Source organism: Erythrobacter sp. (assembly GCF_039988855.1).
Taxonomy (GTDB): domain Bacteria; phylum Pseudomonadota; class Alphaproteobacteria; order Sphingomonadales; family Sphingomonadaceae; genus Erythrobacter.
Map to the genome: position 1 here is coordinate 230,687 of NZ_JBDXIY010000015.1, position 230,686 is coordinate 461,372.

General features: G+C 55.0%; 212 protein-coding genes, 3 tRNA genes and 2 pseudogenes (1 of these 217 only partly in view). 128 read left to right on the plus strand and 89 right to left on the minus strand.

All coding sequences use genetic code 11. The features are described from left to right. Nucleotides 1–126: 126 nt before the first annotated feature. From argC to ABJ205_RS03975, 3 genes are all read right to left on the minus strand, one after another. The gene (gene argC, locus ABJ205_RS03965; protein WP_348160705.1) at nt 127–1,053 is read right to left on the minus strand and encodes an N-acetyl-gamma-glutamyl-phosphate reductase; all 927 of its coding nucleotides are present in this window, start codon (nt 1,051–1,053) and stop codon (nt 127–129) included. Nucleotides 1,054–1,092: 39 nt separating this feature from the next. Then, the gene (locus tag ABJ205_RS03970) at nt 1,093–1,446 is read right to left on the minus strand and encodes a hypothetical protein (protein ID WP_348160704.1); all 354 of its coding nucleotides are present in this window, start codon (nt 1,444–1,446) and stop codon (nt 1,093–1,095) included. 69 nt (nt 1,447–1,515) lie between these two features. Continuing rightward, on the minus strand, nt 1,516–2,901 hold the full coding sequence (locus ABJ205_RS03975) for a leucyl aminopeptidase family protein (protein ID WP_348160703.1): 1,386 nt from the start codon (nt 2,899–2,901) through the stop codon (nt 1,516–1,518). A 64-nt stretch (nt 2,902–2,965) separates the two neighbouring features. Here ABJ205_RS03975 and ABJ205_RS03980 point away from each other — a divergent pair, with 64 nt between their 5' ends. Genes ABJ205_RS03980 through ABJ205_RS03990 form a run of 3 tightly spaced genes read left to right on the plus strand, consistent with a single transcriptional unit; the run spans nt 2,966 to nt 5,065 of the window. After that, on the plus strand, nt 2,966–3,763 hold the full coding sequence (locus ABJ205_RS03980) for a hypothetical protein (protein ID WP_348160702.1): 798 nt from the start codon (nt 2,966–2,968) through the stop codon (nt 3,761–3,763). 39 nt (nt 3,764–3,802) lie between these two features. Next, nucleotides 3,803–4,630: a type I methionyl aminopeptidase gene (gene map, locus ABJ205_RS03985; RefSeq protein ID WP_348160701.1), complete on the plus strand. Its 828-nt coding sequence runs from the start codon at nt 3,803–3,805 to the stop codon at nt 4,628–4,630. Nucleotides 4,631–4,666: 36 nt separating this feature from the next. After that, complete coding sequence (locus tag ABJ205_RS03990) at nt 4,667–5,065, plus strand: DUF5360 family protein (protein WP_348160700.1); 399 nt, start codon at nt 4,667–4,669, stop codon at nt 5,063–5,065. On the opposite strand, the gene ABJ205_RS03995 is transcribed toward ABJ205_RS03990, so the two are convergent. Both ABJ205_RS03995 and ccmA read right to left on the minus strand, forming a co-directional pair. Beyond that, the gene (locus tag ABJ205_RS03995; protein WP_348160699.1) at nt 5,062–5,712 is read right to left on the minus strand and encodes a heme exporter protein CcmB; all 651 of its coding nucleotides are present in this window, start codon (nt 5,710–5,712) and stop codon (nt 5,062–5,064) included. The genes ABJ205_RS03990 and ABJ205_RS03995 overlap by 4 nt on opposite strands. Further along, complete coding sequence (ccmA, locus tag ABJ205_RS04000) at nt 5,709–6,329, minus strand: heme ABC exporter ATP-binding protein CcmA (RefSeq protein ID WP_348160698.1); 621 nt, start codon at nt 6,327–6,329, stop codon at nt 5,709–5,711. Before ccmA ends, ABJ205_RS03995 begins: the two co-directional genes overlap by 4 nt. Nucleotides 6,330–6,393: 64 nt before the next feature. On the opposite strand from ccmA, the gene ABJ205_RS04005 reads away from it, so the two are divergent. After that, a complete protein-coding gene (locus ABJ205_RS04005; RefSeq protein ID WP_348160697.1) occupies nt 6,394–6,699 on the plus strand; it encodes a 4a-hydroxytetrahydrobiopterin dehydratase in 306 nt (101 codons plus the stop codon). Nucleotides 6,700–6,754: 55 nt separating this feature from the next. On the opposite strand, the gene ABJ205_RS04010 is transcribed toward ABJ205_RS04005, so the two are convergent. The 3 genes from ABJ205_RS04010 to ABJ205_RS04020 form a co-directional block, all read right to left on the minus strand. Next, on the minus strand, nt 6,755–7,576 hold the full coding sequence (locus ABJ205_RS04010; protein WP_348160696.1) for an SDR family oxidoreductase: 822 nt from the start codon (nt 7,574–7,576) through the stop codon (nt 6,755–6,757). Between the two features lie 86 nt (nt 7,577–7,662). Next, complete coding sequence (locus ABJ205_RS04015; RefSeq protein ID WP_348160695.1) at nt 7,663–9,753, minus strand: S9 family peptidase; 2,091 nt, start codon at nt 9,751–9,753, stop codon at nt 7,663–7,665. A gap of 152 nt (nt 9,754–9,905) precedes the next feature. Continuing rightward, nucleotides 9,906–10,523 carry a DNA-3-methyladenine glycosylase 2 family protein gene (locus tag ABJ205_RS04020; protein ID WP_348160694.1) on the minus strand — a complete coding sequence of 206 codons (618 nt, stop codon included), beginning with the start codon at nt 10,521–10,523 and terminating at the stop codon, nt 9,906–9,908. A gap of 111 nt (nt 10,524–10,634) precedes the next feature. Here ABJ205_RS04020 and ABJ205_RS04025 point away from each other — a divergent pair, with 111 nt between their 5' ends. The 29 genes from ABJ205_RS04025 to ABJ205_RS04165 all read left to right on the plus strand — a co-directional run bounded on the left by ABJ205_RS04025 (nt 10,635) and on the right by ABJ205_RS04165 (nt 41,929). Then, nucleotides 10,635–10,949 carry a 2Fe-2S iron-sulfur cluster-binding protein gene (locus ABJ205_RS04025; protein WP_348160693.1) on the plus strand — a complete coding sequence of 105 codons (315 nt, stop codon included), beginning with the start codon at nt 10,635–10,637 and terminating at the stop codon, nt 10,947–10,949. An 87-nt stretch (nt 10,950–11,036) separates the two neighbouring features. Next, complete coding sequence (locus tag ABJ205_RS04030; RefSeq protein WP_348160692.1) at nt 11,037–12,047, plus strand: cysteine synthase A; 1,011 nt, start codon at nt 11,037–11,039, stop codon at nt 12,045–12,047. Nucleotides 12,048–12,139: 92 nt separating this feature from the next. Beyond that, entirely contained in the window at nt 12,140–12,550 is a 411-nt protein-coding gene (locus ABJ205_RS04035) for a hypothetical protein (protein WP_348160691.1), read from the plus strand. Next, on the plus strand, nt 12,540–13,358 hold the full coding sequence (locus ABJ205_RS04040) for a hypothetical protein (RefSeq protein ID WP_348510008.1): 819 nt from the start codon (nt 12,540–12,542) through the stop codon (nt 13,356–13,358). The genes ABJ205_RS04035 and ABJ205_RS04040 overlap by 11 nt, the downstream gene beginning before the upstream one ends. Before the next feature lie 453 nt (nt 13,359–13,811). Then, nucleotides 13,812–14,312: an MraZ N-terminal domain-containing protein gene (locus tag ABJ205_RS04045; RefSeq protein ID WP_348160689.1), complete on the plus strand. Its 501-nt coding sequence runs from the start codon at nt 13,812–13,814 to the stop codon at nt 14,310–14,312. After that, the gene (rsmH, locus tag ABJ205_RS04050) at nt 14,309–15,262 is read left to right on the plus strand and encodes a 16S rRNA (cytosine(1402)-N(4))-methyltransferase RsmH (protein WP_348160688.1); all 954 of its coding nucleotides are present in this window, start codon (nt 14,309–14,311) and stop codon (nt 15,260–15,262) included. The genes ABJ205_RS04045 and rsmH overlap by 4 nt, the downstream gene beginning before the upstream one ends. Continuing rightward, entirely contained in the window at nt 15,259–15,822 is a 564-nt protein-coding gene (locus ABJ205_RS04055) for a hypothetical protein (RefSeq protein WP_348160687.1), read from the plus strand. Before rsmH ends, ABJ205_RS04055 begins: the two co-directional genes overlap by 4 nt. Before the next feature lie 74 nt (nt 15,823–15,896). Next, nucleotides 15,897–17,636: a penicillin-binding protein 2 gene (locus ABJ205_RS04060; RefSeq protein ID WP_348160731.1), complete on the plus strand. Its 1,740-nt coding sequence runs from the start codon at nt 15,897–15,899 to the stop codon at nt 17,634–17,636. Continuing rightward, nucleotides 17,633–19,132, plus strand: coding sequence for a UDP-N-acetylmuramoyl-L-alanyl-D-glutamate--2,6-diaminopimelate ligase (locus tag ABJ205_RS04065; protein ID WP_348160685.1), 1,500 nt, complete (start codon nt 17,633–17,635; stop codon nt 19,130–19,132). Before ABJ205_RS04060 ends, ABJ205_RS04065 begins: the two co-directional genes overlap by 4 nt. Then, nucleotides 19,129–20,613 (plus strand): UDP-N-acetylmuramoyl-tripeptide--D-alanyl-D-alanine ligase, encoded by a 1,485-nt coding sequence (murF, locus tag ABJ205_RS04070; RefSeq protein WP_348160684.1) that lies wholly within the window; start codon nt 19,129–19,131, stop codon nt 20,611–20,613. Before ABJ205_RS04065 ends, murF begins: the two co-directional genes overlap by 4 nt. A gap of 9 nt (nt 20,614–20,622) precedes the next feature. Then, the gene (mraY, locus tag ABJ205_RS04075) at nt 20,623–21,693 is read left to right on the plus strand and encodes a phospho-N-acetylmuramoyl-pentapeptide-transferase (protein ID WP_348160683.1); all 1,071 of its coding nucleotides are present in this window, start codon (nt 20,623–20,625) and stop codon (nt 21,691–21,693) included. Between the two features lie 40 nt (nt 21,694–21,733). Further along, complete coding sequence (gene murD / locus ABJ205_RS04080; protein WP_348160730.1) at nt 21,734–23,143, plus strand: UDP-N-acetylmuramoyl-L-alanine--D-glutamate ligase; 1,410 nt, start codon at nt 21,734–21,736, stop codon at nt 23,141–23,143. After that, a complete protein-coding gene (locus ABJ205_RS04085) occupies nt 23,140–24,378 on the plus strand; it encodes a putative peptidoglycan glycosyltransferase FtsW (RefSeq protein ID WP_348160682.1) in 1,239 nt (412 codons plus the stop codon). Before murD ends, ABJ205_RS04085 begins: the two co-directional genes overlap by 4 nt. Further along, nucleotides 24,378–25,598, plus strand: coding sequence for an undecaprenyldiphospho-muramoylpentapeptide beta-N-acetylglucosaminyltransferase (gene murG / locus ABJ205_RS04090; RefSeq protein WP_348160679.1), 1,221 nt, complete (start codon nt 24,378–24,380; stop codon nt 25,596–25,598). The genes ABJ205_RS04085 and murG overlap by 1 nt, the downstream gene beginning before the upstream one ends. Continuing rightward, complete coding sequence (gene murC, locus ABJ205_RS04095; RefSeq protein ID WP_348160677.1) at nt 25,595–27,019, plus strand: UDP-N-acetylmuramate--L-alanine ligase; 1,425 nt, start codon at nt 25,595–25,597, stop codon at nt 27,017–27,019. The genes murG and murC overlap by 4 nt, the downstream gene beginning before the upstream one ends. A gap of 8 nt (nt 27,020–27,027) precedes the next feature. After that, entirely contained in the window at nt 27,028–27,936 is a 909-nt protein-coding gene (gene murB, locus ABJ205_RS04100) for a UDP-N-acetylmuramate dehydrogenase (protein ID WP_348160675.1), read from the plus strand. Then, nucleotides 27,933–28,919, plus strand: a complete 987-nt coding sequence (locus ABJ205_RS04105) for a D-alanine--D-alanine ligase (protein ID WP_348160673.1) — start codon at nt 27,933–27,935, stop codon at nt 28,917–28,919. The genes murB and ABJ205_RS04105 overlap by 4 nt, the downstream gene beginning before the upstream one ends. After that, nucleotides 28,912–29,814: an FtsQ-type POTRA domain-containing protein gene (locus ABJ205_RS04110; RefSeq protein ID WP_348510009.1), complete on the plus strand. Its 903-nt coding sequence runs from the start codon at nt 28,912–28,914 to the stop codon at nt 29,812–29,814. The genes ABJ205_RS04105 and ABJ205_RS04110 overlap by 8 nt, the downstream gene beginning before the upstream one ends. Before the next feature lie 14 nt (nt 29,815–29,828). Next, nucleotides 29,829–31,172 (plus strand): cell division protein FtsA, encoded by a 1,344-nt coding sequence (ftsA, locus tag ABJ205_RS04115; protein ID WP_348157473.1) that lies wholly within the window; start codon nt 29,829–29,831, stop codon nt 31,170–31,172. A gap of 180 nt (nt 31,173–31,352) precedes the next feature. Next, the gene (gene ftsZ / locus ABJ205_RS04120; protein WP_348157475.1) at nt 31,353–33,131 is read left to right on the plus strand and encodes a cell division protein FtsZ; all 1,779 of its coding nucleotides are present in this window, start codon (nt 31,353–31,355) and stop codon (nt 33,129–33,131) included. A gap of 132 nt (nt 33,132–33,263) precedes the next feature. Continuing rightward, the gene (locus tag ABJ205_RS04125; RefSeq protein ID WP_348510010.1) at nt 33,264–34,670 is read left to right on the plus strand and encodes a tetratricopeptide repeat protein; all 1,407 of its coding nucleotides are present in this window, start codon (nt 33,264–33,266) and stop codon (nt 34,668–34,670) included. Nucleotides 34,671–34,851: 181 nt separating this feature from the next. Next, nucleotides 34,852–35,358, plus strand: a complete 507-nt coding sequence (locus ABJ205_RS04130) for a YbjN domain-containing protein (protein ID WP_348157481.1) — start codon at nt 34,852–34,854, stop codon at nt 35,356–35,358. Between the two features lie 58 nt (nt 35,359–35,416). Further along, the gene (locus ABJ205_RS04135) at nt 35,417–36,229 is read left to right on the plus strand and encodes a pyrroline-5-carboxylate reductase dimerization domain-containing protein (RefSeq protein ID WP_348157484.1); all 813 of its coding nucleotides are present in this window, start codon (nt 35,417–35,419) and stop codon (nt 36,227–36,229) included. 150 nt (nt 36,230–36,379) lie between these two features. Next, on the plus strand, nt 36,380–37,123 hold the full coding sequence (locus ABJ205_RS04140) for a Bax inhibitor-1/YccA family protein (protein ID WP_348157486.1): 744 nt from the start codon (nt 36,380–36,382) through the stop codon (nt 37,121–37,123). Between the two features lie 215 nt (nt 37,124–37,338). Further along, on the plus strand, nt 37,339–38,274 hold the full coding sequence (locus tag ABJ205_RS04145) for a hypothetical protein (RefSeq protein ID WP_348157488.1): 936 nt from the start codon (nt 37,339–37,341) through the stop codon (nt 38,272–38,274). 104 nt (nt 38,275–38,378) lie between these two features. Beyond that, nucleotides 38,379–39,449 (plus strand): GTPase ObgE, encoded by a 1,071-nt coding sequence (gene obgE / locus ABJ205_RS04150; RefSeq protein WP_348157491.1) that lies wholly within the window; start codon nt 38,379–38,381, stop codon nt 39,447–39,449. After that, nucleotides 39,434–40,576 carry a glutamate 5-kinase gene (gene proB / locus ABJ205_RS04155; RefSeq protein WP_348157493.1) on the plus strand — a complete coding sequence of 381 codons (1,143 nt, stop codon included), beginning with the start codon at nt 39,434–39,436 and terminating at the stop codon, nt 40,574–40,576. The genes obgE and proB overlap by 16 nt, the downstream gene beginning before the upstream one ends. A gap of 10 nt (nt 40,577–40,586) precedes the next feature. After that, nucleotides 40,587–41,501: an NAD(P)H-binding protein gene (locus tag ABJ205_RS04160; RefSeq protein WP_348157495.1), complete on the plus strand. Its 915-nt coding sequence runs from the start codon at nt 40,587–40,589 to the stop codon at nt 41,499–41,501. A gap of 23 nt (nt 41,502–41,524) precedes the next feature. Continuing rightward, on the plus strand, nt 41,525–41,929 hold the full coding sequence (locus ABJ205_RS04165; protein WP_348157497.1) for a hypothetical protein: 405 nt from the start codon (nt 41,525–41,527) through the stop codon (nt 41,927–41,929). Between the two features lie 7 nt (nt 41,930–41,936). Here the strand turns inward: ABJ205_RS04165 and ABJ205_RS04170 are convergent, their stop codons facing one another. From ABJ205_RS04170 to ABJ205_RS04210, 9 genes are all read right to left on the minus strand, one after another. Beyond that, complete coding sequence (locus ABJ205_RS04170; protein WP_348157500.1) at nt 41,937–42,719, minus strand: phosphoadenylyl-sulfate reductase; 783 nt, start codon at nt 42,717–42,719, stop codon at nt 41,937–41,939. Then, nucleotides 42,716–43,177, minus strand: coding sequence for a DUF934 domain-containing protein (locus ABJ205_RS04175; RefSeq protein WP_348157503.1), 462 nt, complete (start codon nt 43,175–43,177; stop codon nt 42,716–42,718). The genes ABJ205_RS04170 and ABJ205_RS04175 overlap by 4 nt, the downstream gene beginning before the upstream one ends. Next, entirely contained in the window at nt 43,170–44,801 is a 1,632-nt protein-coding gene (locus tag ABJ205_RS04180; protein ID WP_348157506.1) for a nitrite/sulfite reductase, read from the minus strand. Before ABJ205_RS04180 ends, ABJ205_RS04175 begins: the two co-directional genes overlap by 8 nt. Continuing rightward, nucleotides 44,801–45,100, minus strand: coding sequence for a DUF2849 domain-containing protein (locus tag ABJ205_RS04185; protein ID WP_348157508.1), 300 nt, complete (start codon nt 45,098–45,100; stop codon nt 44,801–44,803). The genes ABJ205_RS04180 and ABJ205_RS04185 overlap by 1 nt, the downstream gene beginning before the upstream one ends. Next, nucleotides 45,097–45,852, minus strand: coding sequence for a uroporphyrinogen-III C-methyltransferase (cobA, locus tag ABJ205_RS04190; protein ID WP_348157510.1), 756 nt, complete (start codon nt 45,850–45,852; stop codon nt 45,097–45,099). Before cobA ends, ABJ205_RS04185 begins: the two co-directional genes overlap by 4 nt. 88 nt (nt 45,853–45,940) lie before the next feature. Further along, on the minus strand, nt 45,941–47,047 hold the full coding sequence (locus ABJ205_RS04195; protein ID WP_348157512.1) for a mechanosensitive ion channel domain-containing protein: 1,107 nt from the start codon (nt 47,045–47,047) through the stop codon (nt 45,941–45,943). Next, nucleotides 47,047–48,252 (minus strand): cystathionine beta-lyase, encoded by a 1,206-nt coding sequence (gene metC, locus ABJ205_RS04200; protein ID WP_348157515.1) that lies wholly within the window; start codon nt 48,250–48,252, stop codon nt 47,047–47,049. Before metC ends, ABJ205_RS04195 begins: the two co-directional genes overlap by 1 nt. Next, entirely contained in the window at nt 48,249–49,178 is a 930-nt protein-coding gene (locus tag ABJ205_RS04205) for a sulfurtransferase (RefSeq protein WP_348157518.1), read from the minus strand. The genes metC and ABJ205_RS04205 overlap by 4 nt, the downstream gene beginning before the upstream one ends. 57 nt (nt 49,179–49,235) lie before the next feature. After that, nucleotides 49,236–50,267: a hypothetical protein gene (locus ABJ205_RS04210; protein ID WP_348157521.1), complete on the minus strand. Its 1,032-nt coding sequence runs from the start codon at nt 50,265–50,267 to the stop codon at nt 49,236–49,238. A 650-nt stretch (nt 50,268–50,917) separates the two neighbouring features. Here ABJ205_RS04210 and queF point away from each other — a divergent pair. Then, nucleotides 50,918–51,391, plus strand: a complete 474-nt coding sequence (queF, locus tag ABJ205_RS04215) for a preQ(1) synthase (protein ID WP_348157523.1) — start codon at nt 50,918–50,920, stop codon at nt 51,389–51,391. A 9-nt stretch (nt 51,392–51,400) separates the two neighbouring features. Here queF and ABJ205_RS04220 read toward each other — a convergent pair whose 3' ends face one another. Continuing rightward, complete coding sequence (locus ABJ205_RS04220; RefSeq protein WP_348157526.1) at nt 51,401–52,297, minus strand: hydrogen peroxide-inducible genes activator; 897 nt, start codon at nt 52,295–52,297, stop codon at nt 51,401–51,403. Further along, nucleotides 52,294–53,586 (minus strand): ribonuclease D, encoded by a 1,293-nt coding sequence (rnd, locus tag ABJ205_RS04225; RefSeq protein WP_348157529.1) that lies wholly within the window; start codon nt 53,584–53,586, stop codon nt 52,294–52,296. Before rnd ends, ABJ205_RS04220 begins: the two co-directional genes overlap by 4 nt. Nucleotides 53,587–53,736: 150 nt before the next feature. Here rnd and aspS point away from each other — a divergent pair, with 150 nt between their 5' ends. Further along, nucleotides 53,737–55,533 (plus strand): aspartate--tRNA ligase, encoded by a 1,797-nt coding sequence (aspS, locus tag ABJ205_RS04230; RefSeq protein WP_348157532.1) that lies wholly within the window; start codon nt 53,737–53,739, stop codon nt 55,531–55,533. 78 nt (nt 55,534–55,611) lie between these two features. Further along, complete coding sequence (locus ABJ205_RS04235; RefSeq protein WP_348157535.1) at nt 55,612–56,604, plus strand: hypothetical protein; 993 nt, start codon at nt 55,612–55,614, stop codon at nt 56,602–56,604. Here the strand turns inward: ABJ205_RS04235 and ABJ205_RS04240 are convergent. Next, on the minus strand, nt 56,601–57,614 hold the full coding sequence (locus tag ABJ205_RS04240) for a histone deacetylase family protein (RefSeq protein WP_348157538.1): 1,014 nt from the start codon (nt 57,612–57,614) through the stop codon (nt 56,601–56,603). The two genes, ABJ205_RS04235 and ABJ205_RS04240, sit on opposite strands and share 4 nt — an antisense overlap. 45 nt (nt 57,615–57,659) lie before the next feature. On the opposite strand from ABJ205_RS04240, the gene ABJ205_RS04245 reads away from it, so the two are divergent. The 8 genes from ABJ205_RS04245 to ABJ205_RS04280 all read left to right on the plus strand — a co-directional run bounded on the left by ABJ205_RS04245 (nt 57,660) and on the right by ABJ205_RS04280 (nt 63,022). Next, complete coding sequence (locus tag ABJ205_RS04245; RefSeq protein WP_348157539.1) at nt 57,660–58,442, plus strand: hypothetical protein; 783 nt, start codon at nt 57,660–57,662, stop codon at nt 58,440–58,442. 15 nt (nt 58,443–58,457) lie between these two features. Next, nucleotides 58,458–58,853: a DoxX family protein gene (locus ABJ205_RS04250; RefSeq protein WP_348157541.1), complete on the plus strand. Its 396-nt coding sequence runs from the start codon at nt 58,458–58,460 to the stop codon at nt 58,851–58,853. A 94-nt stretch (nt 58,854–58,947) separates the two neighbouring features. Beyond that, a complete protein-coding gene (locus ABJ205_RS04255; RefSeq protein WP_348157542.1) occupies nt 58,948–59,184 on the plus strand; it encodes an acyl carrier protein in 237 nt (78 codons plus the stop codon). A 166-nt stretch (nt 59,185–59,350) separates the two neighbouring features. Continuing rightward, nucleotides 59,351–60,613, plus strand: coding sequence for a beta-ketoacyl-ACP synthase II (fabF, locus tag ABJ205_RS04260; RefSeq protein ID WP_348157545.1), 1,263 nt, complete (start codon nt 59,351–59,353; stop codon nt 60,611–60,613). A 5-nt stretch (nt 60,614–60,618) separates the two neighbouring features. Beyond that, nucleotides 60,619–61,587 (plus strand): endolytic transglycosylase MltG, encoded by a 969-nt coding sequence (gene mltG, locus ABJ205_RS04265; RefSeq protein ID WP_348157548.1) that lies wholly within the window; start codon nt 60,619–60,621, stop codon nt 61,585–61,587. A 23-nt stretch (nt 61,588–61,610) separates the two neighbouring features. After that, nucleotides 61,611–62,111, plus strand: a complete 501-nt coding sequence (locus ABJ205_RS04270; protein ID WP_348157551.1) for a 2'-5' RNA ligase family protein — start codon at nt 61,611–61,613, stop codon at nt 62,109–62,111. A gap of 45 nt (nt 62,112–62,156) precedes the next feature. Continuing rightward, on the plus strand, nt 62,157–62,828 hold the full coding sequence (locus ABJ205_RS04275) for a cyclic nucleotide-binding domain-containing protein (RefSeq protein WP_348157554.1): 672 nt from the start codon (nt 62,157–62,159) through the stop codon (nt 62,826–62,828). Between the two features lie 117 nt (nt 62,829–62,945). Continuing rightward, nucleotides 62,946–63,022, plus strand: a tRNA-Met gene (locus tag ABJ205_RS04280). A 228-nt stretch (nt 63,023–63,250) separates the two neighbouring features. Here ABJ205_RS04280 and ABJ205_RS04285 read toward each other — a convergent pair. Then, nucleotides 63,251–63,412, minus strand: a complete 162-nt coding sequence (locus ABJ205_RS04285; RefSeq protein ID WP_348157557.1) for a hypothetical protein — start codon at nt 63,410–63,412, stop codon at nt 63,251–63,253. 67 nt (nt 63,413–63,479) lie between these two features. On the opposite strand from ABJ205_RS04285, the gene ABJ205_RS04290 reads away from it, so the two are divergent. From ABJ205_RS04290 to ABJ205_RS04305, 4 genes are all read left to right on the plus strand, one after another. Next, nucleotides 63,480–65,531 (plus strand): ATP-dependent endonuclease, encoded by a 2,052-nt coding sequence (locus ABJ205_RS04290; RefSeq protein ID WP_348157559.1) that lies wholly within the window; start codon nt 63,480–63,482, stop codon nt 65,529–65,531. A 306-nt stretch (nt 65,532–65,837) separates the two neighbouring features. Further along, on the plus strand, nt 65,838–67,490 hold the full coding sequence (locus ABJ205_RS04295) for a carbamoyltransferase C-terminal domain-containing protein (protein WP_348157561.1): 1,653 nt from the start codon (nt 65,838–65,840) through the stop codon (nt 67,488–67,490). Beyond that, a complete protein-coding gene (locus tag ABJ205_RS04300) occupies nt 67,468–68,370 on the plus strand; it encodes a glycosyltransferase (RefSeq protein ID WP_348157563.1) in 903 nt (300 codons plus the stop codon). The genes ABJ205_RS04295 and ABJ205_RS04300 overlap by 23 nt, the downstream gene beginning before the upstream one ends. Before the next feature lie 85 nt (nt 68,371–68,455). Continuing rightward, nucleotides 68,456–70,495: a family 16 glycosylhydrolase gene (locus tag ABJ205_RS04305; RefSeq protein ID WP_348157601.1), complete on the plus strand. Its 2,040-nt coding sequence runs from the start codon at nt 68,456–68,458 to the stop codon at nt 70,493–70,495. Between the two features lie 211 nt (nt 70,496–70,706). Here ABJ205_RS04305 and ABJ205_RS04310 read toward each other — a convergent pair whose 3' ends face one another. From ABJ205_RS04310 to ABJ205_RS04320, 3 genes are all read right to left on the minus strand, one after another. After that, on the minus strand, nt 70,707–71,627 hold the full coding sequence (locus ABJ205_RS04310; RefSeq protein ID WP_348157565.1) for an HNH endonuclease: 921 nt from the start codon (nt 71,625–71,627) through the stop codon (nt 70,707–70,709). Further along, complete coding sequence (locus tag ABJ205_RS04315; protein ID WP_348157567.1) at nt 71,624–72,025, minus strand: (deoxy)nucleoside triphosphate pyrophosphohydrolase; 402 nt, start codon at nt 72,023–72,025, stop codon at nt 71,624–71,626. The genes ABJ205_RS04310 and ABJ205_RS04315 overlap by 4 nt, the downstream gene beginning before the upstream one ends. 134 nt (nt 72,026–72,159) lie before the next feature. Next, nucleotides 72,160–72,705, minus strand: coding sequence for a hypothetical protein (locus ABJ205_RS04320; protein WP_348510011.1), 546 nt, complete (start codon nt 72,703–72,705; stop codon nt 72,160–72,162). A gap of 140 nt (nt 72,706–72,845) precedes the next feature. Here ABJ205_RS04320 and ABJ205_RS04325 point away from each other — a divergent pair, with 140 nt between their 5' ends. The 3 genes from ABJ205_RS04325 to ABJ205_RS04335 all read left to right on the plus strand — a co-directional run bounded on the left by ABJ205_RS04325 (nt 72,846) and on the right by ABJ205_RS04335 (nt 75,780). Beyond that, nucleotides 72,846–73,199, plus strand: coding sequence for a hypothetical protein (locus tag ABJ205_RS04325; protein WP_348157570.1), 354 nt, complete (start codon nt 72,846–72,848; stop codon nt 73,197–73,199). A gap of 1,260 nt (nt 73,200–74,459) precedes the next feature. Then, nucleotides 74,460–74,756 (plus strand): hypothetical protein, encoded by a 297-nt coding sequence (locus ABJ205_RS04330; RefSeq protein WP_348157573.1) that lies wholly within the window; start codon nt 74,460–74,462, stop codon nt 74,754–74,756. A gap of 76 nt (nt 74,757–74,832) precedes the next feature. After that, nucleotides 74,833–75,780 (plus strand): tyrosine-type recombinase/integrase, encoded by a 948-nt coding sequence (locus ABJ205_RS04335; RefSeq protein WP_348157575.1) that lies wholly within the window; start codon nt 74,833–74,835, stop codon nt 75,778–75,780. A 166-nt stretch (nt 75,781–75,946) separates the two neighbouring features. On the opposite strand, the gene ABJ205_RS04340 is transcribed toward ABJ205_RS04335, so the two are convergent. Beyond that, the gene (locus ABJ205_RS04340) at nt 75,947–77,764 is read right to left on the minus strand and encodes a serine hydrolase (protein WP_348157578.1); all 1,818 of its coding nucleotides are present in this window, start codon (nt 77,762–77,764) and stop codon (nt 75,947–75,949) included. A gap of 84 nt (nt 77,765–77,848) precedes the next feature. Here ABJ205_RS04340 and ABJ205_RS04345 point away from each other — a divergent pair, with 84 nt between their 5' ends. From ABJ205_RS04345 to ABJ205_RS04355, 3 genes are all read left to right on the plus strand, one after another. After that, nucleotides 77,849–79,465: a winged helix-turn-helix domain-containing protein gene (locus tag ABJ205_RS04345; protein WP_348157580.1), complete on the plus strand. Its 1,617-nt coding sequence runs from the start codon at nt 77,849–77,851 to the stop codon at nt 79,463–79,465. Between the two features lie 350 nt (nt 79,466–79,815). Then, the gene (locus ABJ205_RS04350; protein WP_348157582.1) at nt 79,816–81,339 is read left to right on the plus strand and encodes an ATP-binding protein; all 1,524 of its coding nucleotides are present in this window, start codon (nt 79,816–79,818) and stop codon (nt 81,337–81,339) included. Further along, the gene (locus ABJ205_RS04355) at nt 81,326–82,981 is read left to right on the plus strand and encodes a response regulator (protein WP_348157584.1); all 1,656 of its coding nucleotides are present in this window, start codon (nt 81,326–81,328) and stop codon (nt 82,979–82,981) included. The genes ABJ205_RS04350 and ABJ205_RS04355 overlap by 14 nt, the downstream gene beginning before the upstream one ends. On the opposite strand, the gene ABJ205_RS04360 is transcribed toward ABJ205_RS04355, so the two are convergent. After that, complete coding sequence (locus ABJ205_RS04360) at nt 82,978–84,405, minus strand: WecB/TagA/CpsF family glycosyltransferase (protein WP_348157586.1); 1,428 nt, start codon at nt 84,403–84,405, stop codon at nt 82,978–82,980. The genes ABJ205_RS04355 and ABJ205_RS04360 overlap by 4 nt on opposite strands. 279 nt (nt 84,406–84,684) lie before the next feature. Here ABJ205_RS04360 and ABJ205_RS04365 point away from each other — a divergent pair, with 279 nt between their 5' ends. Genes ABJ205_RS04365 through ABJ205_RS04380 form a run of 4 tightly spaced genes read left to right on the plus strand, consistent with a single transcriptional unit; the run spans nt 84,685 to nt 88,943 of the window. Then, a complete protein-coding gene (locus ABJ205_RS04365) occupies nt 84,685–85,950 on the plus strand; it encodes an oligosaccharide flippase family protein (protein WP_348157588.1) in 1,266 nt (421 codons plus the stop codon). An 11-nt stretch (nt 85,951–85,961) separates the two neighbouring features. Further along, nucleotides 85,962–86,903, plus strand: coding sequence for a glycosyltransferase family A protein (locus ABJ205_RS04370; RefSeq protein WP_348157589.1), 942 nt, complete (start codon nt 85,962–85,964; stop codon nt 86,901–86,903). 22 nt (nt 86,904–86,925) lie between these two features. Then, nucleotides 86,926–87,912 carry a glycosyltransferase family 2 protein gene (locus ABJ205_RS04375; RefSeq protein ID WP_348157592.1) on the plus strand — a complete coding sequence of 329 codons (987 nt, stop codon included), beginning with the start codon at nt 86,926–86,928 and terminating at the stop codon, nt 87,910–87,912. Next, complete coding sequence (locus ABJ205_RS04380) at nt 87,909–88,943, plus strand: glycosyltransferase family 4 protein (protein WP_348157594.1); 1,035 nt, start codon at nt 87,909–87,911, stop codon at nt 88,941–88,943. The genes ABJ205_RS04375 and ABJ205_RS04380 overlap by 4 nt, the downstream gene beginning before the upstream one ends. A 123-nt stretch (nt 88,944–89,066) precedes the next feature. Here ABJ205_RS04380 and ABJ205_RS04385 read toward each other — a convergent pair whose 3' ends face one another. From ABJ205_RS04385 to ABJ205_RS04395, 3 genes are read right to left on the minus strand one after another with little or no spacing between them, the layout of a single operon-like run. Beyond that, complete coding sequence (locus ABJ205_RS04385; RefSeq protein ID WP_348157596.1) at nt 89,067–90,356, minus strand: O-antigen ligase domain-containing protein; 1,290 nt, start codon at nt 90,354–90,356, stop codon at nt 89,067–89,069. Next, nucleotides 90,311–91,744: a hypothetical protein gene (locus ABJ205_RS04390; RefSeq protein ID WP_348157599.1), complete on the minus strand. Its 1,434-nt coding sequence runs from the start codon at nt 91,742–91,744 to the stop codon at nt 90,311–90,313. Before ABJ205_RS04390 ends, ABJ205_RS04385 begins: the two co-directional genes overlap by 46 nt. Continuing rightward, entirely contained in the window at nt 91,741–92,898 is a 1,158-nt protein-coding gene (locus tag ABJ205_RS04395; protein ID WP_348510012.1) for a polysaccharide biosynthesis/export family protein, read from the minus strand. Before ABJ205_RS04395 ends, ABJ205_RS04390 begins: the two co-directional genes overlap by 4 nt. Nucleotides 92,899–93,238: 340 nt before the next feature. Between ABJ205_RS04395 and ABJ205_RS04400 the strand changes: the two genes are divergently transcribed. Further along, nucleotides 93,239–93,769 (plus strand): heme NO-binding domain-containing protein, encoded by a 531-nt coding sequence (locus tag ABJ205_RS04400; protein WP_348160662.1) that lies wholly within the window; start codon nt 93,239–93,241, stop codon nt 93,767–93,769. Beyond that, nucleotides 93,769–95,184 (plus strand): sigma-54 dependent transcriptional regulator, encoded by a 1,416-nt coding sequence (locus ABJ205_RS04405; protein WP_348160660.1) that lies wholly within the window; start codon nt 93,769–93,771, stop codon nt 95,182–95,184. Before ABJ205_RS04400 ends, ABJ205_RS04405 begins: the two co-directional genes overlap by 1 nt. 301 nt (nt 95,185–95,485) lie before the next feature. Here ABJ205_RS04405 and ABJ205_RS04410 read toward each other — a convergent pair whose 3' ends face one another. Then, nucleotides 95,486–96,067 (minus strand): TetR/AcrR family transcriptional regulator, encoded by a 582-nt coding sequence (locus ABJ205_RS04410; RefSeq protein WP_348160657.1) that lies wholly within the window; start codon nt 96,065–96,067, stop codon nt 95,486–95,488. A gap of 166 nt (nt 96,068–96,233) precedes the next feature. On the opposite strand from ABJ205_RS04410, the gene ABJ205_RS04415 reads away from it, so the two are divergent. The 3 genes and pseudogenes from ABJ205_RS04415 to ABJ205_RS04425 all read left to right on the plus strand — a co-directional run bounded on the left by ABJ205_RS04415 (nt 96,234) and on the right by ABJ205_RS04425 (nt 98,573). Further along, a complete protein-coding gene (locus ABJ205_RS04415; RefSeq protein ID WP_348160655.1) occupies nt 96,234–96,596 on the plus strand; it encodes a VOC family protein in 363 nt (120 codons plus the stop codon). Between the two features lie 85 nt (nt 96,597–96,681). Beyond that, on the plus strand, nt 96,682–97,530 hold the full coding sequence (locus tag ABJ205_RS04420; RefSeq protein WP_348160653.1) for a CmcJ/NvfI family oxidoreductase: 849 nt from the start codon (nt 96,682–96,684) through the stop codon (nt 97,528–97,530). Between the two features lie 411 nt (nt 97,531–97,941). Then, a pseudogene (locus ABJ205_RS04425) lies at nt 97,942–98,573 on the plus strand (tyrosine-type recombinase/integrase). 185 nt (nt 98,574–98,758) lie between these two features. Here the strand turns inward: ABJ205_RS04425 and ABJ205_RS04430 are convergent. Then, nucleotides 98,759–98,902, minus strand: coding sequence for a hypothetical protein (locus ABJ205_RS04430; RefSeq protein WP_348160651.1), 144 nt, complete (start codon nt 98,900–98,902; stop codon nt 98,759–98,761). 87 nt (nt 98,903–98,989) lie between these two features. Here ABJ205_RS04430 and ABJ205_RS04435 point away from each other — a divergent pair, with 87 nt between their 5' ends. The 12 genes and pseudogenes from ABJ205_RS04435 to ABJ205_RS04490 all read left to right on the plus strand — a co-directional run bounded on the left by ABJ205_RS04435 (nt 98,990) and on the right by ABJ205_RS04490 (nt 109,690). After that, a complete protein-coding gene (locus ABJ205_RS04435) occupies nt 98,990–99,589 on the plus strand; it encodes a hypothetical protein (RefSeq protein ID WP_348160649.1) in 600 nt (199 codons plus the stop codon). Nucleotides 99,590–99,613: 24 nt separating this feature from the next. Continuing rightward, complete coding sequence (locus ABJ205_RS04440; protein WP_348160647.1) at nt 99,614–100,003, plus strand: tetratricopeptide repeat protein; 390 nt, start codon at nt 99,614–99,616, stop codon at nt 100,001–100,003. An 87-nt stretch (nt 100,004–100,090) separates the two neighbouring features. Beyond that, nucleotides 100,091–100,489, plus strand: a complete 399-nt coding sequence (locus ABJ205_RS04445; RefSeq protein ID WP_348160646.1) for a hypothetical protein — start codon at nt 100,091–100,093, stop codon at nt 100,487–100,489. Nucleotides 100,490–100,738: 249 nt separating this feature from the next. Then, nucleotides 100,739–101,533 (plus strand): annotated as a pseudogene (locus ABJ205_RS04450) (sulfotransferase domain-containing protein). Nucleotides 101,534–101,550: 17 nt separating this feature from the next. Next, a complete protein-coding gene (locus ABJ205_RS04455) occupies nt 101,551–102,882 on the plus strand; it encodes an MFS transporter (protein ID WP_348160645.1) in 1,332 nt (443 codons plus the stop codon). Next, complete coding sequence (locus ABJ205_RS04460; protein WP_348160643.1) at nt 102,879–104,018, plus strand: sodium-dependent transporter; 1,140 nt, start codon at nt 102,879–102,881, stop codon at nt 104,016–104,018. The genes ABJ205_RS04455 and ABJ205_RS04460 overlap by 4 nt, the downstream gene beginning before the upstream one ends. An 18-nt stretch (nt 104,019–104,036) precedes the next feature. Beyond that, nucleotides 104,037–104,213, plus strand: coding sequence for a hypothetical protein (locus ABJ205_RS04465; protein WP_348160642.1), 177 nt, complete (start codon nt 104,037–104,039; stop codon nt 104,211–104,213). Between the two features lie 29 nt (nt 104,214–104,242). Then, nucleotides 104,243–104,698, plus strand: a complete 456-nt coding sequence (locus ABJ205_RS04470; RefSeq protein WP_348160640.1) for a hypothetical protein — start codon at nt 104,243–104,245, stop codon at nt 104,696–104,698. Nucleotides 104,699–105,015: 317 nt separating this feature from the next. Beyond that, the gene (locus ABJ205_RS04475) at nt 105,016–107,373 is read left to right on the plus strand and encodes a TonB-dependent receptor (protein WP_348160638.1); all 2,358 of its coding nucleotides are present in this window, start codon (nt 105,016–105,018) and stop codon (nt 107,371–107,373) included. Between the two features lie 25 nt (nt 107,374–107,398). Next, nucleotides 107,399–107,743, plus strand: coding sequence for a hypothetical protein (locus tag ABJ205_RS04480; protein ID WP_348160636.1), 345 nt, complete (start codon nt 107,399–107,401; stop codon nt 107,741–107,743). Next, nucleotides 107,740–108,057 (plus strand): hypothetical protein, encoded by a 318-nt coding sequence (locus ABJ205_RS04485; protein WP_348160634.1) that lies wholly within the window; start codon nt 107,740–107,742, stop codon nt 108,055–108,057. The genes ABJ205_RS04480 and ABJ205_RS04485 overlap by 4 nt, the downstream gene beginning before the upstream one ends. Before the next feature lie 19 nt (nt 108,058–108,076). Beyond that, the gene (locus ABJ205_RS04490) at nt 108,077–109,690 is read left to right on the plus strand and encodes a PepSY-associated TM helix domain-containing protein (RefSeq protein ID WP_348160632.1); all 1,614 of its coding nucleotides are present in this window, start codon (nt 108,077–108,079) and stop codon (nt 109,688–109,690) included. A 229-nt stretch (nt 109,691–109,919) separates the two neighbouring features. Here the strand turns inward: ABJ205_RS04490 and ABJ205_RS04495 are convergent, their stop codons facing one another. The 5 genes from ABJ205_RS04495 to ABJ205_RS04515 form a co-directional block, all read right to left on the minus strand. Next, the gene (locus ABJ205_RS04495; RefSeq protein WP_348160630.1) at nt 109,920–110,072 is read right to left on the minus strand and encodes a hypothetical protein; all 153 of its coding nucleotides are present in this window, start codon (nt 110,070–110,072) and stop codon (nt 109,920–109,922) included. Nucleotides 110,073–110,170: 98 nt separating this feature from the next. Then, nucleotides 110,171–110,485, minus strand: a complete 315-nt coding sequence (locus tag ABJ205_RS04500) for a transcriptional regulator (protein ID WP_348160628.1) — start codon at nt 110,483–110,485, stop codon at nt 110,171–110,173. 3 nt (nt 110,486–110,488) lie between these two features. Next, a complete protein-coding gene (locus ABJ205_RS04505; RefSeq protein ID WP_348160626.1) occupies nt 110,489–111,109 on the minus strand; it encodes a hypothetical protein in 621 nt (206 codons plus the stop codon). Nucleotides 111,110–111,180: 71 nt separating this feature from the next. Further along, the gene (locus ABJ205_RS04510; RefSeq protein WP_348160624.1) at nt 111,181–111,624 is read right to left on the minus strand and encodes a DUF2141 domain-containing protein; all 444 of its coding nucleotides are present in this window, start codon (nt 111,622–111,624) and stop codon (nt 111,181–111,183) included. Nucleotides 111,625–111,825: 201 nt separating this feature from the next. Beyond that, on the minus strand, nt 111,826–114,954 hold the full coding sequence (locus tag ABJ205_RS04515) for a TonB-dependent receptor (RefSeq protein WP_348160622.1): 3,129 nt from the start codon (nt 114,952–114,954) through the stop codon (nt 111,826–111,828). Nucleotides 114,955–115,471: 517 nt separating this feature from the next. Here ABJ205_RS04515 and ABJ205_RS04520 point away from each other — a divergent pair. Further along, nucleotides 115,472–115,675 (plus strand): hypothetical protein, encoded by a 204-nt coding sequence (locus ABJ205_RS04520; RefSeq protein WP_348160621.1) that lies wholly within the window; start codon nt 115,472–115,474, stop codon nt 115,673–115,675. A 206-nt stretch (nt 115,676–115,881) separates the two neighbouring features. On the opposite strand, the gene ABJ205_RS04525 is transcribed toward ABJ205_RS04520, so the two are convergent. Beyond that, nucleotides 115,882–116,268 carry a hypothetical protein gene (locus ABJ205_RS04525; protein WP_348160619.1) on the minus strand — a complete coding sequence of 129 codons (387 nt, stop codon included), beginning with the start codon at nt 116,266–116,268 and terminating at the stop codon, nt 115,882–115,884. Between the two features lie 135 nt (nt 116,269–116,403). Between ABJ205_RS04525 and ABJ205_RS04530 the strand changes: the two genes are divergently transcribed. Continuing rightward, nucleotides 116,404–118,806: an EAL domain-containing protein gene (locus tag ABJ205_RS04530; protein WP_348160617.1), complete on the plus strand. Its 2,403-nt coding sequence runs from the start codon at nt 116,404–116,406 to the stop codon at nt 118,804–118,806. A 271-nt stretch (nt 118,807–119,077) separates the two neighbouring features. On the opposite strand, the gene ABJ205_RS04535 is transcribed toward ABJ205_RS04530, so the two are convergent. Next, nucleotides 119,078–120,838 (minus strand): hypothetical protein, encoded by a 1,761-nt coding sequence (locus ABJ205_RS04535; RefSeq protein ID WP_348160615.1) that lies wholly within the window; start codon nt 120,836–120,838, stop codon nt 119,078–119,080. A gap of 305 nt (nt 120,839–121,143) precedes the next feature. Between ABJ205_RS04535 and ABJ205_RS04540 the strand changes: the two genes are divergently transcribed. Next, complete coding sequence (locus tag ABJ205_RS04540) at nt 121,144–121,539, plus strand: hypothetical protein (protein ID WP_348160613.1); 396 nt, start codon at nt 121,144–121,146, stop codon at nt 121,537–121,539. Nucleotides 121,540–121,613: 74 nt separating this feature from the next. Continuing rightward, nucleotides 121,614–122,486 (plus strand): TonB-dependent receptor, encoded by an 873-nt coding sequence (locus ABJ205_RS04545; RefSeq protein WP_348510037.1) that lies wholly within the window; start codon nt 121,614–121,616, stop codon nt 122,484–122,486. 448 nt (nt 122,487–122,934) lie between these two features. Here the strand turns inward: ABJ205_RS04545 and betA are convergent, their stop codons facing one another. Further along, nucleotides 122,935–124,623 carry a choline dehydrogenase gene (gene betA, locus ABJ205_RS04550; protein ID WP_348160612.1) on the minus strand — a complete coding sequence of 563 codons (1,689 nt, stop codon included), beginning with the start codon at nt 124,621–124,623 and terminating at the stop codon, nt 122,935–122,937. A 17-nt stretch (nt 124,624–124,640) separates the two neighbouring features. After that, nucleotides 124,641–125,768 (minus strand): BCCT family transporter, encoded by a 1,128-nt coding sequence (locus tag ABJ205_RS04555; protein ID WP_348160610.1) that lies wholly within the window; start codon nt 125,766–125,768, stop codon nt 124,641–124,643. Between the two features lie 382 nt (nt 125,769–126,150). On the opposite strand from ABJ205_RS04555, the gene ABJ205_RS04560 reads away from it, so the two are divergent. Then, nucleotides 126,151–127,590, plus strand: coding sequence for an alpha/beta fold hydrolase (locus ABJ205_RS04560; RefSeq protein WP_348160608.1), 1,440 nt, complete (start codon nt 126,151–126,153; stop codon nt 127,588–127,590). A 469-nt stretch (nt 127,591–128,059) separates the two neighbouring features. Here ABJ205_RS04560 and ABJ205_RS04565 read toward each other — a convergent pair whose 3' ends face one another. Both ABJ205_RS04565 and ABJ205_RS04570 read right to left on the minus strand, forming a co-directional pair. Next, nucleotides 128,060–129,835: a hypothetical protein gene (locus tag ABJ205_RS04565; protein WP_348160606.1), complete on the minus strand. Its 1,776-nt coding sequence runs from the start codon at nt 129,833–129,835 to the stop codon at nt 128,060–128,062. 116 nt (nt 129,836–129,951) lie between these two features. Beyond that, a complete protein-coding gene (locus ABJ205_RS04570) occupies nt 129,952–130,365 on the minus strand; it encodes a helix-turn-helix transcriptional regulator (RefSeq protein ID WP_348160605.1) in 414 nt (137 codons plus the stop codon). 67 nt (nt 130,366–130,432) lie between these two features. Between ABJ205_RS04570 and ABJ205_RS04575 the strand changes: the two genes are divergently transcribed. Further along, nucleotides 130,433–131,560, plus strand: coding sequence for an alpha/beta hydrolase (locus tag ABJ205_RS04575; RefSeq protein WP_348160604.1), 1,128 nt, complete (start codon nt 130,433–130,435; stop codon nt 131,558–131,560). A gap of 106 nt (nt 131,561–131,666) precedes the next feature. Here ABJ205_RS04575 and ABJ205_RS04580 read toward each other — a convergent pair whose 3' ends face one another. The 4 genes from ABJ205_RS04580 to ABJ205_RS04595 are packed head-to-tail and all read right to left on the minus strand — an operon-like array spanning nt 131,667 to nt 136,202. Next, the gene (locus ABJ205_RS04580) at nt 131,667–133,145 is read right to left on the minus strand and encodes a lipopolysaccharide biosynthesis protein (RefSeq protein WP_348160602.1); all 1,479 of its coding nucleotides are present in this window, start codon (nt 133,143–133,145) and stop codon (nt 131,667–131,669) included. 36 nt (nt 133,146–133,181) lie between these two features. Then, nucleotides 133,182–134,507, minus strand: coding sequence for a hypothetical protein (locus ABJ205_RS04585; RefSeq protein ID WP_348160600.1), 1,326 nt, complete (start codon nt 134,505–134,507; stop codon nt 133,182–133,184). Further along, on the minus strand, nt 134,504–135,049 hold the full coding sequence (locus ABJ205_RS04590; RefSeq protein ID WP_348160598.1) for a GNAT family N-acetyltransferase: 546 nt from the start codon (nt 135,047–135,049) through the stop codon (nt 134,504–134,506). Before ABJ205_RS04590 ends, ABJ205_RS04585 begins: the two co-directional genes overlap by 4 nt. Next, nucleotides 135,042–136,202 carry a GNAT family N-acetyltransferase gene (locus ABJ205_RS04595; protein ID WP_348160596.1) on the minus strand — a complete coding sequence of 387 codons (1,161 nt, stop codon included), beginning with the start codon at nt 136,200–136,202 and terminating at the stop codon, nt 135,042–135,044. The genes ABJ205_RS04590 and ABJ205_RS04595 overlap by 8 nt, the downstream gene beginning before the upstream one ends. Nucleotides 136,203–136,397: 195 nt before the next feature. On the opposite strand from ABJ205_RS04595, the gene ABJ205_RS04600 reads away from it, so the two are divergent. Further along, nucleotides 136,398–137,339 carry a hypothetical protein gene (locus ABJ205_RS04600; RefSeq protein WP_348160594.1) on the plus strand — a complete coding sequence of 314 codons (942 nt, stop codon included), beginning with the start codon at nt 136,398–136,400 and terminating at the stop codon, nt 137,337–137,339. A gap of 113 nt (nt 137,340–137,452) precedes the next feature. Here ABJ205_RS04600 and ABJ205_RS04605 read toward each other — a convergent pair whose 3' ends face one another. Continuing rightward, complete coding sequence (locus ABJ205_RS04605; RefSeq protein ID WP_348160592.1) at nt 137,453–138,181, minus strand: AraC family transcriptional regulator; 729 nt, start codon at nt 138,179–138,181, stop codon at nt 137,453–137,455. A 142-nt stretch (nt 138,182–138,323) separates the two neighbouring features. On the opposite strand from ABJ205_RS04605, the gene ABJ205_RS04610 reads away from it, so the two are divergent. From ABJ205_RS04610 to ABJ205_RS04630, 5 genes are all read left to right on the plus strand, one after another. Next, entirely contained in the window at nt 138,324–139,268 is a 945-nt protein-coding gene (locus ABJ205_RS04610; protein ID WP_348160590.1) for a dihydrodipicolinate synthase family protein, read from the plus strand. A gap of 3 nt (nt 139,269–139,271) precedes the next feature. Next, nucleotides 139,272–140,204, plus strand: coding sequence for a proline racemase family protein (locus ABJ205_RS04615; protein ID WP_348160588.1), 933 nt, complete (start codon nt 139,272–139,274; stop codon nt 140,202–140,204). After that, entirely contained in the window at nt 140,201–141,457 is a 1,257-nt protein-coding gene (locus ABJ205_RS04620) for an FAD-dependent oxidoreductase (protein ID WP_348160586.1), read from the plus strand. Before ABJ205_RS04615 ends, ABJ205_RS04620 begins: the two co-directional genes overlap by 4 nt. A gap of 42 nt (nt 141,458–141,499) precedes the next feature. After that, a complete protein-coding gene (locus ABJ205_RS04625) occupies nt 141,500–142,936 on the plus strand; it encodes an aldehyde dehydrogenase family protein (protein WP_348160584.1) in 1,437 nt (478 codons plus the stop codon). Nucleotides 142,937–143,020: 84 nt separating this feature from the next. Continuing rightward, nucleotides 143,021–144,397 (plus strand): L-serine ammonia-lyase, encoded by a 1,377-nt coding sequence (locus tag ABJ205_RS04630; protein ID WP_348160583.1) that lies wholly within the window; start codon nt 143,021–143,023, stop codon nt 144,395–144,397. A gap of 465 nt (nt 144,398–144,862) precedes the next feature. Here ABJ205_RS04630 and ABJ205_RS04635 read toward each other — a convergent pair whose 3' ends face one another. Beyond that, nucleotides 144,863–147,454, minus strand: coding sequence for an EAL domain-containing protein (locus ABJ205_RS04635; RefSeq protein WP_348160582.1), 2,592 nt, complete (start codon nt 147,452–147,454; stop codon nt 144,863–144,865). A 266-nt stretch (nt 147,455–147,720) separates the two neighbouring features. After that, nucleotides 147,721–151,107, minus strand: coding sequence for a S8 family serine peptidase (locus tag ABJ205_RS04640; RefSeq protein WP_348160580.1), 3,387 nt, complete (start codon nt 151,105–151,107; stop codon nt 147,721–147,723). 447 nt (nt 151,108–151,554) lie between these two features. Here ABJ205_RS04640 and ABJ205_RS04645 point away from each other — a divergent pair, with 447 nt between their 5' ends. Next, nucleotides 151,555–151,788, plus strand: coding sequence for a hypothetical protein (locus tag ABJ205_RS04645; protein WP_348160579.1), 234 nt, complete (start codon nt 151,555–151,557; stop codon nt 151,786–151,788). A 15-nt stretch (nt 151,789–151,803) separates the two neighbouring features. Here the strand turns inward: ABJ205_RS04645 and ABJ205_RS04650 are convergent, their stop codons facing one another. After that, nucleotides 151,804–153,369 carry an SLC5 family protein gene (locus ABJ205_RS04650; protein ID WP_348160578.1) on the minus strand — a complete coding sequence of 522 codons (1,566 nt, stop codon included), beginning with the start codon at nt 153,367–153,369 and terminating at the stop codon, nt 151,804–151,806. Nucleotides 153,370–153,632: 263 nt separating this feature from the next. Between ABJ205_RS04650 and ABJ205_RS04655 the strand changes: the two genes are divergently transcribed. From ABJ205_RS04655 to galK, 4 genes are read left to right on the plus strand one after another with little or no spacing between them, the layout of a single operon-like run. Next, nucleotides 153,633–155,804 carry an alpha-galactosidase gene (locus ABJ205_RS04655; RefSeq protein WP_348160576.1) on the plus strand — a complete coding sequence of 724 codons (2,172 nt, stop codon included), beginning with the start codon at nt 153,633–153,635 and terminating at the stop codon, nt 155,802–155,804. Further along, entirely contained in the window at nt 155,804–157,294 is a 1,491-nt protein-coding gene (glpD, locus tag ABJ205_RS04660; RefSeq protein ID WP_348160574.1) for a glycerol-3-phosphate dehydrogenase, read from the plus strand. The genes ABJ205_RS04655 and glpD overlap by 1 nt, the downstream gene beginning before the upstream one ends. Beyond that, nucleotides 157,291–158,373 carry a galactose-1-phosphate uridylyltransferase gene (locus tag ABJ205_RS04665; protein ID WP_348160572.1) on the plus strand — a complete coding sequence of 361 codons (1,083 nt, stop codon included), beginning with the start codon at nt 157,291–157,293 and terminating at the stop codon, nt 158,371–158,373. Before glpD ends, ABJ205_RS04665 begins: the two co-directional genes overlap by 4 nt. After that, on the plus strand, nt 158,370–159,401 hold the full coding sequence (gene galK, locus ABJ205_RS04670; protein ID WP_348160570.1) for a galactokinase: 1,032 nt from the start codon (nt 158,370–158,372) through the stop codon (nt 159,399–159,401). Before ABJ205_RS04665 ends, galK begins: the two co-directional genes overlap by 4 nt. Here galK and ABJ205_RS04675 read toward each other — a convergent pair. Beyond that, nucleotides 159,398–159,997: a molybdenum cofactor guanylyltransferase gene (locus tag ABJ205_RS04675; RefSeq protein WP_348160569.1), complete on the minus strand. Its 600-nt coding sequence runs from the start codon at nt 159,995–159,997 to the stop codon at nt 159,398–159,400. The genes galK and ABJ205_RS04675 overlap by 4 nt on opposite strands. 103 nt (nt 159,998–160,100) lie before the next feature. Between ABJ205_RS04675 and ABJ205_RS04680 the strand changes: the two genes are divergently transcribed. Then, a complete protein-coding gene (locus ABJ205_RS04680; RefSeq protein WP_348160567.1) occupies nt 160,101–161,324 on the plus strand; it encodes a saccharopine dehydrogenase NADP-binding domain-containing protein in 1,224 nt (407 codons plus the stop codon). A gap of 271 nt (nt 161,325–161,595) precedes the next feature. On the opposite strand, the gene ABJ205_RS04685 is transcribed toward ABJ205_RS04680, so the two are convergent. Then, nucleotides 161,596–162,291 carry a Crp/Fnr family transcriptional regulator gene (locus ABJ205_RS04685; RefSeq protein WP_348160565.1) on the minus strand — a complete coding sequence of 232 codons (696 nt, stop codon included), beginning with the start codon at nt 162,289–162,291 and terminating at the stop codon, nt 161,596–161,598. A gap of 89 nt (nt 162,292–162,380) precedes the next feature. Here ABJ205_RS04685 and ABJ205_RS04690 point away from each other — a divergent pair, with 89 nt between their 5' ends. From ABJ205_RS04690 to ABJ205_RS04700, 3 genes are read left to right on the plus strand one after another with little or no spacing between them, the layout of a single operon-like run. Continuing rightward, entirely contained in the window at nt 162,381–163,085 is a 705-nt protein-coding gene (locus tag ABJ205_RS04690) for a hypothetical protein (RefSeq protein WP_348160563.1), read from the plus strand. Next, complete coding sequence (locus tag ABJ205_RS04695) at nt 163,078–164,025, plus strand: hypothetical protein (RefSeq protein WP_348160562.1); 948 nt, start codon at nt 163,078–163,080, stop codon at nt 164,023–164,025. Before ABJ205_RS04690 ends, ABJ205_RS04695 begins: the two co-directional genes overlap by 8 nt. Beyond that, nucleotides 164,022–165,668, plus strand: coding sequence for a hypothetical protein (locus tag ABJ205_RS04700; protein WP_348160560.1), 1,647 nt, complete (start codon nt 164,022–164,024; stop codon nt 165,666–165,668). Before ABJ205_RS04695 ends, ABJ205_RS04700 begins: the two co-directional genes overlap by 4 nt. A 17-nt stretch (nt 165,669–165,685) precedes the next feature. On the opposite strand, the gene ABJ205_RS04705 is transcribed toward ABJ205_RS04700, so the two are convergent. Then, nucleotides 165,686–166,987, minus strand: a complete 1,302-nt coding sequence (locus ABJ205_RS04705; protein ID WP_348160558.1) for a cytochrome P450 — start codon at nt 166,985–166,987, stop codon at nt 165,686–165,688. A gap of 39 nt (nt 166,988–167,026) precedes the next feature. After that, complete coding sequence (locus ABJ205_RS04710; RefSeq protein ID WP_348160556.1) at nt 167,027–170,113, minus strand: AAA family ATPase; 3,087 nt, start codon at nt 170,111–170,113, stop codon at nt 167,027–167,029. Between the two features lie 253 nt (nt 170,114–170,366). Here ABJ205_RS04710 and ABJ205_RS04715 point away from each other — a divergent pair, with 253 nt between their 5' ends. Continuing rightward, entirely contained in the window at nt 170,367–171,545 is a 1,179-nt protein-coding gene (locus ABJ205_RS04715) for an FAD-dependent oxidoreductase (protein WP_348160555.1), read from the plus strand. A gap of 206 nt (nt 171,546–171,751) precedes the next feature. Here ABJ205_RS04715 and ABJ205_RS04720 read toward each other — a convergent pair. Further along, nucleotides 171,752–171,827 (minus strand) — tRNA-Thr (locus ABJ205_RS04720). 214 nt (nt 171,828–172,041) lie between these two features. Here ABJ205_RS04720 and ABJ205_RS04725 point away from each other — a divergent pair. After that, a complete protein-coding gene (locus tag ABJ205_RS04725; protein WP_348160553.1) occupies nt 172,042–172,482 on the plus strand; it encodes a TM2 domain-containing protein in 441 nt (146 codons plus the stop codon). Nucleotides 172,483–172,547: 65 nt separating this feature from the next. Here the strand turns inward: ABJ205_RS04725 and ABJ205_RS04730 are convergent, their stop codons facing one another. After that, on the minus strand, nt 172,548–173,450 hold the full coding sequence (locus ABJ205_RS04730) for a hypothetical protein (protein WP_348160551.1): 903 nt from the start codon (nt 173,448–173,450) through the stop codon (nt 172,548–172,550). After that, nucleotides 173,450–174,772 (minus strand): replication-associated recombination protein A, encoded by a 1,323-nt coding sequence (locus ABJ205_RS04735; protein WP_348160549.1) that lies wholly within the window; start codon nt 174,770–174,772, stop codon nt 173,450–173,452. Before ABJ205_RS04735 ends, ABJ205_RS04730 begins: the two co-directional genes overlap by 1 nt. A 116-nt stretch (nt 174,773–174,888) precedes the next feature. Here ABJ205_RS04735 and ABJ205_RS04740 point away from each other — a divergent pair, with 116 nt between their 5' ends. Both ABJ205_RS04740 and ABJ205_RS04745 read left to right on the plus strand, forming a co-directional pair. Continuing rightward, nucleotides 174,889–175,542, plus strand: a complete 654-nt coding sequence (locus ABJ205_RS04740) for a PadR family transcriptional regulator (protein WP_348160547.1) — start codon at nt 174,889–174,891, stop codon at nt 175,540–175,542. An 80-nt stretch (nt 175,543–175,622) separates the two neighbouring features. Further along, nucleotides 175,623–176,057, plus strand: coding sequence for a hypothetical protein (locus ABJ205_RS04745; RefSeq protein WP_348160545.1), 435 nt, complete (start codon nt 175,623–175,625; stop codon nt 176,055–176,057). Between the two features lie 6 nt (nt 176,058–176,063). Here ABJ205_RS04745 and ABJ205_RS04750 read toward each other — a convergent pair whose 3' ends face one another. Continuing rightward, nucleotides 176,064–177,272, minus strand: coding sequence for a glycosyltransferase family 1 protein (locus ABJ205_RS04750; RefSeq protein WP_348160543.1), 1,209 nt, complete (start codon nt 177,270–177,272; stop codon nt 176,064–176,066). Nucleotides 177,273–177,435: 163 nt separating this feature from the next. Between ABJ205_RS04750 and ABJ205_RS04755 the strand changes: the two genes are divergently transcribed. The 3 genes from ABJ205_RS04755 (at nt 177,436) to ABJ205_RS04765 (ending at nt 181,472) form a co-directional block, all read left to right on the plus strand. Next, nucleotides 177,436–178,602: a phosphoserine transaminase gene (locus ABJ205_RS04755; RefSeq protein ID WP_348160541.1), complete on the plus strand. Its 1,167-nt coding sequence runs from the start codon at nt 177,436–177,438 to the stop codon at nt 178,600–178,602. Nucleotides 178,603–178,706: 104 nt separating this feature from the next. Continuing rightward, complete coding sequence (serA, locus tag ABJ205_RS04760; RefSeq protein ID WP_348160539.1) at nt 178,707–180,290, plus strand: phosphoglycerate dehydrogenase; 1,584 nt, start codon at nt 178,707–178,709, stop codon at nt 180,288–180,290. A 63-nt stretch (nt 180,291–180,353) separates the two neighbouring features. Continuing rightward, nucleotides 180,354–181,472: an ATP phosphoribosyltransferase regulatory subunit gene (locus ABJ205_RS04765; protein ID WP_348160537.1), complete on the plus strand. Its 1,119-nt coding sequence runs from the start codon at nt 180,354–180,356 to the stop codon at nt 181,470–181,472. Between the two features lie 28 nt (nt 181,473–181,500). Here the strand turns inward: ABJ205_RS04765 and ABJ205_RS04770 are convergent, their stop codons facing one another. Further along, nucleotides 181,501–182,391, minus strand: coding sequence for an alpha/beta hydrolase (locus ABJ205_RS04770; RefSeq protein ID WP_348160536.1), 891 nt, complete (start codon nt 182,389–182,391; stop codon nt 181,501–181,503). Between the two features lie 260 nt (nt 182,392–182,651). Here ABJ205_RS04770 and ABJ205_RS04775 point away from each other — a divergent pair, with 260 nt between their 5' ends. The 3 genes from ABJ205_RS04775 (at nt 182,652) to ABJ205_RS04785 (ending at nt 186,476) form a co-directional block, all read left to right on the plus strand. Further along, on the plus strand, nt 182,652–184,370 hold the full coding sequence (locus ABJ205_RS04775) for a hypothetical protein (protein ID WP_348160534.1): 1,719 nt from the start codon (nt 182,652–182,654) through the stop codon (nt 184,368–184,370). Between the two features lie 105 nt (nt 184,371–184,475). After that, nucleotides 184,476–185,765 carry an adenylosuccinate synthase gene (locus ABJ205_RS04780; protein ID WP_348160532.1) on the plus strand — a complete coding sequence of 430 codons (1,290 nt, stop codon included), beginning with the start codon at nt 184,476–184,478 and terminating at the stop codon, nt 185,763–185,765. Nucleotides 185,766–185,858: 93 nt separating this feature from the next. Next, complete coding sequence (locus ABJ205_RS04785; RefSeq protein ID WP_348160668.1) at nt 185,859–186,476, plus strand: L,D-transpeptidase family protein; 618 nt, start codon at nt 185,859–185,861, stop codon at nt 186,474–186,476. Nucleotides 186,477–186,486: 10 nt separating this feature from the next. On the opposite strand, the gene ABJ205_RS04790 is transcribed toward ABJ205_RS04785, so the two are convergent. Further along, on the minus strand, nt 186,487–186,861 hold the full coding sequence (locus ABJ205_RS04790; protein WP_348160530.1) for a DUF6768 family protein: 375 nt from the start codon (nt 186,859–186,861) through the stop codon (nt 186,487–186,489). Then, on the minus strand, nt 186,858–187,451 hold the full coding sequence (locus tag ABJ205_RS04795; protein WP_348160528.1) for an RNA polymerase sigma factor: 594 nt from the start codon (nt 187,449–187,451) through the stop codon (nt 186,858–186,860). Before ABJ205_RS04795 ends, ABJ205_RS04790 begins: the two co-directional genes overlap by 4 nt. Before the next feature lie 129 nt (nt 187,452–187,580). Here ABJ205_RS04795 and ABJ205_RS04800 point away from each other — a divergent pair, with 129 nt between their 5' ends. Beyond that, a complete protein-coding gene (locus ABJ205_RS04800; protein WP_348160527.1) occupies nt 187,581–188,645 on the plus strand; it encodes a MarR family transcriptional regulator in 1,065 nt (354 codons plus the stop codon). A 101-nt stretch (nt 188,646–188,746) separates the two neighbouring features. Here ABJ205_RS04800 and ABJ205_RS04805 read toward each other — a convergent pair whose 3' ends face one another. From ABJ205_RS04805 to argH, 4 genes are read right to left on the minus strand one after another with little or no spacing between them, the layout of a single operon-like run. Next, nucleotides 188,747–189,562 carry a siroheme synthase gene (locus tag ABJ205_RS04805; protein WP_348160525.1) on the minus strand — a complete coding sequence of 272 codons (816 nt, stop codon included), beginning with the start codon at nt 189,560–189,562 and terminating at the stop codon, nt 188,747–188,749. 10 nt (nt 189,563–189,572) lie between these two features. Then, nucleotides 189,573–190,832: a diaminopimelate decarboxylase gene (gene lysA / locus ABJ205_RS04810; RefSeq protein WP_348160523.1), complete on the minus strand. Its 1,260-nt coding sequence runs from the start codon at nt 190,830–190,832 to the stop codon at nt 189,573–189,575. 30 nt (nt 190,833–190,862) lie between these two features. Beyond that, complete coding sequence (locus tag ABJ205_RS04815) at nt 190,863–191,111, minus strand: hypothetical protein (RefSeq protein ID WP_348160522.1); 249 nt, start codon at nt 191,109–191,111, stop codon at nt 190,863–190,865. Next, nucleotides 191,111–192,487, minus strand: coding sequence for an argininosuccinate lyase (gene argH, locus ABJ205_RS04820; protein WP_348160666.1), 1,377 nt, complete (start codon nt 192,485–192,487; stop codon nt 191,111–191,113). Before argH ends, ABJ205_RS04815 begins: the two co-directional genes overlap by 1 nt. A gap of 34 nt (nt 192,488–192,521) precedes the next feature. On the opposite strand from argH, the gene ABJ205_RS04825 reads away from it, so the two are divergent. Beyond that, entirely contained in the window at nt 192,522–193,139 is a 618-nt protein-coding gene (locus ABJ205_RS04825; protein WP_348160520.1) for a TlpA disulfide reductase family protein, read from the plus strand. Here ABJ205_RS04825 and ABJ205_RS04830 read toward each other — a convergent pair. The 3 genes from ABJ205_RS04830 to ABJ205_RS04840 all read right to left on the minus strand — a co-directional run bounded on the left by ABJ205_RS04830 (nt 193,091) and on the right by ABJ205_RS04840 (nt 196,785). Next, the gene (locus ABJ205_RS04830; RefSeq protein ID WP_348160518.1) at nt 193,091–194,341 is read right to left on the minus strand and encodes an NAD(P)/FAD-dependent oxidoreductase; all 1,251 of its coding nucleotides are present in this window, start codon (nt 194,339–194,341) and stop codon (nt 193,091–193,093) included. The two genes, ABJ205_RS04825 and ABJ205_RS04830, sit on opposite strands and share 49 nt — an antisense overlap. A 90-nt stretch (nt 194,342–194,431) precedes the next feature. Next, nucleotides 194,432–194,507: transfer RNA gene (locus ABJ205_RS04835), tRNA-Val, on the minus strand. 109 nt (nt 194,508–194,616) lie between these two features. Further along, nucleotides 194,617–196,785 (minus strand): S46 family peptidase, encoded by a 2,169-nt coding sequence (locus ABJ205_RS04840; RefSeq protein WP_348160516.1) that lies wholly within the window; start codon nt 196,783–196,785, stop codon nt 194,617–194,619. A 180-nt stretch (nt 196,786–196,965) separates the two neighbouring features. Here ABJ205_RS04840 and ABJ205_RS04845 point away from each other — a divergent pair, with 180 nt between their 5' ends. Together ABJ205_RS04845 and ABJ205_RS04850 are read left to right on the plus strand one after the other, a co-directional pair. Next, nucleotides 196,966–198,204, plus strand: coding sequence for a GTP-binding protein (locus ABJ205_RS04845; RefSeq protein ID WP_348160514.1), 1,239 nt, complete (start codon nt 196,966–196,968; stop codon nt 198,202–198,204). A gap of 78 nt (nt 198,205–198,282) precedes the next feature. Next, nucleotides 198,283–199,410 (plus strand): iron-containing alcohol dehydrogenase, encoded by a 1,128-nt coding sequence (locus ABJ205_RS04850; protein WP_348160512.1) that lies wholly within the window; start codon nt 198,283–198,285, stop codon nt 199,408–199,410. An 18-nt stretch (nt 199,411–199,428) separates the two neighbouring features. Here the strand turns inward: ABJ205_RS04850 and ABJ205_RS04855 are convergent, their stop codons facing one another. Then, nucleotides 199,429–200,790 carry an alkaline phosphatase PhoX gene (locus tag ABJ205_RS04855; protein ID WP_348160511.1) on the minus strand — a complete coding sequence of 454 codons (1,362 nt, stop codon included), beginning with the start codon at nt 200,788–200,790 and terminating at the stop codon, nt 199,429–199,431. 375 nt (nt 200,791–201,165) lie between these two features. Between ABJ205_RS04855 and ABJ205_RS04860 the strand changes: the two genes are divergently transcribed. Then, nucleotides 201,166–201,522 (plus strand): MerC domain-containing protein, encoded by a 357-nt coding sequence (locus ABJ205_RS04860; RefSeq protein WP_348510013.1) that lies wholly within the window; start codon nt 201,166–201,168, stop codon nt 201,520–201,522. Beyond that, entirely contained in the window at nt 201,519–202,523 is a 1,005-nt protein-coding gene (locus ABJ205_RS04865; RefSeq protein WP_348160507.1) for an asparaginase, read from the plus strand. Before ABJ205_RS04860 ends, ABJ205_RS04865 begins: the two co-directional genes overlap by 4 nt. A gap of 52 nt (nt 202,524–202,575) precedes the next feature. On the opposite strand, the gene ABJ205_RS04870 is transcribed toward ABJ205_RS04865, so the two are convergent. The 4 genes from ABJ205_RS04870 to fmt are packed head-to-tail and all read right to left on the minus strand — an operon-like array spanning nt 202,576 to nt 205,789. Next, on the minus strand, nt 202,576–203,688 hold the full coding sequence (locus tag ABJ205_RS04870; protein ID WP_348160506.1) for a zinc-binding dehydrogenase: 1,113 nt from the start codon (nt 203,686–203,688) through the stop codon (nt 202,576–202,578). 20 nt (nt 203,689–203,708) lie between these two features. Continuing rightward, nucleotides 203,709–204,107 (minus strand): hypothetical protein, encoded by a 399-nt coding sequence (locus ABJ205_RS04875; protein WP_348160505.1) that lies wholly within the window; start codon nt 204,105–204,107, stop codon nt 203,709–203,711. Nucleotides 204,108–204,110: 3 nt separating this feature from the next. Further along, nucleotides 204,111–204,875 carry a tRNA pseudouridine(38-40) synthase TruA gene (gene truA, locus ABJ205_RS04880; RefSeq protein WP_348160504.1) on the minus strand — a complete coding sequence of 255 codons (765 nt, stop codon included), beginning with the start codon at nt 204,873–204,875 and terminating at the stop codon, nt 204,111–204,113. After that, a complete protein-coding gene (gene fmt / locus ABJ205_RS04885) occupies nt 204,872–205,789 on the minus strand; it encodes a methionyl-tRNA formyltransferase (RefSeq protein WP_348160503.1) in 918 nt (305 codons plus the stop codon). Before fmt ends, truA begins: the two co-directional genes overlap by 4 nt. 53 nt (nt 205,790–205,842) lie before the next feature. Here fmt and recR point away from each other — a divergent pair, with 53 nt between their 5' ends. The 4 genes from recR to rmuC all read left to right on the plus strand — a co-directional run bounded on the left by recR (nt 205,843) and on the right by rmuC (nt 209,031). Then, the gene (gene recR, locus ABJ205_RS04890) at nt 205,843–206,439 is read left to right on the plus strand and encodes a recombination mediator RecR (protein ID WP_348160500.1); all 597 of its coding nucleotides are present in this window, start codon (nt 205,843–205,845) and stop codon (nt 206,437–206,439) included. Nucleotides 206,440–206,471: 32 nt separating this feature from the next. Beyond that, nucleotides 206,472–206,690, plus strand: coding sequence for a hypothetical protein (locus ABJ205_RS04895; RefSeq protein WP_348160499.1), 219 nt, complete (start codon nt 206,472–206,474; stop codon nt 206,688–206,690). Nucleotides 206,691–206,776: 86 nt separating this feature from the next. Next, the gene (gene def / locus ABJ205_RS04900) at nt 206,777–207,340 is read left to right on the plus strand and encodes a peptide deformylase (RefSeq protein WP_348160498.1); all 564 of its coding nucleotides are present in this window, start codon (nt 206,777–206,779) and stop codon (nt 207,338–207,340) included. Between the two features lie 221 nt (nt 207,341–207,561). Then, complete coding sequence (gene rmuC, locus ABJ205_RS04905; protein ID WP_348160497.1) at nt 207,562–209,031, plus strand: DNA recombination protein RmuC; 1,470 nt, start codon at nt 207,562–207,564, stop codon at nt 209,029–209,031. A 10-nt stretch (nt 209,032–209,041) separates the two neighbouring features. Here the strand turns inward: rmuC and ABJ205_RS04910 are convergent, their stop codons facing one another. The 7 genes from ABJ205_RS04910 to ABJ205_RS04940 all read right to left on the minus strand — a co-directional run bounded on the left by ABJ205_RS04910 (nt 209,042) and on the right by ABJ205_RS04940 (nt 214,543). Next, nucleotides 209,042–209,839, minus strand: coding sequence for an RNA methyltransferase (locus tag ABJ205_RS04910; protein WP_348160495.1), 798 nt, complete (start codon nt 209,837–209,839; stop codon nt 209,042–209,044). 13 nt (nt 209,840–209,852) lie between these two features. Further along, complete coding sequence (locus tag ABJ205_RS04915) at nt 209,853–210,131, minus strand: HPr family phosphocarrier protein (RefSeq protein ID WP_348160494.1); 279 nt, start codon at nt 210,129–210,131, stop codon at nt 209,853–209,855. A 9-nt stretch (nt 210,132–210,140) separates the two neighbouring features. Continuing rightward, the gene (locus ABJ205_RS04920; RefSeq protein ID WP_348160492.1) at nt 210,141–210,587 is read right to left on the minus strand and encodes a PTS sugar transporter subunit IIA; all 447 of its coding nucleotides are present in this window, start codon (nt 210,585–210,587) and stop codon (nt 210,141–210,143) included. A gap of 108 nt (nt 210,588–210,695) precedes the next feature. Beyond that, complete coding sequence (rapZ, locus tag ABJ205_RS04925; RefSeq protein WP_348160490.1) at nt 210,696–211,637, minus strand: RNase adapter RapZ; 942 nt, start codon at nt 211,635–211,637, stop codon at nt 210,696–210,698. 53 nt (nt 211,638–211,690) lie between these two features. Next, entirely contained in the window at nt 211,691–212,119 is a 429-nt protein-coding gene (locus tag ABJ205_RS04930; protein ID WP_348160489.1) for an HPr kinase/phosphatase C-terminal domain-containing protein, read from the minus strand. Nucleotides 212,120–212,139: 20 nt separating this feature from the next. Further along, complete coding sequence (locus tag ABJ205_RS04935; RefSeq protein ID WP_348160488.1) at nt 212,140–213,738, minus strand: ATP-binding protein; 1,599 nt, start codon at nt 213,736–213,738, stop codon at nt 212,140–212,142. After that, nucleotides 213,731–214,543: a response regulator transcription factor gene (locus ABJ205_RS04940; protein ID WP_348160487.1), complete on the minus strand. Its 813-nt coding sequence runs from the start codon at nt 214,541–214,543 to the stop codon at nt 213,731–213,733. Before ABJ205_RS04940 ends, ABJ205_RS04935 begins: the two co-directional genes overlap by 8 nt. Nucleotides 214,544–214,800: 257 nt before the next feature. On the opposite strand from ABJ205_RS04940, the gene ABJ205_RS04945 reads away from it, so the two are divergent. The 3 genes from ABJ205_RS04945 (at nt 214,801) to ABJ205_RS04955 (ending at nt 217,529) form a co-directional block, all read left to right on the plus strand. Further along, entirely contained in the window at nt 214,801–216,459 is a 1,659-nt protein-coding gene (locus ABJ205_RS04945; protein WP_348510014.1) for a phosphoenolpyruvate carboxykinase, read from the plus strand. 140 nt (nt 216,460–216,599) lie between these two features. Next, nucleotides 216,600–216,962 carry a hypothetical protein gene (locus ABJ205_RS04950; protein ID WP_348159602.1) on the plus strand — a complete coding sequence of 121 codons (363 nt, stop codon included), beginning with the start codon at nt 216,600–216,602 and terminating at the stop codon, nt 216,960–216,962. Between the two features lie 24 nt (nt 216,963–216,986). Continuing rightward, nucleotides 216,987–217,529, plus strand: a complete 543-nt coding sequence (locus ABJ205_RS04955; RefSeq protein ID WP_348159603.1) for a DUF937 domain-containing protein — start codon at nt 216,987–216,989, stop codon at nt 217,527–217,529. 97 nt (nt 217,530–217,626) lie between these two features. On the opposite strand, the gene ABJ205_RS04960 is transcribed toward ABJ205_RS04955, so the two are convergent. Continuing rightward, nucleotides 217,627–217,989: a DUF3597 family protein gene (locus ABJ205_RS04960; RefSeq protein ID WP_348510015.1), complete on the minus strand. Its 363-nt coding sequence runs from the start codon at nt 217,987–217,989 to the stop codon at nt 217,627–217,629. A 100-nt stretch (nt 217,990–218,089) separates the two neighbouring features. Here ABJ205_RS04960 and ABJ205_RS04965 point away from each other — a divergent pair, with 100 nt between their 5' ends. Beyond that, the gene (locus ABJ205_RS04965; RefSeq protein ID WP_348158881.1) at nt 218,090–218,311 is read left to right on the plus strand and encodes a hypothetical protein; all 222 of its coding nucleotides are present in this window, start codon (nt 218,090–218,092) and stop codon (nt 218,309–218,311) included. Nucleotides 218,312–218,344: 33 nt separating this feature from the next. On the opposite strand, the gene ABJ205_RS04970 is transcribed toward ABJ205_RS04965, so the two are convergent. Both ABJ205_RS04970 and ABJ205_RS04975 read right to left on the minus strand, forming a co-directional pair. Next, entirely contained in the window at nt 218,345–219,019 is a 675-nt protein-coding gene (locus ABJ205_RS04970; protein ID WP_348158879.1) for a TonB family protein, read from the minus strand. Nucleotides 219,020–219,191: 172 nt separating this feature from the next. Beyond that, on the minus strand, nt 219,192–219,848 hold the full coding sequence (locus ABJ205_RS04975; protein WP_348158878.1) for an alpha/beta hydrolase: 657 nt from the start codon (nt 219,846–219,848) through the stop codon (nt 219,192–219,194). 133 nt (nt 219,849–219,981) lie between these two features. On the opposite strand from ABJ205_RS04975, the gene ABJ205_RS04980 reads away from it, so the two are divergent. The 5 genes from ABJ205_RS04980 (at nt 219,982) to ABJ205_RS05000 (ending at nt 222,841) form a co-directional block, all read left to right on the plus strand. Beyond that, nucleotides 219,982–220,959 carry an aminotransferase class V-fold PLP-dependent enzyme gene (locus ABJ205_RS04980; protein WP_348158904.1) on the plus strand — a complete coding sequence of 326 codons (978 nt, stop codon included), beginning with the start codon at nt 219,982–219,984 and terminating at the stop codon, nt 220,957–220,959. Then, nucleotides 220,956–222,038 (plus strand): aminotransferase class V-fold PLP-dependent enzyme, encoded by a 1,083-nt coding sequence (locus tag ABJ205_RS04985; RefSeq protein WP_348158876.1) that lies wholly within the window; start codon nt 220,956–220,958, stop codon nt 222,036–222,038. Before ABJ205_RS04980 ends, ABJ205_RS04985 begins: the two co-directional genes overlap by 4 nt. Before the next feature lie 4 nt (nt 222,039–222,042). After that, nucleotides 222,043–222,378, plus strand: a complete 336-nt coding sequence (locus tag ABJ205_RS04990; protein WP_348158874.1) for a 2Fe-2S iron-sulfur cluster-binding protein — start codon at nt 222,043–222,045, stop codon at nt 222,376–222,378. A 205-nt stretch (nt 222,379–222,583) separates the two neighbouring features. Continuing rightward, nucleotides 222,584–222,691, plus strand: coding sequence for an enoyl-CoA hydratase (locus tag ABJ205_RS04995; RefSeq protein ID WP_348158872.1), 108 nt, complete (start codon nt 222,584–222,586; stop codon nt 222,689–222,691). A 42-nt stretch (nt 222,692–222,733) separates the two neighbouring features. After that, nucleotides 222,734–222,841 carry an enoyl-CoA hydratase gene (locus tag ABJ205_RS05000; RefSeq protein ID WP_348158870.1) on the plus strand — a complete coding sequence of 36 codons (108 nt, stop codon included), beginning with the start codon at nt 222,734–222,736 and terminating at the stop codon, nt 222,839–222,841. Between the two features lie 286 nt (nt 222,842–223,127). On the opposite strand, the gene ABJ205_RS05005 is transcribed toward ABJ205_RS05000, so the two are convergent. Next, nucleotides 223,128–223,529: a DUF4349 domain-containing protein gene (locus ABJ205_RS05005; protein ID WP_348510016.1), complete on the minus strand. Its 402-nt coding sequence runs from the start codon at nt 223,527–223,529 to the stop codon at nt 223,128–223,130. Nucleotides 223,530–223,548: 19 nt separating this feature from the next. On the opposite strand from ABJ205_RS05005, the gene parC reads away from it, so the two are divergent. Then, nucleotides 223,549–225,840, plus strand: a complete 2,292-nt coding sequence (parC, locus tag ABJ205_RS05010) for a DNA topoisomerase IV subunit A (RefSeq protein ID WP_348158866.1) — start codon at nt 223,549–223,551, stop codon at nt 225,838–225,840. On the opposite strand, the gene ABJ205_RS05015 is transcribed toward parC, so the two are convergent. From ABJ205_RS05015 to ABJ205_RS05035, 5 genes are all read right to left on the minus strand, one after another. Continuing rightward, on the minus strand, nt 225,837–227,012 hold the full coding sequence (locus ABJ205_RS05015; protein WP_348158865.1) for a CCA tRNA nucleotidyltransferase: 1,176 nt from the start codon (nt 227,010–227,012) through the stop codon (nt 225,837–225,839). The genes parC and ABJ205_RS05015 overlap by 4 nt on opposite strands. A 65-nt stretch (nt 227,013–227,077) precedes the next feature. Further along, nucleotides 227,078–227,674 (minus strand): CoA pyrophosphatase, encoded by a 597-nt coding sequence (locus ABJ205_RS05020; RefSeq protein WP_348158902.1) that lies wholly within the window; start codon nt 227,672–227,674, stop codon nt 227,078–227,080. Continuing rightward, on the minus strand, nt 227,671–228,219 hold the full coding sequence (locus tag ABJ205_RS05025; protein WP_348158901.1) for a DUF1285 domain-containing protein: 549 nt from the start codon (nt 228,217–228,219) through the stop codon (nt 227,671–227,673). Before ABJ205_RS05025 ends, ABJ205_RS05020 begins: the two co-directional genes overlap by 4 nt. Nucleotides 228,220–228,285: 66 nt before the next feature. Continuing rightward, entirely contained in the window at nt 228,286–228,849 is a 564-nt protein-coding gene (locus ABJ205_RS05030) for an N-acetyltransferase (RefSeq protein ID WP_348158863.1), read from the minus strand. Nucleotides 228,850–228,889: 40 nt separating this feature from the next. Next, nucleotides 228,890–230,035 carry a PQQ-dependent sugar dehydrogenase gene (locus ABJ205_RS05035; protein ID WP_348158862.1) on the minus strand — a complete coding sequence of 382 codons (1,146 nt, stop codon included), beginning with the start codon at nt 230,033–230,035 and terminating at the stop codon, nt 228,890–228,892. Here ABJ205_RS05035 and ABJ205_RS05040 point away from each other — a divergent pair. Together ABJ205_RS05040 and ABJ205_RS05045 are read left to right on the plus strand one after the other, a co-directional pair. Next, nucleotides 230,034–230,657: a ribonuclease HII gene (locus ABJ205_RS05040; RefSeq protein WP_348158860.1), complete on the plus strand. Its 624-nt coding sequence runs from the start codon at nt 230,034–230,036 to the stop codon at nt 230,655–230,657. The two genes, ABJ205_RS05035 and ABJ205_RS05040, sit on opposite strands and share 2 nt — an antisense overlap. A 27-nt stretch (nt 230,658–230,684) precedes the next feature. Next, nucleotides 230,685–230,686: a 2-nt sliver of a calcium/sodium antiporter gene (locus tag ABJ205_RS05045; protein ID WP_348158858.1), read on the plus strand. 922 nt of this gene lie beyond the right edge of the window; a 2-nt sliver of its 924-nt coding sequence is all that appears in the window; only part of the start codon is in view: it crosses the right edge, with 2 bases visible at nt 230,685–230,686; its stop codon lies beyond the right edge, outside the window.

Here is a 230,686-nt window from a genome sequence, read left to right on the forward strand (position 1 = left end):
TTCACGCAAGGATCATTCCGTAGGGGCGCATTAAGCGCAGTATTTTTCTGCGCACGACAAGTGTGCCTAAGAGATGGGCGTGACTGCCCAATAAATGGGCAGATAGTCAGCTCATTACGGCGTTGATTAAAGCCGAAGCCCTGTGGTTTCAGGGAGACCGCACATGATGTTGAGGTTCTGGATAGCCGCTCCGCTCGCGCCTTTGCCAAGGTTGTCGAGGCGAGCGATGAGGCGGGCATTCCAGCCGCCTTCATTACCGAAAACATCCAGACGCATCGCGTCATGGCCAGAGGTCCCATCTTGCAAAAGCAGCTCGCTTGCGCCGCTGGCTTCACCCACTGTGATAATCTCAGATGCGGCGTAGAATTCACTCAAGCCCTTGCTGAGTTGATCTGCGTGCAATTCCGCGCCGATTGCTCCCAAATGTAACGGCACTTCAACCAACATTCCGCGATAAGCAGGCGCGACCGCCGGTACGAACAGCACAGGATGCTTAAGCTCGGCGTGCTCTTTCATCTCCGGCAGATGCTTGTGTGCAAGGTTCAAACCATAGGCGCGAAACGCAATATCTGGTTCGCTTGTGAACCTTTCAATTAACGCATTGCCGCCACCGGAGAACCCGCTCACTGCATTGACGGTGTAAGGCCAATCGGCTGGGAGAAGCCCTGCACGCACAAGTGGAGCAACGAGCGCCAAAAACCCCGTCGGATAACACCCCGGATTGCTGACGAATTGCGCGTTTGCAATCTTCTCGTGGCCGATCAGCTCAGGAAAACCATAGGCCCATCCATCCGCAACCCGGTGTGCAGAGGACGCGTCGATAATCCGCGTACTTGACCCTTCTGCCAATTTTACCGCTTCACGCGCTGCGTCATCAGGCAGGCACAAGATTGCCACATCCGCTTCATGCAATGCCTCGCGGCGGGCGGACACATCTTTGCGGCGCTCATCATCCAAAACGATCAGCTCAAACTCTTCGCGGCCAGCCAAGCGGTCGCGAATTTCCAGGCCGGTAGTGCCGGCAGCTCCGTCGATGAAAATCCGATGTGTCATAATGCAAGAGCGCTTAGGCGCGTTGCGGCGTAGGATCAATCACGCAGTGAGTGCGGCTGCTTTCATATAACCGCTTGGCCCTTCTGGACCCAGGCATCCCCAGATCCAATCTCCCGAGACATCGATCACTTCCACCAAAGTGCCTGCTTCAAACCGCGTGACGAGGGGACTGTCGTCGCGGGTGTTCTCCATTACCTCCACGCCATCTGCGCCAACGGTCCAGATATGCGGGATTACATAATGTGCAGCCAGATGGGTGCCAGCCAAAGCAATATGCGCAAGGTCGCCGCGCAGTGGCAAAGTGCCAGGCGCAGGCGCTTTCACAGGGCCCTTAAGGCCCAGATCACCGCTTGGCACCGTGTACTCATGGCTCTGGCGGTTATCGCCGCTCATTCACAATTGCTTTCCTGAAAAGCCCCGTTCTTTTTTCGCGCTTAGACACACAGACGTCTTGGAGCAAGTTTAGCTCCCAAATCGGTTGCGTAACATGTGCCATGATGCCCGCAGGCCGTAGGCCGTCCCACCTTTTGACCGACCTGGCTTGGGGAAGGGGCGCCAGGCAAAGGTGTCAAAGTGCACCCAATCAATGCCCTCTTCAACGAAGCGGTCGAGGAAGAGCCCTGCGACACTAGCCCCGGCATAAGGGTTGGATTGTGCGTTCACAATGTCGGCAACGTCGGAATTGAGATATTCACGGTAACTTTCGGGCAAAGGAAGCCGCCAAGGCTCATCCCCGCTCGCACGGCCTGCTTCGATCAACGCATCGGAAGTTTCGTCGCTGCGCGCCATCATCGCTGCATAGTCGGGGCCGAGCGCAACCCGCGCAGCGCCAGTAAGCGTCGCGAAATCGATGATCAGCTCAGGCTTTTCCTCGCTCGCCCGGGTCAAAGCATCACCGAGAATCAGACGCCCTTCGGCATCGGTATTGTGGATCTCGACGGTCAATCCCTTACGGCTTGAAAGAACATCGCCAGGACGGAAAGCTGGTCCGGAAATCGCGTTTTCGACCGCTGGAGCAATGAGGTGCAGCCTGACGTTGAGCCCAGCGCCCATAACGAGGCCCGCCAGAGCAATCGCGTGCGCCGCGCCGCCCATGTCTTTCTTCATAAGCCGCATCCCGGCCGCTGGTTTAATATCAAGACCGCCTGAATCAAAGCACACACCTTTGCCAACGATTGCAAGAACAGGTGCATCCTTCGAACCCCACTCGAGATGCAAAATACGCGGATCGTGCTTGCGAGCGGCAGCGCGGCCCACGGCGTGAACCATGGGATAACCCTGTTCAAGCTCATCGCCGCGCGTCACTTTAAGGTCCGCGCCATGTTCTTTTGCGAGCTTCTTGAATTCGTCTTCAAGCGCGGCAGGTCCCATATCTTCGGCAGGCGTGTTGACCAGATCGCGCACCAGCATTTCCGCTTGGGCCTCAGCGATATAGCCGGGAAGGCGGCCCACTTGCTCGGTCAGGAGAATGCGCGGTCCCACGACTTTTTCTTCTGTCTTGTAACGCGAGAAGCAATAGTGTGCTGTGAGCCAGCCAAAGACAGCTGCGCCCGGCTGTGTGTCCACCAAGCGATAGGTGCCTTCAGGAAGCTTTGTCGCCAAGCTGGCAAGGCAATAGTTTGTAAGGGTGTCTGTGTTTGCAACCCCGCCAACGGCAAAGAAGCTATCGCCGTCGGGCACGATACCGACACTGCCAGCAACGCCTTCGAATTTCTGCGCCTTCAAGCTCGCTTGCTTTCCAGCACTAAGGCCTTTTGCGAAGTCCTCAAAACCTGCCTTATTGATAAGGTGGATGGCAATGGCATCTTGCCCGCGGTCGGGTTGGATGAGATCGTTGATATCAGTCATATGAGAGTAATTAGTGCGAAGGTATGGCTTGTCACGCGGAAATAGTCGGAAGGGGATTTAGGAAATGCGATTTGTGACATTTGCGGGGGCAGTTTGGGCGGGGTTTGCCGTCTTTGCATCGCCGATTACTGCTCAGCAAGTAACCACCCCGGAGGGCGGCGGGGTCGTTTATCAAAACAACGAAAGCGATGAGGATGCAGAGCGCAGTTTCGCATACTCTTTCCCTGCTGAGGTCGCCGCCATTCCTGCTCTTGCAAAGCTAGTTCGCGATAGAGAACAAGAGGCTCTCACTAAGCAACAAACAGAATGGCGCGAAGCCTTAGCCGAATTTGGCAAGATGGGCTGTGTCGCTTGCACCGCCCGCGATTATTCGAACAGCTGGTCTGTCGCAGGGCAAACCCCGCGCTTCACACTGCTCTTGTCCGAGCGCTTCCTTTATACGGGCGGGGCGCATGGCAATGTATTCTTCGATGCGCTTGGTTGGGACAAAGAGGCAAACGAAGGGGAGGGCAAAGCCTTTCGCCCAGTCGACATGTTCTTGAATGAAACCGCGCTCGAAAACACCGCATATGGCGATTACTGTCAGGCGCTACTTGAACAAAAAGGCGAGCGGTTGGACATGAATATTGACGACGTCAGCCCATTCGACAGCTGTCCAAGTGTTAGCGAGCTGGTGGTTATTCCTTTGTCTAGCAATGGGCAGACATTTGATCGGATCCAATTCCTTGCGGCACCTTATGTTGCAGGGTCGTATGCAGAAGGGCCCTATACGTTTGAGATTGCCGTAACTGCTTCTTTGCTCAGCGTCGTAGAGCCGCAGTATCAAGAGCATTTCACACTCGGTGAAGTTGGAGCGCAGTAACTCTCGCAATCCATGGACCCATTCGCTATATGAGCGCCCATGACTGAATACCAACTCGTGAAAAGCAATGACACCGTTTACCGTGACGGTACGATCAAGCTACATACCGAAGAAGGCTTTGAAGGCATGCGCGCCGCTGGCCGTCTTGCTGCGACCATCCTTGATGAGGTCGCTGATATGGTTGAACCGGGGATTACCACGGCAAGCATTGATGACCGCGTTCGCGAGATGACCTTGGATGAAGGCGCTGTACCTGCAACCCTTGGCTATCGCGGCTATACTCATTCGTGCTGTATCTCGATCAACCATGTGATTTGCCACGGCATTCCGGGCTCTAAGATTCTTAAAGAGGGCGATATTCTGAACGTCGATGTCACTCCTTTGTTGGACGGTTGGCACGGCGATACGAGCCGTATGTTTTTTGCTGGCGAACCTTCGATCAAGGCCAAACGATTGGTCGACGTAACCTATGAATGCTTGATGCTGGGCATCGAAGCGGCGGGTAAGCCGGGCGCGCGGCTGGGCGATATTGGTGCTGCGATTGAGGCCCATGCCAAACAATTTCGTTACGGCGTGGTCCGCGAATTTTGTGGCCATGGATTGGGCCGCCTGTTTCACGACGCACCCGAAGTGGTTCATGCTGCCAAAGCGGGTACCGGACCAGAGCTTAAACCCGGCATGTTCTTCACTATCGAGCCGATGATCAACCTTGGCAAACCATGGGCCAAAGTTCTCAACGATGGTTGGACCGCCGTGACCCGTGACAAGAGCCTATCCGCGCAGTTTGAGCATTCTTTAGCCATCACCGAAGACGGCACTGAGATCTTTACGAAGAGCCCGACAGGTCGGGATAAGCCGCCTTATTAAGCGCAGGTTGAATTCCCTAAAATTGAGGAAAAAGTGATGCGGCGTGTCTTGATGCGGGTCACCGATATCGGGATGATCGGATATTGGGTCGTGACCGCTATGATGGCGCTTGCGATCCTCGATATCCCCGGTGAATACCTCTTTAAAGATTATCATGACCCGCGTGTAATTGCGTGGAATTGGTCTTTCATGCCGCTTGATGTGATCTTTGCAGTTACTGGCTTGTGGGCTTTGCGGCTTGAGAGGTTGGGTGATCCCACATGGCGCGTCTGGGCTATTGTTTCGCTGACATTGACCCATTGCGCTGGCCTCATGGCAATTAGCTACTGGGTGCTCGTCCAGGACTTCGATCCAACCTGGTGGGTGCCCAATCTCTTCTTGATGCTTTGGCCTCTACCTTTCCTGTGGCAGTTATCGCGAGTGGAGACCGATTAGACCTCCCGCGCTGCCTTAATCGCAGCCCCCGCAGCGAACGGGGCCATCGCGACCAATCCCAAGCTTATCGCCGCCACAAAGCCCAAGCTTGCGCCGTCTTGCCTCGCAAGCGCGCCTGCGCCGAAAATCAGTATCGGCAGCGCCAATGGCACCATCAACAACCCTGACAATGCTGCGCCTGCGCGAAGGCTGGCGGTGAGGGCGGCGATCATCAGGCCAATCGCGGCCAATCCCGGTGTCCCTGCAAGAAGGCCGAGTAAGAGCAAATGCAAAGTCGGGCTGTCGATAGCCAGCAACGCAGCCGCCGGGAATGTCGCCAGGATCAGCGGCGGGCCAAAGCTAAGCCAATGTGCCACCAAGCGCACCGCCATCATCAACTCTTCGGTGAGGCCGCGAAGGCGCAGCTGGTCGAAGAAGCCCAGCTCAATATCTTGTCCCACCAGTTTTTCGAGCGGCAAGATCGCTGCGAGTAAAGCGGCAATCCACACAACCCCGCCGCCTGTGCGCGAGAGGATGTTGACGTCTGGCCCCACCGCAAAGGGGTAAAGCATGGCGACCGCAACAAAGAACATCACCGGTAGGCTCGCCCCGCCTCCAGCAAAGGGGAAGAATTTGGCAAGATCGCGTTTGAGGAGCGTCCCGATCATTCCTCCTCCTCCAACTGGTGGGAGGGAGCAAAATCACCCAGCTCAAGCGTTTGCAGTCCTTCGATATCAAGCCGTTGGTGGGAGGCAATGAGCGCAATGCCGCCCGACTTCACATGGCCCTCAATCAACTGCGTCACCGTCTCAATCGCGGCGGTATCGAGACCGGACAATGGTTCATCCAAAAGCCAGGTCTGCACGCTTCGTCCCATCAGGGCGGCAAGGCCCGCGCGCTTGCGTTGCCCTGTCGAAAGATAACGCACCGGCACTTCCAATAGGCCGCGCAAACCAAGCTTATCGTGCGCCTCAGCCGGATCAGCTCCGCCATCAAGTGCGTTCCAAAAGCCCAAGGCTTTGCCTAAGGGTTGGTCAAGGTCGAGGGCAGGGCGTTCGTCCAGAAGGCCGAGGTTCTCAGCACGCTCTACTCCGCCGGCAAAGGGCGTTGTCAGCCCAGCGAGGCACCGCATCAAGGTTGTCTTGCCGGTGCCATTGGCCCCGGTAATATGCAGCGCCTGTCCGCCTTCAAGCGCAAAACTCAATTTGCGAAACAACAGCCTATCGCCGCGTCGGCACGCTAGGTTGGTTGCAGCCAGTTTGGGCGAAGGGAGTTGCACTTGCATCGCGCAAAGCGTTAGGCAAAAGCGTCTCCACTCACAACACAATAGATGAAGGTTCCCCCTCACCATGGTCAATGTTCCTGAGCTTACCCAAGACGAAGTCGAGCAGCTGCTGAAAGACCATCCTGAGTGGGAGCTTGCCCGGGAAAACAAGGCGATTTCGCGAACCCTTCAATTTGGTGACTTCAGCGAGGCTTGGGGCTTTATGAGCCGTGTCGCGCTTCTTGCAGAGACACAAGATCACCATCCTGAATGGTTCAATGTGTACGCCAAGGTTGAAATCACGCTGACTACGCATGATGCCGGAAACAATGGCGGCGGGCTTTCAATTCGCGATGGAAAAATGGCACGAGCGATTGACGCTTTGGTGTAAAAGCGCCGTGTCAAAAGGAGGAAAACGTGCCTTTTACGCGCTAAGTGCTGGGCCGTTAATTCCCGCCAAGCAAGCTTGAGGCATCGCGCTGTTGTTTGCGAACGCGGCCCGGCATCCAACGCTTAGCAAAATTGATCCGCTTGGCCGTCTTGCCAACAAGGTAATGCACATCATCGCCATGCACGGCGTCCCAAACGGTCTTCGCAACCTCTTCAACCGGAGTAATCTCAAGCCCTGCTTCGAGCACACGGTTGCGGATTTGCTCGTTCTCGCCTCGGTGACCAGTGCCATCGAGCAAAGGTGTTTCGATAAAGCTGGGGCAAATGGAAGAAACTTTGATCCCGTCAGGTGCCCATTCTGCGTCTAAGCTCTCTGCTATACCGCGCACAGCAAACTTGGTTGCTGAATATACGCTCATACCCGAGCCGCCCGTGATGCCAGCAGCGCTCGCCGTGTTTACCAAAGCCGAGCTAGGAGCGGTTTTTTGCAAGTATGGATAGACCGCCTGCGCTCCATAAAGGACGCCGCGCAAATTTATGTCGAGGCAGGCGTCGATTTCTGCCTTTTCAAGCTGGGCAATCGCGCCGCCTGTGCCAATCCCGGCATTGTTGAACATGACATCAATACGCCCGCCCGCAGCGTGGTTTGCGGAATTTAGCGCCACATCCCAAGCGTCGCGGTCACGCACGTCGAGCTGGTGAGAGTGCTTGGCGTCGCCTTCGATCAGCGCAAGCGTTTCCTCAAGACCCGTTGCATTAACATCGGTGACGGTGATAAACCAACCGCGCGCGGCGAAATAAATCGCTACAGCGCGGCCAATGCCCGATGCGCCGCCAGTGATGAAAATGTGGCGCTTTGTGCCTGATCCCGTGCTCATTTGCGTGCTCTCTCCCAAAACAAAATCGCCCGAGACGTACTCCCGGGCGATCCATTTGTCAGCAATTTGGCGAAATACGCTGTGGTTTAGCCGCCAAGCGCACCCTCAAGGCCGTTTACATGTTCAGCACCTTCTACGATCTCAGCGGTTGACGGAGCCAGCACCTCACCAAGAGGTTCAGACCGTCCGCCGATGCATTCCGACAGGAAGTTTTCAGCAACAGCAAAGAAAGAGATCGAGTTCGTCGGCTTTGCAAATCCGTGACCTTCGTCAGGGTAGAGAACATAAGTGACAGGGATCCCCGCCTCCTTCATCGCACCCACGATTTGATCGCTTTCTGCCTGTTTGACGCGGGGGTCATTTGCACCTTGCGCGATAAGAAGCGGTTTGACGATCTGGTCTGCTTTATGGAGCGGGCTTGCCGCTTTAAGCAGCGCGAGCCCTTCTTCGGTGTTCGGATCACCCATGCGGGTGTGGAACAGCTTTACCAAAGGCGCCCAATAAGGCGGAATGGTTTCAAGCAGGGTTTCAAGGTTGGATGGGCCAACGATATCAACGCCGCACGCGAATTTGTCGGGTGTGAAAGTCAGGCCAGCAAGCGTCGCATATCCGCCGTAAGACCCGCCCATTATGGCGACCTTGTCTTCGATCGCAATGCCTTCATTGATCGCCCAATCGGTCGCATCGATAAGGTCGTCATGCATCTTGAGGCCCCATTCAAGATTGCCAGCATTGAGGAAGTCTTTGCCAAATCCGGTCGAGCCCCGGAAGTTCACCGAAAGCACGCCATAGCCGCGGTTAGCGAGCATTTGGTGCAGGGAATTGAACCCGTAATCGTCGCGCGCCCATGGGCCACCGTGGACGAGCAGTACCATAGGCACCGCTTCATCAGGCTTGCCGTCACCATCGCTATCGCTCCCCACAGGCAGAGTCAGATATGAGGGCAGGGTGAGACCATCGCGGCTTTTGATTTCACGCGTATGCATCGGTTGCAACGGCATGCCATCAAGCTCTGGCCGTGTGGTGTAGAACGGGGTGAGCGTTTCTGCATCACGGTCATAGATGTAGGTCGCGGTCGATGCCGTCAGAGGGTCGTTCCAGACAATCCAGGTGCGGTCATCATCGGTTCGGCTAGAGATGCCAAAATCGCCATTGAGACGTTCGTCTAGCCAGTTAAAAGCCGCGCCAAGATCTTCATCAATCGCGGTCCATTTGTTTTGCAGATAGTTGACCGAATAGGCTTCAACCACGCCGGTTTTTGGATCGCGGATCGTCCCGCCAAGGTCCGCCTTATCGTCCTCAGCAATCATGGTTTTTGCGCCGGTTGCGGTGTCTTGTGCAAACAAAGCAGCAGTGTTGCGACCACGGCTGTCGAGCCAATAGAGGATTGACCCGTCCGTTGTGTATCCAGCCGGAGTGGTCGTCAGCGAATCTTCCATCTCGGTCGATTCAAACGCTTCTGCTGCGACGGTATTACCATCAACATTGAAGTAGTCCGTACCACCTTCTGCATTCTGACGCATCGCCATGCGCAAAGTCAGCGTGTCATCGGCCATAAACCCGGCATAGCCATTGTTTTCATAAACAAGCGTCAACTCGCCGGTTGTGATGTCGAGCATATGGACATCGTGGAACTGCGGATTGCGGTTGTTGATGCCAAGCAGGACTTTGTCCTTGATCGTTTCTGATGTGCCGACGACCTGAATGCGGGTGTTTTCAAACGGGGTCAGTGTCTTTTCTTCAAGCGTGTCGAGGTCGATTTGATAGAGCAGGAAGTTCTCATCACCACCCTTGTCCTGAACATACATGATGCTCTTGCCATCAGGTGCCCAGAAATATTGACGGATGGGCCGATCGGTGGAGCTGGTGATGACCTTGCCCGTGTTGGGTTTGTCGCGCGTCGTCACCCACACATTGAGCACGCCGTCTTTAGGCGCGAGCCAGCTGAGCATGGAGCCGTCAGGGCTGATCTGGCCGCCTGCGCGTGTAGGGTTCCCAAACAACGCATTGCGCGGGATCAGAGGGGTGGTCTCAGCTGTGTTCGTCATATGTGTTCCATTGTGTGCAGCTTGGGGCTCAGCGCTGGGCGCGTTCGCGGTTGTCATCGCCGGAAGAGTAAGCAGCGCAGCTGCCGCAGTAGTGGCAAGCAGCTTTGCAGATTTCGAGAGTGCAGACATGATAGGCCTTCCATTGAGTTTCAAGATTTAGAAAACGGTCCCTACGTGTATTATGCGAATACTACACGTAGGAGAGGAGGGTACAAGTGCGCTTCGTCGGATGTCATGGGCGCTTGGTCTGAGACGCGGTGACGCCGGGTCTGCCGCAACCACTAAAGCGCCGGATTGGCATAGAAGTGCCACGTGAAAAGCGCCATGCTGGAGCGGTGCGGGGCCCAGGGGGCGCCTAGGGTACGGCATTCCTTTTCCTTGGGGCGCTCTTCGATATCGAGCAGGCGTTTCACCCCCTCTTGCACGGCTAGATCGCCTGCTGGCCAGATGTCGGTGCGACCCTCTGCGAACATCAGATAAATCTCTGCCGACCATCGGCCAATCCCTTTTACTAGGGTGAGTTCAGCGATCGCCTCTTCGTCGTCTTGGGGCAGGGCATCGAAATCAACTGAACCCGCTTCGACCAGCTCACAAAGGGACCGGGCGTAGCCTTGTTTTTGGCGGGAAAGACCGCAGGCCCTCAGCGTATCGAAATCGCGCTTCAACAGGCAGGAGGTTGTGAATTCCTCACCCAATTCTGCCTCAAGTTTGCCCCACATACTGGTGGCGGCTGCAACTGACACTTGCTGGCCCACGATGGTCCGCAACATGGTTTTATAACCCGTTGGCCGAATGCGCGGTTCGGGATAGCCGATGCGGGTCAGCTCTTCGCCAACTCGCGCATCCTTTGCAGCCACAGCGTCCAGTTCGGCCTTTAAAATGTCAGCGCTCAGACCCACGTAAGTTTCCTTTCATCTTGCCAACCACACCAGAAATACCTAGCTGATCGCGACAAAGAACCAAGAGCGCATTCTTGCGCTCAATCAGGCTACAATAAGGACTAACGCACCATGCCTAAGCTAATCGTCACCAACCGCGACGGCGAAACCAGCGAAATCGAAGTCGAAGAAGGCCTGACCGTTATGGAAGCGGTGCGCGACAATGGCTTTGACGAATTGCTGGCTCTGTGTGGTGGTTGCTGTTCTTGCGCAACGTGCCATGTCTATGTGGATGAGGCTCCGGGCGAAGTACCAGTGATGAGCGAAGACGAAGATGATCTGCTCGAGTCTTCAGACCACCGCAAAGAAACGTCGCGCCTGTCATGTCAGATTGCGCTTGCGCCAGTCCTTGATGGAATGAAGATAACGATTGCACCAGAAGACTGATACGCGGACTGATAGCGAAGACTATCTGAAGCGCTTGAAGGTTTATCTTGATTGCGGGGGGACGTTGCTCCCCCTAATTTGCACTTTATGAACATCACAAAACCATACGGCGATACGCTTTCGCTTATCGGCAACACCCCGCTTGTACGCCTCAAAGGGGCCAGCGATGCAGCCGGCTGCGACATTTGGGGCAAGTGCGAATTTGCCAATCCCGGCTCTTCGGTAAAAGATCGCGCGGCGCTTTATATGATCCGCGATGCTGAGGCGCGCGGAGATTTGAAGCCCGGCGGCACGGTTATTGAAGGCACCGCTGGCAACACCGGCATTGGTATCGCTCTGGTGGCGAATGCGCTGGGATACAAGACGATCATCGTCATGCCTGACAATCAGTCGAAAGAGAAAATGGACACGCTGCGGGCATTGGGCGCTCAGCTGGTTTTGGTGCCACCGACCAAATACGCCGACCAAAACCACTTCCAGCACGTGTCGCGCCGAATGGCTGAAGAGGTCGATGGCGCGATTTGGGCGGGGCAATTCGACAATGTTGCCAACCGCCGTGCCCATATCGAAGGGACCGCTCTGGAGCTGTGGGAGCAGACCGACGGCAAGATTTTAGGTTTCACCTGCGCAGCAGGCACAGGCGGCACGATCGCCGGCGTTGGCATGGGTTTGAAAGAGAAAAACGCTGACATCCGCATTGCTCTGACTGATCCACACGGGGCCGCGCTCTATAGTTATTACGCGACTGGAGAGTTGAAATCCGAAGGTTCATCTGTCGCAGAAGGTATCGGGCAGGGGCGTATTACGGCAAACCTTGAAGGCGCGCCAATTGATACGCAGTTCCGCATTTCAGACGAAGTTGGCATGGATTGGGTCAAGCAGCTTTTGCGCGAAGAGGGCATGTGCTTAGGGCTTTCAAGCGGAATCAATGTCGCAGGCGCGGTTGAACTTGGCAAACAGCTGGTCGCAGACGGCCACGAAAACCCGCAAGTCGCGACCGTGCTTTGCGATACAGGGTTCCGTTATCTTTCAACGCTTTACAATGCAAAATGGTTGGAGGAAAAAGGTTTGCCTGTGTTCGATTGGCTTGACCAGTAAGGCAGCGGCATGCGGCTGATCGGTTGGGTTTGCGCGTCAAATGGCTCTGCGTTTCAATCGACAGGCTTAGGTTTGAACGCTAAGCACGTTCTATGAACGGTGGAAAAATCCAAGCTCATATCGACGCGGCGCAAGGTGATGCAGTGCCCGAAGGCGCACCCTTGGGCGGGACGAAGGCGGAAGCCACTCAGCGCTTGCAAATTGGGCTGTTTGGGCTTGGTTCGATGGTGCTTTTGATCGGCCTTGCAACGATTATCGGCAATCAGGCGAATCTTACCCAAGAAGGCTCCGTTCCAGAGGCCGCTCCAACAACAGAGCCCGTCGAGGCGCCGCAGCAAAGCGATCCACTTGCAGATGCTGGAATCGTCCCAGATATTCCAGCAGAGCCCGTGTCCGATGCAACGCAAGGTCCAACCGATGGCCTTTCTGAAGATCAATCTGTTGAAGATGTAGAGTCTGGCGAAGACGGATCACTGCCCTCTGATGCTACACTTGAAGAATAGCGCGGGCTTACTTCTTGCAACCGGCTTATTGGCGGCGTGCAGTGGTGAGCCATCACGTGACCGTGTTGCGCAAGATCAAGGGCCTAAACCTCAATTGGGCCTCATGACGAGCATGCCGCTTTATTGGCCGGTTGATGCCGATTTTGGCGCGCTTGCCTCGGGAGAGGCCGCCGTTCCTGCACAGCCCAGCGCATTTGAGCAATCTTACGAATTGGTGCTTCTCGACACGCTGTCTCCGATCGCAGGCCTTACGGCAGATGAACCAGAAGTGCAGCCGTTGTCGGAGCTCGATTTTCTCGCGGTGATCCAACCGCGCGTTTTGACACCAACCGACAATGTTGCGCTCGATGAATGGGTAAGGGGAGGAGGGCAACTCCTGCTTGTGCTCGATCCGTTTTTGAACGGGCACTATCCCTTGCCTCTTGGCGACCCGCGCCGTCCGGTTGAAACGACACTTATTCCGCCTGTGTTGGCGCGGTGGGGTTTGGAACTGCGTTTTGATGAGGCGCAGCCTCGCAATCTTCGTAGCCTTGTTCTGAGGGACAATTCCATCCCATTGGCGTTGACCGGAGAACTTTGGGAAATTCCGGGAACGCATAGCGATTGCCAACTCTTTGGCGATGGCGTGATGGCGCGGTGCCTTCTTGGCGAAGGGCGATTGACGATTCTTGCCGATGCGGAGGTCTTCAAGGGGGATTTGCCCGATGGGGGACACGGCCATGAACATCAAGAAGCGTCATCAAGAAATCATGCAATAAGAAATGATGCAATACAGGCACTTGTTCGTTTCGCTTTCGAAACTGAGTGACCTTTTCCGCGCTTTGGGGATAATGCGGGAGCAGCACGTTTCGCTGATCGACCGATAGGTAAATGCGCGGGAAATTTGGGGAATCAGGCGGAAATCACGCGATTTTCAGGGAGAATAGGGGGAAGTCCTTAGCGGGTTCAACAGGTTCTCATCAGAATTTACAACTGAAAAATATATGTTAAACAGTTATTTACCGTTTAATCCCGTGAAATCCCTAGAAAAGCCCTTCCCAGTTGTCGTCTTCCTCGATATGTCTGGCCTCCATCAAACAAGCCGTATTGCCCCGCGTCACTGATTTCAGCTGGCGCGCTGCCCCCGTTCGCGCGGAGGTGGTGGCGGGTAAGTCGTGACTGATCGGCCTGTTTGAGTGGCGCTGTGTGACTGCAGGCGTGACGAAATGTGTGACGGGAGGCTGGGTGGCCCTCTTCACGCAAAAGGGAGAGGGATGAGGCCGTGGCATTGCCGCAAAGATATAACGGACAAGCCTTTTCGCCAGCCGGCGATAAGGGTCGTTATGTCTTGCCCCCTGCGTTCCGTAAAGCCGTCAAGGAAAGCTCTGGCGGTTCCAAGACGCTCTGCCTTACTGTGCATGACCGCTACAACTGCCTGATCGGATTTGGCCTTAGCCGCGTCGATGAATTCGACGAGCAGCTTGAAAAAGAAGAAGAGCGCGCCATTCGTATGGGTGACGCGGATTTTGATCCTGATGCGCGTGCTGGCCAGCTTTATGGGTTCGAGCAGGTGCCTTTCGATGACTCAGGCCGCTTTGTTATGCCTGAGCAATTCCGCGACCTCGATCTCGCGGGCGACGGTCTCTATTTCCACGGCTCTGGTAAATTCTTCATGGTTTGGAAGCCCGAAGAGCTTGAGCAGATGGGCAATGATTTCCGCGGCGCGAAGGCTTCGTGTAAATCGCAAATGGCCAAGGTAGCGGCGAAAGTAGGCAAGAAGTGACCCCTTCTGCAATCGCGCCTCATATTCCTGTTTTGCTTGACGAAGTTGTGGCGTCTCTCGCTCCGGCCAAAGATATGTCTATCATCGACGCGACCTTCGGAGCAGGCGGCTATTCGCGCGCCTTACTGGTTGGCGGTGCACGCGTTTATGCATTCGACCGTGATCCCAATGCGATCCGCGATGGTCAGGCGATGATTGCTGAATTTGACGGGCAATTGTCCCTTCACCCGGAACGTTTTGCTCAAATGCGTGAGGAGATGGAGCGTATCGGCGTTCCGCAAGTGGATGCGGTTGTCATGGATATTGGCGTATCCTCCATGCAATTGGATCAGGCGGCGCGCGGCTTTGCCTTTAGCGTCGATGGCCCGCTCGATATGCGCATGAGTCAAGAGGGGGAAAGCGCAGCAGACTTTCTCAATACCGCAGATGAAGGCGCGATTGCTGATGTGCTTTATCAGTATGGGGAAGAGCGACAGTCGCGCCGCGTTGCCCGCGCAATTGTGGCTGCGCGGCCGCTAGAAACAACTGGCGAATTTGCCCGTGTGGTGCGCCGCGCTTTGGGGCACAAGCCACATGATAAGAAAGACCCTGCAACCCGTAGCTTCCAAGCGGTGCGCATTCATGTGAACGATGAGTTGGGCGAGCTACGCGCTGGTCTCGCGGCTGCTGAATTGCTTTTGAAAGAAGGTGGCGCGCTTGCCGTGGTCAGCTTTCATAGCCTTGAGGACCGTTTGGTCAAACGCTTCTTCAAACAGGCGTCTGGTGCTGGAAGAGCCGTTTCACGCCACTTGCCCGGCGAGATCCCCGGACCTCCTCCAACATTCACCAAGGTGTCTAAGGCAATCCGGCCTTCCGAAGCGGAAATTGCCCGCAATCCCCGCGCTCGTTCATCCATTTTACGTCACGCCATTCGCACTTCTGCCCCAGCCCAAGAAAGGACATCGACATGATCGCATCTGGTTCTCGCATTCGTCAGATCGGCTGGGCGGCGGTGTTGGTCGTGTGTGTCGCCTTGTTCGCTTTGCTAAGCTTGCAAGTGCAAACCGTGCGCAGTGAAGTGTTGCTTGCCGAGCGGGAGATTATTTCGCTCGAGCGCGATGTTTTAATGCTGGAAACGGAATTTCAAACCCGTGCAAGTCAGCGTCAATTGGCCGAATGGAACACGATTGAACTTGGATATAAGGCGCCTCGCGCTGATCAATATCTTGAGAGCAATCGTCAGCTTGCTAGTCTTGGCCAAGACGATCGCCCTGATGCGCCTGCTCCTATTCGCGTGGCGCGTGCAGAGCTGTCTGCCGCCGATATGGGCCCCAAAGATATGCGTTCACCTGTGACAGGGGAGCCGGTCACGCTTGCTTCTGCCAATGCAGGTGAAGATGCAGGCGCGATCTTTGCTGATGCCTTTGGCGAGTTTCTGACAGATGCATCGCCGATCCGACCTGCCAATGCGCAAACTCCGGCATCCGGCGGTGCAGATCCAGCGGTCCTCCTAAGTGAGGTATCTCAATGAATACGCTGGCCCTTTCCGGAGGGCTTGGGACACAGCCGCGCGCAAGGAGTTTTCTCGGTGTCGATCCAGATGACATGCAACCGAGCTTAGAAGTCGTCGCTCCTGCAGGTCGTATTCACTCAGCGCACCGGCGTTCATCGTTTCTGGTTATTGCTCGCAGCCGCCTGCTCCTTTTGATGGGGTGTTTTGCGCTCGTGGCCGTGATCGCCCTTTTTAGGGTGGGATATCTTGGGTTTGTCGGTTCTGCCCCGACACAGCCAAGTCTGACAGAGGCGCTGCTGCCACCGCGCGGCGAAATCACCGATCGTAACGGTACACCGCTTGCTCGCAATTTTCCTGCCTACGCCCTCTGGTTCAACCCCAAAGCCATGGGCGATGATGGTGCGCCGTTGATAAAAAAACCCGCCGAGGTTGCCGCAGAGCTAAAGATCATCTTCCCTGATATAGATGTGGCGCGGGCCATTCGCGTTCTTTCATCGGAGCGCGGCGGTTATGTCCTTCGTCGTATTCTTCCAGAAGACGCAAACAAGGTCATGAATCTGGGTGAGATTGCTCTCGAAGTGCCTCGCGAGTTTGATCGGCATTACCCCCAAGGGCTCCTTGGTGCTCACGTATTGGGCTTTGTGCGCGAGAATGATGAGGGTAAAAACGAAGGTGCCTTCGGTATGGAGCAGGTGCTGGATGAGCAACTGTCCTCCGCTGACATGCGCGGTGAACCTGTGCCCCTTTCGCTTGATCTTCGCGTGCAAGGTGCGCTCGAGGATGAGCTTGGCAAGGGCATGCTGGCAACCGATGCAAAAGGTGCAGCTGGCATTGTCTTAGATGTGGATACCGGCGAGGTTCTGGCGATGGCGTCGCTGCCTGCGTTTGATCCAAACCTGTCGGACGCGCACCGTTCGCCCAATATCTACAACCGCGTAACCAACGGCGTTTACGAGCTTGGTTCGACCTTTAAGCCTATCACGATTGCGGCGGCAATTGACGGTGGTGTCGTTCGCAACCTTCGCAAGGAATGGGATGCATCCAATGTTGAGATCGCTGGCCGCCAGATCCGCGATCTCCATTCTAAAGGTGCAACGCTGAACGTGCCGGAAAGCCTCGTCTATTCCTCTAACACTGTGACCGCGCGTGTGGCCGATACGCTTGGCGAAGAGACTATGCGCAAGGTCATGCTCGACCTCAAAATGAATGAGCGTCCTCAGATTGAACTTCAGGCGAAGGGCCGGCCGCTTTGGCCGCAAGAATTGCCCAATGGCAAATGGTCGCGCATCACCAATATGACGGTTAGTTATGGTCATGGGATCGCGGTGACGCCGCTGCATCTCGCGAATGCCTATGCTGCGATGGTCAATGGCGGGCTCTGGCGGCCAGCGACCTTGCGGAAAATAGAAGCGGGTGACGCGCCCAAGGGCAAGCGCGTGTTCAAGGCGTCGACCTCTTCGCGAATGCGACAAATGCTGCGTATGATCGCGATGTATGGCACAGGGCGCAGCGCGGATGCACCAGGATACCGTGTTGGCGGTAAGACGGGTTCGGCGGAGAAAGCTGGGCGGGGCGGGTATCGCCAAACTTCGCTTATCACATCGTTCGCCGCAGCTTTCCCAATGGACCGTCCGCGTTATGTGGTGGTGACGGTTCTTGACGAACCGCGCGCGACAATCGCAGCGCGGGCTCAACGTACCGCCGCCTTTAACGCGGCGCCCATCGTCAAGGAGCTTGTCCCACGGATCGGCCCGATGCTCGGCGTGCGGCCAGATGCCAATCGCGACGTCGATATCTCGGATCTTCGTTATCTGGTCGAGGGCCGCCGATGAAGCTGGGGGCGCTCATTGAACAGGCGGGATTTGAAGTTGATGCCGGTGCGGATACGTCCGTCACCGGTTTTGCCATTGATCACCGCAAAGTCGCACCCGGCACGGTGTTCGGCGCATTTCGCGGCGCAAAGTTCAACGCGGAGGATTTCATCCCGGCCGCTGTTGAGGCAGGAGCGGTTGCCGTGATCGCTTCGCCTGAGGCCAAAGTTGAAGGCGCGCTGCATATCGCGAGCGACGAACCACGTCAGACATTTGCACAGATGGCAGCGGGCTTCTTTACGCCCGTTCCCGGCACAATCGTCGCAGTGACGGGCACCAATGGTAAAACCAGTGTTTCGGAAATGACACGCCAGATCTGGCGTATGTGCGGTGAACGTTCAGCGAGTATAGGGACGCTTGGTGTGACCACGCCCGATGGCAGTGTTTCCACCGGCCTTACCACTCCCGATATCGTCACTTTTCTTAGTAACATGAGTGGTTTGGCGCGAGAGGGTGTGACCCACGTTGCATACGAAGCGTCAAGCCACGGCCTATCGCAGTACCGCAATGAAGGGCTACGCGTGAGCGCGGGAGCCTTCACAAATTTTAGCCGCGACCACCTCGATTATCATGGCACGATGGAAGAGTATTTCGGGTGCAAAATGCGCCTTTTCGCCGAAGTGGTCGAATCCGGTGGCCACGCGGTAATCTGGCATGGCAACGATAAGAATGAATGGACGTTAAGCGCTATTGCGAGCGCAAAAGCGGGCGGCCTTAACACGTTTACCGTGGGTGATCGCGGCGACAGTTTACGCCTTGTTGCCCGTGAGGCGAGCCAGCTCGGTCAGATGCTTGAAATTGAGCATCAAGGATCAATTCGCACTGTAAAGCTCCCGTTGATCGGTGCGTATCAGGCGGCCAATGCTCTTGTTGCGGCAGGGCTAGCAATTGTGAGCGGTGCCGACGTTGGCCAAGTGTTTGACGCCATCTCGCGCCTTCAGCCTGTTCGTGGACGGTTGGAGCGGGCTTGCATCACCACATCAGGCGCGCCGGCTTATGTCGATTATGCTCATACACCCGATGCGTTAGAGGCAGTAATCGCTGCACTTCGACCGCATGTCGGAACAGACGGTCGCCTGATCGTTGTGTTCGGCGCAGGTGGTGACCGCGATACAGGAAAGCGCGCGCCGATGGGCGAAGTGGCTGCGCGTCATGCCGACCTTGCCATCGTCACCGACGACAACCCGCGCGGCGAAACGCCTGCGGATATCCGTGCTGCCGTGCTTGCGGGCGCGAAGAGAGCGGATCATGTGCGCTCTATCGCAGGACGGCGCGAGGCTATCGCAGCGGCGATTGCCGAAGCGAGTGCAAACGACATCATTCTCATCGCTGGAAAAGGCCATGAGCAAGGACAGATAATCGGATCTGGAGAGACAATGCAGGTTTTGCCGTTCGACGATGTGGAAGTGGCGCGTGAATGTGCGGCTGTTCCGGCTCAAAGTGGGGTTTCAGGATGAAGTCAGCACACGCTCTTTTGCGCAACTGGCCCGCCGATCCGCGCGATGGACTCCCGCTTGCTTTGTGGGATGCAGCCTCGATTGAGGCTGCGACAGACGGCAAGGCGAGCCACCAATTCCAAGCATCAGGCGTCGAAATGGACAGCCGTGATGTGAGGCCCGGCGACCTCTTCATCGCTCTTAAAGGCGAGGCGATGGACGGGCACAAATTCCTGCCTGCTGCTTTCACCAAGGGCGCAGTTGCAGCAATCGTAGACCGCCCGGTTGATTACCCGCATGTGCTGGTGGAAGACACGAGCGAGGCGCTTCATGCTCTTGCGCACTACGCCCGCGAGCGAGCAGACGCTGTACGCATTGGTGTTACGGGGTCAGTTGGCAAAACCGGGGTTAAAGAGGCGATCTTTGCATCGCTCGACCGGTCCAGCCGCGGCGCTGCACATCGCAGCGTGCGCAGCTATAACAACCACGTCGGCGTACCGCTCAGCCTCGCTCGCCTTCCAGCGCGCGCGAAATTTGGCGTGTTTGAGATGGGCATGAACCACGAGGGCGAGATTGCGCCTTTGTCAGATCATGTGCGTCCGCATGTAGCTCTCATTACGACAATTGCCCCTGCTCACATAGAAAATCTGGGCAGTATGGAGGCGATTGCGGACGAAAAATCGCAAATCTTTACGGGGCTAATGCCAGGCGGCACTGCCATTATTCCGGCGGACAGCGACTATACCCCTCGCATGGTTGCAAACGCCAAAGCGATGGGCGTGAAGATTGTGACCTTCGGCCGCAGCAATGATGCCGATGTGCGTCTGATTGATGCAATTCCTGTCGCCAATGGCGGATCGCTCGTCACAGCGCAGCTTGGTCCAGCCGATGAAAACGCGCGTCTTTGCTACACGGTTGCAGAGCCCGGAGATCACTGGGTCTCCAACTCCCTCGCAGTTATCGCAGCCGTTCGCGCGGCAGGCGGCGACTTGGGTTCCGCGGGTCTTGCACTTGGTGAGATGGGCGGGCTGAAAGGCCGCGGCGCACGGCACAATGTTGATGTGCCGGGCGGAACCGCGCTGATGATTGATGAAAGCTACAATGCTAACCCTGCATCCATGCGGGCAACTCTCAAAGGTCTTGGACAAACACCTGCTCTTCGCCGTGTGGCAGTGCTGGGTACAATGGGCGAATTGGGTGAATTTTTCGAGCGCTTTCACGAGCAATTGGCTGAACCGATTGTCGATGCGAACATTGACCATCTCATCCTCGTCGGCGAGGGAATGAGCAATTTAGCAGCTGAGCTGAGCAGAAGGCAGGCGAAATCGCTTGGATTCGTCCCCAGTTTCGAACATTGCGCAGATACCGAAGAGGCCACTACGAGGCTTGGTAAATTCGGTCTCACAAATGGCGATGTTGTATTGGTCAAGGGGTCCAACTTCATGGGCCTAGGAAAACTCGTCACACATTACACGAGCAAAGCCTCTAACGGGGAAAACTGAGGGATCTGAATGCTCTATTGGATTGCAGAATGGTTAGGATATGAAGGCGCATTGAACCTTGTACGGTATCAAACGTTCCGCTTTGGCGCAGCGTTGATGACGGCATTGGTTCTTGGCCTTATTATTGGCCCTCGGATGATTAATATGCTGCGTGTGCGGCAAGGTAAAGGCCAACCGATCCGCGAAGATGGCCCGCAAAGTCACCTTGCCAAACGCGGCACACCGACAATGGGCGGCTTGCTCATTCTGGTATCGCTAGCGGTTTCCTTGCTTCTTTGGATGGACCTTAGCAATCCGTTTGTTTGGGCATGTTTGGCTGTGACGCTTGGCTTTGGTATTATCGGTTTCGTTGATGATTACGACAAAGTGACTAAGAACAGTCATGCTGGGCTTTCCGGTCGTATTCGGCTCCTGTTGGAGTTTGCCGTGGCGGGTCTTGCGAGCTATATCATCGTCGGTCAGATCAACACCAATCTCTACATTCCGTTTTTCTCCGGGGTCGAGATCCCTTTGGGCCCACTCTATTATGTCTTTGCGGCTTTTGTAATGGTCGGCGCAGGCAATGCGGTGAACCTAACAGATGGGCTTGATGGCCTTGCGATCATGCCGGTGATCATCGCGAGTGGCACTTTTGCGATTATCGCTTACCTTGTGGGACGTCCCGACTTTAGCGAATATCTCGGTATTCCCCATGTGGCTGGTGCAGGTGAGCTTGTGATCCTTTGCGCAGCAATAATGGGAGGGGGGCTAGCCTTCCTTTGGTTTAACGCGCCCCCGGCGGCGGTCTTTATGGGCGACACTGGAAGCCTAGCTTTGGGCGGGGCGTTGGGAGCCATCGCAGTGGCATCTCACCATGAAGTAGTCCTTGCCATTGTCGGGGGGCTTTTCGTTCTCGAAGCCGTCTCAGTGATCGTTCAAGTCTTTTGGTTCAAACGAACTGGCAAGCGGGTGTTCCGTATGGCCCCGATCCACCACCATTTCGAACAATTAGGATGGTCGGAAAGCAAGGTCGTGATCCGGTTCTGGATCATCGCAATTGTGCTTGCTTTGATCGGTCTCTCCACCCTCAAATTGAGGTAGCCTGCAACCCCTTCAGTTGGTGAAATACAGCCGTAACGTGATAATATCGAAAACCGCCTTTTCCAACAAATCCTACAGCGTGCTTGGGCTTGCGCGTTCCGGTGCGGCTGCGGCTGAGGCGTTGCTGGCAAGCGGCGCGAAAGTGACCGTGTGGGACAGGCAGGATGTGGCGCGCGCACCATTCGTGGGTCGGTGCGAAGTCGCCGATCCGCTAGAGATGGATTTGACTGGGTTCGATGGTCTTGTGGTTTCACCCGGCGTGCCCTTGAACAGGCACCCTATCGCAGATCATGCGGCCAAGTTCGGCGTGCCCATTATTGGCGATATTGAGCTGTTCGCATATGCTCGCGGTGACTTGCCAGCGCACCGCGTGGTGGGTTTGACGGGCACCAATGGCAAGTCGACGACTGTGGCTCTTATCCATCATATTCTGACAATGGCTGGTCTTCCAACACTACTTGGCGGGAACATTGGTGAGCCGATCATGGGGCAAAAGGCGCTTGACCCCAATGCAAATGGCACAGGCGTCTATGTGCTTGAGCTTTCCAGCTACCAGATCGACTTGTCGCAAGAACTCGACTGCGAAGTGACCGCATTGACCAACATCACACCAGATCACCTCGATCGCTATGATGGCTTTGCCGCCTATACCGCATCCAAAGCGCGCCTGTTCTCAATGCAAAGCGAGGGCGGCCTTGCGGTGTTCGGTTCACTTGAAGCGCCCGCAGGCGCGATCTTTCAGGCGGAAAGCGTCCGCCGCGAAGAAGACCGTGCGGTGGCCGCTGATCTTAACGCTCTCGCCGGCAGCCAACACGAATGGCCAAGCCTTCAGGGGCCGCACAATCTCGAAAACGCAGCAGTTGCGGTTGCAATTGTCGAAGAGCTTGGGGTTGCACCTACGCAATGGCGACACGCGCTCAAACGTTTCCGCAGCCTACCGCACAGAATGGAGCTTGTGTGCGAAGAACACGGCGTCACCTTCGTCAATGACAGCAAGGCGACCAACACGGCCTCGTCGGCACCTGCGCTTGCCGCTTATCCGCCGATTGGTGATATCCGCGATGGCGCGAGGCGCGTGCATTGGATTGTGGGCGGACTTGCCAAAGAAGATGGCCTTGGCGCGTGCCAACAAATGCTGCCCAATATCGCGGCTGCATACACAATTGGCGAAGCAGGTCCGCGTTTTGCCGATCTTCTTGACGGGCAGGTGCCCAATGTTGAACGATGTGAACTTGTTTGCGAAGCAGTTGCCCGTGCGCGCAAAGCTGCGCGACCGGGCGATGTTGTCTTGTTCAGCCCAGCTTGCGCCAGCTTCGATCAATTTCGCGACTATGAAAACCGGGGCGACCATTTTCGCAAGCTAGTTGGTGTGATTGCCGACGAAGGCGATTGCGAACCCGCAGAATTCCCCGTGACCGATGCAGATTATATTAAGGGCGAGGTTGCATGAGCCTTACAACAAACGGCACTAATGTGAATTCGGTTCGCGGTGACGCGCGCTTCCATGCGCCGGTTGCCGTAAGGCGCGGATTTGCTGACCGTGTGCTCATCTGGTGGCGCGAAATTGATAAGGTGCTTTTGGGTCTCGTCATTTTGCTGATGGTTCTGGGGACGATTGCTGTTGCTGCGGCTTCTCCTGCGGGCGGTAAGCAGTATGGCGTCCACGAATTCGCCTTTCTTAAACGCCATATTGTGTTTCAAGTGATGGGTCTTGGCATCATCCTTGGCGCTTCGTTTTTGAGCAGTGAGGATGCACGAAGGCTGGGAATTCTCCTTGCCGTGGTCATGCTTTTCTTGCTCCTACTTGTGCCTATAATTGGCGAGGAAAAGAACGGCGCACGCCGGTGGCTTAATGTCGGCATGTCCTTGCAGCCCTCTGAATTTTTGAAGCCCGGATTTGCAATCCTACTGGCATGGATGTTGTCGTGGCGGATGCGAGACCAAAGCCTGCCTGTGCTGGGTTATGCGACGCTAGCGATGGTTTTGGTAGCTGCGCTTTTGATGCTTCAACCCAACCTTGGTGCAACCATTCTGTTTGGCGGCGTGTGGTTCGTGCTTGTCCTTTTGTCGGGCGTCTCACTTGCCAAGATGGGCGCATTGGTTGGCGCTGGAATTGGCGGACTGACGGCGGCCTATTTCTTTTATGACAATGCGCGTTACCGCATCGATAGTTTCCTTGGCGGCGGCACGGCCTACGACCAAGTTTATCTTGCCGAACGCACTCTTACATCTGGTGGTTGGACAGGAAGCGGATTGTGGCTGGGTACGCGCAAAATGCAATTGCCCGAGGCGCATACCGATTACATCTTTTCCGTCATTGGTGAGGAGTTTGGCCTGCTCGCCTGCGCGGTCATTCTGGTCCTATACGTGGCCATCATTACACGCGCGCTCGTGCGGCTGGTGAATGAAGAAAACCTCTTTGCTGTGCTCGCAGCTGCTGGCCTTGCTACGCTCATTGGCGGACAGGCTTTCATCAACATGGCGGTAAACCTCCAACTGTTCCCATCAAAGGGCATGACACTCCCCCTTGTAAGTTACGGGGGATCATCCACTCTTGCGATTTGCCTAACCCTTGGACTGCTCTTAGCGATTACGCGCCGTAACCCTTTCCTAGAGCGCGAAAAGCCGGGTCTAAAAGGCCTGCTTGGGCGTTCTGGGGCTGAAAGTAAGCCGAGAGCATTTTGATGAGCAGCGAGACACCCACAGGCGCAAGCCGCCACTTTGTTTTGGCAGCAGGTGGGACAGGTGGGCACCTGATCCCGGCCTTTGCTTTGGCAGAAGAGTTGCACGCGCGTGGGCACCATGTGGCCCTTATCACCGACGAGCGCGGGGCGAATATTCCGGGCAAGCCTGAGTTTTTGACAGCCCATGTTTTGCCTGCGGGCCGCATTGGCAAGAACCCTTTGAAATGGGTGAGCGGTGTTCGATCGATCCTCGAAGGACGCAGTATGGCGATGCGTCTTTTTGAAACCTTTGAGCCTTCCGCGATTGCCGGTTTTGGCGGATACCCGGCATTTCCCGCATTGCTTGCAGCAGGTTCGGTAAATCTGCCGAGCGTGGTGCACGAACAAAACGCGGTGCTTGGCCGTGTGAACCGCTTATTGGCGCGCAAAGTGGACGCGATTGCCACCTCATACCCTGAGGTTTCCCGCTTAAAACTCAAATATGCCGATAAGGTTCATCTTGTCGGCAATCCCGTGCGCGAAGAGGTGCTTGCCCTTCGAGATGAGGATTTCCCCGCTCTTACGGAAGAAGGGCTTTTGAGGGTTCTCATCACGGGCGGCTCCCAAGGTGCGACCGTGCTTTCCGAAGTGGTTCCCGATGGGCTCGCGATGCTTCCCCCAGCGCTACGCTCAAGGCTTCAAGTGACGCAGCAATGCCGCGCAGAAGATTTGAACGCCGTGCGCGAGCGCTATTCGAACCACGACATCCCGGCAGAGCTTGGCACCTATTTTGTGGATATGCATGAACGGCTTGCAGACACACATCTGTTTATTGGGCGCGCAGGCGCATCGACCATTGCTGAATTGACGGCGGTCGGACGTCCGGCAATCCTTGTTCCATTGCCAATTGCGACCGATGATCATCAAGCTGCTAACACGGATGAGATTGCAAAGGCGGGCGGTGCCCGGATGATCCGCCAGGACAAGTTCACGCCCAAAGAGCTCGCCAAGCAAATCCAAGCCCTAGCACAAAACCCGGCCAGCCTTGCGAATGCGGCCCACGGGTCATGGAATTGCGGCCGTCCCAAAGCTGCTAAGGACCTTGCAGACCTTGTTGAAAGCATGGGCGGTATTGACTTGATGGACGTCATCCGTGTGGGTGAGGGCGCTCCTAGAGCGGCGACCGACGCGACCAAAACTCAAGCCGCATCGCGCGATAGCTCTAAGGATGCAGCAGCGTGAAGGGCGTTGGAACCGATATTGGAACAATCCACTTCGTCGGTATCGGCGGGATTGGTATGTCCGGCATTGCTGAGGTTATGTGCAACCTTGGCTACCGTGTACAGGGCAGCGATATTGCCGAAGGGCCCAGCTTAGAGCGTTTACGAGCGCGCGGCATCACTGTGCATATCGGCCACGCCAAAGAGAATGTTGAAGGTGCGGCGGTTGTTGTGACGTCGACCGCTGTGCGCCGGACCAACCCAGAGGTGGCCTCGGCCTTAGAGCAGCGTATTCCTGTGGTGCGCCGCGCTGAAATGTTGGCCGAGCTGATGCGCCTCAAATCCACAGTTGCGGTGGCGGGCACGCACGGCAAAACCACCACCACTTCAATGATCGCAAGCCTTTTGGACAAGGGTCAAGTTGACCCCACCGTCATCAATGGGGGGATTATTGAGCAATATGGCTCCAATGCGCGTTTGGGCGATAGCGATTGGATGGTGGTTGAAGCTGATGAGAGTGACGGCAGCTTCCTTCGGTTAGATGGCACCATCGCAGTCGTCACCAATATCGACCCCGAACACCTCGATCATTATGGTGATTTCGACGGGGTCAAGCGCGCCTATGTTGAGTTCATTCACAACGTCCCCTTTTATGGCGCGGCGATCCTTTGTGTAGATCACCCAGAAGTTCAGGCCGTCATTGGCGAAGTGCGCGACCGCAAGGTTGTGACTTATGGCTTCTCGCTTCAAGCAGACATTTGCGGCGTCAATGTTCAGCCCTCTGATGGCGGTAACACCTTCGATGTGATCGTGCGTCAGCGCGGCGAAGAAGACCGCCGGATTGAAGGTGTGCACCTTCCAATGCCGGGCCGTCACAATGTCCAAAACGCTCTAGCGGCAATTGCGGTGGCAATTGAGATGGGCTGCGGCGATGACGTTATCCGCGAAGGCTTTGGCGGATTTGGCGGAGTGCGCCGCCGCTTTACCAAGGTTGGCAGTATTGAGGTCGATGGCGGCTCAGTCGCGGTGATTGATGATTATGCCCACCACCCTGTTGAGATTAAGGCTGTTCTCGAAGCGGCGCGCGAAGCAGTACCGAAAGGCCGCGTCATCGCAGTTGCACAGCCGCACCGCTATACCCGGTTGCGTGATCTGATGGATGATTTCCAAAGCTGCTTTAACGAGGCCGATATGGTTTTTGTGACCCCGGTTTTTGAAGCGGGTGAGGAGCCGATCGAAGGCGTGGATGCAGACGCACTCGCTGGCGGCCTTGTTTCGCGAGGACACCGTTCTGCGCGGACAACCGGCAGCCAAAGCGAGCTTGCCGCCGCTCTAGCGCAGGAAATAGCATCCGGAGATATCATCGTGTGCCTTGGCGCAGGTGACATTACGAAATGGGCGGCAGGCCTTGGAGGCGCTATTTCAGCGATCAGAAACGCATGAGCGCGCAAATGAATAATAAAACAACGTCGCTGATCCCAGATGACATTGTTCGCGGTAAACTCACTCGGGACGCCTCCTTGGCCAAACACGTTTGGTTTAAGAGCGGGGGCAATGCCGATTGGCTGTTTGAACCTGCTGACCTAGATGACCTCAAAGCCTTCCTCGAAGCGCTTGATCCCAGCGTTCCTGTGATGCCTTTGGGTGTGGGCTCTAACATGATCATCCGCGATGGCGGTGTGCCGGGAGTTGTGATCAAATTGGGCGCGCCGTTTTCCGAGGTCAAAGTGACTGGTGAGACCACAATCGAGGCAGGCGCATTTGCTCCGGTGAGCGTATTGGCACGCCGCGCTGCGAAGGCTGGCATCGATGGCTTGCGCTTCTTTATTGGTATCCCCGGCTCGGTTGGCGGTGTCACCAAAATGAACGGTGGATGCTATGGCCGTGAGACTTGCGATGTATTGGAAGATTGCGACGTAATTATGCCGGGCGGCGAATTCGTCACGCTTACCAATGCGGACCTCAAATATTCTTATCGCCACTCAGCATTGCCAGAGGGCGCGGTTGTGGTCGCGGTGCGTTTCGAAGGCTTCCCCGGAGACGCCGAAGAGATCAAAGCCGACATGGCCCGCATCTCCAACACTCGCAAAGACAGCCAGCCCATCGGTTCAATGACCGGCGGATCGACTTTCAAGAACCCGGTAGGGCATTCGAGCTGGAAACTGATCGATGATGCGGGGCTTCGAGGGTTTACCCATGGCGGGGCACAGGTCAGCGAAAAGCACTGCAATTTCCTGATCAACACGGGCACGGCGACCTCGACAGATATCGAAGAGCTAGGCGAGCTGGTGCGCGAGAAAGTAAAGGCCAATTCCGGAATCCAGCTAGAGTGGGAAATCCGCCGGGTGGGCCGGGAATGAACCCTCCTGCAATCCCTCTTCACATCGTCGTCCTGATGGGCGGCTGGGCGAATGAGCGTGAGGTTTCTCTCATGTCTGGGGCTGGCGTTGCTGATGCGCTTGAGATGAACGGGCACCGCGTGACACAGATCGATATGGACCGTGATGTCGCAGCCAAGATCGCGGCGGCAAAACCCGACGTCGTGTTCAATGCGCTCCACGGCGTGCCTGGTGAGGATGGCAGCGTGCAGGGTATGCTCGACCTTATGGGCATCGCCTACACACATTCTGGTCTCGCCACCTCGGTCATCGCGATTGACAAACAGCTCACCAAGCAAGCGCTTACACCGTACGGTATTCCAATGCCGGGCGGACGGATCGTGTCATGCAAGGAATTGCACGAACGCGACCCGTTACCGCGCCCTTATGTGCTTAAACCCGTGAACGAAGGGTCATCGGTGGGCGTTGCGATTATCACCGAGGACAGCAATGTCGGCAACCCGATTGCCCGCGGCGCAAAGGGGCCTTGGCAGGAATTTGGCGAACTGCTCGCCGAACCCTTCATCAAAGGCCGCGAGCTCACCACAGCAGTGATTGACAGTGCAGCGGGACCAAAAGCGCTAGGCGTGACCGAGCTTATCATCGAGACCGGTTTCTACGATTACGAGCACAAATACACAGAAGGGCGCACGCAGCATGTGTGTCCTGCGAAAATCCCGCCTGAAATCGCGGCACTATGCGAAGACTATGCCGTGCGGGCGCACAAAGTGCTTGGTTGTCATGGTGCAAGCCGCACGGACTATCGCTGGGACGAAGAATTGGGCGAGGAGGGCCTTTTCGTCCTCGAAACCAACACACAGCCGGGCATGACCCCGTTAAGCCTTGTGCCAGAACAAGCGCGCGTAGCGGACATTGGATATGCCGAGCTGGTTGAACTGATAGTGATGGAAGCGGTCCGGGTTCATCAAGACAAAATCAAACGAGCGGAGGACGCAAATGGCTAAAATCACGCGTTCAGGTAGCAAGGGCGTTCGCCGCGCGGCCAAATCGCAAAGCCGCGCCGCGACCGCGCGCCGTGCCAAAGCGAAAACTGGCGGTATTCTTGATACCATCATGGGATGGCTGCCTTTTACCGAAGAGCAATGGAGCACAATTTGGCTCACCATCATCATTGGCGGCGCGGTGGGTATTGCCTTTGTAATTGCGAACCTGGCCGGTGTTCCCGCCATGGCCGAGCGCCAAGTTGCTTTGCTCGCCTCTGATGCAGGGTTCGAGGTCAAGCATGTGCGAGTCACGGGCACGGACCGGATGGATGAACAGCAAATCTATGCCCGCGCACTGGCCCAAAAAGACCGGCCAATGCCGGCGGTTGAATTGGAAGCCTTGCGCGAGGAATTGCGCGAGCTGCCATGGGTCAAAGATGCACGTGTTTCAGTTCAACTTCCTTCAACGCTCGCCATAGACATAGTTGAACGCAAACCGCATGCGGTGCTTGAAAAACCCGATCGCCTTATGTTGATCGATGCCGCAGGGGTGGAATTGGAGCCGGTCGCCAAGGATCAGACCGGCGATAAAATGCGTATCTCTGGTCCGGGCGCTGCGAAACAGGTTGCTCCGCTTGAGACTTTGCTTGCCTCAGTGCCAGCCCTGGTTCCGCAATTGGAAAGCGCGGAATGGGTAGGTAACCGCCGTTGGAACCTCTCGTTCAAGAGCGGACAAGTGCTCGCCCTTCCAGAAGGGGCTGAGACATCGGCCAACGCTCTTATTAAATTCGCCCGCATGGATGGGCAAAACCGCCTGATTGGCGGCCAAGTCGCAACTTTTGATATGCGCTCACCGCCTCGCATTTACATGCGTGTGCCGGGCCGGGCCGATGCTGTCGAGATCAGCGGCACGTAACAGGAACTGCACCAATGGCCCGAACCAAACCCGCTACCAAGACCGCATCTAAGCCTGTCCCCTCCAAGGCGCGCCTCGCCAAGGTGTTCGGAGCGGTCAATGTGGGATCATTTCGTATTTCAGCCATGATTATGGGCGAGACGGAGACCGGCGATCTTGTTGTCCTTGGCTCAGGGCACCGGGCGAGCAACGGGGTCAAGCGCGGTTATGTCACCGATATGAAGGCGGCAACTTATGCCATTCGCGATGCGATTGAACGCGCGGAAAAGAATGCTGGCACAAATGTGCAAAGCGTTTGGATTGCTTGTGCAGGCGCTGGCCTCAAAAGCACGACGACAACAGTTGAAATTGACATTGGCGGTCGCCGCATTGAAGAAGAAGACATTGAACACCTCCTGTTAGAAGCGCGTGACCGTATCCATCCCGATGGACGCAGCGTGCTTCACGCCATCCCGGCGCACTACACGCTTGATGGCGCACACGGCGTGGCCAATCCGCGCGGCCTTCATGCAGAAAGGCTCGGTGTAGATATTCACGTGATGCTTGCCGATGGTGCACCGGTGCGCAACCTCATGGAAGCGGTGCAGAGCGCCCACCTTGATGTTGAAGCGGTCGTGGCTGCTCCTCTTGCTTCAGGCTATGCCTGCCTCACCGAAGAAGAGCGTGACCTTGGTGTTGCTTTGGTTGAGATTGGGTCTGACGTCACCAGTGTATCTGTTTTTGCAGCAGGAATGTTACTTGGCCTTCGTTCGATCCCCTTGGGGTCAGGCGATATCACCGATGCAGTGGCAAGCGCCTTCGGTATTCGGCGGTTCCAGGCTGAGCGCCTCAAATGCGTATCAGGCTCTGCCATTGCCTCGCCAAGTGATCACCGTGAGATGATCCCGGTACACGGACCAAGTGACACCGAAGCGGGATCAGGTGGAAATGCACGAGGTGCAGATGATAAAAACCGTATTGCACGCGCAGAACTGATTTCAGTCATCACACAAAGCCAAGCGCAACTGATGGGCGAGATTGGCAAGGCGTTAAAGGAACTCGGCTTTGCGGGCGTTCGCGGTGGTCAAGTGGTGTTAACTGGCGGCGGAGCAGAGCTCGCTGGGCTAGCGGAATTTGCGCAAAGTGCGCTTGCCATGCCGGTGCGTATAGGGCGCGCGCCAACGCTTACAGGCTTACCAGAAGCTCATGCGACCCCGGGCTTTTCCGGGCTTGCTGGTCTTTGTCTTTATGCCGCAATTGATCCTATTGATATTCGCGCAGTGGGTACGCGGTATAGCGAGAACAATGATTTTGGTGGCTCTGTAAACCTGTTCGCGGGGCTCTCTCGTCTATGGCGAGCGTTGAAAGAGAACTTCTAAAATGGCGCCCGAATTCAGCAGTTTGGGCCGCGCCTTTGTAAATCCATGAAAACGAGCAGGAAATGCCCGCTGTGGATAATGAAATGTTAAGTATAACGGACACATCGCGAATGTGTCACAGAAGTCTAATCTTAGGTTAGGCGTGTAGGAACTAGACCAAAGGTCTGGAGGAATTAAGCCATGAGCATCAATATCGGACCAGCAGCGACGGATGACCTCCGTCCCAAGATTACAGTTATCGGGATTGGTGGAGCAGGCGGAAACGCAATCACCAACATGATCGAATCCGAGATTGAGGGCGTCGAGTTTATCGTCGCTAATACCGATGCGCAGGCATTGAGCTCGTCTCCTGCTGAAACACGCATTCAGCTGGGACCAGATATTACTGGCGGTCTTGGTGCAGGTGCTCGTCCCGAAGTGGGCAAGGCAGCAGCCGAAGAAACCGTTCAGCAGATCGAAGAAGCGCTCGAGGGCGTCAACATGGTCTTTATTGCCGCTGGCATGGGCGGCGGCACTGGCACAGGCGCCGCGCCTGTTATCGCTGAGGCTGCTCGGCGCAAGGGCGTTTTGACAGTAGGCGTTGTGACCAAGCCATTCTTGTTCGAGGGTACGCGCCGCATGCGCGCTGCCGAAGCGGGCATTGCCGAATTGCAAGAGAATGTCGACACTCTGATCGTTATTCCAAACCAGAACCTGTTCCTGGTCGCCAAGCCTGAGACGACCTTCAGGCAGGCCTTCCAACTGGCTGATGAGGTGCTTCAGCAAGGCGTGCGTTCGATCACCGATTTGATTGTTAATCCGGGCCTTATCAATCTCGACTTTGCCGACATTCGCGCAGTGATGAGCGAGATGGGCAAGGCGATGATGGGCACGGGCGAAGGCGAGGGCGAAAACCGCGCATTGAACGCGGCAGAACAAGCAATCGCGAATCCGCTGCTTGACGGTGTCTCCATGCAAGGCGCGCGCGGGGTAATTATCTCAATTATCGGCGGCGAAGACATGACGCTGATGGAGCTGGACGAAGCGGCCAATTACATTCGTGACCTTGTCGACGAAGATGCAAATATCATTTGGGGCAGCGCATTTAATCCTGACCTTGATAACAAGATCCGTATTTCCGTGGTTGCCACGGGCATAGAGCAGGTCGCCGGTGCTGAAGCTCCGCGTGCGATCCCGCAAGGGCTAACCGCTTCGCGCCCGCCCAAGCGCCCAGTGCTTGATCTGGCGGGGGAAGCCGAAACCAATGCGGAAGCCGCCCCGGCACCAGAACCTGTGTCAGACCCGGCCCCGCGAATTCCGGCGATTCCAATGCCAATGACCGACTTCTCGGAAGAGCAAGGCGATGATCAGGCTGAGGCGGAAGCCGCGCGGGAAGTCGAGGATGATGCTGGCGAGCAAGCGGGCGGTTCAGAACCATTCGACTTGTCCGGCATGCAAGCCGGCGACGACATGGGCGATGCCAGCGACGACGTTGACGAGATAATCGATCCTCTTGCTGGATTGCGCGGAGCTGAAGATGAGGATGCTCTTCCAGCAGACGAAGATACGCTCGACCTTGGTTCCGAATTCCAGGACGGGACCGCTGAAGAATCTTCACCGGCCGAATGGGCAGCTGCACAAGATGCAGCCGGTTCATCTGGGGGCGATGATCTCCTCTCGGACGCAGACCGTCTTGCACAGCGAGATGAACCTGTAGAAGCGCGCTCTGGTGGCGGTACAGAAGGCGGCACGGGTGCTGGTTCTGGCGGCACAGCTGGCGGCACAGCTGGAGGAGGCAGCTCTGGTGGTGAATCGGGCGGCGGTTCAGGAGCCGGCGGTGCGACCCTGTTTGAACGCATGGCCAACCTCTCGCGTTCTTCAGGTTCTTCGGATGATGAAGATGATGATGAAGACAGTGATGGCGATGATGCGCCAGCTCTGTCGATCCCGCGGTTCCTTGGGCGTCAAAACAACCAATAAGCCTTTCGATGATCGCGACGCACGCAGATTTCTCGGCCTATCGGCTGAGGAAGGCTGCTTGTCCTAATCCGGGCGCTGGACCTTTTTACACTGGACTCAACTGCTGTTAACGTCGCGTGTGTGAAACGCTATTTGACCACGGGCTTTCGCTGCGCATTTGGTGCAGCATTTATTGGGGCCATCACTGTAACTTCTCTCACGGCTGCCACTGCGCAGAACTCCACGTCGCGCGAAGTGGTGCAGCCTTTACCGTCCCCACAAGTGCAGCGGCTCAACCGCGCCTTGCTCGAAATTGCTCGCCAGCCAAGAAGTGTCTCGGCACTGCGTGAGGCAGGTGACGCCTCTATGGCTGTCGGCGATCTGGATGCAGCAATTGGCTTTTATGGCCGCGCAGCCGAACTGGATCCAAATGATGCGCGGGTAAAATTGGGGCTGGCGCAGGTTTACTTGCGTTCTGGTAGACCGGTTGAAGCCTTGCCGCTGTTACAAGAGGCCGAAGGCGCAGGCGCACAATTGCGTGATGTTATTGGCGCACGCGCCTTGGCCTATGATTTGGTCGGGGATCAGGCATCAGCACAGATTGCTTATGCGTCCGCATTGCAGCTCACACCTCAGGATGATGAAGCGCGGCGGCGTTTTGCAATCAGTCAGGCGATCTCCCGCAATTCTTCCGGTTTTCAGGACACACTTGCCCCTTTAATCGAGTCCCGCGACGTCGCGGCGTTTCGGACCCGCGCATTTGGCCTTGCGATCTTGGGTGAGCAGGAAAGGGCAGAGGGGATTGTGAACTCCATTATGCCGCGCGATTTGTCTGCGCGCATCAATCCCTATCTTGCCTATATGCCGCGTCTCACTCCAGCACAGCAGGCAGCGGCTGCCAATCTTGGCATCTTCCCACGGGCCGCCGATATCGGCCGGGAAGACCCACGCATTGCCCGTTTTGCTCGTGAGAGTGAAAGCGGCTCGCTGCTGGAACCTGCTGGCGAGCCTCTTGGCAGTCCAGTTGTAGCAAACAGCCCTCCAGCGAGTGAGCAGACACCTGACCTTGTACAAGCTGATACAGGTTCGAGTCTGCCCCAGATCGCAATTCGTGAGACTGGATCGACACCGCCACTGGCAAGCACACCTCTCGCCAGCGTCGCGGATGCTTTTGCCGATCTCGATGGCGCTTCCTTGCCAACGGTTCAAGCAACCGAAGATGCCGTCGATATCGCCGCGCTTGATGTTCCGCGCGAGGTGGAGCCGGCTCCTGAACCTGAAAAAACGCTGCACCCGCGCCGTATCTGGGTGCAACTGGCGACAGGCCGCGATGTTAGCGCACTTGGTTTTGATTGGCGCCGTTTCTCTCGCAGAGCCCCGGATTTGCTTGGAGAGTTTAGTCCCCATGTCACGCCATGGGGTCAAGCTAACCGGTTGTTGGCAGGGCCGTTTGAAAGCAGCAGTGCAGCGCGCAGCTTGGTCAACGCCTTGGGTGAGAAGGGGATCGAGACCTTTACCTACATAAGTCCAGAAGGTACTGAAGTAAAAGAACTTAACTGAGAATTTGCGTGTTTCCCCGGCTTTCTGTGCACAGGGTTTGAACAAGGCAAAACACTTCTCCCCAAGAGTTGGAGGGGCGACGGATTGCCAAACAGGGTAGCGTGCGTGCATCTCTCCAATCGATGCAAAACAACACCCCTCCCCTCCGACAGTTTTCGGTTCACTTCGTTCGAGGTGATCAATGAGACCGCGCGAAGCTGAATTCACTTCTAATGATGATGCAGCTCCCATTGAGATGCTTGCAGCATTGTTTGAGGCTCGCAATTGGGACTGCGAAATCGTCTCTGAAGATGAGATGGTCGGCGAAGTTCAGGGAAGCTGGGCCAAATACCAATTGCGGGCGATTTGGCGCGCTGCGGACAATGTGCTCCAATTTTTGTGCCTGCCCGATATCCGTGTCACCTCTGAGAAAAAGCAAAGCGCATATGAATTGCTTAGCCTCGTAAACGAGCAAGTGTGGCTCGGGCATTTCGATATCTGGTCTCAAGGTGATGTGCTTATTTATCGCCATGGCGCTCTTCTTGGCGATGATGGGATGTTATCGATCCAGCAGGCTCAAACGCTGGTTGAAAATGCGATCGACGAATGTGACCGTTTCTATCCCGCGTTCCAGTTCGTGCTGTGGGGAGATAAATCGCCGCGCGCAGCTTTGGATGCAGCGATGGTTGACGCAGCCGGGGAAGCGTAGCCACATAAGGGCCTTGCACCCTGGTGATTAAAACCAGGCGGATCAGAAAGGGAAGGCGATGACCCAGATCAAAAAACTTCTTATCATCGGTTGCGGTAATATGGCGGGCGCTATGTTGGCGGGGTGGCTTGCTGCCGGTTTCGAACCCATGCGGTTCTCGATCTTAAGCAAGTCGCTTGAGGCTGCGCCAGGCGGCGTTCCCCTTTACCGTGACGTATCAGAAGCTGTTGCAGCGGGAGGCCACGATGCGGTGATGCTCGGTTTCAAACCTCAACAATTGGGGCAGCGTTCGCCAGAAATTCAGGCGCTTACTGGCGAAGGAATCGCGGTTTATTCCCTGCTTGCAGGGATCACATTGAAACAGCTCAAAGCGGCATATCCCAGTGCCTCTTCCCATATCCGGGTAATGCCCAACCTCGCCTGCCGAGTGAACAAATCTCCGATCATTCTTGCTGAAACGGGAATGGGCGAAAGTGATCGCACCCACGCATTTGCATTTTTCAATCCGCTTGGAACGGCGCTCTGGCTAGAGGAAGAAGCCAAATATGATCTTGTAACCGCGCTTGCAGGGTCGGGCCCCGGCTTTGTTTATCGTTTCATTGATGCATTGGCCGAGGCAGCGGTGGAGCTTGGTCTTGAAAGAGATCAAGCAACATCATTAGCGCTTGCGACGGTTGATGGTGCGTCAACTCTCGCGGCCAACGCCGACGCATCACCGAGTGTCCTTGCAGATCAAGTCGCCAGCCCAGGCGGGATGACGCGAGAAGGCCTCAACGTGCTGGACAGCGATAAAGCGCTGGTTGAACTGCTTATCCGCACGCTTGAAGGCACGGCCAGTCGCGGAGCCGAGTTGTCTGCCGGAGTCAACTGATACGATTTGTTAATGATAAATAGCGCGTATGTGAACGAAATTCTTCGAATAGACTAGCAGTTTTGCTTGAAAATTGCGTGCAAACTGCCAATATCTATCCATAGAAGGCGCGTATTTCCGCGTCACTATTGGAGACAAAAGGGATCCAAAATGTCTGACTGGAAAGACACACAACAATCTGACTCAGCCTTTGGCTCTGTGCCGCGGGCTGGCGGTGATGTCGCAGGGCGCGAGACCTATGACGAAGGTCTGCGTTCGTACATGCTCTCAATTTACAACTATATGGCCTCCGCGATTTTGCTGACTGGCATTGTTGCGGCCGGTGCTGCGGCAACTGGCCTTGCCTATGTGTTTGCAAGTGGTCCGTTGATGTGGATCGTGGCACTTGCGCCGCTTGGATTTATCCTTGCGATGAATTTTGGCCTTCACAAGATGAGCCAAGGCACGCTGCAAATCGTGTTCTGGTCGTTTGCTACGGTCATGGGTCTGTCGATGTCGACGATCTTCTTGGTGTTCACAGGCGAATCCATCGCCGTGACCTTCTTTGCAACGGCCGCCGCCTTCGCAGGCTTATCGCTTTTTGGTTACACGACGAAAAAGGACCTGTCCGGCATGGGCTCGTTCTTGATTATGGGTGCGGTTGGTCTGATCGTCGCGATGGTCGTCAACTGGTTCCTGCAGTCTGAAACGATGGCTTTCGTGATTAGCGGTCTTGGCGTCCTGATCTTCGCAGGCCTCACCGCCTACGATACGCAGCGTCTCAAGAACGATTATCAGTACCTTCGTGGCTCTGACTTCATGGGTAAAGCGGTCATCATGGGCGCAGTAAGCCTGTATCTCGACTTCGTGAACATGTTCATGTTCCTGCTGAACTTCTTGGGTAGCCGCGAATAATCGAGCGCTCACCCGGCATTCAGCTGTTGAAACCTAAAGATGCCCGGAGCCTTGTTATAGGCTTCGGGCACTTTCTTTGGCATGAGGATACCCGGCCAAAACGGGGCTAAAGTGATGTAAATTTGGGTTGTTGCGGGATACCGCCATTGCCTTGAACAGCCGTTCCAGCCATGCTTGCAGATGCAGACTGCTAAATGGGGTGAGGGATAAAGACAATGAAAAACGACGCGGCTCAAACCTATCAAGACGCTGATGGAAAGAGCGCTCCGGTTCGTATCGTCGCAGTAGCGCTTGCGGTTTCCTTGCTTGGGGCCTGTGCAACGCCTGCACCTCCGCCACCTCCACCGCCTCCTGCTCCGCCTCCTGTCGAACGAATTCCCTATCGCCCCCTTCCACCGGGCGGCGCGTCCTATGTGATGCAAATGCCCGGCAAAGATGCCAATGGACAGCGAATTACGGTGAATGCAGGCCGCTCTCATGACGAGACAGTTTGGCACTTCCGCTCCGCTTGGAACGTTGCAGCGCTCAATTGCACAGCAGCGCAGTATCAACCGATCCTCACCGCCTACAGCTCCTATATCAGCGATCATTCCAGTGCACTAAAACGAGTGAATGATCGGGTCGAGGCGAGATATCGCAGCGAAAATGGGGGTCGCCGTGCTGGAATTTTGGCGCGCGAAGAGCATATGACTTCGGTATATAACTACTTCGCGCTACCGCCTGCGAGGGCAGGTTTCTGTAGAGCCGCGCTTGATATTTCGAACCGTGCGATTGCCGCTCCGCCAAGCGAGCCAGAAGCATTTTCGAGAGCAAATTTCGCACTTCTTGAGGCGCCGTTTGAGACATTCTTCACCGATTATGAGCGTTATCAGCGCCTGTCGGCCGAATGGGATGCGCAGTATGGTGAACGCTATGGTCCGTCGCAGCCAGGCTGGGTCGCGGTTCAAGCGGCGCGCAACAACGGTGTGCCGGTGCCAAATGCGGAAAACGATCCGGCGGCGACATTGGCTAAGCCGACAACGGCCGCAGGAGCGGTTACCGATCAGGAGACAGGGGCTGATGTGCCAGTTGTACCAGTTCAGGAGAACTTTGTTTCTCAGCCTGTGACGCAGCCTGTGGCGAGCGAACCTGAGGACAACAGCCCAAGTTAGCCTTTGCCTTGCGGTGATGACGCTAGCACTCTAGTGCAGCTGCCAACTTACAGAGCCGCAAAACCTGCGGCTGTGCGCCTGTTGGCGCTTGAGGCTTTAAAACAATGCACTTTCTCGATCAGGCGAAAATCTATTTGCAATCGGGCGCTGGCGGGCCTGGCGCGGTCTCGTTCCGCCGTGAGAAATATATCGAGTATGGCGGCCCGGATGGCGGCAAGGGCGGCAAGGGCGGCGATATCGTGCTTGAGGCGGTTGCGGGCCTCAACACGCTTATCGACTTTCGTTATTCCCAGCACTTTAAAGCCAAGCGCGGTCAACACGGGCAAGGCAAGGACAAGACAGGTGCGGGTGCCAAGGATCTTGTGATCCAAGTCCCCGTGGGCACTCAGGTCCTTTCCGAGGACAAAGAAGAGGTACTCGTAGACTTTACCGAATTGGGTCAACGCGTGGTTTTCCTCGAAGGAGGCATGGGCGGACGCGGCAATGCCTCTTACAAAAGCTCGACCAACCGCGCACCGCGTCAACATCAACCCGGTGAACCATCAGAAGAGATGTGGGTCTGGTTGCGGTTGAAATTGCTGGCTGATGTGGGCCTTTTGGGTCTTCCCAATGCGGGCAAGTCGACCTTCATCAATGCGGTTTCCAATGCGCGGGCGAAGGTGGGGCATTATGCCTTTACGACCCTCGTGCCGAAACTGGGCGTGGTGCGTCACAAGGCACGCGAGTTTGTGCTTGCCGATATTCCCGGCCTTATCGAAGGTGCAGCAGATGGCGCAGGGATTGGCGACCGTTTTCTGGGGCATATCGAGCGCTGCCGGGTGTTGATCCATCTGATTGATATCGCTGGCGATGACCCTGCCGAAGCCATGCAGGTGGTCCGCGAAGAGCTGGCTGCTTATGGCGCGGGCCTTGAGGATAAGCCGCAGCTCGTGGCTCTCAATAAGCTTGATCTGGCGGATAAAGAGCTTGGCGAGGCGTTCTCGCAAGAGCTGCTTGATGCAGGCGCAGACAGGGTTTTCACCGTCTCTGGTGTTAGCGGCGAAGGGATTGAGGAATTGCTCGACGCGGTTCTCTCCTACCTACCCGACCGCACCGCAACTGAGACGAAGACTGTTGAAGTCGAGGATGAAAGCACGCTTGGCAGTGGGGAAGAGGGCGAATGGTCGCCGATCTAGATCTGGTCGCGGTTTCATCAATCAAGGATATCGCTGACGCCAAACGCATGGTCGTCAAAGTTGGCAGCGCTCTTCTGGTGCGCGATGGTGAGCCGGACACCGCGCTTATCCAATCACTCGCTCAGGATTTGGCACAACTTCGCGCAAGGGGCGCTCAGATCATTGTGGTTAGCTCTGGTGCCATTGCCTTAGGAGCTTCGCGGCTTGGCCTACCCAAAGGAGGGCGCGCAAGCCTTTCTGATGCACAGGCCGCGGCCTCTGTGGGTCAGGTGGCTCTTGCACAGCTTTGGGCCGATGTGTTGGGAGCACACGAACTCGTGGCGGCGCAAATGCTGGTGACGCTGGACGACCTTGAAGACCGCCGCCGCTACTTGAATGCCGCTGCTACCTTAGACCGGCTGCTAGAGGCAGGTGCGGTGCCTGTGGTCAACGAGAATGACAGCGTTGCGACCGAAGAAATTCGCTTTGGCGACAATGACCGATTAGCCGCGCGCGTGGCGCAGGCGGGCAATGCAGATGCGGTGCTGCTGCTTTCCGACGTAGATGGCCTTTATGATAAACCGCCGAGCGAACAGGGTGCTGAACTGATCCAACGCGTTGAAGGCGTAACGCCTGAAATCATCGCGATGGCGACAGGTGAGAGCTCTTCGGGCATGGGGTCGGGCGGCATGCTGTCCAAGCTTCAGGCCGCTCGCATTGCCGAACGCGCTGGGATTGCTTTGGCGATCATCAACGGCACGCACCCGGCACCCATTAGCACAGCAGTCAGAGCCGATCGCGGCACGGTATTCTTACCTGTGCGCAGCGACAATGCGCGCAAGAGTTGGCTTGGCGGCAGGCTCGCTTTGGAAGGTGCGCTGACAGTGGATGCAGGCTGTGTGAGCGCTCTTCAGGACGGAGCGAGTTTGCTCGCCGCTGGCCTGATCGAGGTCGAAGGGGAGTTTCAACGCGGCGCTCTTGTCAGCCTCCACGGTCCCAAGGGTGAACGGCTGGGGCAGGGGCTTGTCGAATATTCCTTCGACGAATGCCGGACGATCCTTGGTCTTCAAGGTTCAGAGCAGGAGGCAAAGCTTGGCTATGCCCCGCGCGCTGCAGTCGTCCACCGTGATCATATGGTGCACGAATGAGAATTGACGAATGACGAAAGTAGCGATCACGGGTGCAACGGGCTTTGTTGGCAAGGCGGCGCTTGACGTGGCTTTGCACAAAGCGATGAAGGTTCGCGCACTCACCCGGCAACCAGCGCCCCCGCGTGACGGGGTGGAGTGGGTTTCGGGCGCTCTCGACACCGAAGCTGCCTTGGAGGAGCTCGTGCTGGGCTGCGATGCCGTGATCCATATTGCTGGGCTTACCAACACTCCCAATGTGGGGCGTTTTGAAGCGGCCAATGTCACCGGCACCGCGAACATGATTGCGGCGGCGAAGAAGGTGGGTGTTGAACGCTTTGTCTTTGTCTCCTCACTCTCGGCGCGTGAACCTGACCTTTCTGCCTACGGAGCCTCGAAAGCACGTGCTGAGAAGCTGGTGGAAAATAGCGGTCTTAACTGGACCGTCGTGCGTCCACCCGGTGTCTATGGCCCCGGCGATAAGGATTATCTCGACCTCTTCAAAGCCGCCAAGCTGGGCTTTGTTCCCGTACCGCCAGAAGGGGCAAGCTCGCTTATCCATGTTGAGGATTTGGCGCGGCTTTTGGTGGCGCTCGTGCCGCTCACCCCCAAAACCAAAGGACAGATGTACGAACCATGGGACGACAACGCCTATGGCTACACGCACAAGGATTTGGCGAAGATGATTGGAGAGGCGGTAGGCAATCCCAATGCTGTGGCTGCCCCGCTTCCGCCTATTGTTATGCAATGGGGCGCAAAGCTTGATGGTCTTATTCGCGGCGGGAAAGCAAAACTTACCGAAGACCGCGTTGGCTATATGCTGCACAAGGACTGGGTGAGCGACCTACGCCGCGCGCCGCCGATTTCGGTCTGGCAGGCCGTATGGGACGGCGAGGCCGGAATGAAGATGACGGCCGAATGGTACAAAGAGCAAGGTTGGCTCTAAAAATGAAAATCGAGGGGGGAATTATGAGACATATAGCAATCGCGGCTGCGTTCATCGCACTGACGGCCTGCAGCAATGGCACTGGCGAGCCGGCGGACGTTCAAACGGAGGAACCAAGCCCCGGGCCGGTCATGGCCGCCGATGGTGCGCCTCCCGAAGGTCGATACCGCGCGACCAGCGATACAGGTGTGGTCCTTCTCGAAGACTTGCGCCCAGATGGCACATACATCTTCACCGACGAAGCCGGTGAGATCGCCGAAGAAGGACGCTTCGAGCAGAAATCTCCGGAAACTCCATGCTTCACTCCGGATGTCGAGGGAGCAAAGGAGAAGTGCTATGTTGACGCGATTGGCGAAGACAGCATTTGGCGCACCACAGACCCCGATACGAGCGAGGTGTGGGTGCTTGAACGGATCGGCGCTGAATAAGCGGTCTTTAGAGGAAAGGTTCCTCGCCTGGCTTGTGAATGCCGCATTCGGTCTTGTCCCAGCCTTTCCAGCGGCCTGAACGTGGGTCTTCACCCGGCGCCACCTTGTGGGTGCAAGGCTCACAGCCAATGCTTGGGAAACCGCGCTCTACCAAGGGGTGACGCGGCAGATTGTGCTCTTCCAAATAGGCGGCGATGTCTTGGGCCGACCAATCAATCAGCGGATTGATCTTAAGGCGTCCGGCGGCATCCGAAGTGTCCACTTCGAAACGAGGCAGGTTTGCGCGGGTTTCAGATTGGAAGCTCTTGCGACCAGTGAAGCTTGCATCGAAGTTGACAAGCGCTTTTTCTAACGGCTTCACCTTGCGAATTTCGCAGCATCCATCAGGGTCATAGGACCAGCGCAAGCCTGTTTCGTCCTTCTTCGCCACATCGGCTTCGTCAGGAGTGAGAATTTGCAAATTCGTTAGGCCAAGGCGCTTCACGACGGCGTCGCGATACTCAATTGTTTCGGCAAAATGCTTGCCAGTGTTGAGGAAAATCACAGGGATGCTTGGATCAACATCAGCGAGAAGGTGCAGAAGAACAATGCTCTCTGCGCCAAAGCTAGAAACGGTGGCGACATCGCCAGCAAGCGATCCTTCAATCACCGCTTTGAGCATTTCCTGTGTCGAAGAACCGCGGAACATGCGGTTGAGACGCACGGCATCATGTTCTGTGAAGCGCGGGGATGCGTCGAGACGGTCAACGGTCCGCTCTTCGAACTCTGCAGGGTTTTCAGGCTTGGTCATTGCTCGGCCCCGTGGCGGATCTGGGGGATCGTCCGCCGGCCATCCACTGTTGCTTGATAGACGTTTTCCCAAGTCGCAAAGGCGCGCGCGGCGTCTTCTTCGTTGAGGGGGTTATCAGGCGCAAAGGCGTCAAGTCCGCAGCGGCGCATATGGCTAAGCTGGTCAATGCCAACATCGCCCACCGCGCGCAGTTCGCCGGTGAAACCGGCTTCGCGAAGGATACGGGCCGAGGAATAGCCGCGCCCATCACCAAAGGCGGGGAAGTTCACCTCGATCAGCGCGAGGCGATCAAGGAAGGGCAGAAGCAGGCGCGCATCATCGCCCGGTTCAATCCGAACAGCGGTTGCGTTGGTTTGATCGCAGCAGGAGTCCACCGTCACAGCAGCGTGATCGACAACCTCGTCATCGCGGAAACGAAATTGCACTTCGTCGGGGGATGTACCGAGTGGATTATCCATAGAGCGCCTCCTTAAACGGGGCCATGCCGATACGGCGGTAAGTGTCGAGGAAACGCTCTTCACCAGTCCGTTGGTCGAGATAAACGTCGGTCACTGTGTCGACCGCTTCGATCACGCCGTCTTCGGTAAATCCGGGGCCAGTGATCTTGGCCAGCGACGTGTCTTCGGCTTCCGATCCGCCGAGCGAGAGCTGGTAGTTTTCCAGACCCTTTTTATCGACGCCAAGGATGCCGATGTGGCCTGCGTGGTGGTGACCGCAAGCGTTGATGCAGCCTGAGATTTTGAGCTTCAATTCGCCCAGCTTCTCGGTCTTGCCAGAGGCATCGAAACGCTCAGAGATACGCTGTGCCAAGGGAATTGAACGCGCATTGGCAAGCGCGCAATAATCAAGGCCGGGGCACGCAATCATGTCCTCGATGGTGTCGAGATTGGGCGAACCAAGGTCAGCGGCCTCAAGCTGTGTCCAAAGCGCGTGGAGATCACCGATCTTCACATGGGGTAACACCACGTTCTGTGTGTGCATGATGCGGAGTTCATCAAAGCTATATTGCTTGGCAAGCTTCGCCATCAGGCGTATTTGATCGCCCGTCGCATCGCCCGGAATTCCGCCAACGGGCTTCAGAGAGATAACCGCGCTGACATAGCTGTCATGCTTGTGACGGTGGGTGTTGCGGTCGACCCAAAGGGCAAAGTCCGGATCGGAGCGGTCGACTTGTTTGGGGCCATCTTCAAACGCAGGATCGGCGAAGAATGGCTTGATACGAGCGATTTCTTCAAGCGGGGGCTCAACCCCTTGCTCGAGCATATGCGCGAATTCCTCTTCGACCTGGCGGACATATTCGTCGCGGCCCAGCTCGTGGACGAGGATTTTGATGCGCGCCTTGTACTTATTGTCGCGGCGGCCATAGCGGTTGTAGACCCTGAGACACGCCTCTGCATAAGTGATCAGCTGATCGAGAGGCACAAAGTCGCGGATCATGGGTGCAATCATTGGCGTGCGGCCCATACCGCCACCGGCATAGAAACGCGCGCCGATTTCGCCTTCATCGTTCTTGACGATCTGCACGCCAATATCGTGGAGACGCATCGCGGCGCGGTCTTTCTCGGACGCGATCACGCAGATTTTGAACTTACGCGGCAGGTAGGTGAACTCCGGGTGGAAGCTCGACCATTGGCGCATCAATTCGGCATAAGGACGCGGATCGACCAGCTCGTCGTGGCTCGCGCCTGCGAAGTGATCGGATGAGATATTGCGGATGCAATTGCCGGAGGTTTGGATCGCGTGCATCTCAACCTTGGCAAGGTCTGCCAAGATGTCGGCGGTATCCTCAAGCTTGATCCAATTGTATTGCAAATTCTGGCGCGTGGTGAAGTGGCCATAGCCGCGGTCATACTTGTCCGCGATATCGCCCAGAACGCTCATCTGCTCGCTGTTGAGCGTCCCATAGGGGATGGCAACGCGCAGCATATAGGCATGAAGTTGTAGATAGAGCCCATTCATCAAGCGCAGCGGCTTGAACTCATCCTCTGACAGAGAACCTTCAAGGCGGCGGCGGGCCTGATCGCGGAATTCTTCAACGCGGGCGTCGACCATCGCTTGGTCATATGAATCGTATTTATACATCAGATTACCCAGTCAATCGCTTCGGGGTCTTTGGGTTTGAGCGTCAGGTCTTGGCGCACGGTGGGACCAAGGGCGCGGATGCGGTCCTTGATGTGGGCAGGGCGCACGCTGCCATCTGCCTCGCGGATGGCATCGATCACATAGGGGACGTTGACACGCAGCGCAGCTTCCTCGGCGGCGAGCACTTGTTCGGCCGTTTCGCCCGCATCGGCTGCATCATCGACATGACGCGACCAGCTTGTCCCGGTCCACCAGATGACATCGCCTGTTTTCAGGTCATTGCCGGTTAAAACTCTCATTGATGTGCCTCCAGCACGAGTTGTTCGAGGTGAGCGTCTTCACGCGCGGTGACATCACCGATAACGATGAGCGCGGGGCTCTTGATATTGTTGTCTGTCACAAGGTCAGGCAGTCCGGCGAGCGGCCCGCGCACAACGCGCATTTCGCTGCGCGCAACGTTCTCGACCACGGCGACGGGAACATCGGGGGTGAGGCCGTCCGCCATCAGCTTTTCAGCGATCTGAGGCGCGGTTTTTACGCCCATATAGATCACCAGAGTGCGCCCCTTGCCGGCAAGGCCTGACCAGTCCTGATCGGATAAGCCTTTGCACTGGCCCGCGACAAAGCTGACAATGCTGGCCGCGTCGCGGTGGGTGAGGGGGATGCCGGTCGCTGCCGCCATACCATTGGCCGCGGAAATTCCCGGCACAATCTCAACCTCTACACCGTGCGCCTTGGCCAATTCAGCCTCTTCGCCGCCGCGCCCAAAGATCAGCGGATCGCCGCCTTTAAGCCGCACAACATCATGACCTCCTTGCGCCAGCTGCACGAGCAGCATGTTGATGTCATCTTGCGGCAAGGTGTGGCGTGCGCGCTTCTTGGCAACCGAGATAAGGCGCGCGTCGGGGCGCGTCATGGCCATGATCTCTGGGCTCACCAGACCATCATGCACGATCACTTCGGCGGCCTCGATCAGGCGAGCAGCACGCAGGGTCAAAAGGTCGGGATCACCGGGGCCTGCACCCACAAGAAAGATGGTTCCAGTTCGCATGCCACCCAAATGGCGGGGAGAGGACTGCTGCGCCAGCGAGAATGGATTGGGCCGAGCCAAGGAAAGCTATTGCGCAAGAATTGAAACGCTATTCTGGCGAAGCTTTTCCGCCGCTCATCATCTCCACCAATTGGTCCAACTGCTTGGAAGAACGCAGGTGCAGGTCTGCCTGGGGGTAGGGGATTTCAATGTCGTTCTCTTTGAACAACTGCCAAATCCGCATGTACACATCTGACCTGATGTTGGAGAGACCGCCTTCTGGGTCCTGAATCCAAAACCGCACCTCAAAGTCTACTGAGCTGTCGCCGAACCCCATTAGGTTGACGCTTGGTTTTGGGTGAGAAAGCACGCGGCCTGTTTCATCCACCGCCCGATGGAGCAGTTTAGTCACCAAATCCAGATCGCTGTCATAGGCAACGCCAACCGGGGCTTTCACTCGCACATCTCGGCTGGAATAGGACCAATTGACCACCTGATTGGTCATGAGCAGCTCATTAGGGATGAGATACTCCGTTTGATCGCGTGTAATAACCGAGATTGCACGAATGCCAATCTTGCGAATTTGTCCAACGGCTTCATTGCCTGCTTGATCGGTAACCGAGATCACATCGCCGGGCTTAATCGATTTATCGAGCAGCAACAGGATACCTGATATAAGGTTACCAAAGGTCTTTTGCAGACCAAAACCAATGGCCAAACCAAAGGCGCCGCCAAAGATTGCAAGCGCGGTAAGGTCGATGCCGATAAGGTCAATCGTAACAAAAAAGGCGACGGACCAGATGACGATTGTGGCCAATTTCTCTGCGAGCAATTGTTGGCTGCCGTCAAAGGCGGTCACTCGGCCTATTAGGTTGCGCGCAAGGCGGGTTATGAACCAAGCGGCGGTGATGACGAGGCCAATTGTGGCTAGCAGAAAAACGACATCGAACACGGATACGCGAACATCGCCCACAACCAGCGCCCAGCTGTCGAGCGTATCGATCACAGCCCCAAGCGTATCGCTTTGCGCCGCCAACCCCTCTTTTGCGCCTTCTGCCACGCTCACCACTTCCTCTTCAGCAGGCGCTTCTTCGGCAAGGTTCCAAGCTTGAGTTTGGACCTGATTTGAGGTCGCTTCCAATTCGGGCGCGGCCTCGATGTCGGTTCCAGCGGGCGAGGTTCCAGCGGGCGGGTTTTCAGGCGTGATTGCGGTCATCAATTGTCCAATTGGCCGAGCGCTTGTTCAAGGTCAGCGATCAAATCGTCAGGGTCTTCAAGACCAATGGATAAGCGAACCGCTGGCTTTGCGCCACCTTGGGTGGGGGCATTCATCACAGATCGGTGTTTGTCAGGGTAAATGGGGAGTACCAAACTTTCAAAACCACCCCAACTGTAGCCTATACCAAAAAGCTTGAGCGCGTCCGCGAGTTGGCCGCTCGCGTTTGAATTGGCGCTTTTGAGAACAAAGCTAAACAGGCCGCATCCGCCTGTGAAATCGCGCTTCCATAGATCGTGGCCAGGCGCGCCGGGCAAAATTGGGCACAGCACCTCATCCACCTGTGCTTGGGCTTCCAACCACCGAGCAATCTTGAGCGCGCTCTTCGTTTCTTGCTCCAACCGGATTTTCATCGTGCGAAGACCGCGTGCGGCAAGCGCTGCGTCATCGGGAGAAACAACTTGTCCCAGCTCGTGGCTTGTGCGGCGCAGAGCCTTGTACCACCGCTCGCCCGCGCTGGCGGATCCCATCATCACGTCGGAATGCCCGCCGACATGTTTCGAAAGGCTTTGCATAGTGATGTCGCAGCCATGATTGAGCGCTGCAAAGCCAAGCCCGCTTGCCCAAGTGTTGTCGATAAGTGTCACCGCATTGGCCGCCCGCGCAATGCTGGCCATTGCAGTGACATCGCACACTTCCATAGTGAGAGAGCCCGGGCTTTCAAACCACACAGCGCGCGGAGCCTTCTCGGCGACTAGATTTTCAAAGCCAGCCAGATCGAGCGGGTCAAAGAAGCTGTGCGTGACCCCCAATCGCTTGAGCAGCCCGGTCGCCATGCTGCGTGTTGGGTCATATGCATTGTCAATCATCAACAAATGATCGCCCGGGCGAAGGATCGCGAGCAAACACCCGGCAATCGCTGCAACGCCGCTGGGGTAGAGAACTGTGCCAAAAGCGCCGGGCTCAATCTCGGTGAGCGCCTCGGCCAGTGCCCATTGGGTGGGCGCGCCGCGCCTGCCATAAAAAAACTGACCGTCGCTCGTGCCATTTGTTACAGCTTTGCGTTCCGCCTCGCTTTCGTAAAGGTGGGTGGATCCGCGCCACACCGGCGGATTGACGACGCGGCCCGTCCATTCAGGTCGCCTTCCTGCGTGTGTTATGCGGGTGCCGGGACGCAGCGGGTCTTTGCCGTCTGATGTGCTCACGCTGATTCCCCTTTACCGGGTCTTGTCGTTACGGGGACTTGTTTTAACCGGCCTTGTTCTAAAGGGCCTTGTTCTAAAGGGCCTTGTTCCTTTGGTGTTTCAGGATCGGCCTCCCATTCCTGCCAGCTGCCGTCGTAAAGCCTTACATCGTCCTTACCAGCAAGATGTGCTGCGAAGAGCAAAACCGACGCCGTCACACCGCTGCCGCATGACATCACGAGAGGCTGCGTCATAGCCACGCCCGCATTCTCAAACAGCGCCCGCAAATCATCGGCAGATTTGTATGTACCGTCACTGTCGAAGACCTTGCCAAAAGGCAGATTTAGAGCGCCGGGAATGCGGCCGTTCTGCCCACCGTGAACGGGATCAATCCCGCTGCCAAACACTCTGTCTGCACCTCTTGCGTCAAGCACTTGGACCTCCCGGCTTCCGCAATTGACGAGCATCTGAGCTTTGGTCACGACCTTGATCGGCGCTCTAAGCGTAGAAGGAGCGACCGGTTCCCTGCTTTTGACGTTGATTTCGATCGGGCGTCCTTCTGCGCGCCATTTGGCCATGCCGCCATCGAGTATCGCAACATGGGGCACTGCGCATTGGGTAAGCGAAAACCAAGCGCGGGCCGAGGATTTGAGCGCACTGTCGTCATAAAGGACAATCTTTGCTCCTTCTCCAACGCCCAGTTCAGCCAAGCGCTGTGCCACTTGTTCTGGCCGCGGGAGGGCCGCTGGCACCGAGGAGGATGTGTCAGTAAGTGACGCTAGATCGAAAAATCGCGCACTGGGAATATGGCCCGCCTCAAATTCACTCAGCGGGTCGCGCTGGGCGGCAGGTAAGTGGCGCGATGCGTCCAGCACAAACAGTCCATCCTCGCCGAGGTGATCGGCTAACCAGCGGCAAGAGACGAGACTTCCAAGTTTTTCGATCATGCCCGCCTTGCTAGCCCGCCAATTGACGCTCGCCAAGCGGCTTTAGGCGATGAGGTATCAGGGATGCTTGATCAGCTGTGCCCGCAATGGCGGCAAGCTGCCGGGAGGCCCGCCGAGAACCAAGGGATGAACCCGCGTAACGCTGGAGGCGCTGGGTGTGCCCAGAACAAAGGACCGCTTCACCGGCGGTTGGTCGAGAACGCCCAGTCTGAAATGGATCAATGGGATCACAACTGGTCGGCCATTTTGATTTATCGCGGTGATCTCTTGCACGGGCATTTGCAAAGTACCCTTCACGCGGCGGCTTTGTTGCGGGGCTATTCTTTCCAATTTGGCAATCGGTGCAGTGTTGTCGACCGGAGCAGGGCTGGTTGTCCCTTCCTGTGCGCAAGCAAGCTCACCTGCGATACTCAGGTCTCTCACGGGTTCTTGCGCAAGGTTTGTAACTTCGAGGCTGAAATCCACTGTCAATCGCATCAAACTGCGCGAAGCGTTGGCGATATCAAGCGCAAGTTCGATCTTCAACGGGAGGCTTGGAACGATTGGCGGAGCTGCGTCAGTTGTAGAGGATTGGGTGGCAGCGGGAGGTGGAACGGGCGGTTGTGCAGTCGAGGTAGGGCCTGCTGCCGGCTCTGGCTTTGGCTCAGGATCAATTTCTGGATTGGCCTGTCCCCGTTCGTCTTGGGAAGCCTCCAATTCATCGCCCATAGAGGCACGTACGCCGGCGGTCAGAACTGTCGCGGGTGCTTCTAAAGTGGCCTCAACCTCTTGCTTGCGGCGCAACCACATAATCGCAATGATCCCGCCAAGCGCAGCGATCAATGCGATTAGGGATGCCAGAAGCCATGATTGGGCAATTATTCCGTCCCAAATCGTCGGAGCGTTGGTCGAAAGTGCAATCGAGCTTTCTGATGTCGATGGCTGCGGCAAAGCAGAATTGCCGTCCTCGTCGCCCGCTTCATCTACGCTGTACCATCCATCCGGACCGCGCGACGCAGTGCCGCCGAAGTCATCTCCAAGCGAGTCAAAACCGGGGCTTGCGGGGTTCTCGACCCCAATCCCGGTGCCCTGCGCATTTGCGTTTCGCACATCTGGTTCGGCCCGTGCAGGGGCAGGCCGTGGGGTGGTATGGGATGTTGGTGAGGACGGTGTTTGCGTTGCTCTTGTTGAAGGCTGGGCGGCCTGTGAACTAGGGGACCGCGTTTGAGTTGACGTCGGAGCAGCCCTTGGTGCCGGAGAGGGTGACGGAGATGATGCTGCCTCTGCTGTTGGGGGCGCAGGCGTAGGTGACGGGCTCGGCGTTTGCTGCGGGATTGCCCTTGGGCCAATCTGTACTCCAAAACGTTCATCGGCTGGCCCTTGAGGCGCGCGCGATGGAGTAGGTGTTGGTGTGGCCGTTGGTACGGAGAAGGTCGGCGTTGCTTCTTCTTGAGCGGCAAGGTGCATCGGCGCAGCGAGCGCAGTGGTGCACATCAAACCCAAGATACCCGCCCGCAGACCGTGCCTCAAAGCGGGAGAACTTTGGGGTGAAGTGCTTTGAGAAAAAGCGGGAAGGGGAAACAAGCAGGTCATACCACGATCAACGTCGACAAAATTGCAGCAACGCACCTTGCTGCGAGCTTAAAAAGTGAGCTGTTCGGGCGCGCAGGGGGGTGCCTATTACAAGTGACATAGTGTCCGATGCGCGTGCGTCCAGTAATCGGCTTGCAACTGATGCCCTTTCGCGGCAACAGCGCGGCATGGAAACCACACCTAATTATGACAACGGCGCTCCTGCGTTTCTGGGTAAACAGACTGACCTACCGCAATCGCCTGAAGAAGCGGTCTTAGATTATGTACCCAATCCGCGCGTCGGTAGCTTGTATCTGGTGCGCTTTGTCTCGCCCGAGTTTACTTCGCTTTGCCCCGTGACGAACCAGCCAGATTTTGCACATATCGTGATTGATTACGCGCCCGATGAAACGATTGTGGAGTCGAAAAGCCTCAAGCTGTTCCTCGGCTCGTTCCGCAATCACAATGGCTTTCACGAGGATGTGACCGTCGGCATTGGCCAAAGGTTGGCGGAAGAGATGAAGCCCAAATGGCTGCGCATTGGTGGATATTGGTATCCGCGCGGCGGAATTCCGATTGATGTGTTCTGGCAGAGCGGCGCACCGCCAGCGGACCTTTGGTTGCCCGACCAAGGCGTCGCCCCGTATCGCGGCCGGGGCTAGTCAGAGAACTTAGCCAGCTCGCAATTCGTCTGCGAGCAGCTTAAAATCCGCTTCGCGCGGTGAATTTTTGCGCCAGACAAGGGCAATCTCACGCTTGGCGGTTCCATTATCCATTGGCCGTGCGACCACTTCGGTCCCGCTTAGGATACCTGCATTCAAAGCCATTTCGGGCAGAAGCGTAAGCCCCAGATCATTGTCCACCATCTGCACCAGTGTGTGCAAACTCGTACCAATCATTCCAGCGCTCGCACGAAGCTCTGATCGGTTGCATGCTGCAAGCGCATGATCGCGCAAGCAGTGGCCATCTTCAAGCAGCAGCAAACTTCCATGGTCAAGCAAGTCAGGATCAACGCTTTTCGGCGGCATCCGGGGATCATTCTTAGGAAATGCGACAAACAACCGGTCGTCGGCGATTGATTCGACTTCAACATCGCCGGTATCAAAGGGCAGTGCCAACAGTACGCAGTCGACACGACCATGTTGAAGTGATTCAATTGCGTCCTGACTGACTTCTTCGCGCAGCATCAATTGGAGGTCTGGGCGCTCTTTTCTAAGACGGGGAAGGATGCGCGGGATCATAAACGGCGCGATTGTTGGGATCACTGCCATGCGAAGTTGGCCCGAAAGCGGTTTGCCTGCAGCCTGTACTAGATCGGCCAGTTCTTCGGCTTCTCGCAAGAGCTTGTTCGCCTTCTCAACCACCTGCTCGCCCAGCGCGGTAAAGCGAACAACACGGCGAGAGCGTTCCACCAGTGTTACACCAAGAAGTGATTCCAGTTCGCGAATACCAGCTGAAAGGGTTGATTGAGAAACAAAACTCGCATCAGCGGCGCGGCCAAAATGGCCCGCTTCACGCAAAGCAACCAGATATTGCAGTTGTTTGATGGTGGGTAAGTACGTGCTCACAGCTCAGCCTGCGCTTCATCTTTTGTCTGCGCGTTTACCAGCTCGTCCTGAGCAGTTTCGGCCTCGACCTCGGCCTCTCCCTCTCCCTCTTCTTGTACCTGCCCTTCTTCCATGCTGGCTTGCATATCGTCGATATGGGTCATCATCAACTTGCCGTCCTTAACGGCAAAGGCAGTCCGGCCTTCAACGAGTTCAAGTGCATCTTTGCCGAATACATCGTAGCGCCAGCCTTGCAGCACCTTGAGATCGCGGACCCCGGCGGCTAGCGCTTCCATTTCATCGGCCCGTGTCAACAAGCGGGCGGCCACATCAATTTCTCGAGCACGGATTTTCAAAAGCAATTTGAGAAGGTCTGCAACCAATGCACCTTCTTTGCCGAGCGGCGCGCCGCGTTTCATCTTTTCTGGCATTTCAGACTTGGGCAGGGGCTCGGCCTCTGCGATCACTTTCATCAGACGCTTGCCAATATCATTGTCGCGCCATGCGGACGAAAGCCCGCGAACCTTTGCCAAATCCCCCTGTTTTTTAGGTGGATGAGAGGCGATATCTGCTAGCGTTTCGTCACGCATAATGCGGCCGCGCGGGATGTTCTTATGCTGTGCTTCGCCCTCACGCCAAGCTGCAAGTTCTCTAAGGCGGCCCAGCACTTGCGGGTTGCGGCCTTGCTGACGGATTCTCTTCCATGAATTGCTAGGGTCCACGGTGTAATTGGAGACGTTAGCAAGCTTCTCCATCTCAGCATCAAGCCAATTGCCGCGGCCCGTTTTGATGAGTTTTTTTAAGATCTTGGGAAAGATGCTCGACAAATGGGTGACATCGCCAATCGCATATTCGATCTGGCGATCTGTTAGAGGGCGGCGGCTCCAATCGGTAAAGCGTGCGCCTTTGTCGATCTGCATGCCGAGCCAATGGTCGACAAGGTTGGCATAACCGATCTGTTCGGACTGGCTGATCGCCATCATTGCGATTTGAGTGTCGAAAACCGGCTGGGGCGTTTTGCCGGTCATGTTGACGATAATCTCAACATCTTGCCCGCCTGCATGAAAGACTTTGAGGACCTGATCATTTTCCGTTAGCAAATCAAGCAACGGTTTAAGGTCGATGCCATCAGCCAGCGGATCAATCGCGGCGGCTTCATCGGTGTTGGCAATTTGCACCAGGCACAGTTCAGGCCAATAGGTGTTTTCGCGCATGAATTCGGTATCCACCGCAACGAATTCGGATGTCGCCAAACGCTCGCAAAGGTTGGCTAGAGCGTCGGTGGTGGTAATCAGATCATGTATTTTCATGTCGTTCTTTTCTTGTGTCTTGAGCGGAGTGCCGCTCTCGGCCCACAATGAGCCAGAATATGGTATAGGTGCACGCGACTTGACAAAGCGAGTGGCTTCCCCTGTTAGCGCGCCCATAGCGCCATACACGCAAATAGGACAATAATTTAGATGCACGCCTTCCGTACCCACAATTGCGCACAGCTTTCCGCTCTAAATGTCGGCGAAACCGTCCGTCTTTCTGGCTGGGTCCATCGCAAACGCGACTTTGGCGGCGTTTTGTTCGTCGATTTGCGCGATCATTTCGGCATCACACAAATAGTGGCCGATGAAGATTCGCCCGCTTTGGAAGTGCTAGATCGCCTCCGCGCTGAATCTGTGGTTACCATTGATGGCGAGGTGAAAGCCCGCAGCGCTGATACGGTGAACCCCAAACTCGAAACGGGCGAGATCGAAGTGTTTGCGCGGGCCATCACCGTGCAATCCGCTGCCGAAGAGCTGCCTTTGCCTGTGGCTGATGAGCTGGATTACCCTGAGCACATCCGCCTCAAATACCGCTTCCTCGACCTGCGCCGTGAGACGATGCACCGCAACATTATGCTGCGCAGCCAAGTGATTACTTCGCTGCGCAAACGGATGACGGGCCAAGGTTTTACCGAATTTCAAACCCCAATCCTGACAGCGTCATCACCCGAGGGCGCACGCGATTTCCTCGTGCCAAGCCGGATGCATCCGGGCAACTTCTACGCGCTTCCCCAAGCGCCTCAGATGTTCAAGCAGATGTTGATGGTGTCGGGCTTTGACCGCTATTTCCAAATTGCACCTTGTTTTCGTGATGAAGACCTTCGTGCAGATCGGTCCTTAGAGTTCTATCAGCTCGACCTTGAGATGAGCTTTGTAACGCAAGAAGACGTGTTCCAAGCGTTGGAGCCCGTCCTTGCTGGCACGTTTGAGGAATTTGCAGACGGTAAGACCGTAACGCCTTCGGGCGAATTCCCACGCATCCCCTATGCCGAAGCGATGATGAAATACGGCAGCGACAAGCCCGACCTTCGCAACCCGCTGATTATCTCGGACGTCACCAGCCACTTTGAAAAATCGGGCTTTGGCCTGTTTGAAAAGATCGTTGGCGGCGGCGGCGTTGTTCGCGTGGTTCCTGCACCGAACACAGCCGATAAGAGCCGCAAGTTCTTCGATGATATGAACAATTGGGCGCGCAGCGAAGGGTTTGCTGGCCTTGGTTATGTCACGCGCAAGGGCGGCGAGTTTGGCGGCCCGATTGCCAAAAACCACGGCCCAGAGCGTATGGAAGAGCTCTACAACGAGCTTGGCCTTGGCCCGGACGATGGTCTGTTCTTTGCCGCTGGCAAGGAAAAGGACGCAGCCAAACTGGCAGGCGCAGCGCGTACCCAAGTGGGTGAGCAACTCGAACTGATCGAGCAGGGTTGCTACAAGTTCTGTTGGATCGTCGATTTTCCCATGTTCGAATATGACGAAGAAGCGAAGAAAATCGACTTCTCGCACAACCCGTTTTCCATGCCTCAAGGTGAGATGGAAGCATTGGAGACGATGGACCCGCTCGACATCAAGGCATGGCAATACGACATTGTCTGTAACGGTTATGAGCTGTCTTCGGGCGCCATTCGGAACCACCGCCCGGACATCATGTACAAAGCGTTTGAGCTTGCCGGATATGACAATGCGACCGTCGATAAAGAGTTCGGCGGCATGATCGAAGCGTTTAAACTTGGCGCACCTCCCCATGGCGGGTCTGCGCCGGGTATCGACCGGATCGTGATGTTGCTCGCCGGCGAAGAAGCCATCCGCGAAGTAATTGCCTTCCCTATGAACCAGAAAGGCGAAGACCTCATGATGGGCGCGCCTTCGAAGGCGGAACCTGCACAGCAGCGCGAGCTCAGCATTCGTGTGGTGGAACCGCCCCAAAAACCAAAGGCGCAAGAAGGCTGAAGCTAAGCGCTTTTCCCAATTCACTTGGCATACATTGCCGCCTATCCAGATTAGACGAAACGCAAATCTGGGGGCGGCATGTCTGGAAAATTGAACCTTTTGAAAAGCATCACGGGTGCAGCAGCGATGCTGTGCGCGCTGCAATCTGCGCAAGCTGAAACGATCACGGTTGAGGGTGTTTACGCCTCGCGTGTCGATCTTCCGGCTGATGTTGAATTGGTGCTAATCGAGCGGTTTCGCGGTGACTTGGGACAGGATCTTGAGCTTGATCTGACTGAACGGCTTGGCGATGTCTATATCCGCGGAGAGCCGTATTTTGATCTCATCACACCATATGTGCTGCAAGGCGCAGTGGTTGAGATTGAGGGTAATGACGGTACTGTTTCCACTCGGCCTTTGGTTCCTGATGCGCAGCTGCGCGGCACGGTGCGCAGCGAAGTGATCGATCGCAAGGTCGATCCCAAGATCGAACGCGAATGCATCAAACGAAACGCCGAAGACAAATGTATCGAGCGGCGCGAGGTGCGCATCGAGTGCCGTGAGCTTTCAGTACGGGTCGATCCGCGCCTGCTCTTAACTTCGGCCAATGGTCAGCAGTTGTATTCGCAAACCGAATCGCGCGTTGCGGCAGAGCGGTATTGCGCTGATCACGATGATGTCCCCTCGGAGCTTGATCTGGAAAATGACCTCATCAATACGCTTGCAAGTGAGATCCGTCGCGATTTGGCGCCTGACCAATCGCGGCGCGATATTCGGGTTATGGAAAGCCGCAAGGACCTACGCAAAGAGGACCGCCGCGCCTTTCGCAATGCTGTTAGGTTGACCGATGGTGATGTACATTCTGCCTGTGACGGGTTCGAGGCACTTGAAGGAGCCAATCCTGACCATGTCTCTGTCCTCTTCAACATCGGCCTTTGTCATGAAAGCAGCGGCGAGTTGGAGGCAGCGCTCGATTACTACGCGCGCGCATTGGTCGCCGATCCGGGCCGAGATTATCCCACTGACGGGATGCGTCGAGTGCGCAGCCGGATGAGGGCTGAGGAAAACTTGGCGGCGCGTGCTGCGCTTTAACTGCCTGTAAGGCCAGACAAAAACGCCTCTACATTGCTGCCCAGTGCATCGATATTGTAACCGCCTTCCATCACAGTAACGGTTGGAAGACCAAGCGTGCGGACCCGCTCTGCGATTTTGTGCATGTCCGATGTCGTGAGTTTAAAGAATGAGATAGGGTCTGCCTCAAACGTATCCGCGCCGTAGCTGATCACCAGAAACTTTGCTCCAAAGCGGACGATTTTTTCAAGGGCTGCGTCTAATGCGGGCTCGTATCCAACCCATGTCGTGCCGCGAGGAAGGGGCTGGTTAAAGGTTGCACCTTCTCCCTCTCCTTCACCGGTTTCATCGGCGTGCCCCCAGAAATAGGGGTAATCCATTTTGGGGTCTGCATGAATGGAGGTGAAGAGCACATCACCTCTTTCATAGAATATGTCCTGGGTGCCGTTGCCATGGTGATAATCCACGTCGAGTACCGCCACCGGTCCGAGCGCCCGATGGACGCCCGCTTGTGCGATGATTGCGGCATTGTTGAGAAAACAATAGCCACCGTAATAATCCTTGCCCGCGTGGTGTCCGGGTGGACGGCAGAGCGCAAAGGCATGGCTCTGTCCATCTGTAACTGCATCTAACCCGCTTAATGCCGTTTGCGCGCCCCAATAGGCGGCATTCCAAGTACCATTGGCAATCGGTGTCGCTGCGTCAAAGCTATAGTGACCAAGCTTCCCATCAATGCGGGTTAGGTCGAGTTTCCGGCGGCGCACGGCGGGAAAAGCATATCCAATCGCGTCGCCTTCACGCCCTGCTTTCTGCCAATCATCGTAGGCGGTCTTTAGGAATGCGACATAGTCAGGATCGTGAACTGCAAGAACTGGTTCAAGTCCGTAATCGTTCGGTGTTTCGCATTCACCCAAGGCATTGAGCATCGAGGCAACCCGCGCCGGACTTTCAGCAAAGTCCATCCAATCGCCATTGTTCAGTTCGCGTAGCGGCGCATGGCCGATCTGGTGGTCGGAGAAAAAGCGTTTCATATCAGCATTAGTAACAACTATGCTGCTATTTTCGAAAGGGAGAATATGTCGCTTGACCGCCGATCCTTTGTCGCCCTTGGCTTTGCTGTAACGATTGCTTTGTCTGGCGCCTTGGGCTGCGCCGCGATTGCGGAGCCGGGCCCACCTAAGACCAAACTTTATGTGATGGGTGTGCTGCATTCGACTCACCTCGAATCGGAAAGCTATTCGCTTGAAGTGTTGGAAGCAGCAATCTGCAAGGCTGCGCCAGATGTGATCATGACGGAGATTCCTCCAGACCGAATTGATCGAGCCATCTCGAGTTTTCAGGAAACTGGAAGGATCGACGAACCACGCACGCAGGTTTTTCCAGAGTACACTGAAGTCGTATTCCCTTTGAGCCGCGAAATGGAATTCCAAATCCTTGGCACGGCCGGTTGGACAAGAGAGATTGCTGACAATCGCAGAGCAGCGTTGCAAGGTATCCAGAACAATCCAGCCCGAGCGCAAGAATGGGCAGAACATAGCGCGGCAACCAGAAAGTTTGGACGAGATTTGCAGGGGCGCGGACGTGACCCCTTGTTTATCCATACGCCCGAATATGATGCACTCGTGAAAGCCGGGCGAACGCCATATCAGGATAATTTCGATGCAGATCTTGGTCCGGGGGGGTGGACCCAAATCAACAAAGCACACACCGATTTGATCAACGCCGAACTCGATCAAATCAGTGGGCAGGGGCTGACCGCGCTTGTCACTTTCGGCTCGGCGCACAAGTACAAGATATTGGAGAGCGTTGAAGGACGCGATGATATTGAATTGCTCGATACGCGCGGATTGTTTGAATAGGGGGATGTTATGCGAATGCTAGAGAAAGTAGCCTATTGGATTGCAACGGGATTGATGGGCTTGCTGATGGTGTTTGCCGTGCAAATGTACCTACGCAATCCTGACGCGGTTGCCGGTGTTTTTGAAGGCTATTCCTATCCCGGATATGTGGTTTACCCACTGGCGCTTGTGAAAGCTTCTGCGCTTCTGGTTATCCTTCTCAACCGATGGCGCAATCTGAAAGATATCGCCTACGGCGCATTTTTCATCAATTTGGTGATGGCAACATATGCGCATATCGCGGCGGGAGATACTCCGATCCATGCCTATGTTGGGATTATCGCCGTGGTGCTTTCTTACATTTTGAGTAACCGAGTGCGAGGAGTGCCTTCGCGCGATGCTTTTATGTTGGCTGAGCACAAAGTGGATTGATCAACGTCAAAGCCTGCATCTTGACTTGCGCTCTTTCGAACCGACCTATAGGGGCGTAAGTGAAGTTTCAAACCCCAGTAAAAGAGGGATACACATGAGCGATACTGCAACCCGCGTGCAGAAAATTGTCGTCGAACATCTCGGCGTCGAAGGTGACAAAGTAACTCAGGAAGCAAGCTTTATCGATGATCTGGGCGCTGACAGCCTTGATATCGTTGAGCTGGTAATGGCTTTCGAAGAAGAGTTTGGCGTGGAAATCCCTGATGATGCGGCTGAAAAGATCGCAACCGTCGGCGATGCGACCAAATTCATCGAAGAAACGCAAGGCTAAGCCCTCGGGCGAATCGCCTTCAGCTTGTCCATTTATGGACGACTGACCGACAGGCCCGGGCCCTTTTCAAATGGGCTGCCGGGCCTGTATTGTTTTGGCCTAGCGTGTCGCTGGGTATTTTGGGATCAAATCGCAGGCGCCCCGCCATGGGGCTATGGAGTGTTGAATGCGCCGTGTTGTTGTCACTGGTTTGGGTCTTGTCACCCCGCTTGGCGGGGATGTGGAAACCTCTTGGAAAAACCTTATCGCTGGCGAAAGCGGGGCAGGGCAGATCAAGAGCTTTGAACCTGAGGGGCAGAAATGCACCATCGCATGCGAGGTGAAGGCTAAAGACCACCCATGGGGCTTTGACGCGGACAAGCGCGTTGACAGCAAGATCCAGCGGCAAGTCGACCCCTTCATTGTTTACGGCATTGATGCAGCAGGCCAAGCACTCGAAGATGCAGGCCTCACCGACCTTTCTGACGAAGAAAAAGAGCGGGTTGGCTGCTCTATCGGCGCAGGCATTGGCGGCCTTCCCGGCATTGAGAAAGAATCGGTCAATCTCCATGAACGCGGCCCAGGTCGTGTTTCGCCGCATTTTGTGCATGGCCGCCTTATCAACCTTGTGACGGGTCAGGTTCAGATCAAATACGGCTTTATGGGGCCCAACCATGCGGTTGTGACCGCGTGTTCAACCGGCGCGCACTCCATCGGTGATGCCGCGCGTATGATCGCGATGGATGATGCCGACATTATGGTGGCAGGCGGTGCGGAAAGCACGGTTAACCCGCTTGGCATTGCTGGATTTGCGCAGGCCCGCGCGCTCAACACCAGTTTCAATGACCGTCCAACCGAGGCTAGCCGCCCTTATGACAAAGACCGCGAAGGTTTCGTCATGGGTGAGGGCGCAGGTGTTGTGATCCTTGAGGAGTACGAACACGCCAAAGCGCGCCGCGCGAAGATCTATGCCGAAGTCACCGGCTATGGCCTTTCCGGCGATGCCTATCATGTGACCGCACCCCATCCAGAGGGTAAGGGCGCTGAATTAGCTATGAAAATGGCCTTGAAGAAGGCGGGGCTTGGGCCGGGCGATATCGACTATGTAAACGCCCATGGGACATCCACCATGGCCGACACAATCGAATTGGCAGCTGTGAAGCGCGTACTTGGTGACGATCTTAGCGGGGCTTCGATGAGTTCCACCAAAAGCGCAATCGGCCACCTTCTAGGCGGCGCAGGAGCGGTCGAAGCGGTGTTCTGTGTGCTTGCGATGCGCGATTCTATCGTGCCGCCGACGCTCAATTTGCACAATCCAGATGAGGGCACCGAAGGTATCGACCTTGTGCCTCTTAAGGCGAAAGAACGCGAAGTTAAGGCAGTTCTGAACAACAGCTTTGGCTTTGGCGGGACCAATGCCTCTATCATCATGCAGAAGGTCGAGGACTGAGTTTGATGAAAAAGCTCGGCATCATAGTCGGGCTGGGTCTTGCGGCGTTTGTCGCAGGGGTGGTGCTGCTTGTAAGTTTCATGGGGCAGGCGAAGGTTGAGGCAGAAACGCCTTTCTTGATCCCAGCGGGCTCTTCTCTGACGTCAGTGGCGCAAAACCTAGAGACCGCTGGGCACATCACCTCAGCGGACGGTTTCCTGCTCTCAGCACGCATTTTCGGGTCATCCGATCCCATTCAGGCCGGTGAGTTTGAATTGACGCCCGGTATGAGCCAAGGCGACATCCTTACGATGTTCCAATCAGGCGATGTGATCCGGCGTTTCATAACCATCCCGGAAGGCATGCCAAGCATTCTAGTGTGGGAACGTGTGCAGGCGGAAGAATTGCTAACCGGCGAGGCGGACGTTCCTCTCGAAGGCTCGATCCTGCCTGACACCTATTCCTACGAACGCGGCCAATCGCGCGCCAGTTTGATCGAACAGATGCAAGGGGCGATGGACCTCTATCTTGCAGAGGCGTGGGCAGAGCGCAGCGAGAATACCGCCGTGGACACCATCCGCGAAGCTTTGATCCTGGCAAGCGTGGTCGAAAAAGAGGTGGGCACTGCTTCCGAACGCCGAACGGTGGCGGGGCTTTATTCAAACCGTGTGCGCACTGGAATGATGCTTCAAGCAGACCCAACGATCATCTATCCTATCACTCAAGGTAAGCCACTTGGCCGCCGGATTCGACAGTCAGAAATCTCTGCATTGAATGGCTACAACACCTATACCCGCGTAGGGCTTCCAGTGGGACCAATCACCAATCCGGGACGTGAAACCATTGCAGCGGTCCTCAATCCAGAAGATCACAATTACCTCTTTATGGTGGCGGATGGTACTGGCGGGCACGAATTTAACGAAACTCTTGCTGGGCACAATGAAGCCGTTGGACGCTGGTTCCAGCTGCGTAGAGAACGCGGCGAAATGGACTGATCGTTTTGGGCAGGCCGTTTATCATGACCGCGGCCCTTCCGCCCGAAATACAAGGATGGGCCGATGCTTTGCGGCGTGAACACTACCCGCCAGAGCGCAATCATCTTCATGCGCACGTCACCATGTTCCATTCCTTCGCGCCTTCGCTGTACGAAGAGTTGAAGGGTTTTCTTCCCATCGTGACGCGCGAATTCGCGGCGCCAGAGGCCTGCATCACAGGTATCATGGATCTAGGGAAGGGCACTGCAATCGCACTCCAAAGCGAGCCGCTGCTCGCGCTGCGCAGCCTGATTGCAGAGCATTTTCACGGCAGCCTTACCGCACAAGACCTCCACGATCCGCGCCCGCATATCACGATCCAAAACAAAGTCACAAAAGTTGAAGCCCGCGCGCTTCAAGCGCAGCTTGCGCCCGCTATCGAAACTCGCACTTTTGCATTTCCGGCTCTTGAACTGCATCTCTATCAAAACGGCCCATGGGAGCACATCAAAACATGTGTCTTTCGCGGAAGCGAGCGGTTGTAGTATAAGGTATTTTGATTAAGTGGTGCCGGGCGGAATATTGGGGGAATGACGATAGAACTGACTGATGCCTTTGGCCTTATCGGCGGCGTTGCCCTAATTCTGGGTGTAATTCCGCACCAAGTGCGCCTGATGCGTGTCCTGCTGGTCATCAGCGGCATTGGCGGCGTTCTCTACTTCGCCTTGCAAGAAGAGTTCGGATACGGTTTGCCGCTTGCGCTTCTATTTCTTGCAATAAATGCTGCGCGCCTGTTTCAGTTGTGGAACCGCGCGCGAGCAGGTTCGATGACCCGTGAGGAACAAGAACTGTTCGACCATGTCATGCGGATCGAAGACCCTTCCAAACAAAATCGTCTGCGCGACCTCATGCAATGGCGCGATATGGAGGTCGGAGAGGTTTTAATCGAGCAAGATCAGATTGACCCGCCTTTGATTTATATCGCCACAGGCCGCGCCTCGATCAAGCGCGATGGCCAATTGGTCAATGAATGCGGTGCAGGCGAATTTGTGGGTGAAATGAGCCATATTTCGGGCGAGGGCGCGAGCGCCACGGTCACGGTCGTTCTGCCTATGCGCATGGCACAGCTTGACCGCGATGCTCTCGCGCAGCTCACACAAAGCCTGCCAGAAATTGGCCGCGCGGTAGACAGCGCTTTCAACCGGAGTTTGGCGGTAAAAGTGGTGCGAATGAACGAAGCGATCGAACAAGCGCAAAACTGAGGTCGGCCCCAAATCTTTAGTTGACCGGCGCGGGTCCGCGCCCTAAATCGCGCGCTCGCTTGAGGCGTTATGCCTCGCGATTCCCGACCGGTTTAGAGCCCAAGGGAACCCTTTTGGGGCGGAGTAGCTCAGGTGGTTAGAGCAGCGGAATCATAATCCGCGTGTCGGGGGTTCAAGTCCCTCCTCCGCTACCAAACAATCACTGATTTTGATCTGTTTGTGAATACCGGTGGATGGCAACGGCCTGCCAGTATTCGGCTGGTAGGCAGTATCAGGGTCACGAAACCGTTCCTCTCCTAGGACTTCCGGGTTTCCGGTGATTTGAATGATTAAGTGGCGGTGATGTCTGGTTTGCGCCCCAGTTTCGGACATTCCAGTTGTTATCGCTCGATCCCGAAACTGGTCATAGATCGGTTCAAAAATTAGAGCTCGGCGAAGATGCGAGAATACCGCTTATCCCCTTTTTGGTATGCTGGTCGCTCGCCTTCAAAAGTATTACCTTGCGCCTCGATCAGCGTCATTCCGTCGAGCATATAGAGACGAAAATCTTGACCGCTTCCCCCTGTGAGTTGCCATGCGCTCAAGCTCTCATTCCCGTTGTGTTGAATACCGTAAGTGTGGGGCTCGACTACTCGCATTTTGCCCTTGTAATTGAAGTTCAGTAGTAGTCGTTCTTCTATAGCACTGATAATTGTCTGGTTCATATGTCCCTCCACCTCCTCTTGGAGAATAGCTTTGCAGTTAAAACGCATTAGGGTCCAGAACTTCCGATCACTAAAAGATGTGACGATTGACATCGGTGCTCACACCGCGTTGATTGGTGGGAACGGCGCTGGCAAGTCTAGTGTTCTAAAAGCACTACTGGCCTTTTACTCGACCGCGAAGAAACTTCCTTCGGACGATTTCTACGGGCGTGATGAAGATCTGGAGATAAGAATTGAGCTGACCTACAACCAGCTCACGCCTCTCGAGGCAGAAAGCTTTGCGAGTAGAGTGCGCAATGGCGAGCTGGTTGTTACACGCATCTTCGATCAAACTGCATCGAGTGGGCGATACCATGGCTCAGTTCTTCAAAATCCCGATTTCGTTTCGGTCCGAGCAAACACCCAAGCTGGTCCTCGCCGTGACGCCTACAGAGATCTTCGCAATAACAACGCAGCATACGCAGACTTACCTGCCATAACCAGCGCAAATCAAGCCGATGCCGCCATGTTGGATTGGGAGGAAGCGAATCCCGAAGCCCTGGAGCTTCACTTGGATGATGGTCAGTTTTTCGGCTTTCAGAACGCGAGCAGAGGAGCTTTGCAGCGCCATACAACATTCGTTTTTGTTTCTGCAGTTCGGGATGCTTCCGTTGATGCCAAAGACGGAAAGAGTTCAGCCGTAGGGCAGCTTCTTGAGTTGCTAGTAAGAAGCGCAATCCAGCAGCGTCAGGAGATTCAGGCGTTCAAGCAGGAGATGACAGAGCGCTATCAGGAATTAGTATCACCCGAGAATATGCCAGAATTAGGCGTGCTTGCGGAGAACCTCACCCAAGACTTACGCAATCTATATGAAGACGCAGCGGTGGGCATGGATTGGCGAGCGGTGGAGGAATTTCCCGTCCCCCTCCCGATGGCAGATGTTGAACTTTCTGATGATGGTTTTGGAGCACCAGTCGACCGTCAAGGTCACGGACTGCAGCGCGCTTTCATCTTTACAATTCTCCAGCACTTAGCTCGGACCACTGTCCTGGCTGGCAACGAAACGGAGCAAGAGGAACCAGACGGTGAGCAAGCGCCAGTTCCACAGCTCATTTTGGCGATCGAGGAGCCGGAGCTCTATCAACATCCTACCAAGCAACGGCATTTAGCGGACGTCTTACGAGGTTTAAGCAATGGCACTTTGCCCGGTGCCGACGCACGCACACAAATCCTTTTCGCAACGCACTCTCCGTTCTTTGTATCACTCGGACACGCCGACGAGATCCGTTTGGCGCGAAAGGTTGCAGTCGAAGAATGCGAGTTCAAAATCTGCGATCTACAATCACTTTCCTTGGACACAGCGGCAACACGATTGGAGACTGCCTGGCAGAAGGAACTGGGCACCTTTATCGGCGCAACATTGATGCCCCGTCTGCATATTCTTGGCGCCGAGTTGAGTGAGGGTTATTTTGCACAAGGAGTGATCCTCGTCGAAGGGAGGAGCGACAAGGCGGCTCTAGAAACGGCTGCCCGAATACGCGGAGTAAACTTCGCTTCTGCAGGTATCGCTGTTTTGTCAGCCGAAGGGAAGGGAAATTTAGACAGACCCTACGTTGTTTTTTCGGAACTCGGGGTCCCTGTCTACACCGTCTGGGATTGCGATGGTCACAAGAACCCAGGAAACGCTCATCCAGCGACGAACCTAGCTCTTGCCCGGCTTTGCGACCCAACCGGCAACATAGAAGAAGCTCCGACCGAAACCAGTGTCAACGCGAGCTACGCGCATTTTCAAGATTCGCTGGAGCGCACTTTGCAGAATGAAATCGGTGAGGCTGAACTCCAGCAGCATCTCCAAGCAGCATGTGCGCCACTTGAACTCCCGGCAAACGGAGAAACCCAAAAGATCCCCGAAGTGATGTTCAGAACTCTCTCGCTTGCGAGGGAGAATGGACAAGAGTCTGCCACACTGGATTCAATCGTCCAGCGGGCTTGGACACACCTAACCGGCCAAACTCTCTAACTCCATCTCTCGTTGAGCTTGGTTTCTACCTTGCGAAGAGATTTGCTATTTCGAAAAACCGAATGTCGGCTTCTATCTTCTCGACATTGTTAGTCGACATTCTGCTTTCGGCCCAACAACAGTTGAATAGCAACTCGCCCCAGTTTCTGACATTCGAACTGGCACCAGGTGGTTCCATAAAGCCGACATTCGTACGTACGGACTCCCGGGGATAACTTTAGTCATTCTACACTTTACTTGGAACTGTCGCGTTTCATAAGAATTGGCTCCTTACAATCCGGTCACGAGCGAGGGAGCCTCTGGTCAATGAAGATTCTATCTTACAATCCAGGCCACGACGGGGCGGTCGTCAGTCTGATAGATGGGCGCTTGGAGTTGTCGATCGAAGCTGAAAAGGACTCCAATTACCGCTACTCGTCTATCTCTGGCTCCAATGTACTCCAGGCAATCGGGGAGCTACACGACATACCGGATGTGATTTGCATGGGTGGATGGTGGCCCCGGGATCACCACGAGTCAGTGGTGGGCTCGACCAATCACGTGAATTATCGCGGGATCGGCGATGAGGACATAATCGTCGGCGAGCGGCGATTTCTGCAGAAGGCCACACGCTATTTCTCATCGTCACACGAGCGCTCCCATATTTTATGCGCATTTGGAATGTCCTCTGTTCCAGTGGGCACGCCTTGCTACGCTTTGGTGTGGGAGGGTGAGCTTGGAGCCTTTTATGAGATCGACGAAGTCTCGAACATCCGGCTCATTGCGGACGTGCTGGATGAACCTGGCAATCGCTACGGACAGCTCTATGGTCTTGCAGATCCGACCTTTCCCAAGGATTGGAAGCATGCCCGCCTTTCGGATGCGGGGAAACTGATGGCTCTCGCATCGTTCTCGACCCGCAGCACGCCCACAGCCGAGGAAAGCAAGCTGCTCGAATTCCTCCTCGACCCTAGCTACCAAGGACTGGGGTCCCACGAAGATATTACGGGCGTACCTCACTACAATGCCGGGTTTGATGATCCTGAGTTTCGAAATTTTGCCGGCATCTACAGCGACGCGCTATTTGAGAAATTCCATCGCTTTGCAAAAGAGACACTCAAACCCAATCGCCCCTTGGTAATCGCGGGCGGCTGCGGTCTGAACTGCGACTGGAATACAAAGTGGAAGCAGACCGGACTATTCTCCGACGTATTTGTACCGCCCGTCGCCAACGATTCTGGCTCTGCAATCGGCACAGCTATCGACGCGCAGCTGTATTTCTCAGGAAACCCAAAGGTCGAGTGGGATGTTTATTCGGGGCTATTGTTTCAACCGAATGGCACGTTCGAGGCCGATCGGTACGACGTTTGCGATTTGGAATTTGCCGAGATCGCGGAACTACTCGAAAATGATCTTATTCTCGGATGGGTCAGCGGTCGGTACGAGATCGGGCCCCGTGCGCTTGGCAATAGATCAATTCTGGCCTCTCCGTTTCACGATAGCACTAGAGAACGGCTGAATGAAATAAAGCAGCGCGAGCAGTTCCGTCCTATCGCGCCGATTTGTCTGATGGAAGACGCTGCCCGCTTGTTCGGCTGCCATCAGGAAAGCCCGCACATGCTCTACACCTACAAGGCGACCACCGATGCGTTAGCGGCGGTCACGCATGTGAATGGCACCGCTCGCATCCAAACGGTTACGCCTTCCTCTAACCAGAACCTTCACGATCTCCTCACCGCCTTTAAGGCTCGCACCGGATACGGCGTGCTGTGCAACACCTCCCTGAACTTTAACGGGAAGGGACTCATCAACAACATTGCCGACCTCGACGCGTACGCCGTTCGGCACGGCCTTGACGGTTTTATTATCGACGGACGCGCGCACCTGCTGAAAGAATCGAAACGCTATCAAGCGTATCTCGAAACCGCTTCCATATCGGCACCGTGCTTTGGCGCGGATGATCGATCTCTCCGCACTTGAGGACGCCATCTTGCAGCCCGACTCCCAAGTTCAGACCGACACGCCAATAATGGACACCTGTCCGCCGGGATTTGAAGAGAGCGATGAGCTGCGTTCCGCCTTCATTCGCGACATCACCTTGTATGTGCCGCCGCCAAATCAGCCTTCGAGTTTATCGGCGAGGCCTCTCAAAAAGATCCCCCGCACTCTCATTCGGTACTGGCATGATCCATCTGACCTTCCTGACGACGTGCGCGACTGCCTCTCGAGTTGGGAACGTCTCGCGGAAGAGGGGTTCGAGCTGCGGATGTTTTGCGACAAAACTGCTTTAGCCTACATCGGCGAGCAGTACGGCTCACGTGAGCATAAGGCATTCTTACGCTGTCGGCATCCAGCGATGCGAAGCGACTATCTTCGAATGTGCTTCGTCCTGGCAGAGGGTGGTTTCTATGTCGACGCAGATGACGCACTTCTTGGCGATGGCTGGAAGGATATGTTTAATGATGGCCGGCTAAAGGTCCAGCCACTGTGCTACGATATCCCGACCGGCCAAATGATCTCTGCCGCCGAATTATGGCGCGTCGACCTGCCAACAAATGGTCGCATCTTTTACCTAAATAACAACCCTATCGCAGCACCGCCGGGACATCCTGTTCTGCAGAGGGCCCTGACCCGCGCAACGAACCGCTTGCTTGGTTTCGACCCGCTCCCGGAGATACAATCGACGACCGGACCTGGCAATTTCACCGCTGCCTTGGCGGCACATGCTCGCGACTTGTTAGCTGCGGGTGATCTATTTGACTTCGAGCTGCTGCGCGACTGGGGAGCTATCGCAGAAACGCGCTGGCATCTGTCCTATCGTGGCGACTCGCGCAACTGGCGCAACATGGACTCAAACTGAGGCTCCTTGGAAAGTCATGAATCTCAATGAAGGATCAGGCCAACTGCTAAGCCTCGTCTTCCGGGCGATGCGCGCCGCTGTCAGCATGTTTCCCGGCGGAAGAATCAGTGCATTAGGCACTGGTCCCAACAAAATCAGTTCCATCTTGATCGTAAACCTTGATCGACAACCGACTCGATGGCGCCGCATGCTCCGTGAGCTCGGCCGCTTTCGGACTTGCGACGGCAAGCCTCTCACTTCGATTGCAACGCGATTTGCCGCTGTGGACGCTCGAGACGGTCGCGCGGTAGCGGCCACAGCTGACGTCGACCCGAATTACCGATTAGGAGATCAACTTCACGTCCAGCCCGATGCTAGGCTGGAAGAATGCTTCGGCGCTGATGAACCGATCCGTATGACGCACCAGGAAGTGGCAGTCGCAAGGTCACACGTTGAGGTGTGGAAAACCATAGCGAGGGGCTCCCACGAGCATGTGCTGGTGCTGGAAGACGATGTCTGGTTCACGCACGGTGCCGCTGCAATCATTGATCGAGGCTGGCGCGCGGCGCTCGATCGATGCCGCGCCGACGGCGGCCCGAACCTTCTTTACCTCTCTTACCAAGATGCAGACGGGAGTGCCGAACGTGCCGATCCCTGCGCGTCACTCTTCCGACCAGTACGTGGCCTTTGGTTCCTTTCCGGTTACGTTCTGTCTCGAGAAGGTGCAGCGTCGCTGCTTCGCGCGATGCCGGTGGTGGGTCCGGTCGACATGTGGATCAATTATCGGTTCGAGCAGCTCGGCGCGTTCGCAGTCTCGTCCCCGGCAATTCTACAGCGGCAGGACTGTGTTTCCGACAACTCGTATTCTATCCTTCCCTATTTGGCGCGCGCCGGAATCGTTGACGCTGGTTCTGGTTCAATGGCGCCAGAAGAAAAGCATTCTCGCCCGGTTTTGGCTTGGTCCACAGGTGGTGATCGAGAAGGGCTTGCGATGGCTCTCTCAATGCTAGGGTTGCGCGTCCGTGCCTTTGACGGAGACGAAGAGAAACTCTCAGTCGACGAGCTGCAAAAACAGCTCGAAGTGTTCGATGGACTCGTCGATGCACCCCTCACGGATTCTGCATTGACTTCGGCAGTAGCTTGCACGGGCGCGGTGTTCGTTGTGGAAGAGGGGGCCGCTGGCAGGCGAGGTATAGAGTTCGGTCGCCTCCCAATGGCTCGGACTGCTGTGCTTCCCCAGCATCAACTGGGCGAAAGCATGTGGGAGCCTCTCTGCGATTTGCTCGGGCTTTCGTACCCTGCCGAACCTTTTCCAGCCGGTGCCCGGCGGGACCTTCGTCTGTTTCGCCATGAGCGTGAAGAGGGCTTGGAGTATGTAGCCGCGGCCAGCCGACCAGCCGACCCGCATGATGATTCCCCATGGGTACTTCCGTCTCCGAATGGATGGCATCCGCGGTGTGCAGTCGGAATTGATGACCCCGTCAGTGCGCAGATGGCACGAGCAACCGTCGATGCAGACGAAGCGTCGTTTTCATCGCTGGTTGAGACTTTTCCGGGAAACCTTGCGTCGTTTGCGGTCGAGGGGGTTAGCCATGACAATGAGGGGACGCATCTTACGATCGAAAAGGCCCATACAGGGCGACGACCGTTTCGGTCCGGTGCATTCGCATCAAATGAGTCCTTTATGCATGGTCGTTTCGAGGCCGAGATTAGGGCCGCCGCTGGATCAGGTTTTATTACAGGATTGTTTCTTCATAGGGACAGGCCGCGGCAAGAGATCGACATCGAAATAGTTGGAGACGATCCGCGAGCGATGCTGGTTAACGTCTACTTTAATCCTGGCGATGAGGGTACCGCGATGGCATTTGGCTATCGAGGCACCCCTTACAGGATTGATCTCGGCTTCGATGCAACCGACGGATTCCACCGTTACTCGATCGATTGGCGTCCAGGACTGATCGCATGGGCAGTCGATGGTAAGATCGTTCACGAGCGCCGTGGCTGGGATCCAACACCGTTGCCCCATCTTCCCATGCGTCTCCACGCCAACTTGTGGGCTCCGCGTTCTCAGGAGCTTGCTGGACCGATTGACGAGGATCACCTCCCCGCGAGAGCGGCGTTCAGAAACGTAACGATCTCGGGTTAGCTCAGTACTGGGTGGCCATGTCTGCATAATGATCCGACGATTGTCCGCATGAAGTGAGTTCGATCCGTAGTCGAAGAATGTAACGGCAATGTCGGCTTTCTCATTTTCTCGGTTAAGACCGGTCGGTCAGCTAACGGCCCAAGAGTCGCTCGCCATTCGACCGTGAGTTTACCACCGCTATAAGAACCTGTCCGGCAGCGAAGCTGCCAGGCTACTTTAGGATTTCGACCCGATGATAAGCGAGAAACTCGCGTTGCTTCTCATTGAACGGCTTCACGGCTGTCATTGCTAGGCGCCACGATTCCCAAACGGCCGCTGGCAACTCATCGCTTCGAATGACACTTCCGTCATCAGCAAAGCCGATGAACCCAGAGTCAAACAGCTTGTCCACGTGAGGCGAGAGAAGTAGCCCATTGCACCCATCGAGCTTCTCTTGATCGGTGCATACTCGCCAAGGCTTGATGTGACTAGCAATCAAGAAGCGTGGATCTGTGACACCAGTCAGGCGGCAACCTTTTTCGTTCAATCTCACATTGGCTCTGAAAATTCCTTGCCCCCGGCGCGAAGAGACAAGTTGGCTCTTTTGCGTTGCAGCTATGTCTGTGCGCCCTTGCAGAGCCGTTTCGGCTTTCTCATCAGCCAGGTCATCCTCTGGCTCGGCCGTTGCTTCGCCAAGGCTCCTGAATTGCGGGCCAAACTCGTTTAGTAACACCTTGGCGAAAGCCTCGGAAACTTCAGCCAGGTATACCCCTTGGTTTCCGCTTCCGTTCGCTTGAAGCGGTGCATACTTCGGCGCCATATGTGGCCGTAGATCATCGATGATATCCTTCGGCTTGATCTGTCGCTTTGCTGCCTCGAACTCGACTGGCACCAACCAGCCTTCATCATCCCACTGGTCTCCAACAGATCCAAAGTCCGGCTTGATCGCAGACTCCGCTCGGCCCTGCGCTGTTCCGACGGCTTTGATGAACGTGTCGCAGAATGAGAATACGAGATCGTCAGCTGCGACTTCCGTCATGTTATCGTAGAACTGATTTCGCGCGCCGTTCTTGTTCGTCTTTGGTGACCAAAGGAACCCGCCAGAGACCTCATGTTCGTAGGTTTGGTTCTGATTGACCCACCAGTATCTCATGCCTGTAGATCCTTCTTCTTAGCGTCTAGGAGCTTCTTTGCGATCGGGATGTCAGCAGGAGCAAGAGTTAACTCCAGGAGCTCTTCCGGGGTTCTCCAAGCATACTCATCGTGGACGGTTAAGCTGAAGTCGCTGCTATGCAACGAGACTTCTATCGCGATTAGTGAGATCGCTCCTCCAGGGTAAGTGTATTCTGAGACGGTCAAGACCTCACCGGCGGTCGAAGAAACGCCAAGCTCTTCCTGAAGCTCGCGCTCAATGCATGTTTGAACGTCTTCCCCTGGTTCAAGCTTGCCACCAGGAAATTCCCAATAGCCGGCCAGTTTCTGACCAGCCGCCCGCCTTGTAACAAGCACCTTGCCTTCGGAGATCGCTATTGCCGCCGCAACTTCCTTCACTTCTAGTCCTTGCTAAGCTGCTATCGAAATGAGCTTACCGATGGCGGTAAGCCTCAAATACCTTTGATGGAGCTGGTAACCCGGTCGAAGGCAAGCTCTTTTCGGTAAGCTCGGATGAAGTTTGACTAGCAGTGTTATTTGAGACGATCGGCCGACAACTCCGGAAATTGGAGCGCAATAACTTGGCTGACGCGCTGTTTCAGACCTGAGCCATATTCCGGAACCTGCCGTGGGTATCTTGGCCAATAGTAGCCATTACCGTCTCGAAGCTTGGTCGAATGAAGGTGATGGATTACTCTCCTTGCTCTATTCACCGTCGTTCGAAGCGAGCCATGTTTGAGATTGTATCTTCGGCCGCGCGACCAAAGTTCATCTGCAATCATCCCATCAGAGATCTTGCGCTCGCTTGATTGGTGTTCGAGCAGCGTCACGACGGCCCACACATCACAAATAAGAGGATATGAGCTTTCGCTCGTTCTACTGGGATAGTAATTTCGCCCGGGGAGCGGCGGTAAGTCCCATGGAAAGTTAGCAAGGCGACGGTCTCGCTCTTCCCACACCTTAGCTTCAAACTCTGGTTCAATTGCATGCAAGCTTGGTTCTGCAGCTTTTTTTCGCGCTCTTTCGTCGCGTTTGTTGCGGCGCCACCGATCCCGCTGTTTGTCCTTGTCTATCGCCATGAAGCCCAATCATATTTAAGCGCGGACAATTTTTGCAACAGAAATCCATAGTGTGTTTCTAGAAAGTGTGGTTAAAAGGTCTGGCTCCTCACCGAGACGGTCTCAGTGGGTTCATTCTTGAACAAAGGAGTAATTCTACGATGTATAATGTCGCTAAGACAATTGCGGATCGACGAGCTGAAATTAAAGCTCGGACGCGAAAGCGTATGATCAGCGGTATCCTTCAGAACGAGTGCCCCTCGGCAATCGAAGCAGCTGGAGAAGCCTATCTGATTTGGTATGCCCATCACACTGAGTTTGATTTTAAAGATCTACTTTTGGATTTCCGGATGGGCGCTATCTCGCCTTTTACCTTCTACACAAAGTTCGCCAACCTCTGTGAGGTGGTGATTTCCGACTGCATCGTTCCGGAGAAGCTGAGAGATGACCTCTATTACGCCTGGGGCTACTTCGAGGCGTCGAAACGTCAGTGCAGCCCTTTGCCGCAAACATAGGAACGCCGATCTGCCAGTGGATGGCGCCAGCTCAAAATCCTCCGGGGTTTAGGCGCCATCCGGATGGCTTATCCCATGGCCTCCTAGGACTTCTTTGATCGCCGAAGACATTCTGAGAACTCGTTGCGCTAAGTTGACCGCGTCAACCTGCATGGATTCCCATGATCACGTAAAAACACTGGAATACCGAGATTTCTTGAGCACCGAAGTGAAGGGTAAAACCCATTGGAACGCATGTTGATTGATAATGTAGGCGCTTCGCACGCAATCCCATGCTTTCCCAGAAAAGTGTGAGACCCATGCGACCCCATAGTGACAACGCCGCGATGATTGAGCTTGTCGAAAAGAACCTGCTTTGATCGGAACATACTATCAGCGGAAAGAGAGGAACCTACCTTCGGTGTTCGCAGGTTTGATGGGAAAGCATGGGTTTGCGGAAACTATCTTCCCATGCAGATTATTTGAAGATTGTTTGCATGAGAGAGGCTGGGGTTTCTTTGGTTCCCATGGGAATGTTGTCACCGGGCTTCGCCCGGCGACGGAACGCTGCTGCTGCGCAGCATCGTTCTTTAGATTTGAAGATGATTTGTTGGTTGGAAAGTGAAGTGTAACCTTCCCAAAGAAGTCTATAATCCCCCTGCGCCCACGAAAAGAGATCATCGTAAGCGCAGAGGGTCATTCTTGGGTTTTCCCGTCGAAGTGGTGAAGAGCAATGAGTTGAGCCGCAAACTCAGGTCGGCGGGACTCCTTACCGACCTATATGCTCCGAGCCCCCGGCCTCTCGGCCAGTCCGGTTATCCAGCGCATGCTGGAAGCACCCCGCTGAACTTTCCTTCAATTCTCACAGGGGAGGGGACTTTAACCCCCTTCTTGGTGTTTGCTTTCACTCTCGGCGGTGAGAGCAGGGCTTTCACCAGCCGTTGGTAGCGGCTGATTTTCCCATTGCGTGCACTCGCTCGGCTCCGGTCTTATTCCCGGCTACCGTGTTGCCGCAGGGCGTGCGGCTGAAACCCTTGTGCTATGACAACGCGCGGTGGCAAAACCGTCTGTCGTGGGCCAATTTCGACTTGCATTGAGTATACCACATCCCAGCCTAATCTCGGACTGAAAACTGCTCTTTCAGAGCGCATTTGACCTAGAAAAATTGGATTAGTTGGCCGGCATTGATCGACTTCTTGACATGTATACGTAGACGTGTCTACATGCATCGGGCAGCCGAATTTCGGCAATTTTGGTCAGTTTAGGTCAACTTGGGTCAGCATGGCAGGAACAAACTCAGATTATCTCCGGCGATTGAAGAACGATGGGCGGCAGGATTTGATCGATAAGATCAAGCGCGGTGAGATAACCGTTTACGCAGCGGCAGTGTTAATGGGTTATCGAAAAAAGCGCTCAGCTGCATCGCGTTCCGATCAGATTTCTTATCACTATTTGCGAGCAGATAAGGATGAAAAGCTTCGTTTCGTTCTTGAGAACATCAATAGCCTCGGCCCAATCGTGCTCGGTCTGATCAAGCGTCAGCGCGCAATAGATGAGGCGAAAAAACCCAGCGAATAGGACAAAAAACACCCCGACAGTTCACTCCGTGTCTCCTAGAATAATGGGATAAATCAATAATCTAGGATATACGAAAATGATCACTCCCACTGACGTCATCACAATCTCCGAAGCTGCTAAGATTTGGCTCGCTCGCTGCGAACTTGAACAGCTTGAACGTGCCACCATGCACTCATATCGCGGGCATGTCCGAAACCATATCGAACCAAAGATAGGACATCTGCTGCTCACAGATTTGACCGCCGCCGATGTGCGCGAGTTCCTCGACAGCATGCTTGAAGACAGCACGCGTGCAATGGCTAAAAAGTGCCTGACAACGCTGCGTTCGATCATAAGCTGCGCTCAAGAGCGCGATCACGTGACATCGAACGTGGCCCGGGAAATTAAGCTGCGGCGATCACAGCGACACGACCCTGAACGCGTGTTCCCGACCAAGGATGAAATTAGGGCGTTGATTGCGAATGCTCCGACGCGTCACCAGCCGCTCATCATGACGGCGCTCTTTACTGGTATGCGCATGTCAGAGCTTCGAGGGCTGACATGGGCTGCAATCGACTTTGATCGCAGCATTATCACTGTAAACCAGCGCGCCGACCGCTATTGCGCAATGGGCAATACCAAGAGCAGGGCAGGGCGGCGTGAAATTCCAATGGGGCCGCAGCTGGCATCGGTGCTGAAAGAGTGGAAGCTTGCATGCCCAACTGGTGAGCAAGGCTTGGTTTTCCCCAACGGTGCTGGAAATGTCGAGACGCATTCCAATATCTACAACCGCATATTCTCGCCGCTCATGGTGAAGTGCGGTATCGTTGACGGGGAGGGCAAACCTCGCTTCTCGCTACATGCTTTGCGTCACGCTGCTGCCTCACTGTTCATAGAGCAAGGATGGTCGCCTAAGAAAATTCAGACCATGCTGGGGCACTCATCCATCACCATGACATATGATGTGTATGGGCACCTGTTTCATGATCCCGCGAAGGACGTGGACCTAATGGGCGAGATGGAGCGAGGGCTGCTGGCTGCTTAGCAGCCCAACAGCCTAAAAGCTGACATTCCGCCAACGACCCAGTTGCGGACATGCACTATGCAACGATCGAAAGGCTTCAGATTATCATAGATGCAGCCTTGCAGCGGGCAAAAATTGCAGATCATGCCCTAGCTCAGAACTGAAAGCCTAAGTTAGGGGGGCGCTGCTAGTTTGTTCCAATCATCGCAGGAATGATGTGTCCGCCAACGATACGATCGCTCCAGCGCCCCCAGATCCCGCCCATGCGATAATTCCCACCTGTAAAACCAACAACCAAATCGAGTTCCGGCACTATGATCAACAGCTGCCCTCCGTTGCCGCTCGCTTCATACGACGCATAGCTTCGTTCGCCGACCTCAATAGTATCGGTGCGCCAAATATAGGCTTGTTGCCCCCCGGCATAATTATTCCCAAATTCTTCAGCGCTCAATCCAGTTGTCTCGGGAGAAATTTCGATTTTGGGACTGGTCGATTCTTCGACCCACTCCGGGTCAATGATCTGCTCGCCATTCCACACACCGTTTGCGGCAAACATCGCACCAATCTTGAGTATGTCACGCGGGCGCACATAGGCACCGCCACCTAGATAGCCTTCTCCGTTTGGCGCCAAAGGCCAGTGATAAGAACCGAAATCCAGAGGCTGCGCGATCAGTTCGCCGAACAATTCGTGAACCGGTTTCTGACCGAAACTGCGCAGGGACGCGCCAACAAGGTTTGCACTGCCCGAACAATAGGCAAAGCGGGCACCGGGATCATGCTGCATCGCGAGCCGTGCCGTGTAGAGCCAATAGTTTCCCTCATCCTGCTGCTCCCACATACGCGATTCTGAACCCACAGATTCGGAACTTTCATTGCAATCAAGTCCGCTAGTGAAAGTCATTAGGTGCGCCAGCGTGATGTCGGCTTTTTGCGTCTCCGTTATCGTCTCTCCGGAATTTTCGAAAAGATCTAGGATTGGCCTATGCGTCGCATCGATTGCATGGCCTTGTTGTTGCAACGCTCCGATCATCACCGACCCAAACACTTTTCCTAGCGATCGAACATCATGCCGGGTCTCGCTATTATGTCCGAAGAAGTATTCTTCAAAAACCAGCTTACCTCCCCGCGCAATGAGCAGTGAATGGATCATTTGCGGCCGGCGATCCCTTGGATCGGCGCTCGCTAGCTCTCTGGTTAAGTCTGCCAGTGCTGCCGGATCGAAACCGGCTTCTGCGGGCGACGCGACTTGCCAACTTCCATCTTGCAGAGGCGGCGATGTGGGGTGCACGGGCCCATCGCTGATCGGGCGGCTATAATATTTGTCTGCGGCCGCCCCGGTAGCAGGAACAAGTGTGATCGCCCTACCGATGCTATCATGTTCAAGAACCAGTTCGCCGCTACTCATCTGGACTAAGTCACGGCGCAGTTCGCGATCACCGCTTCCTGCCACTAATATCCAACCATCGCCGTCATCCCCTGCGATCAACCGAAACCGGGTGGCTCCAAGAATTTCGTTGCCTTCGGGATTTCGGATGACAGCATGGATTTGGGCGTCTTCTCCTGCGAATATATCGAGAAAGACGTGGAACGGTCTGGGTTGAATGGCGACTTCGGCACTCCACCTGCCCGGCACGGCTGCGGATAAGACCGCTGGTGTAGCAACATATTGGTAGTGAGCCTCTAGCGCTGGTTGGTACCAATAACCGCGCAGTTGCGACCGATCTGCAGATAACTCGCCTACAAATTTGCTTCCGTCTGTCTGAACGACAGAAATCGTGCCCTGATTGTATTCCACATGCGCCGCTTCAGACCCGACGGTTGCCTGCCATTGCTGGCCCACCTTCTCGACGTTGAGGCTCACTGAACCTTCATTCGTTTCCACGCTCCATGACCAAAGGCCAAGCGGCGGTTCGATTGGAGTCTGCGCGCTTGAGGCCATGGAAACGGAAGTGATCGAAATCGCAATGGTTCCGATCAACGACAATGCAGCGATCAATTTTTTCATAAACCTCTTCCAAACTTTGATAACGCGGGCTGCGCATGCCAAAACTGTTTGGTCTGCGGCGCGTTTATGGTCACGTGAAGAACCATGAATTTTCTTGAAGCACTCATTTTAAAAGGCCGCTACGATGGTGCAATGCGGTATGTCCTTAACGACCTGACCATTGACACCAAAGCACGCAATGTGCGGCGCGGGGACATAACGCTTAAGCTGCCCGATCTAAGCTATGACGTGTTATTGGCCTTGGTCAAAATGGCCCCAGATCCTTTAGGTAGCACCGAAATTTCGCAGCAGGCATGGGGCACGGATCACGTCACCAACGAGACTATCTCTCAGCGCATCACGCTGTTGAGAAAATCGCTAGACGACGATCCAAAGGACCCACGCTACATTCGCACCGTTCGCGGAAAGGGCTATGCAATTGCTGGGCAAATTGCATGCATCGAGGAACCAAGCCGCGACACATTTGACTGGCTCGCAAAGCCAAAACCGCGCGCCATGATGACGGCAGGGGTGGCGGTTCTTGCCGGTGCCGCTTTCTTGTTTCTAAGTTTCCCCAAGGCAGCGCTTGAGAGCGGCGGTGCGCTGGCACAATCGTCGCAGAACACAGATTCACAAACATTGTTACAACGAGCTAGACAACAGCTAAGCTTGCATCAGTCGCTGGAAACCGACCGCGCCATTGCAATGCTCCGGGAAGCGTTGGTGAAGGACCCCGATTCCTTCGATGCACGCCTAACGATGAGCTTTGCTCTATCGACGAGAGCGACGAAATTTGGCGGGGACGAGCCCGACGAACAAGAAGCTGAGACGATAGCAAGAGCGTTGATTTCCGAGCGTCCCGGCAACAGTAATGCGTGGTCGGCGCTGGCCTATTCTCTTGGTTCACAAGGCCGTATGAATGAAAGCCTGCCTGCCTATAGGAGGGCCCACCAACTGGACCCGGCAAATACCGCAGCCCTGTCGAGCGCTGCGTATGTGCTCTTGCTAAGAGGTGAGTTGCACCAGGCTTTATTGCTTGAAATGAAGGCCAAGCAAGCGGGCGGTAATTCGCGATATGCGGAAATTCAAATTGCTCAAATCATGGAACTCATCGACCATCCCTCAGTCAGTCATTGGCGCGAAAGAGCTTTGGCGCTCAACCCGGGTCAAGTGGTGGTACTCGGAGAAATCGCCCGGTCGCATTTGCGCGATGGAAACCCCGAATCAGCTTTAGAAACGCTAGATCAAGCCGATGGGCAAGATCGTGTTGCACCGCAGATTTTACAGCTCCGCGGTCGGGCGAATATTTCTTTGGGACGTATCGCTGTGGCCAGGCAGATTTTGGGTGAGGCCGGGTGGAGAGGGGAATATGACCTTGCTGCGCTCGATGCGCTCTCAGGCGACGATGACCGTGCCAACGCCATTTTCAACCCCGTAAAGTTAGCCGACATTGAATCCGATCCAGATCCGCAATCTCGGGTGCAACTTGCCGAAATTCGGTCCGCTCAAGGAAAGCAGGATCAAGCGCTTCGACTGCTCAGTCAGGCCGTCAGTTTGGGATGGCGGGACGCGCGTTGGTTAGAACACTCGCCCTTTCTCGGCGAGTTGTTGGCATCTGAGGGCGGAAAGGCAATTGGCGATCGAATAGAGCGTGAAATCGAAGCACAGCGGATGCTCATCGCCGCGACAGTGCCGCTCACCGAGTTCTTAGCGAGGCGCTAAGCTTTGAACTAGGCTTTAGCATTCGTCCCGAAAGTCCGCTTTCACCCCAATTGCAGACGTTACGGCGAGCTGCCTCTGACCTCAAAAGCAGACAGATGAGTAGTGTTTCGCGTCTACGTAGACGCGTCTACCAACTGTTTCCGTTGGAATCATAATCCGCGTGTCGGGGGTTCAAGTCCCTCCTCCGCTACCAAACATCAATTTCTAAATCGATTGAACTCGCTGAGAGACTGACAGAAATTGGTCGTTGGTAGTTAATCTTCGACTGCTATGCGTATTCTGAGTTTAATCCTCGTTAGATATGACTTGGCAACAAATCGCGCGTAAGATGTGACGCATAAGATCTTGTTGTGCGGAAATACGCTTTGGAATCGATCTACGAACTTAAGCAAAGAATGGCCTTGCTGGAGCGTGCTCATGCGTCTGCCGGTATGGGTCACTTTGTGCTCGATCCTAAGCGGATGACGATCGAGTTTTCTTCTTGGGTAAGAAAAAATATCGGCCTCAACGATATGCCGATCCCGCTTAGCCGGCTTCCGGAAATCGTTGTTGAAGAGGAACGTGCAGAATTCAATCGCAAGGTCACAGAATTGATCGAGCTCAAGGAAGATTTTTCATTCGAGACTGTGGTTATGACGGCCGCGGGTAAGGAGCGGACACAACGGATCAGCGGTATCACTGCATTCGAAAATGAACACACGCGTGAAGGGCTGATCGGGTATTTCGGTATCCTTCAAGAAATCACGCATGAAAAACGATCGAAAGCAGAGCTGCGTGCCGCGCGTGATGCGGCACAGGCGGAGCTGGATGCGCGAGCGAACTTGCTGGCAGTGGTCAGTCATGAAATTCGCACGCCGCTTGGCGGTATTCTGGGAATAATCGATCAATTGAAACGTGAACGTTCGGCCTTAGAGCGCGACCGGGCGTTGACGCTCATCGAGGACTCCAGCGAAGTATTGCTCGATACCTTAGATGCCATTCTTCAGCGCGCGCGAATAGGCGAAGACTCGAGTAATCTAGATAGTAAGAAGTTCCGACCGCTTTCTGTGGCCCATCGTGTGGCTGAATTGTTTCGTCCGTTGGCTCGTCGCAAGGGCCTCCGTATCGAAGTATCGGGTCCGACGGATACCCATGCGAATGGCGATCCTGCACGCTTGCAACAAGTCATTGCGAACATTGTGTCGAACGGCGTGAAGTTTACGCAGTCGGGTTCGGTGGCAATTAACGTTTCTGAACCAGCAAACGGCGATGCCTATTGGCGATTTAAGGTTTCCGATACCGGCGCCGGCATGGATCAGAGCCGACTAACCAATATTTTTCACCCATTTGGACAAAGCAGTGCGGACTCGCTTGGGCGCGATGTCGGAGTTGGATTAGGTCTGTCGATAACGAGCGATTTGGTTGAGGCCATGGGCGGAACGATTGAAGTGGAAAGCGAGCTTGGCGAGGGTTCAAGCTTTAGCTTCGCCATTCCGTTCGAGCCGGTTGAAAATGAAAGCACAGACCAGGCCGCAGCGCCGCACGGGGGCGTAGCAGCTATCGCCCTTGAGCGCGCGTCTGACAAGGTTCAGGTGGAAGCCATCGCTAGTCAGTACGGCTATGACTTGATCGAAGTCTCTGACGAAGACCTGCTCACATTCAGGGCAGCGGAGCCCGTCGTTCTTATCCTAGATAGGGAGAAGTTTACCGCTCTTCCTAGAGGACCGCTCGACCAATTCCGCAGTGTCGTTATTATTGACTCCGGCATCGAAGCAAAATCTGCTGGGGTGAGTTTTCCTGAAACAATCGAACCTTCGGTGAATGTGGTGCCGAATTCTCAAATCACCCGCGCGCTTGGCGAGATCCTAAGTGAGAGCATCGATGACACCCCTTGAGGAACTCCCGATCGAGGAGCAGGCTCGCATTCTCGCTCTTCGGCTTGATCGCGCCGAAAGAGCGTTGATCGATGCAGAGACAGCGCTGGAAGCGCGGATGCGAGAACTGGATCGAGCGAACAAAGATCTGAGCCAGCGTGAAAGTGAACTGGTTGCAAAGCTTGATATCGAAAGTCGCCAGCTTCTTGCTGCACTTTCTACAGCGAACATGGCGACGATCTATGGGGAGAAAGATAAGCCCTTCAGTGCCTCAAGTGGTGCTGCAGCCCTGCTTGGATTACCTAAAAGTGATGAAGCCACTCTTGAGAGCCTGATTGCGGCACTTCACCCGCTCGACCGTGATCGGATTATGCGCGCCGCAATCGAGTTCTTCACAAAAATGTCTCCGGGAGTGGACCACCGGTTTGAGCATCGGATCAAACGATATGACAACGGCGCTACCCATTGGCTCAGCTGGGTGATCAGGCGCGATCCTGCGGATGCAGCGCGCCCATCTGCTGTTTATGGCACGGTCCGCGATATTACATTGAGTCGAGCGAACGAGCGTGCCGTTCGCTCGCTTCAATTGCGTGCAGAACGCCGTGTCAAAGAGCTGAACCGGCTGAGTGGTCAACTAACCGCGGAACAACAGAAAACGGCAAATGCCCTTGCAGCCAAGACACGCTTTCTCACCGATATGGCGCATGAAATACGCACTCCTCTAAACTCTCTGAATGGCGGTCTAGAGCTACTGTCAGATGCATCCGGCGCGCAGTCCAAGGACTTTCAAGTTGTTCGTCAAGCGAGCGACCAACTGGTAGAAATTGCGTCGAAATTGATTGATCAGGCGGACGGCGAGGCCGTCGAATTGGATGCCGCAGGGGAGCGAGAAAGCTCGTCCCTAGTCGAACCTATGCATGCCCTCGAGGACGCACCGCGTGTCTTGCTAGCTGAGGATACCGAGAGCAACCGATATGTGATTGAGCGGATGCTGAGCAGCATTGGTTGCAAAACAGTCGCCGTGACCAATGGTGTCGAGGCAGTGGAAGCGATGCGCAACCAAACATTCGATATTGTCCTAATGGACGTAATGATGCCGATTATGGATGGCGAGCAAGCGACACAGGCTATTCGGTCGCTTTCTAGTCCAGCCGCGCGGATACCAATCATCGGTGTGACTGCTCATTCTCTGCAAGCAGAGCGTGAGCGTCTCTTGTCTGCGGGAATGACAGCTTGTCTTGCAAAGCCAGTGCGCCGCGAAGCACTGGAAACCGCAATTCGTACTGCACTTATTGGCCGCGAAGCGGTGCAACCCTTGAATGCCCGATTTGACCATGAACTGTTTCAACGCGCCTTTTTCGATTTGCCGGAGGCTTATCGCGAAAAGATGCGCGAGGCCGCCAAGAAGGACATTGGCGATTACGGCGAGGAAGTGTTGAAGGCGGCGAAAAACAAGGACGCAGAAACGCTCTCGCGTGCGGCGCACAGTTTGAAGGGTGTATCCCTCAATGTTGGTGCGATTGGAATCGTTGAAGAGCTAAGCCGCTATCGAGAGACGCTGTTGAAGGATCCAACTTTTTCCAGTGCCGGGTTGCGCGGAGAGATCGCCGCAAGCCTGCTGGCTTTCGACGATCTCTTCAACGCCTTGGTGAAGGAGGCTTAGAAAGCGCCCCGGCCACCAAGCACTGCGCCAGGAGTGCACAGCAGTAATTTCAGATCGACCCAAAGGTTCGTGCGCTTTAGGTAAGCGCGGTCCATGATTGCCTGACGCTTGAACGGGATCTCAGCGCGGCCACGGACTTGCCAAGTGCAGGTAATGCCTGGCTTGCCGCCTAGACGCTCCCATTGGGCTCCATGGTACTCGCAAACTTCACTGGGAAGGGCAGGTCGTGGCCCGACCAATGACATTGATCCACCGAGCACATTGAACAGCTGTGGTAGCTCGTCAATCGAGAACCGCCGGATGAAACGACCCGTTTGTGTAATTCGTGGGTCTTCGCGCATCTTGAAGCATGTTCCAGTCCGATCGGATTGAGCGAGAAGCGCAGCGCGTCGGGCTTCTGCATCAATATACATTGATCGGAATTTGATCATCGAAAAAGGGGATCCTTTGCCGCCAATGCGGGTCTGACGAAAGAAGATTGGCCCCTTATCTTCGAGCCGTATCGACAGAATTGCCGCAAGAAAGATTGGCAAGAGAACAAGGATTGCCAAGCTCGCAACAAAAATGTCGAGCGTGCGTTTGGCGATGGCGTTGACGCGCTCCCCGAGGCTAGTGCGGGGGAGTGCTTGGCTTGCCGTGTGGGCAAGGAAGCTGGCATTGCCCCACAAATAACGTTTCGCCATACGGCGAGGCTCCATGGCGAGACGCCATACCCATTCGCTCTTAAAGGCGCGAACGAGCTTAGGCGCGCGTGGGATCCGGCCGGAGTAATAATCAAACAGTCCGCCGACACCAATTACTACGGGGGCATTAAGCCGGTGACGGTTGCGCGCGATCCATTTTTCTTGAAGAGGCACGCCAAGGCCCACGAGCAAGATACCGGCACGTGATCGGTTGATGCGCTCGATAAGAGCGTCCTCGTCTTCAACAGAGTAAAACCCTGTCTGTGTTCCTGCGATGCGCAATTCGGCGAAATGAGTGGCCGCCCAATCTGCTGCTCTGTCTGCAACACCAGGTTGTCCGCCGAAGAAGAAGATGCCGGTCCCTTGGTCTTCGGCCTCGCGGCAAATTTCTGGAAACAGATCAGTGCCGTTCAGGTTCTCTCCGAGTACTTTACCATGCATTTTTGCAGCGATCTCCATGCCAATACCATCCGGCAGCAACAAATCGCTTTTCTTTAGAGCGTCACGATAGTCGAGATCGTTCCGCTGGGTGTTAACGCAGTGCGCATTCACGAAGTTGATTGTCGTCTGACGGTATGCACCTATCCGAGCCAGAATGTTCTTCGCGACGTCACGTCGCGTGGCGCGGATCAGGGGTAGGTTGAAGAGCTTTGTAGTCGGCCACGGATGCGCGGCTTCAATCCGGTCAGTTAGCTCCGCACCAGAGATCAGACGGTAATCGTTCAGAGGCGTCAGTTTCATTGAGTTGGCTCCACAAGAATTCGTGCCAATCCAAACGCAACCTCTGTGCCAAACGCACAAGTTACTAAAAAAAGGGAGAAAATAGTCTTCTTAACTTCACCCAAACAAACTGGAGTTAGCCAGATTTGCAAAGTGAGTTGATTGATTTTTGCAAAATGCGAAAATTCTGACTGCTTTTGCGAGAGACCAATCTCTGAATGGTGGAGAATGGCAGAATTCTAGGATTTCGGCGACTTGGCATGGATGTTGAACAGCATCTCGCAACGCAAATGCGAGGGAATGATGTTCAACACTACACGCACATGGATAAAGCAGGCTCAGATGCCGATCTTTGCCCGCGGCATGGTGGCCTATGGCTCAGCCGAAGCGATCACGCGCATCGTCCGCTTGGGTGCGATACTAGTGGTAGCGCGCCAGATCGCTCCTGAAATGCTTGGAGCGGCTGCATTTGCTCTAAGCCTGTTTGAATTGATCCGTGTCCTAACCAATGTAGGCATCGGACAGCGAATTATTGTTGCTAATTCCGAAGAACTTTATGCGATTTGCAATACAGCTCATCGCTTGTTTTGGGCCATTTGCCTCGGCGTGATGGCGATCCAGATCGCGATTGCTGCGCTTGTTTGGATAGCCTTTTCAAATCCTGAAATGGCAGCGATGCTTGCTGTGTTGGCTGGCGTGTATCTGTTCATGCCAGCTGGGCTTGTTCAAATTTTCTTGGCCATGCGCGCGCAACGGATGGGTGCGACAGCGCAAGTGGCGGCAGTTCAGAACATAGCCGATGCCGCTCTGACGGTCGTGCTAGTGCTTGCGTGGCCGAGCGCGTGGGCAATTGTCTTGCCTAAGCTGTTTACCGCACCAATTTGGCTCGCCGGAGCAAGGCGGACCTATACTTGGACCTTTGACAGGGCGACAAAACCGGCACCGCTTAACGATTTTGCGAGCTTTGGCCCTTCCATTTTAATATCTGAGCTACTCGTAGCGACGCGCATTCACGGCGACAAACTGCTGATTGGTTGGTTGCTAGGCACCGAAGCTTTGGGCCTCTATTTCTTCGCTTTCAACGCAGGGTTAGGCATCACCCAGTCTTTTGTGGCGGCATGCAGTCTCGTCCTGTTTCCGCATCTCGCCAATTCCAGTGCCGAAACGATTGGAAGCGAATTTCGCCGTTCCTTTGCAATCGGTTTGATGGCTTTGCTTCCCGTCGTGATTGCGCAGGCGGTGCTTGCACCGTTCTATGTTCCGCTAATTTTCGGAGAGAACTGGTCTGGCGCTGTTCCTTTTGTCGCTTTGCTCGCTGCCGCGGCGCTTCCACTTTACGCCGGAGCGATCCTGGGAGCACATTTTCGTGCACTCCAAAAACCGATGGCTGAGACTGGTCTAATGGCAGCCGCCACGATCGCGGCGCTGATCGGGTTAGTCTGTGGCGCGCAATTAAGCTTGACCGCTGCCTGCATCGGCTTTGTCTCCGGACTTTCGATCATCCTTATCCCTGCCGCAGCGCTTCAGCTGCTTGCTTCAACCAAGCCCGCCGCGGCTGCCGCTTGAGGAATTCTCAAATGCCTAACCCAACCTTCTCCGTGATCATACCCGCGTACAATGCAGAGCGAACGTTGCGCACAACGGTTGCGAGTGTCTTGGACCAGAACGAAAAGAGTCTCGAAATTATCATTGTCGATGACGGTTCATCGGATGGAACATTGCATATGATGCTCGATCTGGCTTGCACGGACATGCGCATTCGGGCCGTTTCTCAACCAAACTCTGGTGTGTCTGCAACACGCAATTTTGGCGCTTCGATTGCTCGCGGAGAATTACTTGCATTTCTTGATGCTGATGATCAATGGCATGCGGACAAACTGCAACGTCACCGCGAATTGCACGAAACAAACCCTTCGATCCATGCGAGCTATGCAGTGGCGCAGTTTTGCGAAGACACTCGAGGTACGATCCAACCTGGCCCAAGCCTCTCGACTGTTTCCCAAAACGCTCAACTTGCGGTGCACACTATTGGGGATGTTGTCATCGAAAACCCGGTTTGCACGACCTCCAATTTTGTAATCTCGCGATGTGTATTTGCGGACTTGGGCGGCTTTAGTGAAAGCTTGAGATACGCCGAAGATCAGGAGTTCTTGGCTCGGCTGGTCAGCCAAGACTACAGATTGTGCGGTATCAATCGTGCGCTCGTCAAATATCGTATGAGCACCGACGGACTTTCCTGCGATCTCGAGGCCATGCTGAATGGGTGGAGAAGCTTTGCAGGCGACTGGTTGGATGGCGGAGATCTCCAGCGTGGTGAGGCGACCTATTGCCGCTATCTTGCTCGGCGCGCGCTTCGCTCTGGCGCAAAAATCTCGGCAGTTCGTTCGTACGTTCGACAGGGTCTGACCGCCGATCGAGTGTCATTCATGTCTGCTCACTCGCGCAGCCTGCTGACAATAATTGGGGCTTATCTGGGCGGCATGCTGCCAGCTTCCGTTCGCCGCACCGTTTTTGCCTAATGCTCTGCCAAGGAAACCTTATATGACTACTCCCAAAATATCTGTCGTTATGCCGATCTACAACGTTGAAGCGTTTGTCGGTGAAGCAATCCAGTCTGTGCTCGACCAGAGCTTCAAGGATTTCGAGCTGATCTGTGTCGATGACGGCGGTGATGACCGCTCGATGGCGATTGTTCGCGGCTTTAGCGATCCACGGATCCGCATCGTCTGCCAGGCAAATCGAGGACTGGCTGGTGCGCGAAATACTGGCATCGCACACGCTCGCGGTGAGTATATTGCTTTGCTCGACAGCGACGATGTCTGGCACCAGGATAAGTTGATCCTGCACTACATTCATTTGACCGCTAATGCCGAAGTCGGCGTTAGCTATGCCGGGTCGCGAATGATCGATCGTGATGGAGAAGTGCTAGGCGTATCCATGCAGCCTAAGCTTGGCCGGGTCACGCCTCGCGATATCATTTGTCGCAACCCGGTCGGTAACGGAAGTGCGCCGGTTCTCCGCCGTTCTGCATTGGAAAAGTCTGCTTTCCCCCACCCTGAAAGCTCAGAGCGTGACTGCTGGTTTGATGAAGGTTTTCGCCAATCGGAAGACATCGAAATGTGGATCAGATTGTCGGTCAAGCATGGGGTGATTTTTGAAGGCATAGCAGGGCTGCTGACTGATTACCGCATCATACCAGGCGCCTTGTCGGCCAATGTGGTGAAGCAATATCTCAGCTGGACCAGAATGCTTCGCAAATTGAAGGGCTATGCACCGGAGTTCGTGCAAGAGCACGGGGACACCGCGAAAGCATATCAACTGCGCTATTTGGCCCGCCGTTCGATCCAGCTTGGTAACTTCCAGCTGGCGCGCGAATTTCTGAGCAAGGCGATGGGGCTTCGGCCGCACATCTTGGTAGAAGAACCCGGCAAAACCTTAGTGACTGGCGGGGCTGTTGTTCTTGGGAAGCTCCTCGGTCGTCAGCGCTTCACGTCTCTGTGGCGTCCCTATCTTAGGAACGCGGCATGATCAGCGTCGCCCAATTACTCGACGATTTCGGCATGGGCGGAGTGACGCGTGCACTCACGATGTTTGATGAACCGCGGCTAAGAGCTCACGGGACTTCGCTGGTTGTACCGATCAAGTCGTCAGAGAAGCTCGCTCCATCACTGCAAGTAGATTTGATCGTGAACCACACGGCTTTGTCTTGGAAGCGCCTCGTGTTCCTGGCGAGCTTGCGCGCTCGCAATCCAAGTGCGCGAATTGTGCATGTTGAGCACAGCTACACCCATTCTTTTGAGGCCGATCAAGTGGCCTCGCCAAGGCGATTTCGCATAATGCTCAAACTGGCAGCTTCGCTTGTAGATCAGATGATCTGTGTTTCCGACGCTCAACGCGAATGGATGCGCGAAGAAGTGGGGATTTCTGACTATTTGCTGCAGACCATCTATCCTTGGAGCGGCCGGTTCGAACTTGGTAATGTGCCAGCGTTGAAGCCGCGAACACGCCGGCCTTTGCGACTTTTGGCCTATGGCCGATTTGCCAAAGAGAAGAACTTCGACGCGCTCGTTACCGCAATGCGTTATTTCGCCGCCGAAAATGTCGAATTGACCATTTTCGGTGATGGGCCTGACAAGGCGACACTGATCGATCTTGCTGCGCCGCTTCCCCATGTAAAGATCGACGAGCCTACGAACGATATTTCTGCGTATCTCGCAAACTGCGACGCGGTGATCGTCCCATCACGGAACGAGGCGTTCGGATTGGTTGCAACAGAAGCGCGCCTTGCCGGGCGTTCAATCATTGTCGCAGATGTTGATGGGCTGCCTGAGCAGGTCGGTTCCGCCGGAATTGTTGTGCCGCTTGTGAATCCCGAAGACATTGCCATTGCGATCCGTTGGGCGCTGCGCGCTCCGCTATCTCAGATGGGACAAGCTGGTCGCAACGAAGTTGCATCCCAGCATGATGAGATCATCGCAGGATGGAGCACAGTATTTGCCCAGGCAGCAAAATCAAAGCGCCACGCCGTTGCGGATCAATCAGGATCAATGGTCGCCTAAGTCCCCGATAAAGACCGCTGCCATTGAGGCCGCCGATCCCCATTCTGCGACCCTGGGGATCGGCGGTCTTTCAATCGTGATATCGCAAGTTGTATGGCGGTCAGCGCACTAGAAACTGGACTTTCAAGCTGCTTTACCGGTCGCCTTCTTGGGCTTTGGAGCGGAAAGGGCAGCGCCGATCACGACCAGCGCAGGCCAATAGAGATATGCCAAAATTTCCAAGTTCTCGCCAAAGGAATAGAGCGAGAGAACAAGCGTCATGGTAAGGCCGCTCTGAGCAGTTGCATCGCTGAGCGAGCGTACGAACAACACGCCCAATGTTATGGCAATCGGCACAGCTAAGGCGATGGCGCCGAGAATCCCTTTCACAAATAGCAGTCCGTACCAGCTATGATGGCTGCCGATGGGCATAAACTCGACCAAGTGTGGCCCGTTCTCCACCACGCCATGTCCGAACCAAAACGCTTCCGTTTGCCAACGGTCGATAGCGATCCGGCCAAGAGCAGCACGGACTCGACTTGAGTCAGCACGTGCTGAAGAGAATTCGTTTATTGCCGTGTCTGCCAAGTCGATGAGCGTGTGCCCGAATAGCCCAAAAGCCAATGCGATTGGTGCCGCTATCAACCAGATCCACCAGCGGTCCAAGCGTGCAATTCCCCAAACTAAGGGTGCAATCACAACTAGGGCAACCAGAGCCAGTCGCGATTGAGAGAACAGGGCGAGCGCCATTCCCCCGGCAATGCCGATGCTCTTCCATCCTAAGCGCGGTTCGCGCACGGCGAGAAGGACGCAAATGACGCCCATCAGTCCTGCTGCGGGTGACCATGGAGCAAAGAACTGCCAGCGCGGTGTGCCAGCACCTGGTTCAATCGTATACAACTGGGCTGCGAAGTAGTCTGGACCCGCACCGCCCAAGACCTTCAATGGAGAGACCCAGAGAAGTTCCGGCAATCCGATGTATGGCGCGGTCACGAATATTGGGAGCACGATCAAGGTGTGGAGACCAAGTTTGCACACGGCACGATAAATAACCTCAGGGCGAATTTTTAGGACCGCACCTGCCAGCGGGAATAGCGCGATTAGCGCCCAACCTTTCGCCCAGCCAATGCTGGATTTGACGGTCTTTCCCATGCCGAGGTCAAAGTTTGCATGGCCGATCCAGAGAATGACCAGCATTGCAGCCATACCCAACAGCCAAGCTTGAATTGCAAATGGAGTATTGGCAGGCTTGCCGCCGTTTCCAGGCAGGCCGTCAAGATACACCGCTAGTGCAACCATGCCCGCTAGCGTCCAACCGAGCACGGGACCTGCAATATAGAGCCCACCCACAAGCCATAGCGGCCAGGTCCACTCAATACTGAGCGCTACTAAGCGTTCGGCAGGAGTTTGCGGATGATTGGCTGGCGGAGCCATAGGAGCAAGAATCCAATGATGATAAGGATAGTCGCAGCAAGAGCTGCGGCAATCACAAGGAATGGTGATGGTGCTGACGTGTTGCGCGGCAGTGATGGTGCCTCCAACGTCTGAACCAGTGGGTAGGAGGCAAACGGGTCAGACTTATTTGTATCAAGCTGCGCCAGAGCAGAGCTGAACACGGCCTCTGCAACCCGAAGATCGCGCAACAGATCGGCAAGACGAGCTGCTTGCTCAACTTGCTGTTCTGTATCGGCGGATTGTGTGGCAATTTGTCGGCGTAATTCTGACAGCGCCGCCCCGTCGCCGGCATGGTTACTGTCACGCTCTGAGAGGCTCGCAAATAGTCGCTCCCGAGTGTCAGAGACTGCGAGATCGGCAAAGGCCAAAACGCGGTCTTCAGGCAATCCGGTGAGTGCAGATCCGCGCTCTGCAAGATCAGCCTCCAACGCGGATTGCTCAGCTGCAAGTTCCTCCATCGCTCCATGCGCGTCGCCTAGTGTTCCGCTGCGTTCGCTGCGTTCACCTGTCGCGGCCGCATAACGGCGCAAGAGTTCTTGAAACTCCGGGTCCGCCTTCATCTGCATCGCCCGGTGCGCTTGGGGTAGACTGATAGAGAGCGTGCGGGAGAGGCGAGAGGTCGCGGCTCCGCTCTCCGCAATACGCACGCGTCGGTCGCGTTCGCTCTGTTTTAGCTGGTCCAATGCGGTAATCCGCCCTGCAAATTGATCCAAGGATACGAGACCGGTTTCACCTTGGAATTTCAGAAGGGCCGCTTGAGCAATGTCCACTTTCGCTTCGAGTTCTGCGATCCGCCCGGCATCAGCGTTCTCGCGTGTATTTGCCTCATCCTCGCGAAGGTTCTCGAGGGCCGCATCAAAAGCAGTTTGAAGGGCACTCATGCGTGTTTGAGCAATCTTGGCGACCGGGCCGTCGATGCGGACTTCTATCAAGTTTGTCTGATCGATCAGCTTTATAGATGGTTGGGGGAAGGCGCCTTCTTCTTCTCCTGCGATTTCCGCCGCATTTCGTAGCACCAGATCCGAAATCAGCAGACGCTTGTAATTCTCTGTTGGGCTGAGGGAAGGGGAGGAGAATGCCGAAGACGTATTGGTTGAAGCTTGCCCGATAGTCTCAAGGTTCATGCTGGCGCCGACCCCTGTTCCAGGCAGTATCAACGTCATACGGCTGTCATAGCTGTCCGGCGCAAATGCAATGTAGCCTAGCGCAATCGCCCAAATGACGGCCAGTGGTGCAGCCATCGCCACGAAGTACCGTTTGTAGCGGCCAACGGATGGCAATCCGTCTCGCACTGCAATCCAGAGGCGGATTAAGAAACGCGGCGGTTTTTCACCATAAACTTTGGGAGGTAACGAGAAGTGTTTCACAGCGCGTTATCCAACAGGAGCGCGGGGGTTGCGGTGTTGACGGCCTGGGAGACTAGTCCAACAGCTTCGCGAAAATTGGTCCAGCGGCTATCGTAACACGCAATCGCGTCTCCAGGCATAAGATAGGGATTGAGCGCATCGCGGTTCGCATTGCGTACAAGACGTTCGATATCACGCTCGACCACCACACTGCGCCCGTTGATTGGGTTGCGCGAGATGAGAACTGCTCGTCGATCCGACTGCATGTAGCTTCCACCGACGCAATTGGCGGCGATCAGGCCCTGAAGCAAGCGAGTGCCATATGGCAACGAGCCGGTCTTTTCGCCGATCGCTGCGCCCGCATTGTTGTTGGCGCTTCGGGTCAGATTTGACATGTAAACGCGAATACCAGGAGCTGTCAGAGGCGAAGGCCGGACAAGGTCCGCATCAAAGCAAGTGCGGCTGGGAACGATAACCCTATCGCCTGTTGCAATGGCTACGTCGCGGCTGGCCCAACCATGGATGAAGCCCGAAAGGTCGAATTCTGCAAAGGTGCGGCCGCGGATTAGGTAGATGCGCTGAACGTCCGCATCTGGGCGAACACCGCCTGCGGCTCTGATGGCGCCAGCAATGGTGCGGGTAGTGTTGTCATCACCGCTGACCGCGCCTTCGCGTAACCCAATGCGGCTCTCAGGACTGCGATCACCTGCCCGGACGGCACCCGGTTGAAAAACCGCGCCACTGACCGCGACCGACGCTCCACTTGCTTCGATTAGGGCAACACGGACGGCATTTTGTAGCGGGCGCCCGACCCCGGCAGAAAGAAGCTGTGAGCGGAATGCCGCGGTAAGCTCTGTGATCGAGGAATTCGCAGCCCGTATCGCTGGTAAACCCCGAAGAGCAACCGACCCGTCGCTATCGATGACATATGTGCCAGATAGGCGACCATCGTCACCAAGCACTTTGACCTCAATGCGATCTCCTGCTCCTAGTGGCGCGGTTCTGTCCAGAAAGCTTGAGGCAGATACGCGGCGCAAAGTGTCGAGCTCCCTTGGAGCCTGCCAACCGCACGTCGGAGCGCCGCGTCCCACCGCGGTATCTGTAATCCAGTCGCCTTGCGGATGACGACTGCCATCATATGCGACCTGTTCTGGAGCATAGACAGCTGAGGCCATGTTGGATGGCGCGGGTCCCGCCACGCAGCCGGCAAGCATTGTGGCTGACATTGCTAGAGTTAGCAGTGAAGTTTTAGCGAATTGGGACAATGCAATCTCCGTTGATAGGGTTTGCCCCATTCAATCCAAGGACCGTGCCAAATCGCGAAACCCGCGCAATTCTGGGACATGAGCAAAATGAGAAAGTGCAATTTTGCAAAATGCTTCAAAAAATTTGCATTTTGCAAAAAAATTCGCATTATGGGCCATAATCAAATGAGTTTTGCGCGATTACTGAGCAAAAAAATCGGCACGTAGTTTGCATAATGCGAGGCACGGCAATTATCGGAGACGCGCCACAATGAAGGGAATTATCTACGCGGAGCTACTCGGCTTCCTTGATGCAAAGGGAGGTCCAAGCTTTACAGAAGAGGTTTTGGCTGGTGCTGAACTGCCCCACGGCGGTGCGTTTTCGCGCGTGTCGCGGTACCCTTGGGAGCAAGCAGTTCAGGTCGTTACGTCTGCTTCACGCATTGGCGGGGCAGATGCCAACGCTTTATGCGAAGAGTTCGGCCGCTTCCTGTTCGGCCGCTTCACCGTCTTGTACACCGATATAGTCAACCGGTATCCGACGGCAGAGACCATGCTGGATCATGTCGAGGATCACATTCACGAAGAAGTGAAGGTGCTTTATCCTGACGCCGTCCCACCCAAAGTGACTTCACGCAAAGACGGCGATCACTTCGTGGTCGAATACGCATCACACCGTCCATTCGCATTCATTGCTTACGGACTTGTTCAAGGATGCATGAGCCATTTTGGCGACACGCGGAAGATGGAATGGGTTAATCCCGATCCCTCCGGCAAAACTGCGCATTTCAGGATATCTTGATGACCAGTACACGGGTTCTCATTATCGAAGACAGCGCATCACTGGCGCTGGGCTACGCTGCTCAACTTGAGGATGCGGGCCATGAAGTGAGCTTATGTGAGACATTGGCGGCTGCGCGTCGGAGCTTGCTTGCCGAAAAGTGCGACGTGGTCTTGCTCGACTTGCAACTGCCCGATGGCGATGGCCTAACAATCTTTGAAACGTTGGGAGAGGCAGCTGGCAATCCCGGCGTCATTGTGGTGACCGCAGATGGGTCGCTTAATCGCGCAATCGCAGCAATGCGCTTGGGTGCCTATGACTTCCTAGTAAAGCCGGTTTCAGGAACACGGCTAATCGCCACGGTTGCGGCTGCCGCGTTGCAAGGTGGTGGGGCCAAGGAAGCTGATCGTCCAAAAGAGACTGTCACTGAGACAGCTGGCACGTTCCATGGCTTTATTGGTAAATCGTCGCAAATGAGGGCTGTCTATCGCACGATTGAGAGCGTTGCGGATTCGAAAGCGACAGTTTTCGTAACCGGAGAGAGCGGCACCGGCAAGGAAGTGACGGCAGAGGCAATCCATGCAGAGAGCAAACGCCGGAGTGGGCCATTTGTCGCGATCAATTGCGGGGCAATACCAGAGAATCTCCTTGAATCAGAACTGTTCGGGCATGTGAAGGGGGCCTTTACCGGCGCGGTTGAAAATCGCATCGGTGCTGCAAAGGCAGCAGACGGTGGTACGCTTTTCCTTGACGAGATCTGTGAGATGGATCTCAAACTCCAGGTGAAGCTGCTGAGGTTTCTCCAAACAGGTATGATTCAACGCGTAGGGTCTTCTGCCGCTGAGCCTGTGAACGTCCGCATTGTTTGCGCGACAAACCGGGACCCAGAGCTAGAAGTCGCAGAAGGCCGATTTCGCGAGGATCTTTACTACCGGCTCAATGTCATACCGATCTTGCTACCCGCCTTGCGCGAGCGCGGTGAGGACATCGCAATGATCGCCGATAGTCTTTTGACACGTATCGCCAATGAGGAGGGGCGCAAGATCGTAGGCTTTTCGCAGGCAAGCGAAGCCTATTTGGCGCAGCATTCCTGGCCCGGCAATGTGCGGGAATTGCAGAATTCTCTTCGCCGAGCTGTTATCACGGGAACAGGCAAGCAAATTGACATTGTGGAGGCACCTAGAGGCGCGCCGCGAGTTACTTCCCCGCAAGCTACCTTGACGGCGCCGATACCCGCAGAAAGCGTTACCACACCGCAAGTAACAGCAAGTTTGCCTGCTCATTTTGACTTCGCTGATATGACGCTTGATCAGATTGAGCGAATGGCAATCGAACAGGCGATTTCAAAAACCAATGGCAACATCGTTCAGGCAGCCAGATCGTTAGGAGTTAGTCCATCGACGATATACCGCAAGCTGGATCGCTGGGCGGATTGAGGGTAGTTATTGCGTCTACGTAGACGCGTCTACGAGCCATTCCCGTTGGAATCATAATCCGCGTGTCGGGGGTTCAAGTCCCTCCTCCGCTACCAAATTTTTGCCAGTTCTTTCCCTTAGGCTTCTGCACAGCCGTGCCACGCGCGATGATTGCCCGTCAAAGGGGATACAGAGCATGCTGTTGAATTTCCTGCTTCCCAAACATCGTCTTCCAGCACCTGTTTCAAAATTGTGTATGACATGCTGATTTGATTGGTGAAGTGGTGCCGGCCGATCTGACGGGGGTTTATCAAAAAAACACTCAGGCTGTCTGAAGCACTAAACCGATCATTTGGTCTGCCACCAGGTCAATATCAGCCGATCTGTCGTTGGCATTGGCAACCATCATTGCGCCTTCGAGAGCGGAGAAAAACAAGACGGCGAAGTCATCCGGGCGAACGTTGTCGCGAACTGTTCCTTGAGATATTCCATCGGTTACCACGCTGGAAAGCCACCCGTATTGATCGGCGAAGAACGCCCTGACTTGATCGGTCACAGCTTCTTCGATGCTGTCGCGATCACTGGCCAGCATTGCGCATAGGCAGACTTTTTTGCCATCTTCGAAAGTTGATTTGAATATCTGCGCGTAAGCTTTGAGCAGGTCTGGTGCAGCAGGAATCTCTTTGCGGAGCTGCGCTGTCGCGGCGGCGAAGTTCTTGCGATACCGGCTTGTAACTGCGAGCGCCAAGTGGGTCTTGCTGGCATGGTAATAGTGGATGCTGGAGCTTTTGACGCCCACCCCATTTGCAAGGTCGCGAAAGCTAAACCCATTATAGCCGCGCTCCTGGATAAATTGCTGTGCCAGATCCAGGATGCGCTCTTGCGTGGTGGCCGTGCCTGCCATCGCTGTGCTCCTCAGTTCGAAAAATCTCTATCTACCTACAGGTAGACTGTTGACAGCCAAAAGTAAACGATGTCTATCAAATCTACCTAGTGATAGATAGGTGATTCGAGTTCGTGAGCTTTGAGTTTGAAAATCAGAGCCATGTGCCAATTTGAAAGGTAAGTTTATGATCGGTTACTCAACAATCGGCGTCAAAGATCTGGACGCAGCGAAGGATTTTTATTGCAACCTGTTCGGCGCGGAAGTGCTGGTCGATGTTGGCCGTCTCGCTATGATCGGGAAATCCGCCGCTGAACCAAAAATTGCGGTTTGCACCCCATTCAATGAGGAGCCGGCTCACCCCGGCAACGGCAACATGATCGCGTTTACGGCTGACTCAACACAAGAAGTCGACGCGCTCTACAACAAGGCTATCGAGTTGGGGGCAACCTGTGATGGAGAGCCGGGCGAACGTATCCCAGACGTTTTCTATGGCGCTTATGTGAAGGATGCTGACAGCAACAAGCTGGCATTCTTCAAGTTCCTTTAGGTCGACTAAGGATATTAGGGCGCGGGTCGAAGGTTCGCGCCCTAAACTTGTCTAATTCGGACCAGCTTCCCTTCAAGGTTACCCCATGCCCTCTGCAACAAAACCGCCAAGCCCGGACAAACCATCTGCGCGCATAACCGGACCCATTGAGACTGAGCTCAATTACATCAGGCCCGATGCAGAGAATCCGCCTGAGGTGTTCTATTCTGGGGGTTCTTCACCTCAAAAGTACTCTGATGAGTACGCTTTTATGCCAGCGCTCATCGCAGATTGCCGCGCAACATCGGACCAGTTCAAAGTCCATAAAAATGGTTTTGAATTGGCTGATGCCCCCACCGCGCATCGCGACTTTTACGACGATGAGGCAATCGCAAGCTCATATTACGGCGAAGTCTCCAAGATTGTGCGCGATGTGACGGGCGCAAAAGATGTCTTTGTGTTTGACCATACAATCAGGCGCGGCGACCAAGCCAGCAAACGCAAACCTGCTCACCATGTCCACAACGATTACACTGAAACGACCGCGTTAGTCCGTGCAGAAGAAATGATGGGCAAAGTGGAATTTGCCAAAATGGCAGGTCGGCGGATGATCCAGATCAATGTTTGGCGCCCGTTGGTGGATGTCGTAGCACGCTCACCTTTGACGTTTTGCGACGCCTCTAGCATCGATCGAGCGGACTTGATTGCGACCGAAATCCACTTTCCCGACACTGATCACGTGGGCGAAATTTTCGCTTTGCGAAAACAAGAGGGTCAGCGCTGGTCCTACTTTTCAGAAATGACCCACAAAGAAGTTGTTCTGATCAAGGGATATGACTCCGAAACAAAGGGAACGGCTCGCTTCACCCCTCACACGGCGTTCGAGTATCCAGATCAAGATCCCAGCGTTCCCGCGCGTGCGAGTATCGAAACACGCACCTTTGCCTTTTATTGAGGAACCGAGAGCTGGTGTCCTGGAGAAAGTGCAGTCAGGCTACTAATTCGAGTTCCAGATAGAATGCTAGCGGCGTTAACGCGTCCAATTTGCGATCCCGTTAGAATCATAATCCGCGTGTAGGGGGTTCAAGTCCCTGTTTCGCTACCAAGCCTTTGATTTTAATGGGTTGTTTTAAATTTCGAGAAACTGGCTGTTCTCGCTGTGTCGTAGACGGCGCAGCGGACGCCGGCAAAAGAGCATATTTGAGCCATCCACTTGGATTGTGGCGAATCAATTGCCGCCATCAACCTTGTTGATTCTTCGGCGCTTGATGGCTGCTTTGCGCCCCAAACCAAGATGTAGCCATTCGAGATCTTAGCGGCATAAAGCAGACATTCTCCGAGGCCATCCCGGCCTCGGAGAACGAAGATGACTTATTCACAATTCGACCCAGCTGCACAGAACCGAGTGCCTTGGAATTTCGGCGCGAAGATTGGCCCGTAACGCCCGTTCAATCAAAAACAGATCTGGGCCATTCGCTTCTTCCTGGATCGCGAAGAGCGCATCAGAGACCGGGTGCTGTTCGACTTGGCAATCGACAGCAAGCTGCGTTGTTGCGATCTCGTTGAGTTGAAAATCGGCGACTTGGTGAGCGGTCCCGAAATCAGAACTCGAGCGACGATCACACAGCGTAAGACAGGTCGGCCTGTCCAGTTTGAAATCGCGAAGACTGCGAGAGATAGCCACTTTGCTTGGTTCGAACTTAGAGGCGGAGGGCTTGAAGAGTTTGTCTTTCCAAGCCGGGTTGATGCCTCACGCCATCTGAGTACCCGCCAGTATGCCCGCCTTGTTGACGAATGGGTCGAAGCGATCGGGCTGCGGCCAGAGGAGTATGGGACTCACTCGCTAAGTCGGACCAAAGCCTCGATCATCTACGAAGCGACCGGCAATTCCTAGCAATCCAGATACTGCTCGGTCATTCCAAGATCGAAAACACCATGCGGTACCTCGGCGTCGACATAGATGACGTGTTTACGCTTGCAGAGAAGACCGAGATTTGACCGCTCGTGGGCGCTGGCTCGAATAAAGCTGGCGTCCGCAATTGGAGGGAAGAAAAGCAAACTGCCGCGCGTGATCTTACTTTCAGCGGCTATGCCCCAAGCGCAAGCTCGACGAGTATCATATCGATGTGCTGGCCGTCTCACGCGCGGAAGTCGCGCTGAAACCAGATCGCCTTCGCTCTAATCTAGGCGCGCTTGAGGCCCTTACTGCTGGAGGCGAAACCGATCGTGTGGCTGATCAGCTTTTCTCCATCGGCAACCGTCCCTTGGTTCAAGGGGTAACGCTCAATCCCTTCTCTGATGAATGGCTCGCTTAGCGCCGTGATCATGTCGATGCGCGCCTTCGCTCGGGGCTCACCAGCGCTATCCGTTCTGCCTCCAAGCCTGGCGCAGAGCGCCTGATCGAAACGACGCGCGTGCGGTTTCCGTCGTACAGGACTTTCAACAGCGTCACACATGAGGCCACGCTCGCGCTGTTACCTTTTGCGCAAATCGACACGGTTGGTGGCAATTTCTTCCTGGCTGACGGGATTATCGATGAGCTTTCGACCCGGCTTGTCGGGATTCAAGGCATCGCGCTTGCGGGTCGGACTTCGGTGAACGCAGTCGCCGCAAAAGGACGAATGCTCACCGAGATAGCTGGCGAGCTTGGGGTCTCACACCTGATCGAAGGCGAGGTTCGGCGCGGTGATCAAGATATTGAAGCCCGTGTCGCGCTTATCGACGGTCAGGCAGGGGCGGAACTGTGGTCTGATCGCGTAACCGGTTCGATCGAGCATTACTTCGATGGGCGCAAGGTGATCGGCGCCAACATCATCGCTGCGACTTGCAGCGCCTTGGGGCTTACCGCTTCGCCCGCGCCTTCCCGCAAAATGACCCGCGACCGCGAGGCCTATGCGCTTTATCTCCAAGGACGCGCTATGATCCAGCGCATCGGGGGGCGGAGGTCTACGCAAAAAGGGTTGGAGCTTTATCAGCAGGCGCCGGAGATCGACCCCGAATTTGCCGAATGTTAGACCGCGCTGGCTGACGCGCACATCATGACGGCGGCCTTGACGCCAAGCCTCAAGCGCCTGGAGCAATCTGTTGAGCGAGCGCTCACTCTTGATCCTGACAAGGGGCTCGCATTTTCAATTCTCGGTATTCACGAATGGACCAATTTCAATCCGGCACGTGCTTTGGAGCTCTCTTCCAAGGCCTATGACCGCGATCCGAGCGATCCCGATGTGTGGTCGCGGCTTGGCTCATGCCTGCTTTATCTGGGCAAGGCAGGTGACGCGCTTCCTTTTATCGAGGAAGCCATAGATCGCGACCCAGTTTATGCGCGCAATCATGCGATGCTGACTTCAATTAACCTTTGTCTGGGAGACTTTGAAAAGGCGTATGTCTGCGGTCCGCGAATGGTCGATCTTGGCTTCCCTGGAATGTGACTAGGCCTGTCACGTGTGGCGCAGAGCAAGCACGAAGAAGCAGTCGTAACCTATTACGCGTCACGCGTTCATCTAGGAAAAACCGTCATGCCGCCTCCGGACGTCGCGCCGCTGGATGAGGCGGCAAGAGACGCGTACTTCGATATCACAACGCGCGGTGTGTGCAGCGGCAAAGAGGCAGACCGAGCCGCATATTGTAAGATGCGCGAAGGCTTGCACAGCTCCATGCCGGACCCTTACGATCCCTCGATTTCCATCCCCGCCATCTGGATGGGGCATAGCGAACTTGCGATGAAGGTTTACTCCGAACGCATCCATCCGGCCAACATGTATGGCCTGGCGAGTCTTTGGATTAATATCGACTCTACCAATAGGGTGATCCGCCACCCTGATTTCATGAACTTTGCCGAACGGATCGGCATGGTCGAGGCGTGGGAACGCTTTGGCTGGCTTGATTTGATCCCGGTGGACCCGCGAACGGCCTGATCGCAAACGTTTTGACGTTTTTTTGACGGTAGGATGGATTGACCGCCTTAATCCTTCACTGGCATCTCCCAGCTCACAGGGGCTTACAGGAAATTGCTGCTTTCCGAAGCTTTTCGAGCGACCGCTCGGCAGGCGGCAGGAGAGTTGTGCCTGATGTCCTGACGTGGGTCGCACCGCAACTAACAGGCAAACGCCGCACGCCGACAGGCGTGGCGGCCGGTGCTTGACTATTCGACGGGAAGACCAACCATGCTTATCCGCAAGCCCGAGAGGGTCATCCGCACCTGGCAAACCGACAGCCGCATCTGGGACACATTCGAGCTGCGCGCGGGCGACATCATCGTTTGCACACCTCCCAAAACGGGGACGACGTGGACACAGCGGATCATCGGCATGCTGCTCGCTCAATCGGCCGAACCACAACAGATCATGGATGAGCAGCCTTGGCTCGACGCGCGTTTCATCCCGCAGCAAGAGGTCGCAGCGGCGATGACAGCCAAAGAAGGTCGGCGGGGGTTCAAGACCCATTCGCCGCTCACCGCTCTGCCGCTTCATGACGACGTGATGTACATCAACGTCGCGCGCGATCCTGAATACGCACCGTTCGACGATTTCACGAGTGCCGAATTCTTTTAGATTGAGAACAGCTTCTGGGAGGCGCGCGAACGGCCCAACGTGCTGTTCGTCCATTATAATGATCTCAAGGCGGACCGGGAAGGCGAAATGCGCCGGATCGCGCAATTCTGCGGGATCGCAACGCCCGAAGCGCTTTTCGCTGAGATGGTTGAGGCGGCGAGTTTCGACAGCATGAAGCGCGACGGCGCGCGGATGCTGGGACTTGTGGCACAGGCCTTCAAGGGCGGGGCTGACACCTTCCTCCACAAGGGCACGAACGAACGCTGGCGTGGCATCCTCACCGAACAGGACCTCGTTGATTACCGCGCAGTCATGGAAGCGGGCGTTTCCGCCAGCTTGGCAAGCTGGCTCGAACACGGACGGCGGTCAGCTGTCGACCCAAGTCTCGCCTCGCATTCACCTAAGTGACACAGGGGTCTACAAATATGAAACATGCAATGGCGACAGGCGCGCAATCGCATCCGACCACATTTACGGCACTTTCCGAACACCGCACCGCGAGGTTGGCTGCGATCATCGTCCTATATTTTCTGCAGGACGTGCCGCTGGGCCTGTTGCTCATAGCTCTGCCCGCGTGGCTCGCCGAAGCAGGCGCGACGCCTGTAGAAGTGGGGGCATTCGCTGGTGTGGCGCTGCTGCCTTGGTCGGCCAAGCTCTTCAATGGCTTAGTTATGGATCGCTACGCTTACAAACCGATGGGGCGCCGGCGCGGGTGGATCCTGTTGTCGCAGTCTCTGATGGTCGCTGTGCTCATTGCTATGGTCATTGTCGCGCCAGGAGTATCGGATATCGCACTACTTTCTGGACTGTGTTTCGCACTCAATCTGTGCGCGACGTTCAGCGATGTGGCGGTCGACGGGGTGGCCGTGGACATCGTCCCCGAAAGCGAACGCACTGCAATCAATAGCGTGATGTTCGCGAGTCAAGCCGTAGGGATTGCAGCGTGCAGCTTTGTCGCGGGTCAGTTGCTCGCATCGAGCTGTATCACGAGGACGGCGGTGATTATGGCGGTCCTTGTCGCATGTGCATCCCTTTTCGTCAGTATTTTTCGCGAACGTCCCGGCGAACGGCTGCTGCCATGGTCCCTTGGTGAAGCATCGCGTGAATGCGAGGATCGTCAGCAAACTGCGTGGTGGCCTTTGCTAGCGGGGATTGTGCGTTCGGTTCTGGCACCGCGCACTTTGCTCTTTCTGCTCGCGGCAGCTTGTGCCGGCACCTATTTAGCCTTCTCTGATGCGGTAAACCCTACCTTGGCGGTGCAGCGCCTTGGGTGGTCGAGTGATCGGTATTCAAATTTTGGTGCCACGGTAAATCTAGCCGCTGCCGGTTGCGGGCTTTTCATCCCGGTACTGGGCGAGCGTTTTTTCGGCTTGCGGCGGTCGATCTTTGGCCAGCTTGTTTTACTGATTGTGCTTTCGCTTGCAGCCGGGCTGAGCTTCGCGACATGGCAGGGCGACACCGCTTTTATCGTTTTTTCGGTCGCGCTTTACATTCTCTCGATGACGACCACCATCAGCGCGATCGTGTGGGCTATGCGGATCTGCAATCCGGCGATCGCTGCGAGCCAGTTCGCGCTGTTCATGGCGGTCCCCAATCTCTCTCGCTCATTCATGACAGGCAATTCGGGCTGGCTGGTCGAAGGAGAGGGATATGGCGCGACTTACTTGGCGGTTGCAGGCGTCCTTGCCGTAGGTCTGGTACTCGCTTGGTTAGCAAGGGTCGGTGATGACAGTCAGCTGCCGGGGACAGCGCAATGACATCGGCTAACACGGCGGTGTGGGAGGGGGACAAGGCAGACCGCGCAGACAAGCCGCAATGGGGCTCGCGGGCTGGCTTTGTGATGGCCGCCATTGGCTCTGCCGTTGGGCTTGGCAACCTCTGGCGTTTTCCCTTCCAAGCGGGCGAGAATGGCGGGGGCGCGTTCGTCCTGATCTACATCGCATTTGTAGTGCTGATCGGGCTTCCTGTGTTGATCGCCGAGTTGGCGATTGGACGCCATAAAGGCCTCTTGCCGGTCGGATCTACCCGTGAAATTGCTGTTGAAGCCGGCCGTTCCCCAAACTGGCAAATCGCAGGATGGATCGGACTTGCCGGGGGCGTGATCGTGTTGCCCAGCTACACGATGCTTTCTGGTCAGATCATGGCTTATTCCGTTATGGGTTTCATGGGAGACCTGAGCGACCCGAACAAAACGCCGCTCTACGATGGTCCCGTCCCGACCTTGCTATGGTTCACCGCTTTCATTGCGATCACAACGGGAATTGTCTTGCGCGGATTGAAGCGCGGCATTGAATTCGCCTCTGTGTTATTGATGCCCGCGTTTTTTGTTATTCTCGCAGGGCTGGCTGCTTTCGCGTTGTACAGCGGCGCCGCGAGCGATGCGCTCACCTATTTGTTTGCGCCGCGCTTTAACCAATTAACGCCTGAAATTGTGTTGGCTGCCCTTGGTCAGGCATTGTTCTCGCTTGGCGTGGGGGCGGGCCTGATGATTACCTTCGGATCGTTCCTGTCGAAAGACGAGAATATAGGCTCAAACGCCACGGTCATTGCCGGGGCTGATACGTTGGTTGCGCTTGTCGCGGGGTTGATGATCTTTCCCATCGTGTTCGCCTTCGGGATGGATCCGGCAGCCGGAATGGGGCTCATTTTCGGGACGCTGCCAAGCTTCTTTGCGCAAATGCCATTTGGCAATCTGATTGGTGGGCTTTTCTTCTTTCTGGCGTTTATCGCGGCTTTGACGTCGTCGATTGCCATTTTGATGGTGGCTCGCACCATCGGGATCCAGCAGTTCGGCTTTAGCGAGCGAAACGCAACGCTGTTCTTCGCACTGCTGACTTGGGTCGGTGGTTTTGGGATCGTCTTTATTGATGGCTTCGGGAGCCTGCTCGATTGACTTCTCGGCAGCGTGGTCATGCTGTTGGGCGCTCTGATCCTTGCGCTGATCGCAGGTTGGGTGGCTCCGCGTTCGGTTATGAGAGGAGAGCTGGCGCAAACGAGCGACCGGTTCTTTGCCTTTTGGCGAGGTTCGATCCGGTATGCGGTCCCCTTGGCAATTGCTGCAATTCTGTTTGCTGGCCTGTTCGGGTGAAATGCTATGACAGATTGGAGGTATGAGTAATGGACTGGAACTGGACGGCAATTTCCGCAACCAGCGATATACTTGCTGCTATAGCAGTTGTGGTTTCTTTATGGCTCGTCGCTGGCCAGCTGCGTCAGAACACGAAGGCGATTGTTGCAAATTCAAGGCAAGGACTGCTGGATGCTGATCTCGGATTGATATCAGGATTCATTGATCACGCGCTCGATCCACATTTGATAAGTGATGCAGATGAACTTACGCCCGAGGACGAAAGGCGGATGACCTGGATGGTGGTCAAGGCATTGCGGGTTAGGGAATGTGCGTGGCATCAATACAAGTCAGGCATTTTGGACGAACAAACCTGGCAGTCTTATATGGAGCCGGTTCCCGGGATATTCTCGTCGGCGCGCGCACGATCTGTGCTGGAATTCTACACTGGCGATGAAGTTTTCTTGAAGGCCGTTCGCGCTAGGATCGCCGCCAATAGAGATTAACTGCAACTTCCGACCCAATTTCAGACGATGAGCAAAGGCTGAAGTTAGGCCGCATTGCCGAATGGCTGTTTTGGTGTTCATGCACGCGAACAGCTAGCTTTCGGGATACGACACATTTTTTGCGTCGCGGCAGAGGGCGAGCTCCTCTTATGCCTCCATTCCCGGAGAGGCCTCTGAGACGGTCGCAATCACCCGATGTTTCACCACGAAGCGATCACGTCTTTGCGCGGCGATTGATCCCATTTCATAATATCCCTCGAAGTTCTTGCAACTGCGAATGATTCGCGTTAGCTGCGTCATTCTCAAGGGGAATATGAATGAATCAATCTAAGATCCGATCGGTGAGGAATGCGCTCTTACTTGGCGGAGGTGTTGCAGCGCTGGTGCTCGGTGCAACGGGCGCGAACGCACAAGACCTAGGCGTTGGCGTCGCGCTGGATCAGGAGAACACTGCGATCGAATCCGAAGAAGGGCAGGATCGCAATGTGATCATCGTTACCGCTCAGAAGATTGAGCAATCGCTCCAAGACATCCCCGTCAGCGTCTCAGTCGTCGATGCCAAGGCAATCGAAGAGCAGAACATCATCAACCTGAATGACGTGATTGAGCAGACCGCCAATATCACCGGTAACTCAGGTGCATTCGCGATCCGCGGTATCAATAGCAACAATGTCAGTGGAGCAGGCCTTGCAGGCTTGGCATCTATCTATGTTGATGGATCTCCACTTCCCAACGTGGCTGTTTCGGGTTCAGGTCCGCTCGACGTTTGGGATCTGGATCAAGTCGAAGTGTTGCGTGGGCCGCAATCCACACTGCAAGGACGCAATGCACTGGCTGGCGCGATTGTCATCAATACCGCAGATCCGACCTATTATTGGACAGGCCGCGCACGAGCAATCGCCGGCACAAAACTGGACGAGCGCCGGTTGGCTGCCGCGGTTGGCGGCCCTTTGATTGATGACCAAGTGGCGATACGCATTGCCGCTGAATACACCGACACCAACGGTATCATCAGCAGCCCAAATCTAAGCGGCAATAACGATGAGCAGGACACATTCTTCATCCGTGCCAAAGTGTTGTTGGAACCGGAGTTTGCGTCGGGTTTGAGTGTTCTCTTGTCCTATACGTACGACGAAAAGAACCTTGGAGACGACGTCGCGGACCTTTCTGTTGACGACACATTTGATAACCGCACGTTTTTTGGCAACGTCCAATCTATCAACGATACGCGGCTTGATATCGGTGTTCTAACCGTTGATTACGACTTCACCAATGAACTGTCGTTGACGTCAATCAGTTCAATCAACGTGGTTGATAATCGCATTGCCAGTGATCAGGACCGCACTCCGGATGATATTGAATTTTCCGACTTTCTGACAAAGACAACAACGTTCACTCAGGAAACGCGGCTACAATATGATGGCGACCGCTTTAAAGGGGTTGTCGGTGGATATTATTCCAATATCGACACGCCGGACCGGGTGGGCACAACTCAATTCCAGTTTAGTGTGCTCGACAATTTCCCTGTTGCCGCATTGCTTCAGGCGCCGCCTTTTGGCTTGGACGCAGGAACAGCCGGTTTTGTCGTTTCCCTTTATCAGGAACCGGTTGGGCTGAACGCTTTTCTAGACAATCCATCCAAGATTGAAACATATGCTGTCTTTGCCGATTTTAGCTATGAGGTGAGCGATGCCATCAACGTGTTTGGTGGCTTCCGCTATGACCGCGAGAAGCAAGAAATCACAACAGGCAACATCATCACGCGAACCAGCCCTTTGCCAAACCCAACAGATTTTGGCCCACTTGCTCCGATCATTGAAGGGTTGAACGCGCAGTTGGATGCAGCATCTTCAGCAGCTTCCTCGCAGCCTGTAACTTCGGAGTCGCCGACATTCAGCGCGTTTCTTCCAAAGTTTGGTGTCGGCTGGGATATCGACGATGATCGCAGCCTGAACTTCGTAGTTCAGCGCGGCTACCGCTCTGGCGGCGTTGGGATTAACAATGCGCGCGCTGAGTCATTTAGCTTCGATCAGGAGTTCATCTGGAACTATGAGTTATCGCTGCGCAGCCAATGGCTTGATGGAGCGCTAACGCTGAATGCGAACGCCTATTACGTCGATTGGACAGACCAGCAAGTGACGGTGCAGCTATCGGACAACAGCTTCGATACCGAAACACAAAATGCCGGTTCATCAAACCTCTACGGTTTTGAGATCGAAACTAACTATCGTCCAGATGACAATCTGAACCTCTACGCTTCGGTTGGTTATGCAAAAACAGAGTTCACAGATTTCATCGCCTTCACAAATGCAGGCGAGGTTGATCTGGCTGGCAATGAGTTCCCAAACGCTCGCCGATTTACTCTTGCAAGCGGGGCGACATGGAGTTCGGATAGCGGCTTCATCGTCAATGTGAATGCCAACTACAACTCAGGCGCCTTCCCGCTAGTCAATCCTCAGGTTGAACGGACATTGGATGCCCGTTTCCTCACCAATTTCCGGGCAGGCTGGGAAAATGAAACCTTCGGGATTTTTGTGACCGGCAACAACATTTTCGGCGAAGAATACCGGGTCGGGACGCTCACCGATTTCGATGCAAATGGTCAGATTGTTGACGCCTTCGCACGGTTTGGCGAACCGCGGGTCTTCGCAGTCCAGTTAGAGGCAAGGTTCTAGGACCGGATTGCAGGACGAGATCGATATGTATCTGCTCACAATTCTTGCTCTGCTGTATGTGGCATCAGTGGCTTTTTATCATGCTGGTAAGAAGCGCAGCGGCGTTGATCGCGTCAGGGCGTCTCAGGCTGCCCAGCGTGCAGTATTTGCCATCGCTTGGATCCCAGTAATCGCTGCGCTTGCGCTCATCGTTTTACATCGTGGTTGGGAGGTCGGCGTCTTCCTGTGGCTCGGCGCTTGGATTGCTGCTGCGTTGTTGAGTGTGTTTCTCGCTGGACTTTGGCGACGTGCCCATTTGCCAAGCGGTGTAATCGGCATTGGGATTGCAACCTTTGGGCTAATTGCGTTCCCATGGGGAGGCAGCTCATGAGCCCAATTGCTCTTGGTATCGGCGGAACGATATTTGTCGGCATCTGCTATGGCACTTGGCGAAACCCGCGTTTGTGGAGTGCATTGATTTGGGCTTTTGTTGCCACATTCATGCTTTCTGCTGCTGTGTTGATGGCCTTTCCCGCCCCGTTTGCGGAGAAAGCTTTCGCAATGACGATTATCATGCCGCTCGTTTGGGTCGGATTGCAATTCTGGCTCTATTGGAATCCAGGTCGCTGGACTGTGACCTTAATACTGTTCGGAATAATTGCGGTGAGCACCGTGATTGTCGTTCTGAGCCCGCCACCTGTATGAACCTAGGAATTGTTAAGCCATGGTAGACAAAGCGCGCCATATTCGCATCTACGACCTGCACTCATGGACAGGCGTTGCTTTGGGCATCATGATGTTCTTTGTTGCGTTCACGGGCAGTTTGGCGCTGTTCCACCACGAGGTTGAACCTTGGGAAGATGAAGCGCGCCGCGGGGAGATTACATCGACCCCGGTTCCAGTTCAGCCCATCCTGATCAAATGGCTTGAAGAGAACGCACAAGGCCGTGAACCGACCTTTGTCAGCATAAATCTGCCTCATGGAGAACATGGGCATTTCGACCTCTTCGCAAGTTTCCGCGACGAAAACGATGAGTTCGAGCAAGTTCGTGCTCGTTTTTCGTCAAAGTCGGGAGAAGAGCTCCAATGGCGAGAGGAAGGTGCAAACCAGTTGATCTATGATTTGCACCGCGACCTGGCTTGGCCAGACATGCTGGGTGGGCGAACTGCAGGCCGGGTCATTGTGGGGCTCGTCGGGATTGCATTTCTGTTGCTGATCCTTTCAGGCATCATCGCTCACACCAAAATCACCAAAGAGCTGTTCACGCTTCGCTATCTAAAATCGGTGCGACTTAAATGGCAGGACAGCCATAAGGTGCTTGGCCTGTGGAGTTCGCCATTCGCAGCTATGATCGCTCTAACCGGCGCGTTTCTGGGAGTTGTCGCAATTCTCCTGCCTCTAGTGGCATTCGTCACAATGAAAGGCGATCAAAAAGCGCTAGAAGACGCACTTGGCTTAGGCTTGGCAGAGCCAGCAGGAATTTCCGCACCGATGCTGTCCGTTGATACTCCCGAACTGAGCAATCATGCCATAAGCGGCAACCCTCTTGCCTTCGCGCAATACATCAATTGGGGTGACCAGAATTCGACCCTGCGCCTTGTCTATGAATCGCCCAAGGGGTTACTGGGTAGCGATACGCTTATCGTCGATGCTGTTACTGGAGAAGCATTGCCAGATGCGGACCTGTTTACCAGTGGAGGGAGCCCGTTTGGATACGTCTTGGCCACATTCTCTCCGCTTCATTACGGAACATATGGAGGGATCGCACTTAAACTGATCTATTTCGCATTAGGACTAGCGCTTGCCGTGATGGCGGCGTTGGGCAACATGATGTGGCTTGAGCGCCGACGCCATGGCGGAGAAGGTGGAAATAGTGATCGGTTCTATGCCGTTCTCAGCGGCCTAAACACAGGCGTATGCGCTGGTCTTCCACTTGCCTGCATCTGGGTGTTGGCCTTCGATAAGGTCTTTTGGGGCAGCGAAGCTGCACGTTATTCATCCGTGGCCTGGTTCTTCTTTTCAGCTTGGATATTAGCTGCCTCCTTCGGCTATTGGAGGGGCAATGACTACAAAGCCAATCGCGAACTTCTGGCAGTCACTGGTTTCGGCCTTGCAGCTCTTGCGCCGCTTAACTGGATCGTAACCGGAGACATGATGTGGAACGCATTTGACACTGGAGCAGACGGTTCGGCTTGGTTCGACCTTGCCTTTATCGTGCTCGGTGCAAGCGTTGTCCTCACCGCCGTGAAACTTCCATCGGATCGCCCAGCTGACAAGCGAAGGCAAGCACAGGTCGAACCGTCAGTTAGTGATTTTGAACCTCAACCAGCCGAGTGATTTGAGCGTCTATTTGCTCCCTAAGGCTATGTCCGCTTTCATCCCCAGAAGCGGACGTCAGATGGTAGCTCAATATGCGCTGATTGCTGAATGTCGGCTTTTGGCGGTCAGACTATAAAAGCTTGGCTTAGACGACGCCGAACGCCAGCATCGCATCGGCCACTTTCTTAAAACCTGCAATGTTCACGCCCTTTACATAGCCAACAGAGCCTGCGCCTTGGTTGCGCGATCAATCCTCATGATTGGTGACCAGTTGTTCATCGCCAACGCGGGCGAACAGGCACAGCAGCAATCCGATCACGCTAGTCAGGCTCATAAACAAATTGATCGCAGAATGGCCGCCCACCTCGATCACGAAGCCGGAATTTGCGGCCTGAACCACCAACAACAGACAGTCCGGAATCGGCCAAGAAGCAGTCGTTTGATCCAAATGTACCAGATGACAGAAAGAGACGCATAAAACGGAGGCCAAGCGATCGGCTAATTCTTGCCGAGCAATCCTTCCATATGGTCGATATATCGGATCCAAGCGTCGCGACCGAATTTGGTTAGGCTACACAAAGTTTGTGGACGTCTTCCAACAAACTGCTTTTTTGCCTCTACATATCCGGCGTCTTCAAGCTTTCGAAGATGAACCGAAAGATTCCCGTCGGTCACGCCTGTGTGCAGTTTTAGTGCTCCAAAATCAGCGGCGCGCACGCTGGATAGATATGCCATAATGGACAATCGGACCCGGCCGTGAATGACACCGTCTATCGATTTGTAATCGAAATTATCTGTTCGGTCTTCCGTCATCAATTAATCGCTGTGTTGGACCGAACGCTGTAATTTTAGTCCGGGAAGTATAACCGATAACAGCATTCCTCCAGCCGCAACTAGATATTGCAAAGAGCTTCCAATCAACAGCGCCGTAACCACACAAAATCCAAGTGAGATATATGCAAAAGCTCTCAATCCATTACCGGGAGCGGCGACATGGGTTGCATTCAATGCAATTGAATAGCTGCCAAAGCTTACCGGCGCCATTATTGACAACATGGTCCAGGCTCCTTGATCATCTGCGGCTGCCGCATAAGCGAAAAGGCTAACGGCTAAAATAGTCAGAAATGCGCCCGCACTTGCCCAAACATTGTTCGCGGTTTGATTTCCAAAGCTGTAAGTTCCAGAATTGCTTTGTTGTTTTACCCCAGTCCAAAGCGACAATGCCCACCCGGCGCCAATTAAGACAAGCCAGTTTATAGCCAGAAAATACTCCGGAAGTTCTATATATCCCATCAGGATGACCCAATGGATTAATAGCGCCAGAGATATCACGGCGCCCCAGATCAGCATGTAAGAACCGCCGAGCAGAGGCGCATTGCGCCCCTTCTCGGCAATATCCCGCAAACGGGCTAACTCTTCGAGTTTCATTTCATTCATAGAATTTTGTTCCCGTTCAAACAAACTGTGACGGTTAAACTAAGGCTCACCTAGTTGGCCGAATTCACGTGTTAGCCTCTCGATCCCATGAAATAGACCATATTGAGATCTATCGTCGATAGCGAACCTGATACGGTAGTCTTGACCTGATCAAACTGAGGTTCGCCGCGAAGGCGTTCGCCATTGACCATGGCCCAACCATCTCGCGGTGTGTGATATTCATCCTTGTCGAACTGACCATTGTTATTGTCGTCATGCCATACGGATACGACATATTCGCCGTCTGGCACGTCATAGGTCAGCGTATGACTGCCGGGTTTTGGCGCTTTGATAATCGTCGTCTCCGTCGCATCGTCGGTCATAAATTGTTCTCTGTTTTGAACAGAAACATAGATGGTGCCGCCAACATCGCTAACGCCGTTCACTCTTACAGTCACTGTCCCTGCGTACGCTGGAGCAGCCAGCGCAAACAGCGCAGACGCAGCTAGGATTTTTGAAGAACTAACAAACTTCATGACACTTCTCCTTTTGATTGCGAATCACTTTATAAAACAAAGTTATTCGCAATTGCAAGGTTAAGCTTCTAACGGCAACGAGGCGCTGCCAGGAGAGTGTGGCAACGCCTCGTATTTTCTAACTCGGTTCGGAAAGGCCAACGGGCCGCCGGTGGATCATTTCATTTGAATTCACCAGCGGCGGCCATCGCAGGTCTTGGCTTAGAAACTCACAGAAGCTCCAAAAGTCAGTCTGCGATCTGGTAGGCCTTGGTTGCAGAACAATCCGCCTGAATTGATGCATGACTGGGTAATATCAGACTTGGTCAGGTTCACACCCTCAACACCGATGTTGATGTTATCCGTCAAATCATAGGTGATGCTCGCATTCAACTGCCCGCGCGATTCAGTAGTAACCGGGAAACCGATTGTACTGCCGAGAGAGGCACCAGCTGCCGTATCCAATGTGCGGAATGCATCACGCCAAGTGTAGCGGGCGCGAGCCGACAGACCATACTTCTCATAGAACAACGTTACGTTGTAAGCATGTGGAGAGAAATCAAGCAAACCACGTACCGCTGTGAACGGTCCGGTAAGACCACTGCTCGATTCCAAAATTGCCGTTCCGCGGCTATCCGCATCAGACGTATCTTGGATCAAGCCGCCGCCAAAGTTCTGGTAAGTGTAGTTGGCGATCACACCAAAACCTGATGCAAATCCAAGCAGCTCTTCAAATGCTGAAAGGTCATATTGGAACGCAACTTCAATACCAGTCTGTGTGGTTTCACCTGGGTCATTGACGGTGGTATTAATCGGAACACAAAGCCCGTTGCCAGGGACATCAGACAAGACATTGCGATCTGGAACCGGGTTAAAGATACCACCACCTTCGCATGGATCCGTAATATCACGGAACCCATTGGCATCCTCAACGGCCGCTTCTGTCAGCGTCTGGAAAAGATCCGTACGGTTCTTGTGGAAGAAGCCCACGCTGACGACCGCTGCCGGTGCGAAATACCAATCCAGAGAAGCATCAAATGAGCTCACTGTTTCTGGCTGCAAGCCGGGGTTACCAATAACCACAGCGTTATTCGGACCAGTCGGGAATGTAATCGAAGTCGACAAAGTGTTGAAATTCGGCCGATTGATATCTTCTGTCCAACTGAGGCGAAGAAGCAAATCATCAGTCAAATCGGCAATAATGTTTACCCGTGGCAACCATTGTGAATAGCTACCAGTTGTCGTCACCGCAGCTATAGTTGCGGGGCTTATTTCAACACCAGTGACTGCATCCACAACTGCAGGAATTACATTATTCCCCAGCGAGGTTACGTCCGTATTGACATAGCGCAGGCCGACATTCCCGCGGATCTGACCGAAGTCAAAGCTCGCTTGTCCGTATAATGCATGAGTTGTTTCATCGATGCTGAACGATGCTGCAATGTTACCCGGATCATTAGGATCAAGGTCATCCAACAACCGGCCGCCGTTAGCAATCGCATTGATCCCACCCGGCGTCGCATCAAGAGCAGCCTGGAGGGCGGCAAGTGTACCTTCACGGTCACCAAATGCCAGATCCGGATTGACTACGATGAAGTTTCGGACAGCTAAATCGCGGCCATCTGCTTCGTCAAAATTATCTGGCCCCAAAGCCAGGAGTTCTGAAAACTCCGTCCCGAACGGGCTGTTGTTCAAATTGCCGGTACTAAAAGTTGAACGAAGCCGTGCAAAGTTAGACTCTGCCTTGTTGTAACGATAACCTACATCGACAGAGGTAATGAAGTCCAAAAAGCCAAGGTCTTCGGTATCGAACGAGAGATCGATACGCGCTGCAGTTTCTTCGTTTTCCGTTCTGTTGTTAGAAGCGGTTACTGCATCCAACACAACATTGGCCCCGCTGAGATCAGTCAGATCGGCGACTGATGGAGCAAATGGCGAGTCAAAATTAATGCCGAATGCCAGCGCACCTCCTGACAGATCGAAGATAAATGGGACTGGGTTATCGTTACTACCGTTGCCTGCAAGGAAAGGGTCAAGCGCAAGCGGGTTTGGGTTGATGAAGTTCAACGTCGTATCGAGCTGAGGCGTGGATGAGTCTGCACTTGTATGTGACGCCTCCACCCGAGCCGTTAGGCGCCCGGTTTCATACTCTGTGCCAATCCTGAAGAGTGTACTTTCAGTTTGACGTGCACCCGTATCGCTTGAAAAGCGCAGGTTAGGATCGTCATCATCTGCACCAATATTCGGCTCAATTGCACCGGTTAGAGCGGCTTGGATGCTCCCCAGATTGACGCCACCCAACGATCCGAAGTCAACCGTTTCGAACGAGCCAGGAACATTGTTGAAGCGCAAACTGCTTATGCCAGAAGCCTGAATGCGCGAGCTATCCTGCCGGCGCTCTTGGTCATTGTAAAATCCATCAAAGAAGAATTTCAAATCGTCATTCGGCGCCCATTCAATTGAACCGGCGATGTTGATGGTCTCAAACTCAAAATTCTCGAGCTCTTGATTTAGGAACTGAAGGCCAAGAAAATCGAAGTTTGGCCCGGCTGACCCATCAGCAGCGACAACACTGCCTTGAGTGATAAGGGTATCGCGATCAACACGAGGGCGGAACGATGTCGCTTCTTGCTCAGTATAACTACCAGCAATCACGATACCGATATCGCCTGCACCGGTTGACCAATTGTCGCCAAAGCTGGCTGCCAATCTAGGTTTAACGTTGTCTGATAGCTCACTATATTCGCCTTGAACGCGAACAGTTGCAACGCGTTCTGACAGATCTAACGGACGGATCGTCCGTAGATTGACAGTACCACCAACGGAACCCTCGGTCGTTGACGCAGTTGGCGCCTTGATAACTTCGACAGCCGCGATAATCGCAGCGTTCACATCTTCGAAGTTAATGCCGCCACGGCCAGAAGTAGGGTTGTTCGTGAAATCATTGCCCGTGCCGGACCCAATGGTGCCAACACCATTGATCTCTGTGCGGTTGGCGCTTGTACCGCGGATTTGCACACCAACACCAACACCACCACGGCGTGTGATTTGCACACCGGTAACGTTCTCAAGGACCTCAGCGAGGTTTTGATCGGGGAGCTTACCAATGTCCTCTGCTTGGATAACCTCAATCAGACTGTCCGCGTTGCGTCTTTCGTTGAGAGCACTTTCGAGCGAACTGCGAATGCCGGTGATAATGATTTCGTTGTTTTCAGCCGAATCGCTAGCAACCTCGGCATCTTGCGCCCATGCTGCACTTGGCATCAAGGCGATCGCCGAACCAGTCAGTAAGCCCGCAACAATACGTGATTTTTTCGCGGACAGGCTAGTGCCTCCGTTCAAGTACCCCATTATTTTCTCCCATCCCAATTTTTCTTGGCTTTAGTCCCGTGAGCATATCTGGACTCATTTCGTAGTCAACCAGATATACAGTCCTATAGAATTGGTCTGTCCTACCAATTGGTATTGATGACTCTAAGTGTCAGATGAATAACATTAAAATACGATTTCATGCAGTGGTGATCTGTGTATTTCTGGCTCGAATCTTTGTGGTGGAGTGCTCCTAAGCGACATTCTGGCAACAGTAGAGTGGCAAATCATCAATGACGATATTGGCCGTAATTCTGACATTGACCTCGCGATAGGTCGATCAACCGACTCAACTTGGCTAAATATGGATAGAATTTTTAGAAATTGGTCTGAGCTAACAGTCAAACTGGTAGGACAAATTGGCTGACTTGCTGGATTGTGCGATTATCCACGGATCCAGAAATCACCTTGGGAAGGGTAATTGTATTGCTTCGCGCAACCAGTCGTGGCTCCTTTGCGCTTATTCCGATGTCGGCAGAATTGCTGGTGGGAACGGCAATTGCCGCGTCGCCGGCGGCCTTACCAGGAAGATGGCGATGCCACTGTCGTAGAGGGCGATGGCGATGGCGATATTGTCGTCACTGGTATTCGCGCCACAACTCAAGGTTCGATTGCAGAAAAGAGCAGTGCAGCCGAGGCGTTGCAGCAAGCGAAATTGGCGATCTTCCAGTGCACTTCATTGGCGAGGTGCCTGAAACGCTGACCGGTGCTTGCTCGCACCGCGAGCAGCAACAAGAGTACATGAGTTTATCTGGCTCCTTGCGCTTCGCACGCTGTCTTAAAGCCGTACCCCACAAAACCCAGGGATTGGGGACGACTTCCCGTGGCGACCAGTCCAACACAGATTTCAGCATGCCAATCGCCGAAACATTCTTGCTGGTCAGTCTGTCTTTTGCAGGGATATCTGGATTATGCTCTCGGCACATTTTTGGTAAATGCATCTGAGAAAAGCTGCCCTCTTGAGTGCAATACGCCATCATTCGCGGCAAGGGCTAAGGCGATAATGCGAAGCATCTGAGGGTTGCCGAGCAAAGCATGAATGCCAAATTCGGTGACTGTGTTCTTGAAATCTCTAGAGCTTTCCGCTGGGTGCAGATGGTCGAAAAGTTGCTGTTGTTCGCTTTCGTCGAACGCCTGAAGCCGGACAATGAGCGGTTCCGACCCTAGGAAGTCTAGCATCAGAAGTTTGTTTCTGTTCGGGTCCCATTCGCTCGATCGGCTTGCGACAATGACCTGCTTTGGCCTTGCATCGGTAATTATGCCAATCAGGCTTACCGACGAGGCAGTGCTGATCAATCTCGATTCCCTAGTCTCTGCTTGTTGGGCCCTTTCTTCGATCAGCCTCCTTTCAAGAAGTATTCAGAACTCAATACTTTAACGATAATTTAGTGCCTTCGAAATACGAGCCCCGCCTAGTAATGGGGTAAGAATATGTTCGGGATGGGTTCAAATTCGCGCAGCACCGATGTCGGTTTTGATGAAAATCCGGTGCTACGCGAGCAAGTCGAAGAGAATTTCCGGTTTGCCGCAGCGGCATCGGTGGCTGGAATTGTTAACGCTGCAATTATCACAGCTGTGCTATGGTCTCCTCAAACAGTCCTAACCTTGATGGGCTGGGTAAGCGCGATCACGCTCGGAACGGGGCTGCGTTTTTGGGCGTTGGTCGACAACAAGCGCGACATACAGAAGCAAACTCCAGCGACTGTCCATGCGCGGCGGATCGAATTCGTGGCACTGACAAACGGTCTTGCTTGGGGGGCAGGAACGGTCTTGTTCACCCTGTTTGCCAATCCGACGCAGTATATGCTGCTGCTTATGGTGTGCAGCGGCATGATGGGAGCCTCCGTTACAACATATACTTCCATGGCCCGAGCCGGGGTATTGTTCATCGCTCCCCTGGCGCTTGGTGGTCTCGCCTCGCTATGGGTTCACCCCTCGGCCCCTTCCATTTCGGGAACATTGCTTCTTGCATGCTACTGCGTGCTTCTCGTCCGAAGCGCTAAAGTGAGAGAAAGACGTTTTCGCGCACGGATCCAAGCTCGAGAAGAACTGGCGACGAGCAATGAAACTGTAAAACTGCTTCTCAACGATTTCGAAGAGCAATCTGCTGACTGGCTTTGGCACGTTGATCGGCAAGGGTTGATTGCCGCGCCGAACAAACGGTTCTGCGAAGCCGCTGGGCGCGCAGAGGCGCTGCTTGAAAACGCCCTGTTCGAAACACTTTTTACCGATTCCAAAGAACGGGTAATGCTCCATGAGCACATTTATGGCTCATTCGGATTTCGAAATCTGACGCTCAAATTGGTGATCGATGGCGCCCCTCGCTGGTGGACTTTGTCAGGCCAACCAACCGCAGATGGTGGCATGCGCGGGGTGGCATCTGATGTAACAGCGCAAAAACGCGCTGAGGAACGCGTCAGCTATATGGCGCACTACGACGGATTGACTGATCTGGCCAATCGCTTCTTGTTCAATGATACGCTTCGACGCGCGCTAAAACGAAGAGGCAAGGATCATCAGGTCGCCGTCCTTTGCCTCGACCTCGACAGCTTTAAATCGGTAAACGATTCGCTAGGCCACCCAATCGGCGATAAGCTCTTGTGCGAAGTTGCGCGAAGAATAGAGAAGGTGGTTCGCGAAGAGGATTTGATTGCGCGGTTGGGCGGCGATGAGTTCGCCGTATTGCTTCAGGGAGCAGATGCTGGTGCTCGCGCAGAGAAGATTGCTGATCGCATTATCGAGACAGTCAGTGATCCTTGCGTAATTGACGAACAGCAAGTGGTCACATCTTGCAGCATTGGTATTGCATATTCCGCCAATGATGATGCTGATCCGACATTACTTATGACCCATGCTGACCTTGCGCTTTACACTGCGAAAGAGAACGGCCGCAATCGCTTCGCATTCTTCGAGCCAGGAATGGACAAAGCTGCGAAGGAGCGGCGTGATCTTGAAATGGATCTTCGAGCCGCGATTTCGTTGAACGAGTTTGAGCTCTATTTCCAACCGCTGGTGAATATCGACACCGGCCAGACTGTTTCATACGAGGCTTTAATCCGGTGGAACCATCCCACCCGCGGCATAGTGATGCCTGATGACTTCATTCCTATCGCCGAAGAGTCGGGATTGATTGTCCAACTTGGTGAGTGGGTGATAAGGAACGCTGCAAGAGAGGTCGCAAATTGGCCTGAACATTTGCACGTATCCATCAATCTTTCGCCGGCGCAAATGCGGTCTACAAATCTGCTCCCCACGGTTTTTGGGGCAATTGCGCAAGCTGGTATTGACCCGGATCGCCTTGAGCTTGAGATCACCGAAAACGTTCTGCTTAATGATAGCGCTGTGAACATCGCCACGCTTCATAAGTTGCGTGATTTTGGCGTACGCATTTCTTTGGATGATTTCGGCACAGGCTATTCATCGCTCAACTATCTGCGCAGCTTTCCTTTCGACAAGATCAAAATCGACAAGTGTTTTGTGTCGGGCTTGGCCGACAATCCTGATTGCCAAGCGATTGTCCGTGCAGTTACGGGCCTCGCTTCAAACCTTGGAATGGTCACAACAGCAGAGGGCGTTGAAGAAGAATCGCAATTGGAACTTTTGCGGAATGAAGGATGCACCGAGGCCCAAGGTTTCCTCTTCGCGCGGCCAGGTCAATCCTCACAGTTCACGGACTTGCGTGTGAACCCCAAGGCTCAGCCTACGTCTGGCGTCGCTATGCTTCCGGCGGCCAAGATTGACCTCACCTCGACGCCATCCCGATCAATTGAAGAAACAGGCAGCGAAGAAAGCAAGAGCGATCATCCTGCGGCCCAAAGGAAAGCTCGAGGGTGAAGAAAATGGTTCGCCGCGCAATCTGTTAGCCTTGTCGATTGGACAGGGTTTGCTTGAGCTCACGGCGCCTTATGTGACAAGTGCCCGCTTTCACCCTCAACAACGCACGGTTAGTCAGGTCGCCTGCCACCCTAAAAGTGGACAGCGAGAATTGAGTTACGCGTCTGGATAGATGCGTCTAACAGCCCTTTCCATTGGAAGAGTAATCCGCGTGTCGGGGTTCAAGTCCCTCCTGGGCTACCAACGTTCCAAGGTTTGTATCGAAAGCAGCCTATGGCGAGAATTTGCCTTCGCCTGCCCACATGGACAGCTCGCTCCAAATTGGGCCGGTGCGTTGTATTGGCAGAGTGATGTTGTTCACTGCTTGAACGCCCAAGCGATCTTCAAGCTGTTGCAAGTAAAGGCTTCTCACCGCGACGCGGCTTCCTGAATTCTGGATCATGCCATCGGCTTCGTTAGGAGAAAAGCTGCCATCGATGCGTTCGCCAACAATGCCAACTGCCCAGTTCATAGCAAAAGACGGCGTCTGTATGACGTATTCATCCAATTCACTGTTCCACAAAAGCTGCTGTGCGCCGGCCCAACCATGACCCGAACCAGAGTTTGTTCTGTTTTGTACGCGTAAGAGGCTGTCTTTTACGTTGTCGTATAAGGTGCCCGTCGCCCAGCGATGGTGCGGGCCGCTGTCATTGGTGCTATTTTCTGCAAGGCAATCGAGAAAGACGTTGGGGCCTGTTGCCCGCGAGCCCGAAGTAAAGCTGTGCCGACCTTCTCTGCTATAGCAGCGCTGAAAGAAATTTTGGCCGGCATCCTTGAAGTCGAAAGCATAATGCTGTCCGCCGACGACTTCGAAATCCGGATCAATGAAGGCAACATCCTGCATCGTGTTGAACCGGGCGCCGTCATAGAAATTGAACGCTTGTGAGAAATATTGAGACGTCACATCACGAACCCAGCTGTTCTCAACTTCGCGAAAATCTATTGCAAAAAATGCCCGATTCTCTCGGGAAACATCATCATAATCCAAAGTCTGCAACCGCATATTCTCAACCCCAACTTGTTGTAGCCGGGCCGATGTATCGGTTTTGTAGACGTATCCGCCGCCGAATTGGGCTTCGATCGTGTCCGTGACAGGCGCATCAAAAGTTATGGTGTCCCCCGAAACGGAAACAATTGTCCGTTCGATGGCCAATTCATAGGTGGCCGGTTCCCAACCATATTGGGCCATGTCCAAGCCGCTTGCCGCGCTGACCCACGGATCGTTGGGTTCGCGCACAATGGCGATTTCATCGCCAGCGGCATAGGCTGATGCATCGGCGACTTCGACAGAATTGGTGCCTACAGGGACATAGCTTTGCGTGATACTGGTTGTTGCCCCCGCCGAAGCCGCAGTGGGCAAGCGACCGCCGCCTTGCCCCGAGACGGTGATCAGCGTGGATTGCGGTATGGTCGTTGTCGCCCTGATAACAGTGCCCGACGCACGCTGTCCTTGACCGCGCAAAATCACGCCGCTGGCTGTGATCTCCAATGGCCCGCTAACCTCGTATTCTCCCGCTTCGAGCTGGACCGCACCTCTAATTCCGCGGCTATCCGCGGGCAGGGCAGATACCGCATCAATTGCCGATTGAATTGCGGCTCGATTGTCTCCTGCAACGGGAGAAAGAGTTTGTCGCACCGGGATGCTGGAATAGGTCGGTAGTGCAACGCCGCCACCGCCATAGCCTGCGTAGGAGAAATCAGGCAGCATGTGATCGGCATTGGTTTGATTGTGGTTCGCGTAGAGCGCGTATTGCAGCTCACCTGTTTGCGTATTGATGCTTGCAAGAGGCGCGTTCGCCGCGCTGTTGACCGTACGGCCATAATCAAAGTTTGCCGAAGGAGTTGGTGCTGGTGTTGGTGTGGGCGTCGGGCTGGGCGTTGGAGTAGGAATGCTAACCGCAATTGTTGGGCCCGATAAGGACTCCGATCCGCCGCAGGCCGTCAAGGAAAACACAACCAAGCCGTGTGCAGTCAATCGAGTGAAATTCGCCATCGGCTTCCTATCTGAAACAGTATTTGGGTGACGCTCTGCCTGAAAGGCTGTTCCGGTTCAATCCCGCCCAAATCACAATCCGCGCGCCGGAGGGAAAGCCTCTCCCACGCTAACATGAGGCAATGATGCTAAAACATAGAAGGCTGCAAAACATCTCAAACTCAGACCGCGAGATAGAGTCCAAATCATGCCAAAAGCGGCCATTCGCAGACGCAATCAGGTCTTGCGTATGAAAATGAATGGCACCCTGAAATGCCAGATTGCTCACAAATGGCGAAAACACAGAAATTACAGGGAACAAGCTATTGGCTCAATCAACAAAATATCGCTCATTTTTGGGCTACACTGCCGGCTTCTCGGCTTTGAGCATTGCGATCACCGCCAGCGCATCCGCTCAAGAGGCAAGTGATTCTGAAGAAAGCCCGGATGGCAATGAGATTGTCGTTGTCGGCAATCAAGAGCCCTATTTCCAGCTAGGCGAAACCGCTACGAAATCAAATCGTGATCTGCTCAACACCCCGCTCTGCGTCACGATTCTGAACAAGAATTTCCTAGACGACCTCCGCGCAGAAACGTTGGCGGATGCATACCCTTATACCGTCGGCCTTAGCCAATCCGGAACCAATGCCAACAGCTTCACGCTTCGAGGTCTATCTTCGAGCGTTCTGATTTCGAACGGAATAGATTTGGATCAAGCGTGATGCCCGATATATCCATTTTCAATCCGTAATTTGGTGTCGGGCAACCTGTCGCCATTACAGCAGGGACGGACAGGATAACTGATCGTTGGAACTACGGCGCATATATTCAAAACATTGTCGATATAGGTGAACAGTTTTCGATAATGGTTGGCGGTCGCTACGAACGTCAGGATGTCGACTTTATCGAGCAGGTAAGCGGGGCAACCGAAGGCCAGACGATTAGTGATTTTCTTCCTCAAGGCGGTGTTGTTTTCAAACCAACCCAATCGACTTCAATTTACGCTAGCTACACAGAATCATTCAGCGCGAATTCCGTAGAACGCCGAGATGCATTGGGTGGCTCGTTTGACCCAGAGCGCGGTAAACAAATTGAAATTGGAGCAAAGGCTTCGTTGTGGGATGAACGAATAAACGTAACGTTCGCCGCTTTTGATATTGAGAAAACGAATATTCTAGAACGTGATGCCAATGGTGATTTCATTCTTTTGGGTGAGCTGGAAAGCCAAGGGATAGAATTTGAACTGCAAGTATTGCCAATAGAGCACTGGCAAATTCGGGTCGGCTATGCCTATGTAGATTCAATCATATCAGAGAGCCCGGACACCTCTTTGATCGGTGCCAGAAACGCTTTCGCTCCGGCACATGATGGTTTTGTCTGGACCAGATATAATGTTCCAACAGCGGTGCTTGGCGGTGAAGTGGGTGTATCACTTGGCGTCAACTTCGAGTCCAAACGATTCACCAATGCCAGCGCTGCAACCAGAGTAGAGCTGCCGTCCACCGCACGTGTAGATACGGCAGTGTATTATGAGACTGACAATTTTGCTCTGGCTCTGAACATCGAGAACCTGTTTGATGAAACCTATTTCATTGGCGGTACGACCGATGTCTGTTTGTATCCGGGCAAGCCGCGCCTTATCACCCTAACCGCCTCAACCTCTTTTTGAACTGCCAATTGGCCGATAAAAAGGGCATAGGGAAAGCATCAGCGTTTCATGCTTGCGCGCGGAACTAGCGGCCCAGTGTCGGAAGGAAGACTCCGGTCTGGTTTTGGGCGGAAAGGCTAACTTTCTACTTTTGGGAAAGAGCACAAATTCAGCTTAAACAGCCCGGTAAACTTAATGATACGCATGTGCTGCGCATTAACTTGGCGGCTCGCTCCAGATCGAACGGTCTTGTTGACAAGGAAACGATGGGGTTTTCGATCGATGGGCACACAGTGATAACCAGCCTGTTTGCAAGTTGGAACTAAGCGATAAGCGGGACATCCGATTACGTTTTGCACGGAGCAAATCTCAGACTTTCCGCAACGATTTTAGATCGAAAGCCTGGTGGTGTTGGGTTGCGCTATGCTGGCGCTGTGCCGCCCAACATCCTTCGGGCTTAAATCCGTCTCTAAACCTGCCTTAAAGGCTCCCTCGACCTTTGAACCTCCGCCCAGTTGTCTTCAATCCAGACAGGTAATTCCAAGCGCGGCAGCGGTGTCTCACCCAAGATTATATCCGCCGCTTTTTCAGCCACCATAATCGTTGGCGCGTTGATGTTGCCATATGGAATTGTCGGGAAGACTGATGCGTCAACGACGCGCAGACCTTCAACACCGACGACACGGCACGCGCTGTCCGTTACGGTTTTGATGTCATCGGCTGAACCCATGCGGCAGGTCCCGCAGGGGTGATAGGCACTCTCAACATTGTCACGCACCCAGTCATCGATCTCTTCGTCAGAAGTTATATCCGCGCCGGGTTGGATCTCGTCTCCCCTGAATTCATCCATCGCCTCTTGGCCGATAATTTCCCGAGTGAGCCGGATACATCGACGCCAGTCTTCAACGTCCTTCTTGTCCGACAAATAATTGAAAACGATGCTCGGCGGGGCGTCTGGATCGACCGATGTGATCGCCACTTGCCCGCGGCTGGATGGCTTATTCGGCCCCACATGCACCTGAAACCCGTGGCCATTGATCGAAGGTGTACCATCGTAGCGCATGGCAGCGGGTAGAAAGTGATACTGGATATCAGGTGATATGCGCCCTGCTTTGGACCGAATGAAAGCACAGGATTCAAAGTGATTGGTCGCGCCAAGTCCGGTTTTGAACATGACCCACTCTAAGCCGATCATCAGCTTGCTAATCGGCCCTAACTTGTTGTTGAGGCTTACCGGCTGCTTGCACCGATATTGGAAGTACACCTCGAGATGATCTTGCAAGTTTTGACCTACTCCGGGCAGGTCATGCTTGGTTTCGATGCCCACGCTCTTAAGCAAAGCTGCCGGGCCCACTCCTGATCGCTGCAGTATCATCGGAGAAGCGATCGATCCTGCCGACAATATGACTTCGCGGTTCGCATGTAGCTGAAAAATCTTGCCTCCGCGTGTTCCCGACACACCGACCGCGCGATTACCGTCAAACAAGACCTTGTCGACAAGAACACCTTTGAAGACGGTTAGATTGGACCGCTTCATTGCGGGCCGCAAATAGGCACGCGAAGTCGATTCGCGAACGCCCCCGCTGACCGTCATATGCATTGGGCCAAAACCCTCTTGGCGGTGCCCGTTGTAATCGTCCGTACGTGGGTATCCGGCCTCAACCCCTGCATCGATGAATGCCTGATACAGGGGGTTGCGGGTCATGTTGTTACCGCCACCAACGCCCAACGGACCCGAACCGCCGCGATAATCGTCTTCCCCGCCTTGCCAGGTTTCGGCCCGTTTATAGTACGGCAAGCAATCCGCGTAGCTCCAGTTTTCAGCGCCCTCCGCTTCCCACTCATCAATGTCGCAGGCGTGGCCGCGAACATAAACCATGCCATTAATAGACGATGTCCCGCCGAGCCCCTTACCGCGAGGGCAGGTGATGCGCCGATTGTTGACCGCCGGTTCCGGATCGGAATCGTAGCCCCAATTGTACCGCTCGGAAGCCATCGGGTACGACAAGGCCGTCGGCATCTGGATCAGGATATTTCGATCGCTTCCGCCGGCTTCTAACAAAGCCACATTGTGTTTGCCGCTTGCCGACAGGCGGTTCGCCAGCACACAACCAGCTGATCCCGCGCCCACGATGATGAAGTCAAACTTCTGATCCACTAAGCAGCAATCCTATTCTAACCTGATGAAAGCAAATCCGCACGGCGGCGGAAAACAAGCGTGTAAATGCAGCCATATAGTCCAATGACAACGAGGCCAATCCACTCAATCTTTAGCGGTGTGAGTTGGTACAGCAGGATCAACCCAAACAGCAGCAGCCAATGTGTCACGATGTAGCGGTTCAAGCCGAGTTTTGGGACGGTCAGGTTCAGATTTTCGGAGTAAAGCCGGGTCAGTGAATCCAAAGAGTTGATCACGAAAATAACCCCGACGGTCACCATTACAAACCGTATCTGGCTCGATAGAACCAGCCCTTCGCTATGGACAAAGAACAAGACGCAGAACCAAAGGGCGATTGGAAGCGATGGGATGACCAACAAAGCGATGAGCAAGTGCCAGACTTTCCAGCCTCCGACAAAACGAGCGACAAACTGCCCGATCATAATGCTCCAGGCGAACCACCAGAAGAGATAAAAAGCGTGATAATCGGTTAGGGGCGCGATGAATTTGGGCAAGTTTGCAAAGTATCCACCCAGATTGGATGATGTCGTGAGCCACTCCGTGGTGCTCAATCCACTGATCGTCCAAACCAATGCGATAAGCGCGAAAAACAGAACCGTTGAACCAACGCTCAACCATTTAACGTACCGGATATCGGTGCTGGAACACACCGCAATCAAAACGACCAAGGCCACCAATCCGTAACGGGCGAGATCGGAGATACCGTCGATATAGGTCGGTAGGTAGCTCAAGAACAAAAAGCCTGTGAACGCACAGGTTGCGATGATTGTCAGATTGTTGATCCAACGGATCGGCCACAACTCGAAGAGCTTAAGCTTGGGCTCGACAGCGCAGAAATAAAACGTGGTCAGAAAATAGAAGGCCCAGATCAAGAAGCCCCAAAAACCAAACTCAATCGCCAACGCGTTTGTGAAACTATATTCCGCTTCTGCTTCGTAGACCGGGAACTCGGTCAGGGGGAACATAATCAACCCAACGTCCAATCCTGATGTGAAAAGGATCGCCATAAACGTTGTGAGCACTTGAGGTTCTTCGCCCTTCAGCCGTGTTTGACCAAAGCGCAGGAGGATCACAACACCCGTAGCGAGTGTGATGGCCATGGCGACCGTGAGGATCAAATTCATGCGTCTCTCTAGCCCTTGTCCCAGTGTCAGATGAGTGACCATGGTGGATATCAATCATCGAGGCCATATCACGCTCGCATTATTCGCAACGACGAACAATCGCGCACACAAATTTCTCGCCAGATGCAGGTAAGACAGAAGTGTCGTTACGTTCGTTTCTATTTCAGAAACTGAGCAGGTAGCAGAATGTCGGCGTTGAGATGACAATTGGTCGAAAGCAGACTTTCCGCTAACGACCCAAGAACAGACATATTTATCATTGGAACACGGAATGTATGCGGGGGTCTTGCTATGACATTCCTTACGCCATCAATACTCTGTGCTTGCACGACCTAGGGTTCGCTCTAAAGCATCCGTGCACTCCGTTTAGAACGAGGAAACAATGCCTTATACAGTTCGATTCTTCGTAATTTTGCTAGCCGCCAACGCATTGGCGACACCTGCCGCGGCGCAAAACGAGGCACCGAGAGATGAATTTGCAGAGTGCGAGGATTCCAGTTCGCATGCATCGTTGAGGGCGACACAGTGCGCATTGTTCGAAACGCCGCTCGACCATGGCGCCCCCAACGCTGGAACGATTGAACTCTTCGTTAGGAAGTTTCCAGCCGAGGGGCGCGCAAAGGGCCAGATATGGTTGGTTGCAGGAGGTCCGGGAGAATCCGGGGCGTCATTCTACCCCTTTGTCGACACTTTGCGGGCAGCTGCACCAGGGTTCGATTTGCTTATTCCAGACCACCGCGGGACGGGCTTCTCGACGAGGCTATGCCCGAAAGAGGAGGGAGTAGCGAGCGAAGCAGGGAGCTCGCTCGCGGGTAGTGAATGGGGCACCTGCTTCGGCTTCCTTAACACAAAGGCCGAGCGTACCATGGCCTTCACTATCTCTAATGCAGCGCGCGATCTCGAGTTGTTGATGTCTCGTCTCGACGCTGATGGGCACAAGTATGTTTATGGCGTCTCCTACGGCACTCAATTGGTGTTGCGACTGCTCAGTCTTGGCGCCCAGCCTGGCATCGATGGTGTCATCTTTGATTCTCTCGTTCCACTCGAAAGCAACAGCCAACTTGATTTGAGTCATCGGTCGGCGGTGACCGATCGTGTTGGCCGCGAGGTGTTACGCGGTTGCGATGCACGTCCTGAATGTGATCAATACTTCCCGGACGGCGCAGAGCAAGCGGTCCACCGACTGCTGGACCGTGAGGATATCGAGGTGGTGGTCAATGGTAACCTGAGATATCAACTGTCGGCGTTGCTCGACTTTCCCGAGACGCGTGAGATGCTGCCCAATGTGATTGCAGGATTACGAGCCAATGATGCAGCTTGGCTCGAATTTGCAATCGACAGGCTTGGTGTGTTGGGTTCTGTGCTTGGACCTTATCCGCAGAGCGTCTCTTCGATCCCGCTGGTGAGTTTGATCAGTCGCTCGGAGAACAATGCGCGCCCAGAATTGACGGCAGAGGTTGTGGAACGCGAGCAAGAGGCATTTCTCTTCGCCAGCCCGTTGCCGTCTTTGTTGTTGGCAGGAGGCATTCCCACCTATCAACGCGATGCGAATTTTGGTGTTCTGCCCGCCACTCTCCCCCGGTCAATTGTGCTTCAGGGCACTCTCGATCCGAAGACACCTTATCATGGAGCTGAAGAGCACGTCGCGAAACTGAAAGATGTGGGGAACATTGAGTTGGTTCCCGTTGAACGAGCACCCCATTTTATCCTTATGACAGCTCCGGATGAGCTGAAACGATCGGTCCGAGACTTCATAGGGAAGGACTGCGGCTTAGAGACGCCTGAAGGTGATAGACTGACGGTCGAGGCCTGTAGGAAGTAGTAATTCACTTCCACCCCCAGAAGCGGACGCCGCGCTTGACTGTCCGCCATTCCAAAAGCAGTCGTTCAACGAGTTAAAACGCGTCTACGTAGGCGCGTCTACCAGCCATTGCCGCCTAAGTCATAATCCGCGTGCCGGGCGTTCAAATCCTTCCTCCGCTACCTAGATTTCGTTGATGACGATTCTCGCTTGATGGCCGTGACTTCTCAATTTTGAGCGGCACGGCGGGTGCGATTGAGATGGCGAGTTTCGGTCATCCAGCGGCAATTTTTGAGCTTAGACCGCCTGAGCAGCTGTCCATTATTCATTCGGCGTTCTCTGCGTGAAATTGCAATAAGAAGTGCTCAGTATTCCCTTTGTCCAAATTCATTCGGACCGCCTTTCAGCATTGTAGCAAAGCGGCGGGAGTGCTTGCCATATGGACAATCACTCCCGCCGTCTGGCACGCCGGCATGGGCGCGCGGCGCGCTCAGAATGGAGCGGTAATACTTGCCCCTGCGAACCATCGGAAAGTGTCATCGGTCTCCAGATCGGTGGTCAGCCCGTCGAAGAACACCTGATCGCCGGAGCTTGGATTGAAGATCGCACCGGTGCTCGATTGATATTCGATGCCGCCCCCAATGCTCAAGATTGGTCCCGGACCTGATCCCGGTGCAAGGTTGAAGTCGATGAACAAATCAACATTCCCTTGAAAGCCGATCCCCTGGTCATCGCGCTCAATCGTCACTGTGAACATCTCATCAGGCGGTCCGGTGAAATTGTTCTGGTTCATTTCCACCGAATCCAGCGACGTATCCCGGTAGTAGACGCCGCCTCCGGTCTGAGATCGAATAGCGAACCTGTCTGACAAGGGAAAAACAAGATCGACTTCCCCTCCGAGATGGAATTGATCTTCGCTGATTTCCTGATCGCGAGTTTGGGAAAATTCAAAGGTAGACCCAGTCTGAACCCCGCTATAGCCAGCATATCCCCAATAGTCGCGATCGACATGCTGGTAACCCGCTGTGATCGCCGCTCTTTGAACATACAGCTGATTGCGCATTATATCCGCGCCAAATGCCTCGTGCCGTCGAGGCCAAAACACTGAGTCATGGACATTATACGAGCCGCCAAAGCCATAAGTTCTGGTATCCACCTCAATCTCGCTATCAAGCCCGAATGGGGTGGCAATGCCAGAGCTGCCGTCCGGAGACAGGTCACCATAGACAAGGCCTGAATCGACCCCGCTATTCGGCGCGATAGAGGAAGATGCGCTGGCATCGCCTTCGCGGTAGCCGGCGGCAATAGCAAAGCGTTCGAAATAAATTTTGGCGGAAACGCCAAAACCATCGACACTATCCGGTGTTTCCGTTGCGAAGGTTTCTAGCGCAGTCCCCAATGCGCCTTCTCGCCGAAAGCCAATCCCGGTCGAGGGGACCGTTTCCCGGCCATATGCGGCTCCCCCACGCAAAACGCGCAAGTTTGGAATTCGCAGGCCCGATTCTGAAGCAACAGTAAAGTCTCCGCCTTCCACTGCATTATCAGCTGGCGTAGTTTCATTGGAGCAAGGAAACTCCCATGGTTTGGGTAGGCCCTCAAGTGCCTCCTCATATTTCCGGGCATTGGCGGCATAACCGTGAGCCGCTTCGCGATCGTCGGTGGTTAACGACAGTTCGCGAAACCCGTCTTCGAGGGCTTCGATCTCACGGTAATAGCGCCCATAGCGGTCTTTCTGGCCTTCCAGAAATTCGCGGTTGCTGCCATCGGGATTCTCACAACGCGTTCCCAAATCTTGCAGCTGCGCAATAATGAACTCGTAATCCGCTCCAGGCTTTGAGGTGACATCAATCACACTGACGACATCGCGAGCGCTCTCATCACTGGTTTCGGGCTGCACGCTTACAGCACCGAATGGATCGTTGTTTTCATTGAAGCAATATCGGTACTTGTGGTCTTGGAGTTGCTGTGACATTTCTGCCTTGATGCTCTCGTGAGCCATATGCAGCTGAGATTCCGCCGACTCCAAGTCGCCTTCCCAAGTATCGCAATCATTTTCCAATCGAGCCGCCTCCGCTGCGCGAAGAGTCAACTCAAAGTAATGAAGTCGCCTTTGAGCTTCTGCAACGACGTCAGTGTTAGGAATCGCTCCAGCCGATTGCGCGCTTTGCTCTGGTGTAGATTGCGCGGCAGCGGCACCGCTGGCCAATGATGCGCCGCTTGCCATGGCGATCAACGCCACCCCCATTTTTAGTTTTTGTTTGCCCATGCTGATTTCTCCCTGTTGCGGCGACGCTGCGCAATGCAGGTCGCGGCAAAGGGTTAGGAGGGCGTGATTCCCCGCGCGTCATGCAAACTAATTACATCGGCACCTGCGAGTGGAGTTCAGCGCCGTTGGAGCGCAAGCCGGAGCAAATCAGTCTGACGGTGGGTGTTGGTTTTGCTCAGCACGCGCTGCATATGCACGCGTGCAGTGTTGACCGAGATTGCGTGGCGCTGGGCATGTTCTGGCATTGACAGGCCTTCAACAACGCTTTCGACGATCTTGGTTTCCGCCGGTGTGAGCCCAAAAACCTCTGCCATTTCATCAAAATTGACGAGCTCGGCTCCGCGCGCATTGTCCACTCGTGCGGCCAAAGCGGTGACTGTCTCATCTGGTAATTGCTCAAGGATTTCAGCTAGCCGGTCAATCCAAACAGGCTCTGAAGACAAGGTGACCCCATCATAGCGCGCCTGGCCCAATGATTTGAGCATACGCCTTTTCATTGCTTTGCGATCATCGCCAATTTCGCCTGGCATTTAAAACCTCCCCTATTTGCTCTATAGCATAGCCATGGGAAATACTGCGACCTTAGATTCCCCAAGTATGGGTAGCTCTGCGAATAAGGGCACGCTCCAAATCCCTGTCCGTTTGGCACAGCTGGAAGCGATGTCTATCGCGCGTCAAATCGCGCGAGAGGCAGGTGTATTCGGTCAGGTCTGGTCGGATTTTTCCGCGCGGGTTGAAAACCGCTTTATCCAGTTCTTTCTGCTGCGTGCAATCCGATCTGCAGTGTCGCAAGAAACAGGTTATGAGGGCGCTGCAGACCGACTTGCCAATTATCGTAGCGCGGTTGCCAGCGGCAAGTTTAGCATTTTTTCGCCAGTATCGGCTGTCACACCGGCTTCCGAAGATGCTGGTTGGCACGACAGTGCGGCGATTGATGTGTGGCGTGATGCGGATGAGTTTGATGTTGCATCACACGATCCCTCTCCTGAGAAGAAATCAGAAGAACCCATCTTGATTTATGTGCCGGGTGGCGGTTTCATTTTGCCTCCCGCGCCATCGCAAATAGGATTGGCATTTCGATTGGGGGAGGCGTGTGGTTGTCAAGTTGTGATGGGCCACCACCGATTGGCGCCGGAATATGCCTTTCCAGCGCCGATCCATGATCTTGCCGATCTCTATCTCGATCTTATCGCGAAAGGGCATTCACCGTCGAATATTCTGATCGCAGGAGATAGTGCGGGCGCCACGTTAGTGCTTTCGATGCTCTTGGAAATTCGGGCGCGAAAGTTGCCAATGCCCGCTGGCGCAATGTTATTTTCACCTTGGGCTGACCTTTCGATGCGCGGTTGGTCTTACCTTACCAAAAGCCTTTCCAGCGACAGCCCATTCCGAATGGAAACCGCCGCATTCTGCGCGCGGTTATACCTTGGTGAAACACTGCCAACTGACCCTCGTGCGTCTCCCAACTATGCTCGGCTGGACGGCTTCCCGCCATTAGCGATCCATTGCAGCCGCTATGATATGCATTTTGATGACGCTGTTACATTGGCGGAGCAAGCCGCCAGTGCCGATGTACCGGTACGCGTCAATTACTGGGACAGCCCGCGCCATCATTTGGAACGATTCCGCTCGCGTGATGCTGATCGCAGTATGGAGTTGGCAGCGGAAAACGTCCGGTGGATGATGAGCCACGCCGAAGCGAACGAGGAAGCGTTAATGCGCTGAATGTGTCGCACTTCCATCGAAGCGATCACCATATATGCCCCATCCTTTTGTCGTTGGAATCACAATCTTCTTGTCGCAGAGGTCAGGCGTTTCACCTTTTGCGGTTCTATCTGCCATCCGATGGGGCAAGGTCGTTCAGTTTGCGGCGAAAGGCTAGCTGAAAGAGTTCGATCAATGCCGGTTTCGCGAGCCCATACAGAATGCCAGCATAGACACAGGCTCCAAGCAGAACATAAATTGGCAAACTGGCCAAGACGGGCAGGGGCGGGAGAACCGCTTTTGCAAAAAGGACTGCGCAAGCCATGATCACGGCGGCGATCAGTCCGGGCCATATCGATTGGACAAGCTCCAAAATTGGCAGTTGCAACTGTCTCTTTGAAAGCAAAATGGTTGCGATCGTTACGAGCGGGAATCCCCCGACCCAAGCATAGGCCAAGCCCATCACTCCAAATTGCGACCCAACCCAAAATCCGAACGACATCACAACCGCGCCCACAAAAGTTGTACGCAATGAAATCTCGGGATGGCCCATCGCATTGTTAAGCGGGGCAAACAGGATTTGCAGCGTCATTAGCGGCATAACCAAAGCCATCACCGACACAATCGGCACCATCGGCAACCACTTCTCTCCCAGTACAACATGGACCAGCTCTTGCGCTGTTACCGCCATCCCGAGATAGAATGGGCAGGCTACCATCATGATGATGCGGACAGCTTTGAGGAACGCGCGGCGCACAGCGTGCGGATCGCTCTGCATTCTCGAATAGGCGGGAAAGGCGACCTCGTTCAAAGGCGGGATAAATTTTGCCGCGAGAATTGTCGTGAGAAACAAGGCTTCTGCATAAAGACCAAGCTCATAGGTCGTGAGCGTTTGGCTACCGATGAAAATGTCTGATTGGCTTTGAACCGTCCAAAGCACATGCGCCAAAAGGATCGTTCCGCCAAATGTGAACATATCCTTCGAGCCGCGAAAATTGAAGCTGGGCCAGATGAACATTCGGGCAAATAGGAACAATCCAATGCCCTGTGTCCAAAAAATGGCCAACGCCGCGTAAACCAGGGTCCACACGCCAAGTCCCGATAGAGCGCAGCCAAGAGCGACGATCGCTCCAACTACCGCTGAGAGCAGGTTTATGAGCGCTGTTTTCTTGAACTCCAATTCACGTGCCAAGACCGCCTCAGGCAGGACAATAAACGGTGTTGCGAGGAAAATTAGCGCCTGAACGCGGAGCAAATCGGCAATGATCGGTTGGCCATAAAACTCGGCAATCCACGGGGCGAGCAGGAATTGCGAAGCGGCAAGCCCTCCATTCAGGAGCAACAAGGCGCCAAAGGCTTGCCTCAATCGATGCGGATCAACCTCTTCATTTTGGATGATTGAGCTTGCCAGCCCATAACCATTAAGAAAGCTCAAGAAGACAAGCACAACCTGTGTCATTGCAAACAGGCCGTAGTCCGACGGGTCAAGGATGCGGATTACCGCTAGAGTGCTGCCCCAAGAGATGAGTTGAGCAAGAATCTGTGTACCCGAACGCCAGATCAAAGCCTTGCGCACACGCTCACCGAATGAGAGCGTTTCACTCATCGCAAGAGACACATGGGAAGCAGAACAAGTCTCATTCTAACCAGCGTCAAAGAAGACTGCTGCATGACCCCATGCCGGACCCGTTGCCCCGTGAGGCCATGCTTTTCGATCTAATGAAATGTAACCGGGACTTTTGGAGCGGAACACATTGAGCAGGCTGTCGCTGGTGTAATCAGCAAATTCGGAATCGAATTCTATACGCCCTGTGCTTTCGTCGAAGCGCAGCATGTAAAAACCCTGCTCCCCGCCAAGTTCTGCGCCCATGATCAGCCTGTTGCCTGCCGGGTCTTTACCCATCCAATGCGGTGCAAATCCTTCTGGCGTATCCAACCGAAAGACCTCTTTGGGCGACTTTGGGTTCGAAATGTCGAGGACGACAACTTGCTGTTTCTTGCCAATGGGTTGCACCCAATATTGACCAATCAGCAATGGTACGCCGCAAGCACCGCGAATTTGGGTGGGGTTCTTTGCGGGGTCAGTTGGGAGCGAATATACCAGATCCAGCTGTGGTTTGTCGCTGTCGATCGCGCTTAAGTGATAGAAATTGCAACCGTAAGAATTGAGGAAAACGGATCCGTCATCGAGGACGTGCTGCCCAAAGCTGGCTCCGTTGAGGCCCTCGACAGGGTTGCCTGCGTGATCCACGCCCACTTTAAGGTCGAGCGTGTGCAGCAGTTCGAAATCGGAATAACGATAGATCTGGACAACCTCAGCCCACGATTGTTCCATCATGGGGGCGCTTGTGACGCTGATCCGGTCCATTTCAGGAAGCTGAGCAAAGGAATAGGGGCGGATCGCCTTGGCATATCCAGGGGCCTCAGCCGAAGCTGTCCGGATCAGTTCACCGGTCATGGAATATTCTGCAATTCCCCCATGATCGCCTGGATTGGTCGTTTCATTGGGGTCAGGGCTCTCACCAGAACTACGCAAAAAACCGACCAATCGCGTGCCTTGGGCCGTGCGCGCGTAATCGTGGGGGAAGCGCAGCGGAGACGGAGCGCCAAATGTGCTGGCAATTACCGGAGCATTGGGGTCGGAAATATCGACGATAAATGTCATTTCATGGTGGTGGCCATTCATGAAGATGGGCTCACCTTTGGGCGGCGCTTCATATTCCATATGATGCACCATTGATGCTTTGTACCCGATTGGAGTCGAGCCCAAGGGCTGCCCGCGTTGTTCCGATGCCGGGTCGACATTCAAAATTGTGATGAAGTCTTCGTCCTGCTCATCCTGATCACCGACCAACAAGAGCAAGTGAGGAGAGGCACCGGAAAGCGGGATGGAATTTTCCGGCACCGGCTCAGAACAAGACGCACCGCCAAGCAGCGCGAGACATGCGAAAAGGCGAAAGGAGTTCATGAAATCACCTTATAAAAACTCTGTGAAAGCGGATTGAAACCTTGTTTTTGAAATAGCGCCTGCGATGCCGAGTTACCACTCCAAACGATGCCAGAAATCGCACACTCGCCCAGCGGGGAAAGCTCGTCCAGCAATGCGTCCATCAAAGCCGAAGCCCCGCCCAGACCACGAGCCCGTTCATGGACGACAATATCCTCAATATGGCAGTGCCAGCGAGGCTTCCCATAGAAGATATCGTTGATCTCGGACAGCCGGTAGAGCAGATAGCCAACCAGATCATCCTTGATAAACAGTCCCTTCGCAAAGCCGTAACGGCTGCGAAATGGATTGCGCGGTTTCAAGAAGCCTTGAAGATAGGCCGAAATTGCGGGGCGGTTAACTGCCGGACCAAAATGTTGCGGGAACGATTGATGGTGCGGTTCCTGGCCTTGCTCAAACAGGCCAATCATCGACTTAAGCAATGCCGTGTTCTTGCGGTCGAGCGGACGCACCACGGCGGCTTCCTTTGACAAACGCCCGCCTGTTTCTTGCATCTCAGACATGAGAGAACCTCTGCATAATCGCCTTAGCGGCGCGAGTGCCTGCGAAAATCGAACTATATATCAGACCGCGCCTTGAAACCGCTATATCCATGATTTCCCGTCTATCCGGCCAAAGTTCATTGAGCATGGTGTTATCAGGATGCGTGCAGGAATCGATCAAGTCGAGCTTACCTTGGCCCAGATAGTATTTGAGAGTTTCAAACTCCATCAACACTCCTGCAGAGAATTTCCGATATTCCGGAAGGATCGCCGATTTCAGACAATACCCTATCGGCGGAGCTAACACGTCCAGTGTGAAGGCGATTGGCTTGCCATTCATAAGGAGCCTTGTGAGGGTGAGGTTCCCGCTTTCGAACGAGTCTCGTATTGTTGCCCTGTAGAGAGCGGTCTCATTAGGGCAAGAGAGGATGGATGAGCCAGCTTCGTGTTTCCATCCGGTGTCTTCCATTTCGAGAAATTGATCGGCCCAATCGTCCAATTGATCTCTCTCGCTCAACCTCTCGATGGATATCTCGCCCGCATTATGGAGGCGCTTTTGGGCTCTGCGGATGCTTTTGCGCCGAGAGGAAGTGAGATGGCTGTCATCTTTGGTACCGCATCTGGCCGTGGGTGCAATGGCAGCGCGTTTATGCCTGTTAGCCACGATGATGCCCCGTCCGGTTGCATCGCTGTGTTTAAACAAAGCGTGCGCGAGGGGGCCATCGCCCGATATTTTTGCCAATTGCACAAAACCGCAGTTGAGCGATGCTTGGTCCAACCAAGAGGTCAATCCCGTCACAAACTCTTCTTCGAAACCAGCGCGCACCAATGGCGAGCCGAGATACTGTTCCGGGTGCAGCGCGCTTTTCCAAAATGGGACCGGCAATTTTGCATATCCCATGTCGCGGCGCAGTATCACGATACCGATCAGCAACCCTGAATGCCGGACAGTTACAATTTTGGGCTCTTGATCGGCCAGCAGCGGCAGGGAATTGCGAATGAACTTTGGGAACTGAAATATGTTCTTTTCACTTGCCGCTTGAGCCAAATCTTCCCACTCGGTTGCCAAGGCGTCCAAACCGTTGGGGGTCAACGCACCGCATAGCCACGAAAGAGCATGATCTGCTCTGGTGTGACTGGTGTTTGCGGACTTGGGCGAAATGGATGAATGCATAGCTCTCTGGCTCGAAACGATGGCCTTTTAAGGGTTGGATAAATAGTCGATTTTAAACGCTTATTGAGCTAGCTGGCTCTAAAGTCTTGAGTAGGCTAAAGATGATCCAGTCCTAATTTGGGAAAAATACCCTTGCGTGAGTTAATAAAGACTCTCTTATGGCCCGCGCTGCCCAAACCGTGGAATTCTCGTGATATGGAATTCCACTATGGCCTTTGGCATGGTGTATCGGCGCTCTATTCGGAAAGTGGTCGCCAATTGGGCGAAGAGAACACTCGGCCCTTCGCGCTAAACCACCACGTCCCAGCTGAAAAAATCACCTGCAAGTATGAAGGATCTCGCAGTGGGTGTTTGATTAACGTGTCCGCTCTTCGGACTGCAATGCAGAACTTTGAAGCAGCGCTCGCGATTACTAAAGCTGTGCAGGCCCGTCATGTTGGCGATCAGGGTAGGGCCGATCCACTCGGTATCTGGGACCTCTACATTCTGTCGCGCGCAAGTATTGCTCTTATTGCCTATCAAATGCGTTTCCGTCCTCAGGCACAAGTTCCCAATAGGGTTAGCGACGATCTGACCAGCCAATTCCAATTCATTTCCGGTGTCTTCATGATCTGCCGACATATGATGGAAAATGCGGATTGCCTGATCGCGCAAAATCAGCCTGTGCCTGCGAAAGTGCTGTATGATTATGCAGATGACAACGGCATTTTTATCTCCTTCAATGGGATGGCCTGTGCAGGTAGCGTCAAGAAAATTCACGAATTTCTTGAATTTTGCATTGATTGCTCACCGCAAGGCAAGTCACCCACGATTGCCTTGGATGACCTCGTTTGCGAACCGGACAACTGGTATCAATACGCTTTGGCCTCGATCGAATTGGATTGTTTCATTGAGCAGGAACGCGCCGCTCGATTAGACCAAAAAGAAACCCAAACAAGCGATGCCAGCACCGCACAAATCTATTGTTCTATTGGCGCCTATGTGCGCGGTCTTATGCCATCGTCGGCGCTGACTGATGAAGGTTTATCATCCTTCAAATCTGGGGCGCTACTGCGCCAGAACCGAATATTGGGTCTTCTTGGCCGGGACATGATCCGTGATCTGCCCGCAAGTCACATTGCGGCAAGGTTGGGCTAAACCCTCTCCTTAGCGCTGAGCCAGCAATAGGAAGCCAAGAGTTCGCACTTCCAAGCTGAGTGTTTTCCTGAAAATTCTGCTGCGCCGCACGTTCGCGAGAGATCCAGGCGCAGTCATTCAGGAGTTGCGAGGAGACGAAATTGTCGAGGCGTTAGGCCGGTAGAGAGTCGAAACTGGCGTGTGAGGGCGCTTTGGTCGGAGTAGCCAGCTGCAAAGGCGATTTCAGCAATCGGAGCGGCAGTTTCAGTTAGGAGCTTCTGCGCTCGATCTATGCGCTGCTTTATAATCCACTGACCTAAGTCAAGATCAAAGACCGCCCGAAAACGTCGATTGAGTTTAAACTGCGACATGCCTGTCAAATTGACGATTTGTTGGATCGATTGAAGGCTCTCAAGGTTCTCGAAAACCCATTCCACTACGCTTGCAACTTCATCATACTCAGAACGCGACATGTTGGGAGAGCGGATGTCTTGAGATATCCCAATGAGGCCAATAACCGTACCCTCTTTGCCCAAAACAGGATGTTTGCTCGTGAGGCACCATCCAACGGTCCTGTTGGCATAAACGTGCATTTCCAACTTCTGCGTTATGCTGCGCCCCGTCGAGACCACAGACATATCCTGCCGCTCATAACTCTTGCCCAAGTTCGTGCCGAAGAGTTCGGAAGGCGTTTGGCCAATAAGCGCAGCCTTGCCGGCAAGGCCAGACCTTTCGACAAGCGTTTGATTGACAGTTTGATAGCGGCCAATCCTGTCTTTTGCGAAGAAGACCACATCAGATAGTTGGTCATACAGATCGGTGACTACATCAAGATCGACTGACCGGAAGCTGACTTTTGTCATTCATCAACAATGACATTTTTATACCAAAATTCAAGTTTAGATTTCCCTGCCAATCAATACAATACAGGGAGAGACGCATATCTCCTTGTCATTGAATTGGCACTGTACACTTGCAGCGCCGAGCTTTGGTGGAGAGTAGAGTATGCCCAAGGTCACAACTGTATTTTCGGGATGCATGCCGGCGCTCATGACGCCGTGCAATGCTGCTGGCGTCATTGACTACGATTCACTCGTCCGGAAAGGCGCAGAGCTGATTGATGCGGGGATGTCTGCCCTGATTTATTGTGGTTCCATGGGTGATTGGCCGCTCTTGACCGACGAACAAAGAATGGAAGGTGTCGCAAGGCTGTGCGCCGCTGATCTACCTGTTGTTGTTGGGACAGGTGCGCAGAACTCAGCGCGAGCTGTCACACTGGCAAGGCATGCGCAGGATGTCGGAGCGACAGGTTTGATGGTCATTCCTCGTGTTTTGTCACGAGGTAATGTTCCGGCCGCGCAAAGGTTCCACTTTGCCGATATTCTGGATGCGGCTCCTGATCTTCCGGCGGTTATCTATAACAGTCCCTATTATGGTTTTGAGACCAAGGCGGATCTATTTTTCGACCTGCGTGAAGAACACGCAAACCTTGTGGGGTTTAAGGAGTTCGGCGGCGCACAATCCATGCGATACGCGGCTGAATACATCACTACCGCCGATCCCGATGTTGCGCTTATGGTTGGAGTCGATACCCAGGCTTTTCATGGCTTTGTGAATTGCGGCGCCAATGGCGCGATCACAGGTATAGGCAATGCGCTGCCGCGCGAAGTTCTTCGTCTCGTTCAGCTTTGCGAGCAAGCTGCGCAGGGCGATGCCGAGGCTCGCAGGCTTGCTTGGGAGCTCGACAAGGCTCTCCATGTTTTGGCTACCTTTGATGAGAGCCCGGACCTCGTTCTCTATTACAAGCATTTGATGGTTCTTGAGGGCAATCCCGAGTATGCTCATCAGCTCCATGCCAGCGATGTCCTTCCTAATACCCAGCGGGCATATTTGGAAGCGCAATGGCAGCTGTTTCGTCGCTGGTGGGACAGCTGGCCGGGGGCGGTGTGAGCTATGCGGGCCATCGATTCTCACACAGGTGGGCAGCCAACACGAGTGATTATCGGCGGCGGCCCCGATCTGGGGGCTGGCTTGCTAAAGGATCAACTCAAACGTTTGGCGCAAGATCACGACGATCTTAGGCGTCGAACCATTCTGCAACCCAAATGCTCTAATGAGATGGTTGGGGCGCTTTTATGCCAATCTCCCGACCCTGAGTGCGCGGCTGGGGTAATCTTCTTCAACAATGCAGGCTATCTCGGAATGTGCGGGCATGGCACGATCGGTCTTGCTGTTACGCTCGCCTATCTCGGGCGACTGCCACTTGGCTCTCATCTCATTGATACGCCAAGCGGCATCGTTCGCGTTGAGCTCAAGTCAATCAATGAAGTATCAGTTGAGAATGTCCCCAGCTATAGATTGCACAAGGATGTTGGCCTTTGGATCGACGGCGTTGGCAAGGTCAGAGGGACGGTCGCATGGGGCGGGAACTGGTTCTTCCTCGCTGATCAGTGCCCGGTTGACTTGTCTCGCGATAACATCCCCGAACTGACCAAGGTGGCATCCGCGATTAAGCGAGGTTTGGTAGAGAATGGGATCTTTGGAGCAAACGGCGCTGAGATCGATCACGTTGAATTCTTTGCGTCGAGCCAAAAGGCAGACGTCAACAGTCGCAATTTCGTACTCTGCCCAGGTCTTGCGTATGACCGATCACCTTGCGGCACCGGCACCAGCGCCAAGATTGCCTGCCTTGCCGAAGATGGAAAACTCATGCCGGGTGAACATTGGGTGCAAGAGAGCATCATCGGCAGTCGCTTTGTTGGTTCATATCGGCGGGATGAAACCGGACAGGTTATTCCTTCCATTACCGGAAGTGCGCATATTGTTGGCGATATTGAAATCATTGAGCAGCCCGGCGATCCTTTTGCTCAAGGCTTTGAGGCATGACGACCGGTACCCCGCAATCTGTCGTGATTATTGGTGGCGGCATCGTTGGAATTGCCTGTGCGCATTACCTGAATGAGGCAGGGCACTCTGTAACTATCCTTGAGAGCGGCACGATGGCGGGGGCATGCTCTTATGGGAACTGCGGATATATCTGTCCCAGCCATGCGCTTCCATTGGCGGAACCATCGGCGCTACGAGAGGGGTTTGCATCGCTGTTTGATCCAACAGCAGCGTTCCGTGTGAAGCCGAGATTTGACCCTTCATTCATCAACTGGATGTGGCAATTCGCCAGACGATGCACTCGCACCGCCATGCTCGAAAATGGGCATCATCTTCACGCGATGCTACAATCCTCAATTGAGGAATATACGCGGCTTGTTGCGGGTAAGATCAATGGCAGTGAATGGAAGCAAACCGGTCTGCTTTACGCCTTCAAGACCGCCAGAGGCGTTGATGATTTCGCCAAAACAGCAAGAATCTTGCATGAGAACTATGGCATAGAATCAAAATGTCTAAGCGGCGCTGAGCTCACCTCTTTTGATGGCTCACTTGTCCCCGATCTTATGGGAGGCTTTCACTTCCCTGATGACTCAAGTGTTCGGCCAGATGGTTTGACATCGGGGTGGTTGGCGCACTTGCGAATGCAGGGCGTGAAGATTGTCGAGGGCGCGTCTGTCGAGCGGATTGAAAGAACCGGCTCCAAAATCACGTCGATAGTCACATCGAAAGAGCAATTCTCGGCTGATCATTATGTGCTGGCGGCTGGCGCTGTTAGTGGCCAACTTGCCAGTATGTTTGGTTCCAATCTCCCAATCGAGCCGGGTAAAGGGTACTCAATTACGATGGAGCGACTGGACCACGCACCAAAGGTTCCTATGCTCTTTCCAGAACATCACGTTGGCATCTCTCCATTTGAGAGTGGTTTCCGCATTGGTTCGATGATGGAGTTTGTTGGGTTCGATAAGACGATTCCGCCCTACCGGCTTGATCAACTACGTCACGCCGCCTCTCAATATTTGGTAGGAAAGCTGCCCAGCGCCAGTGTTGAACAGTGGTATGGTTGGCGCCCTATGACTTGGGATAGTCTGCCTATCATTGGTTCATTCCAAGATATCGAAAATCTATGCTGCGCGACAGGCCACAACATGCTTGGCATGTCGCTAGCCCCCGCGACGGGGAAACTTGTCGCTGAGCTAATCTCTGGCCGCACAACGCACATCGACCCAATCCCCTATTCCCCGAACAGATTTTAACGACGAGGACAAATCGTCGGCAGGCATTGAAAGGCCTCAACTATGGATAAATTTCAGAACTTGATCGCAGGCCAATGGACCGGTTCAGATGACCATCTGATCAACATCAATCCATCGGATACAAATGACATCATTGGTGAGTATGCAAAGGGAACAGCTGCACAGGCTTCTGATGCGATAGAGGCCGCTCACCAAGCATTCGCGGATTGGCGGCACAGCAGTATCCAGCACCGCTCAGACTGTTTGGATGCCATCGGCAACGAAATCTTGGCCCGCAAAGATGAACTGGGCCGGCTACTTGCGCGTGAGGAAGGCAAGACGTTGCCCGAAGGCATCGGTGAGGCCACGCGGGCCGGGCAAATCTTCAAATTTTTCGCGGGCGAGGCTTTAAGGATCGCAGGAGAAACCCTTCAATCAGTGCGTCCTGGGATCGACGTTGAGGTTTTCCGTCAACCGGTGGGCCCGATTGCGATCATCACTCCTTGGAACTTCCCAATCGCAATTCCGGCATGGAAGATCGCGCCAGCTTTGGCATTCGGAAATACAGTCGTATTCAAGCCAGCAGAACTCGTGCCCGGAAGTGCCTGGGCCCTGGCAGAGATCATTTCTCGCGCTGGATTGCCGAACGGCGTCTTCAACATGATCATTGGTGAAGGTGCGGAGATTGGCGAACCACTTTTGCATGATCAACGGATCAAAGCTGTCAGTTTCACCGGTTCCACAAAAACAGGAGCAATTGTCGCCGAAGCGTGCAGCGGCCGCAATGCGCGATACCAGCTCGAAATGGGCGGAAAGAACCCATTGATCGTTCTCAATGATTGCGACCTCGACAACGCCGTAAACTGTGCGATTCAGGGGGCATATTTCTCAACTGGACAACGCTGCACCGCTTCTTCCAGATTGATTGTTGAGGCGAAAATCCATGATCAGTTTGTGGAGAAGGTCAGGCTCGGCATTGATGACCTGATTGTTGATCATGCGCTTGCGGACGGCACTCAGATTGGACCGGTGGTGGATCACGCTCAGCTGGAAAAAAACCTTCGCTACATCGAGATCGGCAAAGGCGAGGGTGCTCAATTGCTGACCGGCGGCGAAACAATTGAGCGGAGCACTCCAGGGTTCTTCCAGAAACCGGCTCTCTTCGTCGCTACTGACGATACTATGCGGATCAATCGTGAAGAGATATTTGGTCCGGTTGCTTCGGTAATCAAGGTTGACGACTTCGACCAAGCGATTGCGGTGGCGAACAATACGAGTTTCGGATTATCCGCTGGGATTTGCACCAACTCACTTCGATCAGCGTCGCGCTTCAAAAGCGAGATTGAAGCGGGTATGGTGATGGTCAATGCTCCCACCGCCGGGGTTGACTATCATGTTCCGTTTGGCGGGACGAAAGGGTCCAGCTTTGGACCTCGTGAGCAAGGGGGATACGCCAAAGATTTCTATACAGTGGTCAAAACAGCTTATACTAACCCATGAAAAGACAGGGGTTTTTCCAAACATGGCTACCCTTAAGCGTTTCAAACTCCGGGAGTTTCTTTCCTTGCTAGTTCGGTCTAACTGATGCTCTCCGTCCTAGACGTCTTTAGGGTAGGCATTGGACCATCAAGTTCGCACACCGTGGGGCCAATGCGTATCGCAAAACGCTTTGCCGATACGTTGCATGATGGCGGCCATATTCCAGCATTGGAGCATCTCAAAGTCAGATTGCAGGGCTCTCTTGCATTTACAGGAGAGGGTCATGCCACGCCGCTTGCGGTCATTTATGGGCTGCTTGGCTATTGCCCCGAAACAATTGATATACGCGGCGCACAGGGCGCTCATGACCATGTTTGCTCTAGCAAGAAGCTCCCAATTCTTGGGCTGCGTAAAATTGATTTTGATCCGGCACGCGACATCATTTTTGACTTCGAGACAGTCCCAGAGCTGCACCCGAACGCGATGGAACTGATCGGATTTGGTTCAGGCGAACGCATTCTGATCAAAGAAACTTACTTCTCAACCGGCGGCGGCTTTATTGCCACTCGCCAACAACTCGAAGCCCCTGCCTGCAACGATCTGATTAATACTGGGATGAAGGTCGCGCATCCCTTCTCCTCAGCGCGCGAGCTGCTCGAGATTTGTGATGAGCATGGCTCTTCAATCGCGCAGATAGTCGCAGCAAATGAAGACGAATTTCGAGCACGAGAAGTAACCAACGAAATGCTTGATCGGGTGATCAAAGTCATGATGGGATCGATCGATCGGGGCCTTGTCACACAGGGATTGCTACCCGGCTCGCTCAAGGTTCAGAGACGAGCTCCGTCGCTTTGGAACAAGCTGGCCGCTCAACCCAATTCCAACGAGCGTGAGCAGATTTTCGACTGGCTTAACGTCTACGCGATGGCCGTTAACGAAGAAAATGCATCAGGCGGTCAAGTTGTCACGGCACCAACGAACGGTGCAGCAGGCATCATTCCCGCAATTCTCCGCCATTATTGCTTGAATGATCACAAGGACCCTCGACCGGCAAGAGAGTTCTTGCTGACTGCTGGCGGCATTGGATTGTTGTATAAGCAGCGTGCGTCTATTTCAGGCGCGGAAATGGGCTGCCAAGGGGAGGTTGGTGTCGCATGCTCAATGGCAGCGGGCGGGCTGGCTGCGGTTTGGGGGGCGACTCCGGTCCAAGTGACAAGCGCCGCTGAAATCGCGATGGAGCACAATCTGGGTCTGACCTGTGATCCTGTCGCGGGACTGGTTCAAATCCCCTGCATTGAACGCAATGCCATTGGAGCTGTCAAAGCCGCGAACGCGGCGAGGCTGGCGATCAATAGGTCAGACTTACCAAGTGTCTCGCTGGACCAAGTAATCGAAACAATGCGTCAAACCGGCTTGGATATGTCATCAAAGTACAAGGAAACAAGCCAAGGTGGCCTGGCGGTAAACGTTGTCGAGTGCTGATTGATCGCCAATCGATTTCTTGAAAGAGCCGATACCATCAATAGTGGTCGCGGCTGGAATGCTATTGGCGAACTGATAGTGATCGCAGCATAGTTCTTATACAAAACGGCAAAACACTTGGCTTTTTTGATGCGCGCTTGGAGGCAGCGCGGAATTAGCTGTGAAGGTTGAGCTCCTCGACAACATAACAAGCGGCAGAAGCCAAAGGGGATGGGGCGTTGGAGCGATGATAGGTGAACTCGGCGGCCTGGATGTTATTCTGAGGGCGCCGGAGTGTCAGTTAATTTTGAGACCGCCGATCCATCGCTTTACCAAGATGCGATGAACGATATTCTCGATTTCGGCGGAAATGGGCCGCGCGCGCCATCCGCGTGACGGGGGGTAATGCGTTCTCTGCCACCCAATATTTGGAGCCGTTCGTACAAGCTTGCGAATGTCAGGCAACCAATGCCCGCATCAAAGCGCCTAGGCGGCCGCCTTTTCGGGTGTGATTGCGTGACTGTCGCCGGAGAGATCGACTTTGCGTTTTGGGCGTCCAAAGTAGAAGCCTTGGAAACAATTACACCCAAGCTCGGCCATTGAAGCGGCTTGTTCCTCGCGCTCAATCCCTTCAGCAGCCACATCAATCTCAAGCGACTGTGCAAGCGCCACAATGGCAGATACAACAGCTTGACTGCGCTGCGAGCCTGCAGCTGCGGTTTGGACAAACTCACGGTCGATCTTGATCATCGAGAAGTCCATCTTGTCGATGTAGTTAAGCGATGAATACCCGCGCCCAAAGTCATCAAGGGCAAAAGTAACGCCCAAAGACTGCAGGCTTTGAAGGAGCTGCTCGATCTGTGTATCCATTTCGAGTACCAAACTTTCTGTGAGTTCGAGCACCAGTCGTTCCGGCTTAAGGCCGCTGGCCGCGAGAGCTTGTGCGACTGTGTTAAGGAACTTCGGATCGTTCATCTGGAGTGTCGAAACATTGACCGCCAGTTTGATATCGTCCGGCCAATTTGATGCTTCTGAGCACGCTTCGCGCAGCATCCAGGCGCCAAGACGGTCAATTTGACGGCTTTCTTCAGCGACTGGGATGAAAAGCTCCGGCGAGACAATTCCGCGCTCCGGATGTTTCCAACGCATCAAAGCTTCAAAACACATCACCTCTTTGCCATCAGATTTGACGATCGGCTGATAGCAGATCGAAAATTGGCCATTTTCCAAAGCGGATTCGAGATCTTTCTCGAGGCTTGAACGATCCTCTAGCTTGTCGCGCATCGCAGGCTCGTAAATCACGCAGATTCCGCGACCGCGGTCTTTTGCTGCGTAAAGTGCGAGGTCGGCATTGGTCATGTGAACACTGGAGTTCACGCCCTCTTTGTTCTGAGCTAGCCCAATCGACGCTCCGATTAAGATCTCAAAGCCATCGATTGCATAAGGTTCGCTGACCTTGTCGATGATAAGGTTGGACAATTCGGTCGCTGTGTCCATGGTTGAGCCTGATGGCAGAAGCAGTGCAAATTCGTCGCCCCCAAGGCGCCCGACTACCGTATCCTCGCGGGCTGCTTCCCGGAAACGCTCTGCCACTTGTTCTAGCAGTTGGTCACCAGCTGCATGGCCAAACACATCGTTCACCTGCTTAAAGCGGTCGAGGTCGATAAAGGCCAAGATCGGACTTTCATCGGAGTTCCGATTTGCTGTAATTCGATCATCGAGGAGCGAACGGAAATGGTCGCGCGAATAAAGTTCTGTCAAGCTATCGTGCTGAATTACATGGGTCAGCTTTCCGTTCGCGACCTTAATCTGTTTGCGGCTTCGGCTCACTGCTCTCAGTGACAAGAGTGCGGCCAAAAACGCGAGGATCACAAAGGTAATCGCAATCGTCAGAAGGACAACTTGTTGCTGTGTGCTGTTCAGCTCTGCTTCGTTTGCCGCTTTTTCAAGCGATAGTTTCTCGATGCGCAACTCGCGGTTGGCCGCATCAAACCGCGCCGCGAGCAGTGCATTGTTGGCAGTCGAAGAGATCTTGCCAGCCTCGCCATCGATCCGGTTGAATGCCGCAAGGTGTTGCAAAGCAAGCTGATAGTTTCCTGACTTTGAGTAAGCTTGATAAGCGGTCTCGTGAAAGTCACGGAAATAGGGTGACGTTTGGCCAAGGTCTTCACCTTCGAAGGTGCGCCCAAGATACATCCGCGCCGTCGCTGCGTCACCTCTTGCTAACGCGATCTGGCCTTTGACGCCGTAAACAAATGTCAGCCATTCCGGCGCGCTGTTCGATGCAATTTCCATGGCATGTTGGATCGATTGATCGGCAACTTCAAGGTTGCCTGCAAGATATTGCGCCGAAGCGATATTGGTAAGGATGCGCGCTTCAAGCAATGGGCTATCCATTTGCATTGACACTCTGAGTGCTTCTTGGAACTCGGCCTCAGCTTCTTCGTACCGGCTGAGTTCCTTGAGCGCGTTTCCGGTGTTATTGTGCGCAGAAAGCGATAGCGACTTGTCTTCGGGAAAGGCGTTTTTCGCCTGCTTGTAATACCGCAATACCCGCTCATAATCCCGCGCGTCAGAGTAGAGCGAACCAATGTTCTGTAAAACAATTGCCCGGCTGCGATCTTCGCCGAGCGCTTCGTAAAGTTCGTGAGCTTCGAGGAAGCATGACAAGGCATCACCGTAGTCACCCCGGCTCACCTTTAGACTGGCCTCTGAACGCAAAAGATCCGCATGAAGCTTGGAGCCTGGGAAATTGGCATTGATCTCGGTGATGGCGGTCCGAATAGTCTGAGCGGCTTCGTCAGCGCGGTTTAGGCGCATGAGCGCCTCTCCTTTGAGCCACTGTGCCGTGAGGCGCGCTTTTTGCGCCTCTTGCGTTTCGCCGGTCACAAGCCGTTCTGCTTTAACGGCACTTTCCAGCGCAGCGGCGGAATCGGCCATCATCATAGATTTTGCTTCGGTAATAGCCGCATCAAACCCAGCTTGGTCCGTAGTGGAAGTGGCTAATGCAGGTGAAGAGAGCGCCAATAAAGCAGGCGCGGCAAGAAGTGCCAAGCGTCGCGCGCTAATGATCGTCATTGCCATTCTCCCACTTTGCCAAACTCTCGTCCGGTCTCGCTAAACCGGTTCCACTGGTTCGGTAATCTAAGCGACGCGATTGACGCGTCTGGCCCCTTGATTGCGGCTAAAAAATTCTACAGACCTCTAAAGACTCAAATTCCAGAATATCTGGTTAATACACGAGGTACTTTTGGTTACCTCGCGAGCTGGGCAATATTGGAATTTAGCCTCGCCAAAGCAGCTTCTAGATCGCTGATTGTCTAAAGCTTCGAGGTATCAGGGGGTTAGAAGTTGAGGTTGAAGTTACCTCCTACAACGAAGCCGTCTTGGTTTGATGTGTCGCCAGCGGAAACATGTCTTCCGAACAGAGCGAAGTCTGATCGCGTACTTACCGGCATGGAATATACAGCTTCTGCTGTGATGCGGCGCTTTGTTTCAATGCCGAATGCTTGCGTGACCGAGCCGAGCTCGCCTGTCTGGCGGTCGATCACTTGCTCGCTTATGAATTGCAGCTCACCGCGTTCAACTTGAAGCGGTTGAGCAACCGAGAGACGCAGAGTGTCACGGTTTGAAAGCACGCCGTGCTTGGTTGCTGAAATTTGACCAGCGGTGCTCATCACATTGCCGTTGCTTGTGAAGAGTTGATCGCGCGAGGTTGCAGTGCGCGCACCGGTTGCAGACATGTCGAGGGTCAGCCCGCTTCCCAGGTTAAACGATGCAGACACGGTCATCGCTTCGGTTTGAGCACCGTTGCCCAAGAGTGTATCGCCACCGGTTTGCTGACCAAGTACAGCGTTTGCCTCGTCGAGAAGGGTGTACTGGAAGCCCAAATTGATGTTGTCACTGACTTTCTGTTCGATGTCGAATGTCAGTGCCTGGGCTGGCCGATCGCCAAATTGACGTTGGAGCAACACCTGTTCAGGGTTGCTGTTGCTCAGATCATTCCAGCTTTCACGATTTTGCGAAAAGCCGACGCGAACCGTGGTGGAAGGAGCGATCTTGTATCCGGCCTGCGCGAAGGTTTCGCCAGAAGCCAGTCCAAGGAGCGGATTAACGCCGCCTGTGATCGGATCATAGTCGCTCTGGATACCAAACTGATAACCCGACAGCGCCATTGCGCCTTGCCCGTGACCTACCGTGAACGACATTTTGCCATGCGCATCGGTTAGCGTTGCTGCACCGTGGACCAATTGCAGGTTGCCTTGTTGGTCATAGCGCGGAGCCATCGCGTCGATACGCAATTGCCAGGAATCGCCAAGCTCATTCCCGTTTGAACGAAGCTCGCTAAAGCCCTTGCGGCCGTTGCCATTGGCATCGTTGCCGCCGCTTTTGATCCAGTTGCTGAAACGTTGGCTTACATAATCTTGGAAGCGTTGATTGCCGCGACCAAGGGCGTCTGTTTCTGAGCCATAAGCGAATGACGATGCCGGGATCGCGAAATCGCGGTATGTGCCTGCTACGAACTCAAAGCCGGTGAAGAAAACATCCTCGGTTTCCCAATGGCTAGGAATTCCAGCAGCAAACAGCTGCGGCGCAGAAATGTATGATTGGGCGAATTGCCCAGTCGAAGCATTCCTTTGGAACATCGAGAAAAACGTCGAATTGAAATCGAGCGGCGACTGCGAAGCAGTCACGTCAAGCAGACCCCAACCATAAACTTCATCTGGTCCAGGTGCACCCAAATCGCGTGCCGAACGGAAGATGATCTGAGCTGAAGATTCAGGGTTTTGTGCAAGCCACGGCCAACGGTCATGCAAAAGTGCGACCGCGCCTGATACAAGCGGAGCTGCGAATGATGTGCCGCTGTGGCGGGTCACGCCGCCTTGCCCGTCTGAAAGCAGCAGCATTTCACCCGGTGCCACAACAGTGCGTAGGTAAAGCTCATTTCCGGCATTGCAAACGCCGTTGTCGAGCAAGCAAGTGCTGCCTGGACGGTTTGAAAAAGAAGAGATTTCGCCCACCGGATTGACCGAGCCAACAAAGATGGTGCTGGCGGAATCTTGGCCATAACGCCATTCGATGTCTGTCGTTTGGGTTATGCCTTCGTTGCCGGATGCAATCACATAAAGCGTATCACGGTTGACGCTTTGAATGTCGGTGCGGGCAAACATGTCGGCCATGGCTTGCGGAATGACCCAACCTCTTTCGCCAAGAGACATGTTGATAATGCTGGTACGACCAAACCGGTTTGCGCCTTGCATGTTGCTAGGCTGCATCGCTAGGATGCCTTCTGCAACGTCATCCCAGCCAGAGCCGCCTTCCGGATTGAATGGGTTGTAGGTTGCGATGTTCACATCCGGGGCAATGCCCATCACGCCGCGGCCATCGTGGGCGCCGGCGATCAAGCTTGCAACACCGGCACCGTGTCCACCGACTTCATTGTCAAAACCGCCAGCCCAGATGATGTTATTGCTAAGGTCGCTATCGTTCGAAAAACTGCCGTCAATAATGCCGATGATAGTGTCTGCGCCGCGGCCTTGGATTTGGGTCAGTTCTGGCGTCCAATTGATGGTTGCCATCCAGTGGTCAACCGCATCAAAACCTGAAAACAGATTGATTGAATCGTGCCAATCAAGGAGCAGGGCTCCACGCTGCGCAGCGGTCATCGCCTCGAGGCTCGCTGCATCGTTTGGATTGAACCCGTGACGGGTGAAAATCTCGTCAATGAGATTGCTGAAATCGTTTCCGGTGCGCGTTTTATACTCCGCACCAAATTGGGCTTCTGCTTGGTTAAACAGATCACCAAACGCCGCCATCACTTGGCTGGATGCGCCGTTGGAAATAATGGTGCCAGCTGCATCGAGTTGGATCGCATCGAAGCTCTGATTCACAGCTTGAATTTGTGAGCGGTGCACGTTCCAGAAATCGCCAAACGCTTCGAACTTGTTCGCGTCGAACGCGACGATGTCACCGTAGAACGGGTTGATATCGCCCCAGAATGCAGTGATGTCGCCATAGAACGGGCTGATATCGCCATAGAATGGATTAATGTCGCCGTAGAAAGGATTGATATCACCCCAGAACGGGTTGATGTCACCCCAGAAGGGATTGATGTCACCGTAGAAGGGACTGATGTCACCATAGAAAGGCGAGAGGCTGCGAAGTGTCACGACCCCGGTTTCAGTCGCACCTGGCAGCTGAAGTTTTGTGGAAACGAGGCTACCGCTAAGGTCGTTAGAGAAGTTGACGTTGTAAACCGCTTGCTGCGCGTGTTGGCTAAGCCCAAAGGTCGCAGAATGGGCAGCGGTGTCACCATATCCCAGAGAAACAGGATCGATGACTGGAGCGGCGTTTGCAGATTGGAACGGTGCGAATGAGAGGGCGATTGAAGGGACAGGGGTATTTACAAAACCTTCCTCACCATCGCTGGCGAAGTCCACATCATAGATAGCCTGTTGGATATCATCGCTCAGGGCGACTTTGGCGGTGCCAGTCAGCGCTGCAACATCGATTGATGCGATGCTCTCATCTAGACGCTTTTGATCGACCGCACTGATGATCAGCGCAGGGTTCTCAGTCTCGTGCGTGCCTTCTTGTACGACCGCGACAGTTGCCACAGACGGATCAAAAATCGCAGCAACATCTGCTGTATTTTCATTCGCATGCGCCGCGCTCATGGCCGTTACGGCAAGAGCGATGCCCGCTGTGCTGCGTGCGAGTTGAGCTTTCATAATAACACCAAAAATACCTAGGACGGAAGAGCTCCATCTCATTAGGCAGCCGTTCTAAGGGGCACAGTTGGTGATGCGGTTCATGGCCTTAGTTAAGATTTTAAGAAGTTCACAATTTGCAGATGGACGGGAAATGCGGCTCTGAAAATTCGCAAATGGCACAAGTGCAAGTGTTGAGATCGTTAAGACCGAGTGAACACGCCCGTTTGGGGGGCTTCGACATCCATTAAAACCTCTAAGGCCGTTAACAGAAGTAACGCCTCTTTCTCCAAGATCCGAATCAGTCACGCTGCCTTTTTGCTGTCACATGATTTTCCCAAATGCCATGCCATCATGACACCGCTGCCATCCCATTGTTTGCAATTAAAGAAGGGAGTGCATCATGCAAAATGTTCAGTATCGCAAAGCAATCACTTCCTTAGAATGTGGTACTCAGGAACAAGTGTCATGAGCAATGCGATCCGGTTTGGGTGCTCGCACTTAACCTCTGTTAAGCGCCTGTATAACGTCGTGAAAGACGCTCTCAATCTTCGGCTGAAGCTTGCAATCGCGCTTGAAGAACGCAGGGCAGCGAGCAAGGCCAATTCGAGAGTTGAGCAATGGCAGCAAAACCAAAATCTGGAACGTGGCAACGAAGTGCGGTGCGATGAGGGGGCGAAGTTCAAGCTTTTGAGAGCATGATCAACTATCGGTTTTCTAAGCCGCTTTTGCGCTCCTAAATCCGATAAATTGGGCAGTTTTTCCAAATACGATCCGGTTTGTGAAAAGCGCCACAACAATCGATGAAAACAGCACGAATACCATCACGTCGATGTAGTGCAGCCATTCGAGCCCAAGGTAACGGTAATAGGTCGTACCACCCCACATCTCTTGGTTGGTGTATAAGAAGAAGGTGTGGAAGGCGTAGATGCCAACGCCGTAAACCAGCCCGACTACAGCGGCCCGTGCATCCATATTGCGGAACAACAAAGCGGCCGCAAAGGCCGAAAGGATGGGCATGGATAGAAGGCCGTTGAGCTGTTGAAGCAGATCGATAATGCTCTCTGCATTGGCATAAAGAGGGACCAGCGCAATTGAGACAAGCATCGCGGCGAATCCCACCTTGCGGTTCAATTTCACCACATCGACATCCTCATTGATGAACTTGCGGTGGAAATCGACTGACCACAGTGTGATCGTTGCATTCATGACAGCAGAATAAGTGGTCAGAACGGCGGCCGCGATCATCGCGGCAAAAAGCCCGCTGGTCCAACCGGGGAGGACTTGATCGACCAGCATGCCATAGGCTTTGTCACCTACGCCGCCGAACAGCTTGTAGGCAACAACACCGGGAATGACGACGATGGGTGGCACGACCAACACTCGGATGATCGCGGCGGCCATAATGCCTTTCTGCGCTTCTTTTACATTGGGCGCAGCAAGCGCTTTTTGCGTGATATTTTGATTGGTTGACCAATAGAATATTTGAATAAAGATCATGCCCGTGAACAGCGTGTGCCAAGGGATTTGGGAATTGTTGTCGCCAACCATCGACAAGCGTTCCGCCGGGACGCCAGAGAAATCAAAACCAATCGCCTGAAGCGCTAAGAACACCACCACCAGCGCTAGGCCCAGAATGCCGACCCCGCTGTAAGTGTCGAGCACAGCCACTGCGCGAAGGCCGCCAAGGATCGCATAGGCTGCTCCTACAATCGCGAAAATGGCCGCAATCAGTAAGAGGGTGGGGTCGATAGCAGGAGCGGCTTCCACTGCGATCGCAGGGACGGCCTCCATGGCCGCGGCTGCCGCACCTTCGTCAATGCCAAGTCCGAAGAGTGACTGTAGGAAAAGTGAACCTGAATAGATGACCGCTGGCAGGTAGATGAACACATTACCTGCGAGAAACAGGCCAGAGATAACCGTGCGAATGCTGCCCCCATCATACTTCTTCTCAAGCAGTTCGGTGACAGTCGTGCATTTCTCACGGTAGTAGATCGGCACAAACACAAAGGCGAGGAGCATCAGACCGATGAAGCCGGCGATCTCCCACCAAGCGAGCAGGAACATCTGCGCTCCATTCATGCCTACAAGTTGGTCGGTGGACAGGTTGGTAAGGGTGATCGCGCCTGCAACAAAGAACCAACTGAGACCGCCGCCAGCAAGGAAAATTTCCTTGTCCGCCGAGGCGTGGCTGGCCGCCTTTGCTGCTGACACTTTGGCCCAGGTGAAATAGGCGAGCGCGACCATTAGCCCAAAGAACACGGCGACCTGTAAAACGTCCATCTTGGCTCTCTCCCTGTCAACCAGCGCACTTTATGCGGCACATCCAGCGCCCTCGCATTGTTTCAACTTACCCACCACTCAGCAAGGCCTGCACTGCAAAAACCTCGGGAGGATTTCCGCCTTTGAGCAATCCTCGGCTTCCCTTGCGCGATTTAGGAGTGGGCACAAACATCAATTTCCCGCATCGCCAATTGCGAAAAAGCGTAATATGCGAATGAATGGCAGCGTTTGAATGAAGCGCGGAGATTTGAAAGAGAAGTGATTTGACAGCACATTTGCCTTTGTCCGTGAACGCAGATGTCGTCACTTTTACAGGTGGCGGTGTGCTTGTAGTGATCGAGGCGAAGAAGAACGAGCGCCCGAAAATTCTATATTGCGGACCTGATATCGCTGGCACAGATGCAAATCAGCTTAGCCTGCTGTCGCGCTGGCAATATGTTCATGGCGGTGCCTCGCAAGAGCGTACGCTCACTCTTTCCAACGAGCTTGGAACGGGCACACTTGCCCCTCCCGGCCTGATTGCCAGCCGCGATGGCGAAGACTGGGCGCTCGACCTGAGGGTTGTCGAAGTGCAGGCGTTGGAGGGCTCAGGCGCTGAAATCCAATGTTTTGATCCAAGCACAAAGATAGGCGCGAATTATAGACTCATTCTGGACCGCAATTCGGGTGTTTTGACTTGCAGTACCCAAATCACAAATCACGCGGACACGCCGTTCACCTTGGACTGGTGCGCAGGTATGACCCTGCCGCTTGACCCAAGGTTAAGCGAGATCACCGGTTTTTCAGGCCGCTGGGCGGGTGAATTTCAGACTGAGGAAATTGGCGGATTTCAAGGCAGTTATGTGCGTGAAAATATGGCGGGCCGGACCAGCCATGAGTGTTTCCCCGGCGTCATCTTGAAAACTGCGACAACGACGGAAACGCATGGGGCCGCTAGTGGTTTTCACCTCGCTTGGAGTGGCAACCACCGCTCGCGGGTTGATCGTTTGTCCGATGGACGCTCGGTCATTCAGATGGGCGAGCTTTTGTGGCCCGGCGAAATCCGGCTGGGCGCAGGGGAAAGCTATCAGACCCCAAATTTGCTGGCCACTTGGTCCAATGAAGGTTTGGGTGCGATCAGCCACGCGTTCCACACGCACTTAAGCACCCAAATTCTCAAAAAGCGTTCAATCGCAAAGCCGCGACCGGTCCACTTCAACACGTGGGAGGCGGTCTACTTCTTCCATAACCAAGAGAACATTATCGAGCTGGCCGAAAGAGCCGCGCATGTGGGCGCAGAGCGGTTTGTGCTCGATGATGGTTGGTTCGGTGCGCGGCGCAATGACAAGGCGGGCCTTGGTGATTGGTGGGTTTCGCCCGATGTGTATCCCGATGGTCTTCATCCGATTGTCGACAAGGTGCGCGAATTGGGCATGGAGTTTGGCCTTTGGTTTGAACCTGAAATGGTCAATCCAGACAGCGACCTTTTCCGCGCTCATCCTGATTGGGTGCTTGAAGCATCAGGTGTCGATCCAATCGGCTTTCGCAATCAATTGACCTTGAACGTCAGCAAGCCGGAAGTTTTCGACTATCTCTACGAGAAGATCGCTGCACTCGTGGATGAGTACAAAATTGACTACATCAAATGGGATATGAACCGCGATTGCCATCATCCCGGCAATTCAGGGAGCAGTGACAAGCGCGCGGTTATGCATCTGCAAACACTGGGTGTTTATCGTTTGCTCGACCGATTGCGCGATGCATTCCCAAGCCTGGAAATTGAAAGCTGCGCATCTGGCGGCGCGCGGGCGGATTACGGCGTTTTGCGGCGCGCTGACCGTATTTGGACTTCGGATAATAATGATGCCCGAGACCGCCAACACATTCAGAAAGGTGCGTCCTACTTCTTCCCATTGCGTGTCCTTGGAAGCCATGTAGGGCCGAAGAAATGCCACATCACGGGTCGCCGGTTCTCAATGGAGTTCCGGGTTGCAAGTGCGATTTTCGGCCACATGGGGCTGGAGCTTAACCTCGCCCTTGAAAGCGACGCAGACCGAGCAGTTCTGGCCAAGGGGATCGACCTCTATAAGGAGCACCGTGCGCTGCTTCACGGCGGGACCTTCCATCGTTTGTCTTCGGCACCGCACGCCAATGTTGTTGGGGTTGTTGCTCCATCACGCGGCGAGGCGCTTTTCAGCTATGCACTGCTGGAATCGCGCCCTCAAAGCGCACCTGACAGGATGTTTTTCAGCGGGCTTGATCCGGTAAGGCAATACCGGGTTCAGATTGTGTGGCCCCAAGCAGACCCGTCGATCAACACGCCGTCCATTGTGGAAGCGGGGGATTTCATGGGGAAGGGTACGGTTTTCTCTGGCGCTGCCTTGATGGAATTCGGTATGCAAACCCCGCCGCTTCATCCTGATAGCGCTGTGATTTATCATCTAGAAGAGATCTAATGGCCCAAACTTCTAAATACGACCTGCTGATTATCGGCGGAGGCATAAATGGTGCTGGCATTGCCCGCGATGCAGCGGGGCGCGGGTTAAGCGTCCTCTTGGTCGAGATGAATGATCTTGCCTCGCACACCTCGAGTGCATCTACCAAGCTCATCCATGGCGGGCTTCGTTATTTGGAACATATGGAATTTCGCCTTGTCCGCGAAAGCTTGATCGAGCGAGAGCGTATCTTGAAAATTGCTCCGCATATTGTCTGGCCGATGCGATTTGTCCTGCCGCATGACAAAGGCCTTCGCCCCAAATGGCTGCTGCGGCTGGGTCTATTTTTCTATGACAATCTGGGCGGGCGCAAGTTGCTGCCAGCGACCAAGACTGTAAATTTGCGCGAGGGTCCTCATGCGCAAACGCTCGAAGATCGATTGGTTAGCGGGTTCGAATATTCCGATTGTTGGGTCGAAGATGCACGGTTGGTCGTGCTCAACTGCATGGATGCCAAAGAACGCGGCGCGGATATTAGAACGCACACACAATGCACCGCGCTTTCCCGAAAAAATGGTCACTGGAGCGCGACATTGAACAGCGATGCGGGCGAGGAAACAGTGAGCGCCAAAACCGTCATCAATGCCGCGGGCCCATGGGTTGATGAGGTGCTAGGCAAGGCGAAAGAAGGGACACACAAGGACCACGTACGGTTGGTACAAGGAAGCCATTTGATCTTCCCGAAACTTTTCGACCACGATGAGGCCTATATCTTCCAAAACCGCGACAACCGCATCATTTTTGCCGTGCCTTATGAGCACGAATACACCTTGGTTGGTACCACCGACGTGCTCTGGAAAGAGGATCCGGCAAAGGTGGCGATTTCAGATGCTGAGAAGCAATACATCTGCGATGCGGTCAATGAATATCTACGGGTTGATGTGACCCCTGATCAGGCGGTTTGGGACTATTCAGGAGTACGTCCGCTTTACGACGATCACAAATCGGACAATTCCACAGTCACGCGTGATTACGTCTTTGATCTCGACGAAGAGCAAGGCGCGCGCGTACTCTCAATTTTTGGCGGGAAGATCACAACCTTTCGCAAGCTTGCAGAGCACGCTCTTGAAAAGCTTGAATTGGGCGGCGAGGGCTGGACCGCAGATAAGCCGCTTCCGGGTGGGGACTTTGACCCGATGCAGTTCGACCAACTGGTCGGTGAGTTCCAAAGACAATATGGATGGATGGATGAACGGATGCTGCGCCGCTTGCTTCGCGCCTATGGGACGCGGGTCCACAAACTACTCGATGGAGTGACAAGCGTTAGTGGGTTTGGCGAACATCTGGGCGGTGATCTTTATGCACGCGAGCTTGAATATTTATGCGAACATGAATTTGTGCGCGAGGCCGATGACGCCTTGTGGCGGCGGAGCAAATTGGGGCTGCATTTGGACAAAGATGCCCACGCGAAAGTAGCCGCTTGGTTTGCCAATCAAGAGAGCACGCGGTGAGTGCAGCCACTCAACTCGCTCGTTCTATAGGAGGCCAACCAACATTTGTGCGCGAACATCGCAAGGCCGACGGACGAATGTTGCGGCTTTACGGACGCGGCGCGCATGCGCTTGCTCCGGCGGCGGAAACCGCAGATCCCATCGCGCAAGGCGGAGAGCTGCGTTACCACCCCTTGCGCGCGGAGTGGAATGTCTATGCCGCCCACCGACAGAACCGCACGTTCAAACCTTCGGCGGCTGATGATCCGCTCGCGCCAACTATCGTTGGCGGGGTCGAAACGGAAATTCCATTTGCCGATTTTGAGCTGGCGATATTTGAGAACAAATTTGCTGCTTTCCACCATTCAGCAAACGATGCAGCGGACGTTGCTGGGATTGCATCTGAACCCGCCAAGGGCGCGTGCGATGTAGTTGTTTACGCGCCTGAGAGCGAAGGTAGCCTGCACACAATCGGCCAAGACCGTAGACGTGTTCTGATCGCGGCATTGATCGACCGATATAATGCGTTGTTTGAGGCGGGTTGCGATTACGTTTTGCCCTTTGAAAATCGCGGCGACGAAGTGGGGGTGACTCTCCATCACCCGCATGGCCAGATTTATGGGTTTGATCGCGTACCCCAAATCCAACAACGCGCGATTGATGTTTTTGCAGGCGGATATAGTCTCGCCGCAGAGATTGCGGAATGCATGCCCGAGTATGGGCTTGGCGAAAAGGGGGGTGTTGCTGCCTTTGTGCCGCGGTTCGCACGCTTTCCTTATGAGGTCTGGATCGCCCCCAAACAGCGCCGTGAAGGGCCATGGGATTGCAGTGATGAAGAACTCGAAGGTCTGGCGTTCTGGCTAGGGGAAGTGACGCGCCGATATGACGCGATGTTTGAACAGCCTGCCGCTACAATGATGGCCTTTCACGCCGCGCCGAGGAGCGGCTCAAGCCGCTATCATTTCACCGTACAGTTTTACCCGCTTCTCCGCGCGAAAGCCCGAGTGAAGCATTTGGCGTCTGTCGAGCAGCACACGGGAACATTCACCGTCGATGTGATGCCTGAAACCGCGGTTCAGATGCTGAAAGGCGCGGAATGACTGGCTTTGCCACCGCGCCCGGCAGGGTGAATCTTATTGGCGAGCATATCGACTATAATGGCGGCACCGTCTTGCCAGCTGCATTGTCTGTGGGTGTGTCGGTTGAGTTGGCACCGGTCAATGATGACACTGTCGAGATCACAGCCGACCAATATGACATGTCTGCTCAAAGGCAGCTTAGCGATGATGCAGTTGGCGATTGGTCGGACGCTAGCGTTGGCGCTTTGCGAGAGGCCAATGCTTTGGGGCTACTATCCGGCGGGGCCAAGATCGCGATCCGATCAAACATTCCGCAGGGCGCCGGCCTTTCCTCATCGGCGGCACTTACCGTTGCAATCTTGAAGGCCGCCAGAAACGCCGTAGGTGCAAGCACGCCTGGCGATCAGGATATTGCCATCGCTGCGCGCCGAGTGGAGAACGATTATCTGGGTGTTCCCTGCGGCATTATGGACCAGTTTGCAGTGGCGATTGCGACACCCGGTACAGCTATGGCGCTCAACACCGCATCGCTTGAATATGAGCTGTTGGAACTGCCCAAGGAATACACCTTTGTGGTTATCCATTCGGGCGTCTCGCGCAAGCTTACCGATGGACGTTACAAAGAGCGCAAAGTCGAATGCGACGAGGTTAAGGCCTATTTCGAAACTGACGATCTTTGCAGCTTAGAGCAGGGTGATATCGCCGCATCATCGCTGCATGAGGCGGCACGTAGGCGAGCGGTCCATTGCGTAACTGAACATCGCCGTGTTCTTGCAACCGTTGCCGCCTTGAAAGCGGGTGATGTGGAAACAATAGGGGCAATGATGAATGCCAGCCACATTTCCATGCGCGACGATTTCGAAATGTCGGTTGAACCCATTGATGGGCTTGTCGCTTCATCTATCGGATTGGGCGCAATCGGCGCGCGGCTTACAGGAGGAGGCTTTGGCGGCTGTATTGTCGCTCTGGTCGAAGAAAGCCGTAAAGAGCGATGGCAGACCCGCGTCCTCGGCGCCCATCCGGATGCTTGGTTCGTCTGCGAAGCCTAGGTTTGGGCGGCAAGGCGCTCGGCCGCCGCCAAATCATCCTGCGTGTTGACGTTCCAGAACGGGTCGATGCCGCCGGGTTCGTGGTCGAATGCGACGCGCGAAGCGCCGCAGAACTCCGCCCAGCCGTGGGCCGAGCGACTGCGGTTATCGATAAAGAAACGAAGCGCACTTTGACTATCGGCCCGCCACAGACCGTTGACAGGATGCCAGCGGTCCCCAGTGATCGCGATTGCGGGGGCGCCTTTTTCTGCAAGTTTACTCACAAGATCGAGCGGCGCGAACGGTAGGTCCACGGCTAACGTCACAATGCTCTCAAACCCTTGAATACTCGCCCATTCCATCGCTGTGAGGATCCCTGCAAGCGGCCCAATACTCTCCGAAAGAGTGTCGGGGATGATGGGCAATTCCCAGCGTTCAAACCCCTTCGAGAGCGGGGCATTGATGGCAATCGGGCCCGATGTCTGCTGGCGAACACGGTCTAAAACATGTTCTAGCAAAGGCTTGCCGCCAAGCATTGCGAGCGCCTTGTCGCTGCCAAACCGGCGCGATGTGCCGCCCGCTAGGATACAGATCGGAATATTGGGAAACGCCGCCATGACCGCTTCTCTATAAATCACCTTCGTCTTTGCCAATGGATTTGCTAACTCACAGGCACTTAGGCGGATCAACCGGCCAAAACTTCGGGGAAAAGGCAGATTTATGAGCACTCGGTTCGACTTGGTGATTTACGGTGCAACCAGTTTTGTAGGGGCGATCACTGCTGATTATGTGATGAGCAAATACGGCGCTGAACGTCCCTACAAATGGGCCATCGCTGGGCGCTCTGAAACGAAGCTCGCAGCGCTGAAAGGACAGCTGGGCGAAGGCGCTAAAGACCTTCCCACAATCGTCGCCAACAGCGATGATGAAGCCTCGCTCGAAGCCATGTGCGCGAGCACCCGGCTCGTGATTTCAACGGTTGGACCTTACGCGCTCTATGGCGATGACTTGGTCAAAGTGTGCGCTTCGACGGGCACTCATTATTGCGATCTCACAGGTGAGACGCAATGGATCCACGCGATGCAGCAGGCGCATGAAGCGGCGGCGAAGAAAAGCGGCGCGTTCATCGTCCATTCCTGCGGGTTCGATTCCATCCCCTCCGACCTTGGCGTGCATTTCCTGCAAGAGCAGATCGAGGCGGAATTTGGTCAGACCGCCGAGCAAATTGAAATGGGCGTGAAAGCGATGAAAGGCGGGGCTAGCGGTGGTACGATCGCCAGTATCATCAACTTGTTGAAGGAAGCGCAGGCCGATCCATCTTTGCGGAAAAAGCTCGAGGATCATTATCTGCTGTGCCCGGAAGGTCATGGCTACTCGGCCCGGCAAGAACAGCGTGCGCGCTATTATTCGGATGCTCTCCAAAGCTGGTGCGCGCCATTTGTCATGGCAGCGATAAACACGCGCAATGTGCACCGCTCCAATGCATTACAAGACAACCGTTATGGCGCAAATTTTCGTTACAGCGAATACACAATGACGGGTGAAGGCTTTAAAGGCAGTGCCGGTTCCATCGGCATGACCGCGGGGTTGGGCGGATTTATGGGCATACTCGCTCTTGGACCAACACGCGCTCTGGCAGAGAGGTTTTTGCTGCCTAAACCCGGAGAAGGGCCATCGCCAGAGGAGCAAATGAACGGCTTTTACAAGCTCTTGTTCGCGGGCACTTTGCCCGGAGGTGAAGTGCGGCGCGCGCGTGTCACAGGAGACCGCGATCCTGGCTATGGTTCAACTGCAAAAATGCTCGCCGAAGCGGCCTTGTGTATTCTGGAAACGGCAGAAGACGAAAAACCGAAAGGTGGTTTTTGGACGCCGTCTTCTTTGATGGGCAGCCGCCTGCGCCAACGATTGAGCGAAAACGCAGGGCTGACGTTCGAGGCGGTCTAAGGTCGGGCCTAATAACTGGCCCTATACGAGACCCTGACGGTTGATCTCCTATGAACGAGGAGATCGCTGCGCGCTGTCGTTTTCCCATTTTCAAGAAAACTGATCCGCAAAATCAAATAAGTGACTTTATGCACATTGCTCAGCCAATCGGTTGAGTATCAGCATGCACATGGGCCAAGAGTTCCTGGCCCAAGCGACCCGAAGCCTTGGCTCCCCGTTTCTCGGGGAGCTTTTTTTTGGTCTTCTCAGATCATTGAATTTGAAAGCGGGCTCAAGTGTCTTCGCACTGATCCATCAAACCGTGGATGTCGGGGATCACAAGATTGCGCCCTTGCTTGCGCAACAAGCCTAACCCGGTCAACTCACTGATTGCACGCGTAATCGTTTCGCGCTGCCCGCCCACTGTGGCGGCCCATTCTGCATGGGTTGGGGGATTGCGAAGAACTATCACATCATCCTCGCTATCTTGTGTCATCGCGGTGCGAATGAGTTCGGTGTAGAACCGCATCTTCACCGAGCTTGCGGTCGTTTCGTAGATGCGATCTGAAAGGTCTCTGATCCTTCCAGAAAGGTCGCGCAACAAGGCCTGGTTGACTGTTGGAAGAGTGAGCATCAGCTCGCGAAACGCGGCGCCGCTCAACCGGCCCATAACGACTTGAGACAATGCCACAATATTGACCGAGCGCGGTTGGCCATCGAAGACAGCGAGCTCTCCAACGTAAGAAAAAGCCGGCAAGCGGCGATAGCTGATCTCGCGCCCGGCCAGCGAATATCGGTTGGCTAATGCCTTGCCCTCGAGCAGCAGAAAGACATCTGTGTCTCGCGCCTCATGGGCAATAATCGTCTCTCCGCGTTCGAATCGGACGACCGAGATTTTTTCCAATACAGTCTGGATTTCTTCATCGGTGAGTTCTTCAAAGATACTGAAAAGGCGCAGTTTTTCTTCAATGTTATTGTCTGCATTCATGTACGGGGCCCCCATCATCCCGATCTGGCTTGCCAGATGGCCTCATCCTATGGGATGGTGCGACAGGATACTAAAAGAGGGGGGGCTAAGTGTCCAATGTTGCTGGAAAAGCGTATGGGATGATTGTCATCACTCCGTTGGCGAAACGGTTGGGGTGGACCAATAAATGGGTTTTCCGTTTCGGTCGCAGCTTTCCAGAAATTCTCGATGGGTTGATCGGTCTTAAGTTCATCCATTTCGCGCGCTGGGTCATCATTCCCAAAGATGCATGGCCAACATTGTCCGATAATTGTGAGAAGCTTGACCGGGACACGATGCTGTTTCTGTCGAATTTCAATGGGACTTGGGACCAATATATCGACGCGTTTTCCGATGGCATTCCAACTGGTCTGGACCTGTTTTGGTATAAGAATGCGCGCTTCCCGGGCTCTGTGCCGATTACGCCATTCAAACAGTACATTCGCGCCAATCAGATCAATTGCGACTTTTACTACAATGCGACCCCCGGTGCGGCGTACCGTGATGTTGTTTCGGCCCTTAGGGTGAAGCGCGCGCTGTTAGAGCTTGAGGACATCTACCGAGATCAGGAAACAACAGCTGAGAGCTTTGCGGACGCATACCGTGCAAAGCTCAAAACCATTCAGAATGACCTGACCACGCAAGGGTTTTCGCCCGTTGCCTCAACCTCGACGGACCGTGCCGAAGAACATCGCCAACAGTTCAACACGCTTCAAAACAAGTTCAACCGGGCATGGCAAAAAGAGTATAATCCAGACGGGGGCGAAGATGCCTAGTATTGATAGCGGATACTATTTCCTGACGGTTCTTGCACCTGTGCGAAGTGCATGGGCGAACGGCGAAGAGAACGGCCGCGCGGCCCCCATAATCGAGCTGCGTAAGACATTGGCACAGATGCCAACGGCAATGCAGACGCCGCATAGTCACAGCAGCGGTCAGATCAGTGCGTTTTCAAAGTCCACTCGCACGCACTTTGCCCGTTTCGCGGTAATCGATCGCCTCGGTTATAATGGCTATGAGGCCGCTGATCCTGTGCTTGACACGGCCAAACTTGCAAAGCCAAGCCTTGCCCGCACCGAGCTGTCGAGCCCCTACTTGCTATTCGCCGCTGAATTCGATGCACCCGGCGGTTCGCGCAATTACGACTTAGCCGTCTATTTGCGCGAATTGTGGGATGTGATGGAAGAGGATCTGGTCGAGATATTCTCCAATTGTGTCGCCTTTGATCGCGAGAAGATTTCCACTGCTGCAGACTTCATTGAGTACATCAAGCAATGCGAGATTGAGACGACGATGCCGTTCAATTTTTACTGGGCGGAGCCTCCTAGAGACCTCCCGACTTTGACCATCAAAGGGCTTGTGGCGGGCGGGGTTTTTACCGGCGCAATTATGGCGATGGTCTTTTATGCGTTGTTCTCTCGGTTCGGCGCATATCTTGCGATTGTCCCGGCTTTAATCGCATTTCTTGGGGGCGCGATTGGGTTTGTGGCCATGCGATTCAAGAAATATGGCGACAGGCCATTTCCCGCACCACCCGATGGGGACCTTATGTCCGTCCTCAAAGGCCTTCATGTTCAAAACACTTTCGGTCAGTTCGTGATCGAAGAGCAGGGTGCAGATGCGGCCGAATTGCACGAGGCCTTTGGCCGATATCTCGATGAAAATCAGCTAACAAAGACAAAGCCGCACCATCCGGCTGGGCAGGTCTATCGATGAGCATTGTTGGAGAAAATGAACGGATTGCGCTGAGGCTTGCTGATATCCAAGGCAACATTCTGAATGCCTATGGCAAACAGGGATTTCCTAAAGGGCGCGCCATTTTCCTGCATGTTGATGATGGGAAGAAGGGGCGCGCATTTTTAGAAGAATTTTATGACCGAGTGACGACCGCGGTGCGCTGGAAAAGTGACAACCCCTATGCGCCCAAGGCAGAAACAAGTGCCCCGGAAAGACCGCCCGTCACGTTGAATTTTGCCTTCACATTTGATGGGCTCGCGGCGCTTGGTGTTCCGATCAAAACACTATCGATGATGCCAGCAGAGTTTCTGCAAGGGATGCGCGCAAGAGCGCCGATCTTGGGCGACATATCACCCAAAGGTGCGCTGGATAGTTGGGACGAGGTTTGGAAGGACCAAACCGAAGCCGGTGGTAAGAATGCGGTGCATATTATGGCGCTGCTCAATTCAAAAATGAACCCGGTGACGGGCAATCCTGTGCCTGAATTGGACGAGCTCACCGAAGATATTCGCAGCGTATGCAACGCCAAGGGCGGTGTCCGCATTCTTCAAGGTCACGGTGTAGGAGCTGCGGACTATCAAGATATGAGCGCACGGCTCATGCAAGATCCGCAAACTGGGCATTTCAAGCCCGTTCCTTTGGAGCATTTCGGTTATGTCGATGGGATCAGTGATCCTGTATTTGAAGGTCAGTTCCCACCCGAAGACGAGGCGGTGCGCAAAGTCGGCAATGGCAAGTTCAAAGGCCATTTAAAAGACCAAGAAGAGATCGAAGACGAAGCCAATTGGGAACCTCTGGCGACGGGGGAATTCTTGCTGGGTTATCCCGATGAGGCCAAGGAAATGCCGCCCGCAGCGCGGCCCAACCTCTTCAGCACCAACGGTACGTTCATGGCTTACCGTAAACTTCAAGAGAATGTGGACGATTTCGATGACTACATCGATAAAACCGTGCCTGAGTTTGCAAAAGTGTACGGCATTGAGGACGAAACCGCGGCGCGGGCGACATTGCTCGCGAAGTTTTCTGGCCGGTGGCAAGATGGTGTGCCGCTTGCGCTTGCCAAAAATTATGAAGAGTGGGTCGCATTTAACGCGAAATACAAAGATGATGTGACGAAGCGAAAGAAGCTCTCGCGATTTATATATGCCGATGATGAACATGGTGCCGCATGTCCCGCAAGCTCGCACACGCGGCGGGTTCATCCGCGCGATATGTTGGGGCCGACGCCGGGAAGCGGGACCATTCTGGTGAACCGCAGACGTATTTTGCGGCGAGGCCTGCCCTATGATGCAACCAATGACACCGGCGACCGTGAGCGCGGGATCGTCATGCTAATCTGCTGTGCAAGTTTAGAGCGGCAGTTCGAATTCGTGCAGCAGCAATGGATCAATTACGGCATGGATTCCAACGCTGGTAACGACACATGCCCGATGCTTGGATCGCGTCCGACCGATGACCTCAAATTTGTTATTCCCCACGCTACACAGGCTGACGGCGAGGGCGCACCCTACATCTGCTCTAAACTCCCACAATTTGTAGAGACTAAGGGCGGTGCGTATTTCTTTGTCCCGAGCATGACGAGCTTGAGGATGATGACCATCGGGGTGATCGACCCGACTTGAGCAAAACGGAGGCGGGGTTAATCGTAGAGTACCCAAAGGCTTTCGGGGAAGGGACCAAATTTGGTCATCTTTCCGTCTTTGCCCGGTGCTCGTCGTACGTTTTCACGCTCCAGCAGCGCCTTAAATGTCTGAGTGATCTGCGCATAGGCGAGTGGAGCTCCGATACACCAATGCAGGCCAAGGCCCATCAACATATAGTCGGTCTGGCCGCGGCTCGGATCGAATATGTCAGGGTTCTTAACCCTACGCGGATCGTGCATCGCTGATTGGGTCGAGAGCAGCATCTGCGTACCCTTTTTGATGGTCTTTTCCCGGCGTGTTCCTGCGGCAATTACCACATCTTCGCCTGCGACGCGAAAGGGCCCCGGATTTAGTGGCCAGAAACGCATAGCTTCGAAAAGGCATCGCTTCAACAGATCATCATTCCCGCTGCGAGCTGCCTCGCGTGCCTGCAGCATCCAGTCACGATTGCTCAATAACAAATCGAGAATATGGCCCGATGCCATTGTATTGGTGGGAACGAAACCGCAAACCATGCCAATTAGGATCGCGCGGATAATGCTATCCGGCATGGCTTCAGGATCTTCCTTTTGCCGCGCGACAAGTCTTGCGGTAATGGTGTCGCCGCTTGCGCCAGCTTGCACTCTTGCAATCGCATCATCGACGATTGGGCGCACCAAAGCGGCGGCTGCAAGAGCGGCTTCTTCGAGGTCGGGATCGTCAGTGGGATTGCCGAACATGTAACAGCTCATGGCGATTGTCCAACGTCCAAAACCATCTTTGTCGTCAACATTCAGCCCATAGTATTCCTCGCAAATCCGAATGGGAACAAGGGTTTGTAGGCCGCGCAAACCGTCAATCTTACCTTGTCCCTCATCGAGAAGGCGGCCCGCCTCCTTGTATGAAAGGGGGGCGACGATTTCCTCGTTCTCTTTTAGTGGGAATACTCTGACAGTTTCAGCGTGTAGCCCTCGATATGCAGGCCCATCTGACATACCAAGAACAAAGTTGGGTCCTCCATTGAGAGCTTTGATTCTGGCACCAAAATCCACGGCGACTGCTTTATCATTCTGGAGCGCTTCTGCGACATCGTCATAGCGTGTGATCACTGCCCAATTGCCGATGGTCAAAATCGGAATATAACGCCGCAGAAAAGCCAAGAGCTTGTATGGATTACGGATAATCCGTTCTACTATCCGGGAGATGAACCCGTCAGATTGAAGAAGCGTAGGGTCAAAACCGTTGTCAATTTCGTCAAAGCTTTTGGGTGGCTGCGTTCCTTGCTTCTTCAGCCGTCTAAAAGAGGCTACATTGCCCATACTGATTTCCCCCAGATCAGATAAATCACAATTGCGTAATTATGCTAGCAACTTGTTTGAAAAGCCATGCTTTTCCCAAAGGCTACCATTTAATCTGGTTGACAGAATAGCGGCTTGTTCACTTGACCATTTTTTTGCAAGGCCTGCAGCTTCGTGAGCAGCTTCGGCGTTACCTTCAAGATTATCCAGCACGGCCTTAAGGCCATAATATTCGGAGAACATATGGTTCATTCCGTATTTTGCCGAAGTCTGAATTGACCAGTCATTGGCCTCTCGTGCTTTGGGTAAATTTCCTTCCGCAAGCCAGGCGAGCCCTTCCCAATGCTTGTAGGTGGGAAGATAAACGATGCTGCCGGTCAAGGAATAGCCTTCGATCGCCTGTTGTAACTGCTGCGCGGCGTCAGGGTCCCCGCGAAGAGAATTATAATGAGCAAGATGGACCTTCTCTGTCAGAAGGAAATAATGGATCTCATGTTCTTCACACAAGGCGATACAGTCATTGAGATCCTCTTCCAATCCCCCAAAATCGCCGAGCATTAGGCGGCAGTAATTTCGACCAACCTGGGAAAAGGCTCTGGTGTAGGGTTGCTTGATTTCCTGAGCCCGCTCGTATGCAGCGGTGTAAAGCGCAACGCCGCGCTGTGTTTCACCCAAATATACAAGGGCCCAAGAAGCATAGATCTGCATTGCGGCGAGCAGATCGTCAGCAACAATATTACGCGCATGCTGGCCGGGCGTGCTTTGCAATAACTCAATGCCAGTCACAAGATCGCTGGCACATTGCATGTAATTGCCAAGCGCAAAGCTTGCGATGCCTCTGCTCCGATACCCGATCAGGCGCCAAGTATCATCGTCGAATTGCTCTCCTAATGACAGCATTTCAGCACCGCGATCTTGTGTCGCTTGAATCTTGCTAAGCTGAAGATCGTAGGCTTGCTGACCATGCATAGCAGCAAGCAATTTGACCCGGTCACCGCGTTGTTCGGCGAGGATTTTGGCGCGCGCGAACACTTTTCCAGTTTCCGGGTTGGCATGACCAACTTGGGCTAAAAGGACTTTGCCAAGGGTCAAGAGCAGATCCAGCTCAAAGCGCGCGCGTTCGTTTGGATCGCCAACTTGATGGATAAGCTCCAAGCCGCGCCTCAAACGCGCCTCGGCCTCGTTCATGGCGAACATCTTTAAGGCATCTCGCCCCGCCAAAAGCCAATAATGGACTGCACGAGCTGGCTGATCTGCCTCTTGCGCGTAATGCGCCCAACGTTCGGCATCGAGAGGGTTTTGAACCCCATCGTCTTGCTCAAGCGCTTCGAGCAGACGCGCATTGTACTCTCTTCGCTCGCCCCTCACGAGGGTTGAATAAGCAATTTCTTGAATCAAAACGTGGCGGAATTGATAGGCGTGCGGTTCACTTGAAACAGCGGTTGTCATTCCGGAATCGTGCAGAATTGCGCAGCCACGCTCGATCAAGGGGGCGAAGTCTGGCGCGACCTTGGCAAGGTCACTTTGTGTGAATTCGCGTCCGACGACTGAGGCGATTTGCGCAATACGCTTTGCCTCCCCCAACTGATCGAGCCGCGCCAGCAGGGAGTCTTGTAGAGTTTCAGGTAGCGCGAATGTTGAGTGAAGCTCAAAATCATTTGCGGCGTCACCGCGGACGTGGGCGTCCGAATCAAGCACCGCCTTAGTCAATTCCTCGACAAACAAAGCAATGCCGCCTGCCCGCTCGGAAATGGCCTTGACCATAGATGGTGATGCCTGTGCGCCGAGCACTTGGTTGATCAGCGCTTGTGATTCAGCCTGCGTGAAGGGCGGCAATTCGATCCTTTCGATATTGCTCGCTTCTTCCCAAGTCTCATCGATTTCTGGCCTGCTTGTCATAACGATCAACACACGGCCAAGATCGGCTCGTGCCAACGCTTTCTCGACAAGGTCGCGCGAACTTGGATCGGCCCAATGCATATCTTCGATCAGCACAAGTACGGGTTTTTCATTGGCACGCAGGTCGATCTGATTGATCAGAGCAAGGATTGTGGCCGTGCGCAGTTGGACCGAAGTCATAGCCTGCGCTTCTAACGGCACATCTGACGTGATCCCGATCAAGCGGTGGATCAAATGCCGATCAAGCGCGGTTGTGCCTGGCGGGAGGCGTTCTTCCAAAGAGCCGGCCGATGGCGAAGTTTTATGGTCAGTTGCGCCTGCGATGTTCCTAAACCGGGTAATGAACGGGCGAAGCGCGGCTTGCCGGCTGTGCGGGGCGCAAAAGCAGGGAATAAAGGCGATCTGTGATTGATCTATGGAATTCACGAAATCGGCGACAAGCCGTGATTTGCCCACCCCTGCTTCGCCCACGACCATACAGGTCTTGTTTGATCCTGCGAGCACAGCCTCCCATTTCTCGTGCAGGACTTTGGTCTGCGCTTCGCGTCCGATAAGCTCTGGACCAAATCCTCGCAGCGCCCGAAGTCGGTCGGATTCCTGCCCGCCAACAACGCCAAAAGCGTGCACGTCTTCGGCGAAACCTTTGGCTTCGATTATGCCAAGATCATCGAGCTTGAATAGGCCGCCAGCAAGGCGCTTTGTGCGTTCTGCGATGATGCATTGCCCAGGCTTTGCATGGGATTGGAGACGAGCAGCAAGGCTGGTGACTTTGCCAACCGCGCTATTGCCTGTGTCGCCTTCTTCGATGCGTCCGACAATGCTGGTGCCCGTCGCGATTCCGACCCTTGCTTTGGCTTGCTCTCCATTGGGGAGCGTGATCTTCGACACTGCATCGGTTAGGGCAAGGCCTGAAAGAATGGCACATTCCGCTGCATCTTCGCGCGCAACAGGATAGCCAAAATAGATGATCCCGCCGTCTCCGACATGCGCTCCGACAAAGGCATCGAAAGGGCGCACCGCAGCAGAGGCTGCATTATGAAAATTCGCTATCGTTTCACGGAAATCTTCTGGCTCAACGCTGGTGGAAAGCTGCGTTGAGCCGACCAGATCATAGAACAGCACGGTGATCTGACGGCGTTCCGTTTCTGGAATTGTGCTAAGATGCGGTGCAGAGGCAAGCTTTGCGCCACAATTGCTGCAGAACCTATGGCCTTTGAGGCTTTCATTTTTACATTCTGAGCAACCCATTGTTGTTGAATAACAGTCAATTGCCCGCTTCAAAAGCAGTTTTTCAGCCTACACTGTTCTGTGAGCGCAGATTGCCCTTTTTTGCGGCATCCTCGCCAAGCGATCTTTAGCGGCAACGGCGATAGGAGGAAGAGCCTTGGGCAAGTCTATGCGTTTCTCTGGCAAACGCGCGGAAGGCACGATTGATCGCTAGGCACACCGCACCCATCGTTTCGCCACGTAGAGTGGTTTGGCATAACAAATAGGAGGGCGTGTGCAATTTGAACTGCTTAACAGACGTAATCTCATTGTGTCGGGATTGGGCGCGGGATTGGCCGGATGTATTAACGCGCCTTCTTTGGTTGCGGATCAGAATGACCAAATTGGCGATGCTTGGGACTTTGAAGGGCTCGGCCCGCTTAATTTGGACCCTACAAATCTATCCAAGATTACCGTCTGCCTTCGACCATTTCGCCCCTCTGGTCCGCGACTTGAGGTTGAGCGTATTGAGAGCAGAACACTCGTTCACAACTATGGTCATGGCGGCTCAGGCTGGTCGCTGGCATGGGGCTATGCCCAAGGCGTCAACGACGCATTGAGCCGCGACCGGATAGCCCATGTTTCTGTGTTAGGTGCAGGCGCAATCGGACTTACCAGTGCGATTGCTTTGGCAGAAACCGGGATGAGGGTTACGATCTATGCTCGTGAATTTCCGATGGAAAGTGCCTCTTCCAAGGCAACGGGAGTATGGTCGCCTTCCAGCAGAATTGGTATGAACGGTGCGGCTGCGCCAGACTTTACCGCAAGGTGGGAGGCCTTGGCTCGGCGTTCCTATGCTCGGCATCTGAAATATTTGGGACGGCCTGGCGATCCAGTGGAGTTTACACCGCACTTCTATATTCGGCCCAAATCCCCCGAACCGCCCCTTGCTACGCAGCCTGAGGGTGCGGACAATTTTCTTCATCTGGCACGTAGTCTGGGCAGTCTCGCGCCTCCTTGGTCGGACCGCGATGTCCACCCTTTCCCAATCAATGGCCCCGTGCGCGGCGGAATGGTGATGACGTTCAATATTGCTGAGTACACAAGGCAGCTTACCCAAGACTTCATCGCAATGGGCGGACGCATTGAGCGTGCAGATATTCGCTCCAAGGATGACATGATGCAGCTTCCCGGTGATGCGGTTGTGAATTGTACTGGGTTCGGTGCCAAGAGTTTATTGGGCGATAAGGACTTAATCCCGGTGCGCGGGCAAATCGCGTGGATGCCGGCACAAACCGACCGATTGTACGGCGCGTACCATAGAAATGTGACGGTCCTGTCGCGGCGCGATGGATTGCTGATTCAGGAAACCGGAGGCACTGATTTCTATGGCATGGGAGTGGATGACGAAAGCGCCGATCCAGATGAATTTAGAGCAGCACACGCCAAGGTCGCCCACCTGTTTGCATTGTAACCCAATGGCACACGGACGTCCCGATCAAACGGGGCCGAATGCAAATGAGAATTGCTGGTTTATCAGCAGCCCACTTTTTCCCCTCGGCGTTTGCCGATCCCGAGGTCTCTACACCAATATGTTGGTCATCCCGCAGCTGCGTGGCATCAATGCGCAAGCTTTGCGCCAGTGGGCCCATAATTCATAGGGTTAGGGTCAGGGAAAAATGGTGCCGGCTGCACGATTCGAACGCGCGGCCTGATGATTACAAATCAACTGCTCTACCAACTGAGCTAAGCCGGCCCATTTTCGTCTCGCAATCATTGCAGCGATTCACTGCAATTTTCGCGCGAGAAGGCCCGCTAGCCGCAAAGGGCCCCTTGTGTCCACCCCGCAATTGCTATGAATTGGCAGAAGGTTGTTTGCCATTCATCGAACAGGCTCTGAATTTGGTCGTTATCCGCTTGTCACAATGCGCGCTAAGATACATCGTAAGTGCAACCAAGGGACTGGAACGATGGACGACAATAAGCGCAAACAAATCGTGTTTGAACAAAACGAAAAGTCAAAAGGGGTAGCCTATCTCCTGTGGCTTTTGTTCGGCTGGCTCGGTGTGCACCGCTTCTATGCGGGTAAGACGGGTTCGGGCCTTGCACAGCTGCTATTGTCGCTTTCGGTTGTGGGTTTTGCGGTCACGTTTTTCTGGTGGTTGTTTGATGCGTTCTTGATCCCTGACATGATCAATGAGCACAATTTGAAGGCCATCGATATGATTTATGGGTCTGAGCAGGCCCAGAAACAGGACCCGAAACAGGGCGCACCAAAACAACAGCCTCCAGAACCGCTGCGTGAATTACCAAACGATGTTGATGCGCGGCGTCAGGCGATGCTCGACGATCTGAAACAGACCGGTTATCGCAAGGAACGCCCCGATCCGATTTCTAGGTTGTATCGGTAGAGCGCGCTTAGAACGATGCCGTAAGCATCGCAAAAGGCGACCGCCAGCGAATGTGGGTGCCCAAGCTAAAACGCCCCGAAGGTCCACCCTTCAGTCCAAGCGATCTCCGCAGTTAGAGCGCGCGGCTCCCATCGCTCCTTCTCACCTGCTGCTTTGCGCATCCACGCAGCGGTGAGCAAAGCATCGGAGGAGTGGTCGTCGATCTCGCCAACTTCATCGACCGGTGGGCAGCCGAGGGCCTCCAATGCTGCGTTGAGGTCCGCATAGGTCAAAAGTTTGGTGCGTGATCCGCTCTTTGCCGCCGCCTCTTTTGAGGCAAGGCCTGTGTAAATTTCGACGAGCATCGACCCGTCTTTACGAAGGCGTCTTTCGGGCACTTTATCCATCGGCCAAACAGGCAAATGCTCGCGAAGCTGATGGAGCATGCGCATGCCGGTTAAAGAGCTCTTGCCGACTTGCGCCGCGCCCACGAGGTTGAAATTGCTCACGGGTCTGCATTTTTGACGCCACTGCGCAATCTCAGCCTCGCGAAAACGGCCTTGCCTGCTGACCGCGTCGGGGAGGTGGAAGTGCTCGCCCTCATCGTTCTTACCGTGGCGGAAATACTTGCGCGCGTCAGGGTGCGTCACGAAGCTGTTCGCGCCTAGATGCGGCTCTGCACCGCAAATGGCATCGACCATCGCCCATAGCTTTTTTGCATGGCTGGGACTGCGGTCCCATCCGGGGAAGAATGCACCGCAATCGTTGAAGGGCAGGCTGATCCCCAAATCAATCCCGACAAGCGTGTTCACCGGCAAATCATCGCGCAGAATTTCCAGTACATCTTGCCGTGAGAACCCGCCCTTTGGTGGTTTGACAAGAACGGGCGCTTCGCCAGCCTTAGTCGCCAGCGCTAGGGCAATGCCCTTGTGGCGTTCGCCCTTGGCACCGGACCAATCAATCGCGAGAAAATGGTCAAATTCGCGCATCAGCCCCGTTCCCTGCGCAGCTTATTCCAATATTCGATGCGTTCTTTGATCTTGCGCTCAAAACCGCGTGTCACCGGTTCATAAAAGGTTTGCGGCGGCAACTCGTCGGGCCAGTAATTGTCGCCGGAAAAACCGTCCTCGGCCTCGTGATCGTAGGAATATCCCTCGCCGTAACCGATGTCCTTCATCAGCGCGGTCGGCGCGTTGAGGATATTGGCAGGCGGCATTAGGCTGCCGGTTTCCCGCGCGGCTTTGAAGGCGGATTTTTGCGCGGCATAGGCGGCGTTCGATTTGGGTGCGGTGGCGCAGTACAGGCAGGCCTGCACGATCGCGAGTTCGCCTTCTGGGCTGCCAAGGAATTGGTAGGCGTCTTTGGCCGCAAGGCACTGGGTGAGGGCTTGCGGATCGGCCAAGCCAATGTCTTCACTGGCAAAGCGCACCAGACGGCGCAGCACATACAGCGGCTCTTCCCCCGCTGTCAGCATGCGCGCCATGTAATAGAGCGCCGCTTGCGGATCGGACCCGCGCAGCGCCTTGTGCAGCGCGCTGATCAAATTGTAATGCCCGTCGCGGTCCTTGTCATAGACTGCAACACGGCGTTGAAGGAATGTGCTGAGGGCCCTGGGATCAAGCGCATCGGGAAGGTTGGCGTTATAGAGCGTTTCTGCCTGTCCCAATAGAAAGCGCCCATCACCATCTGCGCTCGCAACCAGAGCGGCGCGCGCATCATCGGTAAGGGGGAGGGGGCCTTCGAGTTCTTCGGCCCGTGAGAGGAGCGCACCCAATGCCTCATGTCCCAAGCGTTCAAGGATAAGCACTTGTGCGCGGCTGAGGAGCGCGGCGTTTAGGGCAAAGCTAGGGTTTTCTGTGGTCGCTCCCATAAGGGTCACGGTCCCGCGCTCAACGAACGGCAAGAACCCGTCCTGCTGCGCGCGGTTAAAGCGGTGGATCTCGTCCACAAAGAGCAGTGTCTTCTGGCCCGCAGCCGCCATCTTGTCCGCCTCAGCAAAGGCTTTCTTGAGGTCCGCAACCCCTGAAAATACCGCGCTGATCGATTGGAAACGCATGCCGACGCTCGCCGCCAGAAGCCTTGCGATGCTTGTCTTGCCGGTTCCAGGCGGGCCCCACAAGATCATGCTCGCCAGCTTGCCTGCTGCCACCATGCGCCCAATTGCGCCCTCTGGCCCGGTAAGATGCTCTTGCCCGATGACTTCGGCAAGCGAGCGCGGGCGCAATCGGTCAGCCAAAGGTGCGTCGTCACGCAGCTCGCTATGAGGCTCCGAAACAGCCTGAGGCGGGTCATCTTCAAACAAATCTGCCATTCGCAGACCCGCATAAGCCGTTCGTCGGGAAATGCCACATTCATGCGGCTTGCCCCTTGAAGTGATAGGTCTAAGATATATCTTTAGCGCCATAAGAACTATCAGGAGTATTCTTAATGACATGGAATGGTAAGAATGGCGGCTGGGAAAAACTTGGCCCAATGATCGCCATGATGGCGGCTTCTGCCGCGTCGGAATGGGACAATGGCGAACGCCGTTCGCGCCGGAGTGCCAAAGATTGGCACGATGGGCCCCGCAGCAGAGGAGCGGGCCGTAGGCGCCGTGGCCGGATGTTTGGCGCTGGCGAACTTCGTTTGGCCCTTCTGGCGTTGATCGCAAAAGAACCGCGTCATGGTTATGAGCTGATCCGTGCGATCGAAGACATGACGGGTGGCAGTTACGCGCCATCGCCCGGCGCTGTTTATCCCACGCTCCAAATGCTGGAAGAAGAAGGGTTGATTAAGCCTGCGAAATCCAAAAGCGGAAACGAAGATGAGAGCAGCAGCAAGAAACCCTTCAAGATCACCAAATACGGTAAGGAAGAACTCGCTGATCAAACCGAAGAGGTGGCCGATCTGATGGAGCGCCTTGGTGAACACGGTGAACGCACAGAACGGATCAAGCAGAAGTCTCCGGATCTCTTCCGCGCTATGGGCAACCTTGGCACTGTTCTGAAAAACCGGGCAAAAGCGGGAAAGCTTGACCAGGCAGCGATCAATGAGATTGTCGATATTATTGACGAGGTAGCAAAGCGCATCGAGCGTATGTGATCCGCGCATAAATTTGCCCTCACGGGCGCAAGAGTTTACCCCTCTTCTTGGGCAGAGTGCTTCAAGAGGAGGGGAAACTCATGGAATCGACGACGAACGGCGCCGCGAAAACGCCTTGGCACCTTTGGGTGATTGGGGTTCTCACCCTGCTGTGGAACTCAGTCGGCGGTTTTAGCTACACAATGACGCGGCTGGGGAAGTTGGCCGATCTTGGCATGGGCGAGGCAGAGATAGCCTATTTTGCGAGCCATCCCGCCTGGGCCAATACATTCTGGGCATTGGGCGTGTGGGGCGCGATTGCGGGCTCGGTTTTAATCCTGCTTCGCTCGCGTTTCGCAGTTCATGCGGTAGTGATCGCAATTATCGGGCTGTTGGGCTCGAACGTCTACCAATACACCATGTCTGACATCCCAGAAAGCCTGCAAAGCCCGGCGCTTACCATCATGATCTGGGTGACGACCTTATTTATGCTGTTCTATGCCTCGCGCATGTCTCGGGCTGGTGTGCTTCGGTGATCCTTCTTAAGCGAGGGCCGCAGCTTCCGCCATTTGCAGAGCGCGGCGGTCTTCGACCAGCCTCACATATGTGTCGGCAACGATGCCGTTGATCGCTTCCCAGCTGTAATCGAGGCTGCGCGTCTCGCCTGCCGTCCCGTGAGCGCGTCGTAACTCAGTGTCGGTGCAATAAGGCGCAATGGCTTCGGCCAAAGCTTCGCTGCAAGGGGTTTCGGCGCCCTTTTTACCGATCAGCGGGATAAGCCGGCCAGTTTCTCCGTCACGGACTAGGCTCGATGCGCCCGTGGCGCCCGCTGCGACCACAGGCAACCCGCATGCCATCGCCTCCAATGTGACATTGCCAAAGGTTTCGGTCACGCTGGGGTTGAAGAAGATGTCGCCGCTAGCAAGCGCTTGGCCCAAGTCAGCGCCCGTTTTGAACCCTGCAAAGATACCTCCGGGAAGTGCGCCTTTAAACCATTCGCCTGCCGGGCCATCACCAATGACGAGAACCTTGTGCGGCACTTGGCGTTTACGCAATTGGATGATGGTCTCGGCGAAAACATCGAGCCCTTTTTCCATGACGAGCCGACCCAAAAACACAATCGCAACGTCATCATCAGCAAGCCCAAGGCTGCGCCGCCATTCCAAATCACGCTTTTCTGAGGCAAAAACTGTCCGGTCCACGCCGCGCGACCAAAGTCCGATGTCATCGTGCATCTTCATCGCCAGAAGTTCGTCGATCATGCTTTGTGACGGAGCAACAAGAGCATCGCAGCGGTTATAAAAACGGCGCAGCATCTTGATCACGAGCGGTTCAAGAAACGCCAGGCCATAATAACGCGGATAGGTTTCAAAGCGTGTGTGCACGGAAGACAGCACCGGAATATCATATTCCTGCGCCCAGCGCAGCGCAGCGTGGCCGCTTGGGTCTGGCGAAGCGATATGCACAATATTGGGTTCGAACTTTACAAGATCGCGTTTGGCCTTCGTTCCAAGCCACAGCGGCAAACGATATTCGCCGCGCCCTTTAACCGGCATGCGCACGTTGGGAATGTCGACAAGATCGCCGGTCGGTTCAAAATCAGGTTCAGCAACAGTTGGTGAATAAGCACGCACCTTTGCGCCCTTGCTCAAAAGGGTGGCGACCAGACGGTTGAGCGCCTGATTCGCCCCATCACGGGTGTAATTGTAGTTGCCGCTGAACAGGGCAATTCGAAGATCGGAAACTTGCATGTGTGACTTCATGTAGGAGATTCAGCGCGGCGATACCACATTCCGATAAATCCGCACCCCAAATACTCATCACTGTTCATTGACAGGAAATGTAGGGTCTCTAAATGCGGCTCCGGGCCACGCGGTCCCAACGCCGCGCGAGCTCTCTGTAAGGAGAGAATACATGACTGAACTACCTGCCGTACCAGCGCTCAAACCTGCGCGCCCGCAATTCTCATCCGGCCCGACTGTAAAGTTCCCCGGATGGTCCCTCGATAAATTACAAACCGAATCGCTGGGTCGCTCGCACCGTTCGGCGCTGGCCAAAGGTCGCCTGAAATATGCGATTGATCTGACCCGCGAATTGCTGGGTGTACCAGACGATTATCTCGTCGGCATCATGCCAGCTTCCGACACAGGCGCTCTCGAAGCGGCCATGTGGACAATGCTTGATCCTGCGCGCCCGGCAACGGTTGCTGCGTGGGAGAGTTTTGGCAATGTCTGGATTCAGGACGCAGTGAAGCAGCTCAAACTGCCTAAGTTGCAAACCATGACTGCCGATTACGGCGAAATCCCCGATCTTGCTTCGATCCCGCAAGACAGTGACGTTGTCTTCACTTGGAATGGCACCACATCCGGCGCGATGATCCCGAACACCGATTGGCTTGAGCCGGGCCGCGAAGGGATCACCATCAATGATGCAACCTCTGCCATTTTCGCGATGGAAATGGACTGGGCCAAGCTCGATGCGACGACGTTCTCGTGGCAGAAGGTTATGGGCTCAGAGGCTCAGCACGGCATGCTTATCCTCTCACCCAAAGCGGTTGAGCGGATTGAAAGCTACAATCCTGAATGGCCGCTGCCTAAGCTCTTCCGTCTGAAAAAAGGCGATAAGATCAACAAGGGCATCTTTGAAGGCGCGACGATCAACACGCCTTCGCTGCTTGCAACCGAAGATTATATCGCGGCGCTTGAGTGGGCAAAGTCCATCGGCGGACGCGAGGCTCTGTTTGAGCGTGCGAACACAAACTCTGGCATCGTCAAAGACTGGATCGAGGCCACACCTTGGCTGAAAAACATGGTCTCTGACCCTGCGAAACGCACCAATACCGGCGTTTGCATGCAGTTCACCGGCGATTGGTACGATAGCCTGTCTGCAGACGATCAAGCGGCTGTGCCGAAGAAGATCGTCAAAATGCTCGAAGAGCGTCACGTTGGCTATGATTTCAATGGTTACCGCGATGCACCGCCTTCGCTTCGCATCTGGTGCGGCGGTACGCTTGAGGCAGAGGACATTTCGCGCCTTCTGCCATGGATCGAGTGGGCCTACGAAACCGTCAAGAACGGTTGATCTGAGAGTTTTGAGTGGTCCCGGCGTGTGCTGGGATCACCAACTCCTCCCAATTCCAATTCCCCAAAAAGGGCTCCGGCCATTGCTGGAGCGACGAGGTTATTATGAGCAAACCCAAAGTACTCATTTCCGACAAAATGGACCCGAACGCAGCGCGCATTTTCGAAGAGCGCGGATGCGATGTTGATGTGATTACCGGCGAAAGCCCCGAAGAATTGAAGGCGCGCATTGGCGAATATCACGGCCTTGCGATCCGTTCTTCGACCAAAGTGACACGCGAAATCCTTGATGCGGCGACCAATCTGAAAGTGATTGGCCGCGCTGGTATCGGGGTCGACAATGTCGATATTCCATACGCAAGCGGCAAAGGCGTCGTTGTGATGAATACGCCGTTTGGCAACTCGATCACGACCGCAGAACACGCGATTGCGATGATGATGGCGCTGGCTCGTCAAGTCCCGCCAGCGAACACTCGCACGCAGGCCGGTGAATGGCCCAAGAAAGACTTCATGGGTGTTGAAGTCACTGGCAAGACCTTTGGCCTTATCGGCGCAGGCAACATCGGCTCCATCGCGGCGAGCCGGGCGCAAGGCCTTCGCATGAAGGTTATTGCTTACGATCCTTTCCTAACCGAAGATAGGGCTGTGGAATTGGGTATTGAGAAGGTCGATCTCGACACGCTTTTGCAGCGCGCCGATTTCGTATCGCTGCACACGCCGCTTACCGATGAAACGCGCAATATCCTTAGCCGCGAACGGCTCGAAGGTGCGCGCCCTGGTATTCGCATCATCAACTGCGCGCGAGGCGGCTTGATCGACGAATTGGCTTTGAAAGACTGCCTTGAAAGCGGCCATGTTGCAGGCGCAGCATTGGACGTTTTTGCAGAGGAACCTGCGAAGGAAAATCCGCTGTTCGGCGCGCCAAACTTCATTTGTACCCCGCATCTGGGCGCAAGCACCACCGAGGCGCAGGTCAATGTGGCCTTGCAAGTGGCAGAGCAGCTTAGCGATTATCTCGTGAACGGGGGCGTCACCAACGCGCTTAACATGCCTTCGCTCTCTGCTGAGGAAGCGCCCAAGCTTAAGCCATATATGGCTCTTGCAGAAGGCCTTGGCTCATTGGTGGGTCAGCTTGCGCACGGCAACCTCACTAAGATCAGCATTGAGCGTGAAGGCGCAGCATCCGAGCTTAACGGTAAGCCGATCACGGGCGCTGTGCTCGCAGGCTTTATGCGCCGTTATTCCGATACGGTGAATATGGTCAACGCACCATATTTGGCGAAGGAACGCGGGCTAGAGGTTTCCGAAATCCGCCAAAACCGGGATGGCGCGTATAACACGCTGATCCGCGTTTCGGTTGAAACCGACCAAGGCACGCGTTCGGTTGCAGGCACGCTGTTCGGCAATGAAGCGCCGCGCCTGGTTGAGATTTTCGGCATCGGGATCGAGGCCGAACTTAGCGGTCACATGCTGTACATCGTCAATGACGATAAGCCGGGCTTTATCGGCCGCATCGGTACACTTTTGGGCAGCCACGGCATCAACATCGGCACGTTTAACCTTGGTCGGCGCGATGCAGGGGGTGAGGCGGTCTTGCTGCTTAGCCTTGATGTGGCACTGCCTGAGAATGTTCTGAATGAGGCAGGCGCTCTTGAAGGCGTTAAGATGGCTATGGGCCTGTCTTTCTAAACCAAGCAACCAACTCGTCATCCCAGCTTTCGCTGAGGTGACGAATTGGTTAGAGGGGCGTCCATGACCCGAAACACCGATCTCTTGCCCGAAGGCCTCGAAGACTGCCTTCCGACCAGCGCGGCGCGCATTACCACGGCGATGCGTGCGTGTCTGGACGCGCTTGATTCGCATGGATACGACCGGGTTCGCCCCCCTTTGCTTGAGTTTGAAAATTCTCTTGCAAGCCGGATGGCTGGAAACTCGGGGGGCGTCCGCACGCGCCGGATGTTCCGCATGATTGACCCGGTGAGCCTGCGAACGTTGGCTTTAAGGAGCGACATCACCCCGCAAATTGGGCGAATTGCTGCGACCAGCATGAAAGAAGCACCGCGGCCACTTCGCCTTGCCTATTGCGGGGACACAGCTCTCATCAAAGCAAGCCAATTGAACCCAGCGCGTGAGCGTTTGCAATTGGGTGCCGAGTTGATCGGCGCAGACACGGTTGAGGCAGCGGCAGAAAGCGTGTTGACCGCAATCGCGGCGCTGAAGGCTGCGGGCATCACTGGCATCTCGGTTGATTTCACAATGCCGGATTTGGTCGAAACCTTGGTCAAAAGTGACGGGTCGATTGATGAGCAAACTACCGATGCCATTCGGCGCGAACTTGACACAAAAGATGCCGGCGGATTGAAAGCAGTGGGCGGCGAGGGTTTTCTCCCGCTGCTTTATGCAACCGGGCCTATCGACAAAGCCTTATCCCAATTGCGCGATTTTGACGGCAAGGGCGCTTTGACCTCTCGGCTGGACGGCCTCGCCGCAATTGCGCAGCGTATTGGGAGCGGTGCCCGAGTAACCCTCGACCCGACAGAACGTCACGGGTTTGAATACCAAAGCTGGTTTGGGTTCACACTCTATGCCGAAGGTCTCCGCGGAGCGATTGGTCGCGGTGGCACATATCAGATTGGCGGAACTGGCGAGGCGGCGACTGGATTTACGCTTTACCTCAATGCGCTGGCGCAAATCGCGCCGCAGTCCGAACGGGCGCGGGTGATCTTTTTGCCATTTGGTTATGATCTGGCGATTGCTGATCGATTGCGCACAGAAGGATGGCGGACGAAGGCCCAGCTTAGCGACAGTGACGATCCATCAGCCCTTGGCTGCACACACACGCTGGAATTCGGAAAGCCTGCTGCGCTTTGACGAACGAGGTTCTGCGCTTTTGCAGATATTATTCGAACACCACTTTGAGAAAAGCATCAACCGCTTCGGTCTGGGCAGCGCCGCCTTGCGTTCCGAGCTGTGTCTTCATGCGTCTGTGATCTGTTCCTGCAATGGGAAGTGCGCTGGCGGTCGCTCCCAATTGGGTTAGAGCGTTCACAAGCGCTTGCGATTGAATGCGACTTTCCCCGCCTTGCTCGACATAGAGCGCGAGCCAATTGGGAGCATCTTTGCCCCCGACATGGGTGAGTGGGGAAAGCGCCGCCTGACGTTCTGGGTTGTTTCCAAAGGCCGCGTTGTACACTTGCCACCGTCTAGGATCTGCACCGTCCATTGTGGCGGCGATATCGTAACCCGCGCCATCAAGAAGGATTACACCCTTGATCGATCCAAACGCATCGCCAGCATATTGAGGGTCTGTAGCCACCAAAGCTGCCAAATGAGCGCCAGCGCTATATCCCATAAGGACGATACGCGATGGATCGACACCGATTGCGCTTGCCTGCCCAACGAGGGCTTGCACAGCAGCGCCAACGTCTTTGGCCTGTTCTTCCACGGATACTATCGGCACGAGCCGATAACCGGTTGAGGCAAAGATATAATTCGACGCCGTGAAATGCGCCGGCTTTGCTTCGACATTTTCCCTGTTGCCCCTCGACCATCCGCCGCCGTGAACAAACAGGATAACGGGCAAGTCATCAACAGCCTCCCTTGGGGTGTAGATATCGACCTGTTGGCGAAGGTGCGAGCCGAAGATAACCGAACTAACAGCCCGATTGGATGTCTGAGCATGAGCCTGCGCGCGCTGACCTTCAAAAGCCAGCCCAGCGCCAAGGGCCGCGATGCCGACAAGGCTGAACATGACAGCGGATGACAACCGCGCACGGGAAAATGTTTGCATTGGATGCCCTTATAAGTAACCGACATTTGTGCGCCAGCATGATGGGGGGATTGGCTCATTCCATAATCCACCACGGGCCGCTTGTGTTTCATTATGTGTCGCGGTTTGTATCGAGCCTGAATGGCCCTTTGGACGAATGTCCGCGTGTTCCCGCTAAGTAACACAAACACGCAAACCCTGTCTCCTGACGGTTCAAGCTGTTATTCATCCGGAAAAACCTATACCCTTCAAATAAAGGTAACTTCTTTGGGTGCAGGGCTATGTCTATGATCTCCTTTCGAGCAACTCTCTTGGCCTGCACTGGGCTTTTCGCTGCCGTTTCAAACCCTGCGCTTGCGGCTGTCGATGAATACACGGTTGAGTCTTCACAGCGACTTCAGATCGATCTTGATGTTTGCTCGGCTGAAAGCCAGCTTGCGGTACGCGGGGATACCGGAACCGACCTTGATTTTGAAGTGAACGGGCCGGACGGCGCCACGCTTCTATCAGATGCCGGAATTGACGATTACATCAGCCTCGTTCTTGAAAATGAAAACGAAGGCTGCGCCACATTTGATCTCTATGTCTCAAACCTTGGCGAAGAAAAGAACGACTTAACCGTTGTCCTGACACCGATTGTCGAAGGCTCCACAAGGGTAGTGAAGCTCCTCGTCGACGGCGGAACCACCGAAAAGCACAGCTTTAAGGCTTGCGGAACCTCCGCCCGAGTAAGCGCGCGCGGCGATGGAGATACCGACCTCGATTTCATCATCCGTAATGCCGATGGGGGCATCGTACATGAAGACGATGCATCTAGCGATGAGACCAGCGTCGAGCTTGCTGGATTGCTTTCCGATTGCGAGCGCTTTGAGATTGAAGTGACCAATCTGGGTGGTGTTTACAACGCGATGATGTTGGTCGTGGAGCCGGAAGGTTACGACCCGGCGGAGTATTCGGGAACGGCTCCTACTACTACTCTGGCGGCAACAACTGCGGCGGATGGCCCGGGCGGCCCCGAAATTCGAACAGTTGAGGCGGAAGGGAGTGGTCCAGGAAACTACACGGCAGCCGCCAACACGCGCTTGCTGCTTAATCTGCCGGTTTGCGGTACGCGCCGTTTAGAGGTGCGCGGCAGTGGCTCTAGTGATCTTGATTTTGCATTGTCCAACAGTGACGGTGATGAAATCTACTCAGACTTAGACCTTTCAGATATGACCTTCAAAACTCTGGACGCACCGCAGGAGTGTGAGACGTACAGCCTTGCGGTCAGCAATGTTGGCAGTGTGGACAATACATTTGAAGTTGGACTGATCGATCCGGCGACACGCATAGGCGACATCGGCGAGGGCGATTATCCCATCCGAGCCAACACCTCGACAAAGGTTGCGCTTCAAATCTGCGGTAAAACCAAAATTAGCGCGCGTGGCGGCGGGGAGACAGACCTTGATTTCGATGTGACAGATGGCACGGGCAACTCGGTACACTCAGATTATGACATGACCGATGCAACCGAATTTACTCTCGACCCAGAGGGAACATGCAAAGACTATCAAATCAGCGTCAGCAATCTCGGTAATACCGGAAATACCCTTACGGTGGCCTTTGGCAAGGAAGGTGTAAATACCGCTTTGCGCCAGCAGGATGGACCGTTTGTCGCAGGCCCCACGAGGCCGATTTCTGGGATTGCACGCCCGGGCCAGATTGTTGGTTTTCGCAAAGGGCTTACCGGATCAGCGGAAGCCCTAAATCGCAAAGTCTCCCTCTTTAACAACACAGGCGAGGCGTTAATCAGCCTGTATTGGTCCAATTCGGCGACTATCGGTTGGGGCGATGATCGACTCAGCTCAAGTTCGCTCGCCCGCGATCAGCAGTGGAATGTTGAAGTCACTGATGGCTCTGCTGCGTGCCTCTTTGATTTCCGCGCTGTGACCGAGACCGACCGTGAGATCGAGGTGGGACAAGTCAATGTCTGCGAAACTGGCACGGTGATGTTTGAATAAAGGCGTTTAATGCCTTCAATGCCTGCTTGCTCTTAGGCGAATGAGCGCTTAGTCCCGCGCGCGCACAACAGACTCGTTCTTCCGACATAGAAAGCTTGAAACAGCATGGCCAACGTCACTGTGATTGGCGCCCAGTGGGGCGATGAAGGCAAAGGCAAAATCGTCGACTGGCTGGCGTCCCGCGCAGATGCCGTGGTTCGATTCCAAGGCGGCCATAACGCAGGCCACACGCTCGTCATTGATGGTGAAGTTTATAAACTATCGCTCCTGCCGTCAGGCATTGTCTCTGGCACAATGAGCATGATTGGCAATGGCGTGGTGCTCGACCCTTGGGCCTTGCGTGATGAAATCGCAAAGCTTGAAAGTCAGGGTGTTGAAATCACGGCTGACAATCTGGCTGTTGCTGACAATTGCCCGCTTATCCTGCCGCTTCACCGCGATCTGGATGCGCTTCGTGAAGGGGCGGCGGGCAAGGGCAAGATCGGCACCACCGGGCGCGGGATCGGCCCAGCTTATGAAGATAAGGTCGGTCGCAGAGCAATCCGCGTCTGCGACCTTGCACATCTCGATAGTCTTGAACCTCAGCTCGACCGCCTTTGCGCGCATCACGATGCTCTGCGGGCTGGTTTCGATCAACCGCCAGTTGACCGTGAGGCTCTCCTTGATGAACTGCGCGATGTTGCTGATTTCGTGCTTCGCTTTGCGCAGCCCGTTTGGAAACGCCTGAAGAAAGTGCGCAAAGCGGGCGCCAAAATTCTGTTCGAAGGCGCGCAAGGCGTGCTTCTTGATGTTGATCACGGCACGTACCCGTTTGTGACATCTTCCAACACTGTGAGCGGCACAGCAGCGAGCGGAAGCGGGCTGGGGCCCAACTCAACTGGTTATGTGCTTGGCATTGTAAAGGCATACACGACGCGCGTTGGCAGCGGTCCATTCCCAACCGAACTTGACGATGAAATCGGTCAAGGCATCGGTGAGCGTGGTCATGAGTTTGGCACCGTCACCGGACGCCAACGCAGAGTGGGCTGGTTCGATGCGGTATTGGTGCGGCAAACGTGCGCGGTTTCTGGCGTTACGGGCATTGCGCTTACCAAGATCGATGTTCTCGATGGGCTTGAGACGGTCAAAATCTGCACCGGCTACAGGCTGCATGGCAACGTCTATGACTATCTGCCGTCACACGCCGCCGATCAAGCGGCGGTTGAACCGATCTATGAAGAGATGGAAGGTTGGAGCGAGAGCACCGTTGGCGCGCGCAGTTATGCCGATCTGCCAGCCAATGCGATCAAGTACATCCAACGCGTTCAAGAATTGATCGAATGCCCCGTTGCGCTCGTTTCGACTAGTCCAGAGCGGGACGATACGATCCTTATGCGCGATCCATTCGTCGACTAGGGCCAAGGCCCTTTTTGTAAAAGAGTCCTTAGCTGGGACATGCGATAAAAGCCCCGATTGCGGGCGGCGTCCTTGCCGGTTAAACCTACCGGTATGTTTCGCTGTGTTGCTCTTGCACTGACTTTGCTGCTTGCCGCATGCGCTGGCCAAAATGCCGGAACCCAAAATGCTGGGCCTCAAAGTGCCGGGCAGGGCGCCGGCGACCTCGGCGCGTATCCACCAGGTTCATCACCCACCGCTCGCGGGAACGCGGCCCGTTCGATTCAACGCGGCGATCAGTCGCGCTTTGGCCGGATTGCCGACTATCTCGTCGTTGATAAGTCGGAGCGGATGTTGGTCGCTTACGAAAACGGTAAGCCAATCCGCGCCTATCGCGGCCTTCAATTTGGGGATGCGCCCAGTGGGCACAAACGTTTCCAAGGAGATGAGCGCACACCGGAAGGCGTCTACCGCATCGATTGGCGCAATCCGCAAAGCAGTTATCATCTGTCATTGCGGATATCCTATCCTAACGCCAATGACCGCGCCTTTGCCTCGGAATATGGACGTTCACCGGGCGGAGATATCTTTATCCACGGCCAGCCTAATGGCCTTCGTTCTGGCCGAATGCGCGGGGATTGGACCGATGGGTGTATCGCCCTCTCCAATGAAGAGATCGAAGAGTTGTGGCGCATTGTGCCCGACGGCACACCCATCGAAATCCGGCCCTGACAAAGGCTGATTAGCCGCGACCTTCGCCAAGAAGGGCGACTTGGACCTGCAAGCGTTTCAGCTCGCTGAGCAAAGTCAGCATGGTCATACGCGCAAACATCCATTCCTTTAAGAAGCCCTGCATGATCAAGAGGCCGATAGAGGTCAGTCCCCAACCCATCATCGCATCGGTCGTGTCTGCTGTGATGGCTCGGAAGAATGAATAGGAGAGGCCAATTCCGATCGCGATTGCAATCACGAATGCAAAGCGCGCCCACCAAGCCAGGGGGCCGTGCATGGAATCGCCTAGCTGTTGGAACATCCCGCGACCATTATCGAGGCTTGCGAGGAAAACTTGATCGTCCTGATCGAGCGCTGCTGTAATCCTTTCATCGGGGGTGGTCATCGTTTGTCTCCTTCATCAATTGGGGTAAGCGCTGCCTTCAACTTACGGCGGGCGTGAAAAATTCGGCTTTTCGCTGTGCCTTCAGGGATTTGCTGAACCTGTGCGATTTCATGCAGGGTCAGCCCTTCGACAAAGTGTAAATGCGCAGCCAGACGCTGGTCTGGGGAAAGGGATGCAAAGGCGTGCGCTATGGCTGCTCGCTCGGAAATGGTCTCGTTCGCAGGGACGTCTTCTTGCTCGATCTCAGCCATGGCATCGCGCTCGCGCAAGAATTTGCGAATATGGTCCGAACCGCGGCGATGCAGGACCGAAAAGGCGAAGGATCGAAACTTTGCGGGATTTCGCAGGCGCGAAAGCCCCTTAAAGATGGCCAGCCAGCATTCCTGCGCTAGGTCCATCGCCGCCTCGTCCTCCATGCCGTATCGCCGCGCCGCCCGCGCCAGCCGTGAATTCCAACGGTGATAAAGCCTATTGGCCGCTTGCCGATCACCCGCTTGCGCCATGGTCACAAGCCATTCGTCATACAGCGCCGCCGATGTTGGCTGCGTCGAACTATGGCGATTGCCGTTTGGAAGTGGGCCTTTGGTCATCACTTATGTAGTCGCTCTAGGCGCGCGAATTGTTCAAACTTTGTCTGAAAAAACTAATGCATAGGCAAATATCTTGACTTGATCTCTATTTGTTCCCATCTTGTTCCAATCCAACAAGGGGGCGATTCGATGTTTAATACCGATACAGCGATCGAAGATTTTTCTTATGGCACGCGCCAAGATTCGACTGGCCCAGATTCGACTGGCCCAGATTCGATTGGCCCAGATTCGATTGGCCAAGATGCATCAGGGTTGCCGGCTCGGGTCGCGATCTATGCTGACCGTGATGTCATGCGATCCGAGATTGAGGAAGATCTGGCTGGCGCAGGATTTCGAACGGTCGATGGCGGGGGCTTGTCCGATTTATTGGATGGTCCAATCGCGCTGCTTGGCGATGTGGTTATGGTGGATTGCCCGCACTTAGAAGGCGGCAATCTCGCTGCGCTTGTCCGGCTCGACATGCGAGTGGCGCGTGCTGGCGCGCATTTGATTGTTACGACTTCGCTAGAAGCGCTCGATTGCGTATTCAACGCGCTGGATCAGTCAAACCCGCAAATTTTGGTCGGACCAAGCCGCGCAGAACGCTTGGTCGCAGTCGGTAGAACACTCTCCCAGATTGGCAATTCACGTGTGCGCGAAATGACCGAAGAGGATCGGTTGAGCCTCCTTTACCTCTCGCGGCAGGTTGATGCGATTGCACATGAGCTCGACAAGTTGTCTGGCCCGCATGGCCAATCGGTGTCAGGCTCTGAAACCAAACTGTCCGATTTCAAGCAAGAGTTTCGAGGACCAGAGGTCAACCCACTTCTCAATTCACGGATTGAGGCCGATAAAGCTGAACTGAGATTGCCTGATCCGCAAAGCGTGCGTGCTCTTATCGTAAGACGTCAGGCTCGGGCAAAATTCTTCGAAGGGGAACTGTTCGCTGATCCTGCATGGGATATGTTGCTCGACCTGACGGCCGCCGATGGCGAAAACCAACGTGTTTCAGTGACTAGCCTATGCATCGCGGCAATGGTTCCTGCGACGACAGCTCTTCGTTGGATCAAACAATTGGTCGATTGCGGCGTTTTCAAGCGTGTGGCGGACCCCAATGACAAACGCCGTGCCTTTATCGCCCTAGCTGATTCCTCTCGCCAAGCCATGGCTCGTTACTTCGCACAGGTTGATGCGCCGGTTTTGCAAGCGGCTTGATTAGCATTTGAGGAATTAACCCTCTGTTCGAACAGGTGCGAGCCTTTCCTTTCCCCAACCAAGGGCTCGCACCACCCTTTCCTCGGCTGTTCCAAGCTGATTTAGGCGCTGCGCAATATTACAGTTAGGCCGGATTGATCGGCACGCGGGCAGCCAATACTACCGCATTCGGAACCCTTATTGCAGGTGATACGAACGGCATCTGCTCTGGAACGGGAGAGAATTTCTGAGGAGATTTTTGCGTCGGCGCAAACTGTGTCTGCTTCACCAAGCAACCGTGCTTGCTTGACGGTCAATTCTTCAGGATCACCGCTTGCTAGATTGAATGTCTCACTGCGCGCGTCAAAGTTCTTTGCCTCGCCATTTGCCCAATCTTCAACCCGGGCAGCAGACTGTGCCTCAAGCGCATCGAGGACGCCGCCTTCCTGCAATGCTTCGTCCAAGGCGCGGCGCCTTGCGGTTCCTTCGGGATAGCTTTTGCGCAAATCCGGGCGGGCGGCAAAGAGTTTCCTTGCCAGTTCACCAAGGGATTGAGGCAAAATTCGCTCGAGCCTAAGGCGCACATGTTTGGCAAGACCAGCCGACGCGCCGCCGGTGCCTACGGCGATAAGAACCGGGTTGCGGTCAAGGATGCTAGGCGTTGTGAAATCGCACAGGTCCGGCCTGTCGACGACATTCACAATCATCCCAGCGCAGCGCAGATTGATCGCGGCAACTTCGCACGCTTTTGCATCGTCGAACGCGACAAATGCAATACGCACACCCTTGTCGATTGCACGTTGTTGATCATCTTCAACAATGCCGCCTGCTCGTTCGACCAACCGCCTTTTAGGTTCCGCCGCTTCTCCATCACCCAAAACCAGAACCGCTTGGCCTGTGATGTTGTGAAACAGGGGAAGGCTGGCAAGCTTGCTCATAATGCGTTGTCTAGGCAAGCCATTCTGGAACGCGTTCGGCGTCCATGATCGAACTTGCATCGATACGGTCGGCAACAACCGCAAACTTGTCGCCGTCCACCAAAACCTCGGCCACAAAGCCGCGCGAATTGTAGGAGGAGGCCATCGTCGCGCCATAAGCGCCTGCTGTGCGGAAAACGGCCAGATCGCCAGCCTCAAGCTTGTCACAAAGACGGCCCATGGCAAAAGTATCACCCGTTTCGCAAATAGGCCCAACGATGTTGGCGGTCATATCCGCGCCGTTAGGTTCCACTGCCGTAAAGTCGTGATAGGCACCATAAAGGGCAGGGCGCGCAAGGTCGTTCATTGCGGCATCGACGATCACGAAGGGGTCTTTGATCCCGCGTTTTACCCGCACCACTCGCGTGAGCAGCACGCCGGCATTGCCCGCAATCACACGGCCCGGTTCAAAGATGAGCTTTACGCCCCAGTCCTTTGTCATCCGGGCGACCATTGCCCCATATTCCGCAGGGCTGGGAAGCTCTTCGCCTTGTTTGTAGGGTACGCCAAGACCGCCACCCAGATCGACATGGCTGATTGTATGACCGGCTCCGCGCAAGGCTGCAACGAGTTCGGCGAGCTTTTCAAACGCGTTTTCCAAAGGTCCAAGGTCCGCAAGCTGGCTGCCGATGTGAACTGCCACGCCGCGCAAATTCACACCTTGCTCACCGGCTAGCTTACCGAAAATTTGACCCGCCTCGCTGATAGGCACGCCAAACTTATTGTCCGCTTTGCCGGTTGAAATCTTGTCATGTGTGCCCGCATCAACATCCGGGTTAATGCGAAGCGTGCAGCGTGCCTCCAACCCAAGCTCGCGCGCGACCTCGGCAAGTTCAAGGCCTTCTTCCTCGCTCTCAATATTGAATTGGCCAATGCCCGCCTTAAGCCCCTCAATCAGCTCCGCCCGGGTTTTGCCAACACCGGAAAATACGATTTTGTCAGGGGTAATCCCAGCGGCCAAAGCGCGGCGCATTTCGCCAACAGAGACCACATCCGCGCCGTAACCTTGACGTTGCAATACTCTGAGGACCGCAAGGTTCGGATTGGCCTTAACCGCAAAAGCGATCAGCTTGTCAGGCACATCGTCCAAAGCCTCACGAAAGACGCGAGCATGGCGCTCCAATGTGGCGCGTGAATAGACATATACAGGTGTGCCCACTTCGTCCGCAATGCGCGGCAGGGGAACGTCTTCAGCGTGCATCACGCCGTTATGAATAGCAAAATGGTCCATGGGATCTGAGAGTCTTTAAGTTGGCTGTGTTCAATCAGGAGGGAGGTCAAACGGGTCGTCTTCGCGCTCTTCCGAACGGCGGCGCAATTCCACGCTCCGTTCTGGCGCGGCAAGGGTTGGAACTTCAAGCAATTGTTCCGCATCCGGCCGTTCACCTTCACCGTAAGGGACGGGCGGCAATTCGTTGCTCGCTAGAGGTTCTAATGGTGCACGCGCACCGCATGCCGCAAGCGCGCCCGCTAGGCCAAGCATCAAAGCCGGTTTGATTAGATTGGCCATTAGCCCTCCATTCCAAGCTCTCGGCGAGCCCGTTTCACTTGTGAACGTACCTGTTCCGGCGCGGTTCCGCCATAGCTGCTTCGCGCGGCGACTGAGGCATCAACAGAAAGTGCTGCGAACACGCTTTCCTCTATCCGGCCGTCAATCGCTTTGAGGTCGGCCAGCGGCAGGGCGTCCAGTGCAACCGAACACTCTTCGGCAAGCTTTACCGCCGCGCCTGTGATATGATGCGCCTCGCGGAAAGGAATGTCCGCTTCGGTAACCAGCCAGTCGGCAAGATCGGTTGCTGTGGCGTAGCCAAGTTCTGCTGCTTCGCGCATACGGTTGGTGTTGAATGTGCTATCTGCCACCATGCCCGTCATTGCGGCGATGCATAGGTCAAGCAGTCCCGCTGCTTCGAATACGGGCGGCTTATCGTTCTGCATATCCTTGGAATAAGCGAGCGGCAGGCCCTTCATCGAGATCATCAACGACGTCACACTGCCCACAATGCGTCCAGCGTGCCCGCGCACCAATTCGGCGGCATCCGGGTTCTTCTTTTGCGGCATGATCGAACTGCCAGTGGACAGCGTATCGGGCATGCGCACAAAGCCATAAGGCTGGCTTGCCCAGATAATCAATTCTTCGGCCAACCGCGAAAGGTGCAGCGAGCATTGACTCGCAGCCATCAGATAATCGAGCGCAAAGTCGCGGTCTGACACGGCATCGAGGCTGTTATGGGTGGGCCCTTGAAAGCCAAGCGCTTCGGCGGTCATATCGCGGTCGATGGGAAAGCCTGTGCCCGCCAAAGCAGCGCTTCCCAACGGGCACAATGATAAGCGCCGCCTCGCATCGGCAAAACGATCGCGGTCACGCGCGATCATCTCATAATAGGCCATCAAATGGTGGCCTAGCGTGACAGGCTGTGCAGTTTGCAAATGGGTGAAGCCGGGCATGATAGCCGCCGCATTTTCATCTGCTCGCGAGACCAAAGCAACTTGCAAGGCCTTGAGTCCAGCGTCTGCGCGCTCAACTGCATCGCGCACCCAGAGTTTGAAATCGGTCGCGACTTGGTCATTGCGGCTGCGTGCTGTGTGCAAACGCCCTGCTGCGGGACCGATCAACTCGGCGAGCCGGCTTTCGGTGGTCATATGAATGTCTTCAAGATCCCAATCTTCGGGAACCCCGTTTGCTTCATATTCGGCGGCCACTTTATCGAGGCCCCCAGTGATGGTCTTTGCGTCTTCTTGGCTCACAATGCCTTGCGCTGCCAACATCGCAGCATGCGCTTTTGATGCAGCGATATCTTGCCGCCACAATGCCTTGTCGAAGGGAATCGAGGCATTGATTTCGCGCATAATCGCGCTAGGCCCGTCAGCGAACCGTCCGCCCCACATCGTGTTTGTGTCGGTATTACTTTTGGAGTCACTCATGATCCGCTCAATCGTTCTTGCTAGCGTCGCCGCTCTTGCTGTTGCAGGGTGCGATAGTGGCGCTGAGACCCCTGCGCAAGAAAGCGCTGCTACTAGCCAGGAAAACGGCGGTGCAAATAGCGCCCCGCCGCCGCCGCCCCAATTGCCGGGTCAGCTCGTGCGAGCCTTTGCTGGGACTGAGCTGCCGGAGCTTCAGTTTGGCGACTCTGAGGGCAATACGCTTAACCTTGGCGAGCTGGATACGCCGGTGCTTGTGAACCTTTGGGCGACATGGTGCGTGCCTTGTGTGGTAGAGATGCCTGCGCTTGATCAGCTTGCTGCTGAGATGGATGGGGAGCTTAAAGTGCTCACCATTAGCCAAGACAATCGCGGGGCCGATGTAGTGGTGCCCTTCTTCGCGCAGCGCGACTTTCAATATTTGGAACAATGGCTAGACCCTCACAACGATCTTGCGGTCGCGTTCTCGGATGGAGGCTTGTTGCCTGTGACTGTGCTGTTTGATGGCGATGGCAAAGAGCTTTTGCGTGTCGCGGGCGGTTATGAATGGGACAGCGAAGAGGCGATCGCTCAGGTGCGCGAGGCGCTGGATTCAGAGGCTTCCCAAAGCGCTTCATAATCAGGCACACTCAGACCAAGCGTGGCCAAAGGGAAACCGAAAAGGCCGCTCATCAATTGCGCCTGAATTTGTGAAATCGGCCAAATTTGCGCCAAGGGTGCCATAAATTTGTCGCGGATCATCGGGTGCCAGCTTGTGTCTGACTGATAAAGCGGAGTGAACAGCTTCGTCACCCATTGGTAGAGCCATATGTGATCGTGCCGCCAAGACACCGCCAAACGAAGCTTTTCTGAAAATGTACGGCCATGCACCATCCCTTGCGCCAATCCCCATGCATCCAGCAGCGCCATATTCGCGCCTTGCCCCAATTGCGGGCTGGCCGAATGCCATGCGTCGCCGATCGCGATCATGCGTTCACGCGTGGGCGGGTTTTGGGTGCGGTGGGCATAGCTGGCGAAGGTCAATTGATCGCGCGATGTGATACGGTCGAGCAGGACTTGCGCCTCTGGCCAAAGGGCGTGCACATTCTCCTTCCATTGCTCCAACGGGGTATCTTGCCAGCCTGCCACGTCTGATCGTTTGAGCGACCAGAAGAAGGCGGCCTCTTTGTGCGATGCGCCCTTGCGGGTGCCGATGGGCAAAACGCCAACCATTTGCGCGGCGCGGCGATAGCGTTGCTCAAGAAGGTTCCCTGCAAATGGATCATTGGCGAAAGTCGGCAAGCTTGCCCATACCGCGCCAAATTCGAGATCGCCGGGAGGGGCTGTGTCAAACACACTTTGCCTGCCACTGGCATCGATGATGAGATCGTAGGGACGCGTTGCTTCTCTCGCGCTGAAAACAAGCGCGCGCCCTTCTTTGGTCAGATTGCTTCCGGTGACAGCGTGCCGGGTTTCAATTCTAATACCCCTCGCGAGCGCCGCTTCGTATAGCAGCCCAAACAAGCTTGCCCGGTGTATGCCGATGCCAAATGCGCCGGGAACGCCTAGCGCGGAGTAGGGCGCATCAAGCACCGTCTTGCCGTGCTCTTCGATCCCCAACAGCCCGTCTACGCGTGCGCCGCTTTTGAGGGTTTCTTCAGCCAGTCCCAACCGGTCCAACACCGCAAGGCCGCTGGGCTGGATCATCAAGCCTGAACCAACAGGGCCAGGTTCATCAAATTGGTCATAGATGGCGACATCATGACCTTGGCGATTAAGCAGAATGGCCGCAGCAAGTCCCGCAGGGCCGCATCCGGCAATGGCGATGGAATATCTATCCATGGCGGGCGGCATGACGCATTGCATTGGCCGCGCCAAGTACAAATGGGTGCTGAAGTTTAGAGAAATGCCGTTTTTGTACAGCAGGGAAACTGGTGGGCGATGACAGGCTCGAACTGCCGACCCTCTCGGTGTAAACGAGATGCTCTACCAACTGAGCTAATCGCCCCAACCAGTGTTCCATGATCCAGCTTTTCGCTGGTCGGAGCGCGCCCACTAAGGCGAAGCCGCGCTCCGGTCAAGACCAGTTTAGATGGTTTTTATCGAACTGGTGCTTTTTAGCGAACCACGTCCATCTCATCGATGAGGACCTGCGCCCCGTCGACCTTCTCCATCACCCAGAGCATGTAGCGCGAGTCGACATGGATCGAACGGGTTGTGCGCGGGTCAAAGTCCCAGTCGGAATTGACACTCTCAAAGGTGCCATCGAACAAAAGACCAACCAGCTCGCCTTGTGCGTTGAGTGTTGCCGAACCGCTATTCCCGCCCGTCACGTCCAAGTCGGACATGAAGTTCACAGGGACAGAGCCGATGGAATCGAGCGAATAAGCGCCGTAATCCTTGGCAGCAATCAGATCGAGCTGGCTTTGCGGAGAATTGAAGGGCTCTTCTCCGGTGTCCTTTTGTGTGATCCCTTCCAATGTGGTGAATGGCAAATAGGCCAGTCCGTCAAACGGCGAACCGCCCATGACATTACCAAAGGTGATGCGCAGCGTTGAGTTTGCATCGGGGTAGGGTAGGCCGCCTTCTTCACGCTGCCACGTGGTGATCGCTTCCATATATGCAGGGCGCAATGCAAGTGCCCGGCCGGCGCGTTCCTCGCTCGCATCCTCAAGGCCGCGTTCGTACTCATAAAGAGCAACCGCAAGCTTCACGAAGGGGTCTTCGTTTGCCTCGATTGTGGCGGCATCGGCATCCATCATCGCAAGCCGCGTTTCGCCATTGTCCAGCGTTGTTCCATCATAAAAGCCAGAGATAAGCGGGAGAATGTCGCCTGCTTTTGTCTCTGCGGTGATGCCCAATGCCGCGTCGAATACTGCCACGCGTTCTTCAACGGGCTGGGCAAGATAGCCGCCTAGGAACAGTTCCCATTCGGCTTTATCAACGCTTTCGTCATAACGCCGGTCAAGCGCTTGCAGGCCTTGACGAAAGAAGGTCATGTCGCGTTCCTGGTAACCGCTTTCGCGCTGAGCATTGGGAAGCTCGCGCTCTTTCGATAGGCGGTAGAGGCGCTGCGCAGCACCCAAAAGGGCAGGCCGCGTTGTATTGTTGTACCAAAAATTGGTCCGCGCGGCGGTGGCGCTTTCTTGGCTGAGTTCAGTTAGAGCAGCGATCGCTGGCGCATAGTCTGAGCGCGCCTCATCCGCTGCGATCCACTCTGCCAGACCCGCTTCACGTGCCGCGCGGCGGTCCACAAGGCCAACCCGGCGCGCGCCATCAATCTGCCCGCGCAGGTTCTTTTCAAAGTTATTGAGGCCAGCAAGGCGGCTCTCATACTTTACTCGCGCGTCTGAACCTTCAGGCGCGGTGTCCTCAATCGTGTTGATCCAATCGGTGAGGAGACCTTGGAAGGTTGGGTAGGTCCAACCAAAGGTGTTCTCGACCTCGGCAAGCAATGTGTAGCGATTGGTTGAACCTGGGTAACCTGCAACCATCACAAAATCACCATCATCAAGGCCAGCTGCGTTCACTTTAAGGTGATGTTCTGGCGCATACGGCACGTTGGCTTCATCAAAGTCCGCAGCTGAGCCATCGGGCGCTACGTATGCGCGGTAAAACGCAAAGTCGCCCGTGTGGCGTGGCCACTGCCAATTGTCGATATCGCCGCCATATTTGCCGATGCTGTCGGCTGGCGCATAAACCAAACGCACATCGCGCACTTCGAGGCGTTTAATGAGCGTATATTGTGCGCCGCCATAGAAGCTTGCAACGAGACAGCGGAAACCGGCCTCAGCTTCGCATTCGGCGGTGATGTCCTTGCGGCGCTGGTCAATCGCGTCGTAACGCTGTGTCGGCGACATTTCCAAAGTGCCACTGCGAACGCGGTCCGTTACGTCGGTAAGTTCGGTCGTGACGTAGATACGGCTGCCCGGAGCCGCAGGCAGTTCTGCTCCTTTGGTCCCGGCCAAGAAACCATTTTCAAGATAATTGTTTTCAGCTGTCGAGTTGAATTGCACCGATCCGCGCGCGCAGTGATGGTTGGTGACCACAAGGCCCTCTGGTGACACAAAACTTGCCGAACACCCGCCCAGCGAGACAACTGCGCCCATCGGAAAGCCAGTGAGATCGGTCAGATCGCTTGGATCCAATTCAAGGCCTGCTTCTTTAAGCTGATCCGCGATATCGGGCAGTTGTTCAGGCGTGAACATACCTTCCTTAGCGGTAGCAGGAGCTGAAAGGGCGCTGCTTAATAGAAGGACGGCTGAAAGGAGTTTTGTAGCTTTCATGAAGTTACCTCATTTGGGAACAAAGTTGCGTGGCCTCAGTGCTAGGGACAAAGCGGGAAGGTTGCAAATGCGACGCTGATCGAACCAACTTCGAAAATTGCTTCGTGTGCGTCGAACTGCTTGTGATCTTAATGAGATAATATATCATGATCTCAAAATGGCAAATCAACGGAACCTACGATGAACGAGCAGACCTCTCACTTTGCTGGCACCAAATTGCCGGTTACCGTCCTTTCTGGCTTTCTGGGTGCGGGCAAAACCACGCTGCTTAATCACATCCTTTCCAATCGTGAGGGCAAGAGGGTTGCGGTTATCGTCAACGATATGTCTGAGGTGAATATCGACGCGGATCTCGTGCGCGGCGGCGAGGCGGCCTTGTCGCGTTCTGAGGAGCAATTGGTTGAGATGACCAATGGCTGCATCTGCTGCACGCTGCGTGATGATCTTTTGAAAGAGGTCCGCGCGCTTGCCCAGCAGGGGCGCTTTGAACATTTGGTGATTGAAAGCACGGGGATTTCAGAACCACTGCCAGTGGCCGCAACATTCTCTTTCCGTGATGAAGAAGGTGTAAGCCTTGGTGATGTGGCCGACATCGACACAATGGTAACGGTTGTTGATGCTGTGAACCTGCTTGCCGATTATTCATCCGATGATCTGCTTGAACATCGCGGCGAAACGGCGGGCGAGGGCGACGATCGAAGCCTCGTCGCGCTATTGGTTGAACAGATTGAATTTGCCGATGTGGTGATCGTGAACAAGGCGCAGGAGGTGACCCCTGAACAACTTGCCATGGTCAAGAAAGTCGTCGCCTCGCTGAACGCAGGGGCCCGGATCGTTGAGGCGAACTTTGGCAAGGTAGCGCTTGATGATGTGATCGGCACAGGCCTCTACGATGAGGAAGCATCAGAGCAGCACCCACTTTGGCTGAAAGAACTATACGACTTCGATAACCATCGTCCCGAAACCGAGGAATATGGTGTTGAGAGCTTCGTTTACCGCGCACGCGCTCCGTTTGATCCGGCGAAACTCTACGCGTTTTTGACCAGTGACAATCTTGACAAGGTGATCCGCGCCAAAGGCCATTTCTGGACCGCGACTCGCACGGAATATTTGGCCGAATTAGCGATTGCAGGGCGCCAGAAAAGCGTCAGTCGCATGGGCCGGTGGTGGGCTGCGGTGCCTAAGAACCACTGGCCAACCGATGGCACATTTGAAGAGTTCGTTGCTAAGAAATGGGACCCGGTATGGGGCGATAGGCGTCAGGAAATCGTCTTTATCGGGATTGATATGGATGAGGTCAAAATTCGCCGTTCCTTGGATGCGGCTTTAGTCGCTGCTGATGCTTATACACCCGAGGCATGGGAAGGGATGGATGACCCGTTCCCAGCATGGAGCGAGCCCGCCGCCCAATCCGCATAAAGTTGCTTTCAAGAACCGACTTGCAAAGGCTAGCGTGAACCCTCACAGATCGTCGTGACGAGAAGAGAGGGATTTCACATGAGCTTGGCAACACTCACATATTTGACAACCACACAGTTCGGCTTTGGCGCGCTAGAGTTGCTGCCAAAGGAAATGAAGAACGCTGGCATCACCAAGCCCTTTATCGCGACAGACGCGGGGCTAGTGCAGGTTGGAATTGTGGACACGGTCAAAGCGGCGATGGGCTGCGATGCGACCATCTTTGATGAAACACCTGGCAATCCAACCGAAGAGGCAGTCAAAAAGGCGCTCGCCCTATATGAGGCAGAAGGCTGTGATGGGATTATCGCGCTTGGCGGCGGGTCTTCCATGGACCTTGGCAAGGCGGTTGGCCTTCTTGCCGCATCGGGAGGCCCGCTTGAGCAATATGATCCGCTTCAAGGCGGTGCGCGCAATATCAAGGGCATGACGCCGCTGATCGCTGTGCCGACGACATCGGGCACGGGGAGCGAAGTTTCGGTCGGCTTTGTGATCATTCTTGAAGATGGGCGCAAGATGACTTTCGCCAGCCCCCACTTCATTCCCAAAGCCGCGATCTGCGATCCAGAGCTGACTATGGGCCTGCCGCCTATGATGACCGCGGCGACCGGCATGGATGCGATCACCCACTGTATTGAGGCGTTCCTCACGCCAAACGTCAATCCGCCGGCTGAAGGTGTGGCCTTGGATGGCCTGTGGCGCGGAATGCAATATCTGCCCCGCGCGGTGAAGGACGGCTCTGACCGCGATGCGCGCTGGCATATGATGATGTGTTCGACCGAAGGTGCGTTTGCCTTTGTGAAGGGACTTGGCGCGGTTCACGCGATGAGCCACGCGGCGGGCCGTATTAAACGCGTAAATCCGCACCACGGCACACTGAACGCCATATTCCTGCCTGAAGTGCTGCGCTTCAATGAAAGCGAATGCGGCGAGAAATACGTCCGCCTTCGCCAAGCTATGGGGCTTGAACCGGGCGCAGATATTGCTCAGGCGATTGCGGACCTCAACGCTGAAATTGGCATTCCAAGCGGTTTGGCCGAGATGGGAATTGTCGAGGACGATATCGCTGAGATGGTTGAATATTCGCTCAAAGACTTGGCCGCGCGCGGCAACCCACGCCGCGCATCGGCGGAGGATTTTGAGTCTATGATTAGAGCCTCAATGTGAGGCGGGCGGGGCTTTAGGTCAGGCGACCCAAGGCCCCGTAACAGCCAAAGTGCGCGTGGGTGAATAGGCGTTCACGAACATGGTTTTGCCATCGGGCGAGAAACACGCGCCCGCAGGTTCAGTCTGCATGGTCAGGCGTGCCAGTTTATACGGACGGCCATCGGGCGTAATCCCGCGAAGGTGATTGTCGACCACTTCGGTGTATTGGTCTTCGCAAACGACAAGGTGGCCATTGGGTGCGACGCAAAGATTGTCGCCATAATCGAACTGCTCCTTGCTTTCGCTTTCGAAGAACAGTTCAAAACGGTCAGGACCATTGCCGCGGCCGGGAACAAGACGGAAAATCTGGCCCAGTTTCTTGGCTCCGCCGCTGGTGGAACAAAGGTAAAGCTCGCCATCACCCATATGAAGACCTTCACCGCGCGCAATCACCGCAGCACCAGCCGCCGCTGCACGGGTGCGCAGGTCATCCTTTGGCGCTTCGACATCGTCAAGATCGATCCAACGCACAGCAAAGCTGGTGCCCAATGGCATGGTGTTTGCGTCCCAATTGCGTGTGTCGGCGGGACCGTTCTCGATCACCATTGCTTGCAATTTGCCGCCTTGGGCAAGCTTACCCGGAACATTTGGAATAAAACGATAGAAAGCCGATTCGCTCTTATCTTCGGTTTGATAAACATATCCCGTTTCCGGATCGACACAGGCGGCTTCGTGATTGAAGCGGCCCATGGCGCGCAGCGGCACTGGATCAACAAGGCCGGTCGCATCGCCTGGGATTTCGAATGTCCATCCGTGATTGAGGGCTAAGCCGTCGCCATACCGTTGTCCGGGGCCAGTCGGCGCTTCTTCACAGGTCAGCCAGCTGCCCCAAGGTGTCACCCCGCCTGAACAATTGCGGATCGTTCCACCAAGCGTGCGGAACTGCCGCTTTACTTCCAAAGTTTCTGCATCGAGCACGATATTGGTCGTGCCGCCCGGGACAATCTTCCCGTTCCAAGTGCCAAAACCTTTGGCAATGTCGCCGCCCGCATCATCTGTCGGGATCAACTCGTGATTGCGCACCAAAGCTATTTCGCCATTGCCAATGTCGAGGCAGCCCATTCCATCGGCTTTGTTCGGGACCGTGCCGCCATCACTCATCGCATCGCCAAGGCTGGAGACCACGCGATAAGAAAAGCCTTCTGGCAAATCGAGCATGCCATTGGGGTCTTTTACAAGCGGGCCATAGTCAGTGAAGCTGGATGATGCTGCGCCATCGCCATTAGAGGCAGGGCCTGCGCCGCGGGTGGAACATCCACTCGCCACTAGCGCTGCAAAAGCGCTGCTGGTCGCATTAAGGAATTGGCGGCGGTTGCTGCTTGTGATCAGCGTTTGTTTCATGGTCTTACTCATCCCCGAGTTATTGGACATATATGGGCAAGGATGATTGCAATTGCACGAAAATTTGCGACATTTTTCGTGCAAGCGGCTTAGGGTCGGCGCGAACAAACTCTTGACCCAAATGCATCGTCAGCTCGATTGACCTTTGTATTGTGAGGGATCACCGGATTTTCTCTAAAAGCGCGACCGCGCGTATCAGCGTCTGAAAATATGAAGAGCGAACCGGCTGGTAAAACATGCTCGCGACATTCGTAGGACGTGTTGGGGGGTGGCATTTCTTCTCTCGTTACTGCACATGAACCCGATTAGCGATTGACGCTTGCCCACTTGCCTCATAGTGACGCATCGTCTTGCTAATGGATGATACAGTATATCATGGAGCTCACCGTTAAAAGCGATCGTGCCGCTACCGCGCTAAGCGCTTTGTGCATTGTGCATTGCTTAGCCTTGCCTGTGATGGCGGGCTTTATGCCATTTTTATCGGTCGTCGCCGACGCACAGTGGCTACACTGGCTGTTCGCAGGTCTTGCGGCGATCATCTCCATTAGTGTTCCGTTCCGCGATGCCTTGGCACGAACACCGAGTTTTGTGATACCAGTGGGCCTTGGTATTGGCTTTCTTATCGCCGGTCTGTTCGCCGAAACAATCGGTGCGAGCGAAACCATCCTTACCGTAATCGGCGGTCTCTTGGTCGCCTTTGCCCATATTCGCCGCATGGTTGTGCATCGTTGAGCGCCAAATCGAACGCTCGCCCTCCAAGGCTTCTGGTCCTTGGCACCGGCGGCACAATCGCCGGTAGCACGGCGAGCGCAACGGGCGGCTCTTATGCAGCTGGCGGGCTTAGCCTTGAGGTGATGCTCTCAGATTTGGCAGGGCTTGATCTGGCCGCCGAACTCATTGCCAAGCCGGTTGCGCAAATCGGTTCGCAGGATATGGGCTGGGAAGTGTGGGATGCGCTTCACAAGGAAGTTCGCATGGCCCAAGACGATCCGGAAATTGCCGGGATAATCGTTACCCACGGCACCGACACCGCTGAAGAAACGGCCTATTTGCTCGACCTGACATTGGCGGCGGGAAAACCGATAGTATTGGTCGGAGCGATGCGACCTGCGGGTGCGGTCGGAGCCGATGGAATGCGCAATTTTGCCAATGCGGTGCATGTAGCCTCGCACCCAGATGCGAACGGCCGCGGGCCCTTGCTGGTGATGGGTGATACCGTGTTTGCTGCCAAGGATGTGCGTAAAGCGGCCACGTCCAATATTGATGCCTTCAAAGGCTATCCGAGGGGTCCGATTGCGCGCGTGACGCCCTCAAGTCTTGATTGGTTCGGAGGCGCGACGCGCATCGGGGAAGCTGCTCGATATGCATGGCCAGAGGCATTTCCCAGAGTGGCAATCCTAACCGCAGGGGCGGGCATGGATGCTGAGCCGGTAAGGGCGCTGCTCAACATTGGTTGTAAAGGAATTGTGCTGGCTGGATTGGGGCAGGGTAATGCACCGGGGAGCGTTCTAAATGCCCTTAATCAAGCAGTAGAAAATGGCGTTCCCGTTGTCCGGTCATCGCGCGTTGATGAAGGGCTTGTAGATCGTAATGTCGAGGTCGATGACAATGCCTATGGCTTCGTCGCGGCCCGCGCGCTTGGTCCTGCCAAGGCGCGCATTTTGTTGATGGTTTTGATCGCCAATGGCGTGACGGATCTAAACGAGATTCAATCCGCATTTGATCGCGGATAAAGGGTTGCTCGCGGCTTGCACAAAATGGCAGGCCGCGAACACTCTATTCCAATCAACCCCAAGGCGTGACGAGGTATTTTTCGCCCGTTTTCATCTGGCGATAATCAAGGATCGCGTCCTTGGTCAGCATCTCTTCCAGATTGACCTTCGCCTTATAGTTTGACGCAAATGTCGTGCCCAGGTTTTGAAGCACGCGGGTGCGCATACCCACAACCGTTTCCATGCCAGCTTTGGCAAGGAATGGCGTCAGCAGCCAGCCCGCAACGCACCATTGCAGACCGTAAGACGGCGTCAAAATGGTCGGGTTCTGGAGGTCCAGGCGGCCATATTGATACATCTTCTTGTCTTGGTTCGAGCCATAACGAGAGAATTCATCCATTTGGGTGACTGCGACCTGCTCCATCGCTTTCAAGACATGATCGGTGCTCTGACCGCCGCCAATTGGATCAAAGCCAAGGAATGCGCCTGTCTCGCTGATCGCGGTGCGAAGCTGCGCCATGTAATCATCGGCAGATGAGTTCACGACATGGGTCGCGCCTTGTGATTTCAACAGATCCACATGCTCTTGGCGGCGTACGATATTGACAAGTTTCATACCGTCTTCCTGACAGATTTTGTTGAGCATCTGGCCAAGGTTTGACGCGGCGGCCAAGTGAATGATTGCGTCATGGCCTTCCATTTTTGCATTTTCGACAAAGGCAAGCGCTGTCATCGGGTTGACGAAAGAAGACGCGCCAGCCTCCGATGAGTGGTCACCCAAAGGCAGGCACATCATCGCATCGGCAATGGCATATTGGCTGAATGCATGGCCAGGAACGCAGGCGACGCGCTGTCCCATCAACGCTTTGGCCATATCGCCATCGCCGGTTGCGACCACGGTGCCTGCACCTTCGTTGCCAGATTCCAGTCGTTGACCGTGACGGCCGCGTTGACCCGACAAGAATGGCTCAGGCATGTCAGCGACAACCTTGCCCGCTGAATATTCTGCGTTTTCAAAATCAGCAGCGCTGGTGAGAATCGCGAGGTCCGATGGGTTGATCGGGGCCGCTTCCATTTTCACCAGAACTTGATTGCCTGTGGGTTCGGGAAATGTTTGTTCGCTAACTTCGAGGGTGAGCTTGCCTTCTGCTGAAAGCGTCGTGAATAGCTGTTTACCGGTGGTCATTAGTTTCTCTCCAATTGGAATTACTTGTCTGATTTTTCCGAATGTCTTTGGGGGTGCTCTCTGGGCCAAAGCTCAAGTAAAGTGGCCATGATTGCCCAAACGGCGAGTGTTGGCTGCAACTTGGGAACCTTGGTCAGCGAGAACCAATCCTCTGCCAATTGAGGCAAGAAGAAGATCGCGAGCGCCGTCGATATGACGCTGAATAGGGTGTATTCGCTCAATGCGATGGATTGGATCATCATCACGATCAGAGCGCTGAGTGCGAGCAGGGCAACGAAGTCGAAAATTGGCAGGTTTTCACCGCCGACAAGCACGAAGCCCAGAACCGCGCCAAATACGATGTTGAGAGCGTTGAGACCTGCACGATAGTCGCCGTCAGCCATCTTCGAACCGGCCGGAAATCTAAACCACTTGGCCATTACTTACGCGTCCTCATCCGGATAAATAGCTTCAACAAAGTAGAGCCCTTGGGGCGGCGCGTTAAGTCCTAATTTGCTACGGTCTTTTGCCGCTAGGGCTTCTGCGATTTTCCCCTCTTCCCAAGTGCCCTGACCCACCAATTTAAGGCATCCGACCATGCTGCGAACCTGATGATGGAGGAAGCTTCTTGCCTCAGCATAGATTCGCAATTCATCGCCTAATTCGGTTTGGGCTCGCTCCACATCCAGCCGGTCCAAGGTCTTCACCGGGTCCCTCGATTGGCAGTGCGCCGAGCGGAAGGTGGTGAAGTCATGCAGCCCCACAAGGCTTTGCGCGGCTCGGTGCATGGCTTCGTGGTCGAGGGGCTGCGCGACATGCCACACTTGGTTCTTGGCAAAGGTCAGCGGCGCACGGCGGTTGCAAATGCGATAGACATATCGCCGTTCCACACAGCTAAACCGCGCATGCCAATCATCGGGCACGATCTGGCAATCAAGGATCGCAATGGGGTCAGGGCGAAGATGGGCATTGATCGCTTCGGAGAGGCGAAACGGGTCGATGTCTTTGTCTAGATCAACATGGGACCGCATGCCGAGCGCGTGCACCCCTGCATCGGTGCGCCCGGCGCTGTGCAAAGTGATGTCCTCACCCGTGATCCTGTGCAGCGCATCCTCGATCGACTGCTGCACTGATGGTCCATGCTTCTGCCGCTGGAGTCCCTGAAAAGGCGTCCCGTCAAATTCTATGGTGAGCGCGAAACGGGTCACTTAAGGATCGTCCCCGGTTGAGCTGGCCGCCCGCGCAAGAACTCTTCCCTGTCCATCGCCGGTTTGCCAGCGCGTTGAAGCCGAAGCGGGCGGATTGCGCCTGACCCGCAAGCCACGGTGAAATCTGCGTCCAGCACTTCGCCGGGAGTACCTGACCCTTCAGCCTCTTCCGCCAAAAGCAACTTCACCCGCTCGCATTCTCCGTTTCTGGCCAATTCAAACCAAGCGCCGGGGAAGGGGGCAAGCCCTGCCACATGGCGCACCAGTTCGCTTGCAGGGCGCGACCAATCCATGCGCGCCTCGGTCTTGTCGATCTTTGCTGCATGGGTGGTGAGGGCATCGTCTTGCGCGATGGGGGGATAGGCGTCGAGGTCGCTCAATACCTTCACCATCGCCGCTGCGCCCATGGTGCCAAGCTCGGCAAACATCTCGCCAGTGGTCTTTGACCCAATCGGCGTGCGCACAATATGCCGCATGGGTCCGGTATCGAGCCCTGCTTCCATCTGCATAATGGTGACGCCCGTTTCCTCATCGCCTGCCATAATCGCGCGGTGAATGGGCGCAGCGCCTCTCCACCGCGGCAGGATCGAGGCGTGGATATTGAGGCAGCCATGCGTGGGCGCATCCAGCACATCCTGCGGCAGGATCAGGCCATATGCCGCCACCACGGCAATATCGGCATCCAGCGCCGCAAACTCGGCCTTAGCTTCTTCCCCGCGCAGTGATTTGGGATGGCGAACCTCAAACTCCAGCTCCTCAGCCTTGGCTTGAACTGGCGACGCGCGCAGTTTTTTGCCCCGGCCAGAACGGCTGGGCGGCTGGGTGTAGACACAGGCAATTTTGTGGCCCGCATCATGGAGCGCGACCAAAGCAGGCACCGCAAAATCGGGCGTTCCCATAAAAACTATGCGCATAAGGGTACCGGCAAACCTTTGTGAATTGACGCATTCGCCCTATCTCTCCCTACATGGCATCGCAAGAGATCGAAGCATTATCCAGCGCACTTGCGCGTCTGCCGGGGCTTGGCCCCCGCAGCGCGAGGCGCGCTGTGCTGTGGCTGGTTAAGAACCGTGAGCGCGCTTTGCCCGACTTGCTTGAGGCTTTGGACGGGGTCTCGCAAACTCTGATTGAATGCGACACCTGCGGCAATGTCGACACCGTCAACCCTTGCGGTATCTGCGCCGACCCGCGCCGTGATGCGAAAGCCCTGTGTGTGGTCGAAGATGTCGCCGATGTTTGGGCTTTGGATCGGGCGCGCCTGTTCCAAGGGTGTTATCACGTGCTGGGCGGCAAGCTGTCTGCATTGGACGGCATTGGCCCAGAAGACCTCAACATTACGAGCTTGCTAGAACGCGTTTCAGTGGGTGAGGTCGATGAGGTCGTGCTCGCCATGAACGCGACGCTGGAGGGGCAAACCACGGCCCACTACCTCGCCGAACGGCTGGAAAAGCACAAAGTTCGCATCACTCAATTGGCCCACGGCCTACCTGTGGGGGGTGAATTGGATTACCTAGATGAGGGCACTTTGGCGCAGGCGCTTCGAGCGAGGCGACCTGTGAGTTAACACCGCAATCAATTGCAAATGGAAAAGACGATATGACACAGACAATCAATCCTTTCATGAAGGTCGTTCAAGCTATTGAAGCGAAAGGGCATAACGCAGCGGTCTTCTTGCGTGGAAACACCAATTTTATGATTGCCAGCGCCGCCTATGATCCGGAATTGCCGGGCCTGTGGGTCTGCCAAGGCACAAAGGGCCATACCATTACGCTGGAAGAGGCGTCCGTGACTTCGGTGGTGGAACACGAATCCTAACCTTAGAAGGTTAACCGCAACGGTTCGATCACCTTGATCGAACCGTTGCGCTTGCAGTTACCTCATAGCCGCCCTAAATCGCCCCCATGGCTATCCGCGAAATCATCGAAGTGCCGGACCCCCGGCTCAAACTTGTGTCTGAGCCCGTTAAACCGGAAGAGTTCAACGACGAGCTAAAGCAGCTCGCCGACGACATGTTAGAGACCATGTACGACGCCCCCGGCATTGGCTTGGCGGCGATCCAAGTCGCGGTGCCCAAGCGCCTACTCGTCATCGACCTGCAAATGCCCGACGAAGCGGCCGACCCTATCGAGGACGAAGATGGCAACGAGCATCAACCGGTTATCAACGACCCGCGCGTCTTCGTGAACCCGGTCATCACGCCTGAGACAGACGAGTTCTCGACCTTCCAAGAAGGCTGCCTGTCCCTGCCAGAGGTCTTTGCCGATGTGGATCGCCCCGCATCATGCACGGTCAAATATCAGGACTTGGAGGGGGCCCACCACGAAGAAAACATGACCGGCATGTGGGCGACCGTTATCCAGCATGAGATGGACCACTTGGAAGGCATTGTTTTCATCGACCACCTCTCGCGGTTAAAGCGCAATATGATGCTGAAGAAGCTGAAGAAGATCAGGGCTGCGGCGTAGGCGTTTTCGTTTTCCGCTCCCCCATCCGGGTGAGCATCCTCGCTAGATGGGCAGGCAAGCTGCCCCCGCTGCGGGCGGGCCGTCGCCCTCGCGGCGCGCAGCGCCGTTCTTTCGCATCCATATCCCCATTCGTCATCCCGGATTTGATCCGGGGTGCAGCTTTCTCGGGGATATCCAACAAAGCACTGGTGTTCCGTATTTGTTCCATGCTATAATGAGGCATGGAAAATCCGATTCTTCTCATCATCACTTTGGTCCTTGGCCTCGCACTCGGCGGCGGAGCGGCTTGGTTCTTTGCCTCGCGGCCCGTTACCGAATTGCGAGATCGACTTGCGTCAAGCGAAGACGAAACGAAGGCTCTGGATGAGAAATTCCGCCGCGCGGCGGCGGAGCTTGCGGCTATGTCTGAACGGGCGGGGCGTGCGGATGAATTGGGCGATGAGTTAGCAAAAGCAAACGAAGAACGCGCCGCATTGGCTCAACGTTTGGCCGCGGAAGAAAGCGGCAAGCAGGAACGCGAAAAGGCCTTTGAAGAGCAGAAACGCGTTCTAGGCCAAGCGCGCGAGGAAATGACCAATCAGTTTAAGGCTGCGGGCGCAGAGGTCCTACGCCAGAACCAAGAAGCATTTTTGCGCCGCGCAGAAGAGCGCTTCAAACAATCTGAAGAAACCGGTGAGGCCAAGATCAAGGCTCTGCTGACACCCGTTGGCGAAAAGCTTGCCTCTTATGAAAAGCAGGTTTCCGATCTTGAGGCCAAGCGCACCGATGCCTTTGGCCAATTGCAGGGCCTTATCCAATCCATGCGCGAGGGTCAGGAAGAGGTCCGGCGCGAGGCGCAGCGTTTGGGCAATTCCCTCACCAACGCACCCAAAGCGCGCGGGCGTTGGGGGGAGAGGGCTTTGCAAAACCTGCTCGAACAATGCGGGCTGGCTGAGCATACAGACTTTATGATGGAGCATTCGGTTGAGACCGAAGAGGGGCGGCTTCGCCCTGATGCGATCATCAATGTACCGGGGCAAAAGAAGCTGGTGATCGATTCCAAAGTTTCGCTCAACGCATATCAGGCCGCATTCGAGGCCGATGATGACGACACGCGCAAACGAGAATTAGACGCGCACGCGAAGTCTATGCGTAATCACGTCCAAACTCTGGGCGCGAAAAGCTATCAAAGCCAATTTGAAGAAGCGCCCGATTACGTCATCATGTTCATCCCCGGTGAACATTTTGTGACCGCTGCGTTGGACGCTGATCCGACCTTGTGGGATTTTGCATTTGAACGCCGGGTGTTGCTCGCAACACCAACCAATCTGGTGGCGATTGCCCGCACGGTCGCACAGGTCTGGCGTCAAGACGGCTTGGCACAAGAAGCGCAGGAAATCGGCCGCATGGGGGCAGAATTGTATGATCGGTTGCGAGTGGCAGGTGAACACCTCAAGCGCGTGGGCGGCGGGCTCGATAGCGCAGTGAAAAATTATAACAAGTTCGTCGGCAGCTTTGAGCGCAATGTTCTATCGTCTGGCAAGCGCTTGGCGGAAAAAGGCATTGAGATCGGCAAAAGCGAAATCGAAGATGTGCCGCTGGTCGAAAGCACTCCGAATTACAACGCAGCCGATGCGGCAGAGGCAGAAGTTGAGAACGACGAGCAATCCGCATTTCCAGCACTAGAGGAAAAGCCAGAGGCGGCGCAGTAAGCCAGCTCTGCTAGGAGAGACTCTCGAGCACCTCATAGGCCAGAACTGCACCCGCAACCGCTGCGTTCAAAGAATCCGCGCGGCCTTTCATTGGCATGGTGACGCGTAGGTCGCATTCGGCCTCATACGCCTCGGGCAGGCCTTGGGACTCATTGCCCACCATAATGAAGCATGGAGCCCCATAGGCAGTGCCGCGATAGGGGACTGCATCGCGCAGGCTCGCGGCGACCAATTGCCCCGCGTCAGAACGCAGCCATGGCACAAACTCCTCCCACCGCGCCTGCGCCAAACCTTGAGTGAACACCGCGCCCATGCTCGCTCGCACTGCTTCGGCGGAAAACGGGTCCGCGCAGTCGTCGATCAGGATCAGACCGCCAGCACCCACCGCATCGCCCGTGCGCAGCATAGTGCCAAGATTGCCCGGATCGCGCAGATCCTGTGCAACCAGCCAGATATTCGCCGCCTCGCGGTCAAGGCGTTCCAGCGAAGTGTCGAACTCATCAAACACACCGACCACGCTTTGCGCATTGGATTTGCCGGTAATCTTTGAAAGGATGTCCGGCGTGGTTGTGATGACCTCGCCGCCAGCGCCCGCAATCTCGCTTTCCAGCCCTTCGATCAGCGGGTGGGGATCGCGCCCCTCTGCCATCACCAAAGTGCGCGGGATATAGCCGCTAACACGCGCATCTTCGAGAAGGCGCAGTCCCTCGACCAAGAATTGCCCAGCACGTTTGCGCAGCTTCTTTTCGCGAAGTGAGCGCAGGTATTTCACAGTCGGATTTGAAAAACCGGAGATATGTTTGCGCATTTGCGCTTCCTGCTCAGTCTTCGCCAAAGCCGTCTTCGACAAGCGTGACGAGCTGGGCAAGAACCGCCTCGCTCTCAGTGCCGTCGACGATCAACTCAATGTCATTTCCTTGGGCCGCGCCAAGCATCATAAGGCCAAGGATAGAGCCGCCCGCCGCTTCGTTGCCGTCCTTGGCAACTTTGACGATCGCGCCTTCTGGAAGCGCGGCAACTGCGCCGACGAACTTTGCGCTCGCCCGGGCATGAAGGCCCCGCTTGTTCACGATAGTGACGGTCTGTCGCAGTTCCCCCATCGCGTAAGCCTAGCTTGTGCCGCTTGCGGCGCGCGCTGGTTTGCCTTGGGGCGCTTTATCCGCGCCAAGCAATTCACTCGCGACAGTGATATAATTGCGGCCCGCGACCTGCGCCGCCTCAACAGCTTCGACCACGCTCAAATTCTTGCGCGCTCCTGCCAAACGGATGAGCATCGGCAAGTTGATACCCGCGATCACTTCAACCCGGCCTGCATCCAATAGGGAGATCGCCAGATTGGAAGGAGTGCCCCCAAACAGATCCGTCAGGACGATGACCCCGCTGCCAGCATCAACCGCCTCAATCGCATTGGCGATATCAGCGCGCCGTTGTTCCATATCGTCATTGGGGCCGATGCACACAGTTTCCACGGCGGATTGTTCACCCACGACGTGTTCCATTGCTTCGACAAATTGGTCCGCTAGGCGGCCATGCGTTACCAGAATCAAACCGATCATAACGTGAATTCAGTCCGTTCGTACCCAGCGACCTGCACAAAATTGCAAGGCTCTTTGCCTAACACTAACACCACCATCCGATGCAAGCTCTTAATGCAATCCTTGGCGCTAACTCTCATTTGTGCCTTCGATTGTATCCGTCGCTCGCGACTTGAGATTACGGTGTCGGACAGTGGGCGAAAACCCTTCATCGCGCAAGGCTTTCGCCATGCCTTCAGCGGTAAAGACAGAGCGGTGTCTCCCGCCGGTACAGCCAAAGGCGATGTGCACATACGCCTTGCCCTGAGCGGCATAGCGCGGAAGGACTGTAAGGAGCAGCGAACGTATCTGTTCAAACACCGCGCCGAATGCGGGGTCCTTGCGGATATGGGCGCCGACCTCTTCGTCGAGGCCGGTTTTCTCGCGCAAGACCTCTATCCAATGTGGATTATCGAGAAACCGCATATCGAACACCAGATCAGCGAGCGGCGGCATTCCCCGCGCAAAGCCGAAGCTGGAAACCGTTAGACTGGGTTCTGCCCTTTGTTCTTTGCCAAACAATCCGCGCACCTGCGTCTGCAGTTCATTGGCAGATAACGCGCTAGTATCGATCACGACTTCAGCCCAGCGCCGCAAAGGTTCGAGCAGTTCGCGTTCGGCGGCGATGGCATCTTGCACGGTGCGTTCTTGCGCCATTGGGTGACGCCGGCGCGTTTCGTTGTAACGGCGCTCTAACTCGCTGGTCTTGCAGTCGATGAACATAAAGGTCAGCGCCAAATCACCGCGAGCGGCCATCTTTTTGATAAGCGTGATGATTTCAGCTGGGACAAAGCCGCGTGTTCGCGAATCAAAGCCAATGGCGAGAGGTGTGCGAGAAGGCGTGGGCGTGTCCTGCGAATTCTCGCCGGGTTCGGCGACCAAACGTTCCAACATGCGGATCGGGAAATTGTCGATGGCCTCCCACCCCAAATCCTCCAGCACATCGAGCGCCGTGGATTTGCCTGCTCCAGCAAGCCCGGTGACAAGGAGAAGGCGCTGGCGCGGATCAGATGAGACAGTCGAGTTTGACATGATTGCTCTTCCTTTTCGCCCTTCGCGCTGCAGAATGGAAGTGAATTATCGATCTATTGGAATTGAAGTCCGTGCTTCATCAGCGCCATTTCGGCCCGAACAGCAGGCGCAAGAGTGCCCGGTTCAAAAGGCAAGCAAGGGATAAGCACACCTTGGATGTCACGCTGGGGTATTGACTCAGGCAGGCGCTCTCCATGCACAGCTAACGACAAGATTAGAGATAGCGGGCGGGGCCGTGAAAGCGGCATTTGGAAAAGGCCAATCCCGCGCAGCTCAACCATTCCTTCAATATTGGGCGGAGGGCCCGCGATGAGACGGTCGTTATCGTTGGTAATTGAAACGCCGTCATCACCTATAAGACTCGCACCGCGATCGATAAGCGCAAGGGCAAGCGATGATTTGCCGCAGCCCGGAGGCCCTTCGATTGCAAGCGCCACATCGCCGATCGCAACGGCGCTGGCGGAAAGGATAGTCTGGGTCATTTGGCGGCCATCGCTCAAACTCATTCAGCCGGTGGCAGTCGCAAGCGTAAGCACGCGCCTTGCTCACCATCCTCGCGGGCTTGAGCGACAAGCGACCCGCCATGCGCCTGCGCAATGGTGCGGGCAATCGCAAGGCCAAGGCCGGAGTGATTGCCAAAGTCCTCGCCATCGGGGCGGATAGAATGGAACCTGTGAAAGACTTTCTCGCGCGAATCTTCAGGGATGCCGGGCCCGGTATCGCAAACAGTGACGGTGACGCAGTTGCCATCATTGTCGACCATGACCTCGATTGGAGCATCAGGCGGTGCAAAGGAAACCGCATTGTCGAGAAGGTTCTCAATCACGCGTTCAAGCCTGGCACCAACGCCCATGACATTGGCTTTGAAACCCCGGGTTACCAACTCGATCCGGTGATCCTGATTTTCCGACCGGTTCTCGCGGCTGCCAATGATTGCACGCATGAGGTCTGCGATATCGATGCGCTCAAGCGTTGCCCGGCTCATTTCAGCATCGATCCGGCTGGCATCGGAAATCTCGCTCACGAGGCGGTCGATGCGCCGGACATCATGCGTGGCGATGTGCTCAAGCTTTTCGCGCGTCTCTTTGTCGGTGACTTTGGGAAGCGATTCAATTGCACTTCGCAATGATGCCAGCGGGTTCTTGATCTCGTGCGCCACGTCCGCTGCAAAACTGTCGACCGCATCAATCCTCTGACGCAGAGCAAGGGTCATATCAGAGACAGAGCGGGCGAGCTGTCCGATTTCATCTTTCCGTGCAGGTAAACGCGGCACTTCAACATCGCGTTCGCGGCCAAGGCGCACGCGCTGGGTCGATCCTGCCAACAATTGCAATGGAGAAACGATTGTTCGCGCCAGGTAAAGCGAGAGCGCAGCCGAAGCGCCAAGCACAAGCAGCACAGCGGTAATCAGCGCCGTTCGTGCTGCGCGCACGCTTTCGGTAATGTCCACCGCATTGCGCACTGTCAGAAGCGTTGCGCCGTTTAGGCCGACCGGTGCAGCAGCCGTGATTACCGGCGAACCATCACGCCAACGATACAGACGGATCTGACTGAATCCTTCTTCGCGTGCCTGCACCAATTCTTGCCAAGCGTCGGCTGCTTGCCCTTCGGGTTCAACAAAATCTGGCACCGCCTCAGCGCTCACGATTGCATCGACGGTCCTGTCGAGCCAGCGCGCAAGTTCTTGTTCCCAAGTGTCATTTGTAATTTCGTGAAATTCAAATGCGGGCTCATCCAAAGCAAAACTGTCAGCCCAAAGCAGGCCTTCGGCATCAAACATCCGCATCCGCATCCGCTGTTCCTGGCCGATTTGGACGAGCAAAGCTTCTTGCCTGTCCTTGGTCGCCCCCGCGAGCGCTTCTGCGGTGATCTGTGCCTCGATCCGGGCAAGCTTGAACCGCTCATCGATCAATTGCGTGCGGTAAGTATCAAGGTAAAACAGGCCGCCCGATAACAGGGCGAGAGGCAGGATGTTCACGATCAAGATACGCGCGGTGAGCGAGAACCGCGTCAACAGGCTGGGCCGTTCGATCCCTTGAACTATACTCTGAATCAGAGGCGCGTTTTCTTGAGCGGGTTTGTCTGAACCGTTGTTAGCCATCGGTGAAGCTATAGCCTGCGCCGTAAAGCGTTTCGATGGCGTCAAAGGTTTGATCAACGGTGCGGAATTTGCTGCGCATGCGTTTGATGTGGCTGTCGACCGTGCGATCGTCGACAAAGATATCATCAGGGTAGGCGGCATCCATCAATTGGTTGCGGCTCTTGATAACGCCGGGACGCGCCGCAAGCGCTTCGAGGATCAAGAACTCAGTGACTGTAAGGCTAACCGCTTTATCGTTCCATTTCACATGATGCCGGGCCGGGTCCATGAATAGTCGCCCACGGTTCAGTGTTGCTTGGGCATTTTCGCTTGGTGTTGCAGTATGCCCGTGGCTGCGTTCCGGTTCCGCGCGTCGCAATATCGCACGTATCCTTGCGGTAAGCAGGCGGAGGCTGAAAGGTTTTGCGATGTAGTCATCCGCGCCTAACTCAAGCCCGACTTCCTCATCGGCTTCGTCGTCTTTACTGGTCAGGAAAATTACCGGCAGTGGGGAATTTGCACGGACCCTGCGCAGCAATTCCAGGCCGTCCATTTTCGGCATCTTGATATCAAACACGGCCAAATCAGGCGGATTTTCAATAAGTGCCTTTAACGCGGTTTCGCCATCTGAATACAGACGCGTGACAAATCCTTCGGCCTGAAGCGCGATGGAAACACTGGTCAAAATGTTCCGATCATCATCGACCAAGGCGATTTCGACAGCTTCCGCATCTGCGTGCTCGTCGCTGCCCTCTATCACGCCCGCTTTGCCGGTAAGGTCGCCGGCATCGCTTGCGTGTGAGGTCTCTTCAAGGTCGCCTGACATTGTGATGGTCTGTCCTTTTCCTGATCGGCCAGCGGAGGTTAGCGGCAAGTCGATTGGGAAACAATCAAACTCACCGTAAAGCAAAATTGCTGCATTTGATCATCGCCTAGTTAACGGCCTGACCCGCAGGGTTTGACGCAGGAGGGCCTCATCTTTATGCGGGGGCCAATCTCTGGGATCAGGTGGTTTTAAACGAATCGTCCAAGCGGGTTTTCGCCGACGAAAAGTTATCTTGATCCCATCGTGCATACGTATGCATGCCGAACACAAAATGCGCAGACGTCTTAGGAGAATACACGTTGACCCCCCTCGCTCAATCGCTCGCCTCTCAGGGTATCGAGACCACAGCCAACATTCACTCAAACCTTGGCACCTCCGCCCTTGTTGAGGCTGCAATCGGCTCTGGTGAAGGGCAACTTTCAAAGCATGGCGCTTTGGTGGTGAAAACCGGCGCCAAAACTGGGCGCAGCGCGAAAGACAAGTTTATCGTGCGAGATAGCACGACCGAAGACACCGTATGGTGGGGCAAGGTCAATGCGAGCATGACGCCGGAGCATTTTGCCAACCTCAAGGAAGATTTCCTGAGCGCGCTTGGCGATAAAGAAACGCTTTATGTAGCCGACTTGTTTGGCGGGTCTCAGCCAGAGCACCGCGTGAATGTGCGCGTGATCAATGAGCTTGCTTGGCACAACCTTTTCATCCGCACGATGCTTGTACGGCCAGGAGCCTGCGAGCTTGCCGATTTCGCTCCGGAATACACGATCATCGACCTACCAAGTTTTAAGGCAGACCCAGAGCGCCACGGCACCAATTCGGAAACCGTGATTGCGGTCAACCTGACTGAGAAGCTGATCCTCATCGGCGGCACGCGTTATGCAGGTGAGATGAAAAAGTCGGTTTTCGGCATTCTCAACTACCTTCTGCCCACCAAAGGCGTGATGCCGATGCACTGCTCGGCCAATATCAGCGCGGATGGCAAAACGGCCGTGTTCTTCGGCCTTTCTGGCACGGGTAAAACGACGCTTTCTGCCGATGCTTCACGCACATTGATCGGGGATGACGAGCACGGTTGGTCAGACACGGCGGTCTTCAACTTCGAAGGCGGCTGTTATGCGAAAATGATCCGTTTGTCCGAAGAGGCTGAGCCGGAAATTTACGCCACCACCAAAATGTTCGGCACCGTGCTTGAAAATGTGGTGATGGATGAACAAACCCGCGAACTGGACTTTGACGATAATACGCTCGCCGAAAACACGCGCGGCGCCTATCCGATCAATTACATTCCGAACACGTCTGAGAAGAATTTGGGCCCTGCGCCAAGCAATGTCGTGATGCTCACCGCTGATGCGTTTGGGGTGCTGCCTCCGATCGCGCGCCTGACGCCGGATCAAGCGATGTATCACTTCTTGTCGGGCTACACCGCGAAAGTGGCAGGCACCGAAATCGGCGTGACCGAGCCAGAGGCAACGTTCTCAACCTGTTTTGGCGCACCGTTTATGCCGCGCCACCCAAGCGTTTACGGCAACCTTCTAAAAGAGCGTATTGCCAAAGGCGGCGTTCAGTGTTGGCTCCTCAACACCGGCTGGACCGGCGGCAAATATGGCGTTGGCAACCGTATGCCGATCAAGGCGACCCGCGCGCTTTTGAATGCGGCACTGGACGGCAATCTGGATGGTGTTGAATTCCGCAAAGATCCAAACTTTGGCTTTGACGTACCTGTGCATGTGCCGGTTCTGGCCGAAGCAGGGATCGATCAAACGATCCTCGATCCGCGCGCCACTTGGAGCGATAAAGCCGGCTATGATGCGACTGCTGATAAGCTCGTGCGCCTGTTTATCGACAATTTCGCTGAATTCGAAGCGCATGTGGACGAAGGCGTGCGCCAGGCCGCGCCAGCGGGCGTTGTCGCCGCTTAAAGCATAACCCGTATTCCGAGCTGGAGAGGGAAGCCCCGCGTGGTGCATTTGTAACACAATGCATCATGCGGGGCTTTTGCTTTGTTTCGGGCAGTGTTTCGGGCACACTTCGGGAGACGAATCGAAATAGGAGACAGATCATGAGTATGCTCGACGGAATTCTTAAGCAGGTCGCTGGTTCACCAGATACAGTTGCTGATCTTGCGGGGAAGGTGGGCCTTGACCCGGGTATGGTTGAAAAAGCTGTCGCAGCTCTTGGTGCGGCGCAGCCACAAGAAGGCGACACAGTTGAGCTTGCAGCTCAGAAAACCGGCATTGACGCAAGCGCGCTTACCGGCATCGTTTCGCAGCTTGGCGGTGAAGGCGCACTGGGTGATTTGGCCGGTAAGATTGGCGGCGACAGCAAGCTTTCCGGCATTATGAGTATGCTCGACCAGGACGGTGACGGTAACCCGCTCGATGACATTGCGGGCATGGCCAGCAGCCTGTTCGGCAAGAAGTAATCGCGATTTGAGCGGGGATAGACCATGAGCCTAGCTGCAATGCTTCAACAATCAGGCGCGATTTCGTCGATGGCCCGCGAACTTGGCGTTGATGAAAACACCGCAAAAACTGCGGCGGGCGCGCTGTTACCCGCGATTGTCGCGGGCATGGGGCGCAGTGCGACAGGCGGCAATTCCACGCCTGATCCCTTAGGCGGCCTTGGCGGTTTGGCTGGCGCTCTTCTGGGCGGCGGGGCCTCTCAAAGCGGCGCTGCCGGAGGGCTGGGCGGTCTGATAGGTGGAGGGCTGCTGGATGCAGTTCTGGGCACGAGCCCAACGCCTACACAGCCTGGCAATGATATTCTGGGTTCGATTTTCGGCACCAAAGACGTCAGCCGTTCCGTCGCGGGCGAAGTTGCCGGGATTACGGGCCTTGACGAAGGGATGCTCAAGAAAATGCTCCCGATCCTCGCGATGGCGGTTGCGGGCTATATGGCCAAGCAGGCAGGCTCTGGCGGTGGTCAAGAGGGCGGTGGCGCGCTCGGCGGTATCCTTGGGTCAATCGTTGGCGGCATGATGCAGCGTTAAGGCGTACATTATGCGATCACAAAAAAGGCCGCGCCTGCTTCAATAGCATGCGCGGCCTTTTTGCATTGCCCATTGCCGGGCGAGAATGTTTGACCAATCAGTCTTTCAGGTGGCCTGGCACAACGCCGCCTGCAGCCGCCATCTGATCCAACACAGCTTTATGAAGAGCGATGTTGTCTTCGGCAGAGCCTGAATAATCTGCATTCCCCATTTCTACTGCAAGCGACTTGCGATTTTCATAGCTTGGGTCAATGCGCACAAGCTTCATCAGATCGACGATCGAAGTCTGCCAGTTAAGCTTGTCTGCGCCCGGAATGCTGCCGATGCGCGCGGCTAGGTCATCGGCGGTGATTGATGCACGCTTGGGTGCTTGCGCAGGAGCAGCGGCCGCTTCTGCTGCTTTTGCTTCTTCTTCGTCATCGCCGAAGATCGCATTAGAAATTGAACTGAAAATACCCATAATTCCCTCCTTGAACCGTGGTCTTTGAAAGCTAGCGATCAACGGGTTGCAATGCCAGAGCATTTACAACTGATGACAAAAGAGTAGTTGGCCCAAAGGTATGATTGATCTGGTTTTCTCACTCGTGATTTTGGCGGCAATCTTCTTGCTGCTCGGCGCATATCTCTATTGGCGACGCACAGGGGAAGTGAAGCAGCCGATCCTTATGGTGGTGTTGGCTATCATTGCGGTTGGCAATGTTTTGATCTGGACGATCCCAACATCAGATGGCGCCGCGCCAGTTGATTTGATCGAAGAAACACAAACGGCCAAGACGCAGTAGACGCCCTTGCCGTTTGCTCCTTGCTTTAGATTTTTAAGGGATCTGCCAGTTAACCGAGCTTGAGTAGGTCCCGGCCGTCGCCATGCCGTCGCTGTCCTTTGCCGGATTAAATACGGCGCGTTGTTGGATCAGCATGCATGTAGCCCGATCAAGCGGGGTATGGCCCGTTGAACCGGTAATCGTGCAATCGCTGACCTTGCCGCTCGCATCAATTCGCAAGGTAAAGCGCGCCTTTCCGGTAAGTTCGCGCCTGATCCATGAACTGCGATAATCGTTTGTCGTAATCCAATTACTGGGATTGCTGCGCGGGGAGGCGTCCACTGGGTCAAACAAGGGCTCTATCGGGGGGAGGGTACCTGTGAACGCATCGGAACCTATCAATGACCCTGTATCAAAGTCGCCAATCGGCCCGATTGGGCCGGTCGGGCTCAAACCAAACTCTATGTCGCTGCTGGGCCGCGTAAAGGTTGGGACGGGCGCAGGAGCTGCGTGTGATTGGGGGTCTGTGGGAGGAAGCGGGTCCACAATTGGTTCAGGGGTGACAACAACAGTGGGTACATCTGTTGCCACGGGGTTGGGGATAGGTGGGTTAACGACAATCTTGACCGCAAGACCTGCAATCAAGACCAGTCCCACACCGGCGGGGACGCCCAATGCGCCAATGGCGGCTAGGGGGTTAGGGCGGTTCGCTGTGGTCGCGTAACTCATGAATTCTCTCCTCTCATGATGTGCGATGAGTGGAAGGCTGACAGGAGTTGTTGCGAGTGACAAGCAATATCGAGTTGCAAAGCGCGACCCGTCGCAAGGTGCAACCCGTTGCGATAAAAGACCAATTTGGGGAAATTTGGGCGGCCCAGTTGGCCTAAGCCGCCCAATTATATCACTTAATCGGACAATCCGGCGACAGACGGAAGTTGAGATAATTGTCCACGCTGCCCATCATCTCTTCAATTTCGTTTTCAAAGAAATGGTTGGCGCGCGGGATTTCATCATGATGGATCGTGATGTGTTTTTGGGTGCGCAGCTTATCGACCAGCTTTTGAACCGCGCTTGGCTGGACCACCGTATCGGCGGCCCCTTGCACAAAGATGCCCGAGGCTGGGCATGGTGCAAGGAAGCTAAAATCATACATATTTGCAGGCGGCGCAACGGAGATAAATCCGCGCACTTCCGGGCGGCGCATCAACAACTGCATACCGATCAAAGCGCCGAATGAGTAACCCGCGACCCAGGTTTGCTGGGCTTCTGGGTGGATCGATTGCACCCAATCAAGCGCGCTTGCCGCATCCGAAAGCTCGCCAATGCCATTGTCAAAGCTGCCTTGTGATCGTCCCACACCGCGGAAATTGAAACGCAGCGTCGCAAAGCCGCGATCGGTGAAGGTCTTGTAAAGGCGTTGAGCGATGCGATCATTCATCGTGCCGCCGCCTTCTGGATGAGGATGGAGAATCATCGCAACAGGTGCACGTGGACGAGGCGGGGGCGAAAAACGCCCTTCAAGACGGCCCTCTGGACCGGGGAAGATGACGGATGGCATCAAATAACCTTTATGAATTGGGTTGCGTTTGGGCACCGGCTGGTGCCAGCAGTTGGGCGCTCTATATAGGCACTTCTAATAAAGTGCAATTTTTTAAGAATCGTTCGCAATAAGGTGCTCTCTGGCCAACCGTATCTATCTCGATCATGCCGCGACATCGCCGCTTCGTCCCGAGGCGAAAGCCGCAATGGACGAAGGTTTTGCACTGTGGGCAAACCCATCGAGCCCGCATGGTGAGGGACGCAAGGCGAAAAACGCGCTTGAAGATGCCCGTGCCCGGATCAAGGCGGCGTGTAGTTGGGATGGGGAGGTGATTTTTACCTCCGGGGCAAGCGAATCCCTTTGGCTTGCGTTGAACCGCGCGAAAGCCACGAAGCGGATCGTAAGCGCGGTTGAGCACGACGCGGTGTATCGGGCGGCCCCTGATGCAGAAATCTCCTCAGATGAAAGCACATTTGATGCGTCGACTTTGCTCGCCGTGCAGCATGTAAACTCTGAGACGGGGGTCATCAATCCTGTGAGCGCCATGGGGAGCGCAGTGCAACCCACCGGCGCGGTGCTCTTGTCTGATTGCGCTCAATCGGCAGGTAAGCTTGCCTTACCAAAAGCCGATATGTTGGTCGTTTCGGCACACAAATTGGGCGGACCGATTGGGATCGGTGCGCTTTTGGTGCGAGATTACTCTCTGCTTGAGCCGATGGGCGGGCATGAACGCGGCTATCGCCAAGGCACCGAGAACATGCCGGCTGCGCTGGGCTTTGCGGCTGCGCTTGAAGCAGGCGAATGGGCAACGACCACAAAGGAACGCACCAGTTTCGCGCAGGAGCTTGGCGACGACCTTCTCACCTTTGGCGATCAGACCGATTATATCTTCGCGCTCTCACACCCCAGCATAAGCGCGCAGGCCCTGCTGATCCGCCTCGACGCGATGGGGATTGCCGTATCGGCGGGAAGCGCTTGTTCATCCGGCACTCTTAAAAAGAGCCGGGTGCTCGATGCTTTTGGCGTGAGCGATGACGTCGCTGCGCGCACAATCCGGGTTAGCCTTGGCTGGAATACCACCAGTGAGGAGCTGGACCGGTTCTTAGAAGTGTGGAGGTCGCTCAAATGATCTATCTCGACAATCAAGCCACCACACCGCTTGCGCCAGAAGCCCTTGAGGCGATGCTCAAGCATCTTGAAGGGCCAGATGGCACCGGGTTTGGCAATCCGCACAGTCCGCACAAACTTGGGCGGCAGGCGGCCGCCGCGATCGAAGTCGCGCGCGAACGCGTAGCGGCGCTTTTCCCGAGCGGGGGGCGCGTGACCTTCACTGGCGGCGCGACCGAGGCGCTCAACCTTGCGATCCGGGGCGCGGCTGGAAACGGCCCCATCGCTTGCTCAGCGATTGAACACTCCGCTGTCTTAGACACTGCACGGACCGCTGGGCCTGAGGTTGTGCTTGGCGTCGATGTGCAAGGCAGGTGTGATCCGAACCAAGATGTGCCAGCGGGCACCCGGCTCATCGCCGTGATGCAAGTCAACAATGAGATCGGCGTTGTCCAAGAGAGCGATAAATGGGCGGCGCGGGCCAAAGCGGCAGGCGCGCTATTTCTGGTCGATGCGGTTCAGGCTTATGGCAAAATGCCAGTTGCATCGGCGGATATGATCGCGGTTTCCGCTCACAAGTTCCACGGTCCTAAAGGCATTGGTGCATTGTGGGTGCGTGATGGCGTGGATTTGACCGAACAGCAAACCGGCGGCGGACAGGAATCGGGCCTTCGCTCCGGGACATTGAGCCCCGCTTTGATCGCCGGATTTGGTGCGGCGGCCGGGCTCGCTAGTGAGCGGATGGAGGAGGACAGCGCCCATGTCGCCGCCCTATGGGACCGCGCACGCGATCACTTTGACGGCTGGATACTCAACGGCAGCGATACGTCGCGCTGGCGCGGCAATATGAACATCCGAAAGGACGGTCTTGATGTCGCGCGCCTTATGTCCGACTGCCGCGATATCATGTTTTCCGCCGGAAGCGCCTGCGCAAGTGGATCTGGCAAGCCCAGCCGCGTGCTCAAGGCGATTGGGCTCAGTGATGCTCAGGCGAAAAGCTCGATCCGATTGGGGTGGAGCCGTTACACCGCGCTGGAAGAGATTGATGAGGCCGCCAAAACGCTTAAGGCGGCGGCAAAAGAGCAAGAGCTTTGGGGCTGACACAATGGCAATCACAATCACCTTCATCGACCCAAAGGGCAATTCCACCGCATGCGAAGGCGAGGCGGGTGACAACCTTTTGAAGCTTGGACAGGCGGCAGGCCTTCCGCTCGAAGGGACATGCGAAGGGCAAATGGCCTGCTCCACATGCCATGTGATAGTGGCGGCGGAGTGGTTCGGCAAGCTGACCGAGGCTTCCGAAGAGGAAGAGGATATGCTCGATTTTGCAGCAGGAGCGCGCCGAACCTCGCGCCTATCGTGCCAGATTGACCTGACCCAAGAGATGGATGGCTTGACCGTCCGTGTCCCCGGCGAAAGCCACGATGCGCGCGGATTATAACGTGCGCGGCTGAATGGCCACTTAATCCAATCCTAAACATTGGTAAAATTTCCCAAACCTTCGGATTGGGCGGTTTTCGTATGCTTGAATAAACGAGCGGAAAGCCCGGAATTCAGCCGTTTTTCGAGTTTGGCACGGTGTCTGCAATGTAGTTGGCATACAGCGGAAACAACCCGCAAAACACAAGAAACACTGGAGACAGGTAATGACCAACACAATGAACAACTTCGCAGCCGCCGCTTTCTCAATCATCATTTCAACCAGCCTGTTTGCTTACGCCATCATCCCGGCAAGCCCAACAGTCTTCGCCTAAATTCAAACTCAAACAGACACCCCAATTCAAAGGAATTTCAAAATGACACTCGCACAAAACAACCTTTTCGCAGCCGCTCTCTCGATCGTCGTATCCGCTAGCCTGTTTGCCTACGCAATCGTTCCCGCCAGCCCACTCGCATTCGCTTGATCGCGCTTGCCTAATTGCTGACGGGATCCGGTAGTCCCTCTATCCCCTTGCCAATCCGGAGACCTTCAATGCCCCGCACAAACACCCTCTACGCCGCCGCCCTTTCAGTCCTCTCAACCACCGCAGTTTTCGCAAGTGCCTTTATCCTGAGTAACCCCAACATCCTCGTATAAAGGCGCTGCACGGCTTCTCTTAAGTCCCCTCAAGTAGTCCCCCGCAAAGGGCGCATCGGTTTCTCTCCCCAACGAGCCGATGCGCCCTTTTTCTTTGGCCTTAGGAAGCGATTTTACTCGCTACCACCATCGTCGCGCAGGTCTTTCTTCCAGAAGCGAAGCCGCATTCCAAACCGGTGCAATATCCAAGGCAAGGCCAGGATGAGGAGCGCAACAGGCAGCAATGCCGTCAGACCGTAAATGATCGCTGCAACACTCATGCCCAAGGTTGAGCCAACTGAGCGAAATGCGCTTGCGACTGGCCGTACAAAGCCAATCTGCGTTTCACCAAAGGCGGGCTCATACTCGATATTTACGGCGCTGTATTGAATGCGGTTCTGATAAGTCTTGAGCCTTTGCCTTGCTGTCTCGAGTCCTTCATTCACGTCCGAAAGAGCTTTCTGCACTCGCACTTTGGGAGTGAGGTCCGCAAGTCCCACCAACTCTGTGGAAACTGCTCTCCCCCCATGGGGCACACCTTGCTAAGCGTGGGCCATGGCTGATCCCACGATGACCGACGATACCGATCCTTTTGATGCAATTGTTGATGCGCCGTTCGATGCTGCGCTTTCTGAGCGCTATCTTGTGTATGCGCTCTCGACGATCACTGCGCGTTCGCTTCCCGACCTTCGCGATGGGTTGAAACCGGTTCACAGGCGGCTGCTTTGGACTATGCGCCAGCTCAAGCTTTCGCCGGACAGCACGTTTAAGAAATCCGCTCGCGTCGTGGGTGAGGTGATCGGTAAATATCACCCTCACGGCGACACCGCCGCTTATGATGCGATGGTGCGTTTGGCGCAGGATTTCTCGCTCAGGTACCCTCTGGTTGAAGGGCAGGGCAACTTTGGCAATATCGACGGCGATAATGCTGCCGCTTACCGTTATACCGAAGCGCGCCTGACCAAGACCGCGATCCAATTGATGGAAGGCCTCGACGCAGGCACCGTTGACTTCATCCCGACATACAATGGCGAGGAAGAAGAGCCGGAATTGATGCCGGGCCTTTTCCCCAACCTGCTCGCTAATGGGGCAAGCGGGATTGCGGTGGGCATGGCGACCAATATCCCGAGCCACAATATCGCCGAAGTCATTGATGCAACGCTGGAACTCGTTGACAATCCACATGTTGAGCATGAGCGCCTTATGGAGCTCATGCAGGGGCCCGACTTTGCCACCGGAGGTCAACTGGTGGATAGCGCGCAAGTGATATCAGAAGCTTATCGCACCGGGCGCGGTTCTTTCCGCCTGCGCGGTGTCTTCAACGCGCCAGAGGCCGAAAGGGAAGAGGATCAAGCCGCTGGCATCGAACGCCTTGGCGGCGGGCAGTGGCAATTGGTCATCACCGAAATTCCGTATCAGGTGCAAAAGGGCAAGCTGATCGAACAGATCGCTCAGGCGATTGCCGATAAGAAGCTGCCCATCCTCGACGATGTGCGCGACGAAAGTGATGAGAGCATTCGTATCGTTCTGGTCCCGCGCACGCGCAATGTTGACCCGGATTTGCTGAAAGAGAGCATCTTCAAGCTCACCGATATGGAGACCCGCTTTGGTCTCAATATGAATGTGCTGGATGCGACCCGCACGCCGATGGTTATGGGGCTAAAAGAGCTCCTGCAGAACTGGACCGCCGCGCAGATCGAAATCCTGCAACGCCGCACGCAGCACCGCCTTGATCAGATTGCGCGGCGATTGGAGCTGGTCGAGGGGTACATCACCGCTTTCCTCAACCTCGATAGGGTGATCGAGATCATCCGTTACGAGGATGAGCCAAAGCAAGTGATGATGGCCGAGTTCAAGCTGACCGATCGTCAGGCCGAAGCCATTCTGAACATGCGGCTCAGGTCGCTGCGCAAGCTTGAAGAGATGGAGCTGCGCGGTGAGAAGGACACTCTCCTTAAAGAGCAAGAGGAGCTTAACAAGCTCCTAGAAAGCCCCGCTCGTCAGCGCACGCGCCTTAAGAAAGACCTGCGCACTATTCGCAAGGATTATGCCGAGGATACGGCTCTGGGTGCGCGGCGGACGCGGATTGAAGAAGCCGCCCCTGCGGTTGAATTTTCGATGGATGCGATGATCGAGAAAGAGCCTGTGACCGTGATCCTATCCCAAAAAGGATGGATCAGAGGCGCGAAAGGCCACGTCGATCTTACCCAAGAGTTCAAATATAAAGAAGGCGATGCCCAAGCCTTCATCATCCATGCGCAGACCACGGATAAGCTGCTCATTGCTGGCTCTGATGGCCGGTTCTACACCCTTGGGTGCGACAAATTGCCGGGCGCGCGCGGCTTTGGTGAGCCGGTGCGCAATATGATCGACCTGCCGTCTGAATCCAGCATCGCCGCGATGTTGGTGCACAAGCCGGAAGGCCGTCTGCTTCTCGCCTCAAGCACTGGCAAAGGCTTCATCGCCGAGACCAAAGAGCTGATCGCCGAGACCAAAAAGGGCAAGCAGGTGGTGAACCTTAAAGACAACGCCAAGCTGCAAGTCATCCGCGAAATTCCCGCAAGTCATGACCACGTTGCGGCAGTGGGTGAGAACCGCAAGCTGATCGTCTTCAATATGGAAGAGATGCCCGTGATGGCGCGGGGTCAAGGGGTGATGCTGCAACGGTACCGCGATGGCGGGCTCAGCGATGCGACGACCTTTACCCTGGCTGAGGGGCTGAGCTGGCAAATGGGCGGTTCGGGTGATCGCACCCGTACCGAGAACGAGATTTGGCAGTGGAAGGTGGCACGGGGAGCGGCTGGACGTATGCCGCCGCAAGGGTTCCCTAAGAGCAACCGGTTCTAGGCCGAAAGCACGCTTTCAAGGATTTGCTGGACCCGGCTCTTATCCGGAAAGCCTTCGGCCACCCATTGGCGTTCGACCGTTTGGAGGATGCGGGCAACTTCTGGACCTGCGGCCACTCCGCGTGCGACAATCGCGCCGCCTTTGAGCGGGAAGGTTGGCGGTTCCCATCCCTTGAGGCCGCGCACAGCTGCACCCAGCAAGAGCAACCGATCGACGGCAAAGGGCACGGTGAGCCGATAGGCGAGCGCTTTTGGCTTATCCGTATCTGCCGCTATCCTCTCCGCTGCCGAAACAAGACGCGCACGCTGCGCTTTTGAAAGTCTCAGCCGCGCGGCAACACCCTCGGCCACATCGGGTGAGGGCGGCAAAAGGCTTGCCAAGCGGCGGATGGGGTCGGGCGTGATGGATTGCTCCGCCTCGTGCGTGATCAGGGTTTGCAGCGCCCCAACATGCACCTTGCTGCTTTCCGGCAGGACAACAGGCAAAACGCCGCGCTCAAACATCCGCGCGATTGTCGCATGCGGATCGGGAAGGGCGAGCAGACGCAAAAGCTCATCGGCCACACGTTCGCGGCTAAGACCTTTGAGCGTCGCTGCCATCTCGCAGCAGGCTTCCTCGGCCTCATCGTCCAGCTGCGCGCCGAACCGCGCTTGAAACCGGTAATAGCGAAGGATGCGAAGATGATCCTCTGCGATGCGGGCGCGGGGCTCTCCGATAAAGCGAACGCGGCGCGCCTCCAAATCCTTTAACCCGCCGAAATAATCCGAAATCTCAAGTGTTTCCGGGTGCGCATAGAGCGCGTTGATGGTGAAATCGCGCCGTGCGGCATCGTCTTGCCATTCGGTGGCAAAGGCGACTGTCGCCCGCCTGCCATCGGTGGCGACATCAAGGCGAAGTGTGGTGACTTCGACCGTTCCATCTTCAAGGATCGCGGTCACTGTACCGTGATCTAACCCTGTGGGGACGGTGCGAATACCGGCGCTTGCACATTTGTCGATCACCACATCGGGGGTGAGAGTGGTCGCGCAGTCAATGTCGTGCACTTCGCTACCCAAAAGCGTGTCGCGCACAGCGCCGCCCACCCAGCGCATATTGTCTGCGCCCAGCGTTTGGGTCAGCAATTTGAGCCCTTCGCGTTTGGGCCAGATGGCTTGGTGTAATGTGTCGGTCACGATGCATCTGCGCTAAACAGAAAAGCGCCGCTTCGACAAGTTTCGTCTATTCAGTTCTTGTCCAATCAATTGGGCCATTCAATCCGGCGCGCGAGATTGATGATGATCGCAGCGGTCACGCCCCAAATGCGAAAGCCTTCGTATTGGAGCTCGAAATAGCGCCGATCTTTGCCCTGCCAATAGGCGCTATGTTCGGTCCAACTGGCGGGGTCAAGGAGCAGTTCCAGCGGAGGCTCAAACCATGCCTCCACTTCGGAGGGGCTGGGGGTAAGGGGCAGGTCTGGCGGGATAACGCCGAGAACAGGCGTCACATCAAACCCGGTACCTGTGCGGTAAAGATCGCTGGTGCCGATAACCCGCACGGCGCTGCGCGGAAGGGCAAGTTCCTCCTCCGCTTCTCTTAAAGCGGCGGTGATGGCATCTTCGCCAGGATCGCATTTGCCGCCCGGAAAGGCGACTTGGCCCGGATGATCGCGCATGCCGCGCGGGCGCTGTGTCAGGATTATGCCGGGTTTTGGCCGGTCGGTGACTGCGATTAAAACAGCAGCAGCCGTGCCCCGGTGACCATCGGCAAGCTCTGCATCATTAAGCAGGCCATCCAGCTTTTTCGCATGACCCGCTGTATAAAGCTCGCTGAGTGTGCCGAATAAGTCCACCCTCAGCCTTGAAGCGAAAAGAGCGCGCCTTGGCTAGAGACAATCCAATCATCGCCCCCGGTTTCCAAAGCAATGTCAGCCAGCTGCGCATAGGTTGAACGGTTCAAACGCGCTTCAAGCCCGCGCCGCACTTGGAGGTAAATTGCAGGCGTGTCTGGATCGCCTGCAATGCGTAATGGGTTGTCTGGCCCTGCAACGACCAGATCGTCAGTGCTTAAGCGAAAGGCCAGATCGCCGTCTTTCGCCGCACAATCAACCGCAATAAACGCTGCGTCATCGACTTCAATGGTGAGCTTTTCAAATGGGGTAACAAGCCAATGCTGCCCCGCGTCATCGCGTGTCAAAAGGCCAGAGAAAGCGCGCACCATCGCCGGGCGGCGAATGGGGTCGCCCTCGTGAAACCACGTTCCATCAGCGGCAATGCGCATAAAACTATCGCCCAGCTTTTGCGGGGCCCAGTTCTCAACCGGCGGGAGCTTGCGCTGCTCCACTTGATTGGCGATTTCGGCGAGGCTGAGTTCAGCCAAATAGGGTGGCGGTTCGTAAGGCATGTTGGGATGTGCGATGGCAGAGTGCGCGCGCGTAGGAAAGTGCATTTGCGCACCTAACCGAAAATCCTAGGCCGCCGTATTGCTGTCCAAGCCATTCCAGGGCCCCAGCATGCCATCTTTGGGCATTTGCGACAGCGCCGCGCCGCGCGCCAAAAGCCGCTCTTTTTCATATGGGCCGGGGCACTGCCAACCGCCGGTGGACCCCAAGGTAAAACCCCAGCGCCCGTAATATTCCTCGTCCCCGATAAGGACCTGCGGGAACACGGGCGAGCCTTCGCCTGCCATGCGAGCCTCAGCGTCCAGCATCGCCATCATCAGTCCCACGCCAAAGCCTTCGCCCTGCCGCTCTGGCACCACGGCCACCGGGCCCACCATGACGAGCGGAACGCGCGCGCCGTCTTTGGATTGGAGGCCCACTGGATAGCACTGGATCGTGCCAACCAGCATGTCGTCTTCATCAAGCGCTGCGAAGGACAGGGCATCGAGCCACTCCATCCCGGCACGAATGCGATAGGCTGTGCGCGCATGGCGTTCCTCGCCAAAGACGCGATCGAGCAATTGCTCGATCATCTCGGGCGGAACCGCTGAGAGCGGGACGAGGGTGGCTGCTTCGCTTTGAGTCTCTGGCATAGCGCCCGCGCGCTAGGCGCTTTGTGCAGGCTTGCCAAGCTTACATTGAAAGACGCAAAACAGAGCCTTCGTCCGTCGCCACCCAAATGCTGCCATCTTGCGCCACGTCGAGTGAGCGCACGCGGCCATCGATCGGGTAACGCGCGGCTTCGGTCGCAGTCTCACCATCAATTTCGACACGCACGATTGTTTGGCTGGAAAGGCCAGTGATGAGTGCATCGCCCTGCCAATCGGCAAACATGTCGCCGTGGTAGAATTGCATATCGCCCGGCGCGATGACCGGCGTCCACCAAATGGCTGGCTTTTCAAAGCCATCGTCTGCGGAGTGATCTGCAATCGGATCGCCATTGTAGTGTTCACCATACGAGCGGGTGGGCCAGCCGTAATTCGCAGCTTTCTTGACGAGGTTCAGTTCATCCCCGCCAGCAGGGCCGTGCTCCACATCCCATAGGCGTCCATCAGCGTCCCAATCGATACCCAGAAGGTTGCGGTGGCCGTAAGACCAGATTTGCGCCGTTACCCCGCCTTCATCGGCGAAAGGATTGCCCTCAGCCGGCGTACCATCAAGGTTGAGACGCACGATGGTGCCAAGCGTGTTCTTATTGTCCTGTGACGGGGTCATTTTCTGACGGTCGCCGCTGGTGACAAACAAGTGGCTTTCATCGGGCGAGACTGTGATCTTGTGCGAATAGTGCCCGCGGCCAGAGACCTTGGGCGCCTGACGCCAGATGACCTCAAGCCCTTCAAGCGCGCAATCCTCCATCGAGGCGCAGGCGAGCGTGCCTTTGCCAACGACCGCGCCGCGTGTTTCGCCTTCTTCGCCAAATTCGGCCCAGCTGAGGTAAATGGTGCGGCCATCGACGCTCTCACCCGTCTCGCTTGGCAGAAAGGCGATATCGCCAAAACCGCCTTGGCCGCCAAACGCCACATCAGGTGCACCAGCAACGGTTGCCGACGTGCCGTTTGCGGTGTCCATCACTTTCAAGACGCCTTCTTTTTCCGTCACGAACAGCATGGCCGTGCCCGGCGCAAATTCAATCGCCCACGGTTTTTCAAATTCGCCCTTTTGCGTGATCTGAAGCTCGCCCGAGGCCGAACTTTCCCCGGCTTCTGCGGCCGCGCAGCTTGCGAGTGCGAGCGCAGCGGTGGAGGAAGTAAGCAACGCAAATTTGGAAAAAGTATTCATGCCTCAGGGTGCTCCTGATTTAAAAAATGACGCTGGATCCATCATCATCGGGGTGGATGAAGCTGGGCGGGGGCCATTGGCAGGACCGGTCGTGGCCGCTGCCGTGGTTATGAGCGCTTTAGTACCGGCGGGCGTTGCGGATTCCAAGAGGTTATCGGCTAAGCGGCGCGGGGCCCTCGACGAGGAGCTTCGTGCAAAGTGCCAATGGGCGGTCGCCGTGGTTGACCCCGGGGAGATCGATGCGGTCAATATTTTCCAAGCCACGATGTTGGCGATGACGCGCTGTGTGCGCGATTTGATCGCGGGTATAGACAGGCAGCCGGATATTGTCCTGATCGATGGCAATCAAACCCCAGAACGACGATGCAGTGAATGGGTCTGGCCCGCGCGGGCGATTGTGGGAGGAGACGGGAAAGAGCCTTCGATCAGCGCTGCTTCCATCATCGCCAAGGAATGGCGCGACCGCTTGATGATGGAGGCTGCCAAAGAGTATCCGGAGTACGGTTGGGAGCGCAACAAGGGCTATGGCACTAAGGAGCATATGGACGCTTTGGCCGCGCACGGTCCCACTCCTCTCCACCGCCAAAGCTTTGCGCCCGTTGCACAGGCCCGCTTGCTTTAACGGCTCAACGCTTTAGGCGCTTACCCCAT

Coding starts and splice junctions, on each gene's coding strand:
- ABJ205_RS04195 (WP_348157512.1), bottom strand. CDS start 47,047: ATGACCGCAATCACGCCTGAAAACCCGCCCGCTGGAACCTCGCCCGCT.
- ABJ205_RS04015 (WP_348160695.1), bottom strand. CDS start 9,753: ATGTCTGCACTCTCGAAATCTGCAAAGCTGCTTGCCACTACTGCGGCA.
- ABJ205_RS04250 (WP_348157541.1), top strand. CDS start 58,458: ATGCTAGAGAAAGTAGCCTATTGGATTGCAACGGGATTGATGGGCTTG.
- ABJ205_RS04420 (WP_348160653.1), top strand. CDS start 96,682: ATGCCCTCTGCAACAAAACCGCCAAGCCCGGACAAACCATCTGCGCGC.
- ABJ205_RS04365 (WP_348157588.1), top strand. CDS start 84,685: ATGATGTTCAACACTACACGCACATGGATAAAGCAGGCTCAGATGCCG.
- ABJ205_RS04920 (WP_348160492.1), bottom strand. CDS start 210,587: ATGATCGGTTTGATTCTGGTAACGCATGGCCGCCTAGCGGACCAATTT.
- argC (WP_348160705.1), bottom strand. CDS start 1,053: ATGACACATCGGATTTTCATCGACGGAGCTGCCGGCACTACCGGCCTG.
- murG (WP_348160679.1), top strand. CDS start 24,378: ATGAGCAGCGAGACACCCACAGGCGCAAGCCGCCACTTTGTTTTGGCA.
- ccmA (WP_348160698.1), bottom strand. CDS start 6,329: ATGCAAGTGCAACTCCCTTCGCCCAAACTGGCTGCAACCAACCTAGCG.
- ABJ205_RS04755 (WP_348160541.1), top strand. CDS start 177,436: ATGACTGAACTACCTGCCGTACCAGCGCTCAAACCTGCGCGCCCGCAA.
- rapZ (WP_348160490.1), bottom strand. CDS start 211,637: ATGTCAAACTCGACTGTCTCATCTGATCCGCGCCAGCGCCTTCTCCTT.
- ABJ205_RS04940 (WP_348160487.1), bottom strand. CDS start 214,543: ATGTCAGGCGACCTTGAAGAGACCTCACACGCAAGCGATGCCGGCGAC.
- ABJ205_RS04675 (WP_348160569.1), bottom strand. CDS start 159,997: ATGGCGGCGTTTCCCAATATTCCGATCTGTATCCTAGCGGGCGGCACA.
- ABJ205_RS04460 (WP_348160643.1), top strand. CDS start 102,879: ATGACATCGGCTAACACGGCGGTGTGGGAGGGGGACAAGGCAGACCGC.
- ABJ205_RS04370 (WP_348157589.1), top strand. CDS start 85,962: ATGCCTAACCCAACCTTCTCCGTGATCATACCCGCGTACAATGCAGAG.
- ABJ205_RS04950 (WP_348159602.1), top strand. CDS start 216,600: ATGAGTATGCTCGACGGAATTCTTAAGCAGGTCGCTGGTTCACCAGAT.
- ABJ205_RS04335 (WP_348157575.1), top strand. CDS start 74,833: ATGATCACTCCCACTGACGTCATCACAATCTCCGAAGCTGCTAAGATT.
- ABJ205_RS04300 (WP_348157563.1), top strand. CDS start 67,468: ATGATCGATCTCTCCGCACTTGAGGACGCCATCTTGCAGCCCGACTCC.
- ABJ205_RS04405 (WP_348160660.1), top strand. CDS start 93,769: ATGACCAGTACACGGGTTCTCATTATCGAAGACAGCGCATCACTGGCG.
- ABJ205_RS04915 (WP_348160494.1), bottom strand. CDS start 210,131: ATGGGGGAACTGCGACAGACCGTCACTATCGTGAACAAGCGGGGCCTT.
- ABJ205_RS04355 (WP_348157584.1), top strand. CDS start 81,326: ATGACACCCCTTGAGGAACTCCCGATCGAGGAGCAGGCTCGCATTCTC.
- ABJ205_RS04160 (WP_348157495.1), top strand. CDS start 40,587: ATGACGAAAGTAGCGATCACGGGTGCAACGGGCTTTGTTGGCAAGGCG.
- obgE (WP_348157491.1), top strand. CDS start 38,379: ATGCACTTTCTCGATCAGGCGAAAATCTATTTGCAATCGGGCGCTGGC.
- ABJ205_RS04695 (WP_348160562.1), top strand. CDS start 163,078: ATGCCTAGTATTGATAGCGGATACTATTTCCTGACGGTTCTTGCACCT.
- ABJ205_RS04840 (WP_348160516.1), bottom strand. CDS start 196,785: ATGAAAGCTACAAAACTCCTTTCAGCCGTCCTTCTATTAAGCAGCGCC.
- mltG (WP_348157548.1), top strand. CDS start 60,619: ATGAAAAAGCTCGGCATCATAGTCGGGCTGGGTCTTGCGGCGTTTGTC.
- ABJ205_RS04555 (WP_348160610.1), bottom strand. CDS start 125,768: ATGAATTTGATCCTCACGGTCGCCATGGCCATCACACTCGCTACGGGT.
- ABJ205_RS04580 (WP_348160602.1), bottom strand. CDS start 133,145: ATGAGTGAAACGCTCTCATTCGGTGAGCGTGTGCGCAAGGCTTTGATC.
- ABJ205_RS04475 (WP_348160638.1), top strand. CDS start 105,016: ATGAATCAATCTAAGATCCGATCGGTGAGGAATGCGCTCTTACTTGGC.
- ABJ205_RS04470 (WP_348160640.1), top strand. CDS start 104,243: ATGGACTGGAACTGGACGGCAATTTCCGCAACCAGCGATATACTTGCT.
- galK (WP_348160570.1), top strand. CDS start 158,370: ATGACTGGCTTTGCCACCGCGCCCGGCAGGGTGAATCTTATTGGCGAG.
- ABJ205_RS04530 (WP_348160617.1), top strand. CDS start 116,404: ATGTTCGGGATGGGTTCAAATTCGCGCAGCACCGATGTCGGTTTTGAT.
- ABJ205_RS04560 (WP_348160608.1), top strand. CDS start 126,151: ATGCCTTATACAGTTCGATTCTTCGTAATTTTGCTAGCCGCCAACGCA.
- ABJ205_RS04110 (WP_348510009.1), top strand. CDS start 28,912: ATGGCTAAAATCACGCGTTCAGGTAGCAAGGGCGTTCGCCGCGCGGCC.
- ABJ205_RS04705 (WP_348160558.1), bottom strand. CDS start 166,987: ATGGGCAATGTAGCCTCTTTTAGACGGCTGAAGAAGCAAGGAACGCAG.
- ABJ205_RS04240 (WP_348157538.1), bottom strand. CDS start 57,614: ATGAAACGCTTTTTCTCCGACCACCAGATCGGCCATGCGCCGCTACGC.
- ABJ205_RS04035 (WP_348160691.1), top strand. CDS start 12,140: ATGAACGGTGGAAAAATCCAAGCTCATATCGACGCGGCGCAAGGTGAT.
- ABJ205_RS04180 (WP_348157506.1), bottom strand. CDS start 44,801: ATGTATAAATACGATTCATATGACCAAGCGATGGTCGACGCCCGCGTT.
- ABJ205_RS04635 (WP_348160582.1), bottom strand. CDS start 147,454: ATGACGATCATTAGCGCGCGACGCTTGGCACTTCTTGCCGCGCCTGCT.
- murB (WP_348160675.1), top strand. CDS start 27,028: ATGAATAATAAAACAACGTCGCTGATCCCAGATGACATTGTTCGCGGT.
- ABJ205_RS04445 (WP_348160646.1), top strand. CDS start 100,091: ATGCCGCCTCCGGACGTCGCGCCGCTGGATGAGGCGGCAAGAGACGCG.
- ABJ205_RS04455 (WP_348160645.1), top strand. CDS start 101,551: ATGAAACATGCAATGGCGACAGGCGCGCAATCGCATCCGACCACATTT.
- ABJ205_RS04140 (WP_348157486.1), top strand. CDS start 36,380: ATGTCTGACTGGAAAGACACACAACAATCTGACTCAGCCTTTGGCTCT.
- ABJ205_RS05035 (WP_348158862.1), bottom strand. CDS start 230,035: ATGAATACTTTTTCCAAATTTGCGTTGCTTACTTCCTCCACCGCTGCG.
- serA (WP_348160539.1), top strand. CDS start 178,707: ATGAGCAAACCCAAAGTACTCATTTCCGACAAAATGGACCCGAACGCA.
- ABJ205_RS03995 (WP_348160699.1), bottom strand. CDS start 5,712: ATGATCGGGACGCTCCTCAAACGCGATCTTGCCAAATTCTTCCCCTTT.
- fmt (WP_348160503.1), bottom strand. CDS start 205,789: ATGCGCATAGTTTTTATGGGAACGCCCGATTTTGCGGTGCCTGCTTTG.
- lysA (WP_348160523.1), bottom strand. CDS start 190,832: ATGGACCATTTTGCTATTCATAACGGCGTGATGCACGCTGAAGACGTT.
- ABJ205_RS03970 (WP_348160704.1), bottom strand. CDS start 1,446: ATGAGCGGCGATAACCGCCAGAGCCATGAGTACACGGTGCCAAGCGGT.
- ABJ205_RS04395 (WP_348510012.1), bottom strand. CDS start 92,898: ATGGCCTCAGCTGTCTATGCTCCAGAACAGGTCGCATATGATGGCAGT.
- ABJ205_RS04130 (WP_348157481.1), top strand. CDS start 34,852: ATGAGACCGCGCGAAGCTGAATTCACTTCTAATGATGATGCAGCTCCC.
- ABJ205_RS04510 (WP_348160624.1), bottom strand. CDS start 111,624: ATGAAGTTTGTTAGTTCTTCAAAAATCCTAGCTGCGTCTGCGCTGTTT.
- ABJ205_RS04085 (WP_348160682.1), top strand. CDS start 23,140: ATGAGCCTTACAACAAACGGCACTAATGTGAATTCGGTTCGCGGTGAC.
- recR (WP_348160500.1), top strand. CDS start 205,843: ATGGCATCGCAAGAGATCGAAGCATTATCCAGCGCACTTGCGCGTCTG.
- ABJ205_RS04640 (WP_348160580.1), bottom strand. CDS start 151,107: ATGAAAGCTCAACTCGCACGCAGCACAGCGGGCATCGCTCTTGCCGTA.
- fabF (WP_348157545.1), top strand. CDS start 59,351: ATGCGCCGTGTTGTTGTCACTGGTTTGGGTCTTGTCACCCCGCTTGGC.
- ABJ205_RS04310 (WP_348157565.1), bottom strand. CDS start 71,627: ATGAGATACTGGTGGGTCAATCAGAACCAAACCTACGAACATGAGGTC.
- aspS (WP_348157532.1), top strand. CDS start 53,737: ATGCACGCCTTCCGTACCCACAATTGCGCACAGCTTTCCGCTCTAAAT.
- ABJ205_RS04295 (WP_348157561.1), top strand. CDS start 65,838: ATGAAGATTCTATCTTACAATCCAGGCCACGACGGGGCGGTCGTCAGT.
- ABJ205_RS04340 (WP_348157578.1), bottom strand. CDS start 77,764: ATGAAAAAATTGATCGCTGCATTGTCGTTGATCGGAACCATTGCGATT.
- ABJ205_RS04785 (WP_348160668.1), top strand. CDS start 185,859: ATGTTTCGCTGTGTTGCTCTTGCACTGACTTTGCTGCTTGCCGCATGC.
- ABJ205_RS03990 (WP_348160700.1), top strand. CDS start 4,667: ATGCGGCGTGTCTTGATGCGGGTCACCGATATCGGGATGATCGGATAT.
- ABJ205_RS04725 (WP_348160553.1), top strand. CDS start 172,042: ATGGACGACAATAAGCGCAAACAAATCGTGTTTGAACAAAACGAAAAG.
- ABJ205_RS04595 (WP_348160596.1), bottom strand. CDS start 136,202: ATGCATTCATCCATTTCGCCCAAGTCCGCAAACACCAGTCACACCAGA.
- ABJ205_RS04870 (WP_348160506.1), bottom strand. CDS start 203,688: ATGACCACCGGTAAACAGCTATTCACGACGCTTTCAGCAGAAGGCAAG.
- ABJ205_RS04680 (WP_348160567.1), top strand. CDS start 160,101: ATGAGCACTCGGTTCGACTTGGTGATTTACGGTGCAACCAGTTTTGTA.
- ABJ205_RS04700 (WP_348160560.1), top strand. CDS start 164,022: ATGAGCATTGTTGGAGAAAATGAACGGATTGCGCTGAGGCTTGCTGAT.
- ABJ205_RS04185 (WP_348157508.1), bottom strand. CDS start 45,100: ATGAGAGTTTTAACCGGCAATGACCTGAAAACAGGCGATGTCATCTGG.
- ABJ205_RS04585 (WP_348160600.1), bottom strand. CDS start 134,507: ATGAACTCCTTTCGCCTTTTCGCATGTCTCGCGCTGCTTGGCGGTGCG.
- ABJ205_RS04990 (WP_348158874.1), top strand. CDS start 222,043: ATGGCAATCACAATCACCTTCATCGACCCAAAGGGCAATTCCACCGCA.
- ftsZ (WP_348157475.1), top strand. CDS start 31,353: ATGAGCATCAATATCGGACCAGCAGCGACGGATGACCTCCGTCCCAAG.
- ABJ205_RS04645 (WP_348160579.1), top strand. CDS start 151,555: ATGAGCAATGCGATCCGGTTTGGGTGCTCGCACTTAACCTCTGTTAAG.
- ABJ205_RS04650 (WP_348160578.1), bottom strand. CDS start 153,369: ATGGACGTTTTACAGGTCGCCGTGTTCTTTGGGCTAATGGTCGCGCTC.
- ABJ205_RS04975 (WP_348158878.1), bottom strand. CDS start 219,848: ATGCCATCCGTCATCTTCCCCGGTCCAGAGGGCCGTCTTGAAGGGCGT.
- ABJ205_RS04025 (WP_348160693.1), top strand. CDS start 10,635: ATGCCTAAGCTAATCGTCACCAACCGCGACGGCGAAACCAGCGAAATC.
- ABJ205_RS04345 (WP_348157580.1), top strand. CDS start 77,849: ATGAATTTTCTTGAAGCACTCATTTTAAAAGGCCGCTACGATGGTGCA.
- ABJ205_RS04710 (WP_348160556.1), bottom strand. CDS start 170,113: ATGGGTTGCTCAGAATGTAAAAATGAAAGCCTCAAAGGCCATAGGTTC.
- ABJ205_RS04995 (WP_348158872.1), top strand. CDS start 222,584: ATGACCAACACAATGAACAACTTCGCAGCCGCCGCTTTCTCAATCATC.
- ABJ205_RS04985 (WP_348158876.1), top strand. CDS start 220,956: ATGATCTATCTCGACAATCAAGCCACCACACCGCTTGCGCCAGAAGCC.
- ABJ205_RS04575 (WP_348160604.1), top strand. CDS start 130,433: ATGGGTAGCTCTGCGAATAAGGGCACGCTCCAAATCCCTGTCCGTTTG.
- ABJ205_RS04960 (WP_348510015.1), bottom strand. CDS start 217,989: ATGGGTATTTTCAGTTCAATTTCTAATGCGATCTTCGGCGATGACGAA.
- ABJ205_RS04770 (WP_348160536.1), bottom strand. CDS start 182,391: ATGCAAACATTTTCCCGTGCGCGGTTGTCATCCGCTGTCATGTTCAGC.
- ABJ205_RS04480 (WP_348160636.1), top strand. CDS start 107,399: ATGTATCTGCTCACAATTCTTGCTCTGCTGTATGTGGCATCAGTGGCT.
- ABJ205_RS04845 (WP_348160514.1), top strand. CDS start 196,966: ATGAACGAGCAGACCTCTCACTTTGCTGGCACCAAATTGCCGGTTACC.
- ABJ205_RS04485 (WP_348160634.1), top strand. CDS start 107,740: ATGAGCCCAATTGCTCTTGGTATCGGCGGAACGATATTTGTCGGCATC.
- ABJ205_RS04410 (WP_348160657.1), bottom strand. CDS start 96,067: ATGGCAGGCACGGCCACCACGCAAGAGCGCATCCTGGATCTGGCACAG.
- ABJ205_RS04465 (WP_348160642.1), top strand. CDS start 104,037: ATGCTGTTGGGCGCTCTGATCCTTGCGCTGATCGCAGGTTGGGTGGCT.
- ABJ205_RS04170 (WP_348157500.1), bottom strand. CDS start 42,719: ATGACCAAGCCTGAAAACCCTGCAGAGTTCGAAGAGCGGACCGTTGAC.
- queF (WP_348157523.1), top strand. CDS start 50,918: ATGGAAACCACACCTAATTATGACAACGGCGCTCCTGCGTTTCTGGGT.
- ABJ205_RS04740 (WP_348160547.1), top strand. CDS start 174,889: ATGACATGGAATGGTAAGAATGGCGGCTGGGAAAAACTTGGCCCAATG.
- ABJ205_RS04500 (WP_348160628.1), bottom strand. CDS start 110,485: ATGACGGAAGACCGAACAGATAATTTCGATTACAAATCGATAGACGGT.
- proB (WP_348157493.1), top strand. CDS start 39,434: ATGGTCGCCGATCTAGATCTGGTCGCGGTTTCATCAATCAAGGATATC.
- ABJ205_RS04825 (WP_348160520.1), top strand. CDS start 192,522: ATGATCCGCTCAATCGTTCTTGCTAGCGTCGCCGCTCTTGCTGTTGCA.
- ABJ205_RS04630 (WP_348160583.1), top strand. CDS start 143,021: ATGCTCTCCGTCCTAGACGTCTTTAGGGTAGGCATTGGACCATCAAGT.
- ABJ205_RS03975 (WP_348160703.1), bottom strand. CDS start 2,901: ATGACTGATATCAACGATCTCATCCAACCCGACCGCGGGCAAGATGCC.
- ABJ205_RS04855 (WP_348160511.1), bottom strand. CDS start 200,790: ATGAAACAAACGCTGATCACAAGCAGCAACCGCCGCCAATTCCTTAAT.
- rmuC (WP_348160497.1), top strand. CDS start 207,562: ATGGAAAATCCGATTCTTCTCATCATCACTTTGGTCCTTGGCCTCGCA.
- ABJ205_RS04610 (WP_348160590.1), top strand. CDS start 138,324: ATGCCCAAGGTCACAACTGTATTTTCGGGATGCATGCCGGCGCTCATG.
- ABJ205_RS04205 (WP_348157518.1), bottom strand. CDS start 49,178: ATGATCGAAAAACTTGGAAGTCTCGTCTCTTGCCGCTGGTTAGCCGAT.
- ABJ205_RS04325 (WP_348157570.1), top strand. CDS start 72,846: ATGTATAATGTCGCTAAGACAATTGCGGATCGACGAGCTGAAATTAAA.
- ABJ205_RS04895 (WP_348160499.1), top strand. CDS start 206,472: ATGACACAGACAATCAATCCTTTCATGAAGGTCGTTCAAGCTATTGAA.
- ABJ205_RS04235 (WP_348157535.1), top strand. CDS start 55,612: ATGTCTGGAAAATTGAACCTTTTGAAAAGCATCACGGGTGCAGCAGCG.
- ABJ205_RS04805 (WP_348160525.1), bottom strand. CDS start 189,562: ATGAGCAAGCTTGCCAGCCTTCCCCTGTTTCACAACATCACAGGCCAA.
- ABJ205_RS04030 (WP_348160692.1), top strand. CDS start 11,037: ATGAACATCACAAAACCATACGGCGATACGCTTTCGCTTATCGGCAAC.
- mraY (WP_348160683.1), top strand. CDS start 20,623: ATGCTCTATTGGATTGCAGAATGGTTAGGATATGAAGGCGCATTGAAC.
- ABJ205_RS04010 (WP_348160696.1), bottom strand. CDS start 7,576: ATGAGCACGGGATCAGGCACAAAGCGCCACATTTTCATCACTGGCGGC.
- ABJ205_RS04490 (WP_348160632.1), top strand. CDS start 108,077: ATGGTAGACAAAGCGCGCCATATTCGCATCTACGACCTGCACTCATGG.
- ABJ205_RS04380 (WP_348157594.1), top strand. CDS start 87,909: ATGATCAGCGTCGCCCAATTACTCGACGATTTCGGCATGGGCGGAGTG.
- ABJ205_RS04305 (WP_348157601.1), top strand. CDS start 68,456: ATGTTTCCCGGCGGAAGAATCAGTGCATTAGGCACTGGTCCCAACAAA.
- ABJ205_RS04830 (WP_348160518.1), bottom strand. CDS start 194,341: ATGGATAGATATTCCATCGCCATTGCCGGATGCGGCCCTGCGGGACTT.
- ABJ205_RS04055 (WP_348160687.1), top strand. CDS start 15,259: ATGATCGCATCTGGTTCTCGCATTCGTCAGATCGGCTGGGCGGCGGTG.
- ABJ205_RS04245 (WP_348157539.1), top strand. CDS start 57,660: ATGTCGCTTGACCGCCGATCCTTTGTCGCCCTTGGCTTTGCTGTAACG.
- ABJ205_RS04415 (WP_348160655.1), top strand. CDS start 96,234: ATGATCGGTTACTCAACAATCGGCGTCAAAGATCTGGACGCAGCGAAG.
- ABJ205_RS04965 (WP_348158881.1), top strand. CDS start 218,090: ATGATTGATCTGGTTTTCTCACTCGTGATTTTGGCGGCAATCTTCTTG.
- map (WP_348160701.1), top strand. CDS start 3,803: ATGACTGAATACCAACTCGTGAAAAGCAATGACACCGTTTACCGTGAC.
- ABJ205_RS04930 (WP_348160489.1), bottom strand. CDS start 212,119: ATGACCCAGACTATCCTTTCCGCCAGCGCCGTTGCGATCGGCGATGTG.
- ABJ205_RS04385 (WP_348157596.1), bottom strand. CDS start 90,356: ATGGCTCCGCCAGCCAATCATCCGCAAACTCCTGCCGAACGCTTAGTA.
- ABJ205_RS04790 (WP_348160530.1), bottom strand. CDS start 186,861: ATGACCACCCCCGATGAAAGGATTACAGCAGCGCTCGATCAGGACGAT.
- ABJ205_RS04745 (WP_348160545.1), top strand. CDS start 175,623: ATGGAATCGACGACGAACGGCGCCGCGAAAACGCCTTGGCACCTTTGG.
- ABJ205_RS04505 (WP_348160626.1), bottom strand. CDS start 111,109: ATGAATGAAATGAAACTCGAAGAGTTAGCCCGTTTGCGGGATATTGCC.
- ABJ205_RS04065 (WP_348160685.1), top strand. CDS start 17,633: ATGAAGCTGGGGGCGCTCATTGAACAGGCGGGATTTGAAGTTGATGCC.
- murF (WP_348160684.1), top strand. CDS start 19,129: ATGAAGTCAGCACACGCTCTTTTGCGCAACTGGCCCGCCGATCCGCGC.
- ABJ205_RS04105 (WP_348160673.1), top strand. CDS start 27,933: ATGAACCCTCCTGCAATCCCTCTTCACATCGTCGTCCTGATGGGCGGC.
- glpD (WP_348160574.1), top strand. CDS start 155,804: ATGGCCCAAACTTCTAAATACGACCTGCTGATTATCGGCGGAGGCATA.
- ABJ205_RS04565 (WP_348160606.1), bottom strand. CDS start 129,835: ATGGGCAAACAAAAACTAAAAATGGGGGTGGCGTTGATCGCCATGGCA.
- ABJ205_RS04175 (WP_348157503.1), bottom strand. CDS start 43,177: ATGGATAATCCACTCGGTACATCCCCCGACGAAGTGCAATTTCGTTTC.
- ABJ205_RS04515 (WP_348160622.1), bottom strand. CDS start 114,954: ATGGGGTACTTGAACGGAGGCACTAGCCTGTCCGCGAAAAAATCACGT.
- ABJ205_RS04600 (WP_348160594.1), top strand. CDS start 136,398: ATGGAATTCCACTATGGCCTTTGGCATGGTGTATCGGCGCTCTATTCG.
- ABJ205_RS04750 (WP_348160543.1), bottom strand. CDS start 177,272: ATGCAAGTTTCCGATCTTCGAATTGCCCTGTTCAGCGGCAACTACAAT.
- ABJ205_RS04375 (WP_348157592.1), top strand. CDS start 86,926: ATGACTACTCCCAAAATATCTGTCGTTATGCCGATCTACAACGTTGAA.
- ABJ205_RS04955 (WP_348159603.1), top strand. CDS start 216,987: ATGAGCCTAGCTGCAATGCTTCAACAATCAGGCGCGATTTCGTCGATG.
- ABJ205_RS04765 (WP_348160537.1), top strand. CDS start 180,354: ATGACCCGAAACACCGATCTCTTGCCCGAAGGCCTCGAAGACTGCCTT.
- ABJ205_RS04780 (WP_348160532.1), top strand. CDS start 184,476: ATGGCCAACGTCACTGTGATTGGCGCCCAGTGGGGCGATGAAGGCAAA.
- ABJ205_RS04360 (WP_348157586.1), bottom strand. CDS start 84,405: ATGAAACTGACGCCTCTGAACGATTACCGTCTGATCTCTGGTGCGGAG.
- ABJ205_RS04800 (WP_348160527.1), top strand. CDS start 187,581: ATGTTTAATACCGATACAGCGATCGAAGATTTTTCTTATGGCACGCGC.
- ABJ205_RS04625 (WP_348160584.1), top strand. CDS start 141,500: ATGGATAAATTTCAGAACTTGATCGCAGGCCAATGGACCGGTTCAGAT.
- ABJ205_RS04275 (WP_348157554.1), top strand. CDS start 62,157: ATGACGATAGAACTGACTGATGCCTTTGGCCTTATCGGCGGCGTTGCC.
- def (WP_348160498.1), top strand. CDS start 206,777: ATGGCTATCCGCGAAATCATCGAAGTGCCGGACCCCCGGCTCAAACTT.
- ABJ205_RS04775 (WP_348160534.1), top strand. CDS start 182,652: ATGTCTATGATCTCCTTTCGAGCAACTCTCTTGGCCTGCACTGGGCTT.
- ABJ205_RS04875 (WP_348160505.1), bottom strand. CDS start 204,107: ATGGCCAAGTGGTTTAGATTTCCGGCCGGTTCGAAGATGGCTGACGGC.
- ABJ205_RS04400 (WP_348160662.1), top strand. CDS start 93,239: ATGAAGGGAATTATCTACGCGGAGCTACTCGGCTTCCTTGATGCAAAG.
- ABJ205_RS05025 (WP_348158901.1), bottom strand. CDS start 228,219: ATGCCTTACGAACCGCCACCCTATTTGGCTGAACTCAGCCTCGCCGAA.
- ABJ205_RS04060 (WP_348160731.1), top strand. CDS start 15,897: ATGCAACCGAGCTTAGAAGTCGTCGCTCCTGCAGGTCGTATTCACTCA.
- ABJ205_RS04935 (WP_348160488.1), bottom strand. CDS start 213,738: ATGGCTAACAACGGTTCAGACAAACCCGCTCAAGAAAACGCGCCTCTG.
- ABJ205_RS04605 (WP_348160592.1), bottom strand. CDS start 138,181: ATGACAAAAGTCAGCTTCCGGTCAGTCGATCTTGATGTAGTCACCGAT.
- ABJ205_RS04730 (WP_348160551.1), bottom strand. CDS start 173,450: ATGCGCGAATTTGACCATTTTCTCGCGATTGATTGGTCCGGTGCCAAG.
- ftsA (WP_348157473.1), top strand. CDS start 29,829: ATGGCCCGAACCAAACCCGCTACCAAGACCGCATCTAAGCCTGTCCCC.
- ABJ205_RS04330 (WP_348157573.1), top strand. CDS start 74,460: ATGGCAGGAACAAACTCAGATTATCTCCGGCGATTGAAGAACGATGGG.
- ABJ205_RS04620 (WP_348160586.1), top strand. CDS start 140,201: ATGACGACCGGTACCCCGCAATCTGTCGTGATTATTGGTGGCGGCATC.
- rnd (WP_348157529.1), bottom strand. CDS start 53,586: ATGAAAATACATGATCTGATTACCACCACCGACGCTCTAGCCAACCTT.
- ABJ205_RS04590 (WP_348160598.1), bottom strand. CDS start 135,049: ATGTCTGAGATGCAAGAAACAGGCGGGCGTTTGTCAAAGGAAGCCGCC.
- ABJ205_RS04255 (WP_348157542.1), top strand. CDS start 58,948: ATGAGCGATACTGCAACCCGCGTGCAGAAAATTGTCGTCGAACATCTC.
- ABJ205_RS03980 (WP_348160702.1), top strand. CDS start 2,966: ATGCGATTTGTGACATTTGCGGGGGCAGTTTGGGCGGGGTTTGCCGTC.
- argH (WP_348160666.1), bottom strand. CDS start 192,487: ATGTGGGGCGGACGGTTCGCTGACGGGCCTAGCGCGATTATGCGCGAA.
- ABJ205_RS04005 (WP_348160697.1), top strand. CDS start 6,394: ATGGTCAATGTTCCTGAGCTTACCCAAGACGAAGTCGAGCAGCTGCTG.
- ABJ205_RS04615 (WP_348160588.1), top strand. CDS start 139,272: ATGCGGGCCATCGATTCTCACACAGGTGGGCAGCCAACACGAGTGATT.
- ABJ205_RS04440 (WP_348160647.1), top strand. CDS start 99,614: ATGACGGCGGCCTTGACGCCAAGCCTCAAGCGCCTGGAGCAATCTGTT.
- ABJ205_RS04535 (WP_348160615.1), bottom strand. CDS start 120,838: ATGGCGAATTTCACTCGATTGACTGCACACGGCTTGGTTGTGTTTTCC.
- ABJ205_RS05030 (WP_348158863.1), bottom strand. CDS start 228,849: ATGCCAGAGACTCAAAGCGAAGCAGCCACCCTCGTCCCGCTCTCAGCG.
- ABJ205_RS04970 (WP_348158879.1), bottom strand. CDS start 219,019: ATGAGTTACGCGACCACAGCGAACCGCCCTAACCCCCTAGCCGCCATT.
- ABJ205_RS04910 (WP_348160495.1), bottom strand. CDS start 209,839: ATGCGCAAACATATCTCCGGTTTTTCAAATCCGACTGTGAAATACCTG.
- ABJ205_RS04860 (WP_348510013.1), top strand. CDS start 201,166: ATGGAGCTCACCGTTAAAAGCGATCGTGCCGCTACCGCGCTAAGCGCT.
- ABJ205_RS04430 (WP_348160651.1), bottom strand. CDS start 98,902: ATGATCACGGCGCTAAGCGAGCCATTCATCAGAGAAGGGATTGAGCGT.
- ABJ205_RS04945 (WP_348510014.1), top strand. CDS start 214,801: ATGCCGAACACAAAATGCGCAGACGTCTTAGGAGAATACACGTTGACC.
- ABJ205_RS04815 (WP_348160522.1), bottom strand. CDS start 191,111: ATGGCCAATCTAATCAAACCGGCTTTGATGCTTGGCCTAGCGGGCGCG.
- ABJ205_RS04850 (WP_348160512.1), top strand. CDS start 198,283: ATGAGCTTGGCAACACTCACATATTTGACAACCACACAGTTCGGCTTT.
- ABJ205_RS04270 (WP_348157551.1), top strand. CDS start 61,611: ATGACCGCGGCCCTTCCGCCCGAAATACAAGGATGGGCCGATGCTTTG.
- ABJ205_RS05040 (WP_348158860.1), top strand. CDS start 230,034: ATGCCTCAGGGTGCTCCTGATTTAAAAAATGACGCTGGATCCATCATC.
- ABJ205_RS04570 (WP_348160605.1), bottom strand. CDS start 130,365: ATGCCAGGCGAAATTGGCGATGATCGCAAAGCAATGAAAAGGCGTATG.
- ABJ205_RS05000 (WP_348158870.1), top strand. CDS start 222,734: ATGACACTCGCACAAAACAACCTTTTCGCAGCCGCTCTCTCGATCGTC.
- ABJ205_RS04165 (WP_348157497.1), top strand. CDS start 41,525: ATGAGACATATAGCAATCGCGGCTGCGTTCATCGCACTGACGGCCTGC.
- ABJ205_RS04320 (WP_348510011.1), bottom strand. CDS start 72,705: ATGGCGATAGACAAGGACAAACAGCGGGATCGGTGGCGCCGCAACAAA.
- ABJ205_RS04685 (WP_348160565.1), bottom strand. CDS start 162,291: ATGAATGCAGACAATAACATTGAAGAAAAACTGCGCCTTTTCAGTATC.
- ABJ205_RS04735 (WP_348160549.1), bottom strand. CDS start 174,772: ATGGCAGATTTGTTTGAAGATGACCCGCCTCAGGCTGTTTCGGAGCCT.
- cobA (WP_348157510.1), bottom strand. CDS start 45,852: ATGCGAACTGGAACCATCTTTCTTGTGGGTGCAGGCCCCGGTGATCCC.
- ABJ205_RS04145 (WP_348157488.1), top strand. CDS start 37,339: ATGAAAAACGACGCGGCTCAAACCTATCAAGACGCTGATGGAAAGAGC.
- ABJ205_RS04795 (WP_348160528.1), bottom strand. CDS start 187,451: ATGACCAAAGGCCCACTTCCAAACGGCAATCGCCATAGTTCGACGCAG.
- ABJ205_RS04135 (WP_348157484.1), top strand. CDS start 35,417: ATGACCCAGATCAAAAAACTTCTTATCATCGGTTGCGGTAATATGGCG.
- parC (WP_348158866.1), top strand. CDS start 223,549: ATGGCTGATCCCACGATGACCGACGATACCGATCCTTTTGATGCAATT.